This window comes from Calothrix sp. NIES-2098 (assembly GCF_963875125.1).
GTDB lineage: Bacteria > Cyanobacteriota > Cyanobacteriia > Cyanobacteriales > Nostocaceae > Aulosira.
The window spans coordinates 1-230,686 of record NZ_CAWNKJ010000001.1 but is presented as its reverse complement, the minus strand read 5'-3'; the positions used below and the strand labels follow the sequence as shown (position 1 = coordinate 230,686).

Genomic DNA, 230,686 nt, shown 5'->3' with positions numbered 1-230,686 from the left:
GACCAAAACGGATAGTCTGTATATCCTTGTTCGCCACCACCATAAAAAGTTTCTGGATCTGGTTGATTCAACGGTGCATTTAAAGCAAAGCGTCGGGGTAAATCCGGATTTGCTATAAATAGCGTGCCAAAGGCTACTAAATCGGCTTGTTTGTTAGCTAAGACAGCATTACCCTTCTCACGGGTATAACCAGCACTGGCAATCAGCGTACCCGTATACTTTTCTCGCAAATACTTGGTTGGTACTGCTGTCCCACCATATTTGATATCTGCGTCTGTGGAATCAACAATATGTAGATAGGCTAAATTAAATTGGTTCAGTACTTGCGCTGTGTAACCAAATATCTCCAAGGGATTGGAGTCACGCATATCGTTAAATGTGCCGCTAGGAGAAAGGCGTACCCCTACCCGGTTAGCATCCCAGACGCTAGTTACTGCCTCTATTATTTCTAGTAAAAATCGGACGCGGTTCTCAATACTGCCCCCATACTCATCTGTACGTTGATTCGTACCATCCCGGAGGAATTGGTCAATTAAATAACCATTAGCTGCGTGAATTTCTATGCCATCAAACCCAGCTGCTAGAGCATTGCTTGCTGCTTGACGGTATTGTTCGACAATCTTTGGAATCTCTGAGGTTTCCAAAGCGCGGGGAGTGACAAAAGGTTTAGGCCCATCGTAGGTGAATGCTTCACCTTTGGGTGCGATCGCAGAAGGTGCTACAGGCAATGCTCCATCTGGTTGAAAGTCAGGGTGAGAAATTCTGCCTACGTGCCACAGTTGCAAAAAAATTCTTCCTCCCTGTTGATGCACGGCATCGGTGACTAATTTCCAGCCCGCTACTTGTTCAGCTGAATAAATACCTGGTGTATTAGGATACCCTTGTCCTTGAGGAGAAACTTGAGTTGCTTCTGCAATAATCAGTCCAGCAGAAGCACGTTGAGCGTAGTATGTAGCATTTAGTGAGTGCGGTACGTTTCCCTTACCTGCTCTTTGTCTAGTTAAAGGAGCCATGACTATGCGGTTGGGCAGTTCTAAGTCACCTAATTGGTAGGGAGAAAACAAGTTAATACTATTATTCATTGGTCAGATCTCTAAAATAATGGGGAAAAATAGACTAAATAATCGACCGAATCACGCCACCATCTACCCGCAAAGCTGCGCCATTAGTTGCCGAAGCCAGAGGACTGGCTAGGTAAACGACGATCGCAGCGACTTCTTCACAAGTTGCAAAGCGTTTGAGCAGGGAAGTGGGGCGCAGAGTCCGGAAAAACTCTGCCTCGGCTTCGCTGGGAGTAACGCCTCGTTCTTGCGCTATCTGGGTGATAAATTCTTCCACACCTTCTGAGCGAGTCGGCCCTGGTAATACAGAGTTCACCGTTACGCCAGTACCAACACTGATTTCTGCTAGACCTCTGGCGATCGCTAGCTGAGATGTCTTAGTCATGCCATAGTGAATCATTTCTACAGGAATCTGCACCGCAGACTCACTGGAAATAAAAATTATTCGCCCCCAATTCTGCTGCTGCATCTTTTGCAGATATTGCCGACTTAAACGAACACCACTGAGTACGTTAACTTCAAATATGTTCAACCAGTCTTCGTCAGCGATATCAAAAAATCCTTTTGGCTCGTAAATGCCGAGATTGTTAATCAAGATATCGACGTGAGGGACTTCCGCAAATAGTTGCTTGATTCCTTCTTGTGTCCCTAAATCCGCAACTACACCCGAAACTTTTGCTTCTGGATGACTGTGCTGAATTTTGGCGATCGCTTCTGTCACTCGTGCAGCAGATCGTCCATTAACTATGACTGATGCATCTTCTTTTACTAACGCTTGGGCAATGGCTAAACCAATACCTGCGGTTGAACCACTCACCAGCGCTGATTTACCTTGTAATTTTAAGTCCATTTGATTCTCCTGGGAGAGAAGAGAGTGTGGGGAGGCAAGGGAGACAAGGGAGAAATAACCAATGACAAATGACCAATGACTATTGACCTTTGACCCTTGACCCTTGACTTTGAAGAAACAAAGACTCCCCTATCTCAAGTCGTATAATTAGCCCACTCTAGGCGGTTAACTTTGGGAAATATGCTGTGATAAAGTCTTAGCTAAAGTGGTTTTGGGCACGGCTCCCACGACCGTATCGACTTGTCGGCCTCCCTTAAATACCATTAGTGTAGGAATACTCCGAATACCATAGTGACTGGCAACGGTGGGATTTTGATCTGTGTTCAGTTTCACCACTTTCACCTGGCCATCGTATTCGGTAGCGACCTCATCGATAACCGGAGCGACCATTCTGCAAGGGCCACACCAAGGTGCCCAAAAGTCTACTAAGACGGGAACTTGGCTTTCAAGGACTTCTTGCTTAAATGTGGCTTCCGTGACATTTGTAACGGATGACATAATTGTCCTCCCAATTTAATTCTATTATTCGATAATATCGAATAAGTAAAATATATGCCATTTTATGAGATAGTGCAACTATGAGATTTTTGTATCATCCAGATCGAAAAGATATATCTTTAGCGGGGGTGCTATATGCTTTAGGCGACCCAGTAAGGCTAGAGATTGTGCGGCTGTTAGCGACTAAGGGAGAACAATGCTGTGCGGGGTTTGATTTTGCGATCGCCAAATCCACAATGTCAAACCATTTTAAGATTTTGCGAGAGTCGGGAGTTGTATTGACTCATAAAGAAGGAACGCAGCACATCAACCAATTGCGGCGTGAGGATTTAGAAGCGCTATTTCCGGGATTGTTGGATGCAGTTTTGCGATCGGCTCAACCACTAAATATTTGTGCGTCGGCTGATAAACAAACAGCCTCGAAAGTTTAGGCTGAGATTTAGCGATTAAGCGATTTGAGGTGGTTGGAAGTGATAGATATCATGAATCACTTGTACCCAGCCATCGGAGACAGATTCGAGAATGCGATCGCCTTTTTCTTTGGTAGCAGTTGTCGCATCACCAATGACTCCGCTTTTACTGATATCTCGTGTTACCCAAGCCACAGGTAGTTGACCTTCCCAACTCAGCAAAGTACTTTGTGATTGTTCTGGTGGATACTCAGCTACAGCTTTATCTAGTTTTACCTGCTCCGGTAAAAGTGCCAACATAATACTAGTTTCAGCATCTCCGGCGTGCATACCTAATTTTGCTTCCTTTGGCGTTAGCAATTCTTTAGTAATATTAGGCACACGCCATGTAAATAATGGAAATACTGAAAAGTCACCATACTTAACGTGTAAATCCCGCGCTGCCATTTGCATAACTTGAGGCTGTCCGCCGTGGGAGTTCATCAACACTAATTTTCTAAACCCAGCGCGGTAAATACTATCTCCCACCTCCATAATTGTTGCCGTGAGGGTTTCCGTACTCAGGGTAATCGTGCCGGGAAAATGCCAGTGTTCGTTGGATTTACCATAGTTAATACTCGGCAAAGCATAAGCCGGAATACTAGAGTCAAGTTTTGCCAAGGCTTTTCCTAATACCCCAACGCCAATCGCTGCATCGACAATTAGTGGTAAATGGGGGCCATGTTGTTCAATTGCTCCTACTGGTTGAATAATTACCACATTTTCTTTATCTGGCATTGCCTGGATGTCAGTCCAACTGAGATAGGGAAAAAAGCGTTCTGGGGGTATAAAGCTATGCATCTGAACTCATATTGCGCCTTTTTTATCTTACTGGGACTTAGGGATGAGGGAGGAAAGGAAGTGTGGGGAGTGTGGGAGAGAAGAACAAATAACCAATGACTATAGCCTTTTGACTCTGGACTTTGGACTTTTGACTCTTGACCAATGACTAATAACTTAGTAAAAAACTTGAAGATTTTCTAAAATTGTTATCTAAAATACCAAATATTAACAGAACTGGTGATATTGTTTATTTGTGTGTGAGGAGCAAGTTAAAACGAAAAGCACCTGGGGTGGAAACACGGCAACACTCCCAGGTGTTTTTTGTTTCATTCACATAAATAATTGCTCTACTAAGTATATACAAAAGTCAATATCTTTAGGCTGAAATTTAGAGATCCGAGGGAGTTAATTCTCGAATTACATTGAGAAATTCCTGCAAAACAGGTGATGAATCTCCTTGTCGCCAAACAACTACAATCTCTCGTGTGAAATTTGCACCTTTGATAGGTCTGTAAACAACGCCTGTACGTTGCAGATTTTGAACATTGCTAGGTAGAAGTGCGACTCCTACACCACCAGCAACTAAGCTAAGAACTGTGATCGTCCAAGTTGCTTCTTGAACTACTTTGGGAAAAAAGCCAGCCTGCTGACAGAGATTAATAATCTCAGTGTAAGAAGGAACGATTTCTGGCGAAGGTAAAACAAAAGGTTCATTAGCCATTGCTTCGAGAGGAATTTCTGCATGGGCGGTGAGGGGATGGGTTTTAGGTAATGCAATCACTAAAGACTCGCGCCCAATCGGCAGATAATTCAAGTTAGTATCTTGTTGATGAGAATGGGGTAAGCGGTCAAATCCAATATCAAGACGGCGATTGTGTAGTTCTTGAATCTGTTCGGAAGCTGTAAGTTCGCGCAACACTAGTTTGACATGAGGAAAGCGATCGCGGAATGTTCGCAGCATATCGGGTAGAAGGCTGTTCGCAATCGAACTGTTAGTACCAACTACCAATTGTCCAATTTCACCGCGACTGGCTCGTTGTGTTTGCACAATTGCACGTTCGAGTTGAGTTAAAACTAACCGCGCTTCTTCTAAAAATACTTCTCCCGCAGATGTGAGTTGTAGCGGCCGCTTTTTGCGATCGAACAGTTTGACACCAATTTCATCTTCGAGGGCGCTAATTTGCTGGCTGAGGGGAGGTTGCGCTATGTGCAAGCGTTGAGCTGCGTAGCTAAAATTCTTTTCTTCAGCCACAACAATAAAGTAGCGCAAATGTCGAAGTTCCATTGCTGACTATGACTACTATATTTTTTATATATAGTGTACTCGTTAAAAAAGTATCTTTAATATAGTTGCTTTCGCTTATAGTTACACATAAAGACTATTGTCAAGATCTATTGAACGTGTAGGTTTATCGGGGCGATCGCTATAACTATGAGCAAAATCAAGCGTGTTGTGATTGTCGGTGGAACTCACGGAAATGAACTGACAGGAATTTATTTGGTGAAAAAATTTGAGCGATCGCCTCATTTGATTCAGCGCTCAAGTTTTGAAAGTCTGACAATGATTGGCAATCCTAAAGCGTATGCGATTGGTAAAAGATATGTTGATACCGATCTGAATCGCTGTTTTCTTCGCCAAGATTTAGAAAATCCTAATTTGTCTAGTTATGAAGCGCAACAAGCAAAGATAATTTATCAGACTTTTGGCTCTCAAGGTAGCCAGCAAGCAGATTTCGTGATTGATTTACACAGTTCTACAGCTAATATGGGGCTGTCTATTATCTTAAGTAATGAGAATTTATTAAATCTGCAATTAGCAGCTTATTTGACAACGATAAATTCCAAAGTCAAAATCCTTTATTCAACAAGTAGAAATCAAGAAAGACCTCATCTAGATTCAATTTGTGAATTTGGCTGCACCCTTGAAGTTGGTGCAGTGGCTCAAAATGTTTTAGATGCTGCTTTATTTCAAGAAACTGAAGAAATTGTTCGCGCAATTTTAGATTATTTAGCAGCTTATAATCAAGGCAATTCCCCAGATGGAAAAGAGACAATTAGCGTTTATCACAGCATCCAGACAATTGATTATCCGAGAAATGAGTTAGGAGAAATTCAAGCAATGATTCATCCTCAACTACAATTTCAAGATTATCAACCACTCGATCCGGGAGAGCCAATTTTTTTAACCTTTGAGGGTAAAGAAATTGTTTATGAAGGGGATTCAACTGTGTATCCAGTTTTTATTAACGAAGCCGCCTATTATGAAAAGGGTATTGCAATGTGCATTACCCAGCTATCCCATAAAAATATTTGAAGAGAGTCAAGGGTCAAGTGTCATTAGTCCAGAGTCCAAAGTTAAAAGGCAGTAATTATTTCTTTCCTCCTCTGCTTCCTTGCCCTTGTCCCATTTCTCCCCACACTCGTTTGTTCCCCCTGCTCCCTGCTCCTCAGCCTCCTGCTCTCTGACTAATTTGTTAGCTAACTCTTCACAAATGTCCACTCCAGTATTTTGATCGGGGCTTCTTGGAGTGCTTGAGAAAGTTCTGCGCTATTTTTAAATTTCAATTGGGAGACATCGCAGGCTTCGATATTGACTGTGAATTTTTCATCTTCAAAAGGCCAAGGTTTAACAGTCACTAAAGAATCGCTACGCTGCATAATGTCGTAACGTTGTTCCTCAGGGCCTTTGCTAATTTCTAACCATCGCTCATCAGCAGGTAGCTCTTGTTGGCAGAGAATGAGAGATAAGCGATCGCACCATTGCATAAATGCATAAGCAGCATCTACGTCTTTTTTTTCAATACCCAATTCCTTCGTCCAAAGTTCTTGGTTCTCTATTTGCGCATCTAAAAATTTGTCTAGTTCTGGAATCTGGCCGCGTTTTGACTCATGTAGCCGACTCATATGCTTAGAAATTAATAAAGCTACCCACCTTCCTCGATAGCGTGCATTTTTCACCAGATTCGCAATTTTTTCTACATCGGTATCTTGACTTAGGGTGAAGTCCATTGGCGCTCCAGCTTCAGTTAAAATATCTTCTTCCCACTCTTTTTCTAAATCATCATGGTGGGAAATTGCAGCTAGGGTTTCATATAACCTTGGTGGAGCATTTTTGCGTCGCCACTGTCCCGCTAATTGAGCTGCTAATAAAGCATGTGCCCGATGATAAATAATTTCCCAACCATTGGGTGTAGCATTGACAATCACTAGTTAATTCTCCATAATTTAAATTCTAATTTTTGCCTGAAAAATGAGCCAGAGAATTACTTCTAGCTGGCTCACTTAATCCTCCTAGTTCAATTAATTAGGAGTGTTTTTGTAGCGGATCGGCAATGTATTTGAATGTTGGCTCGGAATTCCAAGGGCCGCGCTCATCATGACCATTACCATTTGTAGATAAGTTGTAGTAGAGAGCAACAGTTTCGTCAGGCTGAATATTACCAAATATTGGATCTGTCAATTTGCCTAGAGAATCTAATGCTTTCATAAACATCTGGGTATGAGAAATTTCTCTAGTTAACAGATGCACCAAAGTCTTCTTAGTTCCATCATCTGTTGCTAACTTAATCAACTCTTCGTAAGTCTGACGCGCGCCAGCTTCAGCTGCAATGTTAGCTCTCAAATCGCGCACTACATCTCCACCTTCATTGAGGTAATTTGCAGTCCAAGCGTTACCCTGACTATCTAGAAAGTGAGGGCCTACTCCTCTAATCGCAAATAGAGTACTCTTATAAGCCTCTGTTTGATCGACGTTTTTTGTATGAGCTTCGATGAGTTTACCCACCATTTCTAAATGGCTAAATTCCTCGATAGCAATGTCTTGCAGCATATCTTTAATGCCTGCATTTTCGACATGGAAAGATTGTACCCAGTATTGTAGAGCAGCTGAAAGTTCTCCTGTCGCTCCGCCAAACTGTTCTAAAAGTAACTGAGCAAAACGAGGATTGGCATCACCAACATTTACTGCATGAATTGGTTCTTTTTTATGAAAAAACATGTCTTGTTCTTCCTGAAACAATGATGTGGTCAAATTAATTTACTTCTCTACTTTTTGACCTACCACCTGGAATTAGACCCTGCTACTTCTACTTAAAAGTCCCCAGAGGTAAATAGCAATAATTGCACCAATTACAGCTATAAATAGACCTGTCAAACTAAAACCAGCAGCAGTAAGTTGTAGAGTTCCTGTTTGTAAAAGCGTGTACAGACTTCCACCAATGATTGCACCAATAATTCCTAAAACTATTGTTGATAGAATTCCGCCACCCTGATAACCTGGATAAATTGCTTTCGCGATCGCACCAGCTAGAAGTCCTAAAATAACCCAAGCAATAATATTCATAACTTCCTCACAAACTATCATCCGATTTGTAATTAATTTATCTAAAAAAAATCAAAATTGTTTCTATCGCTTGAGATAAATGTCACAACCAGAAGATAGAGAGTAATTTATCTGAAGTTTTGAGTTTAATTATTCAAAAAATATCGCATCAGAATATATTGTATATCTGTGCAATAATTCCAATTTGTGCTTACTGGGTAAAGCCTAATAAAAATTTAGATGACTTCTTTCTATCTTGAGAAATAAACGATTTATCTATCTTTTTATAGATGTATTGGCAAAAATAAATACTTTTAGATATAAAGGTCGTTCATTTCATCTGCACAAATTATTAAATTAATCTCTGTCAGAAAAAATGAATGTAATCTCAAAAAATCAGTACTAAAATACTAATTTTTCGAGCGCGGCCAATAATTGCTGGATGCTAAACAGTCACAGATTTACTTGTGGAATCAATCAAAAATCCCAGATCCAAAATTGTTTGAAGATAACTATGAGCCTTAACTGAACCTAAAAGCTTTCTCAAGTCTTGAGTATCAAAAAGGAGGATTCTTCTGTTGCAGCCAAGATGATGCAATTTAATTGCAGAATCCCCATTGATTACTCAATATCAATTAGGAGTTACAGTGAGTAGACGCGAAACTTACAATTTAATTGAGGAGTTAGGATCGTCGGTAGCAACACCAAAGCAATCGCTCACATTACCAGATGCTGTAGCATTGATAGTCGGAATTGTGATTGGGGCGGGGATTTTTGAAACTCCTGCTTTAGTGGCGAATTATGCAAATAGCGATCTTGCTGTTTTGCTGTTCTGGCTGATCGGTGGTTTAGTGTCTCTGGTAGGAGCATTATGCTATGCAGAGTTAGCAACAACTTACCCTGATGTGGGAGGTGTTTACTATTACTTGAAGCGTGCTTTTGGGCGGCAAGTCGGCTTTTTATTTGCCTGGGCACGAATGACAGTAATTCAAACTGGTTCCATTGCATTGTTAGCATTTGTTTTTGGTGATTATGCTTCTCAGATATGGCGGCTAGGTACATTTTCACCATCTATTTATGCAGCAGTTGCGATCGCACTTTTGACGGCTTTAAATATTGTTGGCCTGCAACAAGGTAAATGGACGCAAAATCTTTTGAGTGCGGCTAAAGTCTTAGGTTTGTTACTGGTGGTAATTATCGGATTGACTGCTATACCTAATACTGGTGATGCTGTTGCATCTTCACCATCAGGTAGTTGGGGACTAGCAATGGTCTTTGTTCTGTTATCCTATGGTGGATGGAACGAAGCAGCTTATATTGCCGCAGAGATTCAAAATAGACGACGCAATATCCTGCGATCGCTTTTACTTAGTATTGGGATTATCACTGTTATTTATCTGCTGATCAATTTGGCTTATCTGCGGGGGCTGGGGTTAGCAAACATGGCTAAATCTGAAGCTGTAGCCGCAGATTTAATGCGATCGCTTTGGGGCGCACCAGGAGCCTTTTTTGTCAGTCTGCTGATTGCAGTTTCTACTTTAGGTGCAACCAACGCCACAATTTTTACGGGGGCGCGGACTAATTACGCTTTGGGGCAGGATTTTTCGCTGTTTAGCTTTATGGGACGCTGGCAACAACGACCCAGCACTCCTACCTATGCCTTACTTTTGCAAGGTGCGATCGCTTTAGCACTGGTTTTATTGGGTACGCTTACCCGCAAAGGCTTTGAAACAATGGTGGATTACACCGCCCCAGTGTTTTGGTTTTTCTTCTTGCTTTCAGGGATATCGCTGCTAGTACTGCGCCAGCGCGAACCCCAAATTCCGCGATCGTTTCGCGTCCCGTTTTATCCTTTGACACCGTTACTTTTTTGTGCAGTCTGCGCCTACCTTCTTTACTCCAGCTTAGTTTATACGGGTGTAGGCGCACTTGTTGGTGTCGCAGTTGTAGTAGCAGGTATACCACTACTGCTATGGAATCGCTACCGCCAAGGTAGAGCCTAAATCATTCAAAGTACCAAATACCAAAATCGAAGAGGAAAACAGTGATGAATTTCTCCAAAGTTCTGCTGGGATTAGTTACTGGAATCAGTGTTGCTAGCTTAGGAATTGCTGGATGCACAGCTCAACAGCAAGACTTAGAATCTAGAACAGAACAGCCTGCTGTAACTGTGCAGCAGACCGAAACACCAAATACTACAACCACAACCCAACCTCAAGAACGCGCTGGTGATGTTCCCTATGTGCCAACTCCACAACCTGTAGTGGATGCAATGCTGAAAGTGGCGAAAGTGAGCAAAAATGATGTGCTTTATGACCTTGGCAGTGGTGATGGAAGAATTGTAGTTACAGCTGCGCAAAGGTTCGGTACACAAGGTGTAGGTATAGATATTAACCCCGAACGCATCGAAGAAGCTAATCAGAATGCCAAAAAAGCCGGAGTAACCGATCGCGTCAAATTTGTGCAGCAAGATTTGTTTAATACTGATTTGAGCAAAGCTACAGTAGTTACACTCTACTTGTTGCCTGAAGTTAACATGAAACTCCGCCCCAAACTATTTAAGGAACTTAAACCAGGCACGCGAATTGTTTCTCACGCTTTTGATATGGGTGATTGGAAACCACAACAAACATTAAACGTTGATGGTAAAACTGTTTATTACTGGGTGGTTCCAGAGAATGTACCTGCGAATCTACGCTAAGGTTTGTGGTTAAGAGGTAAAGAGAAAAGGAGAACTGGTAATTCACCTGTTCTCTTTTTCTGAAACCATAAGAGAGATGAAAATTACTTATCCGTGAAGGCTTAACAACAGGTACGGGTATTGCTATAGATCTTTGCAATAAAACCGAACCGCCAATGCTTGAACCTTGCTTTAATCTAATAACTAGGAAGCTTAAGATTAAGCTTAAAAAAAGAGAAGATTGAGAAAAAAAGCTAAAAGTTTCCCCCAGCCAACAAGCTTGATGTTGAGCCTCCTAAAATTGAAGATTGCTGCTTATGAGGTGATAGTATGGCACTAGTAAGTTGGGACCCATTCCGGGATATCGAACGCTTAGAACCATTTCGCGATATTGATACTTTACAGCGGCAAATGAATCGCTTGTTTGATAGGTTGATGCCAACAACTAATGGTGGTGAAGGCATTGGATTTGGCTTCGTTCCTGCTGCTGAATTGGAAGAAACTGATGAGGCAATTCTGCTCAAGCTAGAAGTTCCTGGCTTAGAAGCTAAAGATATCAATGTAGAAGTAACCGTCGACTCAGTTTCTATTAGTGGCGAACGGAAGTCGGAAACTAAGACTGAAGAAAAAGGTATAGCTCGTTCTGAGTTCCGCTATGGAAGATTTCAACGAGTTATTCCTTTACCTGCGCAAATCGAACATGACAAGGTACAAGCCGAATACAAAGATGGCATTCTCAGACTAACAATGCCGAAATTGGCATCAGAGAAGCAAAAAACGGTCAAAGTTAATATCGGTTAATTGGGTTTTGGCTAAGGTAGCGATCGCATCTTGATGATAGTGTAGATGCGATCGCTTTTTTCTAATTTCACAAAAATGCAGCCTCTTCATCTAAAGACTTTAAAGGATGTTGAGTATCTAACCATGAAACTTGTGCTTCTAACTTGTCGCAACACTCCCTGACCAAACGCAAACCTTCATCGCGAGTAAGTTTGGCAGTAGCCGGAGTAAATTCTTGCAAAATATCTGCTTCTATACTTTGATAGCGGTCTAGTTGGGTTCTCAATTTTGTTAAATACTTTGCACCTTCGCCGCCATCTGTAATGGCAAACTGCAAAATAGAATCGACGTAAGCTTTAACTTTAGGATGCTTCACTCCCTCTGTTGCAGCTGCATATAATAACTCGCCATTTAAATATTCAAAATCTGGCACCCATAGGTAATTTCCCTCCAGTTCAAAAGTATATACTTCCTTAGCTGGTCTAACTTTTAAATTGTCGCTTCTAACTCGGTGGGCAGCTTTTTCTAAAAGTGCAATTACACCAATAATCACTGATGGATAATTGCTGTCGATGCATCTAATTTCTACAGTCCCTAGTTTATTCAGGCGGATGGGATTCCAAGCTGATTTCAGTAAGCTTCCTCCCGCTTCTAAGAAAAGGTGACGCTCAATTCCGGCTTTATCTAAGGCTTGCAGCCAAGCATAATAGCGGGCAAATTGCTGCTCAACTAAGCTTTCCGCACTCTCGGCATAAGGCATCAGCCCACCGACAGGTTGCAAATAAGTATATACTCCCTCCCAGCCGAAGATTTCGCTACCCCGATAACGAATTGTGTGTGCGGCTAGCCCAATTGCTTCACCTTCATAAAAAGGACAAGCCCGCCCCAAAGAAATCAACGCTGAGTCAAAAGCTGTCGCCAAGTTGTAAATATTCAATAGTTCCTCTCGCTCGGCGGCTGTAGAGTTATAAGAAACTGCAACACGAGAATTGATTACTCCCGGCGGTACTTCTAAATGTAGGTGTGTACCTGTACATTTCCCCGCGTGCAAAAATCTGTCGTAGCCTACAGTCCGTGCTTGGATATGATAATTGGGGCGATCGCGCATCACTGGCATAATATGTAATGGGTAGCTAGATAGCGGATACAGCCGTAAACCCATTTCTCGCGCTACAGCTAACGCCAGTTTGAGATTTTTCAGATACTCTGTTGCTAGCTCTGTGCCTGTGTATGCTGGTGGAGTATTGATTTCCACCATACTCTTGACGAACTCCGGTACAAAGTATTGCGGATTTAAACCTTGAGTTTCTGCTCGCAAGTGACAACCTTGCAAAAACTCATCACCACGATTACTGAGATCCCCCGTTTCATCTACGAGGAAAAACTCCTGCTCAAGACCCATGCGACGTTTTAGTACATCCATATCCCAAGTATTTACTGAGTTAGGTTACGGGTCTTGTCAACTTTTGGTCGTGATTGAGAGTAGTTAAATGTTAAAAGTATGACAGCGATCGCGACAATTCCTCAACAGGAATACCCAATCAGCAAAAATGACAATACCCAAAAAAACACTCTTGATTAGAGCGAGTACTTGCAGTTAATTCAACGATATTGCTCAAATTATGAACAAAATATATTTTCTAATATCGGCCTCAGCTTTTCTCATTTTTGCAACACAGCTTCAAATATAGCCAAAATTTGATATTGCATACTTGTAGGCTATTTCTGGAATTTGACTAAAAAATAATTATTATATAGCTTTATTAGCTTCAGCTGTAATCATGCGTTGATTGAGTAACAACAGTCTTTTCTGCTTGTTTAATTGGTAGCTTAATATCGATTTTAGTTCCCTGATTGGCAGTAGAAGTACATTTGATAGAACCACCATGTTGCTCAACGATAATTTGATAACTAATAGACAAACCTAAACCAGTTCCCTGACCAACAGGCTTAGTTGTAAAAAAAGGTTGGAAAATATTCTGGCAAACTTCTTCGCTCATCCCACAACCATTATCAGCAATTGAAATAGTAATTTCATTATGCTGAGAGTGAAATGTATGAATCCAAATAGTTGGTGTTTCATCTGTAATCGAACTGAGATTAGCTGCTTTTTTCAGCAAGGCATCAATTGCATTATTAATTAAATTGAGAAATACTTGATTTAAAAAGCGAGGATTACAAAAAATATGAGGAATATTCTCGTACTGTTTAATTACTGAAATAGGTTTATTATTACTAGTATAACAATTAAGCCGATGTTGCAAAATTACAAGTGTACTATCAATACCTTCGTGGATGTCAGCTTTTTTATAGTCTGATTCATTCAACCGTGAGAAATTTGAGAGCGATTCAACAATTTCTTGGATACGAATTGTGCCAACTGTCATCGAGTTTAGCAGTTTTGGCAAGTCTTTCTGGATAAATTTCAGGTCGCTGTTAGCAATAGCTTTGACAATTTTAATATCTGGATTGGGATAAACATCAGCATAAGTTGCCAACAGGCTGAGTAAGTCATTGATATACTGATGAAGAAATTCTAAATTACCATGAATAAAGCTGATTGGATTATTAATTTCGTGGGCAACCCCAGCTACCATTGTTCCCAACGCTAACATAGTTTCGCGTTGAATTAACTGCATTTGAGCTTGCTGAGTTTCTTGTAATTTAAATAAAGTTGACTCTGCCTTTTCTTTTGCGGTGCGGTATTGTTCTTGTACTGACAATAATCTTTGCAGTGTTTGGTAATAGATAGTAACGCTGAAAAATACGAATAACGCTCCGAAAAAGAAAACCATTCCCGTAAGTAATGGTATCCATTGAATCAGCTTCGTAACTGTTAAATAGATACACAATAAATAACCGCCTAGAAAAACAATCATGAGCAAAAACATGATTCGCCAACCCAGTTGCTCTGATTCTGTCTTGAATAATTTGAGAATTGTTTGAGTCTTGAAAATTGATAGTCCCATGATCGAGGCTCCAAGAGCGATCGCGGTGACAATCAAAGACAGAACAATTGAAGAACTTAGCATGAGGAAACAGCACAAATTCTGATTTCATGAATTTATTATGTGCTATTCCATACTTAAAATTGGGCTAGATTGGCTTTACTATGCTAAAAAATCATGTAAATTCAACAGATTTTGCAGAAATATTCTCTCAAGCTTTATCCACAAAGTGTTTTATTTATCTGGGTATTTCTTGATATTTGCGCATTCGCTACATTGTGAACTATTCACCCTTAACTCCACCTGAATGCGGGAAATTTTGCCGAACTAGTTAAATAGAATAAGACAAAGGGAAAGACTTTGCATCCTTTGGTTTCACATATACCCGTTGTTCTGGTTCTAATTGCAATTCTTTATAGCGATCGCGTGTTAAATGCGCCATCACCACTTGCCCTTCATCCAAACTTAATTCTACTTGAACTTCCCAACCCAAATGTATAACTCGGCTAACTGTTGCAGGTGTAGTAGCACCGTTGGCGGATGTCTCTACAATGACATCTTGGGGGCGTAAAAAGACTTCTGGATGTGGAACCTCAAACCCACTGCTTTTGAAAATCCGAGAAGAACTAGGCAAAACGTTTACCGGGCCAATAAAACTCATGACAAAGGAACTGGCAGGATGATCGTAAATTTGCTCTGGTGTTCCTACTTGTTCTACACGCCCGTTATTCATTACGACAATTTCATCAGAGACTTCCATAGCCTCTTCTTGGTCGTGGGTAACAAAAACAGTCGTGACATGAACTTCATCGTGAAGACGGCGTAACCACGCCCGTAAATCTTTGCGAACTTTCGCATCAAGCGCGCCAAAAGGTTCATCTAGCAATAATACTTCGGGTTCGACTGCCAAAGCTCTAGCTAAAGCTACCCGTTGTCTTTGTCCGCCAGACAGTTGTGATGGATAGCGATCGCCTAATCCACTTAATTGCACTAACTCTAATAATTGTTCTACCTTAGCCTGAATTCTCTTGGCTGGGGCTTTGCGAATTTCTAAACCAAACGCAATATTCTGGCGCACAGTCCTATGCTTAAAGAGAGCATAGTGCTGAAATACAAACCCAATATTTCGTTCCTGTACGCTTTGATAAGTAGCATCTTTCCCAGTCAGGTAAATTTTGCCACTATCTGGTAACTCTAAGCCAGAGATTAAGCGCAGCAGCGTGGATTTTCCCGATCCTGATGGGCCAAGCAACGCAACAAGAGAACCGCTTTTAATTTCCAAACTTACGCGATCGACAGCTTTAAAACTACCAAATTGTTTGGATACATTCTCAACTAATATGCCCACTGCTGCTTTTCCCCTAAAATCTACGAATAATTGCTAGAATTACCGTAATACATATATACCATAAGTGTATTGCTTTCAAACTAGTTAAATTCAAAAGCTTGAATTACCCACAGCTACCACAGTCAAGAAAGCTACAATCAGCACCGCTACAATCTAGAAAACTACAATCAACTGTACTACAATCGGCGACGCTACAATCAGGAGTCATATTCAGAAGTTCAGCGCAATTACAACTGACATCAGCACAGTCTACACAGTCACTACTATTACTAGTATTCAAAGAAGATTTTTTTGCAGAGTCACTTAAGACTTTTTTTGGTGAATGCAGATTTGCTTCTTCATCCTCAGACGGTTCTGAGTTCTCTAATTGCGACCTTAATATTCGGTTGGCTTGCTTACAAGCTTGAAATCGCTTACGAGACGTAGCTAGTAATCCTTGAAATCCATCTTCCGCAATTAACCGCTTAATGTGTTGAGAGCAAGATTCGCCACCATATAAAACTCGATGAGCGCAAACAAAGCCTTTATGTGGAGAAATGTATTTTTGATAGCCAGTAACCGCAACAACACCAACTCGTCTAGTAAGAGAATCAAATAGAGAAATTTCCATGATATAAGCATGAAGTATAAAATGTTTAAGCTTATTAGGTCATACTCCACATTTCATGCTTGCTAGGGTGTTCGTGTCGAAATATTAAGGAATATTGCATTTCCGTCAAAACCAGCAGCAAGAGCGAGAAATGAGCCAAACGTCCGTGGTACGATGCTTTCGGTAAATGTCAAGATTGGGAGAAAACCTTTGACACTACGGGTTGCTGTTGTTGGTTCGGGCCCAGCTGGTTCATCTGCCGCTGAAACACTGGCAAAAGCTGGGATTGAGACCTACCTAATTGAGCGGAAGCTAGATAATGCCAAGCCCTGCGGGGGTGCAATTCCCCTGTGTATGGTGAGTGAGTTTGACTTACCACCAGAAATTATCGATCGCCGGGTGCGAAAGATGAAAATGATATCACCCTCCAATCGTGAGGTCGATATCAATCTGATCAATCAAGAAGAATATATAGGAATGTGCCGCCGGGAGGTGCTGGATGGTTTCTTAAGAAATCGTGCGGCAAAACTAGGTGCAACTTTAATTAATGCCACCGTTCATAAACTTGATATACCTACCAACAATACCGACCCCTACACCATCCATTATGTAGACCATACAGAAGGGGGCGCACAGGGTATTGCCAAAACTTTGAAAGTGGATTTAGTAATCGGGGCTGATGGGGCTAATTCTCGGATTGCTAAAGAAATTGATGCTGGGGATTATAATTATGCGATCGCTTTCCAAGAGCGAATTCGTCTCCCCGAAGACAAAATGGCATACTACAACGACCTTGCCGAAATGTATGTCGGTAATGACGTTTCTACTGACTTCTACGCTTGGGTATTCCCCAAATATGACCACGTAGCTGTGGGTACTGGCACAATGCAGGTTAACAAAGCCAGCATTAAACAGTTACAAGCTGGTATTCGTGCCCGTGCAATTGAGAAGTTAGCAGGCGGCCAAATCATCAAAGTAGAAGCACACCCCATCCCCGAACATCCCCGTCCTCGCCGCGTTGTCGGTAGAGTCGCTTTAGTAGGAGATGCGGCTGGTTATGTTACTAAGTCCTCTGGTGAAGGTATTTACTTTGCTGCTAAATCTGGGCGGATGTGTGCCGAAACAATTGTGGAACTATCCAACAGCGGCCAATCCATCCCCACAGAAAATGACCTCAAAGTTTATCTAAAGCGCTGGGATAAAAAATACGGACTTACCTACAAGGTATTGGACATTCTGCAAACAGTATTTTATCGTACCGACGCTACCCGCGAGGCGTTCGTCGAAATGTGTGCTGATATGGATGTGCAAAAGCTCACATTTGATAGCTATCTGTATAAGACAGTTGTCCCCGCCAATCCCATCACTCAACTGAAAATTACTGCCAAGACCATTGGTAGCCTCATTCGTGGTAACGCTTTAGCTCCTTAACAGTGGTTGAAGATAGCACCTTTGAGTCATAGCAGAGGAGATGGGGAGTAGAAAATTCAAGTTTTGCAGGTGTAACTGGGAATTTTGAATTTATTTACCCCTCTTTTCTCTGCAATATTTCAAATTTATGCTTAGTAATTCGATCCCTATATCTTTATTATTTAAAAAATCTAACTAACCTCATAACAGCTAATATTAAAAATTCACTCGTTTGTAGTTGCGCTTTAGCGCTAAAGCGCAACTACGAGCTAAATACATATTCTTTAGCAATAATTTATGTATCGGAAAAATTATTTGAATAGATATAAGCTCTGCAAACTTTCTTGATAAAAGTCAAAATTAAAGTGTAGAAACCAAGGTGGGATTGCACTGTGGAGGGTTTGGTAATTTTTCTGCTAGTCTGATACGAAGAGTTAGACTACTAAAGTTGAGTGGCCAATAATCATACAACTCTTTCTCTATCTAAGTTATAGTTTTACTGGTGCTATTATTAACATATACAAGCGCTGAAACTTACTTAGATCGAGCTACCCAAATCAGGTAGAGATCGAGTTACGATCTTGTCACACTTCTTTGTTTTAAAAGTTCTATTCCAGAATTTTCTGGTTAAAATAGTATATCTGTTCTACTCAGACTCCAATCCCAAACAATCCTTAAATCCATATATTAGAGGCAGGAATGGCTATCAATACCGATACTTCTGGCAAGCAAAAAGCGCTGAATATTGTACTCAACCAAATTGAGCGCAGCTTTGGTAAGGGAGCAATCATGCGCCTAGGGGATGCTACTCGGATGCGAGTAGAGACAATTTCCACTGGGGCGCTCACCTTGGATTTAGCATTGGGTGGAGGTTTACCCAAGGGGCGGGTGATTGAGATTTATGGGCCGGAAAGTTCCGGTAAAACAACAGTAGCACTGCACGCGATCGCGGAAGTGCAACGAGAAGGTGGTATTGCTGCCTTTGTTGACGCTGAACATGCCCTTGACCCCACCTATGCCGCAGCATTAGGTGTAGATATTGAAAATCTGCTAGTTTCTCAACCCGATACAGGAGAAGCTGCTTTAGAAATTGTCGATCAGCTGGTGCGCTCTGCTGCTGTTGATATTGTCGTTATTGACTCAGTAGCAGCACTGGTTCCCCGTGCCGAAATTGAAGGCGATATGGGTGATGCTCACGTTGGTCTCCAAGCTCGGTTAATGAGCCAGGCTTTACGTAAAATTACTGGTAACATTGGTAAATCTGGCTGTACAGTAATTTTTATTAACCAATTGCGGCAAAAAATTGGTGTCACCTATGGTAGCCCAGAAACTACAACTGGTGGTAATGCCTTAAAATTCTACGCTTCGGTGCGCTTAGATATTCGTCGCATTCAAACTTTGAAAAAAGGTACAGATGAATTCGGGAACCGCGTTAAGGTGAAGGTGGCAAAAAATAAAGTAGCACCGCCTTTTAGAGTTGCAGAATTTGACATTATTTTTGGTAAAGGAGTTTCTACTTTAGGTTGTCTTGTTGACTTAGCAGAAGAAACTGGCATCCTCATCCGTAAAGGTGCTTGGTATAGCTACAATGGCGATAATATTTCTCAAGGTCGAGATAATGCCATCAAATATCTAGAAGAAAAGCCAGAATTTGCCGCCCAAATTAAGCAGTTGGTACGTGAAAAGTTAGATAAAGGAGCTGTGGTTTCTGCTAACTCGGTAACGAAAGTCAGCGATGAAGAGGAAGAAGAAGCTGATTTAGAAGAAGAGGAATAAAAGTAAAAAAAATGGGATATATAGCAGATTTTGCTATATACCCCATGCATAATTAGATGATGAGTTCGTAGTTAGGACTTTAGCCTGAAAATACGAACTCATTTTTTATGGAATTTCTAAATTTTCCCGCTGGTGTCTGCTAAAAAAGCGATCTAAAATTTCTGATTTTTCTTCGGCACTAAATTTGCTATGTGGAGATTTCAAATTATCCAAATTATCAACAATATTTAAGTCTTTGATGATATCTGTTTGATATCGTTGTTGCTCGTTGGTTGAATGAAATATACTAATTGGGTTATCCATACCAGGCACAAGCTGCATTAATAACTCTACAGCTACACTCGGCAAATTGCGGCAGCTATGATTAATAAAAAAATTAAAAGTTATCATACCCAGACGGATGCGATCGCCATCATTAAGTTTTGTTGGCTTGTAGACTGGTTCGCCATTGACAAATGAACCATTTGTACTTTTAAAGTCAATCAAATAAAAGCCTTGATGCTCAATATACTGAATTGCAGCGTGGCGATCGGATAGATAGCGATCGGCAATATAGATCCCATTGCTTTCATCTCTACCTATAGTCCATATTTGCTGTGGCTGCTGTAAACTTTGGGTTTTGTTATCGCATAAATTAGTAATTACATAAACACTACAACCATCTATGACACCTTGTATGTAACCTTGCTTTGTTGCCAATGATGTCTGAGTTAAATTCTCTAGCTGAAGGATGTCATCTAAAAGGCTGCCATGTTGTTCATATAACTTGAGAAATACTTGAAATAAACTTAATCTTTGTTGTAATTCTTTTCCTTGTAACTCAACCATCATAGATGAGCCTTTAACGGGCAAAAAATGCGATCTGCTGATTTCGTTCATTAATATTTCGTCTCAGCTATGAAAATAATTTACTTACTGCTACTACCTAAACAAAGAACCGCTTAAGAGCATAGAAACTTTTGATTTTTTAGCTCTAAGTTTTCTAGGTGGTAGCAACCATAAATGTCATCAAAAGTTTTTATAAAAAATTATTGTGACGGTTTGTTTTTTATTGTAAATTATGATTGTCAAATTTTAACAACTTAGAAATATTAAAATTTTCTTATAAAATTGTTAAAATATACAAAATAACGGTATGGCTTTGCTATATCGTGATGGCAAAATTTAATATTGGGCAATTGTGCTTTCAAGCAAGATAACTACCACACCCTCAGCCCTAGAGTTTTGTCACAGCGGTTTTAGCTGTAAATATTCAACATACCCATCTTTGAAGAGATTAGAGAGCGCTGCGATCGCTCTGAAAAAATGCTTGATGTTGAATTAAAAATTTTCAACTACCTAAAATTTAGAGATCCCAAATCTCAACTATTAATTACAACAAGCCTCTTTTACCATTAGGGCGCACTGTCATCCAATTCGTCTTTGCTAGTAACAATTGCTCTTCGGTAATTTTGGCACCAGTGAGAATCGCTCCACAAAGATTAGCTCCTCTAAGATTAGCATTGCTGAGATAAGCATGGCTGAGGTCAGCACCTCTCAGATCTGCTCCTTCTAGATCGGCATTACTAAAGTAAGCCTTACTCAGGTTAGCATCCCTAAGATTAGCTTCAGTCAGGCTAGCTCTGCCAAAGTCGCTGTCGTGGAGATCGGCTCCTTGAAAGTTAGTTTTTTGCAATTGCGCAGAATGGAAATTTGCTCCTGATAAATCTGTGCCTTGCAGGTTTAACATACTCAAATTATATAGGGCAAAATCTCGTCTGCCTTTGAGGTAAGCAGTTAGTAAACCTTGGGTATTTAATTTACGTACAACTTTAGAATTCTGATTTTGTGAGCCATTACTATTATTGCTCTCCAAAATTGCTGGTTTTGTCATCAAAACCTTGGGGCGCATTCCTCCTTGATGCAATCCCACACTTTCAGTTGTCTTAGCTCGCCTAGCTCGAATTGCTGCTGCTACCTGTGCTACTCCTGTATTAGTAGAATTAACAGCCGAACCATCAGACAAAACAGCAGAATTAGCGATCGCGTTTGTTGGGTCTTTAACCCCCCCATCACCCTTTACCAGCAGCCCCTTAGCCAAACTATCGAGGTAAGGTTCCATTTCTAGCCCCCGAAGCACTTCTTGGGCTGACTTGTAACGGTTGCGTACTGAAACTTCTAACATTTTCCGCAGCACGCTCGTTAAGTGATCGCTCACTTGTACAAGTGGTTCCCAAATCATTTCACCTGTTGAGGGATTGTATTCTAAATCTTTAGGAGTCTTACCAGTCAACAGATAAATACAAGTAACTCCTAGTGCGTAGATATCACTCGCGTAAACTGGACGCATTGCCATTTGCTCTGGAGGTGCAAAACCAGGAGTCCCAATTGCATATGCAGTTAATGCTGTTGGCTCAGATTGACCGGGTATTACCTGGGCGACTTGGTTTTTGACTGCACCAAAGTCGATCAGCACCATTCGCGCATCTTGAGTGCGGCGAATCAAGTTAGCTGGTTTGATATCGCGGTGAATTACCTTTTGCTCGTGGATATATTGCAGCAATGGCAAGATTTCACTTAAGAACTGTTTGACTCCAGCTTCCGTAAAGTTACCATTACGTTGAACTTCTTGTTGCAGAGTAGCACCGCTGATATATTCTTGAACTAAGTAAAATTGCTGTTGATCTTCAAAGTAGTCCAGCAGTCTTGGCAATTGAGGATGATTGCCAATCTTACCTAGAGTTTTGGCTTCTCGCTCAAATAGTTCTCGCGCCATCTGTAAAACGTGTGGTGCAGTTACTGAGGGACGCAACTGCTTAATCACACAGCTTGGCTCTCCGGGTAAACCTAGATCGTTTGCTAAGAAGGTTGCACCAAAGCCACCTTGACCTAATGGTTTGACCACTTGATAGCGATCGCTCAAAAGGAGTTGCGAGCCACACGACTGGCACTGGTGGCTATGTGCCAAATTTTCTGGATGGGGACAGGTAGGATTTAAGCAATAGCTCATGCACTGTCAACTCGCTGCATAAATAATGATAGGTAGCCTTACGCTACTCCCATCATTATGGTGAGCTAAAGTCAACTTGTGCCAGGTAATTTTTGCTGGAAAACCTTTGAAGAATTCCTAAAGTTGCAATATGGCCGATCTGATACACTCGTAAATCTACTATCGTTACTTATACTTAACTTCTACAAGTATTTACTGAAATAGCTTTAAATATTTTGCAAGTATTTATACAACTTTTTATAGCTTAAAATTTCAGGGTGGTTTAGCGTTAATTATTATGTATTTTGATTAATTTAACATTTTTTAGCTTATTTGGATAGTTATTCCCGATTCTCAAGAAAAGTTATGGCTGCTAAAAATTGACAAACCTACCTCTTATTGGCTTGTCATTACTCAGCTAGTTCAAACTCGTGCTTGGTTGTTGTCCCACCTTAGAATTTATGCCAAAACTAATGTTTCAGTCCACTTGAGTAGACTTGTGCTATTAGCTCAGAATTTAGGTGCTGGGCAGGATAACGGTCAACACGATACCTGAACTGTCACGAAAATGTGAGTAATGACTAACTCTTGTTAGAAGCGATCGCCAATTTTTAGCAAAAAGACTATTAGTAGCTTACAAGCTAGACAGCACATCCCGTGCTACAGCTAAAGTCCGATCGATATCCTCTTCAGTGTGAGCGCAAGAAGTAAATCCAGCTTCAAACTGAGAAGGTGCTAGGTAAATACCGCGCTCTAGCATACCGCGATGGAAGCGTCCGAATTTTGCAGTATCGGAGTTTTTTGCATCCTCGTAGTTATGGACTGGGCCAGCAGTAAAAAATAAACCAAACATGGCGCTAATATGACCACCACAAGCTGCGTGACCGGTTTCTTGAGCAATTTGCAGTAAGCCATCCGCTAGCTTTTGAGTAATTTTTTCCAAGTACTCGTAAGTGCCTGGTTTTTGCAACAATTCTAGGGTTTTAATTCCCGCCGTCATTGCTAAAGGATTACCCGAAAGAGTTCCTGCTTGATACACAGGGCCAGCTGGTGCCACCATTGACATGATATCCCGACGGCCGCCATAGGCTCCTACTGGTAAACCGCCACCAATCACTTTACCCAAGGTGGTCAAATCGGGAGTAACGCCAAATTTCTCTTGAGCGCCACCATAGGCTATACGGAAGCCTGTCATCACTTCGTCAAAGACTAATAACGCTCCATGTTCGTGAGTAAGTTCTCTTAACCCTTCAAGGAAACCAGCATCGGGAGTAATAAACCCAGCATTGCCTACAACAGGCTCTAAAATTACACCAGCAATCTCATCGCGGTTTTCCTCAAATAAGGCTTTGACAGCTTCCAAGTCATTGAAAGGCGCAGTGAGAGTATTGCTAGTTGCCGATTTTGGTACTCCTGGCGAGTCTGGTAAGCCGAGGGTCGCAACACCAGATCCAGCCTTCACCAAGAACATATCAGCATGACCGTGGTAGCAGCCTTCAAATTTGATGATTTTGTCTCTGTTTGTAAAAGCCCGCATCAGCCGCAACACAGCCATACAAGCTTCTGTACCAGAATTTACAAATCTGACCATTTCAATGCTAGGAACAGCATCAATGACCATTTCTGCTAAGACATTTTCTAGTACAGAAGGCGCACCAAAGCTAGTACCTTTTTCCAAGGCTTCATGGAGAGCCCCAATCACTTCTGGATGGGCGTGACCGCAAATGGCAGGGCCCCAAGTACCTACATAGTCAATGTATTGGTTGCCATCGACATCCCAAATGTATGCGCCTTTAACGCGATCGAAAACAATTGGTTGTCCCCCTACTGATTTGAATGCGCGAACTGGAGAACTTACGCCTCCTGGCATGAGATTTTGGGCAGCAGCGAAGATCTCTTGTGATTTTGTCGTTTTAATCGTCGTATTTACCAAGGTTCTCTCCTAAATCAGTGGCAATAAAAAGGTCTATCTCAGGATAGGGTTAAAAACTGCTTAGAACTTCTATCGTATAGAATTACCTGAACCATAAAAATAACAATATGTTATATAAGTCCAATCAAGAATTGCCTTTAGAGATTCGGACTCGATTTTCGGAAGCATACCAAGATCTTTACCGGGCGGCTTTTAACTCAGCAGTTCATTGGTATGGTGAAGCAACAAAGGCTCATCAAGTAGCTTTAAGTGCTGTGAAGATGCAGTCTGCTATGGATAAAAATGCTTTTGTTTAAAGTTAGATAATCAGCCACAATTGCAAAAAGCATACCAGATACCCTATTGAGAATGGTATCGTGAATCAAGCAATCATTCTCACTAAAAAAGTTAGCTGGTATGCCTTCCACAGAACCTCATTCACTCCACCACGCCATTCCTATTGATAAAATTCGCTATGATGAACGAGGTCTAGTGCCAGCGATCGTCCAAGATTATCTTGATGGCACGGTCTTGATGATGGCGTGGATGAATCGGGAGTCTTTACAAAAAACTTTAGAAACTGGAGAAACTTGGTTTTGGAGTCGTTCCCGTCAGGAATTGTGGCATAAAGGAGCAACTTCTAGTCATATTCAGAAAGTGCAAAGTATTCGTTATGACTGTGATAGTGATGCGCTCCTGATCGGGATAGAGCAAGTAGGAGATATAGCTTGTCACACTGGTGAGCGTAGTTGCTTTCATCAAGTTGATGGACAAATAGTGCCGCCACCAGGAGATACACTTTCACAATTATTTCAGGTAATATGCGATCGCCGCGATCGCCCCACAGAAAATTCTTATACTTGTCAGTTATTTGCAGGCGGCGATAACAAAATTTTGAAAAAGCTGGGTGAAGAGACTGCTGAGGTCGTAATGGCGTTTAAGGATGATGATGCGGATGCCATTGCTGGGGAAGTTGCAGATTTGCTCTATCATACTCTCGTCGCTTTAGCTCATCATCAAACCGATCTCAAGGCTGTTTATCGTAAGTTACAACAACGTCGGCGATAGAAAGTACTAGGTTTGGGGTCAAGCGGGACAAAGAGACGCAAAGATGCAGAGAATACCCAATGCCCAATGACGGCAGTTGCTACAACGGAGGAGACCTCCCTCCGGGTTCGCCAGTCACCTGCGGAGGGAAACCCTCCCGCAGTGCTGGACTCACCGCAACGCACTGCCTCCCCCATAACTCATGCCCTAGAAAGTGAAAGTAGTACGCAGCACCCCTACCGTTGTTGTTTCATTTCTGCTGTCGCCTTCAGGATTAAACAAAACAAATGCACCAGGGGTAATACTAATATTGTCATTTACCCGAAAGCGGTAGTAAGCCTCTAAATGGTAAGGAACTGCTCTATTCACACCCGCAGGTGCTAATTGGGCTGCACCACTAGCATCAGTACGATAGAGTGGTTGTCCAAAGATAATACCGGCATTGTTTCCAGGCCTGAATAGATCGTTAAAATGAACGCCTACCATCCAACTAGTAAAGGTTGTACCAGCATCAACATCTCGCGAAGAATCATCAACAAACAGCGCTGCACCATAGCCAGATAATGCAATCTTGGGAGAAAAGCGCCAGGTGACAGTCCCACCAAAGGAGTTAAGTTTTACAGGTGTGCCTAAAGCTACTCCTCCTAAAGCACCAATATCACTACTTGTTAATCCAGTGCCCAAAATGTTGATTTCATGATAGCTGTTAGCATAGTTCAGACCAATATCTAACGAACTGCTGGGTCTAAAAGTCAACTGAGCTGCAACTACACTACTACCGCTAAACACCCCTGCTCCCAAGGGGGTATTTGAAACGCCTGGAAGAATGTCGCCTGCTTTACTGGGAAGATTGGCATTAACACTACCATACAAAGCTCTAAGATCTAGTTGCGGAGAAAAACTATAAATAAAGCCAGCCGCAGATGCTAAACCAGAACCGGAAGTACCGCCAGATACACGTAATACAGGGTTCAAGCCAGCAAAGCGAGAAATTGCCTCTTGTCCTTCACCATAAAAAGGAGTGATGGCGGGAAAAGCATCGGAAACTTCAGCAGCAGTCCCCGCAAATAAAGTCAATTTATCAGCGACGGGAAAGATATAAAGCAATTTGTAAAGCTGAAGAGAGTTTGCGCCAACATTGGATAAATTCTTCGGATCGACGCCTGGAAATTGTGGTTCAAAACTAGTCCGCGCGCTGCTAGCACTGAGTACGGGTGATGCTAACCCCAGAGACTCTTGCAAGCTACCACTGCCATCTACACCACCTAAAAAGTTATGAGCTTGCAACCCAGTGATGAGTAAGTCTTTACCTGTAAAGCTAGTGTTGAGGTTTAATCGCACTCGGTTTGTCAGAATAATATTAGGATCGTTTCGACCCGGCGCACCACCTGTAGCACCAATGGCTGAGATAATTGCTTCACCATTCAGCTTGGTAGTTGTAGAAAACTGATGTGCTTCTAATTCAGCCGTGCGACTTTCCAAAGCATCTACTCTACCTCTCAATGTACTTAGTTCGGCAGAAAATTGTTCTTGCAGTTTTTGTAAGGTATTTAAATCTTCTTTGGTAACTAAATCGCTGGTTGCAGTAGCAATTAGCTCGTTAATTCTATTGAGACAAGCATTTAAACCAGCGGCAAATTCATAACGAGTCAGAGCGCGGTTCCCTCGATAGGTGCTGTTGGGATACCCAGCAATACAACCATAGCGTTCAACCAGAGATTGTAAGGCAGCAAAAGCCCAGTCTGTAGGTTGTACATCGGAAAGTTGCGATACAGATGTGACCTGTTCTATAGCATCAGATGCTAATAGCTGGGGTGAAGAATTTACTTGATTTGCAGTACGTGCATCTAGTGGTTTTCTCCCAGAATTACTTATTAGTTTCGTAGGCTGAGAAAAGCTGCTATGGGCAAAATTGCTTTTAAATTCTGCTGCCTGAGCAGCAGAATTTAAAGTTTTGATATTATCTACAGTCTCTGCTGAATCAGATTTTGCTTGTACTGGCGATAATCCAGCAATAAAATATAAAAAACTTAGCCCACCAGCATAAGCTAGTAGATTTACTTTCATAGCAAATCCTCACAAATCAATTTGAATTAAATACAAGAAGATTCAAAAATCAAACTAATTGAGTTTCAAAATACTGAACTCAAAAGTCAGATTTATGTAGTATGGTGTCTGCTGAAGATAAATGCTTCCCAGTTGAATTTTCTGAGAATTTTATGATTACCGCAGTGAAATTTAACTACCCATAGTAAAAGTAAACAATATTTAGCTCAATAATTGATAACTACAATTATTGGGAATTTCTATGATTATCATTAATTAATAAAAAATATTATTGGTTGAATTTTATAGTGTAAAGAAGCTCGTGCTTGGGTATAATTACCAGCTACTTAATTAGTAAAATATTTGTACCATCGCCATATTAAGTTAGTCTTATATTTATAATTTCAGAAAATTATAAATAGTAAGTATTTACAAATTTATAATCTAAACTTATTCGCTAGATAAAATTTTGTTGAGATATTGCAAAATCACAATAGGAATTAAGACACTCAAAGAAAAACCGAACCAGAAGTTATCAGCAATGATTCGCGATCGATCTAGTGCCCAACCGCCTAAAGGAGAACCAACAAAATGACCCAAAGCCCAGCAGAGGGAATTGATGGAGAAATAGACCCCACGTTGGGTTTCTGGGGCTAAATCGGTGACTAAAGAGGCAGCAAAAGGAGTATAGGAAACTAATGCTAAGGCAAATACTGTCAACGCCAAGCTTACCCAAACGAGATGATAATGTGGGGCGATCGCTGTCATCCAAACGCAGCCGAAACCAATTGCCCACAAAATGGCAGAAATGGTCAGTGCTAGTGTGTGAGAAAAGCTTTTTAAGGCTCTAGCAATCGGGAATTGGCAAATAACGGCTAAGATAAGATGCCAAGCATATAGGGCGCTAATGGTAGTTTCAGCCAATCCTATGGTATTATTTTCTGCTCTAATAAAGTTTTTGAAGTAGATGGGCAGAGTGCTGTGTAACTGCGAGATGTAGGTAGTGAAAGTAATATTAACAGCAACGTAAATCAGCAAGCGGCGATCGCTTAATGCTGCTAGCCAAGAACCGAAAGGTTGTGTTGGCTGGGATTGTTCTATCTGTGGTTGTGAAGTTTCGTTAATTGCTAAATAAATAACGGCAAAAAACACCATGAAGGAAATCGCATCAATGATAAATAGTCCACGGTAATTACCTGCGATCGCAATCCACAATCCTGCTAATACACTTCCTATTGCCAAACCCAGATTATCTGCTACTCGTGTGAGTGCAAAAATTTCACGCCGATTTTCCATTTGGCTACCATCAGCGACAACAGCTTCACTGGCTGGCCAATAGAAACCAATGCCTAAACCAACGATCGCGCTGCCAATAACCAGAGTCATAAAATTACTAGTTGTAGCTAAGACTAGAGAACCAACTGCTGAAATCCCTGTTGCTAGCAGTAAAGTACGGCGGCGTCCCCATTCTCTTGTGTCAGCCAAAGAACCACCCAAAATTCGCCCGACAACACCAGCTAATGAGGTGCTAGTCAAGGCAATACCAACGGTAGTTGCAGATAAACCAACTTGATTAACGAAAAAGATTGGGGCGTAAAACAGAGTAAAACCTGTGCCCACTTCGGAAAGAAATCGACCAATTACCAACATCCCAACAGGAGTCTGAATTTGGGAAAGCCATGAAGATAGCTGGAATTGGGGCGCAAGTTGTAAGGGCTTAAGTTTCATCAAGAGAAAATGTTTTTGTAATTCTTATCATTCAGGAGCATTTTCCTCACAGATTCCACAGGGTTTCCACAGGTACTTTAGCAGTTTTCCACAGATTCCCAACGAGTTGATAAGCTCTTACCATCCTACTGGGGATTTTTTATTTCTAACGCTAAGGTATCTCCGTAACTGAGTTTTTATTAAGCTATGTAACAAAAAATATGGTCAAACCCTGATTATTACGTTGATATTTACTTTTTATACCATCGTTTTTAACATTTCGCAGCATTGACAAACCTACCCCCTCTTGCTGCACAATGATTCGGCTTGCTGTTTTAGTTCGTTTAATCGCTGACATCAATTGTGTAAATTACCTCTCAATGTTGGCGGAAATTGCCAGGCAGGTGGAAAGCTTGTTTATGCTGCCTCAAGCTACTGACCACAAGCAACTAGTCCCCCTTGATTGACCTTAGAGGAGGAAAATCTGATGAACACAACGGTGAATATCTTTACAGAAATTCCGGAAACACTTCACGAATCCCTAAAAAGCTATCTAGAAACACATCCCGACTGGGATCAAAATCGAGTATTGACAGCAGCTCTATCACTGTTTTTACTCCAAAATGGAGATAGCGATCGCCGTGCTGCTCGTGTTTACTTGGAAACTTTGTTCCATCACAGTTAAGTAGAACAGCCTTAAGATGGTATTAACGGTGCTATTCTGGCTCATTGTCTCCTATAGACAGATTTAGGTTTCACCAGATAAATTTTTGCGCTTAATGTTTATATCTATGAAGCGTAAGCGCAAAAGTTGAAGATGGCTGTTCTAGCTAGTAAATTACTCTGCAAATTCCAGGCAGACTCAATCAACTATTAAAATTTTTAAGTGGAACGTACGAAAGCTGGAAATTTCCTGATTGAGAAGTTTTACAGAGTGGTGGTAGTTTATATTGCCCTATTGTCTGTAAATTCAAAACATCAGATTTTTAGATAAATATTCCACAGCTAACTAAAATTTATCCTCCTTGCGGAGGATTTATTACTAAATTAACTGGTTGTGTATTTGAGGTAAATCTTTAGTAGAAATGCACTCTTTCACATAACCAGTTTTTTCTTATGAGCAGTTAATAACTCAAATTGAAAGTTTGGTTTGTACAGTGCTGTATTTATAAATTAATTTGATAAATTTAGGCAATTTTGTTGAACTAGCTGTAAATTCAGCCAAAAATATTCAGCTAGATTTTACAGTTTAGTAATTAGTCAAAAGTCAAGAGTTAAAAACTCTGGACTATAAGACTAAGAACTTAGGAATTAACTTCCAACTGCGGCGAGTGAGTTGGGCATTCAAACTTATAACCTACACCACGTACTGTTTGAATTAATGCTGGCTGGCTAGCATCAATTTCTATCTTTTTGCGGATTTGGCCGATATGTACATCTACAACCCGCTGATCGCCTACATATTCGTAGTCCCAGACCTCTTGAATAAGTTCTGCGCGTCGCCACACTCGACCAGGATGGCTAGCTAAAAAATGTAACAAGTCAAATTCCAGTGCGGTTAAGGGTACTGGCTGGTTGTTAAGCGCCACTTCCCGGCGGACTGGATCGATCATCAATTTTTCAAACACCAGGCGTTTCTGTTCTGCGGTTGTCACAACTCGCTGACGCCTTAAAATAGCTGCTACTCTGACTTCTAGTTCTCCCAACCCAAAAGGTTTGGTGAGATAGTCATCAGCACCTTTAGAAAAGCCGCGAATCTTGTCAGCTTCGTCGGCACGGCTAGTCAGCATAAGAACAAAAACGCCATTACGGCCTTGCATCTCTTGGCAGAGGTTAAACCCAATGACATCTGGTAAATTTACATCTAAAATCACCAAATCTGGATTAAATTGCTCAAATAGTGCTAAGGCTGTCTTACCATCCTCAGCAGCTTCTACCTGATAGCTCTGCTTAATTAAAAAGCGTTGGATTAAATTCCGAACCGCAGGGTCGTCATCAACTACAAGAATCTTGGCAGGAGCCATGACCATCACTTTGCACAAAAATTCATAAAGGATTAATAGGAAGAGTGCGTAAAAACGCAGTTTCCACTTCGGGAATTAGTTAAGAATCTACAAGGCTAAGAGATGCATTTCCTGATTATCTTAAGATAATACTTTAATTAGGATTACGGACAATTAAGCTGGTAAACAGACCTGCTTGTATGTACCAGTAATATCATGGAAGCAAGGATTTTGACCTCAGTCACCTTAGCTTAGTGGAGTAGATGCTTTACTTATCCCAAGCAAGTGGCAATTTAAATTGTTTCAATCTTAATATCGATATGCGGATCGATACCACCAAAAATTTTACACTTCATTGGTGAAAACACCTTCAGAGCAAGATAATTGGCTAAATTTTCCACCAAAAACTTAATTTTTTCATAAAAACTGCATTTTAGGTATTCCTAAGTTTAAATTCTAGAGTAGAGCCAGAAATAGTGAACGACATTGGGGGATACACGGAGTTATGGCAATATGTTAAAGTGACTTATAGTTAAAATTCCCCGGTCGATCAAACTAACCCATGCTACTATCCTGGTAGGGGATAAAAATTGATCGGCATTACGGGTTCCGATCAAAATAAAACCTAAATTTGCATTTTCGTCAACAAAAGATTGCCGCTGACCGAGGCTAAAGTATAAACTCCCATGAGCGATCAAAATCCCTACGAAAAACTTGGGGTCTCAGAAGATGCTAGCTTCGATGAAATTCAAGATGCTCGCAATCGCCTGTTCGAGCAACACATTGGCGATGCCAAGCTTTTAGAAGTAATTGAAGCGGCTTACGACGCGATTTTAATGGATCGCTTACGAATGCGCCAAGAAGGCAAAATCAAAGTGCCTGAGCGAATTCGGTTTCCAGAAGCTCGTGTGCAATCGCTCCCCAAAGAAAGCCCAACTAAGAACGAACAGTCTCCGGCATGGCTGCAACGTATGCTGGATCGACCAACGCCTGCTGATATATTGTTACCTGGTGCTTGGTATCTAGGTTTGAGTGCGGCTAGTATATTTTACCCAACTACAGGCGATCAAGTTTTGCAGTTAGCTTTAGTGGTTGGGGTAGGAATTAGTATTTACTTTCTCAATCGTAAAGAAGGTAAGTTTGGTAGAGCAGTTTTATTCACGCTGCTGGGGCTAATAATTGGCTTAATTGTTGGTGGGCTAGTTGCTAACTGGATTTTGTTGCAAGTCCCATTTTTAAATTTAACGTCCAATCAGTTTTCTACGGTACTGACTTTTATATTGTTGTGGTTGGTTACTAGCTTTTTACGTTAATTTAAAGAACAGCTTACCCAATTTCTGCAATTGGATGGTTGTCCAAGTCAATCGTCTAAAAATGTTGAGTTTTTCATGGCTAACGGGTAATGGATTGCATGAATCTATTACCCGTTAGTTATTTGCGATCGCTAACGAGAACAAGCTACTACCCAATGTATAGAGGTTGCGGCTCAATAAGTTTAGCTTCTAGGATAAGATCTACCGCAGTGCTTAAATCCCTAACAATTAAGTCGGGTTGGTAAAGTTCTAATTGAGCGCGATCGCGAATACCAGACTCTACAGCGATCGCTTTGATCCCGTGTTTTTTACCAGCAGTGATATCGGCTTCTGTATCCCCCACCATCCAGCTATCAGCAACCGCAGGTAGTTCTTTTAAAGCACGTGCCATTAATAAAGGCTTATCATCAATATCGCGGGTTTTTACATAGTCGTTACTGAGACAATAACAGCGATTCTCTGGGAAAAATCTATCTAGTTGAAATTTTTGAAAAGCATAGTCTAGTTCCCAAACACGGCGCATTGTCATGACTGCTAAATCGATTCCAGCCTGCTGAACTTTTAACAGTGCGTCTACAGCACCAGGGACAAGGGTGTCGTATTGAAAGTACTGTTCTGTATGTACTGTTTGCCGCCGCAATTGTGAAAATTCTATTGCCTGCGCTTCGTCTAGTCCAGAATTTAGAGCAATTTGTTTTTCAGGAACGCGCGATCGCTTGAGTTGCCAAAATTCTGCTTTAGAAAGTTCTCGTACTGATTGATTTGGGCGTCGGGTTTCCTCTAGGCAGAATTGATAGACGCGGTAGTAGCGTTCGGAAACATCAACAATCGGGCCGTCGAAGTCAGTAAATAGTCTTAGCATCGGCGGAAAGCAAACATTAACTTTTATTAAAATTATCTCACATATTGTTACGTATAAGAAGGTAGTTAATCAATTTAGTATAAATTTTTGTAAAAAGTTGGTAATTAAAATGTAGGTGTATCTTTACACTGCAATCTACGTTTTCACCGAATTAATACGGCAATCCAGCTTTTCCATATCTACGTTCCACTAACCTTGTATTTCAGAGTAGTGCTTGGCTATATAAAGAAACTTTTCATTAAAAATATTCACAAGATAAATATGGAGAAAAATCAATGATAAAAACAACTGTGAAAGTATTATTCAATTTACCTAAAGATGGGCCAGATAGAAGAGAGGCTCTTATTTGGGCAAAGCTTTATCAAGATAATGTGCTAAATGCTTTACAAGAATGTCCAAGAGGAGATTGGTTAATCTGGATGATGACCAGTTTAAAAGTCAAGCCAATATTACTAATAAGTATGACATTTCAATGTGTTGAGCTTGCTATAGAAGAAGAGTTATATGCTTGGGGTGATATGCCATTTAGATGGGGAATTAACAAAATAAGTCAATGGCTAAATGGAGAAGCAACATCTGAAGATTGCCAAGATGTTTTCGATGAATTGGATTGCAATGATGAAATAGTAGAATTTGCTCCTTTCAATCCAATACATTTAGCAAATGAAATTGTTAGTTATCTTCTCAATGCTTGCATAGATGTCAGTGAACACTGTTCGAGAAGCGACCTAGCATCTGATTTAGCATAGGCAATTTATAAATCTGCAAAACTTCAGGCATGGGGAGATGTTGGCAGTATTAATCAATTTTTGATAAATTACTCGAATTATCTCAGAGAACATCTGAAGGAAAAAATATAGCTTAATTCAGATTATTTTTACACAATAGTTATAACTGAAATTATCTATACTATATTTGAAGTTAAGAGTTCTTTACTTCCCACCCTTTGTCTGTTTGCCTAAGTGTAAAACAACTACTGGACTGCAAAAATTTGATATAAGTACCAGTTATTTGCAAACTTTTCATCTGTTGAGTAATTGGTTTACTATATTTTTTATTGAATTCGCTAGCTAAAATTCCAGCATTAACATAGCTGTCAGATGATTTTTGATTTAAGCTTTTGATAAGATTTTGAAGTGCTTGTTCCAGATCTGCTTTTGTATTAATATTTAGCAATGAAGACTCTGGAATGCTACTACCGTGAGCCTGATTATTGTTATCTATTGGTTGTGATTGATTAACTTCCAATAGCGTTACATATAATTCAGAAGTTGGATCGATTTGATGAATAACAAAATCAGCAGGATAGTTAATAAAAATATCTCTAGCCTTTTTACCTGGCAAATATTTAGAAACAACTTGGCTAATAGTTATTTTATATTCATTTTTAAATATTTCTGAGAGCCTAGAAAGTTTAATCCAAAAATTTTGGCTATTTATTTGCTCTTTTTTTATTAAAATCTTTAATTCTAGAATAAATTTTTCAATTGATGAAATTTTGGCTGGCAAAACAGGGATGTTAATTATAGTCTTTCCAGTCGAAGAATTAAATACTGTTACAGTTTCTCCCTGCTTGCTAACCCGATACACGAGCAATCCATTCTGCTGAATATGATTGCATAGGTTAGTCATAACCGTATCTGATGAACAGACGAAAACTTCTTTGGCGTTTGGGTAACGTTCATGGATAGATGAGCCAAAAGCTATCATTTTACCATCAGCATGGTCTCGGCCAGCAGGAACATGAATCAGATCGTAGCCACGATTATGTAATTCAACATCGATTTTTTTACTTATACTGCGCCAATTAGCAAATGCAATCTTGACTTGTAGAGGAAAGTGACAAACTTGAGTTAAAAACTGTTCAGATTCATGGTTTATTATTAAGTTTTCTGCATCCAAAAGTAAAATGGCTATTCCTGTCTGCTGTAAAGCAACAACATTATCAGCAGACATAAAAGTTTCAGATGATTCTACATATTTAAAATTAGCTGTATTATCTAAATAATTTTTTTGAGGATTAAGTTGATTAACTTTATGTAATAAATCTATTAATATTTGGGATTTAAAAGCTTCAGGAATTAACCAATTTTTTAGGTGGATATTCAACTTTTGTATTAATGCATTATAGTCTGGTGTTTGGCTCAATATTTCTGCTAATTTAGGTTCAATAGTATTGCTACGCCACTGAATATGCTTGAATTTTTCGTTTAATAATTCTGGCTGCTGCTCTTGAATAGAAATAATAGCTTGACAAACATAGGACGCGATAGTATTGATAGGCAAATTATCCTGGTTAGTCAGCAATGACTCTTCATGTGGCATAGCTAATAAAATCATTAATCTATTAAGACATAGTGATTCAGATTGTTGTCAAATCCAATAATCTATCAATGTTATATCTAGGCAAAAAACAATTTGATATCCGTGACAATGCTTAAGAGTAGAACTGAAAGCTTAATTTTAGGACGCTTGCAATAACTTTGAAGGCAGAGAGCGATCGCACTTAGTTGAAACTTTATATTTGGCGATCGCCATAACTAATAACTACATCAAAACAATACATAAAGTTGATTTGAGTAAGCAAAAAGGCATTTTACTTACTCAAAATACTTCAATGAGTTCTTCAAATACATTATGACCTTCTCCTTGCTGTGTTTTCCGCAAGTAAAAAGCTATATTGCCTACTTAAAATATCTTATTTCTTACTCGTTGGAGTAAATCGCGCACTCCTTTTAGTATTTGCCGCAAGTAAAATGGCATATTACTTACTCAAAAGTTTTTATTACTTACTCATTACAGTAAATCATCTACTCATTTTGGTGTTTTCCGCAAGCAAACGACAAATTACATTGTTAATTTACTTGTTTGCTAACTCCTATCAGTAATTCACTTACTCAAATGAAAAATATCTGTGTAGCAAAAGCCATCGCAGATTTGCCGAAATTCTCTCAGGTTGATCCATACGGAAGTTTCTTAATGTAAAGAATGTTAACCGTACTCTATGAGAAGGGTAGATTATGTCTCGTCAAAAAAGAACCTCTAAAGTATTAGAAAGAGCAGTGCGTCGTGCAGCTAGCATGAACTCTATCGATCCAAATTTAGATGTAGGTAATGGACTGACTTTACCTGGCTTTTTAACTCTTATCAAGACAATGCAAACTCAAGAGAATGCTTATAACAGTGCCCTTTCTAATTTGGATAAGTTATACCGTGAATTGCTAGAAACTGAGCAAGAATTGGGAGATATGACAGAACTTATGCTGTTGGGAGTTGCAACACTATATGGCAAACGCAGTGTAGAGTATGGTATGGCAGGAGGAGTACCTAAAAACCAGCGCCGCCGTGCATTACGACGAGGTGAATTACCAAATTCTAGCTCAGAGCTAACGTCACTTGTTGATAGTGTAAATGGCAACGGGAATGCCAAGGAAGCAACGGCAAAAAATTAGGATGTGATACTATTTCATTTCATAATTATACAAATATTTGTGTAAGGGTTTAGCATTGCTAAACCCCTATGAAATTCCGCTTTTGCAGAGTCATTGAAATCTATATAAGCAGGTTTAGTTTGTCTAGCCTCATCTAATTAAACACTGTTTATATTGCATAACTGGGTATATTTTCCACCCAACTATGATTAATTGAAATTCCTCGGCTTGCCATTGTTTGCACAAATAAATCTGTTGGTAACGCTTCTTCTACAGGTGCTACTCCGGGCTTTTTCAGTTTGCCTTCTAGTAATAACTGGGCAATGCTACCTGTTCCGCAACCAGAAGCTAATGCTGTATTTGCATAGACTAAATCAGCACAATAAATCGCTGTTTTACCATCTTTTTGCCCTGTGACTTCTGCACGCACTGCTACGCCAATCCCTGTAAAAGGATTAGTAACATCGGTCATAAAATGACTAACATGAGATAAAAATTCAATCGTGCTACGACGTTGCATTAAGGCTTTAGGAAAGATATGGGCTGCTACCCAAGTAAGATGATTATAAAAATCGGGTATGGAACCAAATTTTGTAATAACAGTTTTGACTGATGGGAAAGAATGAGGCATTGTAAAAGTTTCTGGCATATCAAACCAGTAAACTCCACTGCGCCCATAGGGTGATGGAAAACTAATAATTTCTCTTTCGCTGTAGGGTTTAACTACTTGCCATTTACCATCTATCCAAGCTTCAAAAGTATGTTGTAACCCTAAAAAGGTTGTCCGCATGACTGTAACACCAGCACCACCGGAACCAGAAACTAAATAACTGAGATGGATTTTTTCTGGTTTGTCGAATTGCTCGACACATTGCCGAACCATACTATTAGAAATACCAGGAAAAATTCCTGTATTTATAATTGCGGTGACATTTGCGGCGGCAGCTTGTTCGTTATATTTTAAAGCCTTGCTAGTATATGAACGATGATCGCTGACATCTAGATAGTTAACGCCTTGTTCAATACAAATTTCTAGAACTTTAGTGTCTCGGTAATGAAAAGGGCCAGCACAATGGATGACTAAATCAGAATTGGCGATCGCCTCCCGCAGTTTGTCAACTTCCGCCAAGTCCAACACCAAAAATTCTACCTGTGTTCCTAAAGTCCAGTTATTTTTGCTACTGAGCCACTTGGCATCTTCTTCTCCCTCAGGCACTGGGGAACGTCCGGTAATCGTAATTTGTGCTTGGGTGTGGATGGCTAGATCTTGAGCAACACTGCTACCAATCCTTCCCCTACCTCCAAGAATCAAAACGCGGTTTGTCATGAGTACTGCTGGTCAAAACTAGATTTATTGCACCAATTTTCAGTTCTGCTTGTCATCGGCAACAAGTAAGACTTGCGGATGAATTTGGTAGTAGTCTGTCTGGGAGTGTGGGGAGAAATGAGCAATGCCCAGTGCCCAGTGTCCCATTCCCTACCAATTTAGGTATGGTTAACCCCCCAAAGGGAAGGTGCCCTTTATTATGAGTAATTTTGTAAAGTAAAGATAAGTAAAGAAAGTGAGAAACATGGCTGCTCTAAGCTTAGAAGAAATTTCGGCTCAGTTAGAAAGTCCCAATTTGCGCGATCGCATGGTAGCCTTGGCTAATCTGCGAGATGTTCCGTCTGAAGATGCCCTACCGTTAATTAAAAAGGTGTTAAATGACGAATCTCTGCAACTGCGTTCAATGGCAATTTTTGCTCTGGGAATTAAACAGACGCCAGAAAGTTATCCACTTTTAGTAAAAATTCTCGAAACTGACCCAGATTATGGGATGCGTGCTGATGCTGCTGGAGCCTTGGGATATCTAGGCGATGCCAGAGCCTTTGAGGTGCTGTCACGGGCGTTTTATGAAGATACTGATTGGCTAGTACGCTTTAGTGTGGCAGTTTCTCTAGGCAATATTAAAGATCCGCGTGCCCATGCGATTCTGATTCAAGCGCTGGATAGTGAAGAAGTCATATTACATCAAGCTGCGATCGCGGCATTAGGAGAAATTAAAGATATTGAGTCTGTAGACCTCATTCTCCGCTTTGCCCAGGCAGAGGATTGGTTAGTGCGCCAGCGTCTTGCAGAAGCTTTAGGTAATCTTCCTACCCCCAAGAGTATCTCAGCCTTGAAATATTTAGAAAAAGATAGCCATTCCCACGTTGCAGAAGCAGCAAGAATTTCTCTGACGCGACTCGAAGCAACAGATAGTGAAAGTTGAGTAGTCAAGGGTCAAGGGTCATTAGTCACCGATTAGTTCTCCCTTCCCTTGTCTCCCCACAATCTCTTATCTCCTTCCAGGGTATACCCTCGGCAACGCCTCCTGCTACCTTGTAATAAGTGGGTTTTTCAGCATTTTGATGCAGGTAAGTTTCAATCATGAATATAGAAGAGTTTTTTGAGTTGAGCGCTGGTAAATGGTTTTCCCATCGCACTAGTCATCTTTTAGCTGTGAAGCAATCCGAAGAAGGTAAATCAAATATCATCATTGAAATGCTGGCAGCAGACGATCCAGAGGTAATCAAGCTGTGTCAAAAATATGAAGTTAACCCCAGTAGTGCTGCTTGTAGTGTCAGAGTTACTGGCAACGGAGCTATAGCAGGGGATAAAGAAAAACATAGTGGCTCTACTGTATTAGTTGCAGTACCAGATGCAGATAACCCCAATGAAGGCAAGCTGCTACAAGAAACGAATAATGCTGCAACAGTTGATATTGCCGGACGGTACAAAATTGGCAGTGATGACGCTGTGACGCTAACTATAGAGTCTGAAACTATATGGTCTGAGGAGCGCATCTGGTTTGCTAGCCCCAACTTGCGGATGCGAGCCAGCGTGATGAAGCACAACGATGGCTTTAGCATGGCTTCCTTCATATCTGAGATTCGCATGGGTGGCGCTCCAGCCAACGCCAAAGCATCACCAGCCGCTAATACAGCATCAAGTTAGTTGTTTTAGGGGATTGGCAATTAAATAATATGCAAATGGTAGGGGCACAATATATTGTTGTGCCTTATACATTTGTGTACTGGATTTTTGCTCGTGAAGCGATCGCCTACAATATCTATATCTATATTAAAAACAGCTAAAAACTCAAAAATATAATTCTTTTGATTTTTGACTTTCTGACATTATTACCAGCCCCTACCATATAACAAAGAATGAACCCAGAGAAATTGGCGAAGCTGCGGGATTTATGCCGCGATGAAGCGGCATTTGAACAAATCAAGCAGATCCTGGGCGATGAAGTTTTACAATCAGAGCATAAAATTAATCAAGCAAATTTCCAGGTACAGCAGCAAAAAGCATTATTTCGCGTAATTACTCGCCTACGCGAACCAATAGACCTAGAAACAATTTTTCACGCTACAGCTACCGAAGTGCGCCAACTTTTAGCAGCAGACCGAGTGGGGATGTTTCGCTTCTACCCAGATTCTGGTTGGGATGATGGGGAATTTGTTTCTGAAGATGTAGATCCGGCTTTTCCATCAGCTATGGCGCAAAGAATTCACGACCACTGCTTTGGCGAGCAGTTTGCAGTTCATTATCAGCAGGGGAGAATTCAAGCTGTCGCCGATATTCACACTGCTGGTTTGAGCGATTGTCACGTTCAAGTTCTGGCGCAATTTGAAATCAGAGCTAACTTAGTACTACCACTACTACAGAGCGATAAACTCTGGGGATTGTTGTGTATTCACCAATGTAGTGCGCCACGAGAATGGCAAGCCACAGAGATTGAGTTTGCGACCCAAATTGCTAGTCATCTAGCTGTAGCGCTGCAACACGCCGAACTGCTTGCAGATGTTCAAGCAGAAGTGTTAGAGCGCCAGCAAGCCGAACAAGCAGTAATTTCTCTCAATCAAGGATTACAACGAGCAATTATTGAACTACAAGCAGTAAATAAAGAACTAGAAGCTTTTAGCTACTCTGTCTCTCACGATCTACGTGCCCCCCTACGCAGTATTGATGGCTTTAGTCAGGCTCTACTAGAAGACTACGAAGACCAGCTAGACGAAACAGGAAAGAATTATCTCCAGCGAATTCGGTTAGCTACGCAGCGAATGGGTCAATTGATCGATGACCTGCTCAACTTATCGCGGTTGATGCGTAGCGAAATGCACTTGGAAACTGTAGATTTAAGTGTATTAGCAAGGGAAATTGCCAGAGAAGCTCAAGAAAGACAGCCAGGGCGACAAGTCGAGTTTGTGATTCAACCGGGACTTATAGCTCAAGGAGATAGTCGCTTGTTGCAAATGATGTTGACAAACTTACTCGATAATGCTTGGAAATTTACCTCTAAGCATGCTCAAGCCAAAATTGAGTTTGGTGCAATGTCACAAGACAGTGACATTCCAGTCTACTTTATTCGCGATGATGGTGCAGGCTTTGATATGGCCTACGCCAACAAGTTATTTGGCCCCTTCCAACGGCTACATAGAATCGATGAATTTCCCGGAACTGGAATCGGGTTAGCCATAGTGCAACGAATTGTGCATCGGCATGGCGGCCGGGTGTGGGCAGAAGGATTTGTCGAACAAGGAGCTACTTTTTACTTTACATTAGTAGCAGATGAGGCTGGAGCATGAGTGTGAGCAATAAAACGATTTTACTGGTAGAAGATAATCCTGATGACGAAGCCTTAGCTATTCGCGCACTCAGGCGCAATCATATCAGTAATGAGATAGTAGTAGCTCGCGATGGTGTCGAAGCTCTAGATTACCTCTTTGGCACTGGAGTTCACACTGGGCGGGATATCAGCATTAAACCCACTGTGGTTTTGTTGGATCTTAAGTTACCCCGTATCGATGGTCTGGAAGTATTGCGTCGCTTGCGAGCAGACAAACGTACTAGCCTGCTACCTGTTGTAATTTTGACTACTTCCAGTGAAGAACAAGATTTACTCAAGAGTTACAGTTTGGGGTGCAACAGTTATATCCGCAAACCTGTAGATTTTATACAGTTTACCGAAGCAGTTCGACAACTAGGAATGTACTGGTTACTAATGAACGAGGTGCCATCCCTTTAGAGAGTTAGTCAAGATGCTCCCTTACCTGAATGTTCTGATTGTTGAGGATTCGGAAGATGATACTCTCCTACTTGTAAGAGAGTTGCGTCGCAGTGGATATACGCTCAACTATGTGAGAGTCGATACCGCCGATGGCATGGAAGCAGCGTTAAATCAGCGATCGTGGGATGTTGTGATTGCCGATTACAGTCTACCTGCCTTCAGCGGTTTAGACGCTTTGAAGATCGTGCAAAAGCAAAAGCTGGATTTACCATTTATTATTGTCTCCGGTACAATTGGTGAGGATATTGCTGTCGCCGCCATGAAGGCTGGCGCTCACGACTATCTCATTAAAGGTAATCTCGCCCGCCTTGTGCCTGCTGTTGAGCGAGAGTTGCGGGAAGCTGAGGAACGGTACAAACGGCATAGTGCAGAACAGGCTTTTCGAGAAAGCGAAGACCGCTTTCGCACGCTCTGCTCTTCGGCTCCTTTGGCTATCTTCCAGACTGATGCTAAAGGAAAGCTTACTTACAACAATCCTTTATGGTATGAGATTTCCGGCTTCAGCGCTGAGGATAGTTTAGGCTACGATTGGCTGCAAGCGATTCACCCAGAAGATAGAGATGCGGTTGTTCAAGATTGGCAGCGGACATTATCAGAACAAAGCACCTGGGTTAACGAGTACAGGCTCTTAACTCCCCAAGGTGAAGTACGATGGGTGCGTGCCCTTGCTAGCCCAATGTATTCCGCAGAAGACAGATTTTTGGGTCATGTAGGAACTGTTGAAGACATTAGCGATCGCAAACAAGCAGCACAGAAAATCTACGAACAAGCTGCGTTATTAGATATTTCCACAGATGCGATCGCAGTTTGTAACCTAGAAAATCATATCTTATTTTGGAATAAAGGTGCAGAGCGCCTTTACGGATGGACAACAGCAGAAGTTCTAGGGAGAAATGCTGCTCAACTTTTGTGCAAATCTGGAGAAACTTCCCCACCGTTTTTAGAAATAAAAAAAGTATTAGCTCAGGAAGATCAATGGCAAGGTGAGTTGCAGCAAGTTACAAAAGATGGTCAAGATCTGATTGTCGAAAGTCGCTGGACACTAATGCGCGATGAAGTTGGGAATCCGAAATCAATTTTGACCCTCAGTACAGATATTACTCAAAAAAAGCAACTAGAAGCACAATTTCTCCGCGCTCAAAGGCTGGAAAGCTTGGGTAGTCTTGCCAGTGGTATTGCCCACGACTTTAACAATATCCTGACGCCAATTTTGGCAACTGCACAACTGCTACCGCTTAAAATCCCCGAACTCGATGAAAATACACAACAACTACTGCGCATACTAGAAGGGAGTGCCAAGCGAGGTGCTGATTTAGTCCAGCAAATTCTATCTTTTACACGCGGTGTTGAAGGTAGTCGCTCCATCGTCCAAGTACGGCACTTACTTTCAGATGTCGCACAGGTTGCTCAACGTACTTTCCCCAAATTTATTGAAACAAAAACTGACATCGCCCCAGATCTGTGGACAGTTTTTGCAGATGCAACTCAACTGCATCAAGTACTAATGAACCTCTGCGTAAATGCGCGTGATGCGATGCCCGATGGCGGTACTTTGAGGATTAGTGCAGAAAACCTCTGGATAGATCAAAACTACGCCAGTATGCACGTCGATGCTCAAGAAGGTTTTTATGTTGTCATCACTATCGCTGATACTGGCACAGGCATTTCACCAGAAATAATGGATCGCATTTTTGACCCATTTTTTACCACCAAAGAAATTGGTAAAGGAACGGGTCTAGGGCTTTCTACTGTCATGGGTATTATCAAAAACCACAACGGATTTGTGACCGTGCATAGCGAAGTAGACCAGGGAAGCTGTTTTAAGGTTTACTTACCGAGTAGAGAAGCTACAGAGACTCAAGCAATTACCAACACAGAATTAGCAAGCGGTCATGGCGAATTGATTTTAGTAGTAGATGATGAAGTCTCAATTTGCCAAATCGCGAAAACTACTTTAGAAAGTCATAATTATAGAATTTTAACTGCTAATGATGGCATTGGAGCTTTAGCACTTTACGCCCAGCACATAGATGATATCAGCGTAGTGTTAATAGACATCATGATGCCGGTCATGGATGGCAATAGCACAATACTCATGTTGCAACGCATGAATCCAAAGGCACAAATTATAGCCATGAGTGGAATTATGGCCTATGAAGCTGCTGCTCAAAAAAAGAGCCTTGGTATCCGAGAATTCCTAGCCAAGCCCTTTACAGCCCATATGTTACTTAATACCTTGCATGAAGTTCTTTCGTAAGTCAGAGTGTGGGACAAGGGAAAAATACCCGATGCCCAATGTCGCATGCCCCATGCCCATTATTCCAATTCATCAATTGTGGCAGGAATATGAGGCTTTGTATCGCGAGCAGTATTTCGTTCATACCAACTCATTAATGGCGTGGTGCTAATTCCATGCACAATCACAGAAACTACAATCGTGGTGTAAGTTATCCAAGCAATTTGCTCGGCAGTTTCACCTTTTAAGCCATTACCATATGCATAGGCAAGATAATATAAAGAGCCAACACCACGAATGCCAAACCAGCCAAATAACCAACGTGTAACTGGATTCAAGGTTCGACGATAAGAATTGAGAGGACGTTTGCCGATTGTACTAATCCAAACACCTACAGGTCGGATAACGAAGAATAACAAAACTATCACTAACAAAGATTGAGCCGCATAATTTAGCATTGGCTGCAATAATAATATCGATCCCAATAACAAAATTGTCCCGACTTCTAGCAATCTTTCCAATCGCTCAATAAATCCTAGTTGGGCAAGTGATTTGTCTGGATTGTGGTAACTACGTTGTGCAACTAAACCAGCAACAAATACTGCTAAAAACCCATAGCCATTGACTATTTCTGTGATGGAGTAAGTCAAAAGAATAATACTAATAGCGATAAAATCTTCCATCAGGTCATCGGCAGGACGACGCTTTTGGATTTTCTTATCCAGCCAAACTATTACCTTGGCTACAACAATTCCCATTACTATACCAGCAGCGATCGCCCAAATTAAATCAACTAATAACCAATTTTTCAACCAATTATTCCAGTTGCTATCTTTGAGGGCATAAATACCAAAATAAACGAAGGGAAATGCTAAAGCATCATTCAAACCTCCTTCGGAAGTTAAACCAAAGCGCAACTCATCGCGATCGTTTGTATCGGTTAGTTGCACTTCTGATGCTAGAACTGGGTCTGTTGGTGCAAGAATAGCGCCTAATAAAATCGCTGCTCCCCAATCCATGCCTAAAAATAATTTACCGACAATAGCCAAGGCAAAAATTGAAATTGGCATTAAAAATCCTATGAGGCGGGCTGTAATATCCCAAATTCCTAATTTGAGAGGTCGTACTATTTTTAACCCACAGCTAAACACAGAAATAATTACTACCAATTCGGCAATACGCTCTAAAACCTCTGCATTGAATACATCATTGCGGCGCAATTGAATCAGCCCAAAGCCATAAGGCCCTAAGAGAATTCCTACTATTAGATAGATGAGCGCAAAGGAAAGTGGTAATCGTGAAATCCACCCTGACCCTAATGTGACGAGCAACAAAAGTAGCCCAACTATTAGCAGGTCAACAATATAAACATCTACCATATATATAAGTATAAAAAATTAGTTTTGCACTCAAGTTTAGTAGCATTGCTGATGCACTAAATCATCCTTAGGTTGATTTTATTTATCTAATTTTGCGTTTAGTGGTAGATTTATCTGGTTGTCCCTTCTCAGCTATTATCGCTGCGCGGAATATGTAATTAGCTTTTCACAAGGGTTTCAGGCATTTCCAATAGGTAGCGATCGCCCAGCAGCACCATCCAATCTACTTAATGACTCAGCAGTATAAAAATTTTTATTGTTGATAGTACGTAATAAAAGTTCGCAAAAGTTTTATAAAATCTTAATTTATTTATCTGTTATATAATTTTATACCAAAAATTTGCCTAAAAATGGTTTTTATTCTGGTAAAACACCATAAAAAATCTAATATTTCCACAAAAAGCCTAAATATTGGCAATCAAGTGTTTTGTTGTTATCATGTGTCAGTTATATTATTTGATACTGACGTAATTAAGTATGCATACAACTTAATAGCTGAAATCAAGAAAAGCTTAATGCTAAAAAAGCAAAAATTTGCTCTTCTCATCCGTAAAATTACTATGTCGGCTAGTCTAACTTCAGAACTGTTGATCGGTCAGTCTATGTGTTACTTATTCCACAATAAACAGTTGGGAAAATAGACACTTGAAGACCTCGCTAATAGATGCAGAAGATTGAGGCAATTTTGGAAGAGATGGGCTAAAAAAGTCAAGATTTGTTGGCTAAGTATTGAGAATTCAGCAATTTCCGTTAAAGAAGCAATGCTTTTAGCGATCGCTATGAAGTGCGATCGCAGATTTAATCTGCCAATTTTTTAGACTGTCCAGCAAAAAGATAGAACTTGATTTGCGATCGACTACAGCAATAGAAGGGTGACAATATGATAGCCAACAAGACTTTTAACAAAAATCTATTAGCTTTTGAGCAATCAACAACTAAGACTCCGTTTGAGGATTTACTGATTCCGGTAAATCATCTGACTGTGGAGAACGATCTTTTGGCGTCTGTAGTGCAACCCGTACTCCAACTTGCTCAGGAGAAGCTGCAAGAGTTCGCTAAGACTTCTGAGTTTAGCAATAAAATGGCGATCGCATTCGGGGAAGGAGTAGCTGCGGGTTTACAAAATGCTTGGGAAAATGGGGTATTTAGTTTACCTAAGCTAGAAATTATCTCTGCAACAGAAATTAATGGAGCAAATGGAGCGTTTGCAGGCGCGACAAATACAATTTATTTAGCGCAAGAGTTTCTGCGTGCAAATGTTCACAACTTGGATGCAATTTTAGATGTTTTCTTGGAAGAATACGGTCATTTTGTCGATTATTCCATGAATGATACCGACTCCCCAGGAGATGAGGGAGCAATTTTTTCAGCCTTGGTACAGCAGCAAGATTTAAGTGCAAGTAAGTTATCTCAACTCAAGCTTGAGGATGATAAATCTTTAGTGATTTTGAACGGAAAATTTGTTGAGATTGAGAAAGATGGTAGCTCAACAACTTTCACTAGTGGAAATCCAATTCTAGAAGATTATGACCAGGACGGAGATTTAGATATTCTCTTCAATGGAACAGCATTGACTCCAGAGTTGAAAGTCATCGGTTTCTTTGGTGTCTATCGCAATCTGGGGAATGGGTTTTCTACACCAATTATTAACAACACAACCATTGGCTGGAATCCATCTTTTGTGGAATGGAGCGACTATGACAAAGATGGTGATTTAGATTTGGTTGCCAATGGTGATGATGGTGCTAATAATGCCATCATTCGTTTATATACCAATACAAGTAATGGCAATTATAGCTCTACTCCCTATGCCGAACTGTCAATTTCTTCTCCAGCAGGTAGTTCTTTTAGTAGTGGAAATCCAATTCTAGAAGATTATGACCAGGACGGAGATTTAGATATTCTCTTCAATGGAACAGCATTGACTCCAGAGTTGAAAGTCATCGGTTTCTTTGGTGTCTATCGCAATCTGGGGAATGGGTTTTCTACACCAATTATTAACAACACAACCATTGGCTGGAATCCATCTTTTGTGGAATGGAGCGACTATGACAAAGATGGTGACTTAGATTTAGTTGCCAATGGTGATGATGGTGCTAATCACGCCATTATTCGTTTATATACCAATACAAGTAATGGCAATTATAGCTCTACTCCCTATGCCGAACTGTCAATTTCTTCTCCAGCAGGTAGTTCTTTTAGTAGTGGAAATCCAATTCTAGAAGATTATGACCAGGACGGAGATTTAGATATTCTCTTCAATGGAACAGCATTGACTCCAGAGTTGAAAGTCATCGGTTTCTTTGGTGTCTATCGCAATCTGGGGAATGGGTTTTCTACACCAATTATTAACAACACAACCATTGGCTGGAATCCATCTTTTGTGGAATGGAGCGACTATGACAAAGATGGTGACTTAGATTTAGTTGCCAATGGTGATGATGGTGCTAATCACGCCATTATTCGTTTATATACCAATACAAGTAATGGCAATTATAGCTCTACTCCCTATGCCGAACTGTCAATTTCTTCTCCAGCAGGTAGTTCTTTTAGTAGTGGAAATCCAATTCTAGAAGATTATGACCAGGACGGAGATTTAGATATTCTCTTCAATGGAACAGCATTGACTCCAGAGTTGAAAGTCATCGGTTTCTTTGGTGTCTATCGCAATCTGGGGAATGGGTTTTCTACACCAATTATTAACAACACAACCATTGGCTGGAATCCATCTTTTGTGGAATGGAGCGACTATGACAAAGATGGTGACTTAGATTTAGTTGCCAATGGTGATGATGGTGCTAATCACGCCATTATTCGTTTATATACCAATACAAGTAATGGCAATTATAGCTCTACTCCCTATGCCGAACTGTCAATTTCTTCTCCAGCAGGTAGTTCTTTTAGTAGTGGAAATCCAATTCTAGAAGATTATGACCAGGACGGAGATTTAGATATTCTCTTCAATGGAACAGCATTGACTCCAGAGTTGAAAGTCATCGGTTTCTTTGGTGTCTATCGCAATCTGGGGAATGGGTTTTCTACACCAATTATTAACAACACAACCATTGGCTGGAATCCATCTTTTGTGGAATGGAGCGACTACGACAAAGATGGCGATTTAGATTTGGTTGCCAATGGTGATGATGGTGCTAATAATGCCATTATTCGTTTATATACCAATACAGGTAATGGCAATTATAGCTCTACTCCCTATGCCGAACTGTCAATTTCTTCTCCAGCAGGTAGTTCTTTTAGTAGTGGAAATCCAATTCTAGAAGATTATGACCAGGACGGAGATTTAGATATTCTCTTCAATGGAACAGCATTGACTCCAGAGTTGAAAGTCATCGGTTTCTTTGGTGTCTATCGCAATCTGGGGAATGGGTTTTCTACACCAATTATTAACAACACAACCATTGGTTGGAATCCATCTTTTGTGGAATGGAGCGACTACGACAAAGATGGTGATTTAGATTTGGTTGCCAATGGTGATGATGGTGCTAATCACGCCATTATTCGTTTATATACCAATACAAGTAATGGCAATTATAGCTCTACTCCCTATGCCGAACTATCGATAGCAACTCCCGAAATATTATCTAATAACTGTATTTTATCGATAAATGATGCTGTCGTCATAGAAGGAGAGTTAGCAACTTTTACTGTCACAGTTGAGGGAGATAATCCACAACCAATCACAGTTTATTATTCTACTTCTAGTAACACAGCTAGTATTGGTGCAGATTATGAGTTTACTAATGGAACACTTACGTTTAATTCAGGTGAAAAGACTAAAACAATTACTGTTAAGACACTAACAGATTCTTTGTCTGAAGCTGATGAGACTTTCTTTGTCAATCTGACTACCAGCAATACTGGTGTTACTATTACTGACGACCAAGGTTTAGCAACAATTCAAGATGTTAGTTCTGCAAGCAGCTCTGGTATTTTAAGCTTTAGTAATCCTGAATTTCGTATTAACGAGAATGGTCAAGCTATTGTAGGCGTCACAGTTACTCGTACCGGGGGAAGCAATGGTTCAGTTAGTGCGACAATTACCCTCAGTAATGGTACTGCTATTGCACCCAACGATTACAATAATTCTCCTATAACTGTTAATTTTGCTGCTGGGGATACAAACTCTAAGGTCATCCAAATCCCTATTATTGATGATTCCATAGCCGAAACCAACGAAACAATTAACCTGACTTTAACTAACCCCACAGGTGGAGCAACTTTAGGTAGTCAAAAAATAGCTAATTTAGTCATTGTTGATAATGATGTAACACTTACATCACCAACGCCAGAAATTTATGAGTATTTAGCTAAAGACATTGCCTATAAAACTTGGTCAGTCGGAGCAACTCTTAATTCTTTAGGGTTAGACTATAGCGTAGATGCTGTCTTTGAAGATCCTAATGGCAATGGCTTTTATGGGTTAGGTTTAATTTCCCCAACACTCAAACCTATCCTAGCCCTTCGAGGAACAGAACCAACTGCCAACTTTTTAGCAGATATTTTTGCAGATCTTGAACCGGAAGGTGTTGGTTTTCAACAGTTTCAGTCTCATCAAACTCAAGTAGAAGAATGGTTAAATAAACATCCAAGTTCTGATATTGTTGGGCATAGTTTAGGCGGCGCATTAACTCAATTTTTTGCTGCTGACTTCACTAACAAAGGTGGAGTAATTGGCAATGTTTACACATTCAACTCTCCTGGTATTTCTCAGGAATGGGCAAATAAATTTAATCCTAGCAAAGCGGCAAAAGTTAAACATCACATTGTATCTGGAGATTTAGTTAGCCTTGCAGGTGATGACTATATTAGTGGTGAGTATGAACTATTTAGGTATTCAGGCTTTATAGATTACGTCAAGAGTGCCACCTTGAATAAACACTTAAATCCTATTCTGGCGGCTGAAGTTAACTATGATTCCCTAAAAGCAGAGACAAAACTCTTGAAGCCGACAAATGTTACTTCACAGAAGTTTAGTTCTGTAGATAGTCTTAATAATGAATATTTCACATACTTAGATCCAGAATTTTTTAGTTTTTTAATTGGTGCATTTCTTTTAACTTCTTCTTCTCCCGACACTCAGCTTCTAGTGTCATCTCTACTGTTTCGCTCTACTGTTGAACAGACACGTCAGGATATAGGTAAAAAAGTTTTACCAATTATTGATGAGCTTGGAATTACTGACAATCAAAATACAGGTGGCTCTGTAAAGTTACCCGATGTTAACTTTAAGTTGCTGAACCTTCTAGAAGTTAAGTCCAATAATTTAGGAGCTACTTTTGTTGAGCAACCCGATCGCTTCTTAAAGTTACAAGGTCAAGTAACACTTCCAGATATATTCAACGCCACAGCAGACTTCACAAATAATAACTTTGTCAAGATTTCTTATGCTAAGGATCGAGATAATAAGGAGCAACTGAAGGTTGATGTTGTAGGCTCTATATTTGTTGAAAATATTCCAATTGTTCCTAATATCTGGGAAGTCAAAAGAGCTAGTTTAAGCTTAGATAGCATTCAAAATGAAATTAAAGGTTCTGGCTTACTTTTAATTCCCACGGGGATAGAAATTGGAGGTGGGATGGGTTTTATCAATGGACAGTTTAATTATTTATCCTTGCAAGCTGACCAACTCAATAAACCTATAGGTGCAACTGGAGCGTTCCTCCAGCATATCAGTGGTGAAATCAATAACGTTGCTCCTTCAGACCCAGATCCCATCGAGTTTACTGGTGGGCTTGGCTTCACTGCCGGGCCAAAGATTGATATTTCTGTTCCCTCTTGGTTCGCTGGTGGTGCTAATTTTTCTGGGTCATTGTTCGATATTGACTTAATAGGTAGTCTGAATCAAGAGCAAATTCAAGGTAATGGAAATATTAAGCTCTTAGGAGGTTTAGCTACAGGTCAAGGTAATGCCACTCTCAACTGGAACTCCCGGTTTTTAGACGCAAATCTTAATCTTTCCATTGGAGACATTATCAATGCTCAGAGTAAGTTAAAAGCTGATGCTAACTTCAATTTTGGTTTGGTAACAGATGCCAATATCAAGGCTCCGACAATTGACTTCGAGGTTGATACTGTTGTTTTGGGTAAGAAGAAAATTAATCTGGGCGGACAAGAACTGACCTCAGCTCAGGCAGTTGTGGAATTCACTAATGATAACAACCTAGCCAATGATTTTATCCGTAGTTCAGGTCAAATTGATATCCCCATTATTGGTAAACAAGATGCCGCATTTACTGTTTACTTAAATGGTAGGGCACAAATCAAAATTGGTAATTTCCTCAAAGAAATTAATAGTTTCCGAGTAGATCCAGGTACAAAGTGGGTTATTTTCAACGCTAACTGGGATACCCCTTCAGATAATGTCAAGGTAAAACTTAAGAAGCCCGATGGCAGTATTCTTCAAGAATCGGACTTTGCTAATAGCAGTGATATTTCCGTAGTTAGTAATCTCAGTAGTTCTAAAACCCGTGCCGTGGTAGTTGCCAATCCAGAAGCAGGTATTTGGGATATTAATGTAGTCGATGCAACTGGTTTAGGCGATGTTCAAGCTAGTGCATTCCGCGATTCAGAAGCACCTTCTATTCAAGTAACCAATATTACTGCCAATGCTGATGCTTCAGAAATTGTCATCAACTACGCCGCAACCGATCCTGACTCTGAGGCTCAGATTAGCTTATTTTATGACACTGATGCTTCAGGATATGATGGCATTCTCATGGCTAGTGGCATCAAAGAAGCAGACGGCACAGGTACTTTCAAGTGGAATACTCAAGGCGTTGCTCCAGGTACTTATCATATCTATGCAATGTCTTTTGACGAGAACCATGCCCCTGTTTTTACTTATGCACCCAACCCGGTGCAAATCACAGCACAAGCCGATCTAGCAGTTACTAAAATAGCCAGTGCCGATCGAGTTAACATTGCCGATCGCCTAACTTACACAATTACCATTACTAACAACGGTTCAATAGAATCTCAAGGTATTACCCTATCAGAAACATTAGCCAAAGGTAGCAAATTTGTTTCAGCAAATTTAACGCCTGTAAATCAATCAGAAGATACTCTCACCTTTGATTTGGGTAATTTAGCCACTAGCGCCACCAAAACTGTTGAAATTACTGTTACTGCACCAAGTACAACAGGCATCATTAGTAGCCGGAGCCAAATTAACAGCAAAACTTTTGATCCCAATGCAAACAATGATTTTGTAATTCTAGATACGGCTGTAGTTGACGAAGCTGTAGCTAATGGAATTGCCAAATTTAACGAAAATCAAGTTTTTAGCCTAGGAGGGAAAGCTGGACAAACCAAACAATTGCGATTAAGTTTTAATTCACAAAATACTAATTTTGTCAATGAAATTGGATTTTTTACTGTTGATGACGATCGAGGCACGATCGAGGGAGTAACTCCAGATAATTCCAATTATCTGGCTACTGCCCTAAAAAGTTCTCAAGTCATCTTTTCTGCCCTTCCGAATAACGTTCTGAAAGGAGTTGACTTTACCCGTCAATTCAACCTTGATAGCAGCGATCGCTTGGTATTTTACTTAGTTCAAAATAGCACTACAGATACGATTTTAGCTGACCTAGCAGCCGGACGAACTCCTGCAAATATATTATTTGCTATTCCATCTGCAAATCAGAATGGTTTTGCACCTCTACAGGTTTCTAACTTAGAGAACGAAGCTTTTACCCTAGCTTGGAAAGATACTTTAAATAGTAGCGATACTGCCTTTAACGATCTGATCTTGAATGTAGAGGTTGCAAATGAAAAACCTACTGCTATAGGTACGGGATTACAAGGCAAGATAGAACTAATCGATCTCAGAAATTTAGGGACATTAGACGCAAGTTTTAAAGTAGCTAGCGAAGCAGCTTATAACAATACTATTGGATGGTATGTTGTTGATGATGAAAGCGGAAGTATTGGTAACTTACGTCCAGGGGATGTAGGTTATGCTCAAGCGGCGATCGCACAACGTAGCCTTGTAAACTTGAATCGCAATGGTAAAGATTCTGCCAAATTAGAGGGACTGCTTGCACCTTATATTATTGCAGATAGTTCCATTGAAAAATTCTTAGCAGAAAATCCTCATAATACCGCCGACAAAGGTGCAATGGCTTACTTTGCCTTTATGGCGGCGAATCCAGACGGTGTAGATCACATTCGTCAACTTGGAGATAACACTTTTGGTTTTGAAGATTTATTTGCTGGAGGTGACAGTGATTATAATGACATAATTCTGCAAGTGAATTTTGCTTAGGAAATTACAAACTATCAAATAATCTGACACTAGAGGAAGCTTCACTAAATTTATTGAATATGACCACCGTTTTACAGATTGCCAACAAACAATTAACGAGTGAAGAATTAATTTCTTTTTTGACTCGTTCTCATCTCTTACCGCAAGTTCTCAAGGAAGTAATTATCGAACAAGCGATCGCATCAATTGACTATACTCCAGATGAACTTTATGCTTTTTGCCAAAAGCTTCAGGAATTAAACCAAACTCCAGTAAATTCTCAGCCTAATCTGGAGACTTTCGCCGTTCATCAACTCAAAATTCATAAATTTCAAAAAGCTAACTGGAGCGATAAAGTTGAATCTTATTTCCTTTCTCAAAAACCACGTTTGGAAAGAGCTGCTTTCTCTCTAATTCAAATACCTGATGGCGGAATTGCTCAAGAAATCTATTTTCGCCTAACCGAAAATGAACAAAGTTTTGCAGAATTGGCAAAACAATACTCTCAAGGTTTAGAAGCACAAAATGGTGGATGGGTTGGTACATTAAAACTCTGTCATCTTCATCCCAAATTAGCTGAAATTCTCCGTAGCAGTCAGCCAGGAGAAATTTCACCCCTTTTGTACTTGGACAAAATGTTTATAATTGTGCGTCTCGAACAGTTTATTCCTGCCCAATTAAATGAGCAAATCCGGCAGGAATTACTGCAAGAACTATTTGATAATTGGTTGAAAGAGCAAGTTATTCAATATAAAGATTCTGTTTGCATAGACAATCTCTCTGATGCTGCTAGTGTTGTTGAAAATCCCGAAAATATGCCAAGCAAATTAGCAGAAACAAACCCGGAATCTGGCGCAGCAGATATTTCACAAACTCTACCAAATATGCCAGAAACTAACTCTCTCCTAAATTTAGAACTAGAGAAACCAAAAACGCGATATATCTCTTTATTTTCGCAGTTGCAAAAAACGAAATTTACAGTAGTTGTATTTCTAGGTTTGCTAATAGGAGGGTTTGGCGGCTTTTATCTTTCGAGCCACAATCTACCTTTATCTTATGCAACTTTAAGGCCTGCGGCTCCAAAAACTAATACTTCTTTCTATACGGCGGTAAATTTAGCAACTAAAGCAGCAAATCTGACTCAAGTCGCCCAATCGCCAGCACAGTGGGAACAAGTGGCACAATCTTGGAAAAGCGCGATCGCACTTTTAAAGTCCCTTCCCAAAAATCATCCTCATTACACTGTCGCCAGCCAAAAAATTAACGAATACGAGCGCAATTTACACTACGTCCATAAATATACCCACAATAAATTCCGTCTTGCTGTTAATCATGCTACAACTGCGGCTAACTTAACTCAAACAGCTTCTAAGAGCGAAGATTGGAAAGTTGTGAGCAAGCATTGGCAAGGTGCGATCGCGTTAATGAAATCCGTTCAATCCACTAGTCCTCAATATTCTGTTGCAAAGCAAAAAACAATTGAGTATCAGCACAATCTCAACTACGCTCAAGGAAATATTTTGAATTATTGACAGTCTCTTGAGTGCGCAGATTTCGCTTTGCTCGTTTACGCGAAAAACGGAGAGAGGGGGGGGTTTATAGATATCATCAATAATTAACGGGGCTTGCCAAACCCACCCCTACTTAACAATTTACCCATCCACAGTCAATTTGACTTGGACAATTAAATCGTTGAAATCCCAATCGCTACCTGCCCCTGTGATATCCTCAAAGCCAAAGCAGTTATTACCAAGTAGGCGAATATGATTACTTTTGTCAGAATTTGCGCCTAAAAATGGACTGTAAACGGCAAAGTCTTCAGAATTACTACTTAAAATTGCCTCTACAGTGCTATTGGCAATAATAAAAGGTGCAAATAGCCAACCTGATTCAAAATTGCCTGTGAAACTTGCTTTACCTTGGTTTTTCACCTTCAAATCAATACCGTCAACACGCGAGCGAAGCATGGCTTTAATGTAGCCTTTATCGCCTGGACGGAAGTCAATCTTACCATCGTTGTCACTATCAATACCTCCATTCTCATCATTTACTCTACAGAAACCAACTAAGTTGTCATAAGCAGCTTCTCTGTTAATGACAAACTCGGCTTTAACTTTAGTTTTGACTTCCCGCAAATCGATGAGTTCGCCTTGATGTTTTCCTTGAAGTCCTATACCTAGAGGTATTTTTTCATTAGTTTCCTTAATCTTCAGCCTTAAATCGCTACCACCAACAGATACTCCCTTCCAAGTCAGAGAAAACCCTTCAACTTCTGAGCTTTCTACTTTGACATTCGTAGCGGAGGAAAAAACTACCTCAGAGAAGGAGGTTTTTCCAGACAGCACAGCATCAGTGCTGCTGTTGCGTATCATATAGAATCTCAGGTTTGCGCCTGAGTCAAATTCTAATAAGCTTCCCAAGTCAGCCGGATTAAAACCATCAGGTGCATTGGCAATAGCAGAACAAACTATCTTTGCTCGTTTGAGAGCTACTTCTGCATAACCTGCTGCATCCGGAGCAATACCGTCAATCTTACCTTGAGCATCGTCAACGATAAAGACACCTATTTCATCAACTACTTTTGAAGTTTTGCCTTCAATTTTGATTGAGAGTTTGGCTTTATCACCTTTAACTTTACTTTTGACAGTAAAGATATTCTCCGTAATATTGGTGAAATTAACAATCGTTGTTATTTGGTTAATTGCCGCAAATCCTAAATCGTTAACATTAATCGCCAATTCTTTCTCAAAGGACTCTCCTAGAGAGTCAGTTGTGCGCACGCGGATATTGTAGGTAGTTTTAGTTATGGAAGATTTGATTTTGAGGCTATCCCCATCGATAATGAATGCATCATTATCAATATCGCCAGTGCCTGCAACTAAATTGAAAGTATACTTGGTGTTTTTATCTAAGTCAGTGGTTTTTAAAACACAGATGGCTTTTTCATCATCATCACTACTACTATCATCATCATCGCCGATCGCATTAAATATTAAGTCTGTAGGCTCAGAGTGCAGCACTGAGACTCGATCGCTATCAGGATTCACTACAACTAAGTCAGGTTTTTCGTCACTGTTTAAGTCTCCCACAGCCACGTAAGCTGAGGATGTTTCAGCTGTGAAATCGATGGCCGTATCAAAACCTCCATTACCATCATTCAAAAGCACGGAGATGTTGTTAACATCTGTATTTTTCCCCACTACCAAGTCAAGTTTGCCGTCACCATTGATGTCTTCTAAGACGACAGAATTAGGACTTGTCCCGACTGTGAAATTGGTATAAGTGCCAAAACCACCATTACCATCGTTTAATAGCACCGAGACATTGTTAGAAGCATAATTCGCTACCACCAAGTCAAGTTGCTTGTCACCGTCGATGTCTCCGATCGCGATCGCAGAGGGTTGTGTTCCGACTGTGAAGTTGGAAGAAGTATCAAAGCTGCCAGTACCATCGTTCAAAAATACTGAAACGTTATCGTCATCAGCGTTCGCTACTACAAAGTCCAGCTTTTGATCGCCATCTATGTCTAACAATGCGATCGCAGAGGGTTTTGCCCCGACTGTAATGTTGGTAGGAGTAGCAAAGCCGCCATTACCATCGTTCAACAAAACTGAAACGTTGTTGTCATCAACATTTACTACTACCAAGTCAACTTTGCTGTCACCGTCGATATCTCCAATGGCGATCGCAGAAGGTGTTGTCCCGACTGTGATGTTGGTAGGAGTAGCAAAGCCGCCATTACCATCGTTCAACAAAACTGAAACGTTGTTGTCATCAGCGTTCGCTACCACTAAGTCAAGATTTTGATCGCCATCTACGTCTTCTGAGGTCAGAAAAACTGGATTAGTGCCGACTGCGAAGTTGATAGCAGTACCAAAGCCATCATTACCATCGTTCAACAACACAGAAATGTTGCGATCGGCAGAGTTCGCTACTGCTAAGTCAAGTTTGCCGTCTCCATTTAAGTCTTTCACTATTACAGAAGAGGGACTTGAACCGACAGGAAAGTCGTTGGCACTTGCAAATGATATGCTCATGATTTCTTTAATTAAGAGTGTGCTGGTTTCCTCACACTTAGCTCACCTGATAATTAAGAAAATTAATATTCTTCATTAAAATTGTGAGGAATACATCATTCAGATTATTGCGGAAATAAGAAAACACGCTTCCGTGAACACACTATAAACGCCATATCGTGGTAATTACGCAAAGACAACAGCCTTTCTATCCGAAATAGAGGATTGCAGAGTTGTATGTAAATTGTGTTATCAACATTGTTTTCAAAGCTAATAACTAGTATCGATAACAAAAATATCTAAGTGTATCTGCATTGTAATCATCTTATGCAGATAATTGAGAGTCCATTTTAACTATTAAATGACTAACTTAAATATCGATCTAAGATTATGTTAACCCTTAAAAAGATATCAGCAAAAACCAACATTTCGAGCAAAAATTGTCATAGATTTGATGAAAATAACTTGCTACAAGTTTATTTTTTTCAACTATTGATTGAGAGCTTAGAGGACGGTATTTTAATTCTCGATGACATGGGTAAAGTAGTTCATGCTAATGCATCTGCCTATCCAATGTGTACTCAACTACAGCAAGAATATGGTCATCAAAAGTTTATGCATTCAGTCATCTGGCAGCTTTGCCAGTCGTTAATTGATAAACAACACTTGAATGCCGATAATCCGATCGTTCTCTCTGATGAAATTGTTGTCAATCCGTCAAGTATTTTTCGTATCCGTGTTAGATGTCTGAATTTAAAAATTACGCAGATGCCTCATTTTCTAGTAACAATAGAAAATTCTCATGAGTCACTAAAAAACATAGCGATCGCTGAAGTTATTAAATACGATCTAACTCCGCGCGAAGCTGAAATTTGGTCTTTATATAGAGGCAATTATAGCTATAAAGATATTGCTGCCAAGCTGTACATTACTATCAACACTGTCAAGAAACATATGAAGAATATTCACGCTAAACGACAAGCATATCTAGAAGCACAGTAGTACTAAATTTTCTACCGATCGGCTTGAGAAAATTTAAATGTAGCTCCCTGGTACAAAATTTGCATAGATAGTATTATTCAAAAATCAAGAATATTCATCCAAAAGCCAGAATTTCTATAACTACTCAAAAGAGTAGCGAACAGGCAATTTGAGCATTTATAATTACTGAAATCTTCTTGATTTAACAGTTGAATTCAGAAACTATTAGGGATTTTTAGCAGGATTTTGGATGCGTATTAATGTGTTAGAAATCTGCCGTTTCAAATCATTATCATTTTGCAGATCCACAGTAATTTTATTGAAACGCTCAATAGTAAGGCCGTTATCTTCTACTATTTTTTGGGAATGTTTACAGTAATTAACTGCGATATCTTGAGCTTTTTTTGGCAGAGTACTTATACTTTTGGAGTCATTACAAACTATCTTGGGAATTTCGCGATCGCCCATCAGTTTTTTAATTTCGTCAAAAGCTTGTTGACGTGCTGGTTCCATTGCTAATACAGCTTGAGCATAGCTGACAATTTCATTACTGTTAACTGGTTGTGGAGTTTGAGCGTTAACTTTACCACTAACTATGACGCTGGCAACTATACCAGCAGTAGCGATCGCACTGTAAGATAAACTTTGCGAAAGCATCTTTTGTAATTTTCGTTGGCAAAACAAATCAGCAATGTTCTTCATATAGCTTGTAACACAGAACTAGACTAGGGATATGTTAATTGCTTTGAATTATTTTAAGAGTAAGAAGTTCCGCAAATTCCGCAATCCATGAAATTTTTATATAATCTCTCAAATTTAGAGATTTAGTGTTAGCTTCCTCGAAAGACTTGACAAAGTTCTATAACTTTCGTCTGAAGAGTGGATATATCTGAATATCCTTGCTTAAGGCTAACTTCTAACTCCAGCAACAAAGGTAAAATCGAGATTAGTTGCTGTACAGAAAGTGACTTGATTTCTTGTTGTAAAAAGTAAATTCTTTTGGGGTTTCCTACCTCAGCAGCTTGAGCGATCGCTTGCGGATTGCGCTCACCGCTTTCCATCATAATTTTTACCCATAACCAAGTACGAAATTGACCAATCAATGTAGCGACTATCCGTAAAGCAGGCTCAGAAGCAGCGATCAGATCGCTTAACGTCGCCAAAGCTCCAGCTGTGTCTCCAGTTCTAATTGCTGCTGCTAATTGTAAACTATTTTGCGTAGTATTGCCGATTAATTTGGTAATTATATCAACATCTAAAGGCTGGGTGCTACCAGCAGTGTAGAGGTGCAACTTCTCCATTTCATTATAAAGAAGGCGCGTGTCGTTACCTACAGATTCTGCTATAAATTCCGCAGTCTTGGGAGTTAATTTTACACCTACAGTCTGAGCAGCTTGATTCACAGCTTGTACTAGCAACTCCGTTTTCCAAGGTGGAATCAACGGAAATTCTCGAAACTCAGTAGCGTATTGCTTCAAAATTTTTGTCGATTTTAAGCGTTCATCGGGTTTGTTGCGGCTTGTGAGCAATAAAAATGAGTTCTCCGGAATTACAGGTAAGGTACGCCCAAGTTCTGCTAACACATTATCTGGGCAATGTTGGCAAACAGTAGAATTGACTAACCAGACTAATCTGCCACCAGCACCAAAACTAGGTGTCATGACTTGATTTAATCCCTGAATCGCTGCATCATCTCGATCTGGTAGCAAAGAAGTGTAGTTAAAACTTGTCCATTGGGGATCGAGGACGCGATCGCACAAAACTGCCACCGCTTTTTCTATGGCAAAATCATCTTCACCCCAGTAAACATAAATGGGCATGAAAAACCTCTGTTCTCCTCTTGTTTTACCGTAGCATCACAAAGGAAATTCAGGACTGAGGAGTGACGGCTAGATTTTTGATAGTCATTTGTCCTCAATTGGCTGCTTGCACTAATAGCGAATTCGGGGATCTACGTAAGCGTTTAAAATATCAATTAAAATACTGGCGCTAACGACGATCGCACCGAAAAATACTAGCACTCCCTGGACGGTGGGATAATCGCGATCGGAAATTGCTTGATATAGTCGGTTTGCTAACCCAGGCCAAGAAAATGTCACTTCAGTTAGAATTGCTCCACCCAACAAAGAAGCAAAGGTTAATCCCAAAACTGTAATTACCGGAATTAGAGCATTTTTTAAAGCATGAGAAACTAAAATCTTACGTTCTGGAATTCCTCTGGCTCTAGCAGCTTCTATATAATCTGCTTGTAGAGTTTGCTTTAAGTTGACGCGCACAATTCGTTCAAAAATTCCACTCAGTAATATTCCCAAAGTCAAACTAGGAAGGGCAATATGATGCAATGATGCAAAAAACTGGCTTAAGTTCCCAGCGAGTAAGCTATCAATTGTATACAAACCTGTAATATGCGCGGGTGCGGGAAGATTAGGCGGAAACCTATTGGAATTGGGAAACCAACCGAGTTGTACCGAGAAAATCAACTGAAGAATCATTCCCGCCCAAAACATCGGCAGTGCATAGGTAATAATTCCAAATAAGCGTCCTCCCGCATCTACAGCTGTCCCAGGACGAGAAGCCGAAAGAGTACCAACCAAAATTCCGACAATCAGTGCAACTGCCATACTACACACAGCTAACTCTACTGTCGCCGGAAAATACTGTGCAATTATGTCACCAACGTGCTGTCCTCTACTCGTCAAAGAGGTTCCTAAATCAAAGCGCAGCAAGTTTCCCAAATAATTTAAATACTGTAACCACAAAGGTAAGTCTAAACCGAGTTGTTTGCGTAATTCTGCTTTAGCACTTTCTGGCGCACGTCCGCCCAGAATCGCATCTGCTGGATCTCCTGGTGTTGCTCTTAGTAAGAGAAACACAATGGTGATAATTGTTAATAGCTGAAGTGGCGCTAACAGTAAACGGGAAGCAATGTAATATTGTAGGGCTTTGGAGCGTGACATATTTAGTCAAGGGTCAATAGTTATTAGTCATTAGCCATTTACACAACTCAGGACAAATGACTAATGACAAAGGACAAAGGACAAAACTACTTTTTAATTGGCTTGTAAACTAAATTTTGAGTTGGGTCAAGTTGGACGTTACTTACACCTTTTTGTGCAAATACATAATCTTTGTTTTGCCATAAGGGAACGTAAGGCACATCATTCACTACTTGTTCTTGAATTTGGGTAAATATTTGCTTGCGGGCTTCTGGGTTTTGTTCTTTACGTTGCCGATCGATCAGCTGATTGACGGTTTGATTGTAATAGAAAGAACCTTGAGTTTGGCTACCACCATCTTCGCATCCCTTAGCAACCGAACCTTTTTGACAAGCTAAAAACGGTTGCACGTAATTATCAGGATCTAAAAAGTCTGGATACCAATCAAGTAAAGCTGCTGGATACAAACTCTTGGTAATGTCTTTATAGAAGGTAGCACCTTCTACAGTGCTGATTTCAAATTGCAAGATGCCATCCATCTTTTGATCGACCAGGGATTTGAGGGTCTGTGCTACCAAACTCCGAGTAGCCGAACTAGCAGGATACCAAACTTGAACTTTTGCCGGATTTTCTTTAGAAAAACCAGCAGCAGTTAATAGTTGTTTCGCCTTATCAAAGTTAGCATCACCATATTTATCTTTAAATAAAGGCTGGGATACATTAAAGGTAGTAGGAATCATGCTGTAAAGCGGATCGGCTTGATTAAACAAGACTCGCTGATTTAAAAGCGGACGATCGATTAATGAAGCGATCGCTTGTCTGACCTCTGGTTTATCTAAAGGTTTCTGATTCCGGTTCAACACCATATAACTGACTACGCTACCTTGAGCGCTGATCGCTTGCCAATCTCCTTTTTTTGAACCTTCTTCTAAACTACGAATTTGATCTGGTTGTAAAGAAAGGTAAGCTACATCTATTGCACCAGTGCGGAAGGCATTAAACAAATTCACCGGACTTGTTTGAATTTGGACGTTAATACCTTGATTAGCTGGTTTGTCTCCCCAATATTTATCAAACACATCCAATCGCAGCGAATCAGTACCATAGGCTGCTAATTTGTAAGGGCCAGTTCCGACAAATGTCTCTGGTTTAAATTTCCCCGCACCCAGTTCGTAAGCTTTCGGCGACACTGGACAAACACCAGAAAACGCTAATAGTGAGGGAAACGCCGCAAAAGGTTTTTTCAGCTTGACAGTTAACTCATACTCACCCGTAGCTTTGACTGAATCTACAGTATCGGCTAATAAGAAAGAAGGTTTACCTTTATTTTCAATAAAGCGCTTGATAGTAAATGCCATTGCTTCCGCATTAAAGGGAGTTCCATCGTGAAAAACTACTCCCTGGCGTAAAGGGATGGTGTAAGTTAAACCATCGGCACTGACTTTGGGTAATGCTGTCGCTAGTTGGGGCTTAATTTCTGTGCTACCTGGCTCATAAGTATAGAGGCGATCGCTCATATTAAACACCAAACCCAACGATGCCAACTCATAAGCATCCGCCGGATCTAAAGTTCTTGGCTTGGCTGTCGTCCCGATAGTAATGCGACCATCACCTGTAGAACTATTTGTAGAACCAGTTGATGTATTTGTTTGTGGACGAGCACAACTGACAACCAAAAATAAACATAGACAGAATAAAGAGAGGAATTGTGCCATCCGTCTCCATCGTCTAATTGATAAGGTAAACCTGGTCATAGAAATAAAATTGTTGAAATCAGCGGTGAGTAATTTTACTATAGGTTGGTTAATTTCTCACATCAAAATAGCAACGTTTATGAGAAAAATTAGGTAAAAGTACATAGTTTGAGATGAAATCTTAGAGCATCAAAAACTTTATATATTATTAAAATTTTTAATAGTAGCTTATTTTGTCGTAAATTTTATAAGTAATCGGGGTTATTTGGGATAGTTTAGCTTTGAGCCTAGCCCAAAGAGTTTGAAATTAAAAATTTGTCATTTGCTGCCTAGCTTTGCTGACAATATATCAAGGGATATACATCAGCGCTGAAGGCGATCGCGATATCGTAAACAGCAGATTAATAGTCTAATAGTGAGACTAAGAACGTGAAATATTTTTTCCTATCTGAAGGATGGACAGTATCTAGAGTCTGGGCCTCTGATGGACTCTGGCAGATAACCGCGTGGCGACGCCAACCAGATATTCAGAAACTGAATATTTGTCTTGTGGAAAATAACGAATTGTTGTGGCTTTATCGAGTTGAAGAGGCCGTTCTCACCGTAGAAGTGAAACCAACAACAACACTAGCAAATACTACCATCGGTCAAGTAGTGCTGAAGCGTTTGATGACAGCCGAACAGGTAATCGAACGCTTGGGTACAGCTGAGGCCAAATGTCAGCTGCAAAACATTCAATCAGTGGCGCAGTAAGAAAGCAGAGGAAGTAGGAGGAGCAGGAGTGCAGAGGAAGAATCTGCCTTATGCTCCTCACCTGCTTCATCTCCTTTAGTTCCATAAGAACACGTAAACTAGATGTAAGACAGGGATTGGTAGCGAAAAACATCATAGATGCTACGCGATCGCATCTATTTACACGCTTGCAAACAATTCCATCAATAGTTACACTTTTTAAAATATTCTCATTTTTGCGCTTGCTATTGCCTAGCACGTTTAACTACCAAAATGCCTCTAAGAGGTTTAATCACTTCTAGAGAAATATGAGGTAGTTCAATATTGAGAGCGATCGCAACCCAATCGGGTACAGACCGTTACAGCGTCTAAGCATAGCCAGAATACCCACGCTGTCTGACTTAACAAGACCAAGCTGTGGTAAAAAAGACCCTGGCAATAACAAAAAACAAAAGAGAAGTCCCAGCGGTAACTTCTGCCGCGCATAACTTCCGTAAGAAAATTGCTTTGTAAACTAACTCATCGAGGAGGAGCGTAGTCGATGGGACTACCCTGGTACCGAGTACACACAGTCGTTCTGAACGATCCAGGACGACTGATTTCTGTACACTTGATGCACACAGCTCTAGTGGCAGGCTGGGCTGGTTCGATGGCATTGTACGAACTAGCTATTTATGACCCCAGCGATCCGGTTCTTAACCCCATGTGGCGTCAAGGGATGTTCGTGTTACCCTTCATGGCACGTTTGGGCGTCACTCAATCTTGGGGTGGTTGGAGCGTTACTGGTGGCCCGGCAACCGATCCCGGTTTCTGGTCATTTGAAGGTGTTGCGGCGGCTCACATTGTTCTTTCTGGTCTTTTGTTCTTAGCTGCCGTTTGGCACTGGGTTTACTGGGATTTGGAACTCTTTAGAGATCCTCGCACTGGCGAACCTGCTCTAGACTTGCCAAAGATGTTTGGCATTCACTTGTTCTTATCTGGTCTACTCTGTTTTGGCTTCGGTGCTTTTCACCTAACTGGACTATATGGCCCGGGAATGTGGGTTTCTGATGCCTTTGGAGTTACAGGTAGCGTCCAACCAGTAGCGCCCGAATGGGGGCCCGATGGCTTTAACCCCTTTAATCCTGGTGGCATTGTTGCTCACCACATAGCTGCTGGTATCGTCGGCATTATTGCAGGCTTATTCCACCTCACAGTCAGACCACCCGAAAGGCTCTACAAAGCTTTGCGGATGGGTAACATTGAAACTGTACTTTCTAGCAGTATTGCTGCGGTATTCTTTGCTGCCTTCGTGGTTGCTGGAACTATGTGGTACGGTAACGCTGCTACCCCAATTGAACTGTTTGGCCCTACCCGTTACCAATGGGATCAAGGCTACTTCCGTCAAGAAATTAATCGTCGCGTCCAAAACAGCGTTGCCAATGGTGCAAGCCTTTCGGAAGCTTGGTCACAAATTCCTGAAAAACTTGCTTTCTACGATTACGTTGGTAACAGCCCTGCCAAAGGCGGTTTATTCCGTACAGGGCCAATGGTCAAGGGTGATGGTATTGCCCAATCTTGGCAAGGTCACGCAGTATTCAAAGATGCTGAAGGCAGAGAATTAACTGTACGTCGTCTGCCCAACTTCTTTGAAACCTTCCCAGTTATCTTGACCGACAAAGATGGTATCGTTCGCGCTGATATTCCTTTCCGTCGGGCAGAATCCAAATATAGCTTTGAACAATCTGGTGTAACTGTAAGCTTCTACGGTGGCGATCTGAACGGTCAGACCTTTACAGATCCAGCTGAAGTGAAGAAATACGCCCGTAAAGCTCAAGGCGGTGAAATCTTTGAATTTGACCGGGAAACCTTGAACTCTGATGGTGTATTCCGCACTAGCCCCAGAGGTTGGTTCACCTTTGGACACGCTGTATTTGCTCTCTTATTCTTCTTTGGTCATCTCTGGCATGGCGCGCGTACAATCTACCGTGATGTATTTGCTGGTGTAGAAGCGGATCTAGAAGAGCAAGTCGAATGGGGTCTATTCCAGAAAGTGGGTGACAAGACAACCCGCCGTAAGGAAGCTCTCTAATTTTTAGGGACTAGGGATTAGGATCTGGAGATGAGGAAATAGGTTTTTCCTAGACCTCATACCCAGTACCGAGTCCCTGACACCTCATACCCTAGCTTGGTACAATATTATTACTGGCTGGATAGGCAGGAACTTGTAATATGGAAAGCGTTGCTTACATCTTAATTTTCACTCTGTGTATAGGAGTTCTCTTCTTTGCGATCGCATTTCGCGAACCCCCCCGCATTGCGAAGAAAGATGATTAGAACACTATTACTCGACTTTTAACGTCATATAAACATGAATATCCGCTGTCACCTCTTTGGTATCAGCGGATATTTACGTTTACTGCCTCTGAAATTAGTTTGCTTGGCAAAAATTACACTATCTACAATTACTTTGACTCGCGATTAATCCCGATTGTAGTAAAGAATCAGGGAATACTTTGGTGTAAGCTAGAGGCTGGGTCAAATACTTTAATTATGAGTAATTTGATAACAAATTATGAATCTTAAGGTTGAAACCCTTGGTACTAAATATCAACATCCTGATAAATGACTTGTCACCAGGCAGTATGATATAATCTTCTATCTGTGAAGTTGATATGTGTTGTTACTAGCTTTTCTGCGCTAGGATGAAAAAGGTTTGGGCTAGCATGATATCGCTTGCCTGATAATTGCAATCGCGACAAAAAATTACGGAGACTAGAACCAGGAACAAATTAGCATGGTCAATCAGAATTTAACCGCTACAGAAATTGGATTTACTCACGAAGATTTCGCTGCTCTACTTGATAAGTACGATTATCACTTTAGCCCTGGCGATATTGTACCAGGAACCGTTTTCAGTATAGAGCCGCGCGGCGCTCTGATTGACATAGGTGCGAAAACCGCAGCATACATCCCTATACAGGAAATGTCTATTAACCGGGTAGATGCCCCGGAAGAAGTATTACAGTCTAACGAAACGCGCGAATTCTTTATTCTCACTGACGAAAACGAAGATGGTCAGCTAACCCTCTCAATTCGTCGTATTGAATATATGCGGGCTTGGGAGCGTGTACGCCAGCTACAAGCTGAAGATGCTACCGTTCGCTCTGGTGTGTTTGCTACTAACCGTGGTGGTGCATTGGTGCGGATTGAGGGATTGCGTGGTTTTATCCCTGGTTCCCACATCAGCACTCGCAAACCTAAAGAAGAATTGGTAGGTGAAGAACTACCATTAAAATTCCTCGAAGTAGACGAAGAACGCAATCGCTTAGTTCTATCTCACCGTCGGGCGTTAGTTGAACGTAAGATGAACCGCCTCGAAGTTGGTGAAGTTGTAATCGGTACAGTGCGTGGTATTAAACCCTACGGTGCCTTTATTGATATCGGTGGCGTTAGCGGTCTATTGCACATCTCTGAGATTTCCCACGAGCATATTGATACACCTCACAGCGTCTTCAATGTCAATGATGAAGTGAAAGTAATGATCATTGATTTGGATGCAGAAAGAGGTCGGATCTCCTTGTCAACCAAGCAGCTCGAACCCGAACCCGGTGACATGATTAAAAACCGCGATTTGGTTTACGATAAGGCAGAAGAAATGGCAGCCAAGTATCGCGAACAAATGCTAGCGAAACAACAAGGTGCTACTGCTGTTGCTGGTGATGCTGTAGTTGAAGAAGAGATTCCCGCAGCTATTGAAGAAGATATCCCAGTAGCTATTGAGGAAGAAATTCCAGCAGCTATTGAAGAGTAAGACATTCGTATTTGTCTGTAATTAAAAACATGAAAGTTTTTCAAAAAGGGGGATTTTCCCTCTTTTTTTATGGTATCCATTTCAATTAGAGGAGTGAAGGATTTTGGTAACGATTAAATGTAAAAATATGACATTTCCTCATATTCAAGCGATTTTGTTTGATAAAAACGGTACTTTAGAAGACTCAGAAGTGTATTTGCGATCGCTCGCCCAAAGAGCAGCAAGATTAATAGATGCTCAAATTCCTGGTATTGGTGAACCTCTACTAATGGCATTTGGTGTGAATGGCAATAGCCTCGATCCCGCAGGTTTAATCTCAGTCGCCAGTCGCCGCGAAACAGAAGTTGCTGCTGCTGCATATATTGCTGAAACTGGTAGAGGGTGGTTTGAGTCTTTAAAAATTGCCCGTCAAGCTTTGGATGAAGCCGAAAAATACATTGGTCAAACTCCTTCGCCATTGTTTGTCGGTAGCTTGGAAGTATTGAAATCTCTTTCAGAAGCAGGGTTAAAACTTGGTATCCTCTCAGCAGCGACAACTCAAGAAGTACAAAGCTTTGTCGCTCATCACCAGTTAAGTGATTACATCCAGTTAGAAATGGGAGTAGATGAAGGGCCGAGCAAACCCGATCCCATCCTATTTTTACAAGCTTGCCAAGCTTTAGGAGTAGAACCAAGCGCTACATTGATGGTAGGTGATTCTGTTGGTGATATGCAAATGGCACGCAACGCTAACGCCGCAGGTTGCATCGGTATTACTTGGATTGGTCAATCAGATCATGTCAAAGGTGCGGATGTGGCGATCAACCAGCTTGATGAAATTCAAATTATAGAAGTTTAATTGACAGCATAATTCAAAATTAAAACAGGCTTTACGCCTAGATTTAAGAGTTAGGATCTACCTCCGTAACTGGAAATTTACTGTTAGTTATAGCTACAATCGGTTCTGGGATTTGCAAGCATTTACATCATAATTAATCTATCCTAAATCCTAGTAAGATTAATATCACTGATGTATATAAGCATCATATAAATTACTCAACATTTTTACAGTAAAAATTAATAATATTAGCACTGATACCAATTCACGAAAAGCCTGATACAAATAAAGCATCCAGAATAAAACCCCAACCTGTAATAGAAGCAACAATGAAGTTGTTTAATTGCTCAAGGCGTTGCCAGATAGCTGTTCTTAACTCGTCTAAATTGGCAAAGCATTCCCAACTTAAATTTCTTTTAACTTCTTCCCATAACCTTTCAATGGGATTGACCTGGGGAGTATGTGGAGGTTGAAATAAGAAAATAATATTTTCGGGAATTTGAAGTGTCTGGCTTAAATGAAAAGCACCATTATCTAATTGAAGAATATGTATATCGTCTGGATATGTAGCCGCAAATTGTTCTAGAAAGATATTGAAACAAGCTGTGTTGAGATGAGAAAATTCCCAAATATAATACTCCCCAGTTAATGGTTCTACTAAACCGTATAAATAGAAATTTTCTCTTCTCCATTGCATGATGCCGATAGGTTTAATGCCACAAAGCGTAATCAGTCTTCCTAATTCTGTTTTTAATCCTACACGGCTTTCATCACCACACCAGTATCTAATTCTTTTGTGTTTATCCTTTGGCTCTATAACGTGTTTTTTAATGACTTCTAGGTATTGTGGCAGTTTTTTTTAAATTCTGATTCTGCTTCTTCGTGATGTTTTATCCCTACTGCTCTTGGCACTTTTAATTTGGCTTTCATTCGATAACGTACTGTATCATGTACTACTTTATATGATGCTTCTATTCCCTCCACTGCTTTTAGCCATGTTCGGATTTCTTCATAACTTTTAAATCCTTCTGGTTGTTCTAGTTCTTTTAAAAGTTGCTCTTTTGCTTCTGACTTAATAATTGGCGGTCGTCCTGTACTTTTTTTTATTACTAACAGACCTGTAATTCCTGATTGTGTATAAGCCTTTAACCATCGCTGTACTGTTACTCTTCCTCTGCCCAGAACAACACCTACATCCTGTATTGTTTTTACTTGTCCCATTTTCAGCAAATACAAAGCTTGTATTCTTTCACGGCTTGATGCGGTTTTTTGTTTTAACAGCAGTTCATGTAACTCTTCGACTGACTCTTTTATTTCAACTTTAGTTACTCCAGCCATTTTTATTGTTCATATTTATTCCTTAATTATTTGTATCATACTTTTAGTTAATTGGTATGAGAAACTGCCATTAGGTAGATAGCGATCGCTTACTTATGGTGGAAAATGAAACTTCATTGATATTAGGACTTACGCAATTGGCACAAATAGCAGGCAGGGCAAAGCCCTGACACGCGACAATATAAATCAAACCAAGCACATAAAAATACTTGGGCGCTTCAGTTGCTGAATTAAATAATTAGAAAGCAAGTTATGCTTGATTTGATAGATAGTTTTGCCAGTTCTATAGGCTAAATTCTTTAACCTAACCCAAACCAACATTGCACAAGCAATATGATTTCTTTGGAGTCTAGCTTTCCGACACTGGCAAGATTCAATGCCAGTTAGTTGTTTAATTTCCCTGTGAAACTCCTCTATTTTCCAACGAATTTTACACACCTGTTGTACAACATCCGTGGAACTTTGAGATAAATCGTTAGTGGCGACATAATCCGTTCTGTTGGTAGAAACAGTAACCCGGAATAGTTTCACTTTTTTATTAGCTGGGAATCCTTTAATTTTTATGATTTTACCACAGTCTAATTCTTCTTGGTTCCATTCTAATAATTCAATCCGTTTATATTTTTCTTGACCAAATGTATCATCAACTAAACGATTATTTTTTAAAGGGCAATAATAAATTTTGTCTAAGCTATCAATATATAGCATTAAACTGTGTACCGCATACCATGTATCCATCAAAACAGTATCAAATGGTAAAAGCTTATGATACACAAGGTTTTGGAGCATATCTTTCACATGGTCTATCTTGGTTTTCCCATCGACATCAGGATTAAAAATTCGATAATCTATGACCCAAAATCTTTGAAGTGTAGGGTTGACATACACGCAGCTAACTACACCAATGCCTTTCAGGACACCATGCTCATTACCACTATATTGTCTTCTGACTATTTCTATTTCTTCAGAATACTTTTTATCTAAAACGCTATCATCAAATATGATGTAACCATTTTCATCAGACTCAACGACCTCTTTCACGTTATCCCATAGTAAACGAGGTGTTAATTTTTCGGTTTTCAAATAATAGTTAATTGCGTCATGACTAATACTCTCTAAATGCTCTGCCAAATTGGTAATTGTATAATTAATTTGACTACTTAATAAATATTGGCAGTAATTAAGCTTAGTAAATCTCATTACCCTTAGCGAAATTTATCTAATATAACCTCTACCTATTTTCTCACGAATATTTCGATAGTACTTCCAAGACAGCGACTTCTATTACGAAGGCAAAGCTTTCAAAATCAGATTTAATTAATACCTATGTACTATGAACTAACGATCGCATTGTGCCAGTTGCGTAAGTCCTGATATAACTGAATCAACGCATTCATCTGAATTTCTGGGCGTTCATCCTATTGCCCTCATGTATTCCAAGATTTTCATCAGATTAGAGCCGCTAGGTTTAGAATTGGTTGCGGCTGACACCTGTAATGCGGAATAAGCGTGCGCAAACAGAATTAGATGAATTTATTCATATTTTAAGGTGAACCAATCCGTTATGTAATTAATGAATTTGAACCAGTTTTTGATGCTGCTGATTTTGTGCGTTGTGGTAAAGATATTTTTGTTTTAAAAAGTAATATGACAAATTATTCTGGCATCAATTGGTTAAGAAGGCATTTAGGGGAAAAATACACAATCCATGAAATCGAAAGTAGTTGTCCTACCCCCATGCATATTGATTCTACCTTTATGCCTCTAGCACCAGGTAAGGTGTTAGTTAACCCTGACTATATTGATATAAATAAATTACCCAAAATTCTGAAATCTTGGGATATTTTAGTTGCTCCAGAACCAGATCCCATTACAGGCTATATTGTATCGATGTGTAGCAAATGGATTAGCTTAAATGTGTTAATGCTGGATGAAAAAAGAGTAGTTGTCGAAAAATCTCAAGAATCTACGATTAGAGCCATGAAAGATTGGGGATTTCAACCTATCCCTTGCGCTTTTCTAAATTACACGCCTTTTGGTGGCTCTTTTCATTGCGCAACTTTAGATATTAGGAGAAAAGGGGAATTAAAGTCTTATTTTTAAGTGAAGTTTTTGGCTTACTTTTACACAAATGAGTGGGCTATGCCCACCCATTTGTGTAAGTCTAGGGATATTAATTACTTACCAAATACAGTACCTAGAGAACGTGCGATATTTTGCGGTTGCATTGCGTCCATTGCTGCTGTTGGTTCATAACCACAGTGAACCATACAATCGGCACATTTGGGATTACCACTAGCGCGACCGTATTGACTCCAATCTGTGTCTTCTAGTAATTCCTTGAAGGTGGCATAATAACCTTCATTTAAGAGGTAACAGGGTTTTTGCCAGCCGAGAACGCTGTAACTGGGGCTACCCCAAGGCGTGCATTCGTAGTCCTTCTCGCCTGTGAGGAAGTCTAAGAATAGAGGATTGTGATTGAAGTTCCAGTTTTTCTCACCAGATTTATGGGGGGCAAGAATTTCTCTAAATAAGGCGCGTGTTTGTTCGCGCTTGAGAAAATGATCTCGATCTGGTGCCCACTCGTAGCTGTAGCCAGGCGAAATCATCATGCCATCAGTATTCAGGGTTTCCAGGAAGTCGAAGAACTCCTGTATTTCTGTAGGGTCAGTGCCATCAAAAACAGTGGTGTTAGTTGTCACCCGAAAACCTTTAGCTTTAGCAGCACGAATGGCTTTAACAGCAATATCAAAAACGCCTTTGCGATCGACACATTTATCGTGCAATTCGCGCATTCCATCTAAATGAACGCTAAAAGTTAGGTAAGGCGAAGGTTGGAACTTATCCAAGCTTTTTTCTAGCAACAAACCATTGGTACACAAGTAAACATACTTCTTGCGTTCCACTAATCCCCGGACAATTTCATCAATTTGGGGATGCATTAACGGTTCTCCCCCAGGAATTGAGACAACTGGTGCGCCGCACTCTTCCACAGCGGCAAAGCACTGTTCTGGGGTTAAATTTTGCTTGAGTATTTCCGGTGGATGTTGGATTTTACCACAACCATTACAAGCTAGATTACACCGGAAAAGTGGTTCTAACATTAATACTAAGGGAAAGCGTTTGCGCCCTTTCAAGCGCTGAGTAACGAGATATTTCCCGATATCTATAGCTTGTTGTAAATTAATCGCCATCGAACTGTTCACTCCTCTGATACGTTGCAATACACCACAATCTCAGCCCCCAGATAAATATGTGGGGTCTTAAATTTTGAATTTTGAATTTTGAATTTTGAATTCCCCTAAGGGGTTGACATATCCTCTGCTAATAAACCAATCGACCGCATCCTGAAGTGCTGTAGTCAGGGAAGACTGAGGTAAGCCCAACTCTTGTACTGCTTTTGAGGCATTGTAGTACATTGGTTGTTGAGCCATTCGCACACCATCTAATGGCACTGAGGGCGATTTTCCTAAGGGCGCGAGAATTTTCTCATCAACCCAAGCAACGCTAAGGGGCAACCAACTAGGTACGGCTTGTTGCGGTGCTTTTAAACCTGTAATTTGGGCAAGTTGTTCTAAAAGTTGCTTCAAAGTTAGATTTTGATGTCCTAAGATATAGCGATCGCCTTTTTTACCTCGCTGCAAAGCTAGTAAATGTCCCCAGGCCACATCTCGCACATCAATAAAATTCAGCCCCGTATCCACATAAAATGGCATTTGCCGCCGTAAAAACCGCAGGATAATATCACCTGTTGGCGTAGGTTTGATATCCAACGGCCCAATCGGGCTACTGGGATTGACCACAACTATTTCCTGACCTGCACTAGCTGCTTGCATGGCTACTTGTTCTGCCAGAAATTTCGACTTTTTGTAGTGACCAACCAATTTTTCTAAGGGACTCTGATGAGTCTCATCTACGACTTTACCAGATTCCCCTACCCCAATTGCAGCTACGGAGCTTGTATATACAGTGCGTTCAATCCCAGCTTTTTGGGCTGCTGCTAAGACATTGCGCGTACCTTGGACGTTATGGCGGTAGAGTAACTCTTGGTCTGTTTGCCACAGGGAATAATGAGCTGCAACATGAAATAGGTACTGACAGCCAAGCATTTGCTGCCAGAGATCCGGATCGTTTAAATCTCCCTTGACAATTTCTACCTCCAACCCTTGGAGATTCTCTAGGTTGCTGCTAGGGCGTACAAGTACTTTGACTGCATATCCTTCTTGCAGCAACAGCCGTACCAAGTGGGCACCAATAAAACCCGTACCCCCAGTGACAAAGGCTTGCATCAAGGAATCCACCTCTTTTTGAATCGGGGAAACCGATCGTCTAAGATGGCGTAGACCACAGGCACCACAATTAAACTCAGGACAGTTGAAGTTACCAACCCACCCGCGATCGCTACAGCCATAGGCGATCGCAATTCCGAACCCGCACCCAAACCTAAGGCGATGGGAACCATACCTAAGATTGTCGCCGCAGTGGTCATCATGATTGGTCTGAGGCGTACTGGCCCGGCTTTGAGGATAGCGTCTTTGCGTTCCATCCCAGAGTTACGCAATTGGTTGATGTAGTCCACAATCAAGATGGCATTTTTATTGGTGATACCCAACAAAAACACGAAGCCAATCAGGGAAATCATACCGAAGTCACTCTTGGTAATTAACAGCGCCAGCATTGCTCCCACTAAAGCTAAAGGTAAAGAAACGCCAATCACTACTGGGTCTACCCAACTTTTGAATAGCCAAATCAGTACGACCACAATACACAACGCTGAGAGAGCTAAGGTAGTACCAAAACTGCCAAAAACTTCACCCAAACGGGCAGAATCTCCTCCCAGGTCTAAAGTTACGCCAGGGGGCAGGACTGCTTTAGCCTCTGCTACGACCTTATCAGTAGCATCTCCTAGGGACATATCTTTGCCTAAGTTAGCGCCGATATAGGCTACACGCTGATTATTTAGTCGCTCGATTTGAAAAATTTGGTCGTTTTGATTGTTTTCGCCTGTTACAGTAACATCAGCAAAACCCGGTAGCTTGACTAATCGGTCTTTAATTGCTTTCGCTGCCTTGCTGAGTTCTTTGAGGTCATTACCTCTTAATGCCAACTGTAAGGGTTTCTGACCGCCCGTATCCACAAATTGAATATCTTCCACACTGGTAGTTACATTCGGGAGATTGGGTAAAGACTTACGCAATTGCTCTTGTACTTCCGCAGTTGTGACTTTGCGGTCTTCCTTAAGCTTGACATAAATTGTGCCTTTATTCGGCTCACCCTCACGGGAACCAACGGTAGTAAATACTGTTTGTACAGCTGGTGATTTTCTGACGACCTCTTCCAGTTTCTTGGCAACTTGTAGAGAATCGTCTAAAGGGTTAGAAATTGGCAGTTGGGATTGGGCGTTGGCAATTTGTGAATTAGCTGTTTCCCCTTGTCCCCCTTGTCCTGCTTGTGCCTGTGCCTGTGCTGCCTTCAAATGCTCAGGTAAACTCAGCAGAGGCGCAGTGTAGGTAATATTAAATTCGCCGCGATCGAGTTTGGGAATAAATCCCTTGGGAATCATGGGAATGATGGCGATACCCGTAATTAAGCTGAGTAAAGCTAAACTCATGACTATGCGCTTGTGATCCAAAGACCAAGACAGCAAATCTCGATAACTTTGGGCAAAACTAATCCATAGCTTAGATTCGCGACGACGAGAACGGGATGATGGGGGTTTGAGCCAGTAAATAGAAAGTACTGGCGACAAAGTTCTGGCTACTAGCAAAGAAGCTAGCATAGCGGCGGAAACTGTAATCCCGAAGGGTTTGAAAAACTGACCTATTACTCCACCCATCAGCCCAATTGGTAGAAAAACCGCGACTGCTGTAAAAGTTGCGGCGGTGACAGTCAGGCCAATTTCATTGGTAGCAGAAAGAGCAGCTTGGCGGGGTGTTGCACCATCTTCAACGTGACGCATGATGTTTTCTACATCGACGATCGCGTCATCGACAATACTACCAATTACCAAAGCCAAGGCTAACAGGGTAATCGTTTCCAGATTGAAGCCGAAAAATGCCATGACGATAAATGTTGCCAACAAAGATGTGGGAATCGCCAAGGCGGAAATTAAGGTAGCTTGCCAATTCCACAAAAAGGGAAAGATGACAATTACCGATAACACAACTGCTTCAATCAAAGCATCGATTGTGGAATGGGTGGCGTTGCGGATATACTCAGCCTGAGTGGCGGCTAAGGTAAGTTTGACGTCTTTGAGAGTAGACCGCAGCTTGCCAACTTCTTTCTCAACTCGGCTCACCACTTCTAAAGTATTGGCTGTGCCTTTTTTGATTACCTGAAATGCCAAAGCATCTTGACCGTTAAAGCGCACTAAGGTAGCCCCGCCTTCCGGTAAAGCAGCTGTATTAGCTGCTAGCTGCGGAGGAGAAGTACTAGGCGCACCCAACAGCACTACTTTTAGCACTCCTGGTAGTTTAGCGATCGCTGGCACAATTTTGTCTTTTGCCAACTTCGTTAAATCGGTGAGATTAACACCTGGACTCTCAAGTGCATAACTAATGGCAGATGACTCATTGAGGTTTAGGGGAATAATTTTATAATTTGCTCCCTGAGTTAGAGTCAACTTCTTGAGCGCAGTCTCGACTTGGCGAGTCGAATTTTCAAGGTTTGTCCCAACGACGAAAGACAAACTCACAGCACTTTGCCCCGGATAAGTAGATGAGCGAACATCCTCAATTCCTTCCAGGGATTTCAAACGCTGTTCTATTGGTTGGGTGAGTTTGGTCTCTGTATCCAGAGCTGATTCTATGGGAGCAGTAGCATTTACCACCACCACAGGAAAGGTGATATCTGGAAACAAAGCATACTTGAGGGAACTGAAAGCCAAAAGCCCAGCTACCGTCACGGCAATCCAAAAACCTACCGTCAGCCACGAAAATTCAATCGCCAATCTAGAAATATTGAAGCGTTCTCGTGCGGATTTTGAGCTATTAGGCTTGACCATCTTGGAAAATCATCGTGCGGGTGACACAATTATTAGTCATGCTACAGTAATCACTTGAAGTTTGCGAGTTCGGGTACTCCCCAATCAGCAAAATTGCTGAATGTTCTGTCCTTGGTATGACTCAATTTTTTCTACAACATGGAACTTGAGTAATGAAAGTTGGCTCTATTGAACACAAGGAATTATTCTGCCGCAGCTTTTTAGATAGCCACTTAGAATATGAGCCGGAGCATCTACCCTGGCCGGATTTGAATGATGCCGATCTAGCTCGATTGCGGGCTATTCCCTTTTGGGAGAAAGCTTTCGATATCGAACGGGAAGCTGGCGCAATGGTGAGTAGTTATGCAACCACTGTGACAGATCCCCTGTTACATGAAGCAATCGCTCTCCAAGGTAGAGAAGAATCGCGCCACGCCCGTCTTATCAAAACACTCATTGATCGCTATGGCATCGAAATGCCGGAACGCCGTCCTGTAGAACTACCACCAAAGATTGAGCCAGCCTTCACAACCTTTGGTTTTGAAGAATGCTTAGATTCCTTCTTTGCCTTTGGGCTATTTGGTATTGCCCGTGACGCTAAAGTATTTCCTGAACCACTCTTCACAATCTTCGATCCAATTTTGGACGAAGAAGCACGGCATATTGTATTTTTTGTCAATTGGTTTACCTACATCCAAATTAATCGCGGTCAAGGACTTTTACCTCTGCGGATCGTTAGAACTCTTTGGTATTACGGCAAAGCACTGAGTAATTTAATTACCGCCTTTGGCGATGCCGATCCCAGTGGTACTGGTTTTACTGCTACTGGCGCTAGCACTTTCACCGACGACTTGACATTAGAAAAGTTTCTCGCCGTCTGTATTCAAGAAAATCATCATCGGATGAGTAAGTATGATTCCCGACTGCTCAATCCAGAATTAATGCCCAAGCTTGCTAGTATTGCGTTACGCACTCTCCAATTGATACCTCGCAGGCGCGAGCCTCAAACTGTATAGAGGGAGTGTGGGGAAGGTGAGGAGTGTGGGGAGTGTGGGGAGTGTGGGGAGAAATGGGACAAGGGAGAAACTGCGTTGTAAACTTATGAGGCTTTTTGCTCCGTGAACGAGGTTAATAGCTCCGTGAATGAGGCTTTTTGCTCCATTAATGAGGGTAATAACTCCATTAAGGAGGCTTTTTGCTCTATTAATGAGCCTTTGAACCTGAAAGTTTGAACCTGAAAGTTTGAGCTTGACCAATAACAAATGACCAATGACCAATGACCAACTAATTCTTGTACCCCAAGGCGCAGAGTACAAAGCTGTGTGTCGTGGCTTAAGCCGTGTCGCTAGCTTAAATACAACTGTAATTCCTATTCCTGTGGGTGTAAAAGCTCTAGGCGCATATCTGCACAAATTGCAACAAGATGGGCGGTTGCTGAATCAACCACAGGCGAGAGTGCTGGTGATGGGTTTGTGTGGTAGTTTATCCCCCAGCTACCCTGTGGGAAAAATCGTGTTGTATGAAAACTGTGTTTATCAGGGGAATATGCGTGAGTGCAATAGCACTTTTACAGCACAGTTATACTCAGCACTGAATACTCAAAACTTAGCACCAAATTTGGTGAAGGGACTAACAAGCGATCGCGTAGTTTGTTCCGCAGCAGAAAAACGCCAGCTTGCGGCAATGTCTGGGACTGATGTTGTAGATATGGAAGGATTTGCTGCTTTAGAGTTTTTCAGTGTGATGGGAGTATCAGTAGCAATGTTGCGTGTAGTCAGCGATGATTGTCAGCATGATATCCCCGACATAACATCAGCAATCAGTCCTGATGGTTCCTTGAAGCCTTTACCCTTAGCATTAACATTACTTCGACAGCCTATTGCTGCTACCCGTTTAATTAGAGGTTCCTTACAAGCATTGAAAACATTGGAAGAAGTCACCGCGTTATTATTTTCTAGTTAATAAGTGCAATTCAATTTTTTTTATTTTCTAACCTACTAGATAATATTTTATATAGCCGATCGTCCACTGTTAGCCAGCACATAAGACCAATTACAGCTAGGCTGAGTATGAAGTTAACTGGATGAACGAAATTAAGAGAAACAAGATAACCTGCTATGGGAAATAGCAAAAACTGTATCCACAAACATCGCATTGTTCTCTCGCCGATCTTTTCTAAGAAATCTATGAGGAGAGAAAGCTGCTTTTCTAAAAAACCCGATTTAATAATTCCTTCAACGACAAATAACAAGAGAATGGAAACGGTAGTACTAATCAGCAAATAACTTAATTCTCCGCTTTTTTTCCACAATCTACCATTGTACATCTGGTGTTGAAACTGCCAATCCGCAACCACGATGAGACCGAAAAAGGTTAGAGTAATCAATGCCCATATCTGCGGCTTCAAAACTGGCATTTTACCTTTTTCGCGCAGGAATAGACCTAAACAAATACCTGTAATAAATATTGGTATACTTTGCAGACAGCGAAATCCTTGACTGTAAAAATCTTTGAAAAATGAGTTGGGAGCTATTTGAGTCAAAACATAGCCAGAAATATAGAAAATTGAGGAAATTCCTAGGGCTGTAGCTAACGTGAGGCGATTAAATTTTTGGAATAAAGATTGCAGTCCTAAAAAAAAGGCAAAAGCTACGATGAAAGGTACAAGGAAGTCAGCGTAAGTAAGTCGATTTTGTAGCGTGATTGCATTAATCAGTTGGTCAGTGGCTATAGTGGGAACCATGCTGATACTCGCCTCTTTATGCTTTAAAAGGTAAGTAACAACTGCGCTTGGTAATCCACCAATCAAATACACAAATAAGAGTTTACCTAATACTGTCGGTTTTTTGGCACGGCGTGACAGTCCATTGCCAATACCAAAACATAGCAAGAATGTAGAAAATACATAGGGGTCAAATACATTGAATGGTATTTGCAGTAAATTAGCAGAAAAGAAAAAAGCGCAATGGCGAGTAGCCATCGCGATCATCACGAATCCCTTTGTAACATCTAACGCTCTCAGACGCGATTTAATTGGGACATCTTCCTGAGTAGTTTTCACTATCAATCTCCAGAGCTTTTGCTAATTTTGATACAAAGGATTTAGCCGAATGCATCTGTAATAAGCGATTTCAAGGCTAATTGTCCACTCTGAAGATTGATTACTAAACCACGCCAATAAGTAAGTCGGTGCAAATAATCATCACTTGTTTGCTTTAGCGCTAAAGCGCAACTACGAGCCGCGATCTATCCTGGGTAAACTCGCCCTTTCCAAGCACCACCGCGTCCTTGCCAATGACGGATAGCTGAATCTATGGTCATTAATGTATAAAGAAAAGCGATCGCAGGTAAACAAAAAGCTAGCCAAGCAGGACATTTATAAAAGCGGATAGTGGGAAAGTAAGCTAAGGTCATTAACAACCAAGCTGATAAACCGACAAGCGCGTAGACGCAAGGCGTCTTGTCGCCAGACATCGCCCAATTGCCCGTTAAACTGCCTAAGATAGTAGCTACAGGTGGAATTAAATAAATTACAGTCATTGCTACGACTGTGCCAACTAATAGCAACGGCGAATAATTTAGTTGGGTGTAAGCAGTACGCGCCACCATATCCCATACTGTGTCTAGGGTGGTATAAGGACGTAAACTCCGAGTTAAAGTACTTAATCCCAGCCAAATGTTTCCTCTGCCATTTGCGCCTAACTTGACAGCTTTGGCTAAGGCGCAATCATCAATTAAAGCTTGGCGAATTGCTGCAATGCCACCAATACGCTCAAGGGCTGGTTTGCGAATTAAAATAGATCCACCAGCAGCGGCGGCGGTAGGGTTTTTGGCATGATTAACCCAGCGAAAAGGATAGAGTTTTTGAAAGAAAAACACAAAAGCCGGAATCAAAAGTTTTTCCCAAAAAGTTTCGCATCTGAGTCGTACCATCACCGAAACTAGGTCTAAATCTTCTTGTTCAGCTTTTGCTACTAGTCGGCGAATACTGCTCAAGTCATGTTCAATATCTGCATCTGTAAGTAAAAAATAATCAGGTGTAAACTCAGTAGCTATTTGAATACCTTGTTCAACAGCCCAGAGTTTACCACTCCAACCGGGAGGTAAAGATTTGCCGGAGATAATATGCAATTTTTCGGGTTTATTTAAAGCGCAAGCAACTCCTTGGGCAAAATCGGCTGTACCGTCGGTGCTGCGATCGTCTATCAAAACAACGTTAAAATCACCAGGATAGTCTTGTAATAAAAGCGATCGCAAGGTGATTGGCAGCATATCGGCTTCGTTACGCGCCGGAATTACTACACAAATTCTCGGCAAAGATGTTAAGGGTATTTCTTTTGCTTCTAATTTCTGGTCAGATCGCCAAAACTGCCCGCGAAAACTCAGTAATCCTATCCAAATCAATAAAGATAAAACTGTGAGTACTAATACAAATGCCACCATGACCTGTTGCCCATTCTCAGTGTCTCAGACAGAATACTATGTCTGCTGATTATGGGAAAATATTTTTCACCGTTGTGGTGTTGAGGTGAAATAGTATCTGATGCAAACTCAAGACAGGGTAACAGTCAATCAAGTCGCAGCGGCGATCGCAGCCAGCCAAAATTATCTGCTATCAATTCAAAATCCGGCGGGTTACTGGTGGGCAGAGTTAGAATCTAATGTCACTATTACTGCTGAAGCTGTCCTCCTGCATAAAATTTGGGGAACAGATAGCACCAGACCGCTACACAAAGTTGAAACCTACCTGCGCAATCAACAACGCCAGCATGGAGGTTGGGAACTGTTCTATGGGGATGGGGGAGAACTGAGTACCTCGGTGGAAGCGTACATGGCTTTGAAACTCCTAGGCGTACCAGCAACCGATCCAGCGATGCTCAAAGCCAAAGCTTTTATTCTCGAACGCGGCGGTATTAGTAAAACTCGTATCTTTACTAAATTACACCTAGCCCTAATTGGATGCTACGACTGGCGCGGTATCCCCTCGCTACCGCCCTGGATTATGCTTTTGCCCAATGCTTTTCCCTTCAACATCTATGAAATGTCGAGTTGGGCGAGATCGAGTACTGTACCGCTGTTGATTGTCTGTAACAGTAAACCGATTTTTCAGATTGATCCAGCGATTACGTTAGACGAACTGTATGCGGAAGGACGCGATCGCGTTCAATGGGAATTACCTCGGAGTGGCAATTGGACAGATTTATTTATCACCCTCGACCAAGGTTTTAAGTTAGCAGAAAGCTTAAATTTAGTTCCTTTCCGCGAAGAAGGTATTAAAGCGGCTGAAAAATGGATATTAGAACGGCAAGAAGCTACAGGCGACTGGGGTGGAATTATTCCGGCGATGCTGAATTCCCTGTTAGCTTTGCGCTGTCTGGGTTACGACCCAGCCGACCCGATTGTGGAACGGGGATTAAAAGCAGTCGATAACTTTGCGATTGAAACTGAAGATAGCTACTGCGTTCAGCCATGTGTTTCACCAGTTTGGGATACAGCCTGGGGAATTCGTGCCTTAATAGATTCTGGCATTGCGCCCGATCATCCGGCTGTAGTACAGGCGGGAGAATGGTTAATCGACAAGCAAATACTCGATTATGGTGATTGGAATGTTAAAAATCACCAAGGAAAACCCGGTGCTTGGGCATTTGAATTTGACAATCGCTTTTACCCAGATGTAGACGATTCTGCTGTTGTAGTCATGGCGCTACATCAAGCGAAACTCCCTAATGAAAAATTAAAGCAAGCTGCGATCGCCCGCGCTTTAAACTGGATTGCGACCATGCAGTGTAAACCAGGCGGTTGGGCAGCCTTTGACCTAGATAACGACCAAGATTGGCTTAATTCCGTGCCCTATGGCGATCTGAAAGCCATGATTGACCCAAATACAGCAGATGTCACAGCCAGGGTATTAGAAATGCTTGGTGCTTGTAACCTCTCAATAGATAACCATAACTTTGAGAGAGCGATCGCTTATCTTCTGGGCGAACAAGAACCCGAAGGCTGTTGGTTTGGTCGTTGGGGAGTAAATTATATTTATGGTACTAGTGGCGTTCTCTCAGCTTTAGCCTTAGTTGCGCCGCAAACTCAGCAAAAGAGTATCGAACGGGGAGCAGCTTGGCTAGTTAGCTGCCAAAATTCTGACGGTGGTTGGGGTGAAACTTGCTTCACATATAACGATCCTAGCCTTAAAGGGCAAGGAAATAGTACAGCCTCCCAAACAGCTTGGGCTTTAATTGGCCTAATCGCCGCAGGTGAAGCCACAGGCAAATTTGCTCGTGATGCCATTGAAAAAGGAATTAGCTACCTTTTAGCAACCCAAAAGTCAGATGGTACTTGGTTCGAGGCGTACTTTACAGGTACAGGCTTTCCCTGCCATTTCTATCTGAAATATCACCTCTATCAACAGTATTTCCCCTTAATCGCTCTCGGTCGCTATCGCTCAGTTTTAGGCGCTAGATAGGGAGTGTGGGGGGATGAGGTGAGACCAGCGCTGCGGGAGGGTTTCCAACGCCACTTGCTACAAGTCGGGGAACCCGCCCAACGCAGTGGCTCCTCCGCAGGCGACTGGCGTTAGCGTAGCGTAAAGCCTTCGGCATAGCTTCGCTTAGAGCGACGTTCGCGAAGCGTCTCCCCTTGGGAGAAGGAGCGTCACCCGAAGGGGAGAGAAGAACAAATGACAAATGACAAATGACAAATGACAAATCTCATCGAATACGAACAAGCTAGCGATGAAGTCCGCGCGGTATATGACGACATCCGCGCCACGCGCCAGACTGACTATATCAACAATTTTTGGAAAGCGATCGCCAACCATCCGCCGACTCTGCAACGCACTTGGCAAGCAGTCAAGGAAGTGATGACTAGTCCTGGCGAGATCGATCCGCTAATGCGCGAACTTATTTACATCGCCGTGAGTGTAACGAATGGCTGTGATTACTGTATTGCCTCACACACGGCATCAGCACGTGCTAAGGGGATGAGCGATACTATGTTTGGCGAACTCTTGGCGATCGTTGCTACTGCGAACACAACTAATCGCCTTGCCGATGGTTATAAAATTCCTGTGGATGAACAATTTAAGACCTAGGAGTTGAACAACGGGAACGTTACCTGTTCCCGTTTTGTTTAAATGTACCTAGCTAGAGAGTGAAAATTTATTCTGTGTTGCCAATTGTTAGTTTTCTCTTGTCACAATTGCTGAGTTAGGAGTGCGATCGCTCCTAAGTATTTTATACTATTTAAAGTTTTCAACTTGTATCTGAATATAAATAATATTAAACTGCAAACCATTATTTGGTAACGTACTTACCTTGAACATTACAATAATTTTGCGATTTTTTCTGATAAAAATATAACACTTTTACTACTTTAAAAAGTATAAATTTTATCTGAGATTGTATTAAATTCTACCTGGTCAAAAGTTTAACTTGTGTCAAATCTTTCTCTAAATATTGGGGATTATTACTCAGTTTCAACCACTACAAAAAGATAGAATCTTAATGAAAGCTCACATATTTTTAAACCAGCCGTAAGATAGATGAGAGTTTTAATAATTAAAGATAAATTATTAGATATAAAGCAAAGGGCATCAAAAATATTAAGGGTGCAGATACATAGGTAGACACAGAGTAAAAAGCATATTTTACTCTGTATTTATTTTGATAATTAAGTTGGCAATATATTTACCAAAATATTTTTTAAATTCCCTAGCAACATTATTAGGGCGTTGATTGGGGTAGGGGAGTAGGTTTTAAATTTTTGGCTTTATAGAAAGTTTCCAGGCTATCGCGATCGCCTACAAAACGCCAGTGCCAAGGTTCATAACTGACACCTTGAGCGTTATCTTTGGGAAAGGACATCTCAAAACTAAAACGAGCAGCATTTGCTTGTAACCACTGAGAAGCCTTGGTATTTTCAAAGTTAGCTTGGAGATTCGTTGCTGGTACTGCTCCATCACCTACATCTACCGCATAGCCTGTATGATGTTCGCTATGACCGGGAGGCGCACTCAACGCTGCTCTTTGCGCTGGAGTTTGATTTCGCTGCGCACCTACATTAAAAAATAACTGCTCTTGTTCTTTCACCGAACGAAAGCCAGAAATTGGCACTATAATTACACCGTCTCTGCGTGCTGCTTTTACCATCTCTTGAAATTTTTCAGCAGCAGCTTTTCGCATTCTAATCCCACTTCTGCGAGAAACTACAGCTAGTTCTGATTCTGGCGCTTCTGCATAGGCTAAATGTCCCAATACAGTATCGCTATTATTGGTTGCAGAACTATCCGAAGTTGATGTTTGTGTTGGGGATACAGTTGGTGAAGGTTGAGAAGTAGCAGTTTTTTTAGGTGAAATTATAAAAAAGACAAAGCCACTACTGACAGCAAGCAGGACAAATGCGAATACTCCACCAATCAGCAAAACTAGAGGTTGCACGCGCACTTTAGATTTTGCGTCGGGAGTATCGCGTAAAGCTGCTGGAATATCATCACCAGAAGCAGCGGATGAGTGTTGCGGTTCTCCAGAAAACCCAGCCTTATTCAAGAATACACTCCTGCTTTTTTCAATAGCCATAACAGATTGTAGACTGGAAAAAAATAAACGCAAGCGGTAGCATTTTAGTTCTATATTTTTGGGTGCGATCTTGACCAATCTTTTAGAACTATATGTCAAGTTAGTAGGATTAGTCCTATTAGGATTCATTCTGGGACGTAAGCTACCAAGCACAGTTCCCTCCCGTTTAGGTCAGTTTCTTTTCTACGTGGGAGGGCCGATCAGCATCATAGCTTTTGTACGCCAAGCTGACCTTTCTGGGCACATTTGGATTGCACCTGCGATCGCTTACCTCGCCATTTTCCTAGGGGCATTATTGGCTTGGTTGGCAATTCAAGGGCAAGCCTATTTGACAAATACCATGCCCCAAAAACCAACTCAGGGTAGTTTGCTTTTAGCAGCAATGGTAGGTAATACCGGTTATTTGGGCTTTCCCATCATCCTAGCAATGGTAGGACAAAAATACTTTGCTTGGGCCTTATTCTATGATTTATTAGGTACACTCTTCGGCGCTTACGGCTTAGGAGTGGCATTAGCAGCCAATTTCGGGCGTAAAACCAGCAATTATTGGCAAATAACTCAGGCAATCTTTATTAATCCTGCCCTATGGAGTTTTGGTTTTGGCTTACTGTTTCGACAGGTGGAAATCCCTAATATAGTTGAATTTTGTTTGGATAAATTGGCCTGGATTGCCGTTGCTTTATCCCTAGTATTAATTGGGATGAGACTGTCGCAGTTAAAGTCATGGAGAAGCTTACCACAAGTAGGTATGAGCTTGGCAATAAAAATGCTACTAGTTCCCTTAGCGATCGGCAGTACTTTATCACTTTTTGGTGTAACTGGTTCAGCCGCACAGGTGATTGTACTACAAATGGCAATGCCACCAGCGTTTGCCACCCTTGTAATTGCGGAAACCTTCAATCTCGATCGCGACTTGGCTGTAACCGCCTTGGCTGCGGGGGTAATAGTATTACTTATTACATTACCAATTTGGCTATGGTTGTTTTAACAAATCTGAGTAAATTGGATAATTTATTTTATGGAAGTCCCTAAAGACTAGGATTTAGACAAAGGAGTTTAAATGACAAATATCGCGTAAATATATCAAGTTATGCCATGTCAACAAACATTACTGAAAATCAGAGTTTGCCAGCACCTACTGTACCAGAGTGGGAACCTACCCCACCACCCACAGATTTAATATTTGATGACGGAGAACCTTTGGAAAGTAACCGCCACCGCATTGGGATGAATGTTTTAATCCGGTCGTTGCAACAAGCTTGGTCAGACCGCAATGATTACTTTGTTGGCGGTAATATGTTTGTTTACTACAGTCGTACACAGGCGCGAAATCGGGATTTTAAAGGGCCGGATTTTTTTGTTGTTCTCAATGTTGAAGGAACTGGTTCTCGGCAAGGTTGGGTTGTATGGGATGAAAACGGCCGTTATCCTGATGTAATTGTCGAATTGATGTCGCCTTCAACAAAAAATGTGGATATAGGCGAGAAAAAAAATCTCTACGAAGGAGTTTTTAGAACTAGAGACTATTTCGTTTTTGACCCCTTTGACTCTAACTCCTTGCAAGGATGGCGCTTGGATGCCAATTTTCGCTATCAGCCGTTAGTTGCTAATGACCAAGGTTGGTTGTGGTGCGAAACTTTAGGATTTTGGTTGGGAATTTGGCAAGGAACCATAGACCGAGAAACTGCGCCTTGGCTAAGATTTTATGACCGCGAAGGAAGTTTAATTTTCTTACCAGAAGAAGCAGAACGCCAAAGGGCAGAAGTTGCATCCCAACAAGCAGAAGTCGAACGCCAACGGGCAGAACGTTTGGCTGCTCGTTTGCGAGAATTAGGAGAAAATCCAGAGAATTTATTATAAATATACAGAAAACTCTCGATCGCCCGATTAACAAGGTTGGCTGACTTTTGCTGCGAGTTCAGCAGGGTTCATGTATTCATAGGGTTCAAAGGGTTGGTGAATCCAGGGATTGTCAGATAGGTAGTCAACATAATAATCGGGTTCGATAACCGAGCAAGCTTTATACCAAAGTACAGCAGTACGAATTTCAGCGATCGCAAACTCAGGATTTTGCTGTAACCAAGGGATAGTCTCTTTGAGCGTAACTCCTGAGTCTACAAGGTCATCAACTAATAGAATCCGCGAACCTAAAGTTTCGGTGGTCATGGTTATATGGCGAGAAAAGGTTAAGGAACCTCTTTCTTGCTTGCCCGGGCCACTGTATGATGATGTTGCCAAAATTGCCAGCGGTTGCTTATATATACGGGAGAGAATATCTCCTACTCGCAGTCCGCCTCTGGCAAGACAGACAATCTGGTTGAACTCCCAACCCGATTGATAAATCTGAGCAGCCAGTTGTTCAATTTTTTGGTGATAATCTGACCAAGAAACGTAAAGGTCTGGCATAAGGGAAGTAATTTTTAGCTAATACTGAAGGCAAATGCAAACTCTCTATTTTAATACGAGCGCAAGATATTATGAATGATTCTGCCGCTGATGGTTCTGCTAAAAGCGAAAAACTGCCGTTTCAAACCAAACTAGCCTATGGTGCAGGGGATTTAGGCCCGGCGATTACTGCCAATATTTCGATATTTTTTCTGTTAGTTTTCTTTACAAATGTCGCTGGGATTCCGGCGGGTTTGGCTGGCAGTATTTTGATGGTTGGGAAAATTTGGGATGCAGTCAACGATCCGTTTGTCGGGTTTTTAACTGATAAAACGAAATCGCGGCGTTGGGGTCGTCGTTTGCCTTGGCTATTATATGGGGCAATTCCCTTCGGAATTTTCTTTTTCTTGCAGTGGATTGTACCGCCCTTGAGTGCGTGGGGTTTGTTTTGGTATTACGTAGTCATTGGGATGATATCTCAGGTGTTTTACACTGTTGTCAATTTGCCTTATACGGCAATGACACCAGAACTCACCCAAGATTATGACGAACGTACCAGCCTCAACAGTTTTCGCTTTACCTTTTCCATCGGTGGTAGTATTCTATCGTTAATTTTTTCCAAACTTGTTTTTTCCTTCATTAGCGATCGCCAGCAACAATATATAGTATTAGCCGCACTCTGTACCGTAATTTCGGTAGCAGCCTTATATTGGTGCGTTTACGGTACGCGCGATCGCATTTTGGCATTTGAGGCTAAACGCATTCAAATAGAAGAACCTGCATCGCTTCCTTTCATTGAACAAATAAAAATCGTATTTAGCAACCGACCTTTTCTGTTTGTTATTGGTATATATCTTTGTTCTTGGTTGGGCGTACAAATTACAGCTAGCATTATTCCTTATTTTGTTGTTTACTGTATGCGCCTGCAAGAAGCCGATGTTCCTACAGTCATGATTGCAGTCCAAGGAACAGCTTTATTGATGCTTTTTTTCTGGAGTAATTTAAGTAAAAAAGTTGGCAAGAAAGTTGTTTATTTCTTAGGAATGAGTCTATGGATAATCGCCGCCGCCGGACTCTATTACTTACAACCTGGACAACTAGTTTTAATGTATGTAATGGCAGTTATGGCAGGTTTTGGCGTTTCTACAGCTTATCTAGTTCCCTGGTCAATGATTCCAGATGTGATTGAATTAGATGAACTCCAAACAGGACAACGCCGCGAAGGAGTTTTTTATGGCTTTATGGTATTGTTGCAAAAATTTGGTTTAGCTTTTGGTTTATTTTTAGTCGGAAATGCTTTGCAAGCATACGGTTTTAAAGAAGCTGTAGTTGGACAAACTGGACTACCCACACAACCTGAGTCAGCATTACAGGCTATTCGTCTTGCAGTTGGGCCTTTACCGACAATTTGTTTGATTGCGGGTTTAGTTTTAACGTATTTTTATCCAATTACTCGTGAAATGCACGCCGAAATCATGTTGAAACTCAAACAACGGCGAGAACAGATTGAGTAATTTTTGAAATCACAAAATTTCCTGTAGGGCGGGGAAAACTCGCCCGTTGTTTCTCCTATACGAATTACTATTAATTACAAAGGACAAAGTAATGCTAGAAAGCCTAACCAAACCTTCATCAATTTCTCCAGCAACGGATACAGAAATTTTGGCTTACCTGCGTCGCGTTGGCAAAATTGCTGAGATTGCTGCTTTAGCAGAAAGAGATAGTGTAATTTTACGGGCTTGCAAGCAGTTTCAAATTACAGTTACCAACGAAGAATTACAAGCAGCCGGAGATGCATTTCGGATAGAACACCAGCTTTTGGAAGCATCAGAAACCCTCAATTGGCTATCTCAGCAGCGCATCTCTGTAGAAGATTGGTCTTTGGGAATCAAAATTGAACTCCTTACCAAAAAGCTGAAGGAATATCTGTTTGGTATGGAAGTCGATGCTGATTACATGGATAACTGCGATCGCTATCGACGAGTTATACTATCTCAGATTTTAGTAACTGACTTATCTGATGCCTTAAAAATTGTTCATTTAATTCAAAAAGAAAATGCTTCTTTTGCCGCCCTAGCCGTAGAGTATTCTCAAGGTCAACCATCTCCAGAAAATAGCGATTTTGTTGGCGTGCGTTTGCTAGTAGAATTGATGCCAGAAATTGCCCAAGCTATCACCGATGCAGTAGCAGGACAAGTAATAGGGCCAATTCCTACCAAACTTGGTTATTACATTCTCAGAGTTGAAAAGTGGTTACATCCTGAATTGAGTAACTCAGCGAGGGACAGTATTTTAGAATCTCTGTTTCAAGCTTGGCTGCACAATTCAAACGCGCATTAACATTAAATAGGTCGGGTAATTAAAGTTAATTGGCTAGGGTTGTCACTGGTAAGGGTTGCCAGCGTCGTTACTTTTGGTAACATAGTTTGGTTGATTTTCGCTGGGTTACTTACATCTCTCAATCCCCTTGCGGGGTAATAGTTGTTTGAAACTGCGATCGCGTTTATGGGTGCGTGGCGTTTATTACGACGTTTCAATCCCCTTGCGGGGTAATAGTTGTTTGAAACATGGAGCAAGCGAAGTGTTTTATCTACTCAGCGGCGTTTCAATCCCCTTGCGGGGTAATAGTTGTTTGAAACAGCTGGGTTCTGAAACTTAACAATAGCAAGCTTCCTGGGAAGACATTTGACAGATCGAAAATTATGGTCATTTTCAGCCCACCTTATTGCAATTATTTTACATCTTCCCAAATCTCTGAAACGCTATAATTATTGCTTTGTCAAGGTTCTGGCGATTTTGGCATATCCTCTAGGGTTTTTGCCCCCGCTTTGATTCGCCAAACATCAAGCTAGTAACTAATCATAAGATCTTCATCAATTATTGTCGAGATGTATTTCAATCTGCGCGAAACACGGAAACGGGAACCCTGATGTTCATTCAAGGAACCCTGAAGTTAATTCCGGGTACGCGAAACAATGAAATGGAAACCCTGATGTTACTTCAAGGAACTCTGAAGTTGCTATCACCTGCTTATTTGCAAAATATTTTTTGCATAAATGCGATCGCACAACAGATAGAGAACAATTTCTGCCTTTATTATGATTGACTCTTGATTCCCCATTTGCTACCCTGGAATATGACAAAAGAAGAACTATACTAAACATGATTATAGCGAAACACAAAACCGCTTGCTTAACAGCAAGCGGTTTTTATGATGCCGTAGCAGTTAGATGTAATTAAACAAGCTTCAAATCGGGATACTCAGCTAACAAATCATCAGAAGTGAGAGTATCACCTTCAGCTTGAGGAGTCCAAAGCACCTCTATTGCTAGAATTTGCTCGCTAGGAATGCCACCAATTTGACGCAAGGCTTGACGCAAATCATCAGCACTGTTAATTTCGGGTATTGCATACTTGCCGAGAGTCGCTACTAGCAAGGTGACAATAATATATTCCCCAGGGCCAGAAGTAATTAAGTCGGTGGGATTTTCTGGATTGATACTACCAGGTAAAGCTTCTTTCGCCAGTGCGGCTCTAAGTTGGTTGTTAACGTTAGATAGAGTTTCTTCGCTAAATTTGCTGCGTTCTGCAAGTGAGAGACGATTAAATTGAGCCTCAGCAGAATTCAACTTAGCTTGTTGTGTACCGCCACCAACATATACCCAGTACTCTGGATGGCGGAGCAATGCTAGGCTTGTTTCTTGAAGAATTTCTGCTCTCCCTTCTGGGGAATTAGTATCAGCAGTTTCAGCAATGCGATCGAGTTCGGTTTGCAAACCACGCGCCTGAGCTAATAAACCTACTTGCAAACGAGTTACAGATACAGCAGGATTGCTGCTGTAGCCTACTTCTGTTGCGGTATCGCCACTGCTGGCGCGGCGGAAACTTTGAACTAAGAAATTAGCGATCGCAATAAAAATTAAGATGGTAAACAACCCGCCAAATCCTCCACCAATTCCCCAAAAAGGAATCAGGAAAGGAAATCCAAAACCACCACCAGGGTAAGGAGCATAATATCCTCCCCCACCAGGAGGTGCGTAGGTGCGAGGCGTGTAAGTGCGACTAGAAGGCACTCTAAAAGAACCACCGCCGATTCTACCACCACTACGGGCGGCTAATGCTCCATCAGCGTGACCAAGTGCCAAAGCTAACACCAGGCTGAGGATAAAGACAGTTTTTAACAGCGGTTTGATCGCTAGTTGTAGTTTTTTACGCATAATACAGTCGCTTGAAAAACGGTATTGGTGATGATTTCTCCCAATGATCCTAGGAGAGTTATGCTTGGTCAGTAACGCCAGCCCGTAGCAAGCAAGCGAGTTTGTGATTGGCAGTAGCTCTCTGTAACATTCTTGTTTGTCGGCTACATATTTAATGTACCGTGTCTTATCTTGCCTAAGCAGCAAGCTTAGGGAGGATTTCTTGAGTAGATAACCGTACCTTAAATCTTTTCTGGATTGGGCTAATTTTGGGATCAATTAATCATTACCCTGCTGACTCTTCCTCACAGGGGTGACAGCAGTCCTCATCTTCTGTCTAGAGACGGACTTATCTTTGAAACTATAACCAAAACAATGTTTTACGTTTTCTGCACAGATGCAGCAAGCATCCCTCATTCAGCAACATTGCTCTCAGATTTTTTTTAGAGACTCTATTATACTTACCATTTAAGAATTCTATGTTAATAAACTGGAATTTTTCAAATTCGTAATCTTAATTACAGTAATTTTCATAATTGATTACTTAAATTGACTTACCAAGCAAGTAATGGTGGTTTACTTTTGCAGTTCAGTTATCTACCATAATTACTTGGAGAGTTTTTTTAACTGCAAGCCTGTAAATTATGATGCAGGACATTTTTAACAAAACTATCTAATGTTTTCTATGAGCAAGGGATAAAACTTTCTCATTTATCCATCCCAAATAAGCTATAGATATAGGACTTACGCAATTGGCACAAATAGCAGGCAGGGCAAAGCCCTGACACGCGACAATATAAATCAAACCAAGCACATAAAAATACTTGGGCGCTTCAGTTGCTGAATTAAATAATTAGAAAGCAAGTTATGCTTGATTTGATAGATAGTTTTGCCAGTTCTATAGGCTAAATTCTTTAACCTAACCCAAACCAACATTGCACAAGCAATATGATTTCTTTGGAGTCTAGCTTTCCGACACTGGCAAGATTCAATGCCAGTTAGTTGTTTAATTTCCCTGTGAAACTCCTCTATTTTCCAACGAATTTTACACACCTGTTGTACAACATCCGTGGAACTTTGAGATAAATCGTTAGTGGCGACATAATCCGTTCTGTTGGTAGAAACAGTAACCCGGAATAGTTTCACTTTTTTATTAGCTGGGAATCCTTTAATTTTTATGATTTTACCACAGTCTAATTCTTCTTGGTTCCATTCTAATAATTCAATCCGTTTATATTTTTCTTGACCAAATGTATCATCAACTAAACGATTATTTTTTAAAGGGCAATAATAAATTTTGTCTAAGCTATCAATATATAGCATTAAACTGTGTACCGCATACCATGTATCCATCAAAACAGTATCAAATGGTAAAAGCTTATGATACACAAGGTTTTGGAGCATATCTTTCACATGGTCTATCTTGGTTTTCCCATCGACATCAGGATTAAAAATTCGATAATCTATGACCCAAAATCTTTGAAGTGTAGGGTTGACATACACGCAGCTAACTACACCAATGCCTTTCAGGACACCATGCTCATTACCACTATATTGTCTTCTGACTATTTCTATTTCTTCAGAATACTTTTTATCTAAAACGCTATCATCAAATATGATGTAACCATTTTCATCAGACTCAACGACCTCTTTCACGTTATCCCATAGTAAACGAGGTGTTAATTTTTCGGTTTTCAAATAATAGTTAATTGCGTCATGACTAATACTCTCTAAATGCTCTGCCAAATTGGTAATTGTATAATTAATTTGACTACTTAATAAATATTGGCAGTAATTAAGCTTAGTAAATCTCATTACCCTTAGCGAAATTTATCTAATATAACCTCTACCTATTTTCTCACGAATATTTCGATAGTACTTCCAAGACAGCGACTTCTATTACGAAGGCAAAGCTTTCAAAATCAGATTTAATTAATACCTATGTACTATGAACTAACGATCGCATTGTGCCAGTTGCGTAAGTCCTGAGATATTTACACCATCGACTTAACTAATGGAGAACTTTCTTTATAGTAACGAACGACTTTTTGGCATTTTGGCATAAATTTGAGTAGTTTTCAGGATAGCCTATTGATAGAAACTAAATTTAGCAATTACCACAATAGTCTATGAGCAATTGATTTAGCTGGCAGTACCAAAGTTTAATGCTTGTTAATCAGGTAGACAAATATTATGTGGTGAGGAATTTAAATTAAAAAAATAACAATACAACGTTAAACAGAAAATATTTCCGGCTACTGTTTTCAAATACTGCTGAAATTTGTATACTCCTATCGCTGAAACAAGGATTGAGAATTATGGTTCTACAGCCTATGTATCATCAAGTGATAACTATTTTTACAAATTTGCTTGCCATACCTGATATAAATACTGAAAGTAAACAATGATGTCGATTTCAGCTTTTTACACGGTAGCCATTGGCGAATGTGATAAAACAGTAGAAAATTAGATACAGATAAAGCACATTCCTCATGGTAATTACGGAAAGGAATGCGCGTGTAACATCTATAGTGTAGGTCGCTCTGGGGCAAGCTGCCCGCACTACGCATCACCATCAAGGGAATTTACCGTAACCGCGATTTCCCTGAGTAGCCAAGTCACTTAACTGCTTTCGTATAATTGATGAGAGTAAGATGTGATTGGCGTTAATAAATCATACATCGTACTGCGTCCTTTAGTTGACACCCAATTTATCTCGATCGAAGTCTTAAATTCACAAAAATTACAGTGCCAGGACAGCAGTAAATTGGCACTAATTTCTTTGCCTTAGTTAAGAGTATGAGAACTTAAAAATTATTCGCAATATAGTTAGAAAACTTAATTATGGAACATATTTCACAACTGGCGACAAATGTTAGAGACAAAACTGCCTATCCAGATATTCTAGTTATATCTCGCAGCTTTCTACCAAAAGAAGCTGTAATTAGTGAGTATATATATAATCGTTGTCTGCAAGATCCAGAAAGGGTAATTGTTCTTGCTGCTGCTTGCTCAGGCGATAAAGTATTCGATCGCGATCAAAAATTTCCGATATATCGCTGGCCAATTACTAGGGATTGGAGTTTTCTCAATCCTTGCTTCAATCTGATTTATTCATTTGTTCTAGCAATTAAACTATATTTTCGCTATCACTATCGCTATATTGAATGGGGTCATGGCTACGAGTTTCCATCACTTTTACTCCTGAGCTATTTCCTCCCTATTCGTTTTTTTATCTATCTTCACGGTAATGATATTCTTTGTGGGTTACGCAATCCGATATGGCGATCGCTATTTAAATTAACACTTAAACGAGCTGAAGGGATTGTCTGTAACAGTTCCTATACACAAGATTATCTCAGAGCTAAGTTAAGATTGGATACCCCTACCCACGTTATTAACCCAATGGTTAGGGCTGAGAAATTTAGCCAAGTCACCAGTCAAGGTAATTTAGCTGAGTTACGTGCAAACGTGCGCCAGACATACAATATTCCCGATACAGCAGTAGTGATTCTCTCGGTGGGAAAGCTAGTTAAGCACAAAAGCTTTAACCGTGTAATTGATAATTTACCCCTACTACTAACTGTTGGGGTGGATGTTCACTACATAATGTGCGGGCAAGGCCCTTGTGAAGCGGAACTGAAATCTTTAGCACAACGCTTGCGAGTCGATCGCAGGGTACACTTTGCCGGAGATGTACCCGATCGCGAATTAGCTAGTTATTATGCAGCCTGTGATATATTTGCTATGCTGAATCTCTTCGATAAAAAAGCTAGCAGTATCGAGGGTTTTGGCATCGTTTACCTAGAAGCGAGTTACTTTGGTAAACCTGTGATTGCTTCTCGTTTAGGCGGTGTCATCGATGCAATTCACCACGAAGAAAACGGCATACTCGTTAACCCAAATTCGGGTTATGAAGTCTTTCAAGCTTTCAATCGCTTGTGTAAAGACCAACCCCTACGCGAACAACTCGGTCGCAAAGGTAAAGAATTAGCCCAGAGGAAGACATTTCATCGTTCGTTATATAAGGCTGAATGAGGGAGTGTGGGGAGTGTGGGAAGTGTGGGGAGAAATAACCAATGCCCAATGCCCCATGTCCCATGACTCAATAGATTGATTCACCCACCACCAACAATAGTGACAACTTCTAAGCGATCGCCTTGTTGCACTTTTGTTTCTGTCCAAAATTGGCGGTGTAAAATCTCGCCATTATACTCTACTGCTACTAAGCGGGGATTAAAACCAAGTTGTTGGAGTAATTCTGGTAAAGGAGTTTGGGATGAACAGCTATGGCTTTCTCCATTTACCTGAAGTGTAATCTGGTTAGACATAAATTGTCACAAATGCATTAGAAAAAATTGGGAATTTCAAGAAAATTCTGAGTAGCAAAAGTAACTACTCAGAACTTTAAGGATTTTTAATTTAAATTTTGATTGTTTAAGCTTCTGGTTTAATGCGATGCAATTGTGAAAGCAAATATTGTGCCACTAATGTGGGTTGTTCTGCTTGCATGAGCGATCGCACCACGGCTACACGTTCTGCACCTGCATCAATCACGTCATTGATATTATTTGCATCTATGCCGCCAATTGCAAACCAGGGAATAGGGCAATTTTTAGCAGCATAGCTGACATATTCTAAGCCTGCTGCTGGCTTACCTGCCTTTGTTGGGGTTTCATAAACTGGCCCTACACCAATATAATCAGCACCTTCCGCTATTGCTGCTTGCATTTCTTCTAAATTGGTGGTAGAGCGACCAATGAGGCGATGGGAACCGAGTAGTTGTCTGGCGATGTCGATGGGCAGATCTTGCTGTCCTAGATGTACGCCATCTGCATCTGTTGCCAAAGCCAAATCTATGCGATCGTTAATAATGAAAAGAGCGCCGTAGAGATGGCATAGCTGTCGCAGTTTTTTAGCTTGTTCTAGCCGAATAGTATCATCAGCAGTTTTGTCACGGTATTGTAACAAAGTCAATCCGCCTTTGAGTGCAGCTTCCACAGTTGTCAACAAATTTTCTGAGGGTGAGGTAACTAGATACAGACGCGATCGCCACAGCAATTGATGGCGCTGATAACCTAATAAATTGCTTTCTAGAGTATATACTTGATACCGCATCTGCTTAAATGCTTTCCCCATCTCCGCGTGATGCAGCTTACCGTATTCTTCCAGCACCCGCATTGCTTCTTGCACGCGACAAAAGTTAGCTTGCAACACGGCTTTGATGCTAGTGCGTTGCTCCTCTTGAGGATGCGTTAGATCTGTACCTGTGTCCCCTGGTGTATCTCGTGCTGCTCTTAGTTCTGCTGTATGCCAGTTAGCTACCTCTTGTCGCAGACGTTTGCATTCCCCAGTCAACTGAGAATTATTTAACCCAAAGCGACACCATTCTTCGATAGTGCGCAAACCTTCACGAGCGCGATCTAAATTAGCATCTAAAATGCGGTAGACAACTTGCTGCATCTGCTGCGTTTGGCTGTATGGATCGACCATTACAACAACCCCATTCCTGCTTTCATCAAAAGACGGAAAATCAACTACTCTAGTAATCGTCATTTATAAAATTGCTATTTTTACTAGAAATTTACTATGTACTCAAAACATAAGAGTAGCAAGGATTCTATCAAATTAGCAGATATACGTGTCGGTTCAGATAAAGGTAAATTAAGGCTACAGTTCAGCACTCGCATTAGCCAGAAGTTCTACAGCAAGCGACAAGCTTACAAAGAACCGGGGAGAAGAGACACCCCAGAAAATCTGCAATGGGCAAATCAAATAGCAGCACAGATACAAGCTGATATCGATCGCACAGATGGTAGCTTATTCGATCCAACACTAGCTAAATATCTAGAAATCAAGCCACTCACCACAATTAACCAGTTCAGCAATCCTCCACAACCACCTAAATTAGGACAATTATGGCATGAGTTTGTTGATTGGAAATTGCAAACAAAGCAGATCCAAAAAACTACCTACAAAAAATTTTATTGTTTACCATCACCTAACTATCCTGGTTTGGTCAAGAAATTAGCATCAAAAAAATTAGAATATTTAAAACCCTATTCTCCTCGGCACAGTTTTATTAGCATTCAAGCCGAGCGTGGAGTTGACTTAAAGTTACTCGCTAATAGCTGTGGTAATAGTGTAGAGCATATTATTAAACATTACTTAAATTTTGACAATAAATGCAAGTTGAAAGATATGTGAATATATATATTAATGCCAAAATAAAATTCCCAACTTTTGATAGAAATCGGGAATTTTATTTTTTAATCCTTGATTAATGGGATAGTAATCAGAATCAATAAATTAACGCCCACTTTGGATTTGGTCAAAGACTGCGCCATCATCGAAGAATTTCTTCTGAACAGAATTCCAACCTCCTAGATCTCCAACTGTATACAGCCGCGAAATTTTGGGGAATTTGTTCTGTACTTCTTTGGCTACAGTGGAGTTAACTGGCCGGAACCCAACTTTGGCAAATTCACGCTGTGCTTCGGGAGCGAACAGAAACTTGACAAAAGCTTCAGCAACTGCTCTGTTACCGTGCTTATCAACATTTTTATCTACAACTGCTACTGGCGCATCTATAGAAATGTTAGTTGAGGGAACTTCGTAAGAGGTGTCTGTTTTACCTTGTTGTGCTGCTAAAATCAATTCATTTTCGTAGTTGAGTAAAACATCTCCTTGACCTTTTTTATAAAAAGCATCGCTGGATTCCCGCGCATCTTTAGGTAACACAACGACATTTTTAAACACCTGAGTCACAAAATTTCGAGCTTGGGTTTCATTACCACCATTTTTGGCGATCGCTCCCCACAAAGCAAGAAAATTCCACCTAGCACCACCTGATGTTTTGGGGTTAGCGGTTACAATCTTAACCCCTGGTTTCGCTAAATCAGACCAAGTCTTAATCTTTTTCGGATTACCCGCACGGGTTTCTAGAGCAACTACAGAGTGAGTCACAATCGAGTTATTTGGATTCTCACGCTCCCAACCTGGTTGGATTAAGCCTGCTTGCTCGATTTTTTTGGTATCGAGAGCCAATGCTAAAGCTACAACATCTGCTTCCAAACCATCAATCACAGCGCGAGTTTGGGAGCCTGAACCACCATAACTTTCACGAAAAATCACATCTTGACCTTTTTCTCGTTTCCATTTGGCTACAAACTGGGGAATTATTTTGCCATAAGCTGCTTTTGTCACTGCATAGGAAACAAGAGTGATTTCAACTTTCTTACCGTTTTGGCTAATTAGTTGAGTTTTTTGATGACTAGATGGAGTTTGAGAAACTGTATTCGCTGCATAAACAGGAATCAGAGTGCTAAACCCCAATCCTGTTGCTAGCAATAGGCTAGAGGTTTTAACTGAGGGCAGCTTTAAGGATGGAAATAGTTGCTGCACTGTATTTAAAAGTTGCAACTTATGAGATGGTTTGTGGGTCATGGAATCGTTAACAGCTGGTATATCAAAGTAAACAACTAAAAATCTACCGGGCTATAGTAGATTTTCTTTAAAAAAGAGAGTATCAGAATTAAACTAGATATATCAAGGGTTTTCTCTTAATAAATACAGTTTCTTTACCAAGAAAGGTGTGTATTTTTTATTTGCTCAAAATTTATCAATTATGAATCTCAGCCATACTATAGAGGCAATAGAAATCCATACCAGTTCTCTGCAAAGCAGCAATCTTAAAGAAAAAAGACTGTTCTGAATCAGGTATTAACCTGATAGGTTCCTGTTGATATCCATGAACCTGATTATGATGATGTGATAAAAATTTGGAAATTATTTGACTCAGAGTAGTTTGAATTGCTCGTCAAACTGTTAAAATCACCATATTCTCGGTAGAGAATATGCAGTTTTCCTCTTGCTTTTTACTAGGAATACCTGCAATTATCTTATATACCATCTGTGTATACGGTATTTCTCTAGAATAACCGTAGATCTTTTAGAGGAGGATCTGGAATGAGTCTGTGGCCGCGCCCCCTGAAGCGATCGCAACTGAGTATTGAACGAATCATCACTCGGTTCCGGCTAAATTCGCTGAAAGGCTTTGTATCGCTATTTTTAACAGGGATATTACTGAGTGTATCCCTTGCAGCTTGTTCTGGTGGAAATGGTAATAATTCTGCCAGTGAAACCCCAGCTGCTAGTCCTGTTGCTGCTGCCAACAAACAAAATGTGGAATTAACTCTTGTTTCCTTTGCTGTCACCAAAGCAGCTCACGAAGCGATTATTCCTAAATTTGTAGAAAAATGGAAGCAAGAACATAACCAAACTGTCACCTTCAAACAAAGCTATGGCGGTTCTGGTTCTCAAACCCGCGCTGTAATTGATGGTTTGGAAGCAGACGTTGTTCATTTGGCGCTGGCTGGAGATACTCAAAAGATTGAGAAAGCCGGACTAATTCAACCAGGATGGGAAAAAGAAGTTCCCAATGATGGCATTGTCTCCAAATCTGTAGCAGCATTAGTAACTCGTCCAGGCAATCCCAAAGGTATTAAAACTTGGTCTGATTTAGCCAAAGATGGTGTAAAACTAATTACCGCTGACCCCAAAACCTCAGGGGTTGCACGTTGGAATTTCCTTGCCCTGTGGAATTCCGTAATTAAAACTGGTGGAGACGACGCTAAAGCTCTTGACTTTGTAACTAAAGTCTATAAGAACGTGCCCATCTTAACTAAAGACGCCAGAGAAGCTACAGATGCTTTCTTTAAACAAGGTCAAGGCGATGCCCTAATTAATTACGAAAACGAAATTATCCTGGCAGAGCAAAAGGGTGAGAAAGTAACTGCTATTGTTCCTGATGTGAACATCTCTATCGATAATCCTGTTGCAGTTGTAGATAAAAACGTTGACAAACACGGTACTCGTGAAGTCGCCGAAGGTTTTGTGAAATATCTGTACACTCCAGAAGCGCAGCAAGAATTTGCAAAATTAGGATTCCGACCTGTAGATGAGACAGTAGCAAATAATAAAGAAATTGCAGATAAATTCCCGAAGGTGAAAACTCTGGGTACGGTTAAAGATTTCGGTGGTTGGGATGCCATCAATAAGAAATTCTTTGCAGATGGTGCAATTTTCGATAAGATTCAAGCCCAAAAGAAATAGTAATTAGTAATTAGTTATTAGTCATTTGCCATCAAAAAAGACAAATGACTAATGACCAATGAAAACTACCATGCAGTGCATAATTTTTAGATATCTTTGGTTATTTACACTTAGCATGATTAGCCATTACAGAATACCTACCAAACTTGAGTTTTACAATTTTGAAATTTAGCTTTTGCAATGTTTGACTATGACTCTATCTCCTCCTGTAGAAATTGATAGTAAAACTCCGTTCTGGAAAACGTTACTGGAGAAATTGCGTCAGATTCCTTGGACTTGGCGCATCACTTTGGTATATCTAACAGTGATGTTGTTTGTCCCGATAGCGGCGATGTTTCTCAAAGCCAGTACAGAACCGCCAGCGCGATTTTGGGAAATTGCTACTAGTCCCTTGGCATTAGCTACCTATAATGTTACCTTTGTCACCTCATTGGCAGCGGCTCTGCTTAATGGGGTTTTTGGCACGCTGATTGCTTGGGTATTGGTGCGCTACGACTTTCCCTTGAAACGCATCATTGATGCCACCGTAGATTTACCGTTTGCGTTGCCAACCTCGGTAGCAGGTTTAACACTGGCAACAGTATATAGCGATAATGGCTGGATTGGTTCGCTATTAGCACCGCTAGGGATTAAGGTATCTTTCACTCGGTTAGGCGTGTGGGTAGCAATGATATTTATCTCCCTACCCTTTGTCGTGCGGACAGTGCAACCCGTACTTCAGGAAATGGAACATGAAATTGAAGAAGCTGCTTGGTCTTTAGGCGCTTCTCAATGGCAGACTTTTTGGAAAGTAATTTTACCGCCGTTATTTCCCACAATTTTGACTGGTATTGCTTTGGGTTTCTCGCGTGCAGTAGGAGAATATGGCTCTACTGTGATTATTTCTTCTAATACACCTTTCCAAGATTTGATTGCACCCGTGTTGATTTTTCAGCGACTAGAGCAGTATGACTATTCTGGTGCAACTGTCATCGGCGTAGTTTTATTAGCAATTTCCTTGGTGCTACTCCTCGCAATTAATTTCTTACAAGCGTGGTCAAGAAGATATGACAGTAAATGAGCCAAAGTTTCACTCATCAACGGCTGAGAAAGATATAGTCAAGCCGAAAAAGCCTAAAAGTTGGGTGCCAACACTGTTGATTGTAATTGCGATCGCTTATTTAGCTTTAGTTCAATATATCCCGGCACTCAACGTTTTTATCCAAGCCTTCAGCAAAGGAGTTGGGCCGTTCTTTGCCAACTTATCCAAACCCGCCTTTCTCCATGCAGCTTGGCTAACACTGTTACTAGCGCTGATCGCTGTCCCGATTAATGCAGTTTTTGGATTGTGTGCAGCTTGGGCGATCGCTCGTCATAACTTCCCTGGTAAGGCTGTAGTCTTAAGTATTATTGACCTACCCTTTTCGATTTCACCCGTAGTTGCTGGATTGATGATTGTACTGCTCTATGGGCGGAATGGGTGGTTTGGCCCTTGGCTACAAGCACATGATATCCAAATTATCTTTGCCTTTCCTGGTATGGTACTGGCTACGGCGTTTGTAAGTATGCCGTTTGTTGCGAGGGAAGTAATTCCTGTTTTAGAAGAATTTGGTAAGGATCAAGAAGAAGCAGCAAGAACACTTGGTGCAAACGATTGGCAAACATTTTGGCGCGTTACCCTACCCAGTATTCGCTGGGGCTTACTCTATGGCTTAATTCTCACCAATGCAAGAGCAATGGGTGAATTTGGTGCGGTTTCGGTAGTATCTGGCAATATTGCTGATAAAACTCAGAGCTTACCGCTATTTGTAGAAGATGCTTACAAACAGTACGAAACTGAAGCTGCATTCTCTGCTGCTGTACTATTAGCGCTATTAGCAGTAGTCACTTTGGTGTTGAAGGAGATTTTAGAACGGAAAACCCGAATTAAAGATGTGGAATAAGTTGGGTATATTGCCTTTTGCCTTTTGACTCTGGACAAATGACAAAGGACAAATGACAAATGACAAATAAAATTAAACGAATTAGGGTAAGAATCCCAAAGGATTATCACCAAGAACCTGTGATTTCTCGCCTAGTTTCTGACTACGGTGTGACTGTTAATATTACTGCGGCAATTTTAGGAGCAAATGCTGTTGGTGATGGTTGGTTTGATTTGGAATTACAGGGAACAGATGCACAAATTCAAAGTGCCTTGACCCATCTGAATGATTTAGCTCTGCAAGTTTGGGATGATACAAACACAGCTACTTGGTAAGGTGATTTAATGTCTGCTTTCTATTAGTCCATCCTCCTCAATTATGAGGGGGATAATTTTTTGGTTGATCGTGCTTATACTAATTCCAGAAATAAATGAGACAGATGCGTAGGTAGGGGCACGGCGTCAGTAAGATAATTTGATATACCAAAAGATTGTGGGTGTTCCCTACAAAGAATTAATCTGTCGCCAACATTTTTTGAATTGGTATAAGTTTATAGATAATTCTTATTGCGATGATTGCATCGGATTAACTGGGTTAATTAAGCCCTGTGCTGTACCAAATAAATTGATCGGGCTGCGACCATCGGTAATTAAAACACTTTGCAATCCCAAAGCTTGCAATAATCTTGCCTGCATTTCTGGCCCGGCTTGTGCCATTGCTATTAAGGTTTCTGCGCCAATGGCTGCTACTTTTTCGCTGAATTCTACACTGGTAATTTCCGCCATGCGCTGTGCTTTTTCTATCTCTAAACCTACAAGTGCTTGTTGGTGGGCGAGTTCCGCCATTTGGCGGGCGCGTAATTGTTCTAATTCGGCTTCGGCGCGAATTCTAGCGGCTTCGGCTTCTTGTTGTGCCAAATTTACAGCTAATTCGCCTTGAATTCTGGCAGCTTCGGCTTTGGCTCTAGCTTCAGCAGTAGCATTACCTGTAGCTTCAATGGCGGCGTTTTCTGCTTCTAATTCCAACAGGTTTTTGCGCTCAACTGCGGCTGCACTTTTATCGACAATTGCTTGCCTTTCTAACCTAGCTTTGGCTTCTTGTTCGATGCGTTCGGCGTCATGACGGGCTGCGGCTTCTTGGGCATCGGTGGTAATTTGAATGGCAATTTGTACCGATTTTTGCAGGCTGTCTAAGGTACGTTCGTCAACAGGTTCGACGGATTGAATATCAACGTTAAAGATGACCAAATTATTGGTTCTAAACCGGAATTCTTCGCCGATACGTCCTGCTGCATCAGTACCAAAAACGGCGGTGCGAATAATGCGGGCAGAATTGCGGTGAAATTCGTCAAATTTGACACCTGCTACTGCACCACGCACGCGAGATGCGATCGCTTTACAAGCTGTATCGACAAAATCCGGTACTTGAAATAGTTTGGCGGCGGCTTGTTCGTCGTGGCGGTCTACATCAAAATACCAGTTATAAGACAATCGCAGTTGTAGGCGTGCGTGATCGGAAGTTTCTACGGTAAATAAATCAGTCATAAAATCTGGCCCCAGCAATAAAGCCAGTGACTTGATGCGATGCATTTGTTTGGGTACGCCACCTGACAAACTCAACACGGTAAAAGCTTCATCAGGCCCCAACATCACTAAATCCGGGCCAAAGACAGTACGCGCGGTTCTTTCTTTATAATCGTGGATTTGGACTGCGGCATTTTGGGGAACGTGAAATACAACCGCCCTGGTGCGATCGCGTTTTTTGGCTTGAGCTAAATCTGGTTGCTCTCGGTGATGCTGTCCGCGATCGGAAATCGGGTCAAGTTTATGTGCTAGCAGTTCTTCAACGACGGTTGGTAGTTCTTTTTGCCAAAGTTCTTCATAGGGAGTGAGCATATATGCTTGGGGGCCACTCACTAGTTTGAGTTCGCCTGTTTGAATATCTCGGACATAAATTCCTTCATTCTTATCTAAGGGAATAGCTTGGCGTTTTTCCACTACTTCCACTTCTACGCGCGGAATGTAATCTCTGGGGCCGGAAATCATCCACATATCCCCAGGTTGGCGTTGAATTCGATTTGCACCTGCACCTTCTTCCAAGGCTTCTTTAGCCCGGAGTAGCAATGCTTCTTGTTCGCCTAAAACATAAACTTTTTCGATACCCTTTTCTAAAGATTCGCCGGGATGCAAGAAAAATGAAGTTCTACCTTGACGTACCTCGCGCAGTCCTAATTGCGGTTTACCTGCATCATCAATGGGGTTAACAACAATACACCATTCTCTGTCACCCAAAATCGTAATTTTGACTTCCCCGACTACGACTTCATAAACATCAGGAATGTGGATTTCTGCATCTGCAAAAGTTACTAACCATTCATCTCCGGCTTTGCGCTGGCGACCAAATACATCGTTAAATGTGCGTTGTGCGCGGAGGTGTAAAGCTGTTTTTTCTGTTAATACGTAGGCATTAATAATGCCCACAACTTCTTCATCAACTCCAGGTAAATAAGCGCCTTCTTCTCTTACCAACCATTCTTCACCAGATCTACGCTGATTACCCAGGCGATCGACACAATTTTGTCGCGCTAGTAAGCGTAAAGCTTGGTTAGGCTTAATGATTTGCGCCGTAACTCTTTCGATGACTTCTACTTCTACACGGGGAATGTAAGTTCCAGGGCCTTCAAATAGCCATTCATCTCCCGCCAAACGGTTGATCGTTCTTGTTTGGATTTGTCCATTAACTGTGACGGTAATTGGATCAATGAAATCTCGCAGCGATCGCAAACGTAAAGCTTGATTAGTCTCAACCACTTGCAAGCGCTTGATTTCTCCCTCTAATTCTTCGCCTGGATAGAGGGGAAACGGTTCTTGCGCAAAACGGATTTCTTCGTCACCATACCGTAGTTTTACCTGACCGAAGTCATCCGCGATCGGTTGATTGTCTTCATTGCGTTGCACTGGATTGGCAACAATACAATAGTGGCGTGGGGGAACCACTATCATTGGCTCAGGTTTTAATATCAACCGTTCGTGGTCGCGCAGCGTAATGGTTTGCGGCCCAACTTCCAAGCGGGTAACGCCAGTATTGTTATCTAAAACATGAATAAATTGTTGGGGTTTGAGGCGAATGACACCGCTAGAAGTGCCGGGAGCATCGCTTTTAGTTTCAATTTTCCGTTCGCTTGTATTCATAAATTTATAGATTTTTGTTACTTGTAAAATATTTTTTACAAATGAAATATAACTTCAACTATTTTTTGTTATTCCTGTCAGAATAAATTCCGTTTCATCCTAACCGATTTATCAACTAATGTCTTAATTACAAAGAAAAAATGCACATTTTCTCTGATTATGCGGTTATATTCCAAGAAGACAATGCCTAAAGCGGGTTGCGCCTACGCATTTGCTATTTTTGGTACGTCAATTGCGGTTGCGGAGATTACAATTGCCATTTCGGAGAATACGATTGCGGTTGCGGAGGCTACAATTGCCATTTCGGAGACTACAATTGCGATTTCGGAGGCTACAATTGCTGTTTTCGATACTACAATTGCGATTTCGGAGGCTACAATTGCTGTTTTCGATACTACAATTGCTATTTCGGCAGCTTTAATTAGACCTCTTGCATGAATCTTTACCCTCACCCTAAATCCCTCTCCCATGCATGGGAGAGGGACTTTGATCGGCTGATGTGCAGCTAAATTATGTAAGTCAAAAACGCAAAATAATTGTAGTGCGGGACGGAAAGCCCGCGTCTTATATACAAATTAGATGCTTCGCAGCTTATCGGCTCCCCTTCTCCCAATTTTGGGAGAAGGGGCTGGGGGATGAGGGTAAGTTTTGTATTCGTGCAAGAAGTCTATTGATAATTGCCTGTCATGAAGAATTGTAATGAGACGATTTAAAATCACGCAAAAGACTGAAATACAATTCTTTTGACTTCCACCTTGGGGTTACTAACCCCGAATTTCAAGCTAAATCTAATTTTTTACTCATTTTCGTGACTGGAACAATTACCCCTTTCTTTAACTGATGCGGTGCCCTGGCGATAAAAGTAAAACCCAACCGCGAATAAAATCCTTCAGCATAAAGGCTAGCAGTTGTAAGTACTTTATCTATACCTTGCTCGCTGGCTTGATGGCAAAAATGTTGAACTAAAACTCGCCCTATACCTTTTTTTTGGTATTTGGGATGTACGTATAAAGCTATGAGTTCATCTGCAATATAACTAGCAAACCCGGCAACTACATCATTTTCGATAGCTACCCACAAATGTTTTGCTTTAAGACTCTTCATGATATTTGAACCATCAGGCTTGTCACGATAATTTCGCCAAGCTAACAGTTCTTTGTGAGAATAGAAAGTTGCTGGTAGTGCTTTGATCGCAGCAATATGAATTGCACTAATATCCCATGCATCTGTTTCTTGTGCAGGTCGAAGAATGATTTCGTTAGCACTCATATTTTTTGTTTAAAGATATCAGTTTTTTCTGAAATATTTAACTGGCGATCGCAATCTGTAAAAAATCTCAACTCTTCATTATCTAAGCTTACTCTTAGCTTAAGATTGCTATACTGCCTTCCCCAATCTCCCCATTTTCTATAAGGAAATAAAATGTCAAATTTTGAGCTAGTACTCAAGCTGTTACTGCAACTAACCGTAATCTTGGTAACTTGTCGCCTGGTAACTATTGTTGGGAAACGATATTTGGGACAAACCGATGTTGTTTGTGAAATGATTGCTGGTGTAATGTTAGGCCCATCTTTGCTGGGTTTAATCAATCCAGAAATACAGCAATGGCTATTTCCCAAAGCACCAATTTTATTAGCAACGGGAGCAAAAATTCCCAATCCTTCGATGTCAATTCTCTTCGCAATCAGTCAGATTGGGCTGGTAATTTATATGTTTTTAATCGGCTTAGAATTCAATACCAATCTGATTAAGCAGCGCATGAAGAGTGCTGGTTTGGTATCTGGTGCAGGGATAATTGCGCCTTTTTGTTTGGGTGCAGTGGCAGCTTTTTTCTTATATGGTAAAGGCGATTTATTCAAATCGGGAGTTACACCTTGGGCTGCGGCTTTATATCTCGGTGCTTCGATGTCGATTACAGCATTTCCCATGTTAGCCCGGATGCTCTACGAACGCGGCATTGCTAAAACCACCTTTGGCACTTTAGCACTAGCAGCTGGTTCTATAGATGATGCGACTGCATGGTGTTTGCTAGCTATTGTCTTAGCCAGTCTAAATGCGAATACAAGTATTGCTGCTTTAGCAATTGGTGGTGGTATCGGCTACGTGATATTCACAATTTTTGTTGGCAGACCTGCATTAACTATCTTTACACGCATCGCAGACAAAGATGGTAGGGTGACAATTCAAACTTTAACTTTAGTGCTGATGGTGTTAATGTTCTGTTCGTGGTTTACTGATGCCATAGGTATCTATGCAGTCTTTGGTGCTTTTATTTTAGGTACAGCAATGCCAAGGGGTGAATTTGCCGAACAAATACGCGATCGCACAGAATATTTAACAACGGCATTTTTATTGCCAATATTTTTTGTCTTCTCTGGACTCAACACGCAAATCGGATTGGTAAATACACCTACCTTGTGGGGAATTACGCTGTTAATTATAGCGATCGCAATTTTGGGTAAAGGTATTGCTTGTATGCTAGCAGCAAGATTTGCCGGAGAAAGTTGGCGCGAATCAGCCACTATTGGTGCGCTAATGAATGCACGCGGTTTGATGGAGTTAATCATCCTGAATATTGGTCTAGAGCAAGGCGTAATTACCCCAACTTTATTTACTATCATGGTTATTATGGCAATTGTGACAACATTAATGGCATCGCCATTAGTTGCCTTTTTATTACAAGGTACAAGTTACGAAAAATCTCCGGCTTAAGCAGAATTAAGCCAAAATTTGAGTGTTAATTGGCTATTTTAAATAGGGCAGAAGGCAGAAGGCAGGAGGCAGAAGGTTAAAGTTCTTCATACTCCCGTTGTGGAAATTGTCTATGATTGACTAGCTGAAAATTAGAAACTCAGGGTTAGGAAAGAAGGACTTAAGCAAAATATTTGAGGTAATAACTCCTGTAAATATTAACTCTTGACTTTTGACTCTTGACTCTTGACTTTTGACTGTAGATATTAGATTCCCCACACTTAATTGCTAATTACTAGCCTAGTGTCGTAACAACAATTAACATCATAACCTGGCACGATTGTACTTGTGGTGTGTATAAAAAGGTTGACAATTTCTATTGGTTTAAAGAATTATCTTAGGGAAACCGGATAGTCGCTTTCGAGGAAACTATGCACACAGTAATACTCGTTCTCTTTGAGGTGCTGACTGTTATTGGACTGTCACGGCTAGTAGGGCTGGCATTTAAGTCAGTTAAGCAACCGCTGGTAATTGGTGAGATTGTCGCCGGAATTATGCTTGGCCCTTCTCTATTTGGTCTGATTGCGCCATCAGTAGCAGCTACTCTGTTCCCACCGGAGACAATTCCATTTTTGAATGTGTTGTCTCAGGTAGGACTGATATTTTTCATGTTTCTCATTGGTTTGGAACTCAATCCCAAATACCTCAGCGGTCAGTTAGAAACAGCAGTTTTGACTTCTCATGTCAGCATTTTGGTGCCATTTTCTTTAGGAACACTGTTAGCAGTGTTGCTTTATCCTCTGGTTTCCAATGCGAGTGTTTCCTTTACCGCTTTTGCCCTATTTTTAGGGGCGGCGATGTCAATTACAGCCTTTCCTGTATTGGCACGAATTATTACAGAGAACAACTTGCAAGGAACGCGCTTAGGAACATTGGCGTTAACTTGTGCGGCTGTGGATGATGTGACAGCTTGGTGCGTGTTAGCAGTTGCGATCGCAGTCGCCAGAGAAGGTAGTATTGCTAGTGCATTCCCCACAATTCTCGAAAGCTTACTCTATATCGGCTTTATGCTCACAGCAGGGCGTTGGTTCTTGCAACGTCTTGCAACCCACTACCAGCGCGCGGGGCGGCTGAGTCAATTCGTAGTAGCGTTGATTTATATGGCCGTTGTGGCTTCTGCCCTCATCACCGAACTAATTGGTATTCACCTAATTTTTGGGGCATTTTTGCTGGGTGCGGCTATGCCCAAAAATGCAGATTTAGTTAGGGAATTGGCAGAAAAAACCGAAGATTTTGTCTTGGTATTTCTACTCCCAGTGTTCTTTGCCTTTAGTGGTTTGCGGACACAAATTGGTTTGCTCAACCATCCCGAACTATGGTTGCTGTGTTTATTAGTTTTAGCAGTGGCGATCGCAGGTAAGTATATTGGTACTTATGTTGCAGCGCGTGTCAGCGGGATTAACAAGCGAGAAGCATCAGCCCTTGGTTGGTTAATGAATACTCGCGGTTTGACTGAGTTAATCGTATTAAATATTGGGCTAGATTTAGGCGTGATTTCCCCTGTACTTTTTACCATGCTGGTGATTATGGCATTGGTGACAACATTTATGACCTCACCACTGCTGGAATGGACATATCCGAAAAAGCTGATCCGGTTAGATCGAATTGAGCCAGAAGCAGAAGAAACTGAAAAGGAAACTACTGTTGGTAGCGAGTACCGAATTTTAGTACCAGTAGCTAATCCTAGCAGCCAAAAAGGCTTAGTCCAGTTAGCTGTAGCGATCGCTCTCAACTATCGCCAATCTGCTGTGGTTCATCCCCTCAGCCTGATTGAATTTGAAGAAGACTATGCGTTTGAGAGTACGCCAGTTGAGGCTAACCGCTTAATCGAGCAACGCCGTCAACAGCTAGATGATTTAATAAATACTCTAGAACCGCCAACTACACGTTCTTATGTCCACCCCATCATCCGCCTATCAAGCAACGTTGCTAGAGAAACAGCCGAGATTGCCAAAATCGAGCAACCTAACTTGGTTTTAGTAGGTTGGCACCGTCCAGCTTTTAGTAATAATCGCTTAGGTGGGAGAGTTGGGCAAATTTTAACTACTACACCCGTAGATGTAGCAGTATTTGTTGACCGCGGAGGAGAGCGATTAGAGAGCTTGTTAGTTCCTTACTCGGCAAATATTCATGATGATTTGGCGCTGATACTTGCATTAAGATTGCTGATTAATCGCGATACTTGTACGTTGCAGATTTTACAAGTATTGTCAGAAAATCAAGTCAACAATGAATTGAGTTACGAGCTGCACACGATGATGGAGCAAATGCCAAATAGTGTACGCGATCGCATTCAAATTAAAACCATTGAAGCGCCAGAACCAATTCAAGCAGTAGTTGCAGCTTCCGAAGCCGTTGACCTGACAATTGCTGGTACTAGCCGCGCTTGGGGTATCCAACGTCAAACTCTCGGCAGATATACAGATCAGCTAGCCATCCAATGTCGTTCTTCGTTGCTGATTACTCGCCGCTATAGTCAAGTTACCTCTCATTTATCCTCCGTACTTTCGGAAGCCAGTACTCAAGAATCAGTCGCTAGGAGCTGAAGCCATGAATCACTTAAATGTAAAATCCTTAGCCTTCTATGGGATTGCGATCGGTTCAGTTCTCCTATTGTTTAAAACTGTCAGTGCTTACGGCGAAAGCAGCCTGAAAGCTCCTCCTGAAATTAACAGTAGCTATCGTGTTGCTTTGGCGGAAAATATTCCCAACTGTGAGAAACCAGATGCTTTAATGCTCAATATCCAACAATCAGGTATTTACATCAATGCATCTTTCTTACCAGTAAATACTAATGAAGAAACCCCCAATAGCAATGCAAAAAACGATGTTCTCTCTGGCATTTTGAGAAATAAACAATTGAGTTTATCTGGCAACCTAGAAAGATCTCATTTGTGTAATCTTACTTCTCCGCAAAATGCATACGTTCACTTAGCTAGAATACAAATGCAATTGCTAGATAAGGGAAATTTGATAGGTGAATTAAACTTGAGTGGTAGCACCAAAACTTTTAAATTTACAGCTGTACCTCAAAAAAATCACAATAAATCACAGCAGAAAAAAAGCCATTAAAATATGAGTGCCGATGAACAATAGCTATTAAGCATCACAGAAAATACCAAATAGCTCAAAATATAAAAGATAGAAATCATGGATAAAGGTTTAAGGACTATAGCGATTCTCTTTTACATGAGGTACACCCGTAGGGGCACGGCACTGCCGTGCCCCTACAATTGGCGATATAATGTTGTACCGTATCTGAATGGGAACAGCTATAAGAAGTTCTTCCCATATTGTCGGCAGCTATTTGGTATTAGCTTGTTTGGCGTATACATAGCAATTACTTTACAAGCTGGTAGCAGTATTGCCAAACCAGTAACGAAGCAGCTACAGGCTCCCTATTATCCCAATGTCCCACCAGGAAATGTAAGCACTCCCTTAGCTAGGCTAGATAATTGGCGTTTTTCTCCAGAAGTATTACAACTAGAATTTGCTCTTTCTGCAAGTACAAAACCTCACTACTTCTATCTTGCCCAACCTCCGCGGATTGTTGTCGATTTGCCTAATACTAAGTTGGGATATGTTCCCACTCAACAAAATTATTCTGGAGCTATCCAAAGAGTGCGAATTTCTCAATTGAACGCAGGCGTAACGCGCATTGTTTTGGATTTAGCACCAGGGAATTTTGTAGACCCCAATCAAGTAAAATTGCAACCTGTATCTAAGAAAAATCCTAATCGCTGGGTTTTACGTGCTGCCAATTCTGGTTATAGAAACTCTGTAAAACCAGGTAACTATCCACAATTACCTAACTCCCCACAACAGCTTAATAACTTACCCCAATTCCCATATAACTATCCTCAACAACCTATTAATCAATTACCAAATCCTAACCAACAATCGCCCTTTCCTACTTTACCGCCATCATCTAATAACTTGCCGGTAATACCTACTAACCAACAACAACCATTTGTAGTTGTACCGCCTCTGACGCCTAACAACCAATCTCAACTCCCCAGTTCTACCCTTCCGCCACCTATTTTCCCAAATCAACCTGGTAATTTTAATAACCCTACTTCGATTGCTAAACCTGATTTTCCTATTCCTACACTTCCGCAATCTCCATATTCATCTAATGTTCCCGAAACACCAGTGATTGAGTTTGGTCAACCTATTCCCAAAACAGGAAATTAACTACTAAAAGATTTACCTGCTCGGCTGACACAGAAAAATGTGTATCAACTCCTAGCGGTGGCGTTATCCCATCCTGAAAATTTGGGATAATTTGTTTTTTGGTATTCCCTGAAACGGGCGTAATATTAAATAATATTTTTGAACCACGGATGCAAATAACTAGTGAGGGAAGTACTCATGTCTGGTTCTGCGCCCTATCAGCCTTTGTTGTTAAAGATTATTCATGGTGTTAGTGCAATCTTAGCGATCGCCGCTATGGTCACAGGTTTTTTAGTTTACAATACTTTCGATGGCAGATTTGGGAAAGTACCTATCCCTCGGATTGACCAAATTATAGATATCCACGGGACATTTGCAGTATTTTTCTTTGTTGTTTTTCCAGCCTTAGCCCTCTATAGCTTTCATGCAGGGAACAAAAAGCTGTTACAAAAAGATTCTCTCCAAAACTTAAGTCAGGTTAGTAAACCGATTTGGTGGGTTAGTCTGCAAAGAATTGCTAATACATTAATGCTGATCGCTGGATTTTTAGCTGTCTTGTCTGGCAGAATGATGAAAGAAGAATGGTTGCCTACAAGACAGTTAAATGAAATTTGGTACTCGCTACATCTGATTAGTTGGGTGTTTATAGTTTGCTGTTTCGCGCTTCACATTTTGATGTCCAGCAAAGTAGGTGGTGCGCCTTTATTATTATCAATATTTTCGCTGAATGTACGCCCACAAGATAGCCCAAAACAATGGTCTACTCGTTTGCGTAATTGGTTGAGTAATTTATCAGCTACTTCTGAGGGAAGAATTCATCATTTGATGCAGAATAATTTCCCTCTCAACATCATTGAGATAATTGTACTAGCGGGAATTTTGACAGCGCTGATTTTACCTTTGTTCTTCTCTGGTGATTAGCAAACGAATTTGGCTCATTATATGAGTAAAACAATAGCAATCCGATTTAATTTTTGAAGAATCTAAGTATATGTAGCATAAAAATATTTAGGGTGTGCGTTAGCCTTTCGCATAATGCACCTACTGGCTAAAATACATCAATATTTCTCATAAAAATTTATAAAAATATAAAATCAATTTTTGTAATATAAATTACGTTCGTACAGCTTTAAGTATTAGCATATAAGTATCAACTTAATTATTAACAATTAAAAACCTCATATTATTTTGAAGTTTTGCTCTCGATATTAGTGTCGAATTCTAAATACTTGCAGAAGCTTGGCATTTCTTGATGAAAAGAAATGGAGGTGACATCAAGATGAGCAAATTTCATACCATTATGGGAACAGGCTTGGGTTTAGTATTTATGGTAGTGGGCGGTGGTCTAATTCCTATAGGATATCAAGAACTAAAAAATGCTCAAGAAAGCCTGAATTGGTCAACAACTAATGGACTAATCACTTCATCAGCGGTAAAGGAAAGTCAGGTTGAAGATTCTATTAGTTATGAGGCAGATGTCCGCTATCAATACACAGTAGCCGAAAAGCCTTACTCATCGGATCGAGTAACTTTTGGGCAATATGGTAGTAGCGACTCAGAACACGCTCAGTCAATTGTCCACAGATATCAAAAAGGACAAAAGGTAAGCGTGCATTTTAATTCTCAACAGCCAAGTCAGTCCGTGCTTGAACCAGGTGCAACTTGCTCATCTTATACGATGTTGGGAGCAAGCACGCTCTTCTTCACAACCGGAGCCATTTTCGCTGGCACTTGTGGGATTATTCTCCCTAAGCGTCAGCGGAAGCGCACAGAAAACATCAAACAAGCAGCCTCAAATCTCGCTCTCACCTTCTCAGAGGAAGACAAAACGCTGCAATATGAAGATTTTTACAAACTTCCTTTGTTCCAGCGTGGGTATTCACGAGAAATGCGAAATATCCTCCGCAAGCGTGGTGCAAATTGGGAAGCCATTCTCTGCGACTATGAATTTCAAGAAGGTTCTGGTGAAGACTCTAATCAATACCAACAAACAGTGGCAGTTTTCCAAGTACCTTATCGGAAGTTACCTGAGTTTAATCTCCGACCTAAAAATCTATCTGACAAAATTAAAGAATTCTTCAGACATAAAGACATTAATTTTACCTCTAATCTAGAATTCTCCCAGAGTTACCGACTGCAAGGTCAACCAGAAAGTGGTATCCGAGAAGTATTTAATTTTCCTGTCTTGCAATTCTTTAGTCAGCATCCTGGCTGGTGGGTAGAAGGCTGGGGTGAATGGCTGATAATTTACCAACTCAATAAGCAAATTCAGCCTGAAAAAATTAGCGTTTTTATAGAACAAACAACTCAAATTTCTCATTTATTTTCCTAATGGTTTATCGCATTAATTTTGCTGGCTGCAAGATATCCGACTGATTCAAGAAGTCGGATGCTTCCTTGCAACCCTTGATAACTTATGCGATGAACCACTAAGTTTAAGTCTATTTAAAATCTATCCGTTTCTTGTGGTGGGGCAACTGCTCCTGGTTGAGACATAAAGAAGTTCTGAGCAGCTTCATTTTGATATATGCATCTAATATCAGGTTTGTCAGTATCTAAGTTACCCGTAAAGCCAAAAGTGTTTAGGCGATTCTTACATTCTCTTACTTGGTCAGATGTTACTAACTTGCGCTGCTCTAAAAGTGCCCAGTTATTTTGACGGAGAACGCATCCAGGGCGCATACTCGGTTGAGCAACGTAGACATTAAAAGGGTTAAGAGTTACAAAAAGTCTGGCATCCATCACCATAGCGCTGGCTCCGTATTGCACGCAAATCTCAGGGTTTGGTGCTTTGGTATCAATAAATTCACGGGAAGCCACATTTGATGGGGATAAAGTTGTTGTCGAGCTAAAAGCTATACCAATTCCAATACCTAAGACAAATACTCCCCCCAAAATTGCTATGGTGGTGAAGTTAAATATGGAAGATTGGAATGAAGATGATCTAGAACTATTAGCCGATCTACTAGTGGTTGTACGTCTCATTGTCGCTGGTTTACCTTCACGCCTCAGATAGCAGGGAGTTGTTTAAACTGCTCTCCCTCTTTAAGTATGCCGAGTATTGGCTAGAATTGCCTGTAAGTTTCTCGTTAATATTTTGTTTAAGTCCTGAAGAAGCGAATTTTCTGGTTTGTAGTTGCGCTACTCTGCTATAGCGCTAAAGCGCAACTACGAGCCTGGCGCTAATGGTTTTTCCCATACAACTGAGTAACGCCAGAACAAATGCTTTTTGATTTTCGCTCCAGTTAAGAATTTCAAATATATTTGTTCTGCTTGCGATCGCGTCAGATATTCATCAGTAATACCATGTTCTCGCCATGCTGCGATCGCTTCTGGTGTTGGTCTGAGGCGTTTGTTTTTAAGTAGCTGTAATGTCAAGTTTAAGGGAAAAGCAAGAGCATTGCTGAATATATCCGCTATTCCTTCGGATTTAACCAAGTCTAAAATTAACAGCTTTCCACCCGGTTTGAGAGCCGCCTGAATTTTCGGCAATAATATTTCCAAGGGTAAATGATGAACTGTAGCTATCGAAGCGATCGCATCAAAATGTTTAACAGGAAAATCCCATTGCAATATATCAGTTACTTGGAAGTCTATATTTCGATAACTTTGAGACTGTTGCTGCGCGACTTCAATCATTTTTGCAGATAAGTCTACCGCAATGACTCGCTCGGCACGTTGAGCTAAAAGACGAGAGAAAACCCCAGTACCACAGCCTATATCTAAAATACTCTCGCAATGAGATGGTAATTGCTTGAGTAAGAAACGGTGGTAATGATTGTTATGATTCCATTGCTGGGACTGAAGTAAGGCGATTCTATCAAAATCCTGCTGAATTTTTTGCGTTAGGGCGTCGCTCATATTGCTTTATCTGTAATGTAGTCAAAAATCTCTCGTCTAAAATTTCTTCACCCATGACCAATGACAAATGACAGCCCCAACTAGAAATTTACGATCCCCAGGCTTATTAATATTAAATTAAAGCGATCGCTGTCACTTCCGGCGGACAATGCCAACGTCCTGGGGGAAAAGTTCCCAAACCGCGATTTACATAAAGCTTGTTTGTACCCACCCAATGTAAACCTTGACTCCATTGCCAATTTTTCACAACTTTTGGCCATTTCCCTTTTAAAAAAGGTATCCAAGCCCAGAGAAATTCCGGAATGTCATGACGAGAAGCATGAATCCAACTAGGTACAGAACCAATTCCCGGAATCACTATTTGACCGCCGTGAGTATGTCCTGAAAGTTGTAAATCCACACGCCATTTTTGTAGTGCTTCGGCGCTATCTGGATTGTGAGATAACACGATTCGCGGTGTATTAACATCTATTTGCCGCATTACCAATCCAGGGTTAAATTCCGACGACCAATAATCAGGAAGTCCTACTAAAGCCAAATCAGAGCCTAAAGGATAAGCTACTTGATTCCAAAGTACTTGGATACCTACAGATGTTAAAGCGCTAGTAATTTCTGCTTTAGAGTTAGGGAAATATAGGTCATGATTTCCTAAAACTGCATAAATTCCAACCCGACTTTTTAAATTCTTCAACCGACTTGCTAGTTGATGTATTGGTTTAGGGCTATGAGTCACAAAATCACCTGTAAGTAATACTAGATCGGGATTAATTTGATTGCTAGTATTAATTGCTTGTGTTAATAATTCTTCCGATAGTAGCAATCCATCAAAATGGAAATCTGACATTTGCACTATCTGAGTATTTTTTAATGACTTAGGTAGCCCCGAAATTTCAATATTTAAATATTCTACGCTTAAAGGCTCTGAAAGTAATTCCATTTTCTAATTGTCTAGGTGAAAAAAAGTCAAATTATATTTTTGTTATTTCTCATTTGTTATTGCTTAAAAGGCAATAGTACTTGTAGGGTGGGCAATGCCCATTCTATGTATATTTCCAAAATCAAATATTAATCCTATACTTAATATTATATGTGTATTTAGAGCTACGTAAATTATATTTTAAATAAGTTTGTAATTACTGCTACTAAATTATTTAACGCATTATATCGATCTTAAGATAGAGACTTACACAACTTTAGATAGAAGAAATTAAAAGTCAATTGCGGTAAATTTTGGAAATCTTTTCTCATAAGTTTGCAAATTACATTTTGGAGATTTGGCTAACGCTATTCAAATCACCTAAAGAAGTCGAGCAATATTCCAAAACAAACATATAAATTTTATGAGGAATATTAAAGTAGCTACTGTGATTGTAACTTGGAACAAGCTACATCATATTTGCTTGCTAATTGAAGATATCAAAAAACTCAATGCACCAAATTTCCATCTAGATATTTATGTTGTAGATAATGCTTCAACAGATGGTACTCAAATTTACTTAGAAAACCACTATTCTTTTATCAAAGTTTTGCAAACAGGTAGTAATTTAGGTGGTTCTGGAGGATTTTCTTACGGTTTACAATTTGTGAGCGAACTTGAATACGATTACATCTGGCTACTTGATAATGATGTTCGTCTAGATCCGCTAGCTCTAGAAACATTAGTTCAAACTTTACAAAAATATTCTGAAGTAGGATTAGTTGGTTCTCAAATTCGCAAACTACAGGAACCAAATACTATTCAAGAAATAGGTAGTTTTATTAACAATACTAAAGCACATTTAAAAACTAACTTTGGTAATTACAGTAATATTTCAAATGAGGAAATCCTCAAGGGTAGAGATTACATTAATGTGGATGTTTGTGCGGCAGCATCGCTATTAGTACGTAAAGAAATTGTTCAAGAAATCGGAGTTTTTGAAGATTATTTCTTACATTTCGATGATGTAGAGTGGTGTTTGCGAGCAAAGCAAGCTGGTTGGATTGTAGCGGCGAATCCAGCTTCGATTGTTTGGCATCATTCACCTGATTTTAAATGCAGACCCTGGGTTAATTATTATGATGAACGCAATCTTTGTTACTGTTGGCAAAAGCATCGACCTGATTTCGTATTAAAAAGAGTTATTGTAAGTTTGCCGCGTCTAGTTTATTACGCTGCAACAGGGCGATACTTTTTAGCTGAAGTTTCTCTTACAGGTTTTCAAGACTTCCTTGCAAATATTCGAGGAAAGATGCCTAGACCGCTAAATTATATTGAGTATTCTTTAGACGAAATTATTCAGCAGCCTTCTACAGTGTTTGTACAATCTAATATTTATCAAGATGATTTACAAAGTCAAATTTTAAACAAAATGGAGGTGGAGCAACAACTTACATTGTGGCATCCACCTCAAAAATTAGTTCAGTATTTTTGGCTATGGCTACTCGCATTTTTTAATAAACCAATAGATATAGCTTTTATTAGTTATCAAAAACCCAAACTTTACGTTCTCAATTTTGCAAAGCAAGTTTACTATTTTACGGGTAATGGTTACGTCCCTGTTTCAATTAATTTTTTAAGTTTGATTCATTCAGTTAATCAAACTATCAGTCAAATGTGGCAGATATACTGGCAAGTTCGCAAACTTAAGTTTAAGTTACCACCAATGCCGAACACAGCAGCAAATTTAGGTTCTCCCTTAGTATCAATTGTAATTTGTACGAGCGATCGCTCTCATTTTTTAGAGAAAGCCCTGAAATCGCTAGAACTCCTATGCTACCAAAATTTTGAAGTGATTGTGATTGATGCTTCCTCAACAAACCAGACGAGTGAACTAGTTGATCGTCTAAATCATCATAGTAGCTTGACAGTAAAATTATTGAAAGTTGAACCGCACAATATTAGTTACTCCCGAAATAAGGGAATCAAATTAGCATCAGGCTCAATTATTGCTTTTTTTGATGATGATGCCATTCCACCCTCGGAATGGATAGAAAAATTAATATTTACCTATTCTTTATATGGTAACAAATGTGGTGCAGTTGGAGGTAAAGTTAGAGACTTAACTCGTAATAATCAACCCTTACAATTTTGTCATGGAATTACCAATGTTTTGAGCGAAACAATTGCCATTCGCTCTGCTGATGCTGCTGATTATAACCAAGCAGATGGTTTTTGGTTTAACGGTTTAATGGGCACAAATTCATCTTTTAGAAAAGATTTACTTGAAAAAATTAATGGCTATGATGAATTTTTTGATTACTTTCTCGATGAAACTGATGTTTGTTTACGTATAATCAAAGCTGGCTATGAAGTTCATTATGCTGACGTTACTGTAAATCACTATCCTCAGCCTAGCCATAATCGCATCGATCAAAAGCATCTTACCTGCTGGTATTCTTTAGCAAAAAATACAACTTACTTTGCTTTTAAGCATGGCCTTAAAAAAATTCCATTTGCTATTTTTTTAACTCGCTTAATATTACTGCTAACCTATCGTTGCTTACTCAGGATACTGCGTTTAAAATTTACACATCATCTTCCAATCTCAACTTTAATAAGATACATTCAGCAAACTTTTGCCGGAACTCTCGTTGGCTGGAAAGCTGGGTTAAATCTGCATAAAACTAATTTTAATAAAGCTAATTTGAGTGAAGAGGCTTGTTAGCTATCTAGTTATGATTTTTTGATGTGGATACTTTAAGATACTCTAGCAATTAAAAGTTGCTAATACGAAATTTAAAATTGCGTTATCGAGGCTAGTTTTGGTGGTATATTAATCGCTGTTTAATCTATTAGCAATGAGAGATGTGTATTCAGCAACTTTTAGTAGCACTTTTGCTTCTTATTCGGCATTTATAAATGGAGAAATTGAAAATGACAGAGGTTATTGCAAACCCAAAAACAAACCTGCAAAACACTCTAACTGCTGTTAAACTACAAAATATTATCTTACCAAATACTGATATTTGTACTACAGAAGAACTCTTTCTCCGGCTAAATTCTAAATGTTTGCTGAATTATGAGCAAAATAGAGTTGAACTTAAAGAAGGTGGAATTATCAAATTTAATACTTATTTTAACGCTTTCTCAGTACAGAAATGGCAGGAATATACAAGTGTAAAAACAATAAATATTAACTTATATCTACAAGGAAAATTTCAAATTAAGTTATTCCAAGTTGATTATTTCTCAGAAAAAGCAAATTTAGTAAAGCAAACGGTTATTACCACCGAAACTTTAGATGAAGTTAGCGTGTTTCAAGATATAAAAATTCAAGGTTATAAAGGCTTGCTTTATGTTGAAATTCAAGCTTTAAAAGATAATTGTTTATTTGGAAATGGTTACTTTCATACAAATGCTAATCTCTCTACAGAGGCCAATGAGAAGATTGCTATTGTTATATGTACATATAAAAGAGAAGCATATGTTTATAGAAATATTGAATTATTAGACAAATATCTTTTTATTAAACCAGATATTGAAAACAAATTTGAAATATTTATAATTGACAATGGCAGAACATTAAATAGTATTCTAAATTCTAAAATTCATTTAGTCCCTAATAAAAATACAGGAGGAAGTGGCGGTTATACGAGAGGTATTATAGAAGTGTTGGAACGTGAAAATGATTTTTCACATATTATATTTATGGATGATGATGTTGTTATAGCGCCAGAAGCTTTTGAAAGAATTTATAACTTACAAAGAGTTCTTAATGACAAGAGCTTGTGTATTGGTGGCAGTATGTTAAAGCTAGATCGTAAATATATTCAGCACGAAAATGGGGCTATCTGGGATAATGAGGTTGTTAGAGTCAAGCCGGATCTCGATTTAAGACTTTTAAAAACTGTTTTATTCAATGAAATTGAGGAATACGTTAACTATAATGGCTGGTGGCTCTTTTGCTTTCCAACAAAAACTATAGATAATCTTAACCTACCCTATCCTTTTTTTGTGAGAGGTGATGACATAGAACTAGGAATAAGATTAAAGCAAAAAAATGTAACTCTAAATGGTATATGTGTCTGGCATGAGTCTTTTGAAAGTAAGTGTTCTCCTGCACCACAACATTATTATTCTATAAAAAACGAAATGATTTTAAGTGCTATTCACTCTGATACATACAGCAGCATCAGCGCAATTAAAAAGATTTTAAAATTTAGCCTGAAAGAAGCATGTTGCTATAGGTACAAAACTGCACATCTCATTCTACAAGCAGCTTCAGATTTTTTAAATGGCCCCGATCGCTTGAGAACAGTTGACCCAGAAAAGAATAACTTGGAAATTTTGCGTATGGGAGAGAAAGCAATAAAGAAACTAGAGCTACCTTTTGTTTATGTTAAGTATGAGAAAAGTATTGAGGAGACAGAGACTACCCTACATCGTTGGCTAAGAAGAATTACATTAAATGGTCATTTATTACCTAACTTTTTATTCCATAACGATAATAAGTTATCAGAAAAAGGATATACTATTGTTCCGATGCATGGGTATAGACCGATAAACTTTTTCAGAGCCAAGAAAGCTTTGTACTATAACTTGAGTAATCAGGAAGGCTTTGTTGTGAAAGTTTCACGGTGGGAATTCCTAAAAGTTTTTGTGAAAATAATAATCATCTGTTTTCAACTTTTAATTAAGTTTTCTCGCTTAAGACAACTTTATAGACAAACACTACCGGAACTTACTAATAAAGATTTTTGGAAAAGCTATTTAGAAATTAATAAATACTCGAATAATGCAAACTAGCTTAGTTATTTGTATAGATTGACTAGATAAATTTAGATAATAGCTTTAATTAGGTATCTTCAAGCTAAAGTGCTCCGATCGATTACTAACTCATACTTTAGGCAGATACATAGTCTGAACATGTCGCTCCATTAGTAAGAAGACAGGAAATTATTAGCTTTTTAAAATCGGTTCATAGGATAAAAATAGTAGCAACAACTTATTACTCATGTTATTTACAGACCGAAGTTCAGCTGGTCGGTTGTTAGCTCAAGATTTAACAGGCTATGCTAACCGCCCGGATGTATTGGTGCTAGCCTTACCAAGAGGTGGCGTACCTATTGCCTTTGAAATTGCTACAGTATTAAATATTGAATTAGATGTTTTGTTAGTACGCAAATTAGGCGTACCCAATCAACAAGAGTTGGCAATGGGAGCGATCGCATCTGGTGATGTAGAAATACTTAATGAAGATATTGTTCGCGACCTCAATCTTTCGGAACAAAATATTGCTGAAGTAGCGGCGCAAGAATATCAAGAATTAAAGCGACGAGAACAGCTGTATCGTGGGAATGGCCCTTTCCCAAAACTACAAGGAAAGACAGTGATTTTGGTAGATGACGGTTTAGCAACTGGTGCAACCATGTGGGCGGCGATTCTTGCAGTCCGAAAACAGCAACCTACCCGGATTGTAGTTGCAGTCCCAGTTGCACCATCCACAGCTTACTCACAATTAGCAGACAAAGTAGACGAAATGGTTTGTCTGGCGACACCCAAACCTTTCTACAGCGTTGGTCAATGGTATGAACGCTTTGGGCAAACTACAGATGATGAAGTTCGCGAGTTGCTAATCAAAGCCGCAAATCCCCATCAACCGCTATCTCTTGGTACTCCTAGCTAAACACCCACAATTCCATCGGCTATTTGGCAGATTAATTCCCAAGCTTGCTGCACGTGTAATTTCTCAGTTGTTGCTTGTCCAATTGACATTCTGAGAGTAACTTTTTGGTCAAGCTTGGTGGAAGTTAGGTATATTTTGCCAGAAGAGTTGAGACTGTTAGCGATCGCAAGGTTTATCTTATCGCCGCCTTTGTGCCGAAAACATACCAAATTTAACGGCGGATTGACTGCTAATTCAAAGCGCGAATCTGATTTTACCCATTCAGCAAACTCTTGGGCTAAAGCTATATGCTTGCGCACATAATGCTGTAAGCCTGCAATTCCATAATGGCGAATCACAAACCAAAGCTTAAGGCTGCGGAATCTTCTTCCTAGGGGAATTTGCCAGTCTCGATAGTCAATTACCACACCTGATTCGCTGGCTTGATTTTTCAAGTATTCTGGCACGATTGAAAGGGACTGAATTAGCTTGGCGCGATCGCGCGCGTAAAAGCAAGTACAGTCAAAATTTGTCATCATCCATTTATGGGGATTGAAGCAATAGCTATCGGCTAACTCCAAACCTCGATGAATCCAGCGAAATTCAGGACATAAGGCGGCTGTACCACTCATTGCCCCATCAACATGAAACCAGATATTGTATTTGTGAGCGATCGCGCCTAACTGCGGTAAAGGATCGATTGCATTTGATGAAGTTGTCCCGACAGTAGCAGCCAAATAAAAAGGCGTTAACCCAGCCTGAATATCTTTTTCTATGCATTGTTGTAATGCTTCTGGCTTCATTGCATAATTAGCATCAACTTCTATATAGCGCAAATTTTCATGGCTAATTCCCGCAATCTTGACTCCCTTCTCAACTGAAGAGTGCGCCTGGGTAGAAGTGTAAGCAACTAATTTACTCATATCTGCTTTTGCTTGTTCCCTCGCTGCTACCAAAGCCACAAGAGTTGCACTGCTAGCTGAATCTTGAATTACTCCTCCCCCTGTTTGAGTAGATTTAAAATGCAAGGGTAATTCCAGCATATCTACTAGCCAATCTAAAACATGAGTTTCTAACTCAGTACAAGCCGGAGAAGTAGCCCATAACATTCCCTGCACGCCCATACCAGCACTCAGTAATTCGCCAAGAATTGAAGGTGCAGAAATACCTGTAGGAAAGAATGCAAAGAAGTTGGGAGACTGCCAATTTGTTAATCCCGGTACTATTATTTCATCAATATCTTTTATAATCTCCGCAAAAGATTCGCCTTGCACAGGTGCAGTATTTGGTAACTTTGCTCGAATATCTCCAGGTTCAACTTGCGAAAGAACGGGAAGCTTTTCCACATTCTCTAAATAGTCGGCTATCCAATCAATAGTTTTATATCCCCAGTGGCGAAATTCTTCGGGAGACATATGGTAGTCCTGGTTTTCTTTCATAGCTATTTAGTTTCTGTTGCTGCGGTTTATTAATGGTTCATCGCATTAATTATGAGTGAAGAATGAGTTCGTAGTTATGACTATTGCTAAACCCTTACTTGTGCATTTGTATGATTATGAAAGTGAAATAGTATAATTTTTAATTTACAAACTTTTAGGTAGGTTTCCGATATTCAACTAAATATCAAAAACCTACCTAAGTTTTATGTGAATGCTTAAAGATACATCATCTACTCAACAAAGAATGCGTAAGAATTGCCCTATGTTATCATAGCAGCTTTCACTTCTTCCTCTAGTTGAGCTTTAGTTTTTTCAAACTCCTGACCCAGTTCGCTGAGTTGGCGATCGCTCATACAATCAGATATAGCTGGAAAAATTTCTTCTTCTTCCTCTCCTACATGATGTTGAACTGCCTTTTTCAGTTCCTTAATTTTTGTTTTAAACTCTGAATCAGTCGGTTTGAGTGCTTTAATTTCCTCTAGAAGAATTTTAGCCTCTTCGTGTTCTGCTTCAGCTTCTTCAATATATTGTTCAGTCTCCTCATACTCTCGCATTGCTGGATAGAATACTAGTTCTTCAGTCCTAGCGTGTAATGTCAATGCTTTATATATTTGATTAAAGCAATCATATAACTGATTAGAATCAGCCTTTTCTGCCTCTGCAAAGAGTTTTTCAACTTGGCGATGTTCTGCCTCAATCAAAGAAAGAATATTTTGTGTTTGTGATTTAGCCATTTCTTACTCCTTGAAACAATTATTTTAGTTTGCTTTGACAATACCAAAGACTACAGAATTTAAAGCAATCAAGAATAATTCAAAATCACTTCTATGCAAACATTGAAACCGGTTTTCAATTAGGCGCTTGATATTGATGAATGATTTGATGTTTCGTCTAACGTGCTGGGAATAAACAGAAATAAGTTGCACAAGCTCGCCAACCATCGAGTCTGAACAAAACCCGCCAGCGTTTAGAAATGCAGACTTAACTTAAATTGAATGGGAGTGAATGCAAAGTAATATAAATTATTCAATTTAAATTTTCATGAACCCAAAACCAATAAACCTCTGTCCAAAGGTATAAAGTGATTTTGATAATCAAACGTCTGAGTAATGCTTAAGAGGATTATTACAAAAATTTTCCCTTAAAAGCTACTAATTTACTTTAGCAAACGTAAAGTTAACAATACTTTTGAAATACAGCAGCTTAATTCTTAAAGTAGAGGAGAGACGTAACCATAAATACATATACTAATATTACCAAGCAATAATTTTATAAGCCCCTAGTCTTAGACCTACTAGGAGCTTTTTCTTCAAATTTTTACTTATCAAATTTCAGGCATATACCAAAAGATATAGCGTTTTTTATATTACTCTTTAGATATATGGATAAATAATTCTAATGGCAGATTGGTAATTGCTTGGTGAATTGTTAATGTTTACTTATCGAAGGAAAAAGTTACTCAATCACAACAATGAACATTATTGCTTGGCTTCTTTTAGGTCTAATAGCTGGTGCGATCGCTAAGGCTATTTATCCAGGCCATCAAGGTGGCGGAATTCTCGGAACTATCTTGTTAGGTATCATCGGTGCATTTATCGGCGGTAGTTTAGGAGTATTCTTTACTACGGGAACGTTAGCCTTAACTGCTTCTACTCTCAGCATTACTGGTATCATAGTTGCAGTTATCGGCGCGCTTATCGCTGTTTTCTTGTGGAATTTGTTAAACCGCAGTAGTGCTGTGTAAAAAATTTAGATTGAAAATTGATTATATTAACCTTCAGGGAGTTCGTGTAGATATTATTTATCCCTGAAATTAAATGGAAAGATATAGCACCTGCCTATGTTTAGGTAGGTGCTATTATTAATTGAAATTTTGGATATTTTGAGATTTTTTAGAATAATTATAAACAACCTAGCTCATCAAATGAAGCAGATTAATTTCTTATTATAGCTAAGTGCGATCGTGGCTAACTAAAATAATTTTCACATCCTAGCAGCTTGAGTGATGAATTTTTAGGAAAGTGCACCTTGTACTTCAAAATCTCTCGAATTATGGTTTAGTACAACATTTCTTATTTGTGAAGAATTTAATCATTCGCTGGCAAAGTTTGGATAGACCTGATAACAATATAATAAACTGGAGAAATTTTGTACTAATACCAAAAAGTCAACCTGTATCTCTTCGTTCTTAAACTCTCTCTTGAGAGGCTAAGAAAATTATTCGTTTTGGGTAGACAAATGGTTAGATGCAACAAAAATAAAAATTATCAACCAGCGCTTCTGTTATGTAACCACTTCAATTATGCACAATGAAAATGCTAGAAAAGGCGATTAAACTGTTGTCTTTTCTTTGTTTTGCTTTTTGCCGTATTTCTTCTTCAGGGTAGTGCCGAATCCTAAAGCTGTTGCTGAACCCAATATAGTTAAAGGTTCGGGTACAGCTTGAGTAGTTAGACTAATGGTAGTAAGACCACTAGAATCACTACCCAAGAAGCTTCTATTTCCACTTAGAGACCCTGTAGCAACAGTCTCATCACCAAACAGAAATTTTCCACTAAGTCCAAATGGCAAATTATTAACGGTACCTACCTCAACACCATTAGTTTGTATAGTTCTAGTAAGTTTTCCTGCATCAAGGTCAAAGGTCAGCTTTTTAGTTTGTCCATTTAAACTATAAGAACCGAAATCAATGAAACTAGTCACAGCGTTAAATGTGTAGGTATTCTTATTACCTGCAACTTCACCTGCCTTTAGAGTCAGAGGTAGATTCTTGATTGTCACTGGTTGATCTTCTAAATTGAAAAAATCGCCCGTACCTTCTTCAACCCTAGGTTGCTTCAACCAAGTAATAGCAGTTGAAAGTGGATTGCTTGTGTTAGTGCCTAAGTCAGCACGCCCGTATAAGCTTACAGTTCCACTTAGGCTAAACGCCTGAACTGGTGACATAGTTAGACTATTGCCTACAGCCAATGTGCCACACGTCAAAGTTATTCCCAAGCCTATTGATTTAAAATTCATAATTTTCTCATCCAGAATTACTAGATTTTTGCTATCTGCAAACTTTCTTCATGAGTCGCAAGCACTAACTCTTCAGGGGCTAGTAAACATTTACGTCCTTATTTGTATTTGCTGCTACTAGCAAAAATCAGGACTTCTTAATCTAATTGTCGCAGATATTTCCATTATCTACGTAAATACTCTTTATTTACGTAAAGTGTTTATAAAAACAATACATTAGTCCATAAAGTTCGGATAAAGTCTCTCAAATGCTTTAAAATAAAGGGCTTTTAGAGCTTCAATTCTGGCTTTATCAAGAAAATATTAAGTCAGTGTTTTATTTTTAATGTATAAAATACAGCTATTAAGCAGGTAGTTGCAACACCGATCGCTCTGAAGAGAATTACAGACGTTCATTCTGTTATAGCACAGTAAATAAAATACACCGAGCCTACTTTAAGTATTTGAAGTATCAATAATGAAACTCAAGATTATACAAAGGCTGATTAGAAAATCACAATTATCTATAAAGCTAAGATAAAGAATGCTTGATTTTGCAAAGTTTCACTCAAGTACCTATCTTTAGAGTGATGCAATCTCTATAAGTGATTTATTTAGCAGCTTATTTGCTGTTTGTTAGTTTTTTCTCAATGTTTTGAAGCTAGGAATTATCAGGACTTACGCAACTGGCACAATGCGATCGTTAGTTCATAGTACATATGTATTAATTAAATCTGATTTTGAAAGCTTTGCCTTCGTAATAGAAGTCGCTGTCTTGGAAGTACTATCGAAATATTCGTGAGAAAATAGGTAGAGGTTATATTAGATAAATTTCGCTAAGGGTAATGAGATTTACTAAGCTTAATTACTGCCAATATTTATTAAGTAGTCAAATTAATTATACAATTACCAATTTGGCAGAGCATTTAGAGAGTATTAGTCATGACGCAATTAACTATTATTTGAAAACCGAAAAATTAACACCTCGTTTACTATGGGATAACGTGAAAGAGGTCGTTGAGTCTGATGAAAATGGTTACATCATATTTGATGATAGCGTTTTAGATAAAAAGTATTCTGAAGAAATAGAAATAGTCAGAAGACAATATAGTGGTAATGAGCATGGTGTCCTGAAAGGCATTGGTGTAGTTAGCTGCGTGTATGTCAACCCTACACTTCAAAGATTTTGGGTCATAGATTATCGAATTTTTAATCCTGATGTCGATGGGAAAACCAAGATAGACCATGTGAAAGATATGCTCCAAAACCTTGTGTATCATAAGCTTTTACCATTTGATACTGTTTTGATGGATACATGGTATGCGGTACACAGTTTAATGCTATATATTGATAGCTTAGACAAAATTTATTATTGCCCTTTAAAAAATAATCGTTTAGTTGATGATACATTTGGTCAAGAAAAATATAAACGGATTGAATTATTAGAATGGAACCAAGAAGAATTAGACTGTGGTAAAATCATAAAAATTAAAGGATTCCCAGCTAATAAAAAAGTGAAACTATTCCGGGTTACTGTTTCTACCAACAGAACGGATTATGTCGCCACTAACGATTTATCTCAAAGTTCCACGGATGTTGTACAACAGGTGTGTAAAATTCGTTGGAAAATAGAGGAGTTTCACAGGGAAATTAAACAACTAACTGGCATTGAATCTTGCCAGTGTCGGAAAGCTAGACTCCAAAGAAATCATATTGCTTGTGCAATGTTGGTTTGGGTTAGGTTAAAGAATTTAGCCTATAGAACTGGCAAAACTATCTATCAAATCAAGCATAACTTGCTTTCTAATTATTTAATTCAGCAACTGAAGCGCCCAAGTATTTTTATGTGCTTGGTTTGATTTATATTGTCGCGTGTCAGGGCTTTGCCCTGCCTGCTATTTGTGCCAATTGCGTAAGTCCTAATTATAAAGAATGATGCCTTCTTGATGGATAGCTAGCCGCAATTACTATTTTGGTAGTCACAATTGCGATTTTCGAGTACTCAGTTGCTGTTTCGCATACCACATTTGCCATTTTGGAGTACTCAATTACTATTTCGGGGCAATCAATTGCCATTTCGGAGCGATCAATTGCTATTTCGGAGTCATCAATTGCGATTTTCGAGTACTCAATTGCCGTTTCGCATACTACATTTGCGATTTTTGATACTACATTTGCGATTTTGGAGTAATCAATTGCTATTCCCCTGCCTTGTGACTTTTTTTCAAGACAGAAATTTATGACTTAATATTTGATTTTTGAATACATATAGGGAGGCAAAAAGCAGTGTGGATGTTGCTTTTGCTTTATTGTCGTTGCGTTAGCTTTTGACATAACGCACTATTCAAAGGTTTTGGTGCATTGGGTTAGAGCATTGCGCGCTACTGGTGTGACACAACTAAAGTTTGGCATTAAATTTATTGTTTAGAAGGCGCTAAAGCGCAACTACGAACATTTTTTAGTGCATTATTTTAGCTGTGTCAGTCCGTTACTTAGATTTTTTCTAAAATTTAAGCAGCACAAAAAATCGGGGCTGTTTTTAAACCTACCCCGATAGATTCTGATATATTCCGCCCAACTGCTGCGGCTATAGGCTTTAAACTATCAACCAAATTCACCATATCTTCTAAAGATAGTGCTTGACGTGCATCGGAAACAGACTTTTCTGGTTGGGGATGACACTCGATAATTAAGCCATCTGCTCCACAAGCAACAGCAGCCTTAGCCATAGGTGCTACTAATTCTCGTTTACCTACGGCATGGGATGGATCTACAATCACTGGTAGATGAGTAATTTGCTTGAGAGCTGCTACTGCTCCTAAGTCAAGTACATTGCGGGTGTAATTATCAAAGCTACGAATCCCTCTTTCACAAAGTACCACATCAGGATTACCGTGGCTCAAAATATATTCAGCTGCCATGACGAATTCTTCAATTGTCGCCGCTAAACCGCGCTTGAGTAGTATTGGCTTGTTGGCTTGTCCCAAAGCTTTGAGCAAGTCGAAGTTTTGCATATTCCGGCTACCAATTTGCAGCATATCAGCGCGAGCTGCCACTATTTCAATTTGGGCAATTGACATGACTTCAGTCACAACTGGGATATTGTAGCGCGATCGCACTGCCGCTAAAATTTCTAGTCCTTCTTCACCCATGCCTTGGAAAGCATAAGGAGATGTCCGCGGTTTGTAGACACCACCCCGCAAAGCCTGTACGGGTGCAGCGGCTAACTTTTGGGCGACTGTTTCCATCTGCTCTAAGCTTTCAACAGTGCAGGGGCCACCAATAATGACTATCTCTTCTCCCCCGAAGCTGACTGTTTCTGAGAGTTTGACGATTGTTTGGTGGTGAGGATGGGATTGAGCAGCGAGTTGAGCATTAATCATTGTGAGATTCTCCTTGTTTGACGTGATGAGAGTGAAGTTGTTAACAAAAAAACCCGGAATCTCATCTTGAGAGTTCCGGGCGCGTTCTAAATCATCGGCATGACGCTATCTACCCGGAACTTGCTCTGGGCCAAAAGTAAAAGCCGTAAAACCAACTACCGAAATAGGCCATGACGATGAAATACTCCTAAAAACAAAAAAACCGCAGAGTTGGCTCTGCGGTTCACCGGGCGGTTTCCATTAGGAAACTTAATTCACCGCCGGTGAACCGCCTTAAACCAAAAATAAAAGTAAGATTTGCTGTTGAACATTTTTATTGTGCGCAAGTAGATTATTTTGATGTAAACCTTATATATAAGCCAAGATAACAGACGCAGTTGGTGGCGTCAATACCTCCACAACTCCCCAAAAAGGGTTAAACTCAGTACTATTGCGCCTGTCAAGACGTTTTCCTGACGTATAACCGTAAAAATTATATAAAGTTACAAGTATTTTGGGTCATGGGTAAAGGGATATTGATGAACCTTCAGAAATCGGACAATTCATTATTCTCGTAAAATTTCCCAGCAGCCCAATCACCTTATTAGCGCTACTAGGTTTTATGATGCCTCGTTCTAAAATTCTAGCCACATCTTTCGATTATCACGGAGTTTACCCTTGCCCAGTCTGTCGCGTTGGTAAAATTACTCATATGCCATTAATGGAAGCGATGGCTTGTGACTTTTGTCAAGAGATTTTTACTGTCAACCTAGAACAACAGCAAATCAAGATGCCTTCTCGGCAACCGCCCTTAGTTTGGCGTTGGAATGGTTTTAGCTGGACAGAAGCTCAGTTAGAAGGAGTGGAACTGGGTTGGGGTTATGGGTTAGCAGCGATCGCTTTTATACTTTTGCCCACAACTTTAATTGGGATTGTGGCTTACAATTTTCCCCCATCTCCACACGAACTTATTACTTGGATACCATATATCTGGACTATATTAACTTTTCTGTTACATTTAGCAATTATTGTTTGGATTTTTATTGAAGTTTATCAAATTCCAGTGGCAGCTTATTTAAGAGCTATTAATCGATGGAGAAATGGATAGATGGAAAGATAGGAAGATAAAGAAAAATCAATAATAACTATTGGCTAAAGGGGAAATTCTAGAAAAGTCCCATAAAGCCGACTACTAAGAGTGGTTTGCCAACAGAAAAGTTATTGATGGACTGAGTTAGTCACTCTTGGCTTGTATAATAACTGTGTGAAAGTCTTCTGCTGTAAGAGTTCGCTATACAAGCAGTTGCAACAGAAATACCCTGTCTCTCGTTTCAGGTTTGGCGAAAGGGTGAAATTTGCCTACTCTGTGCGTAAGTACAGAATCAGCAGTCAACAAATATAATATCTGGCTTGTTATTGACGATCGTAGGAGTTTCACTAACTCCCTCATCATCAAATTGAGCAACAAAACTAGTTGCGATCGTTTTTAGATAATCTTAAAGGAGTAGAAAAATATGACAAAAACACTATATTAAGTAGCTTTTACAATAACTGATGCACCTGATAAAATTGCCGTACTCTATCAGTTAGCATATTAATATAACTTTTTTTGAGATAAAGGCTACTGTGGCTCAATTAATATATTGGGCTAGCCAGATAGCTAAAACTACTTCCATTGGCACTCAAAAACTCGAATTATATGTGTTATTAAATAGTACAAGTAAATAGAGATTTAATAAAGAATTAAGCCAATAGAGGGATGCATCACTGATAATTAACTTGAATGTCCACGAAAACATCTTATGAGCGAGTTGGAACGGTATTATAGAGTCTTGGAATTAGAGCCTGGTGCCACACTTGAGGAAGTGAACCAGGCTTATAAAGATTTGGTCTTTGTATGGCATCCCGATCGCATTCCCCAAGACAATCACCGTTTACAACAAAAAGCACAAGAAAAAATTAAGGCATTCAACGAAGCACGCGATAAATTGCGTTCGTTCAAACTTAAGCATCAACATACACATCATAAGCAACATACACAGCATACTCAAAATACTCAACATACAACTTACTCGCCGCCACCTCAACCGAAAAAGCCACCTGAAACACCCTATCAACAACCACCAAAAAATCCTGATTTGAGTGGACAAGATTTTAGTAGGGCAAATTTAAGCAACAAAGATTTATCGGGAAGAAACCTGAGTTTTGCCAATTTGAGTGGTGCGAATCTCAGCGATACTTTTATGCACAAAGTAAATTTAAGAGGTGCAAATTTATCGGAAGCAAATCTATTTAGAGCTAATCTACTTTTAGCCGATCTCCGAGAAGCCAATTTGCGCTCGGCTAATTTAATCGGAGCAGATCTTAGCGGTGCTGACTTGCGGGGAGCCGACTTGACAGGCGCGCGGATTCGCTCTGGCGAGCGCCTTTTGGTTAAACTAATCGGCGCTAATTTAGCTGGAGCCATTATGCCTGATGGTGCAGTTCATCAATAATTTGATTTGTCCTCTCTTACAAAGTTCTGTTCGCCGGAAGCCGGCGCTCCACGCCAGTTGCTTTCCGACGCAAGGCGACAGGAACGCACTGGCTCGACTTTGCGCTTTGTCATTGAGTTAAGATTTTCCCGCTAGGTTTTGCCAAAACTAAAGCGTGAATGACTAGTGATATTTGTATTACAAAAGTTATGCAACTCATGGCTGCTAGGCTAATGCTCAATCATAGAGATGAATAAATTATTGCAGACAATTTTTCCGAAACACCGTCTACTCTGGGCGGTTTTATTATTAGTTACAGCACTGATAGTAACGCTGGGAATTTCTGTTTCTCAAGGCGCAGTACCGTTGAGTGGAAGTGAATTGTGGCAAGCAATTCTTCACCAAGGCGATCCTATTAAGCAGACAATTCTCTGGGATTTACGACTCCCGCGTATTATAGCCGCTTTAATTGTTGGTGCAGCTTTGGGAATGTCTGGCGCACTGCTGCAAGGAATGTTACGCAATAGTCTTGCCGATCCCTTTATTTTAGGGATTTCCGCAGGCGCAGGGCTAATTGTCATAGTTATGGTAGTGTTGCAAATCTTTCCGGCTGCTATTCCTTTGGCGGCTTGGCTGGGAGCAATTGTAACTTCAGCTATAGTTATTTTTCTCGGTCGTGCGGGGTCGGGAATTGCTGTGGAACGCTTGATTTTAGGCGGAGTAGCGGTGAGTTCTTTATTTGGTGCAGTACAAAGTACATTATTGTTGTTAGCTGAAGACGGTCAAATTCAAATTGCACTTAACTGGCTAGTTGGTAGCTTAAATGGGCGAGGTTGGAAAGAAATTATTACTGCTGGCCCTTACATTATCGTGGCATTGTTGGGGGGATGTTTGCTAGCGCGATCGCTCAATGTTTTGGCTTTGGGAGATGATTTGGCTTTGGGTTTGGGAGTATCATTAACGCGATCGCGTTTGTTAATTGGTGGTGTTGCAACTTTACTCGCCGCAGGTGCAGTCAGCATCAGTGGCTTAATTGGGTTTGTTGGTCTTGTGGTTCCCCACGGTGTTCGCTTAATTGTCGGTACAGATCATCGCTTTGTTTTACCGCTTTCCGCACTGGCTGGTGCATGGTTGCTCATCTTTGCCGATTTACTCTCTAGATTGGGAGCTATAGAATTACCAGTAGGTTCCGTCACCGCTTTGCTGGGTTCGCCGTTATTTATCTGGTTACTTTATCGCCGTTCGGCTGGTTTCAAAGAGACTGGTGATTAAAGTATGAAGGGACAAAAAGATGAATAAAAAAGACAAATAACCAATTAAAAATGCCACTTGAATTACAAAATCTCACAGGCGGTTACAGCACTGTACCAATTATCCAAAATATTAACCTGACTCTACAAACAGGAGAATGGTTAAGTTTAGTTGGTGCTAATGGTTCTGGTAAGTCTACATTACTAAAATTGCTGAGTCGCATTCTCATTCCACAACAGGGAATAGTGTTACTTGATGGCAAGGCAATTCACTCTCAACCGCCAAATTTAGTTGCACAAAAATTAGCATTGTTACCCCAACAACAAACTGTTCCTGTAGGTTTAACTGTACAGCAATTAGTGAGTTTGGGACGTACACCACATCAACCTTGGTGGCAATGGGAATTAACAGCTAAAGATAGGCAGAAAGTAGAAGCAGCAATTGCCAAAACGCAACTAGAAAAATTTAGCGATCGCCTAATCGAACAACTTTCCGGCGGGGAGAGACAACGCGCTTTTTTAGCATTAGCATTGGCGCAAGAACCGCAAGTATTATTGTTAGATGAACCGACAACTTATTTAGATATTAACTATCAACTACAGCTATTAGAATTACTCAAAGAACTTAATCAGCAACAAGAATTAACTATTGTTACTGTATTACATGAATTGAACTTAGCTGCACGCTATAGTTCCCGTATCGCTTTATTAAAACAAGGTCATCTCTGGGATATTGGTACACCGGAAGCAGTTCTCACACCCCAGGCGATCGCGCAAGTCTTTGGGGTGGAATCTGTAATTATTCAAACACCGGTTGGTTTACAAGTTTGTGCGATCGCTGCTGTCTAAGTCAGCTAGTTGCTAACTAGATAAGCATCGAAATTACTGAAAAAACTATTTTTGTTATACAGCATAGCCTCATGGGAACACTAGTTAATAGCTAAAACGTTATTAATGCTAGGTTCTATCAATATGCTGACTGCATCGTTAAAAATTCCAGGATATAGGATTGACGAACAAATCTACGCAGGAAATAGAACACTTGTTTACCGGGGAATCAGAGAACAAGACTTGCACCCTGTGATCCTGAAGATGATGCAGAATGAATCTCCTAACTTTAGCGAAATTATCCAGTTTCGTAACCAGTACGCTATTGCTGCAAATCTCGATATCAACGGCATTATCAAACTATATAGTCTGGAAGAATATGGTAATGGCTATGTTCTGGTAATGGAAGATTATGGTGGTATCTCTTTATCCAGTTACCTGAATCACTATACTACTTCAGGTAAATTAACCCTAGAAGAATTTTTTCCCATAGCTATTACAATTACACAAACTCTTGGCGAACTACACCAAAAACGAATTATTTATAAAGATGTTAAACCTGCCAATATTTTGATTCACCCCCAAACCAAACAGGTTAAACTAATTGACTTTTCTATCGCCTCATTATTACCACGAGAAACCCAACAACTACAAAACCCTAATATTTTAGAAGGAACTCTAGCTTATATTTCTCCCGAACAAACTGGCAGAATGAATCGCGGCATTGATTATCGTACAGATTTTTATTCGCTAGGCGTGACTTTTTACGAGTTATTGACAGGAGATTTACCTTTTGTAACATCCGATCCAATGGAGTTAGTTTACTCTCATATTGCTAAACAACCAGATCGATGCAAAATTAAAAATATCCTGCGTGAAGCACAAAACGCTACACAATTTAAAAATGAACCATCCATTCCTCAAGTTCTGTGCGATCTTGTGATGAAACTGATGGCGAAAAATGCGGAAGACCGCTATCAGAGTGCGGCTGGTCTAAAGTATGATTTAGAGTGGTGTTGCGATCGGTGGCAAGAAAAACGAGCGAATGCATCCTTCCAACTTGCACAGAAAGACATAAGCGATCGCTTTTTAATTCCAGAAAAACTCTATGGTCGTCAAAAAGAAGTACAGACTTTACTAGCAGTATTCGATCGAGTTGCAGGGGATCGAGAACAAAACGATAAAACTTCCGATCTATTACCTCAAAGCGAATTGATTCTCATACAAGGTTTTTCTGGTATTGGTAAAACTGCTGTAGTTAATGAAGTGCAAAAGCCTATTGTCCGGCAAAGAGGCTACTTTATTGAAGGCAAGTTTGACCAGTTTCAACGTAACATTCCTTTCTCTGCTTTTGTGCAAGCATTGCAGGATTTAATGGCACAAATCCTTACCCAAAGCGATGCTCAAATTACTCAATGGAAGCAGGAAATTTTAACAGCACTGGGGGATAATGCTCAAGTAATTATTGATGTCATTCCCGAACTTAAAAAAATTATTGGTGCGCAACCAGCAGTAACAGAACTTTCGGGTAATGCTGCACAGCAACGCTTTAATCGCTTATTTCGCAAATTTATTCAAGTATTTACAACCCCAGAACATCCATTAGTAATATTTCTGGATGACTTACAGTGGGCAGATACAGCATCGCTACAATTGCTACAGATGCTGATGAGTGAAGATAAAATCGGCTATTTATTATTAATTGGAGCCTATCGCGATAATGAGGTTTCTGATAACCATCCCTTAATCCTGACGTTAGAAGAAATTCATAAGTCTCAAAATAAAAGCGCGATTACAACTATTAGTTTAGCTCCTCTCACTGCTACAGATCTAAATCATTTGTTTGCAGATACTCTAAGTTGCAAACTAGAATCAGCATTACCTCTCACACAACTAATTTATCAAAAAACACAGGGAAATCCTTTTTTTAGCATTCAAATGCTGAAAACACTCCATGCAGAAGGACATATTACTTTTGTACCAGAGATGGGTAATTGGCAATATGACTTGCAGCAAGTAGAAACTTTAAACCTCACAGATAATGTTGTGGAATTTATGGTTTTGCAATTGCAAAAGTTACCACAGGCGACGCAAGATGTTTTAAAGTTAGCAGCTTGTATTGGCAATACATTTGACTTAGTAACACTGGCAATTGTTTATGAAAAATCTCTAGCACAAACTGCCAATGATTTATGGTCAGCTTTAGCTGAAGGGTTAATTATTCCTGTAAGTCAAACATATAAATTATTTCAACAAGAACGCGAGCGAATCAATGTAGAGGATGAATTTCCGACTGACAATGCCAACTTATATTTAGCTGAGACAGAGCCAAGTTTTTCAGACCATACTCAACTTCATATAGTTGCCGATCTTCAGTACTGGTCTGCATCTCCTGTGGAAGATAACCTTGTGTCTTCTCAAGATTATGTATACGAATTCCTCCACGATCGCGTCCAACAAGCAGCCTATTCTCTAATCGATGAAGCACAAAAACAGAGTACTCATTTACAGATAGGAAAATTACTCCTGCAAAATATCTCCGCTACAGAACAGGAAGAGCAAATTTTTGAGATTGTCAATCAATTAAATTTAGGATGGCAATTACTAACCGAACCGCAAGAACGAGAACAAATTGCCCAATTAAATTTACAAGCAGGACGTAAAGCCAAAGCATCGACAGCTTATGCTACAGCATCACAATATTTAGCGATTGCCATGCAGTTGTTGGCTGATGATAGCTGGAGCAAACAGTATGAACTAACGTTTGCAATTTATAAAGAACGTTCAGAAGTTGAATATCTTAATAGTAATTTTCAACAGTCAGATTTATTAATTCAAGCAGCCTTAATCCAGGCAAAAACAGCATTAGAAAAAGCTGAATTATATAATTTACTAATTGTGCAACGAACGCTGCAAGCAGACTATGTAGTAGCAATTCAAGCTGGTAAACAAGCTTTATCGCTCTTAAATATTCATTTTCCCGAAGACAATCTTAACTCTGCCATCGATTTAGAAATTGCGGCAATTCAATCTTACTTAGAGAATCAGAAAGTTGCTGCTATTTTAGAATTACCAGAAAATCCCTATCCTATTTATCGTTACGCAATTCAGTTACTAATTAATTTAGATCCACCTACTTATATTAATTCCGAACTGGATTTATATATTTTAATTACAGCGAAGGCTGTCAAGTTATCAATTCAATATGGCAATGTTGCCGAATCTGCTAAAGCCTATGCTAATTATGGTTTTCTTCTCGGTTCGTTTTTTGGAGATTACTCTACAGGATATGAGTTCGGAGTTTTAGCTACTGAAATCGCTGAAAAATTCCAAAATAAAGGTCAAAAATGTCAAGTTAATTTATTGTTGGGTAGCTGGTTAAATAATTGGATGAGATCGGCTCATTTAGCGATTCCCATCAACAATGCAGGCTATCAAGCGGGATTAGAATCTGGAGAATTACAGTTTGCTGGTTATAATCTTTTCGGTAATATATGCAATCAATATTTTCAAGGAAATAACCTCAATACTATTCGCTTAGATATCAATAAGTTTCTTCCTTTTGCTCAACAAACACAAAATACCCTATTATTTGAGGTTTTACAGGAAACGCAGCAGGTAATAGATAGTTTCATTGGCAATTGTAATTATCAAGATTCTCCCAAAAGCGATCGCATCAGCCACACACCAATGGCGCTGGCGATCGCCCACATTATCCAAGCCCAATTAGCTTATTTGTATGCACAGTATCAACTGGCTTTAAAGCATATAACCCAAGCAGAAACTTATTTGCCAGCAATTTTAGGCTTTACAACCTCGGCTAGTTATCCTTTTTATCATGCTTTGATCTTAGCTGCGCTTTATCCTCAAGTTCCACCATCAACGCAACGCCAATATTGGCAAAGCTTAATTAACCATCAAAACCAATTGAAAATTTGGGCTGATAATTGTCCAGAAAACTTTGAGCATCAATATCTGTTAATTCAAGCAGAAATGGCTCGAATTAAGAAGCAAGAATCAGCGGCGATGGATCTTTACGATCGCGCGATCGCTACAGCTAAAACTAATGGGTTTACGCAAAATGTAGCTTTAGCCAATGAATTGACTGCAAAGTTTTGGCTGACAAAAAATAAACCGAATATTGCCCAACTTTATTTAACTGAGGCTGTTAGTGCCTATACTCAATGGGGGGCTATAGCAAAAGTTAAATGTTTAGAAGCAAATTATCCAGAGTTGTTGGAGTCAAATCAAGCTTTATACTGGGCAGAATTAGAGTATCAACAAAAAACAACTATCTCTAGCACTAGTACTAGCCAGAATTTCTCCGCACAATTAGATTTTGCTGCCTTTTTAAAAGCTTCACAAGCGATCGCCGGCGAAATTCAACTCGATCAACTCCTGTCAATTTTGATGCAAGTTATGTTGGAGAATGCTGGCGCGAAAAAATGTGTACTTTTATTGCAAAAAAATCAGCAGTTAGCGATCGCAGCCATAGCTGGTTTTAATGAAGAGAAAATTTTCTCGCCAACAGATGTCTCAGCCATTCCATTAGAACAAAGCCAGGATGTTCCACTTACCGTCATCAACTACGTTAAGCGCACTTTAGAACCCTTGGTAATAGATGACATTGCGACCCAATCTCTATTTGCTAGCGATCCCTACATCATCCAAAATCAACCGAGAAGCGTATTGTGTACCCCGATTATTAATCAAGGTGAGTGGATGGGTTTGCTGTATTTAGAAAATCAACTGACAGCAGGAGTTTTTACACGCGATCGCTTAGAAGTGGTGCAACTATTAATAGCACAAGCCGCCATTTCTTTAGAAAATGCTCAACTCTACACTGATTTATCAAAAACCACAGCAGAACTCAAGCAGGCGAATACCCAATTAGCAGAATATTCTCACACTCTAGAAGAAAAAGTCGCAGAACGGACATCACAATTAAACGCCAAAACTCAACAATTAGAAGAAGCATTTAAAAACCTAAAAACTGCTCAGGCTCAACTAATTCAGAATGAGAAAATGTCTTCTCTAGGACAATTAGTAGCAGGAATTGCTCATGAAATAAATAACCCGATCAGCTTTATTTACGGTAATCTCACTCCTGCTAATGAATATATTGATAATTTAATGTCTGTCTTAAAATCCTATCGCCAACACTATCCAAAGCCTACACCTGAGCTACAAGCCGAAATTGCCAAATTTGAACTCGATTTCATTACCGAAGACTTACCAAAATTGCTCAATTCCATGCAGGTAGGTGCAGAGAGAATTCGAGATATTGTTATGTCACTACGGAATTTTTCTCGTCTTGATGAAGCAGAAATCAAAGCTGTTGATATTCATGAAGGTATTGATAGCACGTTGATGATTTTGCAAAACCTCCTGCAAGCCAAACCAGAACGTCCAGAAATTTTTGTTATTAAAGAATACAGCAAACTTCCCGCAATTGAATGTTATGCTGGACAACTCAATCAAGTCTTTTTGAATCTGATAATGAATGCTATTGATGCTTTAGAAGATTCAGTTATTCAGGGTAAAACTGCCGAAAAACTCCAAATTTGCATCCGTACAGAAATTTGTAATGCAAATCAAATCAAAATTTGTATTGCTGATAATGGTATTGGGATCGGTGATAGTACTAAACCTTATGTATTTGACCCGTTCTTTACTACTAAAAAAGTTGGTCAAGGTACAGGTTTAGGATTATCCATTAGTTATCAAATCATTGTAGACAAGCACCAAGGGCAATTAGAATGCCAGTCTATACCAGGTGAAGGTGCAGAGTTTATTATTACCTTACCGATCCGGCGTCAGAGATTTAAGATAGTAGAGACTATTTAAAATTTCCTACTCTCTCTAACTCTAATAGCATTTGTTCTAGAAGGTCTTCCATAACTTCTTGATTTAAAGAATGCAAAATTGTCGGGCCGGATAGAAAGTCAGTAATGCTGATTTTCTCTTCCCTGAACTCTTGCACAAAATCGCGAATTTGAGTCACAACATTTATCTGTACTTCTACTGTTTCTAACATCTGATCAATCGCGTCAATCCCATTTTTTGCAGCTTTCCGCGAATCTGTCACCATCGCACCTTCAGGGGTATTTTTCGCCTGACGCAGTTCCCGCTTTAAGCTCTCATACTGATTTTTCAGAATTTGGTTTTGCTGTTCTAAGTTTTTACATTTTCGAGTTAGATCGTCCTCACTATTATTATCAATTAATTCTCCTAGTTCGTGCTGTTTTTCAATTTCTAAAAGTCTAGCCAAGTCACCTTCTTGGTAAGCTTTGTTAATTTCTTTCATGATTTCCGTATGGTACATCTGCGTTTCGCTATCTGTCACCTTATCCGGATGAAATATTTCCGCTAGTCTCAAAAATGTCTGGCGAATTTTTCGAGATTCCTCTTTGTTATTAACGGTAGCAGAGGAAAATTCTGATTGTTCTTGCCAATTTTGATGACGATGTTCTGCACCGGAAGAGAAATCATTCTCTGACTGAAAATTACCAAAAAGCTCGTCTAAATCTGGCTCTTCCCGTTCGCGATCGCGTTGGGGGCTGATGATTCCTGCTAACTGAAGTTTACGGTAAACTGCCTTAATATTTTTTTCAGTTTGTTTACCAAATTTTCTGGTAGCAAAAATCTCATCAAACAATGCATGAATTTCTCGATCGAGATCTGCCATTTTTTTGAGACTAGGAGTAGCTCGATGAAATATGTCTGTGGCTAGAGAACGCATTTGTTCGACAAAGTTCTTCAGTTCCGTTCGCTTGCGTTTAATTTGTTTTAATAGCGATTGATGTTCTTTATCTAGAGCCTCTAAGCGGATATGTAGTTCCGAGAGAGCCAATGGCCTTGATTCGGGTGTGGTAGAGGTAGGTGAAGTTGTTCGTCGCGGCATAAAAGACCTAAATCGAGGTGAAATAAAGAACAGAACTGTTATACAGAAAATATGCTCTTAATCAATCCGACTCAGAGCAGAATCATGAACCATCGATACGCAGATAAATCCAGATAATTTATCAACATATGTGGGTTTTTAAATCCCAGTTTCCTTGAACTAAACCGTATTGCTCTATAGATGATACATGATTGGCGATCGCCAACTACAACCAAGAATCTAAAGGTTAGATAGCTAGGGAGAATTTCACAAAAAATTTAGGATTAACTATGTTCGCTCTTTTCAGAATTTTATAGACCGATGTTGTAGATATTTTGCAGATCGAGTACTATCTGACGAAATAGAAATTTAGCCGTTGAATAATTCTTGAGGAGGTGATGGAGCAGAGATGTTACGTGCTATTTATAGTCATACCAAACGCGATCGCAGCTGGCTCAGGCTTTGATTTAACTTATTGCTTAAGAGTTCTTATATTGTCATATCTACTATAAATTAGGGAAGCATATTTATATGTCAGTCTGGTTATCTATTGCACTTGGTTCTTATATTTTGGGAGCCATAATTCAATGGTTACAACTCAGCGATAAACTTCAGGAATTGGAGGAATACACTAACTTTCCCATTATTTGGGCAGCAAATTTAGTTTCAAAATGTGGTTGCTTTCTCAAAGCCTTAATTTGGCCTTATAGCTTAATAGTTGATAACGAGAGCTAATCTAATTTTTCCTCAAATTTTGATTGCACTCGCAGCAATTATATATAAAATTCCTCCATCATTCCTCAACCCATTGTCCGGGATCTACTTGATAGTAGCGTTGCAGTAACTCGTATAGTGCTGGATGTTTCTGTCGTAACTGATGCGGTTTTTCAAAGAAGGTTTCAGTAGCTACAGCAAAAAACTCTGCTGGCTTTGTTGCACCATACCTATCCATAACAGTTGTCAAACCTTGTTGTACATCATTGCAGAGTTGCTGATATTCTACTGTCATTACTTGCGCCCAAATCGGATAGTCTGATTTTCGTTGCAAAATTGGTACGCCTTCCGCTTTGCCATCTTCTTGATCTAATTGATGCGCAAATTCATGTAGTACAACGTTATGTCCGTCCTTCCAGTTGTGAGTGTCTTGTTCTACCTGTTCCCAAGAGAGTACTACTTGATCCCGACTCCACGATTCTCCCAGCCTGGCTTCCCGCCTTTCTTCCATCACATAATCCCCAGTGGCTATGGTTTCTGTTACTACATAAGTGCTGGGATAAATCAAAATTGAACGCAGTTTTGAGAAGTATTCACCTCTCTCATTGAGTAACAGCAAGCAAGCAACAGATGCAATAGTTAATTTCATTTCTTCTGTTACTTGCAATCCTTTACAGCCAATGAATTGTTTTTCGGCTAAGAACACTTGAATATGTCCCTGAAGTCTTCGGCGTTCATCAGGCGCAAGTTTTAGATAGATAGGCAGCTTATTCTCGATAATTGCCTGCCAAAGTGGCGGAAAAGGTCGGTATTTAATGCGATTTCTTCGCTGTTTAGTAATTAGGGGGCCGATCAGAATACCAGTAACAATCAGTCCCAGGATGAGAAAAATAATAATTGTTGTGCCCATTGATTTTGCGCGATCGCGGTGTTACTGGTTTTACCGATACTTCTATATATAGCAATTAGTACAGGATTTACACATCTCTCAATTACTCGTTTGGCTCAAGCTGGCTTTGGCTATCGCGCATCCAGATTATTCTTTCTCACACACATTTAAATCTACTTTTTCGGTATTTCTGAAAAATAAGTGAGGATAGCTACCATAAATCTACTTATTTTATAGCTTGTTAGCGCTTATATTTGTCTATGAAAGATTTTTTATTAAAAACTAAAATTACAGATGGCAAAACTATAAATAATTTACTGTAGCACTGCTTATATCAATCGCCAATTGATTCTATTAGTCAATTTATTTAACTGTCACAATGTTACTTACATAACAGTTATACATTAACTTATAATACCCACCTTATATCCCCTGTTCGGCAATTACTCCTACCAGCAGTCAAAAATGGACTTTTAAATATATTGACCTAGATAGATTTTATATAAAATAAACAAATCTATCATTTTTTGGATTAAGCAGTATTAATCCGAAATACCTTGTACAGCCAGTGTTTATACAACTATGGCAGAGGTTACAAAAAATTTTCCACCTCTCCATTCCCCAGTCATCTCAAAAATTTAATAATTATTTCATTTTGTTAGCAACAAGCTACTTCTGGAGTAATTCTTCATTTACAGACGCTGAGGATATTTAGAGCAAAATTTGCATATAAATTTTGTTATGTTACGCAATTCAACCATATATATACATTCGTAAAATTTCTAATATTAATGCCCCAGAACATGAGTTATTAATAAAACCTATCTATAGATGGATGAAATCAGGAACGTTTATATTAGCAATAACGTCACTGCCCACTGTTGAGACTGCATCAAAGTCGAGATGCTCATCCAACCTCTAAAAATTGGATTCGATCCTACCCCCAACTAGCTCATAAATTCAGGTATGTTTACTCATGGCCAACTTATCCGTTCGCGATTCCCAACAAAATCAGGCGCTGATTGAAGCTACAGACTGGAACGTTATTGAAACAGAATTCGATCCCGCCCAGCTGCATCATAAAGAGACAGTTTTTACCCTCAGTAATGGTTACTTAGGAACCAGGGGTAGTTTTGAGGAAGGCTATCCTCAGGATTCCGCAGCCACACTCATCCACGGCTTGTATGACAAAGTAGCAATTGCCTATACCGAACTTGTTAACTGTCCCAGCTGGCTGCCATTGATCGTTAAAGTGGCAGGCGATCGCTTTAGTATGGACAGTGGTGAAATTCTCAACTACGAACGACGCCTAGATTTACGTTTAGGTATACTGAGCCGCGATGTCCGTTGGCGTTCTCCTCAAGGACATACCCTAGATATACACTTCGAGCGATTTGCAAGTTTAGCAGATCAACACGTCTTAGCAATTCGCGCTCAGGTGACATCCTTAGACTTTGAAGGTGAAGTCAGTTTTGAAGTTGGATTAGATCCTGAACCCCAAACCCAAGGCGTACCCCATTGGAAAACCCTCAATCAAGGTGGCGTAGAACAGATTATCTGGCTGTATAACCAAACTCGCCACTCAGAAATTCAGTTAGGGATGGCAGCTAAGTTAGTAGTAGAAGGTGAAAATCCCCCGCCTGTAAAGCTAGAAAATGCTGATACTTCTCCCAGCTTAACAACAACTTTCCAGGTAATACCAGGCGAAAGCGTTACTGTAGAAAAGATTGTCACCGTGTTTACTTCGCGGGAAACAGAAATTCCCATTGCAGCAGCGCTACAAAGATTAGCAGATGAACCCCGTTACTCAACCCTCTTGGCAGCTCACATTGCCGCTTGGGAGCAAGTATGGCAAGACAGTGACATTATTATTGAAGGCGATCGCCAAGCGCAGTTAAGTGTCCGTTACAATTTATTTCAATTATTAGCTGTAGCACCGCGTCACGACGACCGTGTGAGCATTCCGCCCAAAACCTTATCGGGTTTTGCTTATCGCGGACATATATTTTGGGATACAGAAATTTTTATTCTTCCGTTCCTGACCTTAACTCAACCAGCTTTAGCCCGTAACTTACTCACCTATCGCTACCACACCTTACCAGGAGCGAGACGTAAAGCCCAAGAAGCCGGATATCAAGGAGCCATGTTTGCTTGGGAAAGTGCTGATACTGGCGATGAAGTTACGCCTCGCTGGGTTCCCCATGCTAGCGGTAACGGTGACTTAGTTAGAATTTGGTGCGGTGATATCGAAGTACACATCAATACTGATGTCGCCTATGCTGCTTGGCACTATTGGCAGAATACAGATGATGATGAATGGATGCGCGATTATGGCGCAGAAATTATTTTAGATACAGCAGTTTTCTGGGAAAGTCGCGTTAATTGGAATCAAGAGCGTCACACCTACGACATTTTAGATGTGATTGGCCCCGATGAAAACCACGATCGCGTCAATAATAACGCCTTCACCAATTTAATGGTGCAATGGCACTTGCAATCTGCTTTAGCGCTGTGGGATTGGTTGAAGCAAGCTTATCCAGAAAAATCCGCACAACTAGCGCAACAACTCAACTTAACCACAGAACGTTTGCATCAATGGGTTGACATCCAAGAGCATCTATATGTGAATGAGGATAAATCAACTGGCTTAATTGAGCAGTTTGAAGGCTTTTACCAACTTGAAGAAGTCAATCTTCAAGACTACGAACCACGTAGCAAATCCTTACAAGGTTTGTTGGGAATTGAGGCGACAAACGCAAAGCAGATTCTCAAACAGCCAGATGTATTGATGCTCATTTATTTGCTACGAGAGCGCTATGACTATAAAACCCTAGCTACCAACTGGGATTATTACGCCAAGCGTACCGATCATACCTATGGTTCCTCTCTCGGCCCGGCAATTCATGCCATCTTAGCTTGCGACCTCAATCAACCTACCCACGCTTATACTCATTTTCTCCGGTCAGCTTTGGTAGACTTAGAAGATGTCCGGCGTAATGCAGCCGAAGGAATTCACGCCGCAAGTGCTGGAGGAGTTTGGCAGGCTGTGGTATTTGGGTTTGGTGGTATTAGGATGACTCAATTTGGCCCTGTTGCCTGTCCGAATCTGCCTCCGAGTTGGAAACGCTTGAAATTCCGGCTGCAATGGCGCAACGAGTGGTATGACTTCGACTTGCGACAAGAAACAGAAATGGAAATTGCTAACAAACAAGCAGATGTGAATCTGCAAACTGCACACCCCCAAATTAAGGGCGTCATCTTTGACTTAGATGGTGTGTTAACCGATACTTCTGAGTTGCACTATTTAGGCTGGAAGCGAGTAGCCGATGAAGAAGGTATCCCCTTTGACCGAGAAGCCAACGACGCGATTCGAGGTTTGCCCCGTCGAGAAACTCTACTCCAAATTTTAGGCGATCGCCCTGTCACTGAAGAGAAAATTCAAGAAATGATGGAGCGTAAAAATGCTTACTTCTTGGAATTAATCGAGGAAATTACCTCAGACGATTTGCTACCTGGAGTAGAAAACTTGTTGCAGGAATTACGCGCTGCTGGAATCAAAGTCGCTTTAGGTTCATCTAGTAAAAATGCTCAGACTGTCATTCAACGCTTAGGTATCAAAGATAAATTAGATGCCATAGCCGATGGCTACAGCGTCTCTCAACCCAAACCCGCACCAGACCTTTTCCTATTTGCTGCCCAACAAATCGGCATTTCACCATCCCATTGTGTTGTCGTAGAAGATGCTAATGCTGGGATCGAAGCAGCTAGATCTGCCGGGATGTGGTCTGTAGGCTTAGGGCCAGTAGAGCGCTTGGGTAAAGCGAATGTAGTATTACCCAGTCTGGAAAGAGTAACTTGGCAAGACTTGCAACACCAGATAGCTAACAGTGAAAAGCCAGCAGTATTAGTAGAAGCAACGGTTTAAACATCCGGTCTTTTGAGCAATGAGTCTAGTCTCACTCATTTCTCATAACTCAGCATCGCTAAAACAATTCATTTTTCCTTCCATCCCACCCTTTCTTAGGGTGGGGTTTTGCTTTCATCCACTTTATCCAAGCAAGAGAAGTTAAGACAGACAAAGCAGTAATGCAGGAAGCAGTCGGGAAGAAATGCTTTGACCTTTGACTCTGGACTCTGAACAAAGGATAAATGACCAATGACTAATGACAATATTGTAAACAAATGTAACGATATTGCCGTCAAAACGTTTTACTGTCTTGACAAGCCAGAGGGGAACCGATAACGTAATATACATACCCGGGTAAGGCCGTCAAAGAGTTATATGCAAACGAAGCAAAAGGTTACTTTGTATTTATCACCGGAACTGCACAGAAGGCTGAAGATTCGTTCAGCAGTTGATTCTGAACCAATGTCAGATCTTGCAGAACGCGCCCTATTTTTTTACTTATCTAATTCAGAATTAGTTGAAGAAATAGAAGCTTCTTCTTATGGAAGAACTCATAGAGTATATTCTTGCCCCGAATGTGAAAGTTCTTTGGTGTTGCGAGATGGAGAACTAATTACCTTAAATAACCAACCAGCGGTAATTGGTCATCAAGATATATCCATTGATGAAATGGATGAAGAAAAAACCCATCCTATGGGTGAGGAAGAGTTAGTTCCTTGCTAGATATGAATTATGAATAATTAAATTCATAATTCAGTTGTCGTTACCACCGAAACGATGTCTGTACTGTACTAAGGTCTCAAGTAGGTCGATATGAAAGAAGAGCTCAATATTCTAATTCAAGCTCAATACCCTCTAATCTACCTTGTGACCTCCGAGGAAGAGCGGGCTGAGCAGGCAATCTCCACAATCGCCCAGTTATTAAAGCCCCAACGTCGAGTATTTGTTTGGACAGTAACTCACGGCATCGTGGAGTATGGTCAACCCCGGAATGTCACTCAACACAATACCGTTTCTCCAGAAGCAGCGATAGAGTGGATTATTCGGCATAAAGAACCCGGTATATTTATTCTTAAAGATTTACATCCATTTATAGACGCACCTGCGACAGCAAGATCGCTAAGAGATGCGATCGCTAGTTTTAAAGTATCGTCGCCTAATTCACCGAAAAACATTATATTAATGTCGCCGGTTCAACAAGTGCCCATCGAATTGGAAAAGGAAGTTGTCGTTCTCGACTTTCAATTACCAGACATGGCTGAGTTGAATAAAGTTTTAACTCACCATTTAGATCAAAATCGTGGGCGAAGATTGACAACAGAGGCGAGAGAAAAGCTTCTAAGAGCTGCCTTGGGTTTAACTAAAGACGAAGCTGAAAAAGTCTATCGTAAGGCACAGGTAACTACAGGGCGTTTGACGGAAGATGAAGTAGATATAGTTTTATCTGAGAAGAAACAGCTAATTCGGCGCAATGGAATATTAGAGTACATCGAAGAAGATGAAACCATTGATGCTGTAGGTGGCTTAGAAGAGCTGAAAAAATGGCTCAAGCAACGCTCCAACGCTTTTACAGAAAAAGCTAGAGAGTACGGTCTACCTCAACCTAAGGGGATGCTAATTCTGGGAGTTCCAGGTTGTGGTAAATCGCTAATTGCGAAAACTACTTCCCGACTGTGGGGATTACCAATTTTACGCTTAGATATGGGTAGAGTTTACGACGGCTCAATGGTGGGTCGAAGTGAAGCTAACCTGCGTAATGCCCTCAAAACAGCAGAATCAATTTCTCCAACGATTCTGTTTATTGACGAGTTAGATAAATCCTTTGCTGGTAGTGCTGGTTCTGGCGATTCAGATGGTGGTACTTCCAGTCGGATATTCGGTTCTTTCCTGACCTGGATGCAAGAGAAAAAATCTCCGGTGTTCGTAATGGCTACCGCTAACAGAGTGGAACGCTTGCCTGGAGAATTCTTGAGAAAAGGTCGCTTTGATGAAATTTTCTTTGTGGATCTGCCCACTCCCGAAGAACGTCAGGATATATTTAACATCCACCTGACGAAGCGTCGTGAAGACATCTCTAGGTTCGATTTAGGACAATTAGCTAAGATGTCCGATGGCTTTTCCGGGGCAGAAATTGAACAAGCGATTGTTGCGGCAATGTACGAAGCTTTTGCCCAAGAGCGTGAGTTCACCCAATTAGATATTATTGCTGCGCTAAAGTCAACACTGCCGTTGTCTCGTACTATGCAAGAACAGGTCACAGCGTTGAGAGACTGGGCCAGACAGCGCGCTAGACCCGCAGCATCCTCCGTTGCTGAATATCAGCGAATGGAGTTTTAAAAGCTTTCTCCTGCTAACCCAGGGGGAAAGGCTAGCATTTACTGCTAGCAGTTATAGAAAAAAGCCGCTTTTAATTTAAGCGCGGCTTCCCCAAAAACAAACCGTTGTCGTTTTTTCTCAATCTTCTCTTTGGAGGAAACCCAAATGTCTCACTTTAGCACTCTGCGCACCAAGATCACCGATGCAGAAATCCTCAAAGCATCCTTGCGCGACCTAGGTATCAGCGTGAAGACTGAAGCTGATGTCCGTGGTTATAACGGTCAGCGTGTGCGTTCTGACATCGTTGCTGTGTTGGAAGGCGAATATGACCTCGGTTGGTCTCGCAACAGTGATGGTTCTTTTGACCTAATCGCTGACCTGTGGGGCGTTGCTAAGAAGCACAATCAAACTGAGTTGATCAACTCCATCAACCAAAAATATGCAGTTAACAAGACCTTGGCTGAAGTAAAACAGCGCGGTCTGCAAAATGCCAACGTCAAGTTGGTGTTGCAATAGTAATTTCTCTGCGCGTTCCCAAAGCTGCACGGGCTAACCATGTAAATAGCGGTTAGCCCGCTTTTTTTGTGAATAAGATAATTACCTTTGTTAACCGTTAACTTTCAACCTAAAATCCCCTGTACTAGATTCAGTCAGGGGATTTTTGTCTGAGTTATACATTTAAATAATGGTTGCATCTGTAAAGTTTCAAGAAACCAAATTTTTATGTTTCCATTTCATGTATGCCTCCATTGAAGGAAAGTATTGAATAATCCCATCTAATCCTTCCGGTCTTCCCTGGAGATAAGCCTCCAAATAAATAGAATCCTGCATTTTGGGCAAAGATCCCGCATCGCGATCGCGACAACCTTGTTGATAACGAATTTCTCTTAAGTGATTTAGCATATAAATACATCCTATTATATCTATCAAGCTCCTATTTATACTCTATCTATTCTGCTTGATAGCAGCAAATATTCCTTTTTTTTAAACTGATAAATACAAGTTATCACACTATTTGATTAGTAACGTACTCATGAGCTTTTCATAAAAATAAATAGCGATCGCCTCAGTTTTTAGAATCAGCGATCGCCATGAATATACAAAGTTGATTGGATGATGATTGACAATTTTAGTTTGTGAGCAATGGCTCAAATATTAGTGGAGGGAAGATATCTGAAACAAAGGCTTCAACATTGATAGGGTTAACAACAATACTGAACTCATTCTCTGCTTCAGTCAAAATAACTTGATGCGCATCTGTTAAACCCGAAATCTCAACATTGCCTGTAAAATCACCTCCAGTTCCGGATACGTTTACGCTAACAATACTGTTAGCCCAAGATCCATCCAAAAATGACGTTCCACTCGTCACTTGAACATGAGTACTAACACTTGCTGAGTTACCTGTACTAGTTCCCCATACACGTGCTGTAACAGCAATACCGCCATGAATAGCGGTTTTATTAACAACTCTCTCCAAATAGCTTAAATCAGAAATATTCATTGTTGAATTACCCAATTTCAGAATTAATTATCTGTTGTTATAACCAAGTATGTGCTTGGCACTAATTTGTTTTGCGTTATTTGATTGTCAAAAAAGCTATTCAAAATATGCAATTTGCTTGCCGCAATTATAATCTCACAATCAGCCTAAAGTTGGATGCCAATTTGGCTTGTTCTTCAGAGAAAAATAAGTAAGGCATTTTATAAGAGCCGAGAAAGCAGATTTGGTAAGAATTATAGCTAGTATGAAAGTTAACGGAGAACGGGCAATAGGGGAAATTTCGCTCCCCATCAGTCTTTATTAGCCCCATCTCTTTTAAGCTTGGTTTTACTGCAAATTTTAAAATTATTACCAAATGTAAAGTTATAGTATGCTACATTTTGTTCTCTAAACTTAAGTCCAAAGTCATGAGGAAAAACTTCATAGGATTAATATTTGGTGGAATCTTGGTCAGCTTAGGACTGTCGCCATTATTAGCTCAAGCACAACAGCAAGTTTCTGATACTCAAGTTGCAGCGATGGTAGAGGCGTTGCGACAAGCTGCACCGCAAACAGGCTCTCAAAACGATGGACTTTACAGCCAATGGCAAGTCAAGCCAGAAACCCTCAAAGGTTGGTCGAGGACTTGTCTGAAAAAAGAGCTAACACCAACACAGTTTGAAAATAGTCCTGCAACAGCACGCCAAGTCGTGTCGTGCATCACGCGCCGAGAATTAAATCAGCAATTCCGCGCTACAAACAATAACGAAACTGCGGCGGTGCGTGGCGTAGCTTGTTGGTGGATGACAGGGAAATATCAAGGCTGTGACAGTGGCTTCACCGCTACCTATGTTCAAAAAGTGGTTAGCTTGTATCAACAGCAGCGTTCAAAACCAGCAACTAGTTTTTCATCACCGCGATCTTAACTTTGTCTAAACAAATAGAGCAGTCTGGAGAAGGCATACTCAAGGGTCTACTATTGCACTAAGCGCGATCGCCAATTCATAAAAACTGAGTAAATCTTGTATACATCTGTTGCTGGCGATCGCTTTTTATTCTGTCAAAACTTCAGAGAAATATATTTTTTTATTTCCATTAGATAATTACTTGTCATCTATCTAAAGTTATGATTTGGAAGGAGATGACTGCTAGATTTCTGGTTAAGAAATTATGATTTGGGATAGCTTTCATCATCGATTAGAGCTATAAGACGAGAGAACCAATAGACAATTTCTGGATCGCTGTATGTTGTTAATCTAGCAATGTCTCTAGCAAGCTGATATGCTTGCTCTGCTTTGGGATTATTTGTTAGTCCTGTATGATTGAGCAATGCTATTTTCAAATCCCCAGGATAAGTAGGTAAGCTTTGACCTTTTGTATATTTGATTTGGCAAAGAATCGAACTCCAATCTATATCTTTAGTAGTAGTAGGTGCATCCATAAAATTTTTTGCATTAATTAAGTTGATATCTTTAATGTATTCTGCTGTATGAATAACAACAAATACTCTTTCTTGTGATAAGGATAAATATAAGTTATCAAAAGATGGGCACTAACAAGGATTAATCGCTTATTTAAATAAGATCTTATTTAAGATAAACATTAGTTTGATTACTGTCATAGAAGATTTTCAAATTGAATACAGAATTGATAAATTCATAATTGATTTCCCTACTATTGTTAAATCTTGTAGCAGTTCAACAATATCTGCGTCATAATTCTTTTGATGTGAGTTTTATACACCGCACACAACGAGGAAGAGAGTAACATGAAAAACTCACAAGTTGTGGAAGAAGGATTTTCGTATGTTCCAGTAATCGATATTAGTCCCTTAGTCTCTGGAAAAGGCGATCGCCTAACAGTTGCTTCTAAAATTGGACAAGCTTGTCGTGAGTGCGGGTTTTTCTACATTGTCGGACATGGTGTACATGAACGCTTGCAGCAAAGGTTGGAACAACTCAGCCGAAAGTTTTTCGCCCAGGATTTGGAAACGAAACTAGAAATTCGGATGGCTTTGGGTGGAAAAGCATGGCGGGGGTATTTTCCGGTTGGGGGTGAACTCACATCAGGTAAACCGGATATTAAAGAAGGTATTTACTTTGGTGCAGAACTAGGAGAAAATCATCCGCTTGTAAAAGCTGGGACACCGATGCATGGTTCTAACCTCTTCCCTTCCAACATTCCTTTATTCCGCGAGACTGTGCTGGAATATATGGAGGCGATGACGCAACTTGGACATAGGCTAATGGCTGGTATTGCTCTTAGCTTAGGACTGGAAGAATCGTATTTTGCTGAACGTTATACATCCGATCCGTTAACTTTATTTCGGATTTTTAACTATCCTTCAGATTTACCACCGTATGAGGGTGAAGAGAGGTGGGGTGTAGGAGAACATACTGACTATGGTGTTTTGACTATTCTCAAACAGGATAATTCAGGTGGATTACAGGTGAAATCTCAGTCACGCTGGATTGCTGCGCCTCCTGTTGCTGATTCTTTTGTTTGCAATATTGGGGATATGCTCGATCGCATGACTGGAGGTTTGTATCGTTCTACACCTCATCGCGTTCAAAATCTGTCAGGATGCGATCGCCTTTCGTTCCCTTTCTTTTTCGATCCCAATTTTGATGTGGAAGTGAAGCCGCTTCCTTTAGATGGAGTAATAATAAATGACGATCGCGAAGAACGTTGGGATAAAGCTAGCATTCATGAATTTTGTGGAACTTATGGTGATTATTTATTGAGTAAGGTGTCTAAAGTTTTCCCAGAATTGCGAAGAGCAGTTTTGTAGAAATTTAGCAGGCGGTTTGACGCTGAAGAGTCGGCTATTTCAACAACTTAATAGCTTCCTCATTTCGCATACATCTCCCCGCACCAAAATTAATTTATATAGTGTTATCGTCAACACGGGTAGTAATTATCGAGATAGCTTTGCTACTCAAACAGAAGTATATTACACAACAGATAAACTCCTAATTGAATAAATCTCAGATTTGCTAATTCCTAGGCTTTGTTAGTAGCTATGCTTTAATTTTGTATTACTATTACTTCAGATTCACGCTGTCTTCCTCCTAACGATAGATAGTCATTGTTAAAGTAAATTGAGTTAAGCGATCGCTCGTGAATTTTCTGGATTACCAAGCTCTCAATTTGGCTCATATAGTGTTGGCAACAATGTTTTGTGGTCTTCGGGTTTACTCTAAAATCGCTCAATAACTATATAAAGTTTAATATCGCCACACTTTAAAATTGGGAGATTGCTCTCAATTTGCTGGTATTAGCCAAAACTTATATTTTTTTATCAAAAGCAATTTATTTTTGTTATTAGTTTTAAGATAAAAGTCTATAAGCTTATTTAGAATATTCTCAACTACACTTGGCAAAACGACAGGAGTCAAATTACTCAATTCAAATCTGATGTTTCAAACAGGAGATGGACTGTCATGCCGCAACAAAATGCTGCCCAACTTTTTAAAGCTGTAAAACAAGATCAAGCATTAAAGCAAAGACTGAAAGCCACAGCCAATCCCGAAGCGTTTATCCAAATTGCTAAAGAGCGTGGCTATGACTTCACGGTGGAAGAATTAGAGACTGAAATCAATAAATTATCTGAAGAAGATTTAGCCGCTATTATCAATCCAGGCTGGGGCCCTAGACAGCACATTCATCCTAGATAAGGAACGCTCTAGGCGATAGAAAGTGCAAACATATTTGATTGCTCTTACTTCTGAATTGCCCTTTGTGCATAGATACAAACCTCCCGACCTGAGTCACCTAATACTTGCTATATGGGCATTTAGAGCTTTGGAGTTACCTAACTTACCAAGAGCGATCGCTAATTAAAGATAAGGCTGGTAGACATATCTGCACAACAAAAAAATAAAAATGGGTATGGTTATTTAACCATACCCATCTGAAAAGTTTTAAATCATTGATTATAGCTGTGGTACATACTGAGGCTTCTCAGGTACATCTGTGTACTCAGCCACAATCTGACGAAATTCTGTACCGTCAATGGTTTCTTTTTCAATCAGCAAATCAACTAAGCGATCTGTGACGCTACGATTGTCGCGAATAATCTTCTTGGCTGTTTCGTAGCAGTCTTCTACTATCGCTCTAACTTGAGCATCAATCCGCGCAGCGATAGATTCAGAATAATCCGATCGCGTCATCCAGTCACGACCTAAGAACACTTCTCCCTGTTGGCTTTCTAGGGACAAGGGGCCTAAATCTGACATTCCGAAGCGAGTAACCATTTGCCTAGCCATCCCCGACAACTGTTGTAAGTCTCCACCTGCACCAGTGGTTACTTCTGCCGGGCCAAAAATTACTTCTTCCGCTGCACGACCGCCTAAAGCGCCAGTAATCCGCGCTTTCAGTTGGGAACGAGAAATCAAACCTTGTTCCTCGTTGGGAGTGAACCAAGTTAAACCCTGTGCTTGTCCGCGAGGAATCAGAGTAACTTTCTGTACTGGGTCATGGTCTTTTAACAAAGTTCCCACCAAAGCGTGTCCCACTTCGTGGTAAGCAATCAAGCGCTTACTCTTGCTGTCAACCAGGGGTGTACCTTCCATCCCTGCGACTACCCGATCCACAGCATCATCAATTTCGGTGAGGGTAATTCCTTCTTTGCGTCTTCTAGCAGTGAGAATTGCTGCTTCGTTGAGTAAGTTAGCTAAATCTGCACCCGTAAAACCAGGGGTACGACGAGCGATCGCATCTAGGGATACACTGGGATCTAATTTCTTATTCCGAGCGTGGACTTGTAAGATTTCCAAACGTCCTTTGATGTCTGGTGCATCAACGGTTACTTGGCGATCGAAGCGTCCGGGACGCAATAACGCGGCATCTAATACGTCAGGACGGTTTGTGGCAGCAATAATAATGATGCCAGTGTTACCTTCAAAACCATCCATTTCGGTAAGCAGTTGGTTGAGGGTTTGTTCTCTCTCATCGTTACCGCCACCGATACCAGCACCCCGCTGTCTACCTACAGCGTCAATTTCATCGATAAAGATAATACAAGGGGCGTTATCTTTGGCTTTTTTGAACAAGTCGCGCACGCGGGAAGCACCCACACCCACAAACATTTCCACAAATTCCGAACCGGAAATGCTGAAGAAAGGTACGCCAGCTTCACCTGCGATCGCTTTTGCTAGTAAAGTTTTACCAGTTCCTGGAGGGCCAACTAACAGCACTCCTTTAGGAATGCGCGCGCCAACAGCTGTAAATCTTTCTGGCTGTTTGAGGAAGGTGACAACTTCTTGTAATTCCTCTTTAGCTTCTTCAATACCTGCTACATCGTCAAATTTAACTCCGGTTTTAGCTTCCATTTGAAAGCGCGCTTTAGATTTACCGAAGTTCATTGCTTGACCCGGGCCGCCGGGAAGATTGCTAGAGCGACGGAACAAAAAGAACAACCCGGTAATCAATAAAATTGGAAAAACGAGATTGCCTAACAGTCCCCAGATCGCTCCATCATTGCGCATGGGGTGGGCATCAAAACTAATTCCTTTTTCTTTAAGCTTGCTGATTAACTCAGGTGCGTTAACAGGTAAATCTACCCGCCACCGTTGAACGCGATTTTCGATATCTTGATCTACGGCTTCGACAATTGCTGTTCTACCGCCTTCATAGAGATCCACACTACTAACGCGATTAGCGTCCAAATATTCTAGAAACCGGCCATAGGTCATGCGGGTATTGGCTGCATTTTTCGTCATGTCAGCAGGAGCACTAGCAAATGCCCCTTGCCAGAAGAAAAAGCCAATTACCAAAGCAGGCAATGTCCAAAGTAATAGGACTTTCCAAGAAAATTTCATCTTAATCTGCCTCTAGATGCCAATAAAACTCATCAGCTTTAGCAACCAAACGATTCAATCATCCTGCCAATTTCAGGATGAGAGTGGAGTAAAAACTATAAAATTTTTCAACCTAACTTACCCTGCAAGCGGCGTAGCCTTTTGCTGACGCTACTTATAAGGCGTTTAATCTGAGATTCAAAACTTTTTTGTCATCATCCATCCTTTCTTGGTTGCTAAATCGCTGTGAAACGGATCTCGATAAATCCATTTTGTTTAATCTGATGTTTTGCGTACATCGCCACAGAAGCTCTAAGGGTCTTACAGCAAATCTCTAACGACAACACGAATCTTAATTAAAGTTAACTTAATTTTAATACAAAATTTCACCACAAAAGACAAGAGGGTTAGGGGAAAGTCAAGATTAGGAAGCATGAATCAAGCCTGCTTCCTCAGTCATTGCCATTCCTCTATCCCTCTATCCTATTGTGGATACCCGATTTTGGATGCGGAAATTCTAGCTTTAAGGCTGATGTATTGGAGGTTGCAAGTATCTCATTTAACTTCTGTAATTTGGAGAGTGTAAGGAAAATACTTGCCTTTAACATAGGAACCAACCCAGATCTGGTAAGTTCCTGGAAGCCATTCACCAACTATGCCAGGATTTTTACCATCAAACTCATCATTGCACCATGTGCCACCAGGGCCTTTGACTATAAGCGTTGTATCTTCGGGACTTTGCACTTGCAACTTTAAATAGTCAAATTTATTTGTTAATTCCAATTTATGGTCTGGTGCTTCATCAACAAATCCAGTACACGGGCCAGTAGCAGTTTCCGTTCTCTTCGCAACTTGGTTTCCTGAGACTGAGCCGCCACTCATACCCCGAACAGTAAAGGGATCTGGGGAAAAATTCTTGCCAATGGTGGCATCTCCAAATATTGGTGGTGTTGGTGGCACATCCGCTACGGCATGAGTGATCGATGTGACGAAGATTGAAAATACCGCTAATGATAATCTTATCCCTTTATTGAGCGCTCTTTTCGGCATTTTAATTACATGGTTATCTAAGTGGAGTTGATGACATGAATTTTACACACCAAGTTCCCAAAAATAGAAGAATTAACTACTTTTGGAAGATGCACGCCTAAGGGTTGATTTAGTTTCTCAGAAATTGGGTTGGTAATTGGTGCCACGACTCACAATTATTGTGGCTGCTTTTATTATTAATAGAGGCGCACCTAGATGCGCCTCTAAAAACCTAAAATATTCCCAAAGACTGGGAGCTAACTGCCTAGAGCTATGGCTTTACTCAAACGCGATCGATCTAAACCAATTTGATTGAGTAGTAACCAGGATTGGATTAAGTCGGGGCCATGAACATCTCCAGTTAAAGCGGCTCGAAGCGATCGCATTACTAACCCTTTCTTCACATTTTGGGCTTTGACCACCTGCTTAATAATTTCTTGCGCGGTGGCTTCTTGTAATTGCGTTTGACTGTCCAAAGCTGCATCAATAGCTTGCAGAGCAGCCGCAGAACCTTCTTGCTGCAACTGTTTAGTGGCTTCTTCGCTAAATTCAACGGTATCTGTAAAGAACAGTTGGCTCTGCTCCACAGCATCTTTGAGCCGCGTCAGGCTAGGGCCGATTAAAGCTACTAGCTTTTCTAACCAAGCGCGATCTCGTCCGCCATCAAATTTAAAGCCTGCTTCTTCCCAATAAGGTAGGAGTAAATCTGTCAGCTTATCTACTGGGGTACTGTGGATATACTGACTGTTTAACCAATCCAATTTCGCCCAGTCAAACTTTGCACCTGCTTTATTGACACGTTCAAAGCTGAATTCTTTGGCTGCGGATTCTAAGGTAAATATTTCTTGAGTAGAGTCTGGTGGCGACCAACCCAACAAAGTCATGTAATTCACCAAAGCTTCGGGGGTGAAACCTAATTTTTTGAAGTCAGAAATGGAAGTAACGCCGTCCCGCTTAGATAGCTTGCGTCCATCTCTGCTCAAAATTAGAGGAGAATGGGCAAATTCTGGGGTTTTTGCCCCTAAAGCTTCGTAGAGGAGAATTTGCTTGGCTGTGTTGGCTATATGGTCTTCTCCCCGGATGATATGGGTAATTTGCATATCGATGTCATCAACCACAACGACAAAGTTATATAGTGGTTGACCAACACCTGTTTCGGAAGCACGAGCGATGACCATATCACCACCGAGATCGCTTCCTCGCCAAGACATTTTTCCTCTTACTAAGTCATGCCAGACAATCTCGCGCTCATCTTCGATTTTGAAGCGAATTACAAAGCTACGTCCTTCAGCTTTGAAAGCAGCTTCTTGTTCTGGGGTGAGGTTGCGGTGCCGATTATCATAGCGCGGTGCTTCCCCTTTAGCTTGCTGGGCTTCCCTTAAAGCTTCTAGTTCTTCAGAAGTGGTATAGCAGCGATAGGCTAATCCTTGTTCTAGCAGTTTTTCTACTGCTTGTTTGTAAAGATCCAGGCGTTGAGATTGAAAAAATGGGCCTTCATCCCAGTTCAGCCCCAACCAGCGCAACCCTTCGAGGATATTCTCTGTATATTCAGGACGCGATCGCTCTAGGTCTGTGTCTTCAATACGCAAGATAAACTTTCCGCCGTTGTGGCGGGCAAATAGCCAGTTAAACACAGCCGTTCTAGCTGTACCAATATGTAAATTTCCCGTGGGACTTGGAGCAATACGGACTCTAACAGTCACAGTTCTTTCTCTCTTTCTCAAAGCATGATTAATATAACAAGCGCTGAATGCCGAGTTTAAGGCGATCGCTCATATAGGGTATGCTAGACAGAAATTCTCAAATAAACATTGAAAATAAATCCTTTTTACCCCAATCAACTCAGGACTCAGCAATGGTGGATGATAAAATTTAACGGGACTGACGGGGCTCGAACCCGCAACTTCCGCCGTGACAGGGCGGTGCTCTAACCAATTGAACTACAGTCCCTTAATTGGCAACTTTGCTATTATGTACCTTTTTTTTGGGTTTGTCAAGGATCTGGAACTAAGAAATTTTAGAAGTCCTTTGTTATTGGTCATTTGTCCAGAGTCAAGCGTCCAAAGTCTGAAGTTATTACTTATTTCTTCCTCCTCCTCAAACCATAGTGCTTGATGCTACAGCTTGCGGCATTGATGCCAGATACTGCTGTATTTGCGATTGCATTTGTCGATACTGCTGCTTTAAGATGTTTTTGCTCAATTGGCACTGAGAAGAGGGTGGTAGACTTTGACTTTGTTTTACCCAATTTTTCAACATTTGCCGCTGCGTAGGCTCTATGTAACTGCTGATGACGCTAGCACAGGTGTGGGGTGGTTCGATAGTAAATAAAATTAGAGGATAGCGTTCATTTTCTGCCAAGGAAGATACCAGTCGATGATTTTGTGGGTTGTGCATATCGAGGTAGCAAGGTAGCCACTTGGGGCCGAGTTTGCGATTGTACAAAACTGTCAGCCACAGCAGCATGGGGTGAGGAGATGTAATGAAGAGAAATTCATTGTAACGTATTGAAATGGCACGTTGTTTGATTTCTTGTTTTGACAACATCAACCAGATTGATGTTACAGGTTGTGGTTCGGTATCCAGAATTTGGGGAAAAACAATTTCTTGAATTGGCTTATTTTCCGGCCAGGTAAGTTTCCAGCAAATTTTTTCCACAGCTACAGGTAACTCAGAGATCGGAGGAAGATTTGCGGAATTTTTATTAGCAGATTCTACTTGGATATTACTGCTCGCTTCCCCTATCCTCATATTTGTGGGCAAGCTGAGATAATTAGAGCGATTGATATTGTCTAAGACTTGCAGCAGTTGAGCGATATTTTGTGGGCGATCGCTGACTTGTTTCTCCATACAAGCCATAATTAGATCGTTTAGCTCTCGTGGTATTTGCAGATGAGGTTTAACCTGGGCGATCGCTCTTGGTGCTTCAAAGTGATGTGCCTTATACCAAGCACCAAAATGATCGGTTTCGGGTTGCCAAGGTTTTTCACCTGTGAGCATTTCAAACATCATCACTCCTAAGCTATAAATGTCAGAGCGACTATCTAATTCTCCTCCCTCTAGTTGTTCTGGCGAACAATAGGGTAATGTGCCATGAAAGCCCTTATTTGTGCTGATTGTGGTTGCATAATTTAAAAATTTAGCAATCCCAAAATCGAGGATTTTTACTAACTGACTCAATATAGGATCTGGAAGAACTAATATATTAGCTGGCTTAATATCTCTATGAACTAGAGGATAGATATTACCGTCCATGTTTATGCCTTGATGGGCACATTGTAAGCCCAAACAAATCTGGCGTGTCAAAGTCATAAAAATTGGCAAATTTACAGGAATTAATTCCTTTAAACATTTGCCAGATAAATATTCCATGACGTAAAACGGGTTGCCTTTTTCACTTACGCCATAATCATACGCTCTGACTATATGTATCGTTTTTTGACTCAAAGCTGCACTCATGAGAGCTTCTCTCGCGAAATCTTTTTGCATCTTTGGGTCTGCAACGGTTTGTGAGAGGAATTTTATCGCAACGGGTATTCCTCCTAGCAAAACATCATGTGCTAAAAAAACCTTGCCCATGCCTCCGTTGCCAATTACTTTGATCAATTTATAGCGATTGGCAAGTAACCCTGTTTCCTGTGGAGATGCAAATGAGCTTTGGTTCACCTTTACAACCTCTTATATACTCTCCAATTTCAACCTAAAGGTTAGCATATTAAAATAAATGATTTCTTAATATTAAATATTCTCAATATATTTATTCAAGCTTCAACGGCGCAAAATAACTTGGAGAAAGTAATAATATAGTTTAGATGCCCAAGCTTTTAAACCTACTTCTTTCTTTTCTGGAGCAGTTACCAATTTACGTAGTATTACTGTTTTTAATCTTTCATATTCTGCTTTCAAAATAATTTTTGCTTGCTTCGTAGAAATAAATTCCTGAGAAGTGGGATTCGTTGCTAACCAATCTGTCAGTTGTTGGCGTTGGCTACCCGTGAGAGTCAATGTCATGACATGAGTGCAATTATGTGGCTCTTCGATAGAAAAAAATAACAAATGATAATAGCCAACTTCAGCTAAACTTCGCATAATTTTTTGCCCTCGGCTATCATTCATATCTAAAAAGCACGAGAGCCATTTTGTTTGAGAAACTTGGGAATTATATAATGCTGTTATCCATAGCACCATTGGATATATATTCATTTTGGCAACAAATTCTGTGCTATGTTTTTGATCTAAAAATTTGGTAATTTCTGCTTTGGGTAACATAGCCCAAAAAGTTGGGATTGTTCCTTGAAATGTATGTAATAAATAAGGAAACCCAATTGGTGCAATTGGTCTATTTTTAGGCCAAGTCTTTTGTAAACATTCTTTTTCTGATAATGATGTGACAGGTACTATTTGCAGGGTAGGTATTTGCAACTCTTCGGTAATACTAATAGCAGCGCTACGCTCAAGCTGTAATTTAACCTTGTCTAAAGTTTCTAATATTTCTTGAATATTTTGGGGGCGATCGCTGACTTCTTTGGCTAAACAACTCATCACTAATTTTTGCAATGTTTGGGGGATCGCTAATTGTGGATTAACTTCCCCAAATGTAGGTGGATTTTGAAAGTGATGAGCTTGATACCAACTACCAAAAGAGTTACTCGTAGTTTGAAATGGATGTTTTCCAGCAAACATTTCAAACATCAGTATTCCTAAACTGTAGATATCAGAACGCACATCCAATAGTTTACGTCCTTCCATGTGTTCTGGAGAACAGTAAGGCAAACTACCTATAAAAGAATCTGTGAGAGTCATCCCACTGCGCTCTGTTAAAAATTTAGCAATACCAAAATCTAGAATTTTAACTATATTCTCTTTTTTATGATCTTCTATGAGAAAAATATTTTCGGGTTTAATATCTCTATGAACAATCGGAAAATTCTCTCCTTTATGGATGATACCTTGATGAGCGCATTGTAAGCCTAAGCAAATTTGATAGCAAATATCTAAAAGTTGAGTAAGAGATAATGTTTGCTTTTTGAGTATACGTTTGAGATTTTTACCTTGGAGATATTCCATGACATAATATGGAATATTTTCCTCGGTGACACCATAACTAAATACCCGAACAATATTTTTACTTTTTCGGCCTAATTGGGCGCCAATAAAGATTTCTCTAGCAAAGCGTTGGGACATTTGCTGGCTACCCAGACTAAGTGAGAGAATTTTGACTGCAACTGCCATTCCGCCTTTGGCAACATCTTCTGCTAGGTAAACTCTACCCATCCCACCTTTGCCAATCAAATCTCGGATTAAATAACGATTATTTAAGAATTTCCCAATATAAATATCTAATTCAGATTTAGAGTTAGCTAGATTAGGAATTGGATTCTGCACCATAAAATTATTTATAAAAATAAAATCAGAAAGTTATTAAAATAACCCTCCTTAAGGCTTTATTTTATCTATAAACAAGATTAATAATTTTAGAGAGTTAATCATATGAGGTGAAATTTACTACAAAACTTGTTTAATTTTTAATAAAATTATGGGAAAGTTATCTGCAACAGTTCTTAAACATGGTGTAACATATTTATTCTGCAATCCGTATGGGAATTTCCACTGAATCCGCAAATCGACCCAATACATTTGCCTAATTTTCTCAGTGAATATACGGTTAGAGTAATAATACTTCTAGAAATAAAATGTCAAGAGTATAATTATACATTTAATGTAAGAGATTATGCCTTTAAAAATCAGGGGTTAAGATTGGGGATAAAACGGCGCAATAGCCTAATGAGTGGGGATTCGATTTTGAGCTTAAAGGCTAGTATCTGTGTACGTTGTAGAGCGTTAAAGTTGTTGTCGCTGACTAAGATTAATGAGCGTTGACCATCAGGTAATTTAGGGCCTAAGGTTAAGCCTTCAATATTGTCAAGCAACACGTCTATAGTTCTCAAGTCTAAGAGCAGTTTTTTCTGCACAGGTTTGATTTTTTGGGGGTTAATACTTAAGAGGCTATCGATATGCTGAATCTCATCAGCACCCTCTAAAGAAACTTGAAAGAGTAAAATAGCAAAACCCAAACCTGTAAAAGACCTTTCTAAACTCAGGAAACTTCCTCGATTATCGAGGGCGACTAAATCGGGCAAACCGCTAGCAAATTTGCCAGTAAAATTCAAAAAAGGTGATATTGGTTCAGTCTGATAAAGAAATTCTTTTTCTGGCTGCTTGGTCAGCAAGTTGTATTGTAAAATTCGACAGGAAGTGCTGGTATTGGGTTGCGCTTCTACACCATCTTGAATTAGAGCATTTTCGGTAGCTGTAAATAATTGCTTTTCGTTAGGTGAAATGGTCAGGCTTTCAAAAGCTAAATTATTGCGAATGCCATACCGACCATTTTTAGTAGGTAAAAACTTGTCTGGTATAGGTAGTGATGCGATCGCCTTACCAGTAGATAAGGAAAATTCTTGAATAAAAGGATTAATTAATTGCCTCACATCACCTTCAGAAGAAACAAAGACAGTTTTTTTACTAGTTAAAGCAATTCCTTCTGTATCGCTGGTACCGGGAGCAAACTTTTCACCACTTTCATTTAACAACGTGGTGACACCAACAGGTACAACACCACCATTTTTCAGCGCGCCTTGACTGAGGTCAATTTTAAGTATGTAGAAACGGGCGGGAGCTTTTTCGCTACGGTCATCAGAAATAGCATAATAAAGGTCGTTTTTAGGGTCGTAAGTGATTCCAGACAAACCTCCCACGGAAGTTTTTTGGAATGTTAATCCTTTGGGAAGAGTGGCTTGTCCGATGAACTTTATTTCGCTAACTGTGACAACACCCGATGCTAAATTGCTCCATAAAAAGCTGATAATTAGTATGGGGATAATCAGATAAATAATTCTTGGCCAAGTCAAGAGTTTTTTGATGGACTGCATGGATAGCGATCGCTAATTTCTCAAAGTCACCAAACACATTATCATGCCCAAGCTATGGCACATATATGTGCTGGGTAAAGGATGATTTTTTGACTATAGACTCTTGACTCTTACTAAGCAGGCCGCAAATAATATTCTTCCTGAAAAAATTGTACGAGCCAGTCTTTAACTTTGCGAGTGGCACGGCAATCGTCTTCGTTGTAGCGTTGAATTACCTCCAATAAAGTGCGATCGCCTGTTTCTAGCCACAAGTCATACCAGTAAATACACTTAGCACCACTAGCTTCTTTGTCGCGCCATTCAAACCCCAACCAACGAGCGATCGCTTTTAGCGCATAGCTTTCTATAGGTAAGGCAACGCTTTGAATTAATTGTTCGTATACATCGACAAATCGATTTAGTACAGGGCGTACTGAAGAATATGGAGTTTGGTACAGTCTTGCCAGACGTTTGACTGTATCAAATTCGTAGGCACAAAAATGATAAATTGGCGCTTCGGGATATTGCCAAACTATATCTAGAAATTGTTGCCAAACTAATTCTTCGTCTTCTGGTGTTTCTGCTAGCAGGGAATAAAACTGTTCTGTGTTGGTTTGTCTGTTAACTACCAAAATTCCTAAGAGATAATCTAAGTTCAAGTCTGGTTGAGCTTCAATATCAAAATAAATTTCGATGGGAGCCGTAAAGGTAATAGTTTCTATTGGTGGGGGATAAGGTAAGATAAACGGACGATTTTGGAGTACAGATTGAGCTTGTATTACTAGTTTGTGTGCGACTTGAGTATCAAAACCAGGTAAATTTTCCAGTATGCTGGGGCTGGTGCTAGCAAGAGATTCTAGTGTAGTCAGTGACAGTGCTTGGAGTTGACTGTAACGAATTGGTGTGACGCCTGGTAACAGAGAAAGGTGTTTTTCCGATTGAGCGATCGCATAACATTGACTATACCAGTGACAAAGATTGCATTTTTGCCGGGCAATAAATACTTCTGCGGCATCAGGTGACTCTAAAGCTTGAATTAACTCTGATAAAATCAGCTGCATTTGTGGCGTCCACTTCAGTAAATCTACTGCATAAGTAGTTTCTCTGGTACGCAATTTCAGCAAACCTGTTGGAGGTGCAGCTTCCTGAATAATCGCCAAGATCTGCGCGTGATATGCAACTCCTACTTGATATTCTTGCTTGGGACGCTTACCCATTTCCAGATTTGCTGGTACATATATCCAATCTCCAAAACGAGATTGTCCTGGCTGTTTCACAAGTAAATCTGGACGGCTGAGTAAGGTATATTTTTGATAATCTGGTGAGGTAGAAAAATTTTCACCTTCTATGTTTACCCAATCGTCGTAACTAACTGACAAGATTCCATGACGAATATACTCAACCCCACGCTGCATCAATTCTAAAGTTGCTGCTTGTCCCGCTTCCCAGTCTCTTCTAGAATAATCAGGCTGATGGTAAGACAAATTAGCCAAAATACTCTTTTGATAAGCAATTTTGTCCTGTTGTAGTTTTAGCAGCAACTCATTGGGAGTATCTCGCTGGTTTTTATCGCCGTAACTATCTAAAAAAGGTCGGCGCTTACAGCGTTGATATTGCAGTAACAGATCGGCACTAATTAACATTCCTTTAAGCTAGCAAGAATTAGTACTTTATGGGAGTAAGGCAAATCACGATCGTGCCTTGGGCTTGGGTGAAATAATGGAAAATAATTCAAAATCTTTAATTTCAAAGTATAAAGCACTATTTTTGCCAGTTTAATCTCAAAATTACTATGACCAGTCTTTCTACCACACACAAGAGTTTAGATAGCTATCGAGAGCAGTTTCCCGCCTTAGCGAATAAGGCATATTTTAATTATGGCGGTCAAGGCCCGATGGCTCAAGGGGCAATGGATGCGATCGCTCAAACTCAAACTCATATTCAACAACTAGGCCCTTTTGGTAATGAGGTGGGTCGTTGGATAGGATTAAATGTGAAAGCGACAAAAGAAGCGATCGCATCTGAGTTGAATGTACCACCAAGCACGATAACCCTGACAGAAAATGTGACTGTTGGTTGCAATATTGCCATGTGGGGTATTGAATGGCAAGCTGGCGATCGTATACTGCTTTCTGATTGCGAACATCAAGGGATAATTGCGATCGCGCAAGAAATCAGCCGCAGATTTGGTGTGGAAGTTAGTACTTGTCCTCTGATGGATACTTTAAATACAGGCGATCCTGTAGAAGTTATCGCCCAGCATTTAAGCCCTAATACCCGCTTAGTAGCTTTAAGCCACATCCTTTGGAACACAGGTCAACTTTTACCTTTAAAGAAAATTGCTGAAGTCTGTAGGAATAATAATTCTCTACTTTTAGTAGATGCAGCCCAATCGGTTGGCGCAATGCCTTTAAATTTAACTGAATTGGGGGTAGATTTCTATGCTTTCACAGGTCATAAGTGGCTATGCGGCCCGGCTGGTGTGGGTGGTTTATATGTGCGACCGGAAGCACAAGCTAGCTTAAAGCCGACATTTGTTGGTTGGCGTAGTGTCATCTTAGACGATCGCGGCAAACCTATAGATTGGAATCCCGACGGACAACGTTACGAAGTCGGGACATCAGATTATCCATTGTACGTGGGTTTAAAAGAAGCGATCGCCATTCATCAGCAATGGGGAACTCCAGAGGAACGCTATCAAAAAATTTGTCGCCACAGTGAATACCTATGGCGACAGTTGGCGGCTTTACCGAATGTGAAATGTTTGCGGACTTCTCCCCCCGAAAGCGGTTTAGTCTCGTTTCAACTGACTAACCAACAACCCCAAACTACTTTAAAGTTAGTGCAATTTTTAGAGTCAGAAAGATTATTTATTCGGCAAATTCGCGATCCCGATTGCGTCCGCGCCTGCGTCCATTATTTTACTTTAGAATCAGAAATTGACCAATTAATTGAGGCTGTTCAAAGATTTTGCTTATCTTAGAGACAGAAAGCAGAGGGACAATTAGGATAAGGAAGATGAGGAAGCAGGGGAAGGGGGAAACAAGGAGGAAAATAACTTATGACAAATGACAAATGACCAATGACCCTAACTATTTACTATTGCCCAAATCAAACTGTACTTGGGTTCCGTCATTGCCATTAAAAGACTGAACAGGTACAAAGTAAACAGAACTGTTAGGTGCTGACAGCGATTGTTGCAGCTGCAAATCTTTGGAAATGTTAGTGTTTACCCTATTTGTAGTAGGAACAATTACAGGGTTGTTTTGCTCAAAAAAGCTATTAAAATCTTGCTGAGAATTGCGATTATCAATTCCAGTCAAAGAATTACCAGTTAGGGAATATTTTTCTGGATTTTGGCTTGAGGCTTCTGATGACTGTGCTTGAACAGGGCTTACTAAGCTTGCAACAGCTGTCATAATTGCTAATAAAGCAACAATTCTAGCGTTCATAAGTTTTATCCCAATTCTTTGATTATTGCTGTTTCTATTTGCCAAATTATAGGCTACTCTTTACAATCAATTGTAATTAAATATACTTAATCGGTCAATGTTTTCTTATTTATTCTAAATAAAATCAATATCCAAAAATAGCTGTTTGAGCAATGTTGCAGATATTTGCAAAATGCAACATTATGTTAAAGAAAGTTAATTTGATATATATTATCCAATTTATAAAAATGAAAATGATAAATATTTAAATTACTACTTTTAAAAGCTACAGATTTGCATAAAAATGCACATAATTAGCCATATATTTCAGGATTTATATTTTAGAGACATCTGCGATCGCACAAAAAATCGTAGCAGAAAGACAAAGAGGTGAATACAAATCCTTAATTGATGTGAAGCAACAGACTGGATTACCTGTGAGTACTTATCGTCATATTGCTTAGGTTTATGGATTTGCGGTTGCGATCGCCAATTTACAAATGTTCGTAACCGGACTTTCGCATTGATTAGCAGGTACTGGAATTTCATGTGTTCTCCAGCACAAGTAAAGCGAAAAATAGATAAACCCAGCAGAGGTTAATTTCTAGATCCGCCTGCCAGGGAAGTGTCGTATATTCTGGCCATGTTTGATCGGGTTAGCGCTTATTTGTAATAAATAATGCTTTATCCCTATTTAGGGTAACTAAATTGTGCCTCATCAAGAGTTAAGAAAAGTAAAGCAATAGGTTAAGTTGTAGTTAACTACGACCCAACCGCAGACGGACAGAGGAACGCAACGAATTTCCGCAGTGGCGATCGCGACTATAAACAAGCAGCAAAGAATAGCTAATAATATAAGAGAGCGCTTCACAGTTCTTAATTATTCAGCTTTACTAAAACAATGGCGAGAGATTTGCGGGGATTTATCAAACTTCTGGAAGAAAGGGGACAATTAAAGCGAATTTCCGCTTTAGTTGACCCAGATTTAGAAATTGCTGAGATTTCTAACCGGATGCTGCAACAAGGCGGGCCGGGGTTATTGTTTGAAAATGTTAAAGGCGCATCCTTCCCGGTGGCGGTGAATTTGATGGGAACTGTGGAAAGGATATGCTGGGCGATGAATATGCAGCATCCAGAAGAGTTGGAAACTCTGGGTAAAAAGCTGAGTATGCTGCAACAACCAAAGCCACCAAAGAAGATTTCCCAAGCGATAGATTTTGGGAAAGTACTGTTTGATGTAGTGAAAGCTAAACCAGGAAGAGACTTTTTCCCCGCCTGTCAGCAAGTGGTAGTTCAAGGAGAAGACTTAGATTTAAATAAGTTGCCGTTGATACGTCCTTATGTGGGTGATGCTGGGAAAATTATTACTCTAGGGCTAGTAATTACAAAGGATTGCGAGACAGGTATTCCCAATGTGGGCGTGTATCGCTTGCAACTACAATCAAAAAATACAATGACCGTGCATTGGTTATCAGTGCGGGGTGGGGCGAGACATTTACGCAAAGCCGCAGAACGCGGTCAGAAATTAGAAATTGCGATCGCACTTGGTGTAGACCCCTTAATTATCATGGCGGCGGCTACACCCATACCTGTAGATTTATCAGAATGGTTGTTTGCTGGACTGTACGGTGGTTCTGGGGTGCAGTTAGCAAAGTGCAAAACCGTAGATTTAGAAGTTCCCGCAGATGCGGAATTTGTTTTAGAAGGGACAATTACACCAGGAGAAGTTTTACCAGACGGGCCTTTTGGCGACCACATGGGTTACTACGGCGGTGTCGAGGATTCTCCATTAATTCGCTTTGGGTGTATGACACACCGCAAAAATCCGATTTACTTAACAACATTTAGCGGTCGTCCACCCAAAGAAGAAGCGATGATGGCGATCGCACTCAATCGGATTTATACCCCAATTCTGCGGCAACAAGTCTCTGAAATTGTCGATTTTTTCCTACCAATGGAAGCTTTGAGTTACAAAGCCGCAATTATTTCCATTGATAAAGCATATCCCGGACAAGCACGACGCGCAGCTTTAGCATTTTGGAGTGCTTTACCACAATTTACTTACACCAAGTTTGTGATTGTGGTCGATAAAGACATCAATATTCGCGATCCGCGCCAAGTTGTCTGGGCGATTAGTTCTAAAGTCGATCCCACAAGAGATGTGTTTATTTTGCCGAACACACCCTTTGATACTTTAGATTTTGCCAGCGAGAAAATTGGTTTAGGCGGGCGGATGGGAATTGATGCTACTACTAAAATTCCCCCAGAAATCGACCATGAATGGGGCGCACCACTAGAGTCAGATCCAGATGTAGCGGCGATGGTTGAGAGACGTTGGGCGGAGTATGGTTTAGCAGATTTGCAATTAGGTGAAGTTGACCCAAATTTGTTTGGTTACGATATGAAGTGATAAAAGAAGGTATCTGGAAGAATAGCCTCCATATTTTTGGCTGCTTCCAGATACAACAACCTCTCAAGCGCAGGGGCTGCTACGCATATCCAAAATTTTGCTAAACCTCAACTTTATAGTTAAGTTCATGTTCATCGCCCGGTAGTCCGCGAAAACCCCAATTATGCTTGGGGTTCTCGAAAATTGTAATTTCTAAATCTTGCGAAGTGATACCAACAGAAAGCGATCGCTCAAATAACAGCCGCATCAATTGTTTTTTTGCTGCTATACTCCGCCCTTCAATCATACTAAACTCGATAATGGTATAACGGTCAGTGCGCCCAGAGGGGTAGAAAAAGTCTGACTTGTCCAAGGGAAAAAAGCGATGTGCCCGTTTATTTGCAGGATATTGTAATGCTTCCATTACACAACTATGAATTACATCCGAAAGCTGTTGTTTAATGGGGTTGAGATAATCCCGTATGCCGTAAATTTTGACTTGAACCATGCATTAATCCTCTTTCTTCAGCATTAAAGTTAACTTTCTTGACCACAAATATTTCTTCAGACAGTGGTCGCGAGAATAGAAATATGCAATTCACTGAGCAGAAAAATTACTGTTCAGGCTACTAAGATTTATGTTTCTATTTGTAGAAAAACATAAATGCGAACCTGTTGAATAGAGGCATCAACAAGATAATTGGAATTAATCTTCATTACCCTTAAACTACGCAGTATCTTAAAAGTAGAGAGTTGAGACTGTGTAAGTAGCAATGGTGACTTTAGCTGAATTTCAGCAGTTAATCGAAAAGCAGCTTTCATGTCATGAAATGCCAAAAGCCCTACAAGCGCTGTTTTATGACAAAAAAGGTAATTGGGACAAAGCTCATGAAATAGTGCAAAATGCCAGCGATGCTGACAGCGCTTGGGTTCATGCTTATTTGCACCGCAAAGAAGGCGATTTGAGTAATGCGCGTTATTGGTATCGACGTAGCAATCAGCCAGAGTTCTCCGGAGGACTCAACCAGGAATGGGAAGAGATTACTTCTTGTTTACTGAATAAGGTGAAGGACGCATGGACGCAGAAGAATTGATCCGACGTTACGCTGGAGGAGAGAGATATTTTCCCGCAGCCAACTTAACGAAAGCCAAGTTGATTGGAGCCGACTTACCAGGAATCAATTTATGGGGAGCAGACTTGAGTGGAGCTAATTTGGCTAAAGCTAAATTATGGGGAGCGGACTTGAGTAGAACTAATCTTGCAAAAGCCAACTTAACTAGAGCAAATTTAAGTGGTGTCAAGCTCAATGAAGCAAATTTACGAGGAGCCAAGCTGAATTTTGCCAAGTTATATGGAGCCGATTTAAGTGGAGCTTACTACGATGAAAGCACTAAATTACCTTTAGGTTTTGACCCTGTTAGTAAAAATATGCGCAAGTTTTAAAAGCTTTTTTATGTACATTAAAATATTTACTTTTGATTATCTTTGTCGTTAGTGTTGCTGAAGTTTATGTAAATAGAATTTTTAGCATTTGTCCGATTTAGGGTATTAATTAAGCAATGAAAGGCAGAAAAACAAGGCGGAATTTCTTGCTTACTGGTGTTGCTGTCGCTAGCAGCATTGTCAGTGCTGATGCTTTAACAACTAATACTGTGGGAACACCATCAGCTACAATGCCAGAACGAGTTTTAGGACGCACAGGAGTAAAAGTCCCGATTTTAGGGTTGGGGGGTGCAGGTACAAACACGCCAATAGATAAGCCAGAGAAAGAACGAGAAGCTCTGGCGATTATTGAAAGAGCGATCGCACTTGGTATTCGTTACTTTGATACTGCTCGAAGTTATGGAGCAAGTGAAATTCATTTAGGAAAAGTATTACCACCGTATCGTGCCAAGATTTTCTTAGCAAGTAAAACGGATAAAAGGGATAGAGATGGAGCATGGCGAGAACTAGAGAGTTCGCTGAAACGTCTGAATACAGATTATCTAGATTTATGGCAACTACATCACGTTTCTTTTGTTGAAGAACTTGATACTATATTTAGTGCTTCTGGTGCAATTAAAGCTTTAGAAGAAGCGATGCAGCAAAAAATTGTCCGGTTTGCAGGTATTACCGGACATCACGACACAAAAGTAATAGCAGAAGGACTACGCCGCTTTCCATTTCATACAACACTTATCCCAATCAATGCTGTAGAAAATCATCATCCAGATTCATTTATTACGGCAATTTTACCATTAGCAAAGCAACAAAACTTAGGCGTAATTGCCATGAAAGTTCCTGCTTATGGCAAGTTATTTCAAATAGGTGGTTTGCAAAATATCCAGCAAGCTTTAGGATATACTTTGTCTCAGTCAGGGGTTCATTGTTGCATAATTCCGGCTGATAGTGTGCAACAGTTAGAAGAGAATGTACAAGCCGCTGTTGCTTACCAACCTCTAAACGATCGGCAAATCGCAGCAATTGAACAGCAGACTGCTGGGATATGGCAAGATACTACATTTTATCGGTCTTGGCATTAAAGATAATATTTGAATTAGCTACCACTTACCGGAGTTATCTTCTTGTTGCAAACCGATAAACTGTCGCCGCTTCCAAGCATAATGCAGAATATTAATCCCTAGTTCCTGCGCTGTTCTAATAGTTAGTCGGGGTAAAGTTAATTCTCTATCTAGTCCCCAAGCCGTAGCTAGATCGCCAATTACTAAAATGATTCCGCCGCCAATTAATAGCCGAATTAACTGTTGATTGATAATTGGCAAAGCAGCAAATAAAAAAGGTTTGGTTCTTAAAGGATGGCTTCTTTGTAACTCTTCTAAAGGTCTAAGAGGATTTTCTAGTTGCTGGGCTAAGGCGTGGGTACTTTCAATTAGTGGTTGAGCATTTTGGGGCGCATCAACTAAAAGTATCCCACCAGAATTTACATAATTTCTCAGAGATTCAAATTCAATACTGTTAAAAGATAGTGCTTGCTGGCCTGTTAAATAAAGTAAGTCATAGTCTTGAATATTTTCTCCTAAAGAAACCTGTCCTGGCTCATCAATTCCGCGTAAAGCTGGGTATAGAGGTTCGATTGATTGTAGCAAGTATGAGAGGTTGAAAAAATTGCGGGCGCATTCAGAATCGCTATGATTTACCTGTGCGATCGCTACATTTGTTTGCGGTCTTGCTTGTGCATGACGGCGGTAACGTAAATCAATATTTTGATAACCAGGAAAGAAAACATCCGTCGGCTGACTAATAGCATTTTGTCCTGGTTGTAAAAGTATCCTACACAGTTCTATTTCTGAACTTTCTAGCGTAGAATTTTTTTGATCGATGCGATATGTTTCTTGGACAATATCTCTTGGCTGTCCGCGTCGCAATTCATCAGGATCTACATAACTGACTACTAAGTAAATGGTAACTGGTTCTGAACTTACTACTTCTAAATCAATAGGAAAATCATAAGCTTTAGGCACTACAATTAAATTCCCAGCTACATCAATAGCAATTCCCGGCTGAATTTGTACCCAGCGTCCATCTCGATATTTCGCTTCTACTTGGCGGGGTGCAGGAATAACTCTCACGCCTAAACCGCAGACTATTCCAGGTTGGTTTAAGCATTGATAATGAGTGTTTTGTCGCAGACGATGGTAATCATGGGCTTTACTCCAGCGTTCTGCATTTATTAATAGCCCATCTGAAGCTTGCAGGCGTTCAAAGGATTTGATATTTGGTGGTGGAAATGGATGTGTCATATACAAAAACTAACCGCGAAGGACGCAAAGAACACGAAGTAATACTGTAGATTATATTTTGGTGGGCAATGCCCACCCTACTTTTAATTATTTGGGTTTTCTATTAATAATTCATAGGTACAAAAAGCGGGTTTTTCTTGTTCAATAATTTTTCTTACTAGTTGTTCATTAATATAGTTATGAGAAAGAGCTGTACGCAAGCGGACTATAAAGTGATATGCTTGCCCACCTGCTAAAACTGCGCTACCGATTTGGGCATCACCTAAGATAAAACTGGGACCAAAGGGTTCTGTAATACTAATATGTTTATCGGTTTCGTTTGGTATATCCTCGTCTAAAGGTAGCCCTGTATAAAGATGTAGATAAAGACGCAATCCTTTACGAGTTCCTCGCCAGCGATAAATTTCTACTGCACGACGAATTAAACGGCGTTGTTGGTCGAGATTCCAAACAGAGTCTACTTGCCAAGCTACCCAATGAGCTAAAAAAGGTAGTATTGCCCTTGGTGCTGTTAAGGGATCGATGTTTGCCCACATGACGTTAAAACTATCAATTGCGGGTTGATAAGCTTGTTCAAATATCTTGATGAAGCGACCAATAAAGTCTACTTCTCGATAAAGAACGGGCAAAAATTCCATGTAGAAACTGTAGGGACGAATATATAAACTAAATATTTCACTGTGCTGGATTTGTTCTCGTTCTGTACCAGGGTCGATATTAACAACTACTAGACAGCGAAAGTTGAGTATTAATTTATCTTTTTTTCCTGGTGAAATTGCTTCTTGGTCTTCAAAAAATGTGGCAGGAACAGTGAAATATAACACTGCATCCATCTGTTCGCCTGGCAAAATTTCGCTACCTTCTGTACCAATTTGGCACCAATGAGAGGGAAATTCACCTTCTACTTTTAAACTTAGACGTAAGGGGCGTTGTTCTAAGTTTTTGACCTGGACAATCATTTCGCTGGGTTGTCCCGGATGCAAAAGCAAACTATGCCCTGTTTCATTCATCCCTTCTGGCCCGGCAAATGCTAAACCAGCCCCAGGTACAGCTTCGGGAATTTGCATTGGGGTGAGTTGAATGTTAACGGCTGGGCTATAACGGCTTTGAACCATAAGCTTTTCCCTTAGCGAGTAATGATTTGGATGTCATGACCGGAACGCAGACTGGGGTCAAACCAAGAACAAATTAAACCTTGTACTCCTGGGTCGATTAATTGTTCTGGTGATGGTTGTCTTCGCCAGGTTTCTCCTTGCTTGCGGATGGGAAATAGCAGGACTGGGCCTAAATAACGCACGCCTGGGGTTTGTTGCATTAAAGCGATGATATCTGAGGGATAAACGGGTCGCCCAAAAGGCCAGCCTTTACCTTCAGTTCCCCCAGTGAGAGGATTTAAATATTTATACAGGGAAATTCTTAAGTTACGGAGAATTTCTGCTCTAGCTAAAGGGTTATCATAAGCGGGTTCGAGAATGACTTCTGTTTGGACGGAAACACCGACATACTCCGGTTCTAAGAGTCTGACTTGTACTCCTAATAACTTTCTTTCGTCTAAGTATTGTAAAACTTGCTCTTGTAGTGCGGGGCTGAGAGCAAATTGCGTCGGTGCGATACCTTCGCCTTGAAAAATCGCATCTGTATTGGCTTGGGGAACTAGTAATAAGCTAACTGTACCCGCCTGACTAGTAGTTAAACAACGCACGCGGGCGATCGCACCTGCACCTGCTTGCTGTGCTAATACCTCAAAGTCTTCGGCTGTCACAGCGCGATCGCGTGTACGCAGGATGCGGGGAGCTTTAATTACCGCTTGTTCCAAAGATTCGGCATCTGCACCGTTAATTGCTGCTTTGTAATTTGTGACGCTGGCTACGTAGGGTACAGCCGACTTCAAAAACTGAAGCGAGCCAACTTGTACATTACCTTCTTTGCCTCCTCCCGTGCGGTAAGCGAGAATTCTAATTTCGGAACCGCGTGGAGGAACTGCTCCGTATTGGTGTTCAAGTTGGTTTTCAATGTCGCTCACTTGCACTACCGTGTCTTCTAATCTTGGCTGCTGAATACGCGATCGCACTTGTGTTTGGCGTTGGAGTTGTCCTGGTTCGCGAATCAACGGCCCAAACTGAACTACACCAGTCAGCGAATCAATAATATAGTGACGGTCTTGGGATGTAGAATCGGCAAAATCTCTCACCTCACGCCAAGTTTGCGGTAAGCCACCAGGGGGAGTCACGATAATGTACTCAGTTTCGCGACGTTCTAAAACAGGTGGTGCTTGTAATTGAAAGGTCTGTCCTGGCGTACCGTCACTAATTCCCAAGCGTTCATCTTGAATCAAAGTACTATGACTCGCCCTCACAGTTCCGCCAATTGACCGCACTGCTAACCCAGTAATTCGTGGCGGACGGCTATAACCTTCTCGATTGGCTTCGGGGGCGGTAAAGCTACAGCGCAGCCAACGTCCTCGGTAAGCAGTAAAGGTAGTCACAGGCCAAGATTGCGGTAAATGTAGGCGCACATCTGCACCTTGCGCCGAATTTCGACCTTGTTGGTTAATTTCGTAAAAACTGAAACCCCGTGTTTGGTCGTCTGACTCTTTCATTAACACTGGTTGCCAATCTTGTCCATCCCAAGCTTCCCATTTGCGGGGGGGATGATTCGGGTCAATACCTGTAGGGGTCGCCGCCGCCCCTTGAATGGTGACTTCCAAGACATTACCATCTAAAGGATCGTCAGAATTAATGACTAAATAAAAGCAATTTCCGGCTTGGGGTTGTTCGTTAAATACAGCTTGTTCGCTACCAGCCCAGAAACCGTTAGGCTGACGAGTCCAGATATTTGAGACTCGTTCGCGCAGAGATTGGGGGATATCTTCAACAGTTTGGGCTGTGAGGAAATGCTGTAGACGCGGTTGACCAATAATTAAAGGATAATCTGTACTAAAGGTAATCGCAGGTGTGGTTTCAGTGCGGATTGTGGAAACTTCAATACCTGTAGGAATCGTATAAGCTTCAGGTAGATCGGAACTTAAATAAAAAGTTAATTCTGTATGGGCTGGGGCGGGGGGTTGGAGGCGAATCCCCAATAATTCTAAAAAAGCTACATAATTTTTTCTGGGTACTTGATTAAACCTGAGTAACATCTGGTCAGTTAACCAAGCAAATAACTCAATTAGCGTCATCCCAGGATCGCTGAGGTTGTGGTCTGTCCACTCAGGACAATAGCGCGGGATACGCATCGTACACTCTTCGACTAAATCATCAAAAGTGCGATCGTCTAAATTGGAAGATGGTAATTCTGGTAAAAAATCAAATTTCACAGTTACACCAAATTAGGAATTATTCTTCAGGAGGCAATAAATAAAACGGATAAACAAAGTTGTTAATATCAGGATTGTCTTTAAGTCGATAATTAATATTAATGTCTACTCGACCACGCACCGGGTCGGGTTCGGTAATGACTTGATCGACAGTAATGCGCGGTTCCCAAACTTCGAGGGCTTCTAAAACATAAATCCGAATCCGCATGAGAGTGTCGTTATTCATCGGTGCAAATGCTAATTCCGACAAACGCGAACCAAAATTAGGGCGATAAACTCGTTCGCCTACGCCAGTGCGGAGAATTATCCAAATAGATTCTTTAACTTTTTGCGCTTCACTGCTGAGTTGTATCCCGCCTTGTAAATTCAAGCGCAAGGGGAAAGCCCAACCAGTTCCTAAATCATCTCGTGGCTGACCATAAACCATAGTTACTATATGGCTGTGATATCTATACTTTCAAAGATATCGGCACAGCAGATTTAAGCCTATTCGCCAAAGGTCGAGATGAGAAGCGGTCAGCCACCAATCAAAACAGTCATTTCACCTTTGGTAATTTTATTCGGCGGGCCTAATGCTTCTAAAACAGTGTCACCCATACGACAAGCGGGTAGTCCGTTAATCATTACTGTCTGACTCCCGTCAATCACAACCCCAGGCCCGTGGGGAGGTAGGGGTAAGGGCGTAGTACATTGATGAATATCAGCACCAGGGATAGCAGCAGCCGCAGCCGCAGAAATCATGCTACTCATACTAGCTCCCAGAGATGTTTTGAGAGCTTGTTCAGATGCATAGGCTGCTGGTGCTCCTGGCGTTCCCGCCGCCGCTAAAGTAGCAGCCTCCGCCGCTTGGATAGCTGTATCAGCCGCTTGTTTAGCAGTCTGCAAAGCAGGCACCGCCGCCGCAGGTATACCCCGCCAAGCTGGTAAATTGCCAATTAACACATTGTTACTACCGGGGCCTGGGGTTAACACTGGGGGTAAGGGGTGCGCTACTGAGTCAGTAATTCTTGCTGCTGCTCTTCCTGTCATTTTTCTTTGCGCCTTTGCGCGAAATAAAATCCTAATTCAATCGAATAAACTTACCTTGGACTGTCACATCCAGACCGGCTTTAATATCAATGCTGCCTCTAGGAGCTTCTAAAGATAAATCACCTGTGGATTCTACGGAAATTTTTGATTTACCTGTATCATCCATTTTAATTTTATGACCGCCGTTGGTTTCAATTTCAATACAGCGATCGCTATCATTAAGATAAATTTTGTGACCGCCTTGCGTTTGCACGCGCACCCCGGCTTTACTGCTACCTTTATCTTCTTCGATAAACTGCAAGGTGTGTCCTGTACGAGTTTTGACAGTGCGTAATCGGACTTTTCCCCCCACAACTGTATCATCTACCGCTTCTGGTGGCGCGTCTTTGCCATTCCAAACACCACCTATTACATAAGGGCGATGGATATCACCATGTTCAAACCCAACTAAAACCTCATCGTTAACTTCTGGTAAACAATCAAAGCCACGTTGATTTGCTGCGCCCGAAGCCACAACTCGCGCCCAGTTGCTAGCGTGTTCTTCAGTGAGGGTGGGAAATTTCACTTTTACTCGCCCCCATCCTTGAGGGTCTTTGTTATCGGTGACAATTCCTACTAAGAAGGTTTGACCAGGCTGAAGACGGGTTTGAGTCGAGAGAGTGGTGAATAAGTTACCAGCCCGTAACCCCCGAATGCTGAACTCTGTGGTATAAATTCGTTGAGCGTAGAAATGGCGAGTTTCGGTGACATAATACTTTCCACTATAGCGATCGCCTAATCCTTCCAGTTCAATTATTTTTCCTGGCCTAACTTTGGGATTACCTACAGCTTTCGCATCTGCATAGACAAATTCTCCTCCCAGTTCATCACACAAAGCCTGCGCCATTTTCTGTGCTTGTGTAGTGCTAGCAACTGGTCGATCGACAACGGTCATTTTCGGCGGCTTTAAGTTAGAAAAATTAGTACTAGTACTGCTACCTTTTTTATTGCCTGTATCAGTTATTACCTTTTCTGCTTTAGCTGTAGATGCGATCGCTTTTTTTTGAGTATAATCCCAGCCACGCACTTCAACAGCACTCACCTGTTCTGCACTGGTGACACGGGTACTAAATTTACTAATATCGACTAGCCATTTTAGTTTTATCGATTCCTGGCTTTCTGGTTTGCGAAAATATAGCTTGCTGTTGTAAATAAATAATTCAAAACCAATGCGAGCAGCCCGTTCTCGTAAGAATTCCATATTAGTTTGGTTTTCTTGAAAGACATATTCATGAGCTTCACCGCTGGGGTCTATTTTACCAGTTTTTATTCCTACTTCTGACGCTATTTGCTCTACAATATCGCTATCAGTTTTATTTAAGAACGAACGATTATAACGACCTCTATGCAGGCGATGAGAGAGATCGTAACCGCGAATAATTATATGAGCTTCTGATTTTTCATTGAAGTGAACTTCCATCGCTGTAATTTCGCCTTCAATGAGATAATCATCTAACTTTTTTTGAAAATTCCCATCTTGAGTTGTACTAGAAGTAAAACCTATCTTAACGTTTTTACCAATTTCAAATAACTGTTCGTGACGCCGAGGCTGATATTCTGGACGGTCAACGGTGGGAATATAGCTATTGTGTACTAACAGCGTAAACATCGCTGGTAAATGTAAACTTTCTTCCACACTAATTTGTAATAAATCCTTCATTAGCTCAGGAGAAGCGGCTTCTCCTCCTAATTCCAATTTAGGTTGGCTTAAATAAAGACTTTGGTCGGGCATAAGTACGATAAAAATAGGCAATAAAGCAAGAATAAATGCCTTGAAAACTAATTATTAAGTTTTTCCTAGCTTAGGATTTGGCTGACGATTTGCGCCTTTAGAAGCTGATTGTCTCCCCCCTGGTGGGTTCTTTTTATCTACCTCTTGTAAAGAGATATCTACTATTGCTCTAACTGGCGTACCATCAGTCAGAAACATATTTAAATTGTATGTGAGACTAGTAATTACACAATGAAAATATTCTATTCCCCAAATAAACCTATACACTGGGGGACGTTTATCTGGATTTCGCTCAATAGTTTCTACTCCTTGCTTGATGATGTCTATATAATCCATTACGGATTGTTTAGTTTCATAAGTATCAAAGAGTAATTGTTTAAGAGTGAATTTGTAAGGTTCTAGACCAGAGAAATTTACTTTAGGTAATAATGTGGTTCCTCTATTACCTTTCTCTTTTTCCCAGCTAACAGTCCGAGAAAAACTAATTTCTGTAGGGTTAAACATCAGTTCAATATCTGGTGCTTCACCTTCATAAGCTACGAGTTTAGCTTTCTGTAGTTGCGGATTCCTTTTTTGGGGAATGATAATTGTTTGAGTAGCCATTTAAGTATTGTTATGAGGATTAATAGATTTGAAAGTTCACGCAGAAACGCAGAGGCGCAGAGAGTAGAAGAATAAAGTTTGTTTAGAAATTATTTTTGATTTCTCATACTTTGCGAACTTTGCGAACTTCGTGGTTCGTTTTTATAAAAAAATTACCAAGGTAAACGACCTAAATAGATACCTTGACGCTCTCGCTCAACTTCTATTCGTTGTCGCAATCTGTTATATATTTCATAGGCTAAAGCTTCTAGATTTCTAGATTCATCGGCTTCGGGATTAGCAGCAGAAGGACTTTGTATGGTTTCAGTTATTGGCTGTATATCTGTAGCTATATCGGGTGCTGTGACTTCTCCACCGTTAGCAAAGCCTTGAGCCGAAGTTAGGCGTTTAGTAAAAACTTGCGGCGATGGTTGTGAAGTTTGAGAATGTTCTGAATTTTGCCAGTTAGATTCTTCCTCATTAAAGTTAAAAGATGTAAATGGATCGTTGTTTCCATTGAGTAATTCTTCCACACTTGACCATTGGGTAGGCGTTTCATAGGGTGCGTTAGTGTTGGAAGTAGTTTTGCGGAAGATTAATGTAGGTAATGAGTAATGAGGAGAGGGTTCAGTTCTTGCAGTAGTATTGTTTTCAACAGTATTTAGCGGTAAAGAACTGTGTGAAGAAAGCCTGTGCTGACTAATTTCTGTGCTTAAAGAAGCAGGAGTTAGGGAGTTAGATTCCTCAGATTCGCTATTATCAGATTTTTGACGCTGTAATGAAGTGTCAGCAAAAGAATCGACTTTAGTCGGAGTCTCTGGAGTTGGTAGCTCTAAACTGGGAAGGATCATATCCTCTGCTGTACCACCAGTATTGATATGCCGGAGTATGTGAAGATTTTTCTGAGCATCATTAGCATTAACGACAAATTCCCCAGGTGTGAGCATAGCAGGGACTGTATCCGAAGATGCTATCTGTGGATTTTCCACTGAGGAGTGTGTGACTTGTCCCCCGGTTGCAAAACCTTGTGGTGCGGGTAAGTTATCTAAGGTTTCTGACTGATTCTCTGTGAAAGTCAAGCTTGTAACCGTAGATGGTAAATCTGGTTTTACAGGTTGTTCGTCATTACCAGCTTCCAAAATAATACTTGATGTGGCAGATGCGTAGACACTATGTGGCTTTTCGTCAGACATCGCACTCTCATCTACTGCTACTGTATCCACTTCAGTACTTTGGCGCAATTGAAGTGGAGTGACAACAGTTGGAATTTCTGTGTTTTTTTGGCTATCATCTGGGGATAAAACCAGACTTTCTTGCACATCCAGCAAATTAACTGATTCAGCAGATTGGGATTTTGAACTCACCATCGGGTTATCTGCAATTACAGGTGAGGTTGGCGTTAGCTGAACGGGTACATTGCTGGTGCTATCAGTTTGTCGGTGAGTCATATTTTCTCGTATATCCGACAAATTAACCGATTCTGAAGCGATTATGGGGTTATCTGCAATGAAAGGTGGAGTTGCTGCTAATTCAACGGGTACATCGCTGGCGTTGTCAGTTTGTTGGGGAGTTATACTTTCTGACGCATCCAAGATTATCCCCCTATCTGCAATTACAGGTGGAGTTGGTACTAGCTGAACGGGTATATTGCTAGTGCTGTCAGTTTGTAGAGAAGTGACATTTTCTGGCGCGTTCCCCAAATTATCTGATTCAAGAGACTGTGATTCTGAGGTGACTATCGCCTGTGCAATTACAGGCGAGGTTGATGCTAATTGTATATTGCTAGTGCTGTCAGTTTGTAGAGGAGTGACATTTGCTGGCGCATTCGCAAAATTAACTACTTCTGTAGACTGTAATTCTGGAGTGACTATTAGGTTATCTTCAATTACAGGTGAGATTGGTGCTGGCTGAACGGATATATTACTAACAATTTCCGGTGTGGTTATATTTGGAATATTTTCTGCATCTAATGCATTAACTGTAGTTAAATCTTCAGTGTTGGGTAGAGGAGATGGTGCTTCGGAAAGATTTACTAAATTACGGGATAAATTAGCTGTATCTTCAACTCTAGGTTTAGTAGTATCTAACAAATAATTGCTAGAGTCTGGAAGATTGTTTGTAATTTCTTGAGAATTCCTAATTGTAGCTGGTAAATGTTCCTGCTGTTGTGTAGAGAATAGATCTTGTTGGTTAAGGATATTTGAATTAGTAACTATTTCCTGTTGTTTTGCAGTTTGGTTAATTGGAATATCTGAGACATCAACAACTTGTGAATCTTCAGTTAATATAGTCTGTTCTCTAGGATTTAAGTTACTTAAAAGAGTTAATGTATCAACAATACTAGTTACATTAGATTCTGACTCTGAACTTTTTGCAGTGTCATTAGCAATAGTTTTTGACGCAGTTTCTTGTGGCGATCGCGTCCTAATTTCACTGCTATTAGTAGCAGGAGATATAGTTGGTAAATCAGCACGATCTACAGTAGATACAGAATCAGCGATCGCTGGCGTTTCCTCATTAGCAAAATTCTCGCTTAATCCAGATTCATTATTAACAATAAGCGAAGCTTTCCAGGTATTAATAGAAGTACCGCCATCAGTTATTTTATCATTTATATTTGACTGTATTTTAGTTTCTTTATTAGCATCTAAAGCTTGATTTTGATTGAGTGTTACTAACCCATCATTATTATTAACAATAGGAATATCATCTATCTGCTTAGATGATTTAGTCGTTTTTTTAGCTCTAGATTTAGCCTTTGATTTAGCTTCAGAGTCGGACAATTTCTCCGTTCTTTTGGATTTTGACTTAACTTTAATATTTGATTCCAGTGTAATATTATTCGTGTCGCTGGTGTTTGCAGTAGGTAATATATTTGGAATATCGCCTTCTATATATTCAGAATCAAGATTATTACTATCTGAGAAAACTGAATCAACTGTATCAAATTGAATTAAGGTCAGGTCAGTATTAATATTTTCAGTTTCTGGAAAATTAGCATCTATTGATGGGTCGCTAAATACTTGATTATCGTGAGATTGTAAAAATTGAGAATAGGTGACTAATGGTACGCGATCGCCTAAAGGTTTGATAGTATGATGACCGTACAGAGAACTAGACTCTTTTCTTGACAAAAGTCGATGAGAATAACCTAGAGGCTTTCTCACTCCAAACCCAAGCGGTTGAAATTTAGTTACTATTAATGGTTGAATAATTTGCATAATTTTAGTTGGAGAATTGCAAATTAATTAGACAAGAAAAAACCTGACTTTTTCTCGCGTGTTTGTGGATTACCGCCGCCTTTAGATTTACCTAATTGCAAACCTTCATAAGCTAAAGTTAATTCTTCTATAGCAACTGCGTTACCATCTGCTTGTAAGGTTGGTGTTTTCCAAGATATAGGAATAGCACCAATCAATGTCCAACTCATCATCGTTTCGCCAGCTTGGTTAAAAACCAAAATATTAACATTACGCCGAGTAGTGGATTTTTCATCAAAAATTGCATTAATCCAATTCCAAAAACCGGGGTGGTCGGTGACACCGCGTTTAAGAGTGACATCGGCAAATTCTGCGTGTCCTAAATAAATTCTTTGCTGGTCGTTGACACCTCCTTCAAAAAAAACATTTTTTTTCACTTGCATACTTAATCCAGCGCATTCAGTAAAAGATGCAGCGATAGAACTATCGATTTCTACATAGAAATGATTTGTAGTGACATACTTTAACTCGTGAGAAATATTGCCGTTATTACCTTCAGCCATTACAACCACCTTTGATGACTATAGTTATTGAACCTTTCCTTTTGGCAACGCAGGTCTTCAAGTAAAATTTCATATACACGTTCGGTAAGCTTGTGCAAAAGCAATGAGTCTTTAAGATACTTATCGGCTGCTTTAGCTACTTGGCTGGGGTTAGAGGTAATTGACACGCCTGAATAACCAACACTACCCCCAACTTCTCCAATAGGTGTAAAAAAAGTTTGCTTTCCTTCTGAGTCCATAACTAAAAATAAAAAATTCATCCTAAAATCAAGGCTAAAGGTAGTGCATCAGAATCAACACTAGCCAAAAGTCGAACTTGAGTTTTGCCTAATTTAGACTTTGGCAGAGAGAAGCACTATTCTAGATATCTCTACTGATAAAAAATTTACTTGCTGCTTGGGCATTAGGAGAAAAAAATGAAAGAACGCATATTAGCCCAGCGCCAAAAGGCTGACACTACGCCCGTTTCCATACCTACACTCAAGCCAAAACGTGGCTTTGGTTTACAATCATCTGAAGCTTCCCCTCAAACTGTGGCTGAGGTACAATCTCAAAACCAACCCCTCGGTCATGACATTAGCCGCATCTCGCTACGTCCGCAAACCAAACTCGCAGTTAGTCAACCTGGGGATGTTTATGAACAAGAAGCCGATAGAGTTGCGCAGCAGGTAATGCAAACTATGAGTCAGCCTATCCAGCGAGAAGCATTACCAGAAGAAGAAACACTGCAAAAAAAATCTCTAGGAGATTCCATCACTCCCCTTGTGCAACGAGAAGAACTACCAGAAGAGGAAATACAGGCTAAATCTACTGAAGGTGGGACAGAAGCCGCAGCGAATTTAGAATCTTCTATTCAACAAGCACGGGGAAGCGGACAGCCACTAGCAGATAATGTTCGCCAACCAATGGAGCAAGCATTTGGCGTTGATTTTAGCGGTGTCAAAATTCACAATAATACTCGCTCCGACCAAATGAACCAATCTATTCAAGCCCGCGCCTTCACTACCGGACAAGATATATTTTTCCGTCAGGGTGAATATGCTCCCGAAAGTAACCCAGGTAAAGAGTTACTTGCTCACGAATTAACTCACGTTGTGCAGCAAAATCATTAAAACATACGTAGGGTGGGCGATGCCCATCCTACATATACTGTGAAGTATCTCAACTTGACTTTGAAGTACTCCAGCACGATTGTGAAGTACCCCAACACGACTTTGAAGTACCTCAACACGATTGCAAAGTACTCCAAATGACTGTGAACTACCTCAACACGATTGTGAAGTACCCCAACACGACTTTGAAGTACCTCAACACGACTTTGAAGTACCTCAATACGATTTGGAAGTACCTCAACACGACTGTGAACTACCTCAACACGATTGCAAAGTACTCCAACATGACTGTGAACTACCTCAACACGACTTTGAAGTACCTCAACACGACTTTGAAGTACTCCAAATAGATAAGACTTACGCCCACGCTACGAATTCTTGGCGTACTTGGCGTCTAGCCTGCGGGAAGCCACTGCGTGTCTAATGCGGTTTGATAAATTGAGATATTTTTTTAGTTACAAGTCCCTTAGCAGAATTTTAATCTTAGGTCGATGGTAATTGGCAATAGACAAGCCTTATCTTGGTTGTAGCAGTTGATGGGGAATTGGGTGACATGACAAGCGATCGCATAAAAACACAACGCAAAAAAACTACACCCCAAAACGCTACGCAACCATCACTAGCCGCATCAACACCCAATTTCACACCGCCAATTAATACACCGCAAATTCAAACTGCACCAAGTTCTACAGAAGAATTATTGTTAGCAGAAGCTTCTCCGCAAAATCTGGCTGAACATGATATTGGGCGTATTTCTTGCCAACCCCATGTACGTCCTACAACTAACCTTTTGTTACGTCAACTAGATGAAAATCCTCCCCTACAAAGCGATACGCCACAATTAAACAATGCTCAACCAGCAGCCAAAAACCCCTCATCTGGAAGCACTACCATCCAAAATCCTCCCACCCTGCAACACAACACCTATCACGGTAAAAATTTAGACGAAGTTGCCAATAATCTGCCTGATGAAGCTGGCTCTGTGGATTTTAACTTCAAAGTGACTACTCAAGGCGATCCCATAACCCAAGCAAATCTTAACGTCACTCAGGTGATGACCATGCCACGATGGGCAGAACGCAACAAACAATGCCCACCAGTACAACAATCATGGGATAACTTCTATAGCGCGCTGAAAAATCATGAAGATGGTCACGTTGCTATTGATAACAAAGAATTCCCCTCTGCTCATCAGCGCTTTATTGGGAAAGCTACAAGTGATGTAACTAGCGAAAGTGACGCACTGAGAGCTAAAGTCCAAGCAGTACACGACCAGTATGACACCACCACAGATCATGGTCGCAAACAAACTCCTCCCACAGAAATTGATTTATCTGCGGAATGTAGCAAAAAAGCTGAGAAAACTAGTAGCAGTGAAGAACCATCTTCTGAAACTGTGGTGATGGCGAAAACATCCGGTCATAATTTTAGCCAAATTCCCGTACTTCGTCCCCAACTAGGGAATTTCTCAGGACAGGTGATGTTAATTCAGCGTCAAACTCCTGATGCAGGTACAGCGAATAACCCAGGACTGTCACCGGAGGATGCGCGCAGGCTGATGTATGCGAGAACTACTCTGAAGGAAACACCTCCTTTAGATGAAGGTTCTAAGGCAACTCTCAACACTGCAATGAAGGATGCTACAGCCTTTACCTTAATTCAGGAACGGGACAAAAAGGGTGAAGAACTGAAACAAAAAACCGAACAACTGGAACAGTTAAAGCGTGATATCCAAGACTATAGCGGTCGCACCCCAGAAGTTGAAGCCAAAGAAGCTCAAAGAGATTTGTTATCTAATGAAATTAATGCACTAACTGCTGATTTCGAGAACCAAAAAAAGATGGTCGAGGCGGTACTGAAATCTTTAAATGTAGAAGAAAGCCAGTTAGTCAAGTTAGTGACAGAAGATTTCCCGAATATGTTTGTCAACCGAGGTAAGCAAATAGCCTTGGTGCAATTACGACAAAACCGAGAACTTGCGCAAAAAGAAGCAGATAAATATAAAGATATTTGTACGGAAGCAGGTGATAATGGCCCTCAGAAACGCGAAGGACTGCGGAATGCTGCTAAGGATTTAACTGCGCGTACTAAAGAGATTGAAAATTTACAGCTACAACTGCGGGAAGCACACAAAGATTTACCCCCAGGTGGTGTCCCAGAACCAGAACAGGCGAGTTCATCAGCTTATGATTTAGCCCATGAATCAGAAATTCAGCAACGAATTGAACAAAAGCAAAATGAACTAAAGGCACAAAAATCTAATTATGCACTGAAATATCAGATTTTGCTACGAGAAGATATCGATGTAGAAAAATTAGCAACTGCTTCAGATGCAGAGTTAACATCGATTGTTGGTGGCAAAATTGATGAAATTCTCGAAAATATCCGCACTACAGAAGACAATATTAGCCAAGATAAACTGAGGATTTGGCAGTTAAACGATATTGTGGGGATGACGAAACAAGATTTAGGCATAGATCAAAACCCTACGTTATCGTCGGTAATTAACACTCGGATTCAAAAAGAACAGCAAATTAAAGCTGATGAGAAAAGCTTAGAAGATGGACTCAAAGCTTTTGCGATTACAGCAGGTATTATTGCCAGTATAGTAACTCTCAATCCCGGAATTGCAATCGCAGTCGGTACGGTTGTTAGTGCGATTGATGTGGTGGAGAAGGCCTCAACTTATAGCAAACAATCGGCTGCTAGTGATGTAGGTCTCGATCCGGCGATCGCCAAAATGTCAGCCGAAGATCCCCAGTTAATCTGGTTGATAATTGCGATCGCGGATTTTGCAGCCAACGCCTTAATGCTTGCCAGTTATTTTAAACAATTACGCCAAGCCGCAACAACATTAGAAGCCTTTTCCAAAGCAGCAACTAAAGTTTTACCTCAAGAACAAGCACAGAAATTAATTGATATCGCCAAGCGAAATTTGAAACAAGGCTTGAATATTGCCGAACAAATTGAAGCAGTTGGCGCTGCTTTTAGAGATGTCGATCGCGCAAAGGTAGGCTTAGTATTAGCACGCTATACAAATGAAGCTTACACCGCTACCTTTTTGGAACTAACACAACAAGGTAAGATTCTACCAATGACCGAGGAAGCTATTAGGCAAGCTATAAAAAATGAAGCTCAAGCTACAACATTAGTTGGAAAATATATTAACAATCCTAACTTAAAAGCAGGTGGTTTTTACGAACCCAGCACGCGTACAGTGTTTATCGCTGGCGATACTTCAGTTAACGGTGTTGCTGGAACAGTAGTACATGAATTAACTCACCATTTTCAAAGAATTACCGAAGCATCTATCATATCCAATCAAATTTTCTATGCAGAATATCAAGCACATTTGATGCAGCAAAAGTTAATTCAAAAGGTAGCAGCAGACTATGGTAATGAAGTTATTCCTGAAGCATCCCGGTGGTTAATTAATGCAGATGATGCAGAAATTGCTGCTAAAATTACTCAGCGCTATCGTGTTTCTCCCGATCCAGAAATTGGTTTGAATCGTTTACAACAAGAAGAAATTATTCAACAGATGGTTGATATGAGGATGAAAGGAATAGACCGCAAACAACAGCTGATGGAGAAGTTACGCCAGAAAGTAGAGCGATAAGTAGCTCAACTTAATTCAACATAAAATGTCATTACGAGCGTAATACCGTTTCACTTTAATTATGATACAAATACGGTGGTAGGGGCACGAGTAGTTTGTACATCAAACAGAATTGCTATATCTACTACATAACATACGCTGTAAATCGCACGAGATTATCTTGACCGAACTGCAATGAATCGCCATTAAGTAAACGATATTGCACGCCAGGATTTAACAGAGTGTTATTTAAATAAATACCATTTGTACTCATATCAACGATTGTGTACGCATTTTGCGACCAGTCCCAATAAATCCTTGCATGGCGACGAGAAATTATTCCCTCATGGGGAATACCAGTTAAGTCAATTTCTGGCGGAACTGTCATACTTTGACTGCGCCGACCAATGTAACCTGCTTCCCCCGACCACTGGAATTCTCTACCTGTAGAGTGAATTAGCTTCAGCAGTGGTAATCTTGGCGGTGGCGGAGTATACGCAGGCTGTACGGGTGGAACGTAGGGGGGAACTCGTTGCTGATACTCTGTGGAATAATCACCGGGGGGTGGATAGCCAGGTGGATTTGCTACTGGTCGTTTAGGTGGAGTCGGTTGGGGTGGAACAGATGGTGATGGAGTTGCTTGCGGTGGAGTTTGTTGTGGAGGCGTTGGTTGGGGTGGAACGGATCTAGTAGGAGTTGGTGTAGGTGTAATTACATTACCCAAGGGAGTTGAGCACCAAGGGCAAACCTTCGCATTGTTGGGTAAAGCGCGGTTAAAATATTCGCAATTAGGATTAGGGCACCGATTTGCAGGCATAAGTCCTTATTTCATCAGGTATAGGTTGTAAAGGGATAAGACCTACTTTACTAAGTAAACACTGGCCCTGACGAGTAGTTAGTATCTCAGCAAATGTAGACCCGGCTTGGCGACTTTTGTCTTTAGGGTACACCACAAATATAGGGTATCTTAAAGGATAGCTTTGAAAAGCATTAACATCAAAAAAATAGTTATCGTGTTGGCACAGGTCATCTGCGGTATTGATAGGGCGACGTTCGCGACGTTGAAATAGCGGTTGACTAGGTGGCTTGTTACCATCAACGATCGCTAAGGGATAGCCCGTACACTGCGCCCAAGTTTTAGCAATAATCCCAAAACCAATGATGCCTGTATTTCGCCCTTCGAGAATTTCTCTGCGTATCTGATTTTGGGTTTTTGTTGTATCCAATTTTTCTACATTGGCTGCAAATAAAGCTTTATCTTGTGGGTCATTTTTTAACACTATTTCTTGAAATTTTTGTATAGCTTCCGGTTCGGTAGGAGCAAAGGGTTTGACTTCTAAATTAGGAAGTTGAGAATTAATTTGCTGCCAATTGGTAATTTTACCTGTATAAATTTGGCGCAATTGCTCAAGGGTAATTTGTCCTCTTAGAGCATTCGCTAAATTGGAATCTTTTTTATTAAATGCTACATATACAAGTAATCCATCATTGATCGCTGGTTTTTGCTCTAATTTATCTGTTATTTTATCTACTAAACTAGTAATTGCAAAGTCTTTCTTACCACTTGCTAGTTCTTCTAGAGGTTGATTAAGATTATCTAAATCTATCGAAGTAACTGGTTCGTAGTTAAATTCTGCTTTTACTTCTGGTTTGGGATTGATTAAGTAATCTTCTAAACTATTATTGTCAACTTGTTGTTTCAAAATGAAACTCCAGGTTCCATCTCGTTCGCCTGTATAGGTGAATTTGCCTGAAGGCACGTTGTTAACTTCCGAAAAGTTACGTACTAGTCCAAACCAAGGGATATATTTACTATTATCTTCTGGTTGATGACGTTGCCAAAGATAATACCAAATCCCACCTCCTAGGATAAGGAATGCTAAAATTCCTAGCCCAATTAATTTGGTGCGTATACTCTTTTCTTTTTCTTCAGATTCAGGTAATTGTCTTAAACTACTCGCTTGATACTCTTGAGGTAGTTGCAGTAGACTTTCGCGGGCAGATTCAGCAGTTGCAAACGGATTTTCTAATCGTAGTAGGCGGGAAATAAATTTTTTTAAATCGGGATCGCTAGTAGGCCAATGTTCGTTTTCTCTGGGGTCTAGAGGCTGATGAGAATAATCGGTAGTTCTGCCTACCCATAAATAAAAAGCCACTAATCCTAGTGCTTCTAGATCGTACTCGCGTTTGCAAGGTGCAGGTTGGGAAATACTAGGAGGAATAAATACATTTTCCCAGATAGCTAAATCGTCAAAATATATATATTGTTGATTATTTTCAACTTGAATTAAGATGCTATCTAAACTCAAGTTTCCGTGGGCTAGCCCTTGCTGTACTTGATTTGAAGGAAACCGCAGCTTTTGGCTATGCAAAAATTCTAGAGTTTGGAGAGCCTGATTTAATACTTCGCGCACTTGAGGCGCTTTCATTGACCCATATTGGGTAAGATATTGTCTTAAGGTTTGGGCTGTTTCTGTACCTTGAGTAATTAAATAACAGCGTTCTCCTTTTTCATCTGCGATCGCTTCCCAAGTATTCACAAGCCGAAAATTAGGGGTTCTACTATCAGCTAAACTTACCCCTCCCACCCGCTTAAAAGTTTCTTTACGGTCTTGAGTCTCTTTTTCATTAAAACAACGACTAGGTAGCAAGTATTCTTTAATAATTACAGGTTGTCGATCCTTCAGGTGAATACCTGCGTATAACCTACCATTACCCCGCGCTCCTAAATAATTATGCACCTGATAAATACCCAAATTGCCTTTAATCTCAGCTTCCTGCGGTAAAGTAGCCGGAAAACCACATTCCAAACAAAACCTAGCACCTTTGATTTCTTGAGCCGTTTGGAAAGGGCGATCGCAATTCAAAGGCGCATTGTAAGAGCAAGGGTATTCTTGATAAAAATATTCAGATGAAGGCATAAAGGGGAGGCGGAGGGGCAGCAGGGAGAGTGGGGAGTGTGGGGAGTGTGGGGAGAAATGGGACAAGGGAGACAAGGGAGAAATAATTAATTGACTTTTGACTCTTGACTCTGCTTCTTAAGCTTTTACAAGTCCTAACTTGAGGGCGGCTACAATAGCTTGAGTTCGGCTGGTAACTTTTAACTTCTCAAAAATGCTAGTGAGATGAGCTTTTACAGTGGCAACGGTTACATATAAATGCTTGGCAATTTCTTCATTGGAAGCACCTTGAGCTAACCAGTATAAAACTTCTTGTTCTCTTTCTGTTAAGTGTAACTGATGGCAAGCTCTTAATGAGGAATCGGAGTAAGCTTGAAAGAATCTAAAAAATCGGCTAGCAACTTCTGAAGGTAAATAAATTTCTGATTGCATCACAGTTTTAATAGCTTCGCCCAATTGAGTAGCCAAGCGATTTTTAAATACATAACCTGCTGCGCCTGCTTGCATAGCCCGGAAAATCCAATCATCTTCTTGGTGGGCTGATAAAACTAAAACTTTGCCAGTATAAGCAATTTCTTTTAAACGAACTAAAGCTGTAATACCATCACTACCGCTTAATTGTAAATCCAGTAAAATTAAATCTGGAGACTTCTGCTGTGTCAGTTTTAAAACTTGTTCTACAGAGTCTGCTTCACCGACAACTTCTATAGGTAATGCAGCATTAATATTATAAAAATTGAGCAGGGTACGTATGCCTTGGCGAAAACGTTCTTCATCGTCTACAAGCAAAACTGAAAGTTTTTGACTATTAACCATCTTTGACACTCCTAGACATTTTCGGTCGAGGCAATATTACACAAAATTGCGCTCCACCATGTGATACACTTTGTGCCCATAAGTTTCCGCGATGGTCTAAAACAATTTTTTTGGCAATAGTTAAACCCAGTCCCGTTCCTCCGGGACGACGAGAATAAAACGGGGTAAATATTTTTTGAATATCTTCTGGAGATAATCCTTTTCCTTGGTCAATAATTTTAATTAGCACTTCATCTTGAAAAATCTGCCAATTACAAGTAATAGTTGTGGAATTAGGACTAAAGTAAACTGCATTACTCAGCAAATTATCGAAGACTTGCTTCATTTGTAAACGGTCTATTATTAAATTTGTAGATGTATCGGGTATAGAGATTGTAAGTTGCTTTTGATTAATTAGCGGTTGTAATCCTTTAATACTTTCCAATACTAAAGTTCTTAGGTCTTGAGAAGATTTTCTTAATTTCACTCCTTGTCCACAATCTAGTAACTCGTTCAAATTAGTATCCAAATCTTCGATACTTTCACGAATAACTGTTGCTTGCTCTTGGCACTGATTACCTGTTAACCCCAAGTATAAATTATGAGCATAAAGCCCGATCGTTGCTAAAGAATTACGTAATTGATGCCCGACTTTATGCAAAACTTCTTCGAGTAATTGAATTTCAATTTTTTGTTTGCCATATACCAAATACATACTTGCATACTTACCAAGTAGCATTGCCGATTGCTGGATGTATTGTTGTAATTCCTGAGAAAGTGCGCGTTCAGCAATTATTTGAATATACTCAGGTTTTTGATTGCGATAGCCTATAGGGCAGATGTAAGCAATTTCTGAAAAATTATTTAATTTAAATTCTTTTAACTCGAATGCCAGAGGATAGTCACTAAACCACTGTTCTGAACGCAGATAAGCTAATTGTTTTTGTGAAAAAAGAGGTTGTTTTTGAGCATAACTAATTACTTCTTGATGAGCTTTTAAAATGCAATCATGATAAACAATACGTGCAAATAAAATTGGAGACTGACTAGTTAACTGTTCAGATTGTAGTTGGCAAAAACTTTGGATATTGAATGCACTCAAATCATTCAGGTCATGTTCTGCCTGCTGGAGAGAAAAGCCGATTGTCATAGCTTGACTCACTTTTTGTAATAAATATTTATACTTAAGTTAATAAATACACCCAAAAAAATTAGTACTGGCTACTGCTTAACAAAAGAATCCGGTATAAAGGCTGCGATCGCCAACGTAAGTTCAACACCTCCAGCCTCTGTAAAAACTGCCTCTGTATTGCAGAACAGCATAAAACTATACAGAGCAAAAAATATTTAATTTTCTTGAAGACACAATTCAGGAGGCGATCGCTCAGAGAATGTACAACCACCTCCTGGTTAAGAATTTCGGCAGGAGGGAGACTAACTATAATCAAATATTATCATCTGCCCTAGGTTAGGTGTTGGGGGTTTACCAACGTTAATAAGGTGTTGGCTTTTTGAATATTTCTACAATTGGAATAATTAACTTATATAAATAAGCTATTATGCTTAGAATTACTATACTTTTTGATAAAGTCAACCTTACTCAAGAATAACTCTGAGCGTAAATTAACAACTGGTTAAGAATTTTTGTGTTGGGTAGTAGGTAAGCTTTTACGATCGTTAATTACATAAAAAATTAAGATTTGAATTTTCTGCTACTACCCGTAGCTGATTCGTCGCATCAATTCATCTCTAGGCTAATCCTCCAACATCTGCAAAAATTCCGCCTCAGTTAACTGGGTAATTCCTAAAGCTTCAGCTTTGGCTAATTTAGAACCTGCATCTTCACCTACAAGCAAATAATCTGTTTTCTTGCTCACTGAATCTGTCACCTTACCCCCAGCTTTTTGAATCAAGGCTTTCGCTTCATCTCGCTTTAAGGTAGGTAACGTACCTGTGACGACAAAAGTTTTCCCAGCTAGCTTTTGATTACCATCAGCAATTGTTATTTCTTCGGTAGTTGTTAATTGCAACCCTGCGGCTTCTAGGCGAGAAATCAAAGTTTGATTGGCATGAATTTGGAACCATTGGTGTACTGATTCGGCAATTTCGGCACCAATCCCATAAATGCCTTCGATATCTGATTGTCTGGCTTGGGTTAGTTTTTCTACGCTGACAAACTTGTCGGTAATCAATTGGGCATTCACGCTGCCAACATGACGGATGCCTAGACCATACAATACCCGCGACCAAGGTTGATTTTTCGATTGAGCGATCGCTTCGATTAATTTCTGCGCTGACTTTTGCCCCATCCTTTCTAATGCATACAATTTATCTTCTGTCAAGTCATACAAGTCAGCTACAGAATGCACCAAACCCTTATCAACGAGTTGATGTACTAGCTTTTCGCCCATGCCTTTAATATCTAAAGCATCGCGGCTTACCCAATGTTCAATCGCACCTTTGAGGATAGCGGCACAAGAAGCATTCACACATCTGGTAACGGCTTCACCCAACTCACGCACCACTGGCTGTCCGCAGACTGGGCAATGAGTAGGCATGACAAACGGTTGAGTCTCCGGAGGACGGAGTTCTTTGAGTACCCGCACCACCTCTGGAATAATTTCCCCAGCTTTACGAACGATGACAGTATCGCCAATGCGGATATCTAATTGCGCAATGCGATCGCTATTATGTAAAGTTGCGCGGGAAACTGTCGTACCTGCCAATTGTACTGGGCGCATCTCTGCTAACGGTGTTAAAGCCCCAGTTCTACCGACATTCACCGCAATATTTTCCACGCGAGTAGGTGCTTCTTCGGCGGGATATTTTAACGCTACTGCCCAGCGGGGGAATTTCTGAGTAAAACCCAACTGTTCTTGAAGCTTAAAGGAATTGAGCTTCACTACTACCCCATCAGTCATGTAGGGTAAATTCAGTCTTTCTGTATCCCAGTAGTTATAGTATTCGCCCACATCTGCCAAGGAAGGGCAAAGTTTATGGTTGGGATTGACGCGGAAACCCATCTTTTGCAAAAGTTCCAGAGCTTCCCATTGCGTATTGGCAATACTTGCATCATCTCTACCTGGAATGTGCAGAGTGTAAGCAAAGAAATCTAAGCGCCTGCGAGCTACAATTCTAGAGTCTAATTGTCTGAGCGTACCAGCTGCGGCATTGCGGGGATTGGCGAATAATTGCTCGCCTGCTTTTTGCCTTTCCTCGTTGATTTGTTTAAACACATCCAAAGGTAAAAACGCTTCGCCCCGAACTTCTACCTTTTCTAAAATTTCTAAACCTTCAAAGTTTAAGCGCAAGGGAATTGAGCGAATTGTCCGGACATTTTGGGTGATATCTTCACCCATCACCCCATCACCTCTAGTTGCACCTCTGGTAAGAACTCCATTTTGATAGGTAAGTGCGATCGCCGAACCATCAATTTTCAGTTCCGTGACATACTCTACTGACTCAATTTTGGGGGCTTGTCGCCGCCAACGCTGATCCCATGCTTGCAACTCATCAGTATTAAAAGCATTTTCCAAACTGTATAAAGGGATATTATGCCGCACCGATGTAAACTGTGTTGCTGGTCTTTCACCCACGCGCTGAGTGGGACTATCGGGCGTCACCAGTTCTGGATATTGGGTTTCTAGTTGTTGCAACTCTCGATACAGCTGGTCATAAACTGCATCTTCCATGATCGGTGCATCTATAACGTAATAAGCATAGCTAGCTTGCTGCAACAACTGACGTAGTTCTTCTACGCGCTTGATTTCTGGCTGACTTTGTATCATTGACTTTTTGCAAAATCCCTAGCGAATAGAATTTAACGATAAAGCCTGTCGAGGCATGTTTAGTTAGTATAGCTACTGACTTTTATTTTGTGAGTACCAAGATATTTGGGTAAGGTTCAGGCAATTGTCAAAAGATTCACTCAAATACTTTAATTTTCAACTTTCAAAGCAGCTCTTGCTCAGAAAAATACTTTCACCGCCAAGATAGCGTTCGTACTCCTTGCCACAGGTCTGGTACGCAGCCATGCAAGTGAGTTGATTTACCACCGCTATACAGACAGACTTTTAATTATGTAGTATCCTGATGCCAAAAATAGAGAAGAAAATGAAATTGCGCTCTGTTAGTTTGGCTTCGGGATTAACCATATCAATATCAATAATATTAAGTATATTGGCTCCAGTTAAACCCACCAATAGCCAAATACCTCAGTTAAGTAGTGAAGAAATTCCCACCAACAAATTGGAAATAGTAAAAAAACGTGTTGATTTAATTCGTCTCAATGGTCAACGGGTCAAAATCATTGGTCGTTATACATCAAAATCCTGGCAACCTAACCCACAATCTACTGGAATTCCAGGTTTTAAAGGACTTTATACTAAGTCGCAAATTTTGCTTGAGGATAACACCAAGGTGAGCATTTTCCCATCTTGGAATAAACAATCTTTACGCCCGCCAGATGAGGTAGAAAACTATAATCATCAAATTGTTGAAGCAATTGGAGTTGTGCAGTTTCAAGCCTCACTTGCTCCAAATTCACAAATACATGAGTCCTTCATTAACTTAGAGCAATTAAGGCTGTATCTAGAGTAAAGCTTTTTGATTCTGTTTTTAACTCCACAGTTTATGCCATTCAATACTTGTGGGTTGAGGAAGGGGCAAAAGCCAAGCAAAAACCTTTAACCTTTACCCCAACCTCAATCTACATTTTAAAATGTTATCCCTTGTAGCATTGTCATCCTATTGATTTGAGGAGTTATTTCAGAAGGTTGAGAGTCGATTAAAAACCATATTATTTCTTGGCCATCAACTTCTGAGATTGCTCTACCAGGCGAATAAACTCACCTCGATAGCCATCCCGGTCTTCGCCCTTTCCTTGAGTTGCCAATGCGATCGCTAAATCATAATTAGCATTCCCTTTATACTCAGAGTTACGTAGCAACATCCCAAAAGTAGCCACCGCAGCAGCAAATCTTAGGTTTGTGGAGGGTTCCCTTTGGGCGCTGAAATCATCGTCTGGGATGGTTTGGGTAATTAGTTGACTGGTACTGTCTTGGGGCAATTTATATCGCAGTTTCAATTGCATTAACTCATTGCTGACAGTATCTGCTTGAGTTACACCAGAACGCTGATAACGCAAAGGGTCTACTTTTGGTAGTTTGACATCGCTATTTACACCAGTGGGAATGATTTCATAAAGTGCTGTTACAGAATGACCAGCCCCAATCTCTCCTGCATCTTTCTTGTCATCATTGAAATCCTGGTTTTGCAGCAGGCGGTTTTCGTAGCCAATCAAGCGATAAGCCTGAACTTTTGCCGGATTAAATTCCACCTGGATTTTCACATCCTTGGCAATAGTAAATAAAGTTCCTCTGAGATCGTTAACTAAAACTTTTTTGGCTTCTAAGAGGGTATCAATGTAAGCGTAGTTACCATTACCCTTATCAGCCAGTTGCTCCATTTTTGAGTCCTTGTAATTGCCAGTACCAAATCCCAATACTGTCAGAAAAATTCCCTGCTCTCGCTTCTGTTCAATTAATCGCGTCAGTTCTGCATCGCTAGAAACCCCGACATTAAAATCTCCATCGGTAGCTAAAATGACTCTATTATTACCAGAATTGATGAAGTTTTGTTTGGCTATCTTGTAGGCGAGTTCAATACCTTCTCCACCAGCAGTGGAACCTCCAGCCTGCAAGCGATCGATTGCTGCCAAAATTTTTGATTTCTGACTACCAGGAGTAGCAGGTAACACCAATCCCGCATTCCCAGCATAGACTACCAAACTTACCCGGTCTTCAGGACGCAGTGTATTTACCAGCAATTTGAGAGACTGTTGCACCAAGGGTAATTTGTTGGGTTCATCCATAGAACCGGAAACATCAATCAGGAATACTAGGTTGCTAGGTGGTAAAGTTTCGCTCTCTAGGCGTTTACCTTGCAAACCGACCTGTACAAGCTTGTGTTGCGGATTCCAGGGAGCAGCAGCAACTTCTGTAGTGACGGAAAAAGGGCGTTGGCTCTGCCCGTCGTTGGTATCGCCTTTTGGTTGGGGATAATTGTAAGTAAAGTAGTTAATCAATTCTTCGATTCGCACTGCATCCTTAGGCGGTAATTCTCCTTGAGTAATAAACCGCCGCACGTTACTGTAGGATGCTGTATCTACATCAATGGAAAATGTGGAAAGTGGATCGTTACTGACAAGATGAAAGGGATTGTCATCAATCCGGTTATAGTTTTCTGTATTAAATCTACCAGTTTGAGGTTCAGGGGCAACCGTTCCTCTAATCCTCACAGCTTGAGGTTTAGGGCTGACAGGGCGGTTAACAGCTTCCTCTTGAGCAATTGTGGGTAGGGGTTGAGTCTTGCGATTAATCCCAGCAGGAGTTAGATCGCTACGAGCCTCCAATTCATCTGTCTGATTGTTTAGGGTTGCTAACTCCGGTGCAAATTCGGACTGCAAGCGTTGCAGGGTTTTCGTATCTGCTGGGGTAACAATCTTGGGATTAGTCGCTATGAGTTCATTGCTCCGACGCACGCAGGCATTTAAGATGGTGGCAAACTCAGTTCGGGTTATAGGTACAGTACCAAAGTTTTGGATCGAGACGACACAACTATACTTTTGTACCAATGCCTGAAGTGATTGGTAGTCAGGGTGATTGGGTGGAATGGGGTTGGCTGGGGTCGAACTTTGAGGAGTTTGATTGGCTGGAATCGCAACCGTAGCAGACTGACGTAAAATTGCAATTCCTACTGACGGTATCAATAACAACATTGCTGCAATACTGATTCGCTGCCAGAGTTTGGATGGAATCGGGTAAGACATGACTCAATTCTCACACTAATTCGTGTATCGGCTCAAAACCTCATGGGATGTGTGGAAGCCCTGTGTAGTTAAACGGGGTTGCTGACATTTGAAGTTTCTAATTAATTAGAATAATCTTGAGTAACCTGGGATTTTATCGCTGTTACAGTTTTAGTAACTGTAACTAACAATTGGCAGTGATTGTACTGATGTGGTTAGATTCCTAAAAACGATCTGGTGAATCCCGTTGGCGTATACAGGCGATCGCTCTAATCAATTACTACGTGCGCCTGCCTTCACGGATGCAGCAACTAATACCGTTTCACTTTAATATTGTACACATAGGCAGCAGAGGGAGCAGGGGATACACAATCGAGTAAACATCCAAACTCAGTGTGATGCCAGTCTACTAACTAGACATTTTGAGATTGAGAATTATGATAAATACCCCAATATTCAATACCTCTATCGCGTAATATTGGTTCAGCACGGTGAATTTCTGCTTCTGTGCCATCAAGTATGAGCAGATAATAACTTTGTTGAAGGCGATCGCTATAAACTCGCGCGCGTTCTTCGGGAATACCTAGATCGCCTAGTGCTTTCACCAAATTCTGATTTGCTGCTGCTCCTACAGCAACGCCTGCTACACTGCTGACTAATGCTACACCTACAGAACCAGCCGCCAGCACCGCACCTAAGCCAGGAAGTGCCAGGCTGCTCAGACCAACTAACACGCTACCCCAAGTAGTTGCTGTCAGTGTATCTGCTACCGCGCCTGTTGCATTTACATCTTGAGTACCGATGCGATCGCTCATCTGCGCTTCACCTATGCGATCGCCCTTCTCTACATCTTTAGCAATGATAGAGACTTTTTCCATAGGAAAGTTTGCAGCTTTCAATTCATTAATTGCCTGCTCTACTTTTTGAGAATTGGCAAACACTCCTAAGGCGTGTGTCGTGTCTTTAGTTATCATATTTTCCTCTATAAATTTACTACACCCAAATGTTAGTAACTCCTACGGTTGCAGTTCTCTGTCTTTTGGAGAGTCTGAAAGCGTCAGAGGAAATATCTCATCTAATAGTCTGCCAAATTACTGGGTTTCGGCAGGGGAAAAGGAAAAAAACCTTTCGCTTTCACCCTAAAAAACTTTACATAGTTGGCTTGAATTGCGCCTACTTAACTTAGTTTTCTTCGCCTCTAAAGACAGATGTGTACGCAGATTTAATTGAATCTCCCGCTTTCTTTAGCTTTGGAATTGATGCCAAAGTGGGATAAAAACGAAGTGAGAGATTTAAAAGATATAAGTAATAACAAAGACTCTGGCTAGGATTATCCCACTCAGGTAGCGGCGTTCCCCGTTAGGCGATCGCTTTTCCATCGGCTAGTTACTGATATAAAACAGCCTATCGCACACCACCTAAGAGAGCAGATTTTCAGAAAAATTATGAGTTTTGACCAATAGTTTGGGATTGCAGGAATAATTGGCAATTTTAGGCATTTTCAGCCCTTAAAAATAGATTGTTAGGCAATTACTCTTTTAAGAACCATGCCAGATGATTTTATAGAAAATTCCCGCCAAATCATCTCCAGGTATCTGACATTAAAATAATTAATATAAGGCTGTGATTCTGATATTAAGCAGTAAAAAAATGTATTTTAGATTTTAGTAAAAATTCATTATTAACTTTTGTCTCAAATATGCCATAATGGCACGAGCCGAAAGGTAATACCTATTTAGATGCCTCTAACTACCATAGGGGTAAATTGCTCATTTGCTAATAAGCAAGCTCTGCAATTAGTTATTTATTACTAGGGTAGAGCTTGATTAGAAATTAGCAAAGAGTCTTAAGTATTTGTACATATCGACTCTTGAAATATTGAGCAAGAGGCAAGTTTTTCAATATTTGTTCTATAGCTAATTTAGGAATAGATAGCGATGAATTTGTTGGAGCTAACGAATAACGCAGTTGATTTAAAACCTCATGTCGATAATAAGCCAAGTCTAGAGTTAATTGACGTGGCTTATCCGCGTCCGCAGTTGCGACGGATTTCTACGAGAGATGCTACTCGCTCCCAGTGGCAAAGTCTCAACGGTCTGTGGAAGTTCGCATTTGATGACGAAGGCAAATGCACTCAACCCAGCAACCTGAAGCAATGGACTCATGATATAGAAGTTCCCTATGCCCCCGAATCTATCAAAAGTGGGATTGGTGACACTGGCTTTCACACCAATTGCTGGTATGAGCGAGAATTTGCCACGCCTCCAGGTGAGGGTAGATTATTACTGCACTTTGGCGCTGTAGATTATCGCGCTCGTGTGTGGGTGAACGATCTATATGTTGGCGAGCATGAAGGCGGACACACCAATTTCACTATGGATATTACTGCTGTCTTAAATGACAGCGGGATGACAAAAGTCACAGTCTGGGCGCAGGACGATCCGCACGACCTCGCCAAGCCTCGCGGTAAGCAGGATTGGCAGTTAGAACCCCATAGTATTTGGTATCCTCGCACCAGTGGAATTTGGCAGACAGTCTGGGTGGAACGTGTAGGGACGACTTATATAGATCATATCCGCTGGACTCCCGACTTTGAACGCTGGGAAATTGGTTGTTATGCAGCGCTCGCTGGTGATACTCCGACTGAGGGTATCCAAATGAAGATGAAATTGACTGTGGGCGATCGCGTGTTGGCTAATGATACCTATGAAGTATTCAACGGCGAGATTAACCGCCGGATTTCGCTTTCAGACCCAGGTATCGATGACTACCGTAATGAATTGTTATGGAGTCCGGAGAGACCGACGTTAATTAATGCTTATATTCAGTTGTCGTATAACGGGCAAATATTAGATGAAGTAATATCTTATACTGCATTACGCACAGTGAGTATTCAGCGCGATCGCTTTATGCTCAACGGTCGCCCCTACTATTTGCGCCTAGTTCTCGACCAAGGCTACTGGCCTGATAGCCTGATGACTGCACCCGACGATTTGGCGTTGCGGCGAGATGTAGAACTGACAAAAGCAATGGGTTTCAACGGAGTCCGCAAGCACCAAAAAATTGAAGACCCGCGCTTTTTATATTGGGCAGACGTGCTGGGATTGTTAGTATGGGAGGAGATGCCAAGCGCTTATCGCTTCTCCCCGAAAGCAGTGGAACGCATGACCCATGAGTGGACGGAAGTTATCAAGCGTGATGCCAATCACCCGTGTATTGTAGCTTGGGTGCCATTTAATGAGTCTTGGGGAGTGCCAAATCTAGTTGAGACACAGGCTCACCGGAACTATGTTTTGGCTATGTATCACTTAACCAAGACCCTTGACCCAACTCGCCCAGTGATTGGTAACGATGGCTGGGAAAGTACGGATACTGATATTCTTGCCATCCATGACTATGACACCAATCCCCTGCATTTAGCTCATCGCTATGGGCCAGAAGTACAGCTATCAGATTTATTTAATCGTCAGCGTCCCGGAGGGCGAATCCTCACTTTGGACAACTTTCCTCATCAGGGACAACCAGTAATGCTGACCGAGTTTGGTGGAATTGCCTATGCGCCAGAAGAACAGCCTGATGCTAACAAAGCCTGGGGATACGAGCGTTGCTGGAATCTCTCGGAATTAGAAATTAAATACACTGCTTTGCTGGAAAGTGTGAATAACATCGATATGTTCAGCGGTTTTTGTTACACACAATTGACCGATACCTTCCAAGAAGCTAACGGGTTATTGTACGGCGATCGCACACCGAAAATTCCACTGGAGACGATACGCGCTGCCACCCTTTCTGGAGGATTATGTACTCCCACAAGTTGTTAAAGCCAGATGGCCGCCAACTGACTTTATATAGCCGCTATCCAATTCCACAAGACATTACAGCGCCTAGCCCTAGTAATGAGCCAGTGCAAGCAAATCCCCACCTGCGCTGGCACCCCTTACGGGGCGAATGGGTAGCTTACGCCAGTCACCGTCAGGGGCGGACTTTCATGCCGCCTCCAGAATATAACCCCCTCGCACCCACCAGCAATCGGGAGTTTCCCACAGAACTACCCCAAGGGAAGTATGACATAGCTGTGTTCGATAACCGCTTTCCTTCTATGAAAGTAACGGCGCACGATCCACCAGCTAGCATTGTGGAAACTTTACCCGCTAATGGTGCGTGTGAGGTAGTAGTTTTTACTCAAGACCCCCATGCTTCCCTGAGTTCCTTAGAATTAGCTCATCTTGAATTACTGTTGCAAGTGTGGGGCGATCGCACTCGCGAACTCGGCGCAAATCCCCAAATTCAGTACGTGCTGCCCTTTGAAAATAAAGGTGTAGAGGTAGGCGTAACTTTACACCATCCCCACGGGCAAATTTATGCTTATCCTTTTATACCGCCCGTCCCAGCAAGAATGTTGGAGATGCAGCAGCAATTTTATGAGAAAAATCAGCGGGGTTTGTTAGCGGATTTAATTCAAAAAGAGATAGCTGACAACCAAAGAATAATTTATCAGGATGAGGAAGCGATCGCCTTCGTTCCCGTATGTGCGCGTTACCCCTACGAAGTTTGGATTGCGCCTATACAACCAGTAGCCAGCTTTTACGATCTGAGTGCAAAGCAACGTCAGGGATTAGCCAGGGCATTAAAAACCGTCACACTCAAATATGACGGTTTGTGGAATCGTCCATTTCCTTACCTCATGGCTTGGTTTGGTGCGCCTACAGACGGCAAACCTCATCCAGAAGCACATTTACACGCCCAGTTTTATCCACCCTATCGCACCAGCGACAGGCTAAAGTATTTAGCAGGAACCGAACTCGCCGCCGGAATGTTTGCCAACGATGCCTTACCAGAGGAGAAGGCCAAAGAGTTAGAGGCAGTAGCTGTAAATCATTGAAATGCCGATTTCCGCATAAAGAAGAAATCGGTAAACTCAAACAGGCGCATCCTTTAGGAGATGCGCTTATTCAATTTTTAGACAATTCATATCCGCTGATCTGTCACAAATCAGCGGCATAGTGAATTAAATTAAATTAATTAAAAATTAGGAAACCCAGATTCTAAAAGAGTTTGTGAGTTTGAATCTGGTTATGCTGTTTTTGTGTGCAAAGTCTTCTTCTAGTCATTGCGAGCGAAGCGAAGCAATCCCAGGCGTTTGCTTCGCTTCGCTCGCAATGACATAATACTTTGCGTGAATTATCACCCTCTAAAAAGGCACAGAGTTAACGCTCTAGGCAGTGTCTACCTTACTTGTTTTCCCAGCCTAAATCAAGTAAAATAGATAATCTCTGAGCATCACGAATTGCATGACCATCGGGGTCGTTATTGAAGTACACATATACGTCAATATCTTGCTTTAGAAATGAATGAATATGTTCAGCCCATATATATAATTCTTCATCGCTATAACCAACATTCCATTGCCCGTTGTGCATCCGAATATAAGTCCAAGAAGTAGTTAAACAAATATCAAGCGGAACTGTTGGTTGGGCTAACAGGTAAACAAAGGGCGACACCTGCATTTTCTAGGAGTTGATAAACTTGAGGAATTAGCCAACTTGAATGACGAAATTCAAATGTAAATCTTTGGTCTGAATAATTTTGTAGTAATTCTAAAAATGGTTGAAGACGCTCAATATTAATGTGCCAAGTATGAGGAAACTGAAATAAAATCGGCCCTAGTTTTTCTTGTAATCCTGATGCGCGTTCCATCAAACGAGATAGCGGCTCTATCGGATCTTTTAACTTTTTCATGTGCGTGAGATAGCGGCTACCTTTCACAGCAAACAGAAACTTAGATGGGGTTTGCTCGCGCCAAGTTTCAAACACAGAACGCTCTGGTAAACGATAAAAAGAAAAATTAATTTCTACAGTAGAAAAGTGTTGAGCGTAAAATGATAGTTGCTGTTCGCTAGGTAAATGTGGCGGATAGAAAATTTCCATCCAATGTTTATAAACCCAGCCACTAGTACCGATTTGCAGTTTACCCATTCATAATTGCACACAACGCCAGAATAGTTTTTATCAGAAATTTCTCTTGCTCATTTTAGAGCTACTAGCTTATTGCTAAATTCTTGAAGTTGTAGTTGAACCCAATTACCACCCCTAGCTGTACATTGGGGACAAATATCTCCATAGCCGTCGCCTTGGTCATTGCATACAATTAATCTCGCTGCCAACATCTGAAAAGTTTGATGGCAAATTAAACATACTTGGCTGCTTTTTTCTGTATTGCATTCTATTTGAAATTGCATATTTATTCTCCTAATTAAATGCATTTAAATAAATCTATAAATAACATCTATCCTTATATATTTGTCATCTATAATATGAAGTGAAATATGTAAATATTAATTGTGACCTTGGCTACAATTAGCTCTAAAAAAATTCATTAGAAATCTAATTTAGATGCCTCTGTGTTGTCTTGAGCAAACAGAAAAAATAACTCACTTGAACATGATTCGCGTCTCTAAGACACCGCACCCAGAAAAGGATGCGGTCGTTAACAAATATGTAGACTACTTCTGAGTAAAGAAAGCTACCTTATCTTGTCCTGCGGTTATATAAGCGCAAGCCATGTGTGATGAGTTATACGCCCAGCCTACCCGGCCTTGGCGGTCTAAAAGGATGCAACCGGCTTCACCTTTAACTTTCGATTTCAAAGCCTTAATCGCCATCTGTGCGGCTTCGTCTGGATGTCTGTCTCCAGTTAAGAAATCGATCGCAGTTTTAGCCAAAACCACTGGAATAATGGACTCGCCATCACCTGTTGTTGAGCAAGCGCCGAGCTTATTATCAGCGTACAAGCCAGAGCCGACAACCGCAGTATCACCAACGCGACCTTGTTGCTGTTTCGTAGTCCCGCCAGTTGAAGTGCCGGCAACTAAGATGCCGCTAGCATCCAAAGCTACGCAACCTACGGTATTAGGGCGATCTATAACTTCCTGTTCTTCCTTCCACTGCTGCCACTGCTCCTCGGCTATTAAGTCTTCTTTTTTACACATTTCGGCTCCGCAATCGGCAGCGAAGCGTTCTGCGCCTCTCGCGACTAGTAACCTGGGTTTGTCATCCATAATTTTGCGTGCAACGGAGATTGGATGACGGATACCTTGAACTGCTGCAACTGCTCCCCAACTTAAAGTACCTTCCATAATCGCCGCGTCTAGTTCCACTTCTCCGTCGCTGTTGAGAGTTGCACCTAAACTGGCGTTAAATGTCGGGTCACTTTCCAACACGCGGATGGCTGCTTCCACGGCTTCTGCGGCACTACCTCCACCGAGTAACACTGCCCAACCGGCTTCAGCTGCTGCGGTACAGCCTGCTTTGTTAGCTGCAACTTTTTCTTCCTTGATGGTTTTTGCCCCACCGTGAACAATAATGGTTGGTATCATAGAATTTCCTTTAATTAGTATGAATTTTGTGGGACAGAGATCGCTTCTATAGGTTCGTCAATTAGTTTGAGCGATCGCATTTTTAAAGTCTCTAAACCCAAGCGCTCAGTTGCTGAAATAAACACAGCTTCGGGATACTTTTGTTGAGCTTCCGCCAAAGTTTCGCTATCTACGCGGTCAATCTTGTTAAAAGCGATCGTACTTTTTTCAGGAATCTCAGGCATTTCTTGGAGAATTTCCTCTACACTCGCAATATGGTTTTCCCAAGCTGGATGGGATAAATCTACGATATGAAGCATCGCATCTGCCTCAATCACTTCCTCCAATGTGGCGCGAAATGCATCCATTAGCGGTGGTGGAAGTTCGTGGATAAACCCTACTGTATCTGTGAGCAGAATTGACCGCCGTTGTTGTGTTTCTGGATCTGTAATTACTACTTTGCGCGTTGTCGGGTCGAGGGTGGCAAAGAGTTGGTCTGCGGTGTAAACTTCTGCATTAGTTAACACATTCAACAACGTAGATTTACCAGCATTGGTGTAACCCACTAATGCCACAACTGGAATTTCTTGCTGTTGTCGTTGTTGTCTAATGCGGGCGCGATGTGCTTGTAATTGATTGACTTCCTGCTGTAGTTGAGCAATTCGCCGTTGAATTACTCGCCGTTCTGTCTCTAGTTTTGTTTCACCAGGCCCTCGCGTCCCAATTCCTGCACCTAATCGAGACATTTCCTGACCGCGACCGCGCAGCCGAGGTAACATATATTCGAGTTGCGCCAATTCTACTTGTAATTTACCCTCTTGAGTACGAGCGCGTTGAGCGAAAATATCGAGAATTACTTCTGTGCGGTCTACAACTCGAATGCCAATTTCTTGTTCCAAATTGCGGGCTTGAGATGCAGAAATATCTCGGTCAAAAACAATCAAATTAGCGCTAACTTTTTGGGCTAAAAGTTTAATTTCCTCAACCTTTCCCTTACCGACAACAGTTTGCGGATGGGGTCGTTCTCGCTTTTGTCGCATCGTATCTAGGACAATTCCGCCAGCACTTTCAACCAAACGCACCAGTTCAGCAAGTCCATCTTCAAAGCGTTGCGCAGAGACATCTTCTGTCTGTAGTCCTACCAACAAAACCCTATCTTCATCAGATACAATGTCTTGAAATATTCCCACGCCTGCGTCAGCGATTTCTTCTTCCCATTCTGCAACTAAAACATCAAATTCTTGTTCGGTTAGATCGTTCAAACTTAAAGGAGGTGAAATAACCCAAGGATTGTCAGAATCGGGGAAAAGATAAGCTAAAAAAGTATCTTTTACTTTTCCATCAACTACATTTAATTCTACTAGCGCATCTAAGCGCTGACGTATCATTGCAACCAATGCAGCTTCATCAGGTGGTTCTGATTTAAATTGAGTAGTAATACAACGAATACCGCTTAAGCGTTCTGCACTGCGACGGGGTAATTCTTCAGGTGGAATTTGAGTTTGATTTGGCGTTCCCACAGCAATTCGGATAATTTGCCCCCGTCGATTGATATAACAACAAATTGGTTGATGGATGTCTGTACTCATCCTCGCTAAAGCTTGAGCAAATTCTGGCGTAATCAATCTATCTCCAGGTTGTCGTTGCTCGTAAAGCTGCTGTAATCGTTTGATTTGGCTGGCTTTTATTCCCTGAATATTGCCATAAATATTTTGCATAATACTGGCAGTTGAGAAACTTGTTTGAGTCCGGTCTTTTTATTTGGAAATGAGCAGGCAAAATTCTCTACAGAGGAGTTTTATATTATGTCTATTTACTTATAATTAGCTCTATTAAATCTTAATTAAATCTACCAACCGACATAAGATTTATCATGGCTCTACAATTTGAGAACTTTGGTATTGAGTAACCTGCTCAATAATATTTGCTGCTTGTTTTACGCCGCCTGCTTGTTGAATTGATTGCTGAATTTTTTGCGCTTTCTTTCTATAGGAATCTGTCGTTAATACCTGCTCAATTTTTGAGCGCAATCTGGAAATGCTAAGTTCTGGTAGAGAAACCACTTCTCCGACACCAGTTGAACGAATGCGTGCGCCTGTTCCCGGTTGTTCAAAGGTGATGGGAATGGCTACTAAAGGTACACCGTAGCTGAGAGAATCCAATGTTGTATTCATCCCCGCATGGGTAATCGTCAGATTGGCTTTGGCCATGACATCTGGTTGAGGTGCATACTCGACGACTAATGGACAACCAGGTAAAGATTGCTCCATTTCTGCACTCATTCCACCTCCATGTGCAATTACCAGTTGTACATCTAGTTCTGCACAAGCAGCAGCAATGCAACAAAATACTTCATATTTAGTGTTTTGGACGCTTCCCAAGGAAGCATAAATCATCGGCTGTGTAGTCAGTTTATCGTAGGGAAAATCAATCAATTGTGGTGAAGCGTTGCGTAAAGGCCCTACATAATGGAGGTGCGATCGCAAGTTGGGAATAGGAAATTCAAATGTTGGAGGTTGTTGGCTAATATGGGCGAGTCGGGCGTTGGAGGCGTAGATATGGCGATAATTTGGCAACTTCCACTGTTGGCGATAGCGATTAATCGTTCGCAAAATTGGTTGACAATTGCGATCTAAAAAGTAATAAGCTACCTGATTGCGGATTTTTGCCCACGGGGTATTTTGATAATTCCAAGGAGTAAAAAAAGGCGGAACATCAGCGCGACGGTGAATTACCTGGCCGCAAGAAATGCAGATAAACGGAAGGTTGAGATATTCTGCTACTGTTTCGCCCACAGGTTCGAGTTGATCTACTAGCAAAACCTCAATTCCCGTTGCGGCGATCGCTTTTGGTGCATCTTGACAGATGATTTCCACCATTTGCTGGCAAAAATCCAGGGAGTAACGCAACGCCTCTACAGCACTTAACTTTCCCAATTGAGCAAAGGTTTCAGCCATTGAACCAGGTTGATAAATCGCTTCGCCAATCGGATGAAAGTTGACTCCTTGCGATCGCACCTTGAATTCCAAATCGGGAATTTGCAAAAAAGTAACCCGATGACCGCGCAATTGTAATTCTCGTCCCAAAGCAGCTTGGGGGTTTATATGTCCGGGATAGGGTGGGCAAATAATGCCAAAGTGAGTCATTGCATTTGAGATTTTCGCTTCTGCTCAACTCTACATCAACAGCAATAATACTCAAAATTCAACTTAATTATTCAAGACTCTCTGCCTATATATAGATGGAAGTTGCCACCAAGGTACATGGGGATACTCATGATGTTCTTCATGATAACCAAAGTGGTAGCAAGCGATGAATGACCAAAAAGTTGGCAAGGCAATTGTTTGGCTGCAATGGGGATAAATGTACCCTAATTCCGGTTCTCGATGAGGTAAAAAAGTTCCGAAATAAAACAGTTGCATTGAACTTAAAATTGGTGGAATACTCCAAAATAAGATGAGATTAATTTCTGAGATATGCAAAAAGTATTTAGCCAAATTAAATACGATAGTTAGCACTATTAATTGTCGCCAATTAGAGTATTCTTTCATGAAGCGGAAATACCAGGAAATTGCATTTTCGCTTTTACCATCATGAAAATCGGGGTCAAGTTCGCTAGCAGGATGACGATGATGTAACCAATGTTTCTTTAAAAGCTGTTGATATGGAAACACAGCGTAAAGCGTTACAGCTAGCGAACCGATAAAATTATTAATTTTCGGATTTTTGCGAAAAATCGACCCATGCATAGCATCATGCGCAGTAATGAATAATCCTGTATAGAGGAACATTTGCCAAACTATAGCAATCGGTATTAACCAAACTGGCATTATGGCATAGTTAATGCTCAGTAACAAAGCCAAACTACCTACCCAAAGGCTAATAATTAGTATGGCAATTACCAGCCCATAAACAGTATTTTCTTGAGCGCTGAATTGCTCAATTTTTATATAATAGCTAAGTGGTCGCTCGCAAATATTCAAACCAATACCTCTTTGCCTTGTTATATTTTTAATTAGAAAATTAAATAGTGCTTATTTGCCGAAGTTATATTTCAGCAAAACCACTGAAATTAATATCTAATTTAATGTTCTAATTTTATCGAGGTAAATTTTGGTTAGTTTCTATCTTTAGAGGCAAAATTCATCTACAATCTTTATAACCTGAAAGATAAATATAGCAGTAAAAATTAAGTGGATGTTTGGCAATTCCCACTCTACAGATATATAGAAAATTCAATGCTATTCCTCTATGTAATCCAAACTATAAATGATTGACAAATTCAATTTAAATATGGCGTTTCTGATGCCATTGCCAAGCGTGACTGATAATTTCTTCTAAGTTTGGGTATTGAGGTTGCCAACCCAATTGTTGTCTTGCTTTGTAGCTACTACCAACTAAAATAGGAGGATCGCCTGGTCTGCGATCGCGCTCTTCGATTTTAATTTTTCTTCCTGTTACTGTCTTGGCAGTTTCTATCAATTCTCTAACTGAAAAACCACTACCATTTCCTAAATTAAATACTTCGCTTTCTCCGCCTTTGAGCATTGCTTTTAAAAGTGTCAGCGTACCGATAACATTGTTTTGGTAATATTTGGCTGGATGAGTAACAGATACACCCACAGCAATGTAAGCTGCAAAATGCATCACTGCATCTATATTATGAGTGGAGAATATGCGAGCGAGAAGAGAGCGATCGCTCATATCCCCAACAATTAACTTTACCTGCAAAACATCTTCTACAAGTTCTCGATGTCCATTCGACAGGTTATCTAAAACAATTACTTCATAACCTGCATTTCTGAGAGCTAATACTGCATGGGAGCCAATATATCCGGCTCCTCCCGTAATTAAAATAGTTTTTGTCATTGGTTATTTGTCATTTGTCATTAAGCATAAGTCTTTTCTCCCCACACTCCCCACACTTCCCACACTCCCCCCTGCCTCTTGTCTTAGCCTCTCTCTTCCAAGTAGCGAGAAATTGCACTATCAAGGTGTGGCATTAATTCACCGCGACTGCTACCGAGAACGCTATAAGCTGGGCGAGGAGCGATGAAACCTAGTTCTTGTGTAGGCACAGAAATTAAACCGCTAACACTCACACCTGCTTTTTTCGCCGCTAATCGTGCCAAGTCAGCCCAAGCTACAGCGTCTTTATTTGCCAAGTGCCATAAACCGTTCTCGCCATCAATTAGCAAATCAAGGCTGGTATGAACAAGATCGGGTACATAAGTAGGTGAGACGATCGCATCTTCTGCGGCTACAAAAGTATTACCTGCTGCTAATTGTCGCAGGGCGATGGTGACAAAGTTGTACTCATCCCAAGGGCCGAAAAATGCACTGGTACGAATCACTAAGGATGCTGGATAAGCCTGTAATACAAGCTTTTCTGCCAAAACTTTGCTGCACCCATACACATTCAGAGGAGCAACGCTATCAGTTTCGATATAAGGATTAGAGACAGCACCATCAAATACTAAATCTGATGAAAAAGTCAGCAGCGCTACATGATGTTTAGCACAAGCAGCAGCTAAAATTGCCGGGCCTTCAGCGTTTATCTTTAAACAAATATGAGGTTCGCGTTCTGCATCATCTACTCGCACGTATCCCGCAGCATTCACAACTGCCCAAGGTTGTAACTCGGTAAGGGCTGCATCAACGGAAGCGGGATTGGCAATGTCCATATCTTGCCGTGTGAGCAGGCGATAGGAGATGCCACGTAGTTCGCACAAGCGAGCGAAAGCCCTACCTAAAGTACCTGTGGCTCCAATTATTGCTAGCGGACGAGAGGAAGCAGGGGAGAGTAGAGATTGAAATTCCCCTCTGTTCTTATCACAAATGACTGCTGGGTATAAGAGTCGTTCTTGCCGATGCCACCATCCTGGGGTGTCGAGTATGGGGTGATTGGGTTGACGTCCAGTGGCTAAATCTTGCACCATTTTGGCGATCGCTGTTGGACGAGGACGTAATGAGCGCAAATCAAATACCCCTGACTCGTAGTATCCTACACAGCGAGTTAGTAAACTATTCCAATCGTAGCTGCCGAGCAGTGCCCAAGCCGTCACAGCACGCACATCTGCACCCTGTTCTCGTAATTCTTGAGCTGCGTTCCACACTTCATGGAGCCAGCGTAACTGTTCTTCACGGGTGCAACTGAGGTGAACTTCAGTCACAGCTAGGGGCAGTTGATAGCGTTCCCATGTCTCTTTGAGCAAAGTTCGCGGCCCTGCCAAACCTTCAGCACAAACTCGTACAGCCTCCACATCTGCATAGTTATCCCGCCCGTTACCGCCATGCGTGCAAGCGGGATAATTTTCTAGATGCTCATCTAAAAAGCGCTCGCTCGTCAGATAGTGGTTAATGCCGATAATGTCAGGCGGACAGGGATTTTGTAAAAATACTTCTATTTCAGCCTCGCTGACACCACAATGGCGCAAGTAACCCCACATGGGATGAGTTGGAGTAACTCGACCACACAATAAATCAAAGCTCAACCAGCGGCGCTCGTTCTCAAATTCTGCTTGATAAGCCAGCTTTGGCGTACTGTAAATCTTTCCTAAATCTTCAGTTTGTACGAGTTGAGCATTGGGGTTAACTTCGCGGATGGCTTGCATTGAAAGTGCGATCGCTCGACATTCTCCCAACAAAGCACGGGCAAAAGTTAAATCGTCTTGACCGTGAGGATACCAGTGACCGTACATCCCACTAAATCGGGCTGTTGTCAGTGGTTCGTTTACAGGTGTGTAATGTGTTATCCAAGGGTAGCGTTTCGCCACCGCCCGCGCAAAAACCGCTAGTTTCTCAGGAAATTCTGGATCTATCAAGCTTGTATCACGCGGGCCGCTGCCATGATGGACTAATCCCACAATCGGACGGATACCAAGTTTGTGCAAGCGTTCTAATCGTTCATCTGCCCACGACCAGTCAGCATTCTCCAATCCATTCGGTGCTATGCGTTCCCACAGCACTGGATAGCGGATGGCTTGTATACCTAGTTCAGCGAATAAATCTAGGTCATCTAAACGCGTTGCATGACCATTGCGTTCTAACTGATCGAAATACTCGTCACCCACACGATTAACCGTACACTCTAGACCAGCCCACACTTCTAGGGGAAGTTGTGATTTGGTAGTATTGAGTGTCGAGTTGAAAGCAGAAGTCATAATTTACAACTCATACCAATTTTGGATTTTGGATGGATTACAGCTATTTTTAGCTGGATAGATGTGGTTCAAATACGTGAAAACGGCTGTAAAAATCTTGACCATCAGTAATTTTTAGGGTGTGTTATGCCCCTCTCTTAGCCCTATCCGAGACTTTCGGTGCGTTAGGACTAATGTCCTAACGCACCCTACAAAAAAGCCCTAATTATGAGGCTTTAACGGCAATTTGCTTGTACACAGAGAGAGCCTGAGCAACACATTGATCCATGTTGTAGTACTTGTAGGTTGCTAGTCTGCCGACAAAATATACTCCTGGTGTCGTATCAGACAGCGCCTTATACTGCTTGTACATTTCGTTATTTTCTTGACGCGGTATAGGATAGTAAGGATCGCCCTCAGCTTTGGGAAATTCGTACACAATACTAGTTTTATTGTGTTCCTGCCCAGTTAAGTACTTAAACTCCGTCACGCGGGTATAAAGGTGTTCGTTAGGATAGTTGATGACTGGTGCTGATTGAAACACAGTTGTGTTGTGTGTCTCATGCTTAAAATCGAGCGATCGATATGGTAGCTTGCCATAGCGATAATCAAAAAATTCATCAACTGGGCCTGTGTAAACCATTTCACGGCAAGGAATGGCTTTTTGAATTTCCCGATAATCTGTGTTCAGCATTATCTTGATATTCGGATGATTGAGCATATTCTCAAACATCCGCGTAAAGCCGTGCAGTGGCATTGCTTGGTAAGTATCGGTAAAATAACGATTGTCGCGGTTGGTGCGGGTCGGTATCCGGGCAATTACTGATTTATCAAGTTCTGATGGGTCGAGTCCCCATTGCTTGCGCGTATAACCCCGGAAAAACTTTTCATACAGTTCTCGACCAACTTTGCTCACCACCACATCCTCACTAGTGCGGATGTTTTCTATTGGTTCAGCGAGTGATTTGTAAAACTCCTGCACCTCGAATGAATTGAGATTCATACCATACAACTTGTTGATGGTGTCGAGGTTGATGGGAATCGGGACAAGTTGCCCGTCTACACTTGCCAGAACGCGATGTTCGTAAGAACGCCACTGAGTGAAGCGCGAAAGGTATTCAAAGACTTCGCGGGAGTTGGTGTGAAAGATATGCGGGCCGTATCTGTGTACGAGAACGCCATGATCGTCATAATGATCGTAGGCATTGCCGCCGATGTGATTGCGCTTGTCTACAATCAGTACTTTTTTACCAGACTGACTTGCCAAACGTTCGGCGATCGCGCTGCCAGAAAAACCAGCGCCGACAACCAAGTAATCGAAGACAAATTCTCTAGTAATGATATTTGGTGCTTGTGTACTCGCTGCACCTTTGGAGTTAGCTTTGTCTTCACTATCGCGGGCAGCAATGGCAGAATCAATCAGTTTCATCATTGATGCCCAAGTCCGATCCCAAGAAATCTTTTCTAAGAAAGCATCTACTCGACTCAACCATTCTGATGTTCTGGTGTCTTCTTGCATTGCTTGTTCGGCGGCGGTGACGAAATCCGAAACTGTGTCTGCAATTCGCACCAGTTTCGACTCGCCGTAGGGACGCACCACATCGCGAATTGAGGTGGATACTACAGGTCGACCTGCGGCAAGATACTCTGGAGTTTTGGTAGGACTAATAAAGCGTGTTGACTCATTACGCGCAAAGGGTAATGTTGCCAAATCCCACCCTGCTAAATAGGCAGGTAGTTGTTTATAGTCTCTGCCACCGAGATAATGTATATTCTCGTGCTGTGGTAAAGTTGCGGGATCGATTTTGACAACTGGCCCAATAATTACTAAATGCCAATCAGGACGCGCTTCGGCAATACCAGCCAGCAGTTCAATATCCATCCGTTCGTCAATGACGCCAAAAAATCCGAGGCGAGGATGGGGAATATGGGCTTGATCTGCTGCTTCTGGAATATTTCTGGCTTGGGCAAAGTGTGGCACATCTACACTGCTAGGAAATGCATAGACGTTGGGATGCTGGTTGACTTTACTTTCGTAAAGGCTTTGTCCCCCTGTAAATACTAAGTCTGCAAGGCGGAATAGTTCGGCTTCGTAATTCTTTAACGTGGGTGATGCGCCTTTGAATGCAGACAATTCATCCATGCAATCATACACTATGGCTTGAGGCTGCAAATGGCGAGTAAATGCGATCGCTATTGGCGTGTAATACCAACAAATGTATTTGTCGATTTTATGTTTGGCAAACAAACCATCAATTAAAACTTGTAAATCTGCGTTGATAGCTTCTTCACTCATTCCTTCTGGTAGATGTGGTACAACCACGACTACCCCACTAGCATCTTCGTCGATCTCTAACCTGCCCACGGGATCGGGGGAGAAAATTGGCTCCTCAATAAAGAAAACTCGTTTTCCTTGGGCGCAACGGCTAAGAAGATGTTGTGGTCGTTGATAAACAAAATTCCAACGCAGATGAGATAAGCAGATGATATCAGGAGTATCTTGAAAGGTTTCCGTTAGTTGAATCTTTTTATTTGATGAACTTGAATGCAGCAGTGATGTACCTGATGATTGCGTTTCTTCCAGCTGCGATCGCTTTCTATTGCTCTGCTTTGGTGAAATAATATTACTGACACCGTTGTTTTTGACTTTAGCTTTTTCACTGGGCATAAAAGCTCACTCTCATTCCTTATGTTTATTAATTCTCGCTAGCCAATCTCTAAGACCTTTTCTTTATAAGAAACGCCTAAATCACCTTAAACTAAAGCTTTCAGCTTTGTTTGGCGCATTTTTATATTGAATTGGTACGATCAGTAATTTGTGGAATTATTGATAATAATACTGGTGCTTTTTTGCCTTTCTCATCTGCCTGAGTAAGTATAATATTCAATTTCCAAATAATTCTTAAGTATTATATTTTTTTATCAATATATTAATAATTATATGGAAAAACAGCAAAAATTTTTCTGCAATTAAATTGCAGAAAAAATCTCAAAATTTATATGATTAAAATGGTATATAAATGACCTTTACTTAAACAATTTTCAAAATATTTTTGTTAACTAACTGCTTCTAAGCTTACTGAAAAAGTAAACTTGAGTCTGTCCGGTTGCGCACATAATCAGTTAGAAAAATTATACAATCAATATAGCAAAATTTATTAATACATTTTATTACTGTGATAAGATTCTGAATCCTTTTATTAGCATCAGTCTCATGGTATATAGGATGAACTATTTTGAGGTAATAAAATTAACCTTGTCAAATAAATATCTGATGCATTTTGTAGCCTTGACTACATTGTTTTTTAACGATAGCTTTCATCTATATCTAGTGCTGCTTTTATAGTTTTCGTGCGCACAGCTACTAATTTATGTAAGATTGTGTAATTAAACAGAAGGCAATCCTAGCACAAATAATACCTCTAAGCCGACACCAACCAATCGCTAACACAAGATAGATTTATTTTAGGGGCGTTAATGACTAAAACTTTGCAAGGTACACCCCCAATCATTATTGGACATAGAGGTGCTAGCGGCTATCGTCCAGAACATACATTGGCTGCTTATGAATTAGCAATTGATTTAGGGGCTGATTATATTGAACCAGATTTAGTTGCTAGCAAAGACGGTGTATTAATTGCTCGTCACGAAAATGAAATTTCGGAAACGACTGATGTTGGTAACCATGCGGAATTTGCTCAACGCCAAACTACCAAAATTATTGATGGAGAAACCAAAACAGGCTGGTTTACTGAAGACTTTACCCTGGCAGAACTAAAAACACTACGGGCAAAAGAGCGAATTCCCGAAGTGCGATCGCAAAATACAAACTATGATGGACTATTTGAAATTCCCACACTGCAAGAAATCATCAATTTAGCCAAGGCTAAAAGTACCGCAGTTGGTCGTACCATTGGTATTTATCCAGAAACCAAGCACCCTTCTTATTTCCAGTCGATTGGATTACCGCTAGAAGAACCTTTACTAGCAAGTTTACAGGCGAACGGTTATCAAGGAGCGAATGCACCTGTATTCATCCAGTCTTTTGAAGTTAGCAACCTCAAATATTTAGCAACAAAAACTGATTTACCTTTAGTGCAATTAATTAATAATACTGGAAAGCCTTATGATTTTATCGTCAATGGAGGCGATCGCACCTATGCAGACTTGGTGACAGCATCAGGTTTAACAGAGATTGCTAAATATGCAAAGGCGATTGGAGTTCATAAAAATCTGCTTGTGCCTAGAGATAGTCATGGTAAATTGCGATTGCCTACATCATTAATCACCGATGCTCATAACGCTGGTTTGCTAGTTCATGCTTGGACTTTCCGCAATGAAGATTTGTTTTTACCTCTCGATTTTCAAGGTAATCCGCAAAAAGAATACGAGCTATTTTTCAGCTTAGGCGTTGATGGCGTCTTTAGTGATTTTCCCGATACTGCTAAGTTGGTAAAATTAACCTTATAATTACAGGACTTACGCAACTGGCACAATGCGATCGTTAGTTCATAGTACATATGTATTAATTAAATCTGATTTTGAAAGCTTTGCCTTCGTAATAGAAGTCGCTGTCTTGGAAGTACTATCGAAATATTCGTGAGAAAATAGGTAGAGGTTATATTAGATAAATTTCGCTAAGGGTAATGAGATTTACTAAGCTTAATTACTGCCAATATTTATTAAGTAGTCAAATTAATTATACAATTACCAATTTGGCAGAGCATTTAGAGAGTATTAGTCATGACGCAATTAACTATTATTTGAAAACCGAAAAATTAACACCTCGTTTACTATGGGATAACGTGAAAGAGGTCGTTGAGTCTGATGAAAATGGTTACATCATATTTGATGATAGCGTTTTAGATAAAAAGTATTCTGAAGAAATAGAAATAGTCAGAAGACAATATAGTGGTAATGAGCATGGTGTCCTGAAAGGCATTGGTGTAGTTAGCTGCGTGTATGTCAACCCTACACTTCAAAGATTTTGGGTCATAGATTATCGAATTTTTAATCCTGATGTCGATGGGAAAACCAAGATAGACCATGTGAAAGATATGCTCCAAAACCTTGTGTATCATAAGCTTTTACCATTTGATACTGTTTTGATGGATACATGGTATGCGGTACACAGTTTAATGCTATATATTGATAGCTTAGACAAAATTTATTATTGCCCTTTAAAAAATAATCGTTTAGTTGATGATACATTTGGTCAAGAAAAATATAAACGGATTGAATTATTAGAATGGAACCAAGAAGAATTAGACTGTGGTAAAATCATAAAAATTAAAGGATTCCCAGCTAATAAAAAAGTGAAACTATTCCGGGTTACTGTTTCTACCAACAGAACGGATTATGTCGCCACTAACGATTTATCTCAAAGTTCCACGGATGTTGTACAACAGGTGTGTAAAATTCGTTGGAAAATAGAGGAGTTTCACAGGGAAATTAAACAACTAACTGGCATTGAATCTTGCCAGTGTCGGAAAGCTAGACTCCAAAGAAATCATATTGCTTGTGCAATGTTGGTTTGGGTTAGGTTAAAGAATTTAGCCTATAGAACTGGCAAAACTATCTATCAAATCAAGCATAACTTGCTTTCTAATTATTTAATTCAGCAACTGAAGCGCCCAAGTATTTTTATGTGCTTGGTTTGATTTATATTGTCGCGTGTCAGGGCTTTGCCCTGCCTGCTATTTGTGCCAATTGCGTAAGTCCTAAATTAATTACTAATTGGCAATTCGTAATTACCTATTAATAATTTTTTCTACTTCAACAGAAATATCTGGAAATGCAAGTGGTTGAATTGTTCCTGAAGTTAACGTTTGTTTGGTTGCATACTCTCCATCTAGGATGTCTCTAAACACTACTAGATGTAACTTTTTAAGATTGACAACCCAATATTCTAAAATTCCTGCTTCTGCATAGATTTTACTTTTTGTCTCTAGATCTTTGTCTAAACTAGAGTTAGCATATTCAATCACCCAGAAAATATTTTCTGAATAAGGATGATGCTCTCGATACTCGCGTCCTAAACGTTGAACAATGGCAATATCTGGTTCTGGTTCTGAGTCGTTAGGTAGGGTAATTGGTTTAGCATGACGAATTTTAGCACGCTCGCTCAATAAGTTTGCTAAATACTCACCAGCTTCATCACTAGAATAAGCATGAGGTTCCCCTTCCGGCGACATTTCGACAATTTCTCCTTTAAGTAATTCAACTTTGCGCGAACTCAAAATGCCAGCGTCAATCATGCGGTGATATTCGTCAATCGTCCACTTGGCAGTAATAACGCTCATGCCGATTGCTTCCTCCCAATTATGCTGTTTATTTTCCCATATTAAATGAGATCGTATCTAGTATTACTGCCAATTACCTACTAAAACAAAAGGTGCCCAGTAATAGGGATGTTTAAATTTAGGATTTAACTGTCCTGAAAGTAGAAATAGTTGGGCGTTACGTAAAGCTTCAGCTTTTTTTTGATTCTGAGCAATTTCTTTGTAAAACTGAATCATTAGAGCCGCAGTTGCTTCATCATTCACACTCCACAGAGTTGCTAATGTACTGCGCGCGCCAGACTGTACAGCAATTCCCGCTAATCCTAAAGCAGCGCGGCTATCACCTGCTGCTGTTTCACAAGCACTTAAGACAAGTAAATCTATTGCAGTTTGTTGATTGGTCTCGCGAGTTTTTAATACAGAACTAAAATCGTTAACATTTAGCCGTTGATTCCAAGTCAAAATGAACGTGTCTTCTGCTTTAGAACTAAACTTACCATGAGTTGCTAAGTGTAATATTCCCCCTGGAAAAGACTTAACAGCTTCTTCAATTTTTTTGATCGTAAAATTGTTATCTATAAAATTTCCGGCTGTCGAAAATATACCTTTGATTTGCTCAAGCTCATATTTTACTCCCGGTAATGCCGGAAAATTATCACGGGCTTCACTGAGTCCACCAACTACTGCTTGTAAGCGTTTGTTTGTTAAAGGCTGAGGAGGTAATAATTCTAAACCTGGTGTGTTAGCAATGTTATATTTTTTCTCAATTAAATATTCTTTTTTCTCTCGATCGTAAAGTGCTGCAATTGGGATACTCTGCAATGTTCCGTCTAAAACAAAGACGATATTTTTCACACCGCTATTTTGTAAATCTGATTCGATAGGGCGAATCAACCATTCGTATACTTGCTGTGAAGTTTCTAGAAAGTCACGAGAACTTCTAAAAAATATTTTTCTATGCAGTTCTTTAATTTTTTCTTCAAATGCATTTTTAGGCAGAATAACTGTATGTAATTTCAGGGATTTATTGTTTTGCTGATGCGGTAATGAGAGAATAATAGATAAGCGATCGCTCAAAACCACAGGATAAATTACAGCTGTTTGTTTCTGCCGATCGATTTCATCAATTTGTACGGGTTTAGCGTCTACACAAGCTCTGCGAAAAAAGTTATCTAATTCTGCTAACTGTAACGATTCAATAACTTTTCTAGCTTTATCTAAATTTTCAGTAGTAGGTTCCCCAGTTTTTGGTAATAGCAAACTCACATATTCTCGATAGACTGGTTCTACTTCATCCCGAAAAGAAAATTGGGCATCGCGATTAACAGTAACTAAATCGCGACGGATAGATTTTAAATTCTTGACTGCTTTATCATAAGCTGCAATGGCACCTAACTCATTACCTTGAGTATTACCATCCGCACTGAGAATTCGTCCTAACTGCCATTGCCAACGATAAGCTATATCTCGTGCTTGAATACCCTCTGCTAATTTTAGCGCTTGTTGAGTCAAAGTTTGAGCTTCCGACCATTGTTGAGTTTGTTCGTACAAACTTCCCAAAGTACCTAAAGCATAGGCTTGGGCGCGTACATCTTCGAGATTTTTAGCTTGCTGAAAACCTGTAGCGACAACTTTAGCAGCCGTACAGAGAGAATTGGAAGCTGTGCAGGTATCTTGAGCAATATTTTCCTCTGCTAACACACCTGTTTTTGTTAACTTAACTAGAGTTTGGGCAAAGTTAATTCGAGCATAAACACTACTACGGCTGGCAGGTAAACTCTCAAGCTTTGTTGATAAATTGGCAATTTTAGAGAGAATATCTTGTGACAAAGCTGGCGTTATTGACTCTGTTGATAAAGACTGAACTAATAGCCGTAATTGATTTAATTGTGCTGGTAACTGTGTTGTTGGCTTTTGAGAAATACTAGCAGCGCGTTCATAAAACTGTATTGCTTCTTCGATGTTTTGCTGTTCCTGGGCAGTATTCCCCAAACTTAAAAGAATTTCTCCTAATCTATCTTGTTCGATGTTTGGTTCTACTTGGGCTTTGTTACCTAAACTTAACTTTAAATTACAAACTTCTTCAGCTTGCGATATTTTTGCTTGTATCTGACAACTTTTCTCTAATATTTGCCGAGATTTATCGACATCTCCAACCACACGTAAGCTATTACCCAGACTAAGAAATCCAGTTACTTTCAATAGAGAGTCTGGTTGTTTATCTAAAGTCAGCTTAATTTCCTCTAAAATATTAGTAGCGCGACGGTAAAGCCCTAATGTTTGTAGTGCTTGAGCTTGATTGATTTTGCTACCAATTTTACCTGATTCATCACCAATTTTACTGTAAGTAGCTGTTGCCTCTTGCCAGCTATTTAAAGCTTTTTCTGTTTCTCCCCTTGCTAGTTGTAACTGGCCTTGAGTATTAAGTGCTTGGGCACGAATCGATAAATAATCTTTGCTATTACTTTTGCTATTTAATAACTGCAAACTTTGCTCTGTAGCGTGTTGAGCATCAGCTAATTTTCCTAACTGTTGATAAGTTAAGGAAAGATAATTCAATATCAGCGCTTGATTAAGTTTATCTCCTGTAGCTTGAAACGATTCATTCGCCTGTTGGAAAATCTTGAGTGCTGGAGAATATTGTTCTTTTTGGTATGCTATTAAACCTCGATCTAATAATTCCTTAGCATTTGCAGTTTGAGTCTGTGATACCTGGGGGTTAATGGCTGCAACTAAGGGAGAACTTTGGTTAATTAAATTGACAGCAGGATTTAGAGATAAGGTGGCGAGAAGTAAAATTATAGACATAAATAATTAAGTAGGTGGATAAGGCAGGAGACAATGACTATTAACTAAAATGGTTGAGTATAAATAATAGAAAAATAGAGTCCGTTTTCTTGCCAAGTATTTTTATTAGGAATATCAATACCGAGGGGAATACCCCAATCAAAACGCGCTGTTAAATTGTTCTGTTGCCATAACAATCCGATTCCAGTTGAGGCGATAGTATCAGGATTCAAAGTAGTTCTCCCTGGTTGGGAAAAATTCCAAGCTGTACCAAAATCAATAAATGGAGTAACTTGTAGTAAACCTTGAATTTCTGGTACGCGCAACACTGGATAGCGCAATTCCGCAGTTGCCAAAAAGCCATTATCTGCTAATATTTGGTCTTGACGATAACCGCGAACTGTTGCTTGTCCTCCCAAACCCATCTGTTCGGAGGCTAATAGGGGTCTATCAGCTAATTGAATATCTGCACGTACTAAAAATAAAGTTTCTGGTGCTAGCAGACGCACCCATTGCGCTTGTCCGCGCCATGTAAAAAATTGACCATCGGGCGCATCTTCGTTAATTGTGGCATCTAACGCATCTATACCTAAACTAAATTGCGATCGCGCCGCGAGTACTTGTTTGCTACTACGCTGAGTCCAGTCTTGAAACAACCGCAAGATAGTCGCTTTCGTCTTTCCATTTGCATCTGCACCCGCAGATGGAAAGGGAAGCCGTTCTCCCACCTGTGCTTGTAAAAAGCCGACATCGCTATCTCGATGAGTTGCACTAATTCCAACTGCAAATTCGGTAGTGGGAGTTTGTATTAATGGTTGGCGAAAACTAACACCGTATTCTTGGGAAGTACCTTCAATATCTAAAATATTGAAAGGTTCCTCAATTACATTGCTGGATGCATAGCTATAATTAAATTGCAAAGTGCCATTGCGAGGATTGATGGGTAATTTATAGCTGACATCTACACTATTACTTCCATCAGTGTTTGCATAACCAATGCTTAATCCATCTCCCAACCCCAATAAATTTGCTTGGTTAAGTTGAATTTGTCGTTCAAAACTACCTATGCTTGGTGTACGGTTATTATCTAAACTAACTTGGGCGCTAAATGTTTTTGCTTCCGCGACTTGCACGGATAATACACTCGCACCAGGATTAACACCATTACCTAATTCCGCAGAGATATTTTTAATTAATGGATCTAACTGTAATAGTTGTAAAGCTTGCAGTAATTTCTTTAAATTTAAAGGCTTATCTGTAGCTAAAGCTAGGCGACTTCGCACATAGTTAGGATTGAGTCTTCTTGTACCGCGAATCTCAATACTTTCTAAACTACCTTCTACAACTTGAATTTTGACTATACCACCTTCGACTTTAAAAGTTTGGTCTGAAGGAATGTAGGCGCCGGAGTTAACGTAACAAGGTAAATCGGAATTTTTCTTTTCAGCTTGACAACCTTTAGCGTATAGTTCTGTGATTTTATCTGCCGCTTCTAATAGTTGAGCAAAAGAGATGGGTTTATTGATAAATTCTTGGAGTGCTGCATCTAATTCTTGTTTATTAAATACAGTGCTACCTATCACATCAAAACTAGTTACTTGAATTGTTCTTGGTAAATCTTTAGGAACTGTTTCGCCAGTTGGAGGTGTGGGAGTAGTGACAGGTGGAGATGGAAATAACTCGTCGAGATTCGGCAGTTTTGGTAGTGTAGGCGTTGGAGGAGTAGGTTGTTCGATTTGGCGGTCTATATCTTGTACGGGTGGGTTAGTTGGAGTTTGCGCTAGTGACTTGAAGGCGAGAAAGTTGAATAAAAAAAATGTAAATATCAGCCAACTTATAAAATTTGATTTTTTAAATTTGGGACTTTGGAATGTAGAGTTTTTTAGTGACGAATACATATAAATATAGTTATTTTATTTAGTCGTGAATATAGATTTAAAAAAGGAATTCACGCAGAGGCGCAGAGAACACAGCTAGATATTCTGAGCAAATAATTCTTGGCGGTTAGTTTAAAACCCTTAATTATTCCCAGCAACACAGTTAGAGGAATTCACCCAAGCAGCAGAAGACTTGGGCGTATGAGATATCAACGTGACTTCGCCGTTATTAAATACCCAACCTGTCGCAGGCATAATTAATGCAGTCTTACGTTCAATGGGCGTTACAGTAGAGGTTAAAGCTGTTTGCTGTGTATTGCTAGCCCGAATGCGGATATCTTCCCAAACAGTATCGCTGCTGAGAAATTCATCAGGTTTGGGGGGTAGACCGCCACGTCCAGCATCAACAAATGCACTAGCAACCTTTTCATTCACCGCGCTACAGCTTTGGGCTATCTGTTGCGAAGGGTCGGTGGCATTGATTGGTAACGAAACTATTCCTTTGCTGGGGTCAATCTCTGGCGAACTGATGCTGACTATGCCATTTAACTGCGGGTTGGTTTGAGAAATCGCTGTAATATCGTTGGTTGAGAGAAATTGTGGGTCGAGTTTTTCCGGGTCGGTGGTGCCTAATTTCTGCTCAAGTTCTTGTCTAGTCAGCGTTGCTAACCCAATTACGCCTTTGGCGTTGATTTCGATAGTTCCGCCGCTACCTGAGAACGCATTTGCAGAGATATCGTTATTTTCCACAGATGGGGAGACAATAAAACCGCGATTAGTATCTAGGTTAATTGCGATCGCACCGCCATCGCCACCTGCACCTTGTCTACCTGCGGTGGTGGAAACGACACTTTTGCGCCGAAACAGCAATAAATCTTGCAAGTTGAGTGCGATGCTACCACCTTGACCGCTATTGGTGTCGGCGGTAATCTTTGCTTGATTGTCCAGAGTCAAACGATTGGATGTAATGCTGATACTTCCAGCTATACCTGTTCCTTGGCTATCTACAGAGATTCTGGCACTATCTTTAATTGTGGCTTGCCCTGATGCAACATCAATCGTACCGCCATTACCTGTAGAATTTGCTTCGGTGTTGGCGAACAGTCCGCTATATTGATTAATCGGGCCGAGGATGCGTCTAATTTCCGCATCATTTTGCGGTAAAACAAAATTGTAGCTATTACTTAGGCGATCGAGTTGAGCTTTAAGTTCATTGAGTTGTTGAGCGTAAGTAGGGTCTTGCGCAGCAATTATAATTTGATCCAGCCCATTCACGTTATTAATTAAGTTCTTAATTGGTTCGAGTATGTAGCTAATTTGTGGATTATTTGCAATTAGAATAAAATCATAGCTATTTTTAAATTGTTCGAGTCGTTGTTTCAGTTCGTCAAGTAGTTGATTGGAACTAGGACTTTTCAGTAATGCACTCAAGTGATTAATCAAGTTAGTAATTGGGTCGAGTATTTGTCTAGTTTCTTGGTTGTTTGTAACTAGAAAAGCATCGTAGATAGGTTTCAGGATATCCAGTTGGCTTTTCAGTTTATTAAACCTTTGCTCGTATTCATAATTTTGTCCGGTAATGGTAATCCGATCGGTTGCATTAATTTTGATACTACCTGCTTGTCCACTTCTATAAGCATTAGTAATAATTTGTCCCCCAGATGTAAGCTCAAGATTATTGACATTGATATTGATATTTCCACCGTTACCGCTACTTTTAGAAGGAGCGCTTAAAACACCACCATCACTAATAGTTAGATTTCCAGTTTTAATCAAGATATTGCCACCAGTCCCAGCATCAGGTTGTTCGCTTTCAGTATTCACTGAGAATCCACTGGAAACTTGAATTAAAGGTGCTGAACCTGAGATAGTAACAGAAGCAGTTGCTTGGTCTTCATCTTTGAGAGGATTAATAGTAATATTGCCACCTTTACCACTACCAAAAGTTTCAGCATTAATTCTCGCTCCCTCTGTTAGGGAAAGAGACTGCGTTTTGATATTGATATTACCTGCATGACCACTACCAAAAGTTTGAGCGTCAATTCTTGATATGTCACTCAAAGATAAGGATTGAGTAATTATATTCAAATTACCTGCGTTACCACTGCCAAAACTTGTGGCTTGGATTAGCGATTGATTATGAAAAGCAAGTTCTTGAGCTTTGATATTGACATTACCTGCATTTCCTTGCAGATAAGTTCTTGCATTTAAAATAGAATTGTCTGTAAAAGATACTGTTTTGGCTGCGGTAATAGAGACATTGCCGCTATCTCCTGAACCCAAGCTACTTGCATTTAAAATAGAGTTGTTTGTTAAAAATAACGAATCAGCTGTAATATTAATATCACCGCCACCCGCACCTTCTTGATTAGATAAATCTTGCAGAGCTACGCTAATTTGATTAGTACCGGTGTTTATACTACTATCGGAAAGCGAAACTGCACCGCCAGTTGTGTTAACAGTTACACTGCCTGCTTTTCCTGTTCCTTGAGTATTAGCTAATAGAGAACTTTGATTTTTCAGAGACACGGAACTAGCCTCAATATTAATGTTTCCTCCCTTTCCTGAACTGTAAGTTGTAGTTTCCAGACTACTGTTAGTTATCAATAAATCGCCCAGAGATTTAACTACTATATTGCCAACATCATTACCATCCATAAAATTACTATTGTTTATTTGAGAGTTGGCAATAGTGACTTTTGAAGGATAGAAATCTGCATATTCTGATGTTCCAATAAATATTTCGCCAAGATTTCCGGCACTAGAGATTTTGCTTGCATTCTCAATTCGGATTTCTTGACGTGCATTAATAGTGATATCTCCTGCATAGCTGGAGCTAATATTACTAATATTTAAATTAGAGCCATTTAAGTAGACAGAACCACCAGTAGAGTTGATGCTGATGCGGCTAAAGTCATTATTATTAGAATTAGTAGAAACTTTTATATTATTTAAATAAATATCACCAGGAGATTCAAGAGTTACATCTCTACCCGCCTGTAAATTACCTTGTAAATCGAGATTGCTACCTACCAGAGTCAAATCTTGTCCAACGTTTAAATCTCCGGTATTGCTAATACTTCCCGACTGACTTGCGCCAAACTGCAACCCCGGACGCAAACTGACTGTGAGTAATGGGGCTGTTTCAGGATTTGTAGCGCTAAACTTCAAGCCATTGTCAAAGACAAAGCTATTGGCTGTCGTCGCCAGAAACGAACCTGCAACATCTAAGCGGGCATTGGAACCGAAAATAATACCATTGGGATTGAGGAAGAACAGATTTGCCCTCCCATCCACACCTAAAGTCCCGAAAATCTTGGAGGGGTCGCTACCTGTGACGCGAGTGAAGATGTTTTCAATACCTGCGGGATTAGCAAAGTAAACTCTTTGTCCATCACCAACGTTGAATTGTAAAAAACTCTGGAATAAATTGACACCTCTGGTAGCACCGCCTTCAATTAAGCTTGCAGGTAATCCCTGAACGTTAGTATTTGGTGTGAGTATTGTACTTTCTGCTCCTAATGTGCCATCTGGAACAATTTGAGCGCGTGCAGAATTTGTCAATGCGGTAGTCATTGCTAATATAATTACCAATCTCAAGTGCCATAACTTTTGCCGATTAGCTCGAATCATCTCAGTATTGTGACGGAAGTCTTACCTTGGCTTATTTATACGAACTTAATCTATAAACTAAGTAATTTTTTGGATAAAAAGTATCCAACATTCTACTCATCCCTAGGGCAAATGGCGAGGATTGTGATTTTTTATTAGACTTTAGCCCTGACTACTTACTGTCATTGGCTTTTAGCAGCACAGTTAGAGGAATTCACCCAAGCAGCAGAAGATTTCGGGGTATGAGATATCAACGTGACTTCGCCGTTATTAAATACCCAACCTGTCGCAGGCATAATTAATGGTGCCTTCTGTTTACCAGGGGTTGCATTAGAAGTTAAAGCCT

178 protein-coding genes and 1 tRNA gene (1 of these 179 cut by a window edge) are annotated in these 230,686 nt (G+C 40.5%); 80 read left to right on the top strand and 99 right to left on the bottom strand.

Translation table 11 applies throughout. The features are described from left to right. The 3 genes from AACU33_RS00895 to trxA form a co-directional block, all read right to left on the bottom strand. A protein-coding gene (locus tag AACU33_RS00895; protein WP_096586618.1) for an alkene reductase crosses the window boundary here: on the bottom strand, positions 1-1,082 show its 5' portion. It extends 31 nt beyond the left edge of the window; the window shows 1,082 of its 1,113 coding nt (coding positions 1-1,082); its start codon is at positions 1,080-1,082; the stop codon falls past the left edge of the window. Positions 1,083-1,116: 34 nt separating this feature from the next. Then, positions 1,117-1,911: an SDR family NAD(P)-dependent oxidoreductase gene (locus AACU33_RS00890; protein WP_096586617.1), complete on the bottom strand. Its 795-nt coding sequence runs from the start codon at positions 1,909-1,911 to the stop codon at positions 1,117-1,119. Between the two features lie 165 nt (positions 1,912-2,076). Beyond that, positions 2,077-2,409 carry a thioredoxin gene (trxA, locus tag AACU33_RS00885; RefSeq protein WP_096586616.1) on the bottom strand — a complete coding sequence of 111 codons (333 nt, stop codon included), beginning with the start codon at positions 2,407-2,409 and terminating at the stop codon, positions 2,077-2,079. Positions 2,410-2,489: 80 nt separating this feature from the next. Between trxA and AACU33_RS00880 the strand changes: the two genes are divergently transcribed. Beyond that, a complete protein-coding gene (locus AACU33_RS00880; RefSeq protein WP_096586615.1) occupies positions 2,490-2,840 on the top strand; it encodes an ArsR/SmtB family transcription factor in 351 nt (116 codons plus the stop codon). Positions 2,841-2,855: 15 nt separating this feature from the next. On the opposite strand, the gene AACU33_RS00875 is transcribed toward AACU33_RS00880, so the two are convergent. Both AACU33_RS00875 and AACU33_RS00870 read right to left on the bottom strand, forming a co-directional pair. Beyond that, positions 2,856-3,659, bottom strand: coding sequence for a creatininase family protein (locus AACU33_RS00875; RefSeq protein ID WP_096586614.1), 804 nt, complete (start codon positions 3,657-3,659; stop codon positions 2,856-2,858). Between the two features lie 370 nt (positions 3,660-4,029). Continuing rightward, the gene (locus tag AACU33_RS00870; RefSeq protein WP_096586613.1) at positions 4,030-4,926 is read right to left on the bottom strand and encodes a LysR substrate-binding domain-containing protein; all 897 of its coding nucleotides are present in this window, start codon (positions 4,924-4,926) and stop codon (positions 4,030-4,032) included. 147 nt (positions 4,927-5,073) lie between these two features. On the opposite strand from AACU33_RS00870, the gene AACU33_RS00865 reads away from it, so the two are divergent. Beyond that, positions 5,074-5,955, top strand: a complete 882-nt coding sequence (locus tag AACU33_RS00865; protein WP_096586612.1) for an aspartoacylase — start codon at positions 5,074-5,076, stop codon at positions 5,953-5,955. Positions 5,956-6,119: 164 nt separating this feature from the next. Here AACU33_RS00865 and AACU33_RS00860 read toward each other — a convergent pair whose 3' ends face one another. From AACU33_RS00860 to AACU33_RS00850, 3 genes are all read right to left on the bottom strand, one after another. Next, a complete protein-coding gene (locus AACU33_RS00860) occupies positions 6,120-6,848 on the bottom strand; it encodes a DUF3891 family protein (RefSeq protein WP_096586610.1) in 729 nt (242 codons plus the stop codon). A 97-nt stretch (positions 6,849-6,945) separates the two neighbouring features. Continuing rightward, the gene (locus tag AACU33_RS00855) at positions 6,946-7,638 is read right to left on the bottom strand and encodes a manganese catalase family protein (RefSeq protein WP_096586609.1); all 693 of its coding nucleotides are present in this window, start codon (positions 7,636-7,638) and stop codon (positions 6,946-6,948) included. Positions 7,639-7,710: 72 nt separating this feature from the next. Next, positions 7,711-7,983, bottom strand: coding sequence for a GlsB/YeaQ/YmgE family stress response membrane protein (locus tag AACU33_RS00850; protein WP_096586608.1), 273 nt, complete (start codon positions 7,981-7,983; stop codon positions 7,711-7,713). 626 nt (positions 7,984-8,609) lie between these two features. Between AACU33_RS00850 and AACU33_RS00845 the strand changes: the two genes are divergently transcribed. The 3 genes from AACU33_RS00845 to AACU33_RS00835 all read left to right on the top strand — a co-directional run bounded on the left by AACU33_RS00845 (position 8,610) and on the right by AACU33_RS00835 (position 11,443). Continuing rightward, entirely contained in the window at positions 8,610-9,965 is a 1,356-nt protein-coding gene (locus tag AACU33_RS00845) for an APC family permease (protein ID WP_096595074.1), read from the top strand. 44 nt (positions 9,966-10,009) lie between these two features. Then, positions 10,010-10,663 carry an SAM-dependent methyltransferase gene (locus tag AACU33_RS00840; protein ID WP_096586607.1) on the top strand — a complete coding sequence of 218 codons (654 nt, stop codon included), beginning with the start codon at positions 10,010-10,012 and terminating at the stop codon, positions 10,661-10,663. Between the two features lie 309 nt (positions 10,664-10,972). Then, positions 10,973-11,443 (top strand): Hsp20/alpha crystallin family protein, encoded by a 471-nt coding sequence (locus AACU33_RS00835; protein WP_096586606.1) that lies wholly within the window; start codon positions 10,973-10,975, stop codon positions 11,441-11,443. A gap of 67 nt (positions 11,444-11,510) precedes the next feature. On the opposite strand, the gene AACU33_RS00830 is transcribed toward AACU33_RS00835, so the two are convergent. From AACU33_RS00830 to yidD, 4 genes are all read right to left on the bottom strand, one after another. Next, on the bottom strand, positions 11,511-12,845 hold the full coding sequence (locus AACU33_RS00830) for a glutamate-cysteine ligase family protein (protein WP_096586605.1): 1,335 nt from the start codon (positions 12,843-12,845) through the stop codon (positions 11,511-11,513). Positions 12,846-13,191: 346 nt separating this feature from the next. Next, the gene (locus AACU33_RS00825; protein ID WP_096586604.1) at positions 13,192-14,454 is read right to left on the bottom strand and encodes an ATP-binding protein; all 1,263 of its coding nucleotides are present in this window, start codon (positions 14,452-14,454) and stop codon (positions 13,192-13,194) included. A gap of 247 nt (positions 14,455-14,701) precedes the next feature. Continuing rightward, positions 14,702-15,718 (bottom strand): sulfate/molybdate ABC transporter ATP-binding protein, encoded by a 1,017-nt coding sequence (locus tag AACU33_RS00820; protein WP_096586603.1) that lies wholly within the window; start codon positions 15,716-15,718, stop codon positions 14,702-14,704. Between the two features lie 103 nt (positions 15,719-15,821). Further along, positions 15,822-16,328 carry a membrane protein insertion efficiency factor YidD gene (yidD, locus tag AACU33_RS00815; RefSeq protein WP_096586602.1) on the bottom strand — a complete coding sequence of 169 codons (507 nt, stop codon included), beginning with the start codon at positions 16,326-16,328 and terminating at the stop codon, positions 15,822-15,824. A gap of 153 nt (positions 16,329-16,481) precedes the next feature. Here yidD and chlP point away from each other — a divergent pair, with 153 nt between their 5' ends. Together chlP and recA are read left to right on the top strand one after the other, a co-directional pair. Then, positions 16,482-17,738, top strand: coding sequence for a geranylgeranyl reductase (gene chlP, locus AACU33_RS00810; RefSeq protein WP_096586601.1), 1,257 nt, complete (start codon positions 16,482-16,484; stop codon positions 17,736-17,738). 678 nt (positions 17,739-18,416) lie between these two features. After that, positions 18,417-19,493 carry a recombinase RecA gene (gene recA, locus AACU33_RS00805; protein ID WP_096586600.1) on the top strand — a complete coding sequence of 359 codons (1,077 nt, stop codon included), beginning with the start codon at positions 18,417-18,419 and terminating at the stop codon, positions 19,491-19,493. A 105-nt stretch (positions 19,494-19,598) separates the two neighbouring features. On the opposite strand, the gene AACU33_RS00800 is transcribed toward recA, so the two are convergent. From AACU33_RS00800 to hemL, 3 genes are all read right to left on the bottom strand, one after another. Next, positions 19,599-20,372, bottom strand: coding sequence for an FHA domain-containing protein (locus AACU33_RS00800; RefSeq protein WP_096586599.1), 774 nt, complete (start codon positions 20,370-20,372; stop codon positions 19,599-19,601). A 493-nt stretch (positions 20,373-20,865) separates the two neighbouring features. Further along, positions 20,866-22,482 (bottom strand): serine/threonine-protein kinase, encoded by a 1,617-nt coding sequence (locus tag AACU33_RS00795; protein WP_096586598.1) that lies wholly within the window; start codon positions 22,480-22,482, stop codon positions 20,866-20,868. 613 nt (positions 22,483-23,095) lie between these two features. Further along, positions 23,096-24,394, bottom strand: coding sequence for a glutamate-1-semialdehyde 2,1-aminomutase (hemL, locus tag AACU33_RS00790; protein ID WP_096586597.1), 1,299 nt, complete (start codon positions 24,392-24,394; stop codon positions 23,096-23,098). Positions 24,395-24,501: 107 nt separating this feature from the next. Here hemL and AACU33_RS00785 point away from each other — a divergent pair, with 107 nt between their 5' ends. After that, entirely contained in the window at positions 24,502-24,690 is a 189-nt protein-coding gene (locus AACU33_RS00785; RefSeq protein ID WP_096586596.1) for a ChaB family protein, read from the top strand. A gap of 100 nt (positions 24,691-24,790) precedes the next feature. Further along, on the top strand, positions 24,791-25,441 hold the full coding sequence (gene hisIE / locus AACU33_RS00780; RefSeq protein WP_096586595.1) for a bifunctional phosphoribosyl-AMP cyclohydrolase/phosphoribosyl-ATP diphosphatase HisIE: 651 nt from the start codon (positions 24,791-24,793) through the stop codon (positions 25,439-25,441). Between the two features lie 186 nt (positions 25,442-25,627). Here hisIE and AACU33_RS00775 read toward each other — a convergent pair whose 3' ends face one another. Together AACU33_RS00775 and AACU33_RS00770 are read right to left on the bottom strand one after the other, a co-directional pair. Further along, complete coding sequence (locus AACU33_RS00775) at positions 25,628-27,487, bottom strand: iron uptake porin (protein ID WP_096586594.1); 1,860 nt, start codon at positions 27,485-27,487, stop codon at positions 25,628-25,630. A 429-nt stretch (positions 27,488-27,916) separates the two neighbouring features. Continuing rightward, a complete protein-coding gene (locus AACU33_RS00770) occupies positions 27,917-29,194 on the bottom strand; it encodes an MDR family MFS transporter (RefSeq protein WP_096586593.1) in 1,278 nt (425 codons plus the stop codon). A gap of 466 nt (positions 29,195-29,660) precedes the next feature. Between AACU33_RS00770 and AACU33_RS00765 the strand changes: the two genes are divergently transcribed. Further along, on the top strand, positions 29,661-29,858 hold the full coding sequence (locus AACU33_RS00765; RefSeq protein ID WP_096586592.1) for a DUF2811 domain-containing protein: 198 nt from the start codon (positions 29,661-29,663) through the stop codon (positions 29,856-29,858). Between the two features lie 619 nt (positions 29,859-30,477). Here AACU33_RS00765 and AACU33_RS00760 read toward each other — a convergent pair. Continuing rightward, complete coding sequence (locus AACU33_RS00760) at positions 30,478-31,197, bottom strand: response regulator transcription factor (RefSeq protein WP_096586591.1); 720 nt, start codon at positions 31,195-31,197, stop codon at positions 30,478-30,480. A 665-nt stretch (positions 31,198-31,862) separates the two neighbouring features. Here AACU33_RS00760 and AACU33_RS00755 point away from each other — a divergent pair. Beyond that, positions 31,863-32,489, top strand: a complete 627-nt coding sequence (locus tag AACU33_RS00755; RefSeq protein WP_096586590.1) for a CPP1-like family protein — start codon at positions 31,863-31,865, stop codon at positions 32,487-32,489. Between the two features lie 148 nt (positions 32,490-32,637). On the opposite strand, the gene AACU33_RS00750 is transcribed toward AACU33_RS00755, so the two are convergent. Beyond that, the gene (locus tag AACU33_RS00750) at positions 32,638-33,351 is read right to left on the bottom strand and encodes an HAD family hydrolase (protein ID WP_096586589.1); all 714 of its coding nucleotides are present in this window, start codon (positions 33,349-33,351) and stop codon (positions 32,638-32,640) included. A gap of 275 nt (positions 33,352-33,626) precedes the next feature. Between AACU33_RS00750 and AACU33_RS00745 the strand changes: the two genes are divergently transcribed. Then, entirely contained in the window at positions 33,627-34,100 is a 474-nt protein-coding gene (locus AACU33_RS00745; RefSeq protein ID WP_339375677.1) for a hypothetical protein, read from the top strand. A gap of 172 nt (positions 34,101-34,272) precedes the next feature. Here the strand turns inward: AACU33_RS00745 and AACU33_RS00740 are convergent, their stop codons facing one another. Next, the gene (locus AACU33_RS00740) at positions 34,273-35,676 is read right to left on the bottom strand and encodes an NYN domain-containing protein (RefSeq protein ID WP_096595073.1); all 1,404 of its coding nucleotides are present in this window, start codon (positions 35,674-35,676) and stop codon (positions 34,273-34,275) included. A 695-nt stretch (positions 35,677-36,371) separates the two neighbouring features. Here AACU33_RS00740 and AACU33_RS00735 point away from each other — a divergent pair. Further along, a complete protein-coding gene (locus tag AACU33_RS00735) occupies positions 36,372-36,803 on the top strand; it encodes a hypothetical protein (protein WP_096586588.1) in 432 nt (143 codons plus the stop codon). A 148-nt stretch (positions 36,804-36,951) separates the two neighbouring features. Here AACU33_RS00735 and AACU33_RS00730 read toward each other — a convergent pair whose 3' ends face one another. After that, positions 36,952-38,109, bottom strand: coding sequence for a saccharopine dehydrogenase family protein (locus AACU33_RS00730; RefSeq protein ID WP_096586587.1), 1,158 nt, complete (start codon positions 38,107-38,109; stop codon positions 36,952-36,954). A 244-nt stretch (positions 38,110-38,353) separates the two neighbouring features. On the opposite strand from AACU33_RS00730, the gene AACU33_RS00725 reads away from it, so the two are divergent. From AACU33_RS00725 to AACU33_RS00705, 5 genes are all read left to right on the top strand, one after another. Beyond that, positions 38,354-39,034 carry a HEAT repeat domain-containing protein gene (locus AACU33_RS00725; RefSeq protein ID WP_096586586.1) on the top strand — a complete coding sequence of 227 codons (681 nt, stop codon included), beginning with the start codon at positions 38,354-38,356 and terminating at the stop codon, positions 39,032-39,034. 158 nt (positions 39,035-39,192) lie between these two features. Next, positions 39,193-39,759, top strand: coding sequence for a phycobiliprotein lyase (locus AACU33_RS00720; RefSeq protein WP_096586585.1), 567 nt, complete (start codon positions 39,193-39,195; stop codon positions 39,757-39,759). Between the two features lie 212 nt (positions 39,760-39,971). Further along, positions 39,972-41,396 carry a GAF domain-containing protein gene (locus AACU33_RS00715; protein ID WP_096586584.1) on the top strand — a complete coding sequence of 475 codons (1,425 nt, stop codon included), beginning with the start codon at positions 39,972-39,974 and terminating at the stop codon, positions 41,394-41,396. Next, entirely contained in the window at positions 41,393-41,836 is a 444-nt protein-coding gene (locus AACU33_RS00710) for a response regulator (protein WP_096586583.1), read from the top strand. The genes AACU33_RS00715 and AACU33_RS00710 overlap by 4 nt, the downstream gene beginning before the upstream one ends. Before the next feature lie 13 nt (positions 41,837-41,849). Beyond that, entirely contained in the window at positions 41,850-44,135 is a 2,286-nt protein-coding gene (locus AACU33_RS00705; RefSeq protein WP_096586582.1) for a hybrid sensor histidine kinase/response regulator, read from the top strand. Between the two features lie 59 nt (positions 44,136-44,194). Here AACU33_RS00705 and AACU33_RS00700 read toward each other — a convergent pair whose 3' ends face one another. After that, complete coding sequence (locus tag AACU33_RS00700; RefSeq protein WP_096586581.1) at positions 44,195-45,493, bottom strand: cation:proton antiporter; 1,299 nt, start codon at positions 45,491-45,493, stop codon at positions 44,195-44,197. Between the two features lie 880 nt (positions 45,494-46,373). Here AACU33_RS00700 and AACU33_RS00695 point away from each other — a divergent pair. Next, positions 46,374-53,777 (top strand): FG-GAP-like repeat-containing protein, encoded by a 7,404-nt coding sequence (locus AACU33_RS00695; protein WP_096586579.1) that lies wholly within the window; start codon positions 46,374-46,376, stop codon positions 53,775-53,777. Between the two features lie 59 nt (positions 53,778-53,836). After that, the gene (locus tag AACU33_RS00690) at positions 53,837-55,288 is read left to right on the top strand and encodes a peptidylprolyl isomerase (RefSeq protein ID WP_096586578.1); all 1,452 of its coding nucleotides are present in this window, start codon (positions 53,837-53,839) and stop codon (positions 55,286-55,288) included. 120 nt (positions 55,289-55,408) lie between these two features. Here the strand turns inward: AACU33_RS00690 and AACU33_RS00685 are convergent, their stop codons facing one another. After that, positions 55,409-57,793, bottom strand: coding sequence for an FG-GAP-like repeat-containing protein (locus tag AACU33_RS00685; protein WP_096586577.1), 2,385 nt, complete (start codon positions 57,791-57,793; stop codon positions 55,409-55,411). Positions 57,794-58,162: 369 nt separating this feature from the next. Here AACU33_RS00685 and AACU33_RS00680 point away from each other — a divergent pair, with 369 nt between their 5' ends. Then, positions 58,163-58,774 (top strand): helix-turn-helix transcriptional regulator, encoded by a 612-nt coding sequence (locus AACU33_RS00680; RefSeq protein WP_096586576.1) that lies wholly within the window; start codon positions 58,163-58,165, stop codon positions 58,772-58,774. 204 nt (positions 58,775-58,978) lie between these two features. Here the strand turns inward: AACU33_RS00680 and AACU33_RS00675 are convergent, their stop codons facing one another. From AACU33_RS00675 to AACU33_RS00660, 4 genes are all read right to left on the bottom strand, one after another. After that, positions 58,979-59,455, bottom strand: a complete 477-nt coding sequence (locus AACU33_RS00675) for a DUF4168 domain-containing protein (RefSeq protein ID WP_096586575.1) — start codon at positions 59,453-59,455, stop codon at positions 58,979-58,981. Between the two features lie 128 nt (positions 59,456-59,583). Next, positions 59,584-60,573, bottom strand: coding sequence for a DNA polymerase III subunit delta (gene holA / locus AACU33_RS00670; protein ID WP_096586574.1), 990 nt, complete (start codon positions 60,571-60,573; stop codon positions 59,584-59,586). Positions 60,574-60,684: 111 nt separating this feature from the next. Next, positions 60,685-61,710: an ABC transporter permease gene (locus AACU33_RS00665; protein WP_096586573.1), complete on the bottom strand. Its 1,026-nt coding sequence runs from the start codon at positions 61,708-61,710 to the stop codon at positions 60,685-60,687. 86 nt (positions 61,711-61,796) lie between these two features. After that, positions 61,797-63,443, bottom strand: a complete 1,647-nt coding sequence (locus AACU33_RS00660; protein ID WP_096586572.1) for an ABC transporter substrate-binding protein — start codon at positions 63,441-63,443, stop codon at positions 61,797-61,799. A gap of 369 nt (positions 63,444-63,812) precedes the next feature. Between AACU33_RS00660 and AACU33_RS00655 the strand changes: the two genes are divergently transcribed. The 5 genes from AACU33_RS00655 (at position 63,813) to AACU33_RS00635 (ending at position 68,746) form a co-directional block, all read left to right on the top strand. After that, positions 63,813-64,136, top strand: a complete 324-nt coding sequence (locus AACU33_RS00655; RefSeq protein WP_096586571.1) for a hypothetical protein — start codon at positions 63,813-63,815, stop codon at positions 64,134-64,136. Positions 64,137-64,656: 520 nt separating this feature from the next. Beyond that, positions 64,657-66,186, top strand: coding sequence for a photosystem II chlorophyll-binding protein CP47 (gene psbB / locus AACU33_RS00650; RefSeq protein ID WP_096586570.1), 1,530 nt, complete (start codon positions 64,657-64,659; stop codon positions 66,184-66,186). 140 nt (positions 66,187-66,326) lie between these two features. Next, positions 66,327-66,431 carry a photosystem II reaction center protein T gene (locus AACU33_RS00645; RefSeq protein ID WP_071989499.1) on the top strand — a complete coding sequence of 35 codons (105 nt, stop codon included), beginning with the start codon at positions 66,327-66,329 and terminating at the stop codon, positions 66,429-66,431. Between the two features lie 460 nt (positions 66,432-66,891). After that, positions 66,892-67,908, top strand: coding sequence for a 30S ribosomal protein S1 (locus AACU33_RS00640; protein WP_096586569.1), 1,017 nt, complete (start codon positions 66,892-66,894; stop codon positions 67,906-67,908). Between the two features lie 103 nt (positions 67,909-68,011). Next, the gene (locus AACU33_RS00635; protein ID WP_096586568.1) at positions 68,012-68,746 is read left to right on the top strand and encodes an HAD family hydrolase; all 735 of its coding nucleotides are present in this window, start codon (positions 68,012-68,014) and stop codon (positions 68,744-68,746) included. 244 nt (positions 68,747-68,990) lie between these two features. Here the strand turns inward: AACU33_RS00635 and AACU33_RS00630 are convergent, their stop codons facing one another. From AACU33_RS00630 to AACU33_RS00620, 3 genes are all read right to left on the bottom strand, one after another. Then, a complete protein-coding gene (locus AACU33_RS00630) occupies positions 68,991-69,515 on the bottom strand; it encodes an IS630 family transposase (RefSeq protein ID WP_096586567.1) in 525 nt (174 codons plus the stop codon). A gap of 47 nt (positions 69,516-69,562) precedes the next feature. After that, complete coding sequence (locus AACU33_RS00625) at positions 69,563-70,063, bottom strand: helix-turn-helix domain-containing protein (RefSeq protein ID WP_096586566.1); 501 nt, start codon at positions 70,061-70,063, stop codon at positions 69,563-69,565. Positions 70,064-70,249: 186 nt separating this feature from the next. Further along, on the bottom strand, positions 70,250-71,263 hold the full coding sequence (locus AACU33_RS00620) for an IS701 family transposase (RefSeq protein WP_096586464.1): 1,014 nt from the start codon (positions 71,261-71,263) through the stop codon (positions 70,250-70,252). Between the two features lie 408 nt (positions 71,264-71,671). Here AACU33_RS00620 and AACU33_RS00615 point away from each other — a divergent pair, with 408 nt between their 5' ends. Then, a complete protein-coding gene (locus tag AACU33_RS00615) occupies positions 71,672-72,166 on the top strand; it encodes a hypothetical protein (RefSeq protein ID WP_339375676.1) in 495 nt (164 codons plus the stop codon). A 74-nt stretch (positions 72,167-72,240) separates the two neighbouring features. Here the strand turns inward: AACU33_RS00615 and hpnH are convergent, their stop codons facing one another. The 3 genes from hpnH to AACU33_RS00600 all read right to left on the bottom strand — a co-directional run bounded on the left by hpnH (position 72,241) and on the right by AACU33_RS00600 (position 77,066). Beyond that, the gene (gene hpnH / locus AACU33_RS00610) at positions 72,241-73,257 is read right to left on the bottom strand and encodes an adenosyl-hopene transferase HpnH (RefSeq protein WP_096586565.1); all 1,017 of its coding nucleotides are present in this window, start codon (positions 73,255-73,257) and stop codon (positions 72,241-72,243) included. A gap of 69 nt (positions 73,258-73,326) precedes the next feature. Next, positions 73,327-74,352 (bottom strand): hopanoid-associated sugar epimerase, encoded by a 1,026-nt coding sequence (hpnA, locus tag AACU33_RS00605; protein ID WP_096586564.1) that lies wholly within the window; start codon positions 74,350-74,352, stop codon positions 73,327-73,329. Next, the gene (locus tag AACU33_RS00600) at positions 74,352-77,066 is read right to left on the bottom strand and encodes an efflux RND transporter permease subunit (RefSeq protein WP_096586563.1); all 2,715 of its coding nucleotides are present in this window, start codon (positions 77,064-77,066) and stop codon (positions 74,352-74,354) included. Before AACU33_RS00600 ends, hpnA begins: the two co-directional genes overlap by 1 nt. 152 nt (positions 77,067-77,218) lie before the next feature. On the opposite strand from AACU33_RS00600, the gene AACU33_RS00595 reads away from it, so the two are divergent. Both AACU33_RS00595 and AACU33_RS00590 read left to right on the top strand, forming a co-directional pair. Beyond that, positions 77,219-78,061, top strand: coding sequence for a ferritin-like domain-containing protein (locus AACU33_RS00595; RefSeq protein ID WP_096586562.1), 843 nt, complete (start codon positions 77,219-77,221; stop codon positions 78,059-78,061). 253 nt (positions 78,062-78,314) lie between these two features. Then, positions 78,315-79,007, top strand: coding sequence for a 5'-methylthioadenosine/S-adenosylhomocysteine nucleosidase family protein (locus AACU33_RS00590; RefSeq protein ID WP_096586561.1), 693 nt, complete (start codon positions 78,315-78,317; stop codon positions 79,005-79,007). A 10-nt stretch (positions 79,008-79,017) separates the two neighbouring features. Here the strand turns inward: AACU33_RS00590 and AACU33_RS00585 are convergent, their stop codons facing one another. Together AACU33_RS00585 and AACU33_RS00580 are read right to left on the bottom strand one after the other, a co-directional pair. After that, on the bottom strand, positions 79,018-80,106 hold the full coding sequence (locus AACU33_RS00585; protein ID WP_096586560.1) for a hypothetical protein: 1,089 nt from the start codon (positions 80,104-80,106) through the stop codon (positions 79,018-79,020). Positions 80,107-80,291: 185 nt separating this feature from the next. Next, positions 80,292-81,488, bottom strand: a complete 1,197-nt coding sequence (locus AACU33_RS00580) for a glycosyltransferase (protein WP_096586559.1) — start codon at positions 81,486-81,488, stop codon at positions 80,292-80,294. A gap of 100 nt (positions 81,489-81,588) precedes the next feature. Here AACU33_RS00580 and shc point away from each other — a divergent pair, with 100 nt between their 5' ends. Then, on the top strand, positions 81,589-83,505 hold the full coding sequence (gene shc, locus AACU33_RS00575; protein ID WP_096586558.1) for a squalene--hopene cyclase: 1,917 nt from the start codon (positions 81,589-81,591) through the stop codon (positions 83,503-83,505). Between the two features lie 234 nt (positions 83,506-83,739). Next, positions 83,740-84,132, top strand: a complete 393-nt coding sequence (locus tag AACU33_RS00570; RefSeq protein WP_096586557.1) for a carboxymuconolactone decarboxylase family protein — start codon at positions 83,740-83,742, stop codon at positions 84,130-84,132. A 631-nt stretch (positions 84,133-84,763) separates the two neighbouring features. On the opposite strand, the gene AACU33_RS00565 is transcribed toward AACU33_RS00570, so the two are convergent. Further along, positions 84,764-85,585: a D-alanyl-D-alanine carboxypeptidase family protein gene (locus tag AACU33_RS00565; protein ID WP_096586556.1), complete on the bottom strand. Its 822-nt coding sequence runs from the start codon at positions 85,583-85,585 to the stop codon at positions 84,764-84,766. A gap of 100 nt (positions 85,586-85,685) precedes the next feature. Here AACU33_RS00565 and AACU33_RS00560 point away from each other — a divergent pair, with 100 nt between their 5' ends. Continuing rightward, a complete protein-coding gene (locus AACU33_RS00560; RefSeq protein WP_096595072.1) occupies positions 85,686-86,603 on the top strand; it encodes an AEC family transporter in 918 nt (305 codons plus the stop codon). Positions 86,604-86,710: 107 nt separating this feature from the next. Beyond that, a complete protein-coding gene (locus AACU33_RS00555) occupies positions 86,711-87,475 on the top strand; it encodes a Uma2 family endonuclease (protein ID WP_096586555.1) in 765 nt (254 codons plus the stop codon). A 27-nt stretch (positions 87,476-87,502) separates the two neighbouring features. On the opposite strand, the gene AACU33_RS00550 is transcribed toward AACU33_RS00555, so the two are convergent. Beyond that, positions 87,503-88,021 (bottom strand): phosphoribosyltransferase, encoded by a 519-nt coding sequence (locus AACU33_RS00550; RefSeq protein WP_096586554.1) that lies wholly within the window; start codon positions 88,019-88,021, stop codon positions 87,503-87,505. A gap of 71 nt (positions 88,022-88,092) precedes the next feature. Here AACU33_RS00550 and AACU33_RS00545 point away from each other — a divergent pair, with 71 nt between their 5' ends. Together AACU33_RS00545 and AACU33_RS00540 are read left to right on the top strand one after the other, a co-directional pair. Next, positions 88,093-89,514 (top strand): MFS transporter, encoded by a 1,422-nt coding sequence (locus AACU33_RS00545; protein WP_096586553.1) that lies wholly within the window; start codon positions 88,093-88,095, stop codon positions 89,512-89,514. A 91-nt stretch (positions 89,515-89,605) separates the two neighbouring features. Next, a complete protein-coding gene (locus AACU33_RS00540; protein ID WP_096586552.1) occupies positions 89,606-90,340 on the top strand; it encodes a peptidylprolyl isomerase in 735 nt (244 codons plus the stop codon). 2 nt (positions 90,341-90,342) lie between these two features. Here AACU33_RS00540 and AACU33_RS00535 read toward each other — a convergent pair whose 3' ends face one another. Then, on the bottom strand, positions 90,343-90,537 hold the full coding sequence (locus AACU33_RS00535) for a hypothetical protein (RefSeq protein ID WP_339375675.1): 195 nt from the start codon (positions 90,535-90,537) through the stop codon (positions 90,343-90,345). Between the two features lie 392 nt (positions 90,538-90,929). On the opposite strand from AACU33_RS00535, the gene AACU33_RS00530 reads away from it, so the two are divergent. Beyond that, positions 90,930-91,106 carry a hypothetical protein gene (locus AACU33_RS00530; RefSeq protein ID WP_339375674.1) on the top strand — a complete coding sequence of 59 codons (177 nt, stop codon included), beginning with the start codon at positions 90,930-90,932 and terminating at the stop codon, positions 91,104-91,106. Positions 91,107-91,236: 130 nt separating this feature from the next. Here the strand turns inward: AACU33_RS00530 and AACU33_RS00525 are convergent, their stop codons facing one another. Continuing rightward, positions 91,237-92,217, bottom strand: a complete 981-nt coding sequence (locus AACU33_RS00525) for a DUF1517 domain-containing protein (protein ID WP_096586551.1) — start codon at positions 92,215-92,217, stop codon at positions 91,237-91,239. Between the two features lie 780 nt (positions 92,218-92,997). After that, positions 92,998-94,011, bottom strand: coding sequence for an IS701 family transposase (locus tag AACU33_RS00520; protein WP_096586464.1), 1,014 nt, complete (start codon positions 94,009-94,011; stop codon positions 92,998-93,000). A 1,029-nt stretch (positions 94,012-95,040) separates the two neighbouring features. Here AACU33_RS00520 and AACU33_RS00515 point away from each other — a divergent pair. Beyond that, a complete protein-coding gene (locus AACU33_RS00515) occupies positions 95,041-96,234 on the top strand; it encodes a glycosyltransferase family 4 protein (protein WP_096586550.1) in 1,194 nt (397 codons plus the stop codon). Positions 96,235-96,314: 80 nt separating this feature from the next. On the opposite strand, the gene thiS is transcribed toward AACU33_RS00515, so the two are convergent. Both thiS and AACU33_RS00505 read right to left on the bottom strand, forming a co-directional pair. Next, on the bottom strand, positions 96,315-96,527 hold the full coding sequence (gene thiS, locus AACU33_RS00510) for a sulfur carrier protein ThiS (protein ID WP_096586549.1): 213 nt from the start codon (positions 96,525-96,527) through the stop codon (positions 96,315-96,317). Positions 96,528-96,633: 106 nt separating this feature from the next. Further along, the gene (locus tag AACU33_RS00505; protein ID WP_339376484.1) at positions 96,634-97,689 is read right to left on the bottom strand and encodes a thiamine phosphate synthase; all 1,056 of its coding nucleotides are present in this window, start codon (positions 97,687-97,689) and stop codon (positions 96,634-96,636) included. A 96-nt stretch (positions 97,690-97,785) separates the two neighbouring features. On the opposite strand from AACU33_RS00505, the gene AACU33_RS00500 reads away from it, so the two are divergent. Next, a complete protein-coding gene (locus tag AACU33_RS00500; RefSeq protein ID WP_096586547.1) occupies positions 97,786-98,403 on the top strand; it encodes a hypothetical protein in 618 nt (205 codons plus the stop codon). A 102-nt stretch (positions 98,404-98,505) separates the two neighbouring features. On the opposite strand, the gene AACU33_RS00495 is transcribed toward AACU33_RS00500, so the two are convergent. Beyond that, positions 98,506-99,642, bottom strand: coding sequence for a sulfate ABC transporter substrate-binding protein (locus AACU33_RS00495; RefSeq protein WP_096586546.1), 1,137 nt, complete (start codon positions 99,640-99,642; stop codon positions 98,506-98,508). Between the two features lie 522 nt (positions 99,643-100,164). Between AACU33_RS00495 and AACU33_RS00490 the strand changes: the two genes are divergently transcribed. The 4 genes from AACU33_RS00490 to AACU33_RS00475 all read left to right on the top strand — a co-directional run bounded on the left by AACU33_RS00490 (position 100,165) and on the right by AACU33_RS00475 (position 103,546). Beyond that, positions 100,165-101,310 carry a sulfate ABC transporter substrate-binding protein gene (locus AACU33_RS00490; protein ID WP_096586545.1) on the top strand — a complete coding sequence of 382 codons (1,146 nt, stop codon included), beginning with the start codon at positions 100,165-100,167 and terminating at the stop codon, positions 101,308-101,310. 190 nt (positions 101,311-101,500) lie between these two features. Continuing rightward, positions 101,501-102,370: a sulfate ABC transporter permease subunit CysT gene (gene cysT / locus AACU33_RS00485; protein WP_096586544.1), complete on the top strand. Its 870-nt coding sequence runs from the start codon at positions 101,501-101,503 to the stop codon at positions 102,368-102,370. After that, entirely contained in the window at positions 102,357-103,232 is an 876-nt protein-coding gene (gene cysW, locus AACU33_RS00480) for a sulfate ABC transporter permease subunit CysW (RefSeq protein ID WP_096586543.1), read from the top strand. Before cysT ends, cysW begins: the two co-directional genes overlap by 14 nt. Before the next feature lie 59 nt (positions 103,233-103,291). Next, a complete protein-coding gene (locus AACU33_RS00475; RefSeq protein ID WP_096586542.1) occupies positions 103,292-103,546 on the top strand; it encodes an NIL domain-containing protein in 255 nt (84 codons plus the stop codon). Positions 103,547-103,774: 228 nt separating this feature from the next. Here AACU33_RS00475 and AACU33_RS00470 read toward each other — a convergent pair whose 3' ends face one another. Next, positions 103,775-106,402, bottom strand: a complete 2,628-nt coding sequence (locus AACU33_RS00470) for a colicin uptake protein (RefSeq protein WP_096586541.1) — start codon at positions 106,400-106,402, stop codon at positions 103,775-103,777. A gap of 183 nt (positions 106,403-106,585) precedes the next feature. Here AACU33_RS00470 and AACU33_RS00465 point away from each other — a divergent pair, with 183 nt between their 5' ends. Next, positions 106,586-106,840, top strand: coding sequence for a hypothetical protein (locus AACU33_RS00465; protein WP_096586540.1), 255 nt, complete (start codon positions 106,586-106,588; stop codon positions 106,838-106,840). Positions 106,841-107,179: 339 nt separating this feature from the next. Here AACU33_RS00465 and AACU33_RS00460 read toward each other — a convergent pair whose 3' ends face one another. Beyond that, positions 107,180-107,671 carry a GNAT family N-acetyltransferase gene (locus AACU33_RS00460; RefSeq protein ID WP_096586539.1) on the bottom strand — a complete coding sequence of 164 codons (492 nt, stop codon included), beginning with the start codon at positions 107,669-107,671 and terminating at the stop codon, positions 107,180-107,182. Positions 107,672-107,824: 153 nt separating this feature from the next. Here AACU33_RS00460 and AACU33_RS00455 point away from each other — a divergent pair, with 153 nt between their 5' ends. From AACU33_RS00455 to AACU33_RS00430, 6 genes are all read left to right on the top strand, one after another. Continuing rightward, on the top strand, positions 107,825-109,114 hold the full coding sequence (locus AACU33_RS00455; RefSeq protein WP_096586538.1) for a cation:proton antiporter domain-containing protein: 1,290 nt from the start codon (positions 107,825-107,827) through the stop codon (positions 109,112-109,114). A 410-nt stretch (positions 109,115-109,524) separates the two neighbouring features. Next, positions 109,525-111,699: a cation:proton antiporter gene (locus tag AACU33_RS00450; protein WP_096586537.1), complete on the top strand. Its 2,175-nt coding sequence runs from the start codon at positions 109,525-109,527 to the stop codon at positions 111,697-111,699. Positions 111,700-111,703: 4 nt separating this feature from the next. Continuing rightward, the gene (locus tag AACU33_RS00445) at positions 111,704-112,225 is read left to right on the top strand and encodes a hypothetical protein (protein WP_096586536.1); all 522 of its coding nucleotides are present in this window, start codon (positions 111,704-111,706) and stop codon (positions 112,223-112,225) included. A gap of 246 nt (positions 112,226-112,471) precedes the next feature. After that, positions 112,472-113,347, top strand: a complete 876-nt coding sequence (locus AACU33_RS00440) for an AMIN domain-containing protein (RefSeq protein ID WP_339375673.1) — start codon at positions 112,472-112,474, stop codon at positions 113,345-113,347. A gap of 177 nt (positions 113,348-113,524) precedes the next feature. Continuing rightward, entirely contained in the window at positions 113,525-114,247 is a 723-nt protein-coding gene (locus AACU33_RS00435) for a cytochrome b/b6 domain-containing protein (RefSeq protein ID WP_096586535.1), read from the top strand. A 358-nt stretch (positions 114,248-114,605) separates the two neighbouring features. After that, positions 114,606-115,658 carry a DUF3592 domain-containing protein gene (locus tag AACU33_RS00430; RefSeq protein WP_339375672.1) on the top strand — a complete coding sequence of 351 codons (1,053 nt, stop codon included), beginning with the start codon at positions 114,606-114,608 and terminating at the stop codon, positions 115,656-115,658. A 113-nt stretch (positions 115,659-115,771) separates the two neighbouring features. Here the strand turns inward: AACU33_RS00430 and AACU33_RS00425 are convergent, their stop codons facing one another. The 3 genes from AACU33_RS00425 to AACU33_RS00415 form a co-directional block, all read right to left on the bottom strand. Next, positions 115,772-116,311: a DUF3172 domain-containing protein gene (locus AACU33_RS00425; protein WP_096586533.1), complete on the bottom strand. Its 540-nt coding sequence runs from the start codon at positions 116,309-116,311 to the stop codon at positions 115,772-115,774. Positions 116,312-116,494: 183 nt separating this feature from the next. Further along, positions 116,495-117,187, bottom strand: coding sequence for a class I SAM-dependent methyltransferase (locus tag AACU33_RS00420; protein ID WP_096586532.1), 693 nt, complete (start codon positions 117,185-117,187; stop codon positions 116,495-116,497). Positions 117,188-117,299: 112 nt separating this feature from the next. Continuing rightward, complete coding sequence (locus tag AACU33_RS00415) at positions 117,300-118,124, bottom strand: metallophosphoesterase (protein WP_096586531.1); 825 nt, start codon at positions 118,122-118,124, stop codon at positions 117,300-117,302. Between the two features lie 403 nt (positions 118,125-118,527). Between AACU33_RS00415 and AACU33_RS00410 the strand changes: the two genes are divergently transcribed. The 3 genes from AACU33_RS00410 (at position 118,528) to AACU33_RS00400 (ending at position 123,792) form a co-directional block, all read left to right on the top strand. Then, positions 118,528-120,831: a glycosyltransferase family 2 protein gene (locus AACU33_RS00410; protein WP_339375671.1), complete on the top strand. Its 2,304-nt coding sequence runs from the start codon at positions 118,528-118,530 to the stop codon at positions 120,829-120,831. Positions 120,832-121,040: 209 nt separating this feature from the next. After that, positions 121,041-122,912 carry a glycosyltransferase family 2 protein gene (locus AACU33_RS00405; protein WP_096586530.1) on the top strand — a complete coding sequence of 624 codons (1,872 nt, stop codon included), beginning with the start codon at positions 121,041-121,043 and terminating at the stop codon, positions 122,910-122,912. 208 nt (positions 122,913-123,120) lie between these two features. After that, positions 123,121-123,792: a phosphoribosyltransferase gene (locus tag AACU33_RS00400; protein WP_096586529.1), complete on the top strand. Its 672-nt coding sequence runs from the start codon at positions 123,121-123,123 to the stop codon at positions 123,790-123,792. Here AACU33_RS00400 and AACU33_RS00395 read toward each other — a convergent pair. Then, positions 123,789-125,210 carry an aminotransferase class V-fold PLP-dependent enzyme gene (locus AACU33_RS00395; RefSeq protein WP_096586528.1) on the bottom strand — a complete coding sequence of 474 codons (1,422 nt, stop codon included), beginning with the start codon at positions 125,208-125,210 and terminating at the stop codon, positions 123,789-123,791. The genes AACU33_RS00400 and AACU33_RS00395 overlap by 4 nt on opposite strands. Positions 125,211-125,470: 260 nt before the next feature. Next, positions 125,471-125,944, bottom strand: a complete 474-nt coding sequence (locus AACU33_RS00390) for a hemerythrin domain-containing protein (protein WP_096586527.1) — start codon at positions 125,942-125,944, stop codon at positions 125,471-125,473. 737 nt (positions 125,945-126,681) lie between these two features. Here AACU33_RS00390 and AACU33_RS00385 point away from each other — a divergent pair. Further along, complete coding sequence (locus tag AACU33_RS00385; protein WP_096586525.1) at positions 126,682-126,954, top strand: GlsB/YeaQ/YmgE family stress response membrane protein; 273 nt, start codon at positions 126,682-126,684, stop codon at positions 126,952-126,954. A gap of 587 nt (positions 126,955-127,541) precedes the next feature. Here the strand turns inward: AACU33_RS00385 and AACU33_RS00380 are convergent. Beyond that, on the bottom strand, positions 127,542-128,228 hold the full coding sequence (locus tag AACU33_RS00380) for a PEP-CTERM sorting domain-containing protein (RefSeq protein WP_096586524.1): 687 nt from the start codon (positions 128,226-128,228) through the stop codon (positions 127,542-127,544). An 824-nt stretch (positions 128,229-129,052) separates the two neighbouring features. On the opposite strand from AACU33_RS00380, the gene AACU33_RS00375 reads away from it, so the two are divergent. Further along, entirely contained in the window at positions 129,053-130,066 is a 1,014-nt protein-coding gene (locus AACU33_RS00375) for an IS701 family transposase (protein WP_096586464.1), read from the top strand. A 651-nt stretch (positions 130,067-130,717) separates the two neighbouring features. Here AACU33_RS00375 and aroF read toward each other — a convergent pair. Further along, a complete protein-coding gene (gene aroF, locus AACU33_RS00370) occupies positions 130,718-131,590 on the bottom strand; it encodes a 3-deoxy-7-phosphoheptulonate synthase (RefSeq protein WP_096586523.1) in 873 nt (290 codons plus the stop codon). A 604-nt stretch (positions 131,591-132,194) separates the two neighbouring features. Between aroF and AACU33_RS00365 the strand changes: the two genes are divergently transcribed. The 5 genes from AACU33_RS00365 (at position 132,195) to AACU33_RS00345 (ending at position 141,968) form a co-directional block, all read left to right on the top strand. Further along, positions 132,195-132,677 carry a hypothetical protein gene (locus AACU33_RS00365; protein WP_096586522.1) on the top strand — a complete coding sequence of 161 codons (483 nt, stop codon included), beginning with the start codon at positions 132,195-132,197 and terminating at the stop codon, positions 132,675-132,677. 694 nt (positions 132,678-133,371) lie between these two features. Beyond that, the gene (locus AACU33_RS00360) at positions 133,372-134,064 is read left to right on the top strand and encodes a pentapeptide repeat-containing protein (protein ID WP_096586521.1); all 693 of its coding nucleotides are present in this window, start codon (positions 133,372-133,374) and stop codon (positions 134,062-134,064) included. 228 nt (positions 134,065-134,292) lie between these two features. Then, on the top strand, positions 134,293-135,315 hold the full coding sequence (locus tag AACU33_RS00355) for a FecCD family ABC transporter permease (RefSeq protein ID WP_339375670.1): 1,023 nt from the start codon (positions 134,293-134,295) through the stop codon (positions 135,313-135,315). 50 nt (positions 135,316-135,365) lie between these two features. Beyond that, the gene (locus AACU33_RS00350; RefSeq protein WP_096586520.1) at positions 135,366-136,142 is read left to right on the top strand and encodes an ABC transporter ATP-binding protein; all 777 of its coding nucleotides are present in this window, start codon (positions 135,366-135,368) and stop codon (positions 136,140-136,142) included. A 105-nt stretch (positions 136,143-136,247) separates the two neighbouring features. Next, a complete protein-coding gene (locus tag AACU33_RS00345; protein ID WP_339375669.1) occupies positions 136,248-141,968 on the top strand; it encodes a trifunctional serine/threonine-protein kinase/ATP-binding protein/sensor histidine kinase in 5,721 nt (1,906 codons plus the stop codon). Here the strand turns inward: AACU33_RS00345 and AACU33_RS00340 are convergent. Next, a complete protein-coding gene (locus tag AACU33_RS00340) occupies positions 141,961-143,025 on the bottom strand; it encodes a J domain-containing protein (RefSeq protein ID WP_096586519.1) in 1,065 nt (354 codons plus the stop codon). The two genes, AACU33_RS00345 and AACU33_RS00340, sit on opposite strands and share 8 nt — an antisense overlap. 510 nt (positions 143,026-143,535) lie before the next feature. Between AACU33_RS00340 and AACU33_RS00335 the strand changes: the two genes are divergently transcribed. Continuing rightward, positions 143,536-143,739, top strand: coding sequence for a hypothetical protein (locus AACU33_RS00335; protein WP_096586518.1), 204 nt, complete (start codon positions 143,536-143,538; stop codon positions 143,737-143,739). Positions 143,740-143,797: 58 nt separating this feature from the next. Here the strand turns inward: AACU33_RS00335 and AACU33_RS00330 are convergent, their stop codons facing one another. Further along, positions 143,798-144,628 (bottom strand): M90 family metallopeptidase, encoded by an 831-nt coding sequence (locus AACU33_RS00330; protein WP_096586517.1) that lies wholly within the window; start codon positions 144,626-144,628, stop codon positions 143,798-143,800. Positions 144,629-145,583: 955 nt separating this feature from the next. On the opposite strand from AACU33_RS00330, the gene pgmB reads away from it, so the two are divergent. From pgmB to AACU33_RS00310, 4 genes are all read left to right on the top strand, one after another. Next, positions 145,584-148,532: a beta-phosphoglucomutase gene (gene pgmB, locus AACU33_RS00325; protein ID WP_096586516.1), complete on the top strand. Its 2,949-nt coding sequence runs from the start codon at positions 145,584-145,586 to the stop codon at positions 148,530-148,532. Positions 148,533-148,889: 357 nt separating this feature from the next. Next, on the top strand, positions 148,890-149,237 hold the full coding sequence (locus AACU33_RS00320; protein WP_096586515.1) for a hypothetical protein: 348 nt from the start codon (positions 148,890-148,892) through the stop codon (positions 149,235-149,237). A gap of 90 nt (positions 149,238-149,327) precedes the next feature. Beyond that, positions 149,328-150,851 carry a stress-responsive protein Ycf46 gene (ycf46, locus tag AACU33_RS00315; RefSeq protein WP_096586514.1) on the top strand — a complete coding sequence of 508 codons (1,524 nt, stop codon included), beginning with the start codon at positions 149,328-149,330 and terminating at the stop codon, positions 150,849-150,851. Positions 150,852-150,995: 144 nt separating this feature from the next. Continuing rightward, positions 150,996-151,346, top strand: coding sequence for a DUF1257 domain-containing protein (locus AACU33_RS00310; RefSeq protein WP_015136553.1), 351 nt, complete (start codon positions 150,996-150,998; stop codon positions 151,344-151,346). A 189-nt stretch (positions 151,347-151,535) separates the two neighbouring features. Here AACU33_RS00310 and AACU33_RS00305 read toward each other — a convergent pair whose 3' ends face one another. Next, on the bottom strand, positions 151,536-151,733 hold the full coding sequence (locus AACU33_RS00305; protein WP_096586513.1) for a hypothetical protein: 198 nt from the start codon (positions 151,731-151,733) through the stop codon (positions 151,536-151,538). Between the two features lie 226 nt (positions 151,734-151,959). After that, positions 151,960-152,334: a hypothetical protein gene (locus tag AACU33_RS00300; protein ID WP_096586512.1), complete on the bottom strand. Its 375-nt coding sequence runs from the start codon at positions 152,332-152,334 to the stop codon at positions 151,960-151,962. Positions 152,335-152,741: 407 nt separating this feature from the next. Here AACU33_RS00300 and AACU33_RS00295 point away from each other — a divergent pair, with 407 nt between their 5' ends. Then, a complete protein-coding gene (locus AACU33_RS00295) occupies positions 152,742-153,239 on the top strand; it encodes a hypothetical protein (RefSeq protein ID WP_096586511.1) in 498 nt (165 codons plus the stop codon). Between the two features lie 242 nt (positions 153,240-153,481). Here the strand turns inward: AACU33_RS00295 and AACU33_RS00290 are convergent, their stop codons facing one another. Continuing rightward, positions 153,482-153,754 carry a hypothetical protein gene (locus tag AACU33_RS00290; protein WP_096586510.1) on the bottom strand — a complete coding sequence of 91 codons (273 nt, stop codon included), beginning with the start codon at positions 153,752-153,754 and terminating at the stop codon, positions 153,482-153,484. A gap of 327 nt (positions 153,755-154,081) precedes the next feature. On the opposite strand from AACU33_RS00290, the gene AACU33_RS00285 reads away from it, so the two are divergent. Together AACU33_RS00285 and AACU33_RS00280 are read left to right on the top strand one after the other, a co-directional pair. Next, entirely contained in the window at positions 154,082-155,104 is a 1,023-nt protein-coding gene (locus tag AACU33_RS00285; protein ID WP_096586509.1) for an isopenicillin N synthase family dioxygenase, read from the top strand. Between the two features lie 652 nt (positions 155,105-155,756). Continuing rightward, positions 155,757-155,990: a Nif11-like leader peptide family natural product precursor gene (locus tag AACU33_RS00280; protein ID WP_096586508.1), complete on the top strand. Its 234-nt coding sequence runs from the start codon at positions 155,757-155,759 to the stop codon at positions 155,988-155,990. A gap of 258 nt (positions 155,991-156,248) precedes the next feature. Here the strand turns inward: AACU33_RS00280 and ftsH2 are convergent, their stop codons facing one another. The 8 genes from ftsH2 to AACU33_RS00240 form a co-directional block, all read right to left on the bottom strand. After that, positions 156,249-158,135, bottom strand: coding sequence for an ATP-dependent zinc metalloprotease FtsH2 (gene ftsH2 / locus AACU33_RS00275; RefSeq protein ID WP_096586507.1), 1,887 nt, complete (start codon positions 158,133-158,135; stop codon positions 156,249-156,251). Between the two features lie 534 nt (positions 158,136-158,669). After that, complete coding sequence (locus tag AACU33_RS00270; protein WP_096586506.1) at positions 158,670-159,164, bottom strand: hypothetical protein; 495 nt, start codon at positions 159,162-159,164, stop codon at positions 158,670-158,672. Between the two features lie 236 nt (positions 159,165-159,400). Beyond that, the gene (gene gltX, locus AACU33_RS00265) at positions 159,401-160,846 is read right to left on the bottom strand and encodes a glutamate--tRNA ligase (RefSeq protein WP_096586505.1); all 1,446 of its coding nucleotides are present in this window, start codon (positions 160,844-160,846) and stop codon (positions 159,401-159,403) included. Positions 160,847-161,019: 173 nt separating this feature from the next. Beyond that, positions 161,020-161,093, bottom strand: a tRNA-Asp gene (locus tag AACU33_RS00260). A gap of 147 nt (positions 161,094-161,240) precedes the next feature. Then, positions 161,241-162,809 carry a serine/threonine protein kinase gene (locus AACU33_RS00255; RefSeq protein ID WP_096586504.1) on the bottom strand — a complete coding sequence of 523 codons (1,569 nt, stop codon included), beginning with the start codon at positions 162,807-162,809 and terminating at the stop codon, positions 161,241-161,243. Positions 162,810-162,911: 102 nt separating this feature from the next. Continuing rightward, positions 162,912-164,531, bottom strand: coding sequence for a serine/threonine protein kinase (locus AACU33_RS00250; protein ID WP_096586503.1), 1,620 nt, complete (start codon positions 164,529-164,531; stop codon positions 162,912-162,914). A 356-nt stretch (positions 164,532-164,887) separates the two neighbouring features. Next, positions 164,888-166,072: an esterase-like activity of phytase family protein gene (locus AACU33_RS00245; RefSeq protein ID WP_096586502.1), complete on the bottom strand. Its 1,185-nt coding sequence runs from the start codon at positions 166,070-166,072 to the stop codon at positions 164,888-164,890. A gap of 113 nt (positions 166,073-166,185) precedes the next feature. Next, positions 166,186-167,694 carry a TM0106 family RecB-like putative nuclease gene (locus AACU33_RS00240; protein ID WP_096586501.1) on the bottom strand — a complete coding sequence of 503 codons (1,509 nt, stop codon included), beginning with the start codon at positions 167,692-167,694 and terminating at the stop codon, positions 166,186-166,188. A gap of 149 nt (positions 167,695-167,843) precedes the next feature. On the opposite strand from AACU33_RS00240, the gene AACU33_RS00235 reads away from it, so the two are divergent. Further along, the gene (locus AACU33_RS00235; RefSeq protein WP_096586500.1) at positions 167,844-169,034 is read left to right on the top strand and encodes an aminotransferase class V-fold PLP-dependent enzyme; all 1,191 of its coding nucleotides are present in this window, start codon (positions 167,844-167,846) and stop codon (positions 169,032-169,034) included. A gap of 109 nt (positions 169,035-169,143) precedes the next feature. Here the strand turns inward: AACU33_RS00235 and AACU33_RS00230 are convergent, their stop codons facing one another. Both AACU33_RS00230 and AACU33_RS00225 read right to left on the bottom strand, forming a co-directional pair. Then, complete coding sequence (locus AACU33_RS00230) at positions 169,144-169,503, bottom strand: hypothetical protein (protein WP_096586499.1); 360 nt, start codon at positions 169,501-169,503, stop codon at positions 169,144-169,146. A 306-nt stretch (positions 169,504-169,809) separates the two neighbouring features. Then, a complete protein-coding gene (locus AACU33_RS00225; protein WP_339375668.1) occupies positions 169,810-170,031 on the bottom strand; it encodes a hypothetical protein in 222 nt (73 codons plus the stop codon). 352 nt (positions 170,032-170,383) lie between these two features. Between AACU33_RS00225 and AACU33_RS00220 the strand changes: the two genes are divergently transcribed. Continuing rightward, positions 170,384-171,892, top strand: coding sequence for a UbiD family decarboxylase (locus AACU33_RS00220; protein ID WP_096586498.1), 1,509 nt, complete (start codon positions 170,384-170,386; stop codon positions 171,890-171,892). Positions 171,893-171,992: 100 nt separating this feature from the next. Here the strand turns inward: AACU33_RS00220 and AACU33_RS00215 are convergent, their stop codons facing one another. Continuing rightward, on the bottom strand, positions 171,993-172,379 hold the full coding sequence (locus AACU33_RS00215; RefSeq protein ID WP_096586497.1) for a tautomerase family protein: 387 nt from the start codon (positions 172,377-172,379) through the stop codon (positions 171,993-171,995). Positions 172,380-172,644: 265 nt separating this feature from the next. Between AACU33_RS00215 and AACU33_RS00210 the strand changes: the two genes are divergently transcribed. From AACU33_RS00210 to AACU33_RS00200, 3 genes are all read left to right on the top strand, one after another. Beyond that, positions 172,645-172,965, top strand: coding sequence for a hypothetical protein (locus AACU33_RS00210; RefSeq protein WP_096586496.1), 321 nt, complete (start codon positions 172,645-172,647; stop codon positions 172,963-172,965). Then, the gene (locus AACU33_RS00205; RefSeq protein ID WP_096586495.1) at positions 172,947-173,315 is read left to right on the top strand and encodes a pentapeptide repeat-containing protein; all 369 of its coding nucleotides are present in this window, start codon (positions 172,947-172,949) and stop codon (positions 173,313-173,315) included. Before AACU33_RS00210 ends, AACU33_RS00205 begins: the two co-directional genes overlap by 19 nt. Before the next feature lie 116 nt (positions 173,316-173,431). Then, positions 173,432-174,394 (top strand): aldo/keto reductase, encoded by a 963-nt coding sequence (locus AACU33_RS00200; RefSeq protein WP_096586494.1) that lies wholly within the window; start codon positions 173,432-173,434, stop codon positions 174,392-174,394. Positions 174,395-174,412: 18 nt separating this feature from the next. Here AACU33_RS00200 and AACU33_RS00195 read toward each other — a convergent pair whose 3' ends face one another. The 10 genes from AACU33_RS00195 to AACU33_RS00150 all read right to left on the bottom strand — a co-directional run bounded on the left by AACU33_RS00195 (position 174,413) and on the right by AACU33_RS00150 (position 186,312). Further along, entirely contained in the window at positions 174,413-175,612 is a 1,200-nt protein-coding gene (locus AACU33_RS00195) for a DUF4159 domain-containing protein (protein WP_096586493.1), read from the bottom strand. Positions 175,613-175,695: 83 nt separating this feature from the next. After that, complete coding sequence (locus AACU33_RS00190) at positions 175,696-176,727, bottom strand: phage tail protein (RefSeq protein WP_096586492.1); 1,032 nt, start codon at positions 176,725-176,727, stop codon at positions 175,696-175,698. An 11-nt stretch (positions 176,728-176,738) separates the two neighbouring features. Continuing rightward, on the bottom strand, positions 176,739-178,928 hold the full coding sequence (locus AACU33_RS00185; protein WP_096586491.1) for a putative baseplate assembly protein: 2,190 nt from the start codon (positions 178,926-178,928) through the stop codon (positions 176,739-176,741). A gap of 19 nt (positions 178,929-178,947) precedes the next feature. Beyond that, positions 178,948-179,355 carry a GPW/gp25 family protein gene (locus tag AACU33_RS00180; protein WP_096586490.1) on the bottom strand — a complete coding sequence of 136 codons (408 nt, stop codon included), beginning with the start codon at positions 179,353-179,355 and terminating at the stop codon, positions 178,948-178,950. A gap of 89 nt (positions 179,356-179,444) precedes the next feature. After that, complete coding sequence (locus AACU33_RS00175; RefSeq protein WP_339375667.1) at positions 179,445-179,957, bottom strand: PAAR domain-containing protein; 513 nt, start codon at positions 179,955-179,957, stop codon at positions 179,445-179,447. A gap of 31 nt (positions 179,958-179,988) precedes the next feature. Beyond that, positions 179,989-181,728: a VgrG-related protein gene (locus AACU33_RS00170; RefSeq protein ID WP_096586489.1), complete on the bottom strand. Its 1,740-nt coding sequence runs from the start codon at positions 181,726-181,728 to the stop codon at positions 179,989-179,991. A gap of 54 nt (positions 181,729-181,782) precedes the next feature. After that, positions 181,783-182,331, bottom strand: a complete 549-nt coding sequence (locus AACU33_RS00165; RefSeq protein WP_096586488.1) for a CIS tube protein — start codon at positions 182,329-182,331, stop codon at positions 181,783-181,785. A 152-nt stretch (positions 182,332-182,483) separates the two neighbouring features. Next, complete coding sequence (locus tag AACU33_RS00160) at positions 182,484-185,531, bottom strand: hypothetical protein (protein WP_096586487.1); 3,048 nt, start codon at positions 185,529-185,531, stop codon at positions 182,484-182,486. 23 nt (positions 185,532-185,554) lie between these two features. After that, positions 185,555-186,073, bottom strand: a complete 519-nt coding sequence (locus AACU33_RS00155; RefSeq protein WP_096586486.1) for a phage tail protein — start codon at positions 186,071-186,073, stop codon at positions 185,555-185,557. Further along, complete coding sequence (locus AACU33_RS00150) at positions 186,073-186,312, bottom strand: hypothetical protein (RefSeq protein WP_096595066.1); 240 nt, start codon at positions 186,310-186,312, stop codon at positions 186,073-186,075. Before AACU33_RS00150 ends, AACU33_RS00155 begins: the two co-directional genes overlap by 1 nt. A 177-nt stretch (positions 186,313-186,489) precedes the next feature. On the opposite strand from AACU33_RS00150, the gene AACU33_RS00145 reads away from it, so the two are divergent. The 3 genes from AACU33_RS00145 (at position 186,490) to AACU33_RS00135 (ending at position 190,804) form a co-directional block, all read left to right on the top strand. Then, entirely contained in the window at positions 186,490-187,185 is a 696-nt protein-coding gene (locus AACU33_RS00145; protein WP_096586485.1) for an eCIS core domain-containing protein, read from the top strand. A gap of 121 nt (positions 187,186-187,306) precedes the next feature. Further along, the gene (locus AACU33_RS00140; protein ID WP_096586484.1) at positions 187,307-187,609 is read left to right on the top strand and encodes a hypothetical protein; all 303 of its coding nucleotides are present in this window, start codon (positions 187,307-187,309) and stop codon (positions 187,607-187,609) included. Between the two features lie 96 nt (positions 187,610-187,705). After that, the gene (locus AACU33_RS00135) at positions 187,706-190,804 is read left to right on the top strand and encodes a DUF922 domain-containing protein (RefSeq protein WP_096586483.1); all 3,099 of its coding nucleotides are present in this window, start codon (positions 187,706-187,708) and stop codon (positions 190,802-190,804) included. 124 nt (positions 190,805-190,928) lie between these two features. Here the strand turns inward: AACU33_RS00135 and AACU33_RS00130 are convergent, their stop codons facing one another. From AACU33_RS00130 to ligA, 5 genes are all read right to left on the bottom strand, one after another. Next, positions 190,929-191,600: an FHA domain-containing protein gene (locus AACU33_RS00130; protein ID WP_096586482.1), complete on the bottom strand. Its 672-nt coding sequence runs from the start codon at positions 191,598-191,600 to the stop codon at positions 190,929-190,931. Beyond that, positions 191,578-193,704 (bottom strand): substrate-binding domain-containing protein, encoded by a 2,127-nt coding sequence (locus AACU33_RS00125; protein ID WP_096586481.1) that lies wholly within the window; start codon positions 193,702-193,704, stop codon positions 191,578-191,580. The genes AACU33_RS00130 and AACU33_RS00125 overlap by 23 nt, the downstream gene beginning before the upstream one ends. Before the next feature lie 117 nt (positions 193,705-193,821). Beyond that, complete coding sequence (locus tag AACU33_RS00120) at positions 193,822-194,499, bottom strand: response regulator transcription factor (protein WP_096586480.1); 678 nt, start codon at positions 194,497-194,499, stop codon at positions 193,822-193,824. Continuing rightward, entirely contained in the window at positions 194,492-195,628 is a 1,137-nt protein-coding gene (locus tag AACU33_RS00115; RefSeq protein WP_096586479.1) for a sensor histidine kinase, read from the bottom strand. Before AACU33_RS00115 ends, AACU33_RS00120 begins: the two co-directional genes overlap by 8 nt. A 604-nt stretch (positions 195,629-196,232) precedes the next feature. Then, entirely contained in the window at positions 196,233-198,266 is a 2,034-nt protein-coding gene (ligA, locus tag AACU33_RS00110) for an NAD-dependent DNA ligase LigA (RefSeq protein ID WP_096586478.1), read from the bottom strand. A 304-nt stretch (positions 198,267-198,570) separates the two neighbouring features. Between ligA and AACU33_RS00105 the strand changes: the two genes are divergently transcribed. After that, positions 198,571-199,077 (top strand): hypothetical protein, encoded by a 507-nt coding sequence (locus AACU33_RS00105; protein ID WP_339375666.1) that lies wholly within the window; start codon positions 198,571-198,573, stop codon positions 199,075-199,077. Positions 199,078-199,276: 199 nt separating this feature from the next. Here AACU33_RS00105 and AACU33_RS00100 read toward each other — a convergent pair whose 3' ends face one another. Then, complete coding sequence (locus AACU33_RS00100; protein ID WP_096586477.1) at positions 199,277-201,307, bottom strand: vWA domain-containing protein; 2,031 nt, start codon at positions 201,305-201,307, stop codon at positions 199,277-199,279. Between the two features lie 392 nt (positions 201,308-201,699). Beyond that, a complete protein-coding gene (locus AACU33_RS00095) occupies positions 201,700-202,260 on the bottom strand; it encodes a general stress protein (RefSeq protein WP_096586476.1) in 561 nt (186 codons plus the stop codon). A 963-nt stretch (positions 202,261-203,223) separates the two neighbouring features. Here AACU33_RS00095 and AACU33_RS00090 point away from each other — a divergent pair. Both AACU33_RS00090 and galT read left to right on the top strand, forming a co-directional pair. Then, positions 203,224-205,107: a glycoside hydrolase family 2 protein gene (locus AACU33_RS00090; protein WP_096586475.1), complete on the top strand. Its 1,884-nt coding sequence runs from the start codon at positions 203,224-203,226 to the stop codon at positions 205,105-205,107. Beyond that, a complete protein-coding gene (gene galT / locus AACU33_RS00085; protein ID WP_096586474.1) occupies positions 205,086-206,168 on the top strand; it encodes a galactose-1-phosphate uridylyltransferase in 1,083 nt (360 codons plus the stop codon). Before AACU33_RS00090 ends, galT begins: the two co-directional genes overlap by 22 nt. A gap of 349 nt (positions 206,169-206,517) precedes the next feature. Here the strand turns inward: galT and AACU33_RS00080 are convergent, their stop codons facing one another. The 10 genes from AACU33_RS00080 to glf all read right to left on the bottom strand — a co-directional run bounded on the left by AACU33_RS00080 (position 206,518) and on the right by glf (position 218,451). Next, entirely contained in the window at positions 206,518-206,793 is a 276-nt protein-coding gene (locus AACU33_RS00080) for a DUF72 domain-containing protein (protein ID WP_339375665.1), read from the bottom strand. After that, positions 206,741-207,262 carry a DUF72 domain-containing protein gene (locus AACU33_RS00075; RefSeq protein ID WP_339375664.1) on the bottom strand — a complete coding sequence of 174 codons (522 nt, stop codon included), beginning with the start codon at positions 207,260-207,262 and terminating at the stop codon, positions 206,741-206,743. Before AACU33_RS00075 ends, AACU33_RS00080 begins: the two co-directional genes overlap by 53 nt. Positions 207,263-207,312: 50 nt before the next feature. Continuing rightward, positions 207,313-207,525, bottom strand: a complete 213-nt coding sequence (locus tag AACU33_RS00070) for a hypothetical protein (RefSeq protein ID WP_096586473.1) — start codon at positions 207,523-207,525, stop codon at positions 207,313-207,315. A 264-nt stretch (positions 207,526-207,789) separates the two neighbouring features. Further along, positions 207,790-208,662 (bottom strand): isoaspartyl peptidase/L-asparaginase family protein, encoded by an 873-nt coding sequence (locus tag AACU33_RS00065; RefSeq protein ID WP_096586472.1) that lies wholly within the window; start codon positions 208,660-208,662, stop codon positions 207,790-207,792. 14 nt (positions 208,663-208,676) lie between these two features. After that, complete coding sequence (hflX, locus tag AACU33_RS00060) at positions 208,677-210,359, bottom strand: GTPase HflX (RefSeq protein WP_096586471.1); 1,683 nt, start codon at positions 210,357-210,359, stop codon at positions 208,677-208,679. Between the two features lie 153 nt (positions 210,360-210,512). Continuing rightward, the gene (locus AACU33_RS00055) at positions 210,513-211,787 is read right to left on the bottom strand and encodes a glycosyltransferase (RefSeq protein WP_096586470.1); all 1,275 of its coding nucleotides are present in this window, start codon (positions 211,785-211,787) and stop codon (positions 210,513-210,515) included. A gap of 63 nt (positions 211,788-211,850) precedes the next feature. Further along, positions 211,851-212,624 carry a beta-carotene ketolase CrtW gene (crtW, locus tag AACU33_RS00050; RefSeq protein ID WP_096586469.1) on the bottom strand — a complete coding sequence of 258 codons (774 nt, stop codon included), beginning with the start codon at positions 212,622-212,624 and terminating at the stop codon, positions 211,851-211,853. 304 nt (positions 212,625-212,928) lie between these two features. Beyond that, the gene (locus AACU33_RS00045) at positions 212,929-213,510 is read right to left on the bottom strand and encodes a GDP-mannose 4,6-dehydratase (protein ID WP_096586468.1); all 582 of its coding nucleotides are present in this window, start codon (positions 213,508-213,510) and stop codon (positions 212,929-212,931) included. Positions 213,511-213,593: 83 nt separating this feature from the next. Continuing rightward, positions 213,594-215,804: a family 1 glycosylhydrolase gene (locus AACU33_RS00040; RefSeq protein WP_096586467.1), complete on the bottom strand. Its 2,211-nt coding sequence runs from the start codon at positions 215,802-215,804 to the stop codon at positions 213,594-213,596. Positions 215,805-216,009: 205 nt separating this feature from the next. After that, on the bottom strand, positions 216,010-218,451 hold the full coding sequence (glf, locus tag AACU33_RS00035) for a UDP-galactopyranose mutase (protein ID WP_096586466.1): 2,442 nt from the start codon (positions 218,449-218,451) through the stop codon (positions 216,010-216,012). Between the two features lie 809 nt (positions 218,452-219,260). On the opposite strand from glf, the gene AACU33_RS00030 reads away from it, so the two are divergent. Together AACU33_RS00030 and AACU33_RS00025 are read left to right on the top strand one after the other, a co-directional pair. Then, on the top strand, positions 219,261-220,253 hold the full coding sequence (locus tag AACU33_RS00030) for a glycerophosphodiester phosphodiesterase (RefSeq protein ID WP_096586465.1): 993 nt from the start codon (positions 219,261-219,263) through the stop codon (positions 220,251-220,253). Positions 220,254-220,429: 176 nt separating this feature from the next. After that, positions 220,430-221,443, top strand: a complete 1,014-nt coding sequence (locus tag AACU33_RS00025) for an IS701 family transposase (RefSeq protein ID WP_096586464.1) — start codon at positions 220,430-220,432, stop codon at positions 221,441-221,443. Positions 221,444-221,533: 90 nt separating this feature from the next. On the opposite strand, the gene AACU33_RS00020 is transcribed toward AACU33_RS00025, so the two are convergent. The 4 genes from AACU33_RS00020 to AACU33_RS00005 form a co-directional block, all read right to left on the bottom strand. Then, the gene (locus AACU33_RS00020; RefSeq protein WP_096586463.1) at positions 221,534-222,085 is read right to left on the bottom strand and encodes a Uma2 family endonuclease; all 552 of its coding nucleotides are present in this window, start codon (positions 222,083-222,085) and stop codon (positions 221,534-221,536) included. A 63-nt stretch (positions 222,086-222,148) separates the two neighbouring features. Beyond that, positions 222,149-224,872: a CHAT domain-containing protein gene (locus AACU33_RS00015; RefSeq protein WP_096586462.1), complete on the bottom strand. Its 2,724-nt coding sequence runs from the start codon at positions 224,870-224,872 to the stop codon at positions 222,149-222,151. 44 nt (positions 224,873-224,916) lie between these two features. Further along, the gene (locus AACU33_RS00010; RefSeq protein ID WP_096586461.1) at positions 224,917-226,749 is read right to left on the bottom strand and encodes a ShlB/FhaC/HecB family hemolysin secretion/activation protein; all 1,833 of its coding nucleotides are present in this window, start codon (positions 226,747-226,749) and stop codon (positions 224,917-224,919) included. 120 nt (positions 226,750-226,869) lie between these two features. After that, positions 226,870-230,304, bottom strand: coding sequence for a two-partner secretion domain-containing protein (locus AACU33_RS00005; RefSeq protein ID WP_339375663.1), 3,435 nt, complete (start codon positions 230,302-230,304; stop codon positions 226,870-226,872). Between the last annotated feature and the right edge of the window lie 382 nt (positions 230,305-230,686).

Bases quoted from the DNA above. Each gene is read 5' to 3' on its own strand.
- AACU33_RS00715 (WP_096586584.1), top strand. From the start codon at position 39,972: ATGAACCCAGAGAAATTGGCGAAGCTGCGGGATTTATGCCGCGATGAA.
- AACU33_RS00455 (WP_096586538.1), top strand. From the start codon at position 107,825: ATGTCAAATTTTGAGCTAGTACTCAAGCTGTTACTGCAACTAACCGTA.
- AACU33_RS00215 (WP_096586497.1), bottom strand. From the start codon at position 172,379: ATGGTTCAAGTCAAAATTTACGGCATACGGGATTATCTCAACCCCATT.
- recA (WP_096586600.1), top strand. From the start codon at position 18,417: ATGGCTATCAATACCGATACTTCTGGCAAGCAAAAAGCGCTGAATATT.
- AACU33_RS00235 (WP_096586500.1), top strand. From the start codon at position 167,844: ATGACCAGTCTTTCTACCACACACAAGAGTTTAGATAGCTATCGAGAG.
- AACU33_RS00675 (WP_096586575.1), bottom strand. From the start codon at position 59,455: ATGAAGAACATTGCTGATTTGTTTTGCCAACGAAAATTACAAAAGATG.
- AACU33_RS00100 (WP_096586477.1), bottom strand. From the start codon at position 201,307: ATGTCTTACCCGATTCCATCCAAACTCTGGCAGCGAATCAGTATTGCA.
- AACU33_RS00300 (WP_096586512.1), bottom strand. From the start codon at position 152,334: ATGAATATTTCTGATTTAAGCTATTTGGAGAGAGTTGTTAATAAAACC.
- AACU33_RS00380 (WP_096586524.1), bottom strand. From the start codon at position 128,228: ATGAATTTTAAATCAATAGGCTTGGGAATAACTTTGACGTGTGGCACA.
- AACU33_RS00835 (WP_096586606.1), top strand. From the start codon at position 10,973: ATGGCACTAGTAAGTTGGGACCCATTCCGGGATATCGAACGCTTAGAA.
- pgmB (WP_096586516.1), top strand. From the start codon at position 145,584: ATGGCCAACTTATCCGTTCGCGATTCCCAACAAAATCAGGCGCTGATT.
- AACU33_RS00515 (WP_096586550.1), top strand. From the start codon at position 95,041: ATGGAACATATTTCACAACTGGCGACAAATGTTAGAGACAAAACTGCC.
- glf (WP_096586466.1), bottom strand. From the start codon at position 218,451: ATGCCCAGTGAAAAAGCTAAAGTCAAAAACAACGGTGTCAGTAATATT.
- AACU33_RS00305 (WP_096586513.1), bottom strand. From the start codon at position 151,733: ATGCTAAATCACTTAAGAGAAATTCGTTATCAACAAGGTTGTCGCGAT.
- AACU33_RS00540 (WP_096586552.1), top strand. From the start codon at position 89,606: ATGCTAGAAAGCCTAACCAAACCTTCATCAATTTCTCCAGCAACGGAT.
- AACU33_RS00010 (WP_096586461.1), bottom strand. From the start codon at position 226,749: ATGTATTCGTCACTAAAAAACTCTACATTCCAAAGTCCCAAATTTAAA.
- AACU33_RS00280 (WP_096586508.1), top strand. From the start codon at position 155,757: ATGCCGCAACAAAATGCTGCCCAACTTTTTAAAGCTGTAAAACAAGAT.
- AACU33_RS00360 (WP_096586521.1), top strand. From the start codon at position 133,372: ATGAGCGAGTTGGAACGGTATTATAGAGTCTTGGAATTAGAGCCTGGT.
- AACU33_RS00390 (WP_096586527.1), bottom strand. From the start codon at position 125,944: ATGGCTAAATCACAAACACAAAATATTCTTTCTTTGATTGAGGCAGAA.
- AACU33_RS00855 (WP_096586609.1), bottom strand. From the start codon at position 7,638: ATGTTTTTTCATAAAAAAGAACCAATTCATGCAGTAAATGTTGGTGAT.
- AACU33_RS00430 (WP_339375672.1), top strand. From the start codon at position 114,606: ATGAGCAAATTTCATACCATTATGGGAACAGGCTTGGGTTTAGTATTT.
- AACU33_RS00665 (WP_096586573.1), bottom strand. From the start codon at position 61,710: ATGTCACGCTCCAAAGCCCTACAATATTACATTGCTTCCCGTTTACTG.
- hpnH (WP_096586565.1), bottom strand. From the start codon at position 73,257: ATGGCGATTAATTTACAACAAGCTATAGATATCGGGAAATATCTCGTT.
- AACU33_RS00750 (WP_096586589.1), bottom strand. From the start codon at position 33,351: ATGCTAAGACTATTTACTGACTTCGACGGCCCGATTGTTGATGTTTCC.
- AACU33_RS00435 (WP_096586535.1), top strand. From the start codon at position 113,525: ATGTCTGGTTCTGCGCCCTATCAGCCTTTGTTGTTAAAGATTATTCAT.
- AACU33_RS00695 (WP_096586579.1), top strand. From the start codon at position 46,374: ATGATAGCCAACAAGACTTTTAACAAAAATCTATTAGCTTTTGAGCAA.
- AACU33_RS00405 (WP_096586530.1), top strand. From the start codon at position 121,041: ATGACAGAGGTTATTGCAAACCCAAAAACAAACCTGCAAAACACTCTA.
- AACU33_RS00545 (WP_096586553.1), top strand. From the start codon at position 88,093: ATGAATGATTCTGCCGCTGATGGTTCTGCTAAAAGCGAAAAACTGCCG.
- AACU33_RS00840 (WP_096586607.1), top strand. From the start codon at position 10,010: ATGAATTTCTCCAAAGTTCTGCTGGGATTAGTTACTGGAATCAGTGTT.
- AACU33_RS00190 (WP_096586492.1), bottom strand. From the start codon at position 176,727: ATGGTTCAAAGCCGTTATAGCCCAGCCGTTAACATTCAACTCACCCCA.
- AACU33_RS00495 (WP_096586546.1), bottom strand. From the start codon at position 99,642: ATGACCCACAAACCATCTCATAAGTTGCAACTTTTAAATACAGTGCAG.
- AACU33_RS00775 (WP_096586594.1), bottom strand. From the start codon at position 27,487: ATGAAAGTAAATCTACTAGCTTATGCTGGTGGGCTAAGTTTTTTATAT.
- AACU33_RS00150 (WP_096595066.1), bottom strand. From the start codon at position 186,312: ATGGACTCAGAAGGAAAGCAAACTTTTTTTACACCTATTGGAGAAGTT.
- AACU33_RS00890 (WP_096586617.1), bottom strand. From the start codon at position 1,911: ATGGACTTAAAATTACAAGGTAAATCAGCGCTGGTGAGTGGTTCAACC.
- AACU33_RS00070 (WP_096586473.1), bottom strand. From the start codon at position 207,525: ATGCAATTTCAAATAGAATGCAATACAGAAAAAAGCAGCCAAGTATGT.
- AACU33_RS00475 (WP_096586542.1), top strand. From the start codon at position 103,292: ATGACAAATAAAATTAAACGAATTAGGGTAAGAATCCCAAAGGATTAT.
- AACU33_RS00270 (WP_096586506.1), bottom strand. From the start codon at position 159,164: ATGCCGAAAAGAGCGCTCAATAAAGGGATAAGATTATCATTAGCGGTA.
- AACU33_RS00120 (WP_096586480.1), bottom strand. From the start codon at position 194,499: ATGGTTAATAGTCAAAAACTTTCAGTTTTGCTTGTAGACGATGAAGAA.
- AACU33_RS00875 (WP_096586614.1), bottom strand. From the start codon at position 3,659: ATGCATAGCTTTATACCCCCAGAACGCTTTTTTCCCTATCTCAGTTGG.
- AACU33_RS00690 (WP_096586578.1), top strand. From the start codon at position 53,837: ATGACCACCGTTTTACAGATTGCCAACAAACAATTAACGAGTGAAGAA.
- hisIE (WP_096586595.1), top strand. From the start codon at position 24,791: ATGCCTTCCACAGAACCTCATTCACTCCACCACGCCATTCCTATTGAT.
- hflX (WP_096586471.1), bottom strand. From the start codon at position 210,359: ATGCAAAATATTTATGGCAATATTCAGGGAATAAAAGCCAGCCAAATC.
- shc (WP_096586558.1), top strand. From the start codon at position 81,589: ATGCAAACTCAAGACAGGGTAACAGTCAATCAAGTCGCAGCGGCGATC.
- AACU33_RS00520 (WP_096586464.1), bottom strand. From the start codon at position 94,011: ATGAGATTTACTAAGCTTAATTACTGCCAATATTTATTAAGTAGTCAA.
- AACU33_RS00760 (WP_096586591.1), bottom strand. From the start codon at position 31,197: ATGGCTCCTGCCAAGATTCTTGTAGTTGATGACGACCCTGCGGTTCGG.
- AACU33_RS00765 (WP_096586592.1), top strand. From the start codon at position 29,661: ATGAACACAACGGTGAATATCTTTACAGAAATTCCGGAAACACTTCAC.
- cysT (WP_096586544.1), top strand. From the start codon at position 101,501: ATGACTCTATCTCCTCCTGTAGAAATTGATAGTAAAACTCCGTTCTGG.
- AACU33_RS00105 (WP_339375666.1), top strand. From the start codon at position 198,571: ATGCCAAAAATAGAGAAGAAAATGAAATTGCGCTCTGTTAGTTTGGCT.
- AACU33_RS00310 (WP_015136553.1), top strand. From the start codon at position 150,996: ATGTCTCACTTTAGCACTCTGCGCACCAAGATCACCGATGCAGAAATC.
- AACU33_RS00660 (WP_096586572.1), bottom strand. From the start codon at position 63,443: ATGACCAGGTTTACCTTATCAATTAGACGATGGAGACGGATGGCACAA.
- AACU33_RS00385 (WP_096586525.1), top strand. From the start codon at position 126,682: ATGAACATTATTGCTTGGCTTCTTTTAGGTCTAATAGCTGGTGCGATC.
- AACU33_RS00720 (WP_096586585.1), top strand. From the start codon at position 39,193: ATGAATATAGAAGAGTTTTTTGAGTTGAGCGCTGGTAAATGGTTTTCC.
- AACU33_RS00290 (WP_096586510.1), bottom strand. From the start codon at position 153,754: ATGGATGCACCTACTACTACTAAAGATATAGATTGGAGTTCGATTCTT.
- AACU33_RS00295 (WP_096586511.1), top strand. From the start codon at position 152,742: ATGAGGAAAAACTTCATAGGATTAATATTTGGTGGAATCTTGGTCAGC.
- AACU33_RS00330 (WP_096586517.1), bottom strand. From the start codon at position 144,628: ATGGGCACAACAATTATTATTTTTCTCATCCTGGGACTGATTGTTACT.
- AACU33_RS00570 (WP_096586557.1), top strand. From the start codon at position 83,740: ATGACAAATCTCATCGAATACGAACAAGCTAGCGATGAAGTCCGCGCG.
- AACU33_RS00850 (WP_096586608.1), bottom strand. From the start codon at position 7,983: ATGAATATTATTGCTTGGGTTATTTTAGGACTTCTAGCTGGTGCGATC.
- AACU33_RS00155 (WP_096586486.1), bottom strand. From the start codon at position 186,073: ATGGCTGAAGGTAATAACGGCAATATTTCTCACGAGTTAAAGTATGTC.
- AACU33_RS00125 (WP_096586481.1), bottom strand. From the start codon at position 193,704: ATGCCTTCATCTGAATATTTTTATCAAGAATACCCTTGCTCTTACAAT.
- hpnA (WP_096586564.1), bottom strand. From the start codon at position 74,352: ATGCAAGCCTTTGTCACTGGGGGTACGGGTTTTATTGGTGCCCACTTG.
- ycf46 (WP_096586514.1), top strand. From the start codon at position 149,328: ATGAAAGAAGAGCTCAATATTCTAATTCAAGCTCAATACCCTCTAATC.
- AACU33_RS00115 (WP_096586479.1), bottom strand. From the start codon at position 195,628: ATGACAATCGGCTTTTCTCTCCAGCAGGCAGAACATGACCTGAATGAT.
- AACU33_RS00505 (WP_339376484.1), bottom strand. From the start codon at position 97,689: ATGGTCGATCCATACAGCCAAACGCAGCAGATGCAGCAAGTTGTCTAC.
- holA (WP_096586574.1), bottom strand. From the start codon at position 60,573: ATGCCCATTTATGTTTACTGGGGTGAAGATGATTTTGCCATAGAAAAA.
- aroF (WP_096586523.1), bottom strand. From the start codon at position 131,590: ATGATTAATGCTCAACTCGCTGCTCAATCCCATCCTCACCACCAAACA.
- AACU33_RS00830 (WP_096586605.1), bottom strand. From the start codon at position 12,845: ATGGATGTACTAAAACGTCGCATGGGTCTTGAGCAGGAGTTTTTCCTC.
- AACU33_RS00530 (WP_339375674.1), top strand. From the start codon at position 90,930: ATGTTCATTCAAGGAACCCTGAAGTTAATTCCGGGTACGCGAAACAAT.
- AACU33_RS00045 (WP_096586468.1), bottom strand. From the start codon at position 213,510: ATGACAAAAACTATTTTAATTACGGGAGGAGCCGGATATATTGGCTCC.
- AACU33_RS00735 (WP_096586588.1), top strand. From the start codon at position 36,372: ATGTCTCGTCAAAAAAGAACCTCTAAAGTATTAGAAAGAGCAGTGCGT.
- AACU33_RS00355 (WP_339375670.1), top strand. From the start codon at position 134,293: ATGAATAAATTATTGCAGACAATTTTTCCGAAACACCGTCTACTCTGG.
- AACU33_RS00245 (WP_096586502.1), bottom strand. From the start codon at position 166,072: ATGCAGTCCATCAAAAAACTCTTGACTTGGCCAAGAATTATTTATCTG.
- AACU33_RS00095 (WP_096586476.1), bottom strand. From the start codon at position 202,260: ATGATAACTAAAGACACGACACACGCCTTAGGAGTGTTTGCCAATTCT.
- AACU33_RS00220 (WP_096586498.1), top strand. From the start codon at position 170,384: ATGGCGAGAGATTTGCGGGGATTTATCAAACTTCTGGAAGAAAGGGGA.
- AACU33_RS00130 (WP_096586482.1), bottom strand. From the start codon at position 191,600: ATGCCTGCAAATCGGTGCCCTAATCCTAATTGCGAATATTTTAACCGC.
- AACU33_RS00375 (WP_096586464.1), top strand. From the start codon at position 129,053: ATGAGATTTACTAAGCTTAATTACTGCCAATATTTATTAAGTAGTCAA.
- AACU33_RS00600 (WP_096586563.1), bottom strand. From the start codon at position 77,066: ATGGTCAAGCCTAATAGCTCAAAATCCGCACGAGAACGCTTCAATATT.
- AACU33_RS00525 (WP_096586551.1), bottom strand. From the start codon at position 92,217: ATGCGTAAAAAACTACAACTAGCGATCAAACCGCTGTTAAAAACTGTC.
- AACU33_RS00020 (WP_096586463.1), bottom strand. From the start codon at position 222,085: ATGAGCGTTATTACTGCCAAGTGGACGATTGACGAATATCACCGCATG.
- AACU33_RS00015 (WP_096586462.1), bottom strand. From the start codon at position 224,872: ATGTCTATAATTTTACTTCTCGCCACCTTATCTCTAAATCCTGCTGTC.
- AACU33_RS00240 (WP_096586501.1), bottom strand. From the start codon at position 167,694: ATGTTAATTAGTGCCGATCTGTTACTGCAATATCAACGCTGTAAGCGC.
- thiS (WP_096586549.1), bottom strand. From the start codon at position 96,527: ATGTCTAACCAGATTACACTTCAGGTAAATGGAGAAAGCCATAGCTGT.
- AACU33_RS00415 (WP_096586531.1), bottom strand. From the start codon at position 118,124: ATGGAATTACTTTCAGAGCCTTTAAGCGTAGAATATTTAAATATTGAA.
- ftsH2 (WP_096586507.1), bottom strand. From the start codon at position 158,135: ATGAAATTTTCTTGGAAAGTCCTATTACTTTGGACATTGCCTGCTTTG.
- AACU33_RS00080 (WP_339375665.1), bottom strand. From the start codon at position 206,793: ATGCAGGTGTCGCCCTTTGTTTACCTGTTAGCCCAACCAACAGTTCCG.
- AACU33_RS00685 (WP_096586577.1), bottom strand. From the start codon at position 57,793: ATGAGCATATCATTTGCAAGTGCCAACGACTTTCCTGTCGGTTCAAGT.
- AACU33_RS00340 (WP_096586519.1), bottom strand. From the start codon at position 143,025: ATGCCGCGACGAACAACTTCACCTACCTCTACCACACCCGAATCAAGG.
- AACU33_RS00445 (WP_096586536.1), top strand. From the start codon at position 111,704: ATGAATCACTTAAATGTAAAATCCTTAGCCTTCTATGGGATTGCGATC.
- AACU33_RS00320 (WP_096586515.1), top strand. From the start codon at position 148,890: ATGCAAACGAAGCAAAAGGTTACTTTGTATTTATCACCGGAACTGCAC.
- psbB (WP_096586570.1), top strand. From the start codon at position 64,657: ATGGGACTACCCTGGTACCGAGTACACACAGTCGTTCTGAACGATCCA.
- AACU33_RS00725 (WP_096586586.1), top strand. From the start codon at position 38,354: ATGGCTGCTCTAAGCTTAGAAGAAATTTCGGCTCAGTTAGAAAGTCCC.
- AACU33_RS00145 (WP_096586485.1), top strand. From the start codon at position 186,490: ATGAAAGAACGCATATTAGCCCAGCGCCAAAAGGCTGACACTACGCCC.
- AACU33_RS00620 (WP_096586464.1), bottom strand. From the start codon at position 71,263: ATGAGATTTACTAAGCTTAATTACTGCCAATATTTATTAAGTAGTCAA.
- AACU33_RS00800 (WP_096586599.1), bottom strand. From the start codon at position 20,372: ATGAACGAAATCAGCAGATCGCATTTTTTGCCCGTTAAAGGCTCATCT.
- AACU33_RS00225 (WP_339375668.1), bottom strand. From the start codon at position 170,031: ATGAAATTCCAGTACCTGCTAATCAATGCGAAAGTCCGGTTACGAACA.
- AACU33_RS00590 (WP_096586561.1), top strand. From the start codon at position 78,315: ATGACCAATGACCAACTAATTCTTGTACCCCAAGGCGCAGAGTACAAA.
- AACU33_RS00595 (WP_096586562.1), top strand. From the start codon at position 77,219: ATGAAAGTTGGCTCTATTGAACACAAGGAATTATTCTGCCGCAGCTTT.
- AACU33_RS00625 (WP_096586566.1), bottom strand. From the start codon at position 70,063: ATGGCTGGAGTAACTAAAGTTGAAATAAAAGAGTCAGTCGAAGAGTTA.
- AACU33_RS00880 (WP_096586615.1), top strand. From the start codon at position 2,490: ATGAGATTTTTGTATCATCCAGATCGAAAAGATATATCTTTAGCGGGG.
- AACU33_RS00460 (WP_096586539.1), bottom strand. From the start codon at position 107,671: ATGAGTGCTAACGAAATCATTCTTCGACCTGCACAAGAAACAGATGCA.
- AACU33_RS00640 (WP_096586569.1), top strand. From the start codon at position 66,892: ATGGTCAATCAGAATTTAACCGCTACAGAAATTGGATTTACTCACGAA.
- AACU33_RS00170 (WP_096586489.1), bottom strand. From the start codon at position 181,728: ATGCCCGACCAAAGTCTTTATTTAAGCCAACCTAAATTGGAATTAGGA.
- AACU33_RS00740 (WP_096595073.1), bottom strand. From the start codon at position 35,676: ATGCCACATGAAGAGTCATTGCTGACTAACCAGGATAATTTGCCTATC.
- AACU33_RS00745 (WP_339375677.1), top strand. From the start codon at position 33,627: ATGATAAAAACAACTGTGAAAGTATTATTCAATTTACCTAAAGATGGG.
- AACU33_RS00350 (WP_096586520.1), top strand. From the start codon at position 135,366: ATGCCACTTGAATTACAAAATCTCACAGGCGGTTACAGCACTGTACCA.
- AACU33_RS00210 (WP_096586496.1), top strand. From the start codon at position 172,645: ATGGTGACTTTAGCTGAATTTCAGCAGTTAATCGAAAAGCAGCTTTCA.
- AACU33_RS00710 (WP_096586583.1), top strand. From the start codon at position 41,393: ATGAGTGTGAGCAATAAAACGATTTTACTGGTAGAAGATAATCCTGAT.
- AACU33_RS00230 (WP_096586499.1), bottom strand. From the start codon at position 169,503: ATGAACGCTAGAATTGTTGCTTTATTAGCAATTATGACAGCTGTTGCA.
- AACU33_RS00065 (WP_096586472.1), bottom strand. From the start codon at position 208,662: ATGATACCAACCATTATTGTTCACGGTGGGGCAAAAACCATCAAGGAA.
- trxA (WP_096586616.1), bottom strand. From the start codon at position 2,409: ATGTCATCCGTTACAAATGTCACGGAAGCCACATTTAAGCAAGAAGTC.
- AACU33_RS00865 (WP_096586612.1), top strand. From the start codon at position 5,074: ATGAGCAAAATCAAGCGTGTTGTGATTGTCGGTGGAACTCACGGAAAT.
- AACU33_RS00180 (WP_096586490.1), bottom strand. From the start codon at position 179,355: ATGGTTTATGGTCAGCCACGAGATGATTTAGGAACTGGTTGGGCTTTC.
- AACU33_RS00580 (WP_096586559.1), bottom strand. From the start codon at position 81,488: ATGGTGGCATTTGTATTAGTACTCACAGTTTTATCTTTATTGATTTGG.
- AACU33_RS00250 (WP_096586503.1), bottom strand. From the start codon at position 164,531: ATGGTGCAGAATCCAATTCCTAATCTAGCTAACTCTAAATCTGAATTA.
- AACU33_RS00470 (WP_096586541.1), bottom strand. From the start codon at position 106,402: ATGAATACAAGCGAACGGAAAATTGAAACTAAAAGCGATGCTCCCGGC.
- AACU33_RS00705 (WP_096586582.1), top strand. From the start codon at position 41,850: ATGCTCCCTTACCTGAATGTTCTGATTGTTGAGGATTCGGAAGATGAT.
- AACU33_RS00175 (WP_339375667.1), bottom strand. From the start codon at position 179,957: ATGACAGGAAGAGCAGCAGCAAGAATTACTGACTCAGTAGCGCACCCC.
- AACU33_RS00040 (WP_096586467.1), bottom strand. From the start codon at position 215,804: ATGACTTCTGCTTTCAACTCGACACTCAATACTACCAAATCACAACTT.
- AACU33_RS00550 (WP_096586554.1), bottom strand. From the start codon at position 88,021: ATGCCAGACCTTTACGTTTCTTGGTCAGATTATCACCAAAAAATTGAA.
- yidD (WP_096586602.1), bottom strand. From the start codon at position 16,328: ATGGAAATTTCTCTATTTGATTCTCTTACTAGACGAGTTGGTGTTGTT.
- AACU33_RS00075 (WP_339375664.1), bottom strand. From the start codon at position 207,262: ATGGGTAAACTGCAAATCGGTACTAGTGGCTGGGTTTATAAACATTGG.
- AACU33_RS00730 (WP_096586587.1), bottom strand. From the start codon at position 38,109: ATGACAAACCGCGTTTTGATTCTTGGAGGTAGGGGAAGGATTGGTAGC.
- AACU33_RS00770 (WP_096586593.1), bottom strand. From the start codon at position 29,194: ATGAAACTTAAGCCCTTACAACTTGCGCCCCAATTCCAGCTATCTTCA.
- AACU33_RS00365 (WP_096586522.1), top strand. From the start codon at position 132,195: ATGCCTCGTTCTAAAATTCTAGCCACATCTTTCGATTATCACGGAGTT.
- AACU33_RS00335 (WP_096586518.1), top strand. From the start codon at position 143,536: ATGTCAGTCTGGTTATCTATTGCACTTGGTTCTTATATTTTGGGAGCC.
- AACU33_RS00825 (WP_096586604.1), bottom strand. From the start codon at position 14,454: ATGCTAAGTTCTTCAATTGTTCTGTCTTTGATTGTCACCGCGATCGCT.
- AACU33_RS00285 (WP_096586509.1), top strand. From the start codon at position 154,082: ATGAAAAACTCACAAGTTGTGGAAGAAGGATTTTCGTATGTTCCAGTA.
- AACU33_RS00555 (WP_096586555.1), top strand. From the start codon at position 86,711: ATGTCAACAAACATTACTGAAAATCAGAGTTTGCCAGCACCTACTGTA.
- ligA (WP_096586478.1), bottom strand. From the start codon at position 198,266: ATGATACAAAGTCAGCCAGAAATCAAGCGCGTAGAAGAACTACGTCAG.
- AACU33_RS00420 (WP_096586532.1), bottom strand. From the start codon at position 117,187: ATGAGCGACGCCCTAACGCAAAAAATTCAGCAGGATTTTGATAGAATC.
- AACU33_RS00500 (WP_096586547.1), top strand. From the start codon at position 97,786: ATGTACTCAAAACATAAGAGTAGCAAGGATTCTATCAAATTAGCAGAT.
- AACU33_RS00025 (WP_096586464.1), top strand. From the start codon at position 220,430: ATGAGATTTACTAAGCTTAATTACTGCCAATATTTATTAAGTAGTCAA.
- AACU33_RS00785 (WP_096586596.1), top strand. From the start codon at position 24,502: ATGTTATATAAGTCCAATCAAGAATTGCCTTTAGAGATTCGGACTCGA.
- galT (WP_096586474.1), top strand. From the start codon at position 205,086: ATGTACTCCCACAAGTTGTTAAAGCCAGATGGCCGCCAACTGACTTTA.
- AACU33_RS00680 (WP_096586576.1), top strand. From the start codon at position 58,163: ATGTTAACCCTTAAAAAGATATCAGCAAAAACCAACATTTCGAGCAAA.
- AACU33_RS00400 (WP_096586529.1), top strand. From the start codon at position 123,121: ATGTTATTTACAGACCGAAGTTCAGCTGGTCGGTTGTTAGCTCAAGAT.
- AACU33_RS00200 (WP_096586494.1), top strand. From the start codon at position 173,432: ATGAAAGGCAGAAAAACAAGGCGGAATTTCTTGCTTACTGGTGTTGCT.
- AACU33_RS00490 (WP_096586545.1), top strand. From the start codon at position 100,165: ATGAGTCTGTGGCCGCGCCCCCTGAAGCGATCGCAACTGAGTATTGAA.
- AACU33_RS00450 (WP_096586537.1), top strand. From the start codon at position 109,525: ATGCACACAGTAATACTCGTTCTCTTTGAGGTGCTGACTGTTATTGGA.
- AACU33_RS00345 (WP_339375669.1), top strand. From the start codon at position 136,248: ATGCTAGGTTCTATCAATATGCTGACTGCATCGTTAAAAATTCCAGGA.
- AACU33_RS00700 (WP_096586581.1), bottom strand. From the start codon at position 45,493: ATGGTAGATGTTTATATTGTTGACCTGCTAATAGTTGGGCTACTTTTG.
- AACU33_RS00870 (WP_096586613.1), bottom strand. From the start codon at position 4,926: ATGGAACTTCGACATTTGCGCTACTTTATTGTTGTGGCTGAAGAAAAG.
- AACU33_RS00410 (WP_339375671.1), top strand. From the start codon at position 118,528: ATGAGGAATATTAAAGTAGCTACTGTGATTGTAACTTGGAACAAGCTA.
- AACU33_RS00395 (WP_096586528.1), bottom strand. From the start codon at position 125,210: ATGAAAGAAAACCAGGACTACCATATGTCTCCCGAAGAATTTCGCCAC.
- AACU33_RS00205 (WP_096586495.1), top strand. From the start codon at position 172,947: ATGGACGCAGAAGAATTGATCCGACGTTACGCTGGAGGAGAGAGATAT.
- chlP (WP_096586601.1), top strand. From the start codon at position 16,482: ATGCTTTCGGTAAATGTCAAGATTGGGAGAAAACCTTTGACACTACGG.
- AACU33_RS00425 (WP_096586533.1), bottom strand. From the start codon at position 116,311: ATGAGACGTACAACCACTAGTAGATCGGCTAATAGTTCTAGATCATCT.
- AACU33_RS00005 (WP_339375663.1), bottom strand. From the start codon at position 230,304: ATGACTACCGCATTGACAAATTCTGCACGCGCTCAAATTGTTCCAGAT.
- AACU33_RS00090 (WP_096586475.1), top strand. From the start codon at position 203,224: ATGAATTTGTTGGAGCTAACGAATAACGCAGTTGATTTAAAACCTCAT.
- AACU33_RS00645 (WP_071989499.1), top strand. From the start codon at position 66,327: ATGGAAAGCGTTGCTTACATCTTAATTTTCACTCTGTGTATAGGAGTT.
- AACU33_RS00465 (WP_096586540.1), top strand. From the start codon at position 106,586: ATGCCTAAAGCGGGTTGCGCCTACGCATTTGCTATTTTTGGTACGTCA.
- cysW (WP_096586543.1), top strand. From the start codon at position 102,357: ATGACAGTAAATGAGCCAAAGTTTCACTCATCAACGGCTGAGAAAGAT.
- AACU33_RS00160 (WP_096586487.1), bottom strand. From the start codon at position 185,531: ATGCAAATTATTCAACCATTAATAGTAACTAAATTTCAACCGCTTGGG.
- AACU33_RS00195 (WP_096586493.1), bottom strand. From the start codon at position 175,612: ATGACACATCCATTTCCACCACCAAATATCAAATCCTTTGAACGCCTG.
- AACU33_RS00055 (WP_096586470.1), bottom strand. From the start codon at position 211,787: ATGACTCACTTTGGCATTATTTGCCCACCCTATCCCGGACATATAAAC.
- AACU33_RS00755 (WP_096586590.1), top strand. From the start codon at position 31,863: ATGAGCGATCAAAATCCCTACGAAAAACTTGGGGTCTCAGAAGATGCT.
- AACU33_RS00795 (WP_096586598.1), bottom strand. From the start codon at position 22,482: ATGAGCTATTGCTTAAATCCTACCTGTCCCCATCCAGAAAATTTGGCA.
- AACU33_RS00030 (WP_096586465.1), top strand. From the start codon at position 219,261: ATGACTAAAACTTTGCAAGGTACACCCCCAATCATTATTGGACATAGA.
- AACU33_RS00165 (WP_096586488.1), bottom strand. From the start codon at position 182,331: ATGGCTACTCAAACAATTATCATTCCCCAAAAAAGGAATCCGCAACTA.